The 230,686-nt window shown below is 37.7% G+C and carries 199 protein-coding genes (1 of these 199 cut by a window edge); 44 read left to right on the top strand and 155 right to left on the bottom strand.

Annotation, left to right across the window (positions count from 1 at the left end; translation table 11 throughout):
• The 6 genes in view from mraY to mraZ are tightly spaced (at most 34 nt apart) and all read right to left on the bottom strand, a layout consistent with a single transcriptional unit that may run on beyond the window.
• Positions 1-563, bottom strand: the start of a protein-coding gene (gene mraY, locus B5X53_RS09555; protein ID WP_079712996.1) for a phospho-N-acetylmuramoyl-pentapeptide-transferase. Its footprint begins 676 nt before the window's first position; the window shows 563 of its 1,239 coding nt (coding positions 1-563); its start codon is at positions 561-563; the stop codon falls past the left edge of the window.
• 34 nt (positions 564-597) lie between these two features.
• The gene (locus B5X53_RS09550) at positions 598-2,064 is read right to left on the bottom strand and encodes a UDP-N-acetylmuramoyl-L-alanyl-D-glutamate--2,6-diaminopimelate ligase (RefSeq protein WP_079712995.1); all 1,467 of its coding nucleotides are present in this window, start codon (positions 2,062-2,064) and stop codon (positions 598-600) included.
• A complete protein-coding gene (locus tag B5X53_RS09545; RefSeq protein ID WP_079712994.1) occupies positions 2,061-4,052 on the bottom strand; it encodes a penicillin-binding protein in 1,992 nt (663 codons plus the stop codon). Before B5X53_RS09545 ends, B5X53_RS09550 begins: the two co-directional genes overlap by 4 nt.
• Entirely contained in the window at positions 4,052-4,369 is a 318-nt protein-coding gene (locus B5X53_RS09540; protein ID WP_075324909.1) for an FtsL-like putative cell division protein, read from the bottom strand. Before B5X53_RS09540 ends, B5X53_RS09545 begins: the two co-directional genes overlap by 1 nt.
• Before the next feature lie 14 nt (positions 4,370-4,383).
• A complete protein-coding gene (gene rsmH, locus B5X53_RS09535; RefSeq protein ID WP_079712993.1) occupies positions 4,384-5,280 on the bottom strand; it encodes a 16S rRNA (cytosine(1402)-N(4))-methyltransferase RsmH in 897 nt (298 codons plus the stop codon).
• Entirely contained in the window at positions 5,267-5,734 is a 468-nt protein-coding gene (gene mraZ / locus B5X53_RS09530; RefSeq protein WP_079712992.1) for a division/cell wall cluster transcriptional repressor MraZ, read from the bottom strand. The genes rsmH and mraZ overlap by 14 nt, the downstream gene beginning before the upstream one ends.
• Positions 5,735-6,014: 280 nt before the next feature.
• Here mraZ and B5X53_RS09525 point away from each other — a divergent pair, with 280 nt between their 5' ends.
• Entirely contained in the window at positions 6,015-6,782 is a 768-nt protein-coding gene (locus B5X53_RS09525; RefSeq protein ID WP_079712991.1) for an alpha/beta fold hydrolase, read from the top strand.
• A 64-nt stretch (positions 6,783-6,846) separates the two neighbouring features.
• Positions 6,847-7,461, top strand: a complete 615-nt coding sequence (gene yihA, locus B5X53_RS09520; RefSeq protein ID WP_079712990.1) for a ribosome biogenesis GTP-binding protein YihA/YsxC — start codon at positions 6,847-6,849, stop codon at positions 7,459-7,461.
• On the opposite strand, the gene B5X53_RS09515 is transcribed toward yihA, so the two are convergent.
• The 3 genes from B5X53_RS09515 to gldB are packed head-to-tail and all read right to left on the bottom strand — an operon-like array spanning position 7,458 to position 9,173.
• Positions 7,458-7,826, bottom strand: coding sequence for a GTPase (locus tag B5X53_RS09515; RefSeq protein ID WP_079712989.1), 369 nt, complete (start codon positions 7,824-7,826; stop codon positions 7,458-7,460). The two genes, yihA and B5X53_RS09515, sit on opposite strands and share 4 nt — an antisense overlap.
• Before the next feature lie 49 nt (positions 7,827-7,875).
• Complete coding sequence (gene gldC, locus B5X53_RS09510) at positions 7,876-8,214, bottom strand: gliding motility protein GldC (protein ID WP_079712988.1); 339 nt, start codon at positions 8,212-8,214, stop codon at positions 7,876-7,878.
• The gene (gene gldB, locus B5X53_RS09505) at positions 8,214-9,173 is read right to left on the bottom strand and encodes a gliding motility lipoprotein GldB (protein ID WP_079713024.1); all 960 of its coding nucleotides are present in this window, start codon (positions 9,171-9,173) and stop codon (positions 8,214-8,216) included. Before gldB ends, gldC begins: the two co-directional genes overlap by 1 nt.
• 105 nt (positions 9,174-9,278) lie before the next feature.
• On the opposite strand from gldB, the gene nadE reads away from it, so the two are divergent.
• Together nadE and B5X53_RS09495 are read left to right on the top strand one after the other, a co-directional pair.
• Positions 9,279-10,070, top strand: a complete 792-nt coding sequence (gene nadE, locus B5X53_RS09500) for an NAD(+) synthase (RefSeq protein ID WP_079712987.1) — start codon at positions 9,279-9,281, stop codon at positions 10,068-10,070.
• 113 nt (positions 10,071-10,183) lie between these two features.
• The gene (locus tag B5X53_RS09495; RefSeq protein WP_079712986.1) at positions 10,184-10,822 is read left to right on the top strand and encodes a response regulator; all 639 of its coding nucleotides are present in this window, start codon (positions 10,184-10,186) and stop codon (positions 10,820-10,822) included.
• On the opposite strand, the gene dnaG is transcribed toward B5X53_RS09495, so the two are convergent.
• The 4 genes from dnaG to B5X53_RS09475 all read right to left on the bottom strand — a co-directional run bounded on the left by dnaG (position 10,815) and on the right by B5X53_RS09475 (position 15,384).
• Positions 10,815-12,776, bottom strand: a complete 1,962-nt coding sequence (gene dnaG / locus B5X53_RS09490; protein WP_079713023.1) for a DNA primase — start codon at positions 12,774-12,776, stop codon at positions 10,815-10,817. The two genes, B5X53_RS09495 and dnaG, sit on opposite strands and share 8 nt — an antisense overlap.
• 191 nt (positions 12,777-12,967) lie before the next feature.
• Positions 12,968-14,020, bottom strand: coding sequence for a hypothetical protein (locus tag B5X53_RS09485; protein WP_079713022.1), 1,053 nt, complete (start codon positions 14,018-14,020; stop codon positions 12,968-12,970).
• Between the two features lie 52 nt (positions 14,021-14,072).
• Entirely contained in the window at positions 14,073-14,837 is a 765-nt protein-coding gene (locus B5X53_RS09480) for a hypothetical protein (protein WP_079712985.1), read from the bottom strand.
• The gene (locus B5X53_RS09475) at positions 14,824-15,384 is read right to left on the bottom strand and encodes an RNA polymerase sigma factor (RefSeq protein ID WP_079712984.1); all 561 of its coding nucleotides are present in this window, start codon (positions 15,382-15,384) and stop codon (positions 14,824-14,826) included. Before B5X53_RS09475 ends, B5X53_RS09480 begins: the two co-directional genes overlap by 14 nt.
• Positions 15,385-15,517: 133 nt before the next feature.
• Here B5X53_RS09475 and rluF point away from each other — a divergent pair, with 133 nt between their 5' ends.
• The 4 genes from rluF (at position 15,518) to B5X53_RS09455 (ending at position 18,315) form a co-directional block, all read left to right on the top strand.
• Entirely contained in the window at positions 15,518-16,327 is an 810-nt protein-coding gene (gene rluF / locus B5X53_RS09470; protein WP_079712983.1) for a 23S rRNA pseudouridine(2604) synthase RluF, read from the top strand.
• A gap of 93 nt (positions 16,328-16,420) precedes the next feature.
• Positions 16,421-16,843, top strand: a complete 423-nt coding sequence (locus B5X53_RS09465; RefSeq protein ID WP_079713021.1) for a VOC family protein — start codon at positions 16,421-16,423, stop codon at positions 16,841-16,843.
• Between the two features lie 18 nt (positions 16,844-16,861).
• Complete coding sequence (locus tag B5X53_RS09460; RefSeq protein ID WP_079712982.1) at positions 16,862-17,881, top strand: AI-2E family transporter; 1,020 nt, start codon at positions 16,862-16,864, stop codon at positions 17,879-17,881.
• Positions 17,882-17,913: 32 nt separating this feature from the next.
• On the top strand, positions 17,914-18,315 hold the full coding sequence (locus B5X53_RS09455; protein WP_232764159.1) for a YkvA family protein: 402 nt from the start codon (positions 17,914-17,916) through the stop codon (positions 18,313-18,315).
• A 97-nt stretch (positions 18,316-18,412) separates the two neighbouring features.
• On the opposite strand, the gene B5X53_RS09450 is transcribed toward B5X53_RS09455, so the two are convergent.
• The 5 genes from B5X53_RS09450 to argS form a co-directional block, all read right to left on the bottom strand.
• The gene (locus tag B5X53_RS09450) at positions 18,413-19,324 is read right to left on the bottom strand and encodes a bifunctional 5,10-methylenetetrahydrofolate dehydrogenase/5,10-methenyltetrahydrofolate cyclohydrolase (RefSeq protein ID WP_079712981.1); all 912 of its coding nucleotides are present in this window, start codon (positions 19,322-19,324) and stop codon (positions 18,413-18,415) included.
• A gap of 37 nt (positions 19,325-19,361) precedes the next feature.
• The gene (locus B5X53_RS19520; RefSeq protein WP_394341620.1) at positions 19,362-19,547 is read right to left on the bottom strand and encodes a four helix bundle protein; all 186 of its coding nucleotides are present in this window, start codon (positions 19,545-19,547) and stop codon (positions 19,362-19,364) included.
• On the bottom strand, positions 19,544-19,621 hold the full coding sequence (locus B5X53_RS19515; RefSeq protein ID WP_317042318.1) for a hypothetical protein: 78 nt from the start codon (positions 19,619-19,621) through the stop codon (positions 19,544-19,546). The genes B5X53_RS19520 and B5X53_RS19515 overlap by 4 nt, the downstream gene beginning before the upstream one ends.
• Before the next feature lie 164 nt (positions 19,622-19,785).
• Entirely contained in the window at positions 19,786-21,114 is a 1,329-nt protein-coding gene (gene ffh / locus B5X53_RS09440; RefSeq protein ID WP_079712980.1) for a signal recognition particle protein, read from the bottom strand.
• A gap of 202 nt (positions 21,115-21,316) precedes the next feature.
• On the bottom strand, positions 21,317-23,095 hold the full coding sequence (gene argS, locus B5X53_RS09435; RefSeq protein ID WP_079712979.1) for an arginine--tRNA ligase: 1,779 nt from the start codon (positions 23,093-23,095) through the stop codon (positions 21,317-21,319).
• Positions 23,096-23,184: 89 nt separating this feature from the next.
• Here argS and B5X53_RS09430 point away from each other — a divergent pair, with 89 nt between their 5' ends.
• Together B5X53_RS09430 and B5X53_RS09425 are read left to right on the top strand one after the other, a co-directional pair.
• Positions 23,185-23,610 carry a hypothetical protein gene (locus B5X53_RS09430; RefSeq protein WP_079712978.1) on the top strand — a complete coding sequence of 142 codons (426 nt, stop codon included), beginning with the start codon at positions 23,185-23,187 and terminating at the stop codon, positions 23,608-23,610.
• 106 nt (positions 23,611-23,716) lie between these two features.
• Positions 23,717-24,349: a MarC family NAAT transporter gene (locus B5X53_RS09425; RefSeq protein WP_079712977.1), complete on the top strand. Its 633-nt coding sequence runs from the start codon at positions 23,717-23,719 to the stop codon at positions 24,347-24,349.
• Positions 24,350-24,351: 2 nt separating this feature from the next.
• Here B5X53_RS09425 and B5X53_RS09420 read toward each other — a convergent pair whose 3' ends face one another.
• Complete coding sequence (locus tag B5X53_RS09420) at positions 24,352-24,555, bottom strand: hypothetical protein (protein ID WP_079712976.1); 204 nt, start codon at positions 24,553-24,555, stop codon at positions 24,352-24,354.
• Between the two features lie 69 nt (positions 24,556-24,624).
• On the opposite strand from B5X53_RS09420, the gene B5X53_RS09415 reads away from it, so the two are divergent.
• Both B5X53_RS09415 and B5X53_RS09410 read left to right on the top strand, forming a co-directional pair.
• Complete coding sequence (locus B5X53_RS09415; RefSeq protein WP_079712975.1) at positions 24,625-26,070, top strand: SDR family oxidoreductase; 1,446 nt, start codon at positions 24,625-24,627, stop codon at positions 26,068-26,070.
• A 72-nt stretch (positions 26,071-26,142) separates the two neighbouring features.
• Positions 26,143-27,633 carry a BCCT family transporter gene (locus B5X53_RS09410; RefSeq protein ID WP_079712974.1) on the top strand — a complete coding sequence of 497 codons (1,491 nt, stop codon included), beginning with the start codon at positions 26,143-26,145 and terminating at the stop codon, positions 27,631-27,633.
• A gap of 172 nt (positions 27,634-27,805) precedes the next feature.
• On the opposite strand, the gene ctlX is transcribed toward B5X53_RS09410, so the two are convergent.
• The 39 genes from ctlX to rpsL form a co-directional block, all read right to left on the bottom strand.
• Positions 27,806-28,732 carry a citrulline utilization hydrolase CtlX gene (ctlX, locus tag B5X53_RS09405; RefSeq protein WP_079712973.1) on the bottom strand — a complete coding sequence of 309 codons (927 nt, stop codon included), beginning with the start codon at positions 28,730-28,732 and terminating at the stop codon, positions 27,806-27,808.
• Positions 28,733-28,735: 3 nt separating this feature from the next.
• Positions 28,736-29,683, bottom strand: a complete 948-nt coding sequence (locus B5X53_RS09400) for a dimethylarginine dimethylaminohydrolase family protein (RefSeq protein ID WP_079712972.1) — start codon at positions 29,681-29,683, stop codon at positions 28,736-28,738.
• A 47-nt stretch (positions 29,684-29,730) separates the two neighbouring features.
• Positions 29,731-31,014: a citrate synthase gene (locus B5X53_RS09395; RefSeq protein ID WP_079712971.1), complete on the bottom strand. Its 1,284-nt coding sequence runs from the start codon at positions 31,012-31,014 to the stop codon at positions 29,731-29,733.
• 199 nt (positions 31,015-31,213) lie between these two features.
• The gene (gene eno / locus B5X53_RS09390) at positions 31,214-32,500 is read right to left on the bottom strand and encodes a phosphopyruvate hydratase (RefSeq protein ID WP_079712970.1); all 1,287 of its coding nucleotides are present in this window, start codon (positions 32,498-32,500) and stop codon (positions 31,214-31,216) included.
• A gap of 251 nt (positions 32,501-32,751) precedes the next feature.
• Positions 32,752-33,432 (bottom strand): hypothetical protein, encoded by a 681-nt coding sequence (locus B5X53_RS09385; RefSeq protein ID WP_079712969.1) that lies wholly within the window; start codon positions 33,430-33,432, stop codon positions 32,752-32,754.
• Positions 33,414-33,953, bottom strand: a complete 540-nt coding sequence (locus B5X53_RS09380; RefSeq protein WP_079712968.1) for a hypothetical protein — start codon at positions 33,951-33,953, stop codon at positions 33,414-33,416. Before B5X53_RS09380 ends, B5X53_RS09385 begins: the two co-directional genes overlap by 19 nt.
• A gap of 111 nt (positions 33,954-34,064) precedes the next feature.
• Positions 34,065-35,177 (bottom strand): glutamine-hydrolyzing carbamoyl-phosphate synthase small subunit, encoded by a 1,113-nt coding sequence (carA, locus tag B5X53_RS09375; RefSeq protein ID WP_079712967.1) that lies wholly within the window; start codon positions 35,175-35,177, stop codon positions 34,065-34,067.
• A gap of 130 nt (positions 35,178-35,307) precedes the next feature.
• The gene (rplQ, locus tag B5X53_RS09370) at positions 35,308-35,817 is read right to left on the bottom strand and encodes a 50S ribosomal protein L17 (RefSeq protein ID WP_079712966.1); all 510 of its coding nucleotides are present in this window, start codon (positions 35,815-35,817) and stop codon (positions 35,308-35,310) included.
• Between the two features lie 69 nt (positions 35,818-35,886).
• Positions 35,887-36,879 carry a DNA-directed RNA polymerase subunit alpha gene (locus B5X53_RS09365; protein WP_075324936.1) on the bottom strand — a complete coding sequence of 331 codons (993 nt, stop codon included), beginning with the start codon at positions 36,877-36,879 and terminating at the stop codon, positions 35,887-35,889.
• A 20-nt stretch (positions 36,880-36,899) separates the two neighbouring features.
• Positions 36,900-37,505 (bottom strand): 30S ribosomal protein S4, encoded by a 606-nt coding sequence (rpsD, locus tag B5X53_RS09360; RefSeq protein ID WP_079712965.1) that lies wholly within the window; start codon positions 37,503-37,505, stop codon positions 36,900-36,902.
• An 87-nt stretch (positions 37,506-37,592) separates the two neighbouring features.
• Positions 37,593-37,979 (bottom strand): 30S ribosomal protein S11, encoded by a 387-nt coding sequence (gene rpsK / locus B5X53_RS09355; RefSeq protein WP_037319270.1) that lies wholly within the window; start codon positions 37,977-37,979, stop codon positions 37,593-37,595.
• Between the two features lie 8 nt (positions 37,980-37,987).
• Positions 37,988-38,362, bottom strand: a complete 375-nt coding sequence (gene rpsM / locus B5X53_RS09350) for a 30S ribosomal protein S13 (RefSeq protein WP_079712964.1) — start codon at positions 38,360-38,362, stop codon at positions 37,988-37,990.
• A 2-nt stretch (positions 38,363-38,364) separates the two neighbouring features.
• Positions 38,365-38,481, bottom strand: coding sequence for a type B 50S ribosomal protein L36 (gene ykgO / locus B5X53_RS09345; protein ID WP_013305171.1), 117 nt, complete (start codon positions 38,479-38,481; stop codon positions 38,365-38,367).
• Positions 38,482-38,599: 118 nt separating this feature from the next.
• The gene (gene infA, locus B5X53_RS09340; RefSeq protein ID WP_013073244.1) at positions 38,600-38,815 is read right to left on the bottom strand and encodes a translation initiation factor IF-1; all 216 of its coding nucleotides are present in this window, start codon (positions 38,813-38,815) and stop codon (positions 38,600-38,602) included.
• 2 nt (positions 38,816-38,817) lie between these two features.
• On the bottom strand, positions 38,818-40,155 hold the full coding sequence (secY, locus tag B5X53_RS09335; protein WP_075324939.1) for a preprotein translocase subunit SecY: 1,338 nt from the start codon (positions 40,153-40,155) through the stop codon (positions 38,818-38,820).
• An 11-nt stretch (positions 40,156-40,166) separates the two neighbouring features.
• Positions 40,167-40,619, bottom strand: a complete 453-nt coding sequence (rplO, locus tag B5X53_RS09330) for a 50S ribosomal protein L15 (protein WP_079712963.1) — start codon at positions 40,617-40,619, stop codon at positions 40,167-40,169.
• Positions 40,620-40,628: 9 nt separating this feature from the next.
• Positions 40,629-40,811, bottom strand: a complete 183-nt coding sequence (gene rpmD, locus B5X53_RS09325) for a 50S ribosomal protein L30 (protein ID WP_079712962.1) — start codon at positions 40,809-40,811, stop codon at positions 40,629-40,631.
• A 13-nt stretch (positions 40,812-40,824) separates the two neighbouring features.
• Complete coding sequence (rpsE, locus tag B5X53_RS09320) at positions 40,825-41,349, bottom strand: 30S ribosomal protein S5 (RefSeq protein WP_075324942.1); 525 nt, start codon at positions 41,347-41,349, stop codon at positions 40,825-40,827.
• A gap of 6 nt (positions 41,350-41,355) precedes the next feature.
• The gene (rplR, locus tag B5X53_RS09315) at positions 41,356-41,709 is read right to left on the bottom strand and encodes a 50S ribosomal protein L18 (RefSeq protein WP_075324943.1); all 354 of its coding nucleotides are present in this window, start codon (positions 41,707-41,709) and stop codon (positions 41,356-41,358) included.
• A gap of 12 nt (positions 41,710-41,721) precedes the next feature.
• Positions 41,722-42,264 carry a 50S ribosomal protein L6 gene (rplF, locus tag B5X53_RS09310; protein WP_079712961.1) on the bottom strand — a complete coding sequence of 181 codons (543 nt, stop codon included), beginning with the start codon at positions 42,262-42,264 and terminating at the stop codon, positions 41,722-41,724.
• Between the two features lie 19 nt (positions 42,265-42,283).
• Complete coding sequence (gene rpsH / locus B5X53_RS09305) at positions 42,284-42,685, bottom strand: 30S ribosomal protein S8 (RefSeq protein ID WP_079712960.1); 402 nt, start codon at positions 42,683-42,685, stop codon at positions 42,284-42,286.
• Between the two features lie 66 nt (positions 42,686-42,751).
• Positions 42,752-43,021: a 30S ribosomal protein S14 gene (rpsN, locus tag B5X53_RS09300; RefSeq protein ID WP_079712959.1), complete on the bottom strand. Its 270-nt coding sequence runs from the start codon at positions 43,019-43,021 to the stop codon at positions 42,752-42,754.
• Between the two features lie 2 nt (positions 43,022-43,023).
• Positions 43,024-43,575, bottom strand: coding sequence for a 50S ribosomal protein L5 (gene rplE / locus B5X53_RS09295; RefSeq protein WP_079712958.1), 552 nt, complete (start codon positions 43,573-43,575; stop codon positions 43,024-43,026).
• A gap of 2 nt (positions 43,576-43,577) precedes the next feature.
• Complete coding sequence (gene rplX / locus B5X53_RS09290) at positions 43,578-43,889, bottom strand: 50S ribosomal protein L24 (protein ID WP_079712957.1); 312 nt, start codon at positions 43,887-43,889, stop codon at positions 43,578-43,580.
• A gap of 12 nt (positions 43,890-43,901) precedes the next feature.
• Positions 43,902-44,270 carry a 50S ribosomal protein L14 gene (rplN, locus tag B5X53_RS09285; protein ID WP_037319239.1) on the bottom strand — a complete coding sequence of 123 codons (369 nt, stop codon included), beginning with the start codon at positions 44,268-44,270 and terminating at the stop codon, positions 43,902-43,904.
• On the bottom strand, positions 44,270-44,527 hold the full coding sequence (gene rpsQ, locus B5X53_RS09280; protein WP_037319236.1) for a 30S ribosomal protein S17: 258 nt from the start codon (positions 44,525-44,527) through the stop codon (positions 44,270-44,272). The genes rplN and rpsQ overlap by 1 nt, the downstream gene beginning before the upstream one ends.
• 18 nt (positions 44,528-44,545) lie before the next feature.
• Positions 44,546-44,737 carry a 50S ribosomal protein L29 gene (rpmC, locus tag B5X53_RS09275; RefSeq protein ID WP_037319233.1) on the bottom strand — a complete coding sequence of 64 codons (192 nt, stop codon included), beginning with the start codon at positions 44,735-44,737 and terminating at the stop codon, positions 44,546-44,548.
• 12 nt (positions 44,738-44,749) lie between these two features.
• Positions 44,750-45,169, bottom strand: a complete 420-nt coding sequence (gene rplP / locus B5X53_RS09270) for a 50S ribosomal protein L16 (protein WP_057482229.1) — start codon at positions 45,167-45,169, stop codon at positions 44,750-44,752.
• 19 nt (positions 45,170-45,188) lie between these two features.
• Positions 45,189-45,908 carry a 30S ribosomal protein S3 gene (gene rpsC, locus B5X53_RS09265; protein ID WP_075324949.1) on the bottom strand — a complete coding sequence of 240 codons (720 nt, stop codon included), beginning with the start codon at positions 45,906-45,908 and terminating at the stop codon, positions 45,189-45,191.
• A gap of 7 nt (positions 45,909-45,915) precedes the next feature.
• Positions 45,916-46,323 (bottom strand): 50S ribosomal protein L22, encoded by a 408-nt coding sequence (gene rplV / locus B5X53_RS09260; protein ID WP_075324950.1) that lies wholly within the window; start codon positions 46,321-46,323, stop codon positions 45,916-45,918.
• A gap of 8 nt (positions 46,324-46,331) precedes the next feature.
• Positions 46,332-46,610, bottom strand: a complete 279-nt coding sequence (gene rpsS / locus B5X53_RS09255) for a 30S ribosomal protein S19 (protein WP_057482232.1) — start codon at positions 46,608-46,610, stop codon at positions 46,332-46,334.
• A gap of 6 nt (positions 46,611-46,616) precedes the next feature.
• The gene (gene rplB / locus B5X53_RS09250; RefSeq protein WP_079712956.1) at positions 46,617-47,444 is read right to left on the bottom strand and encodes a 50S ribosomal protein L2; all 828 of its coding nucleotides are present in this window, start codon (positions 47,442-47,444) and stop codon (positions 46,617-46,619) included.
• Positions 47,445-47,453: 9 nt separating this feature from the next.
• The gene (gene rplW / locus B5X53_RS09245; protein ID WP_057482234.1) at positions 47,454-47,744 is read right to left on the bottom strand and encodes a 50S ribosomal protein L23; all 291 of its coding nucleotides are present in this window, start codon (positions 47,742-47,744) and stop codon (positions 47,454-47,456) included.
• Between the two features lie 5 nt (positions 47,745-47,749).
• Entirely contained in the window at positions 47,750-48,379 is a 630-nt protein-coding gene (gene rplD, locus B5X53_RS09240; protein ID WP_079712955.1) for a 50S ribosomal protein L4, read from the bottom strand.
• Positions 48,379-48,990 carry a 50S ribosomal protein L3 gene (gene rplC, locus B5X53_RS09235; protein ID WP_075324954.1) on the bottom strand — a complete coding sequence of 204 codons (612 nt, stop codon included), beginning with the start codon at positions 48,988-48,990 and terminating at the stop codon, positions 48,379-48,381. The genes rplD and rplC overlap by 1 nt, the downstream gene beginning before the upstream one ends.
• A gap of 201 nt (positions 48,991-49,191) precedes the next feature.
• On the bottom strand, positions 49,192-49,497 hold the full coding sequence (gene rpsJ / locus B5X53_RS09230) for a 30S ribosomal protein S10 (RefSeq protein ID WP_037319211.1): 306 nt from the start codon (positions 49,495-49,497) through the stop codon (positions 49,192-49,194).
• A 10-nt stretch (positions 49,498-49,507) separates the two neighbouring features.
• On the bottom strand, positions 49,508-51,616 hold the full coding sequence (gene fusA, locus B5X53_RS09225) for an elongation factor G (RefSeq protein ID WP_079712954.1): 2,109 nt from the start codon (positions 51,614-51,616) through the stop codon (positions 49,508-49,510).
• A gap of 5 nt (positions 51,617-51,621) precedes the next feature.
• Entirely contained in the window at positions 51,622-52,098 is a 477-nt protein-coding gene (rpsG, locus tag B5X53_RS09220; protein ID WP_079712953.1) for a 30S ribosomal protein S7, read from the bottom strand.
• Positions 52,099-52,121: 23 nt separating this feature from the next.
• Positions 52,122-52,496: a 30S ribosomal protein S12 gene (rpsL, locus tag B5X53_RS09215; RefSeq protein WP_037319203.1), complete on the bottom strand. Its 375-nt coding sequence runs from the start codon at positions 52,494-52,496 to the stop codon at positions 52,122-52,124.
• A 416-nt stretch (positions 52,497-52,912) separates the two neighbouring features.
• On the opposite strand from rpsL, the gene B5X53_RS09210 reads away from it, so the two are divergent.
• From B5X53_RS09210 to rlmB, 4 genes are all read left to right on the top strand, one after another.
• Entirely contained in the window at positions 52,913-56,131 is a 3,219-nt protein-coding gene (locus B5X53_RS09210) for a SusC/RagA family TonB-linked outer membrane protein (RefSeq protein WP_079712952.1), read from the top strand.
• Between the two features lie 11 nt (positions 56,132-56,142).
• Positions 56,143-57,582 (top strand): SusD/RagB family nutrient-binding outer membrane lipoprotein, encoded by a 1,440-nt coding sequence (locus B5X53_RS09205; protein WP_079712951.1) that lies wholly within the window; start codon positions 56,143-56,145, stop codon positions 57,580-57,582.
• 35 nt (positions 57,583-57,617) lie between these two features.
• Positions 57,618-58,346 carry a hypothetical protein gene (locus B5X53_RS09200; RefSeq protein WP_079712950.1) on the top strand — a complete coding sequence of 243 codons (729 nt, stop codon included), beginning with the start codon at positions 57,618-57,620 and terminating at the stop codon, positions 58,344-58,346.
• Positions 58,347-58,442: 96 nt separating this feature from the next.
• Positions 58,443-59,183, top strand: a complete 741-nt coding sequence (gene rlmB / locus B5X53_RS09195) for a 23S rRNA (guanosine(2251)-2'-O)-methyltransferase RlmB (RefSeq protein ID WP_079712949.1) — start codon at positions 58,443-58,445, stop codon at positions 59,181-59,183.
• Positions 59,184-59,206: 23 nt separating this feature from the next.
• On the opposite strand, the gene B5X53_RS09190 is transcribed toward rlmB, so the two are convergent.
• Positions 59,207-59,992, bottom strand: a complete 786-nt coding sequence (locus B5X53_RS09190) for a rhomboid family intramembrane serine protease (protein WP_079712948.1) — start codon at positions 59,990-59,992, stop codon at positions 59,207-59,209.
• 85 nt (positions 59,993-60,077) lie between these two features.
• Here B5X53_RS09190 and B5X53_RS09185 point away from each other — a divergent pair, with 85 nt between their 5' ends.
• Complete coding sequence (locus tag B5X53_RS09185; RefSeq protein WP_079712947.1) at positions 60,078-61,352, top strand: replication-associated recombination protein A; 1,275 nt, start codon at positions 60,078-60,080, stop codon at positions 61,350-61,352.
• Here B5X53_RS09185 and B5X53_RS09180 read toward each other — a convergent pair.
• The 8 genes from B5X53_RS09180 to B5X53_RS09145 form a co-directional block, all read right to left on the bottom strand.
• On the bottom strand, positions 61,346-62,230 hold the full coding sequence (locus tag B5X53_RS09180; RefSeq protein WP_079712946.1) for a hypothetical protein: 885 nt from the start codon (positions 62,228-62,230) through the stop codon (positions 61,346-61,348). The genes B5X53_RS09185 and B5X53_RS09180 overlap by 7 nt on opposite strands.
• A 10-nt stretch (positions 62,231-62,240) precedes the next feature.
• A complete protein-coding gene (locus B5X53_RS09175; protein ID WP_079712945.1) occupies positions 62,241-63,647 on the bottom strand; it encodes a DUF5723 family protein in 1,407 nt (468 codons plus the stop codon).
• Positions 63,647-64,201 carry a hypothetical protein gene (locus B5X53_RS09170; RefSeq protein ID WP_079712944.1) on the bottom strand — a complete coding sequence of 185 codons (555 nt, stop codon included), beginning with the start codon at positions 64,199-64,201 and terminating at the stop codon, positions 63,647-63,649. Before B5X53_RS09170 ends, B5X53_RS09175 begins: the two co-directional genes overlap by 1 nt.
• A gap of 47 nt (positions 64,202-64,248) precedes the next feature.
• Positions 64,249-64,938: a YjjG family noncanonical pyrimidine nucleotidase gene (locus tag B5X53_RS09165; protein WP_079712943.1), complete on the bottom strand. Its 690-nt coding sequence runs from the start codon at positions 64,936-64,938 to the stop codon at positions 64,249-64,251.
• On the bottom strand, positions 64,925-66,214 hold the full coding sequence (locus tag B5X53_RS09160; RefSeq protein WP_079712942.1) for a polysaccharide deacetylase family protein: 1,290 nt from the start codon (positions 66,212-66,214) through the stop codon (positions 64,925-64,927). The genes B5X53_RS09165 and B5X53_RS09160 overlap by 14 nt, the downstream gene beginning before the upstream one ends.
• Positions 66,215-66,223: 9 nt before the next feature.
• A complete protein-coding gene (radC, locus tag B5X53_RS09155; RefSeq protein WP_079712941.1) occupies positions 66,224-66,925 on the bottom strand; it encodes a RadC family protein in 702 nt (233 codons plus the stop codon).
• A 65-nt stretch (positions 66,926-66,990) separates the two neighbouring features.
• The gene (locus B5X53_RS09150; protein WP_079712940.1) at positions 66,991-68,343 is read right to left on the bottom strand and encodes a UDP-N-acetylmuramate--L-alanine ligase; all 1,353 of its coding nucleotides are present in this window, start codon (positions 68,341-68,343) and stop codon (positions 66,991-66,993) included.
• Positions 68,344-68,428: 85 nt separating this feature from the next.
• Positions 68,429-69,307, bottom strand: a complete 879-nt coding sequence (locus tag B5X53_RS09145) for a tetratricopeptide repeat protein (protein WP_079712939.1) — start codon at positions 69,305-69,307, stop codon at positions 68,429-68,431.
• 205 nt (positions 69,308-69,512) lie between these two features.
• On the opposite strand from B5X53_RS09145, the gene B5X53_RS09140 reads away from it, so the two are divergent.
• The 3 genes from B5X53_RS09140 to B5X53_RS09130 are packed head-to-tail and all read left to right on the top strand — an operon-like array spanning position 69,513 to position 77,722.
• Positions 69,513-75,089 carry a T9SS type B sorting domain-containing protein gene (locus B5X53_RS09140; RefSeq protein ID WP_079712938.1) on the top strand — a complete coding sequence of 1,859 codons (5,577 nt, stop codon included), beginning with the start codon at positions 69,513-69,515 and terminating at the stop codon, positions 75,087-75,089.
• 26 nt (positions 75,090-75,115) lie between these two features.
• Positions 75,116-76,054, top strand: a complete 939-nt coding sequence (locus B5X53_RS09135; protein WP_079712937.1) for a PorP/SprF family type IX secretion system membrane protein — start codon at positions 75,116-75,118, stop codon at positions 76,052-76,054.
• 12 nt (positions 76,055-76,066) lie between these two features.
• Positions 76,067-77,722, top strand: a complete 1,656-nt coding sequence (locus tag B5X53_RS09130) for an OmpA family protein (RefSeq protein WP_079712936.1) — start codon at positions 76,067-76,069, stop codon at positions 77,720-77,722.
• Positions 77,723-77,826: 104 nt separating this feature from the next.
• Here B5X53_RS09130 and B5X53_RS09125 read toward each other — a convergent pair whose 3' ends face one another.
• The 3 genes from B5X53_RS09125 to B5X53_RS09115 all read right to left on the bottom strand — a co-directional run bounded on the left by B5X53_RS09125 (position 77,827) and on the right by B5X53_RS09115 (position 80,747).
• Positions 77,827-78,348: a DUF4136 domain-containing protein gene (locus B5X53_RS09125; protein WP_079712935.1), complete on the bottom strand. Its 522-nt coding sequence runs from the start codon at positions 78,346-78,348 to the stop codon at positions 77,827-77,829.
• Positions 78,349-78,542: 194 nt separating this feature from the next.
• A complete protein-coding gene (obgE, locus tag B5X53_RS09120; RefSeq protein WP_079712934.1) occupies positions 78,543-79,550 on the bottom strand; it encodes a GTPase ObgE in 1,008 nt (335 codons plus the stop codon).
• 84 nt (positions 79,551-79,634) lie between these two features.
• A complete protein-coding gene (locus tag B5X53_RS09115) occupies positions 79,635-80,747 on the bottom strand; it encodes an adenylate kinase (protein WP_079712933.1) in 1,113 nt (370 codons plus the stop codon).
• 118 nt (positions 80,748-80,865) lie between these two features.
• Here B5X53_RS09115 and B5X53_RS09110 point away from each other — a divergent pair, with 118 nt between their 5' ends.
• The 5 genes from B5X53_RS09110 (at position 80,866) to B5X53_RS09090 (ending at position 85,957) form a co-directional block, all read left to right on the top strand.
• Positions 80,866-82,026 carry a 5-(carboxyamino)imidazole ribonucleotide synthase gene (locus B5X53_RS09110; protein WP_079712932.1) on the top strand — a complete coding sequence of 387 codons (1,161 nt, stop codon included), beginning with the start codon at positions 80,866-80,868 and terminating at the stop codon, positions 82,024-82,026.
• Between the two features lie 53 nt (positions 82,027-82,079).
• Positions 82,080-82,565 (top strand): 5-(carboxyamino)imidazole ribonucleotide mutase, encoded by a 486-nt coding sequence (purE, locus tag B5X53_RS09105; protein ID WP_079712931.1) that lies wholly within the window; start codon positions 82,080-82,082, stop codon positions 82,563-82,565.
• 296 nt (positions 82,566-82,861) lie between these two features.
• Positions 82,862-84,895 carry a M3 family metallopeptidase gene (locus B5X53_RS09100; protein WP_079713019.1) on the top strand — a complete coding sequence of 678 codons (2,034 nt, stop codon included), beginning with the start codon at positions 82,862-82,864 and terminating at the stop codon, positions 84,893-84,895.
• A gap of 243 nt (positions 84,896-85,138) precedes the next feature.
• Positions 85,139-85,690, top strand: a complete 552-nt coding sequence (locus tag B5X53_RS09095; RefSeq protein ID WP_079712930.1) for a sigma-70 family RNA polymerase sigma factor — start codon at positions 85,139-85,141, stop codon at positions 85,688-85,690.
• A 3-nt stretch (positions 85,691-85,693) separates the two neighbouring features.
• Complete coding sequence (locus B5X53_RS09090) at positions 85,694-85,957, top strand: hypothetical protein (protein ID WP_079712929.1); 264 nt, start codon at positions 85,694-85,696, stop codon at positions 85,955-85,957.
• On the opposite strand, the gene B5X53_RS09085 is transcribed toward B5X53_RS09090, so the two are convergent.
• The gene (locus B5X53_RS09085; protein ID WP_079712928.1) at positions 85,941-86,759 is read right to left on the bottom strand and encodes a UbiA prenyltransferase family protein; all 819 of its coding nucleotides are present in this window, start codon (positions 86,757-86,759) and stop codon (positions 85,941-85,943) included. The two genes, B5X53_RS09090 and B5X53_RS09085, sit on opposite strands and share 17 nt — an antisense overlap.
• A 131-nt stretch (positions 86,760-86,890) precedes the next feature.
• Here B5X53_RS09085 and gcvP point away from each other — a divergent pair, with 131 nt between their 5' ends.
• The 4 genes from gcvP to B5X53_RS09065 all read left to right on the top strand — a co-directional run bounded on the left by gcvP (position 86,891) and on the right by B5X53_RS09065 (position 92,381).
• Positions 86,891-89,737 (top strand): aminomethyl-transferring glycine dehydrogenase, encoded by a 2,847-nt coding sequence (gene gcvP / locus B5X53_RS09080; protein ID WP_079712927.1) that lies wholly within the window; start codon positions 86,891-86,893, stop codon positions 89,735-89,737.
• Positions 89,738-89,907: 170 nt separating this feature from the next.
• On the top strand, positions 89,908-90,966 hold the full coding sequence (locus tag B5X53_RS09075; protein WP_079712926.1) for a 3-oxoacyl-ACP synthase III family protein: 1,059 nt from the start codon (positions 89,908-89,910) through the stop codon (positions 90,964-90,966).
• A 1-nt stretch (position 90,967) separates the two neighbouring features.
• Positions 90,968-91,489, top strand: coding sequence for a class I SAM-dependent methyltransferase (locus tag B5X53_RS09070; protein ID WP_079712925.1), 522 nt, complete (start codon positions 90,968-90,970; stop codon positions 91,487-91,489).
• A 43-nt stretch (positions 91,490-91,532) separates the two neighbouring features.
• Positions 91,533-92,381, top strand: a complete 849-nt coding sequence (locus B5X53_RS09065) for a glycosyltransferase family 2 protein (RefSeq protein WP_079712924.1) — start codon at positions 91,533-91,535, stop codon at positions 92,379-92,381.
• Here B5X53_RS09065 and pafA read toward each other — a convergent pair.
• Positions 92,373-94,019 carry an alkaline phosphatase PafA gene (gene pafA / locus B5X53_RS09060; protein ID WP_079712923.1) on the bottom strand — a complete coding sequence of 549 codons (1,647 nt, stop codon included), beginning with the start codon at positions 94,017-94,019 and terminating at the stop codon, positions 92,373-92,375. The genes B5X53_RS09065 and pafA overlap by 9 nt on opposite strands.
• Positions 94,020-94,136: 117 nt before the next feature.
• Between pafA and B5X53_RS09055 the strand changes: the two genes are divergently transcribed.
• Both B5X53_RS09055 and B5X53_RS09050 read left to right on the top strand, forming a co-directional pair.
• Complete coding sequence (locus tag B5X53_RS09055; protein WP_079712922.1) at positions 94,137-94,874, top strand: MlaE family ABC transporter permease; 738 nt, start codon at positions 94,137-94,139, stop codon at positions 94,872-94,874.
• Positions 94,874-95,641: an ABC transporter ATP-binding protein gene (locus B5X53_RS09050; RefSeq protein ID WP_079712921.1), complete on the top strand. Its 768-nt coding sequence runs from the start codon at positions 94,874-94,876 to the stop codon at positions 95,639-95,641. The genes B5X53_RS09055 and B5X53_RS09050 overlap by 1 nt, the downstream gene beginning before the upstream one ends.
• Here the strand turns inward: B5X53_RS09050 and B5X53_RS09045 are convergent.
• The 9 genes from B5X53_RS09045 to porV all read right to left on the bottom strand — a co-directional run bounded on the left by B5X53_RS09045 (position 95,638) and on the right by porV (position 104,982).
• Positions 95,638-97,080, bottom strand: coding sequence for a DUF389 domain-containing protein (locus B5X53_RS09045; RefSeq protein ID WP_079712920.1), 1,443 nt, complete (start codon positions 97,078-97,080; stop codon positions 95,638-95,640). The genes B5X53_RS09050 and B5X53_RS09045 overlap by 4 nt on opposite strands.
• Before the next feature lie 4 nt (positions 97,081-97,084).
• Entirely contained in the window at positions 97,085-98,167 is a 1,083-nt protein-coding gene (locus tag B5X53_RS09040) for a mannose-1-phosphate guanylyltransferase (RefSeq protein ID WP_079712919.1), read from the bottom strand.
• 10 nt (positions 98,168-98,177) lie between these two features.
• Entirely contained in the window at positions 98,178-98,777 is a 600-nt protein-coding gene (locus B5X53_RS09035) for a SprT-like domain-containing protein (protein ID WP_079712918.1), read from the bottom strand.
• Between the two features lie 3 nt (positions 98,778-98,780).
• On the bottom strand, positions 98,781-99,461 hold the full coding sequence (locus B5X53_RS09030; protein WP_079712917.1) for an SDR family NAD(P)-dependent oxidoreductase: 681 nt from the start codon (positions 99,459-99,461) through the stop codon (positions 98,781-98,783).
• Positions 99,461-100,441, bottom strand: a complete 981-nt coding sequence (locus B5X53_RS09025; protein ID WP_079712916.1) for a M20/M25/M40 family metallo-hydrolase — start codon at positions 100,439-100,441, stop codon at positions 99,461-99,463. The genes B5X53_RS09030 and B5X53_RS09025 overlap by 1 nt, the downstream gene beginning before the upstream one ends.
• A 68-nt stretch (positions 100,442-100,509) precedes the next feature.
• On the bottom strand, positions 100,510-102,159 hold the full coding sequence (locus tag B5X53_RS09020) for a pyruvate dehydrogenase complex dihydrolipoamide acetyltransferase (RefSeq protein WP_079712915.1): 1,650 nt from the start codon (positions 102,157-102,159) through the stop codon (positions 100,510-100,512).
• 3 nt (positions 102,160-102,162) lie between these two features.
• Positions 102,163-103,164 carry a pyruvate dehydrogenase (acetyl-transferring) E1 component subunit alpha gene (gene pdhA / locus B5X53_RS09015; protein WP_079712914.1) on the bottom strand — a complete coding sequence of 334 codons (1,002 nt, stop codon included), beginning with the start codon at positions 103,162-103,164 and terminating at the stop codon, positions 102,163-102,165.
• 108 nt (positions 103,165-103,272) lie between these two features.
• Entirely contained in the window at positions 103,273-103,755 is a 483-nt protein-coding gene (gene cdd, locus B5X53_RS09010; RefSeq protein WP_079712913.1) for a cytidine deaminase, read from the bottom strand.
• Positions 103,756-103,827: 72 nt separating this feature from the next.
• Positions 103,828-104,982, bottom strand: a complete 1,155-nt coding sequence (gene porV, locus B5X53_RS09005; RefSeq protein WP_079712912.1) for a type IX secretion system outer membrane channel protein PorV — start codon at positions 104,980-104,982, stop codon at positions 103,828-103,830.
• Positions 104,983-105,414: 432 nt separating this feature from the next.
• Between porV and gldJ the strand changes: the two genes are divergently transcribed.
• Together gldJ and B5X53_RS08995 are read left to right on the top strand one after the other, a co-directional pair.
• Entirely contained in the window at positions 105,415-107,106 is a 1,692-nt protein-coding gene (gene gldJ / locus B5X53_RS09000) for a gliding motility lipoprotein GldJ (RefSeq protein WP_449415969.1), read from the top strand.
• Between the two features lie 112 nt (positions 107,107-107,218).
• Positions 107,219-108,517 (top strand): UDP-N-acetylmuramoyl-tripeptide--D-alanyl-D-alanine ligase, encoded by a 1,299-nt coding sequence (locus B5X53_RS08995; RefSeq protein WP_079712911.1) that lies wholly within the window; start codon positions 107,219-107,221, stop codon positions 108,515-108,517.
• Here B5X53_RS08995 and B5X53_RS08990 read toward each other — a convergent pair.
• From B5X53_RS08990 to B5X53_RS08955, 8 genes are all read right to left on the bottom strand, one after another.
• Positions 108,507-109,127, bottom strand: coding sequence for a DUF4403 family protein (locus tag B5X53_RS08990; protein WP_079712910.1), 621 nt, complete (start codon positions 109,125-109,127; stop codon positions 108,507-108,509). The genes B5X53_RS08995 and B5X53_RS08990 overlap by 11 nt on opposite strands.
• A 452-nt stretch (positions 109,128-109,579) precedes the next feature.
• Positions 109,580-110,467, bottom strand: a complete 888-nt coding sequence (locus B5X53_RS08985) for a bile acid:sodium symporter family protein (RefSeq protein ID WP_079712909.1) — start codon at positions 110,465-110,467, stop codon at positions 109,580-109,582.
• Between the two features lie 63 nt (positions 110,468-110,530).
• Positions 110,531-111,418: a carbohydrate kinase family protein gene (locus tag B5X53_RS08980; RefSeq protein WP_079712908.1), complete on the bottom strand. Its 888-nt coding sequence runs from the start codon at positions 111,416-111,418 to the stop codon at positions 110,531-110,533.
• A 136-nt stretch (positions 111,419-111,554) separates the two neighbouring features.
• Entirely contained in the window at positions 111,555-113,249 is a 1,695-nt protein-coding gene (locus tag B5X53_RS08975; RefSeq protein ID WP_079712907.1) for a RagB/SusD family nutrient uptake outer membrane protein, read from the bottom strand.
• 19 nt (positions 113,250-113,268) lie between these two features.
• Positions 113,269-116,367 carry a SusC/RagA family TonB-linked outer membrane protein gene (locus B5X53_RS08970; protein ID WP_079712906.1) on the bottom strand — a complete coding sequence of 1,033 codons (3,099 nt, stop codon included), beginning with the start codon at positions 116,365-116,367 and terminating at the stop codon, positions 113,269-113,271.
• A gap of 10 nt (positions 116,368-116,377) precedes the next feature.
• A complete protein-coding gene (locus B5X53_RS08965) occupies positions 116,378-117,970 on the bottom strand; it encodes a glycoside hydrolase family 32 protein (protein ID WP_079712905.1) in 1,593 nt (530 codons plus the stop codon).
• 11 nt (positions 117,971-117,981) lie between these two features.
• Positions 117,982-119,322, bottom strand: coding sequence for a sugar porter family MFS transporter (locus B5X53_RS08960; protein ID WP_079712904.1), 1,341 nt, complete (start codon positions 119,320-119,322; stop codon positions 117,982-117,984).
• Positions 119,323-119,564: 242 nt separating this feature from the next.
• The gene (locus B5X53_RS08955; protein WP_079712903.1) at positions 119,565-122,291 is read right to left on the bottom strand and encodes a substrate-binding domain-containing protein; all 2,727 of its coding nucleotides are present in this window, start codon (positions 122,289-122,291) and stop codon (positions 119,565-119,567) included.
• Positions 122,292-122,466: 175 nt separating this feature from the next.
• On the opposite strand from B5X53_RS08955, the gene galK reads away from it, so the two are divergent.
• A complete protein-coding gene (galK, locus tag B5X53_RS08950) occupies positions 122,467-123,627 on the top strand; it encodes a galactokinase (RefSeq protein ID WP_079713017.1) in 1,161 nt (386 codons plus the stop codon).
• Positions 123,628-123,637: 10 nt separating this feature from the next.
• On the top strand, positions 123,638-124,678 hold the full coding sequence (locus B5X53_RS08945; protein WP_079713016.1) for a UDP-glucose--hexose-1-phosphate uridylyltransferase: 1,041 nt from the start codon (positions 123,638-123,640) through the stop codon (positions 124,676-124,678).
• 247 nt (positions 124,679-124,925) lie between these two features.
• Here B5X53_RS08945 and B5X53_RS08940 read toward each other — a convergent pair whose 3' ends face one another.
• The 7 genes from B5X53_RS08940 to B5X53_RS08910 all read right to left on the bottom strand — a co-directional run bounded on the left by B5X53_RS08940 (position 124,926) and on the right by B5X53_RS08910 (position 132,213).
• A complete protein-coding gene (locus B5X53_RS08940; protein ID WP_079712902.1) occupies positions 124,926-126,170 on the bottom strand; it encodes a tagaturonate epimerase family protein in 1,245 nt (414 codons plus the stop codon).
• A 155-nt stretch (positions 126,171-126,325) separates the two neighbouring features.
• Positions 126,326-127,132: an SDR family oxidoreductase gene (locus tag B5X53_RS08935; RefSeq protein WP_079712901.1), complete on the bottom strand. Its 807-nt coding sequence runs from the start codon at positions 127,130-127,132 to the stop codon at positions 126,326-126,328.
• A gap of 18 nt (positions 127,133-127,150) precedes the next feature.
• Positions 127,151-128,350, bottom strand: coding sequence for a mannonate dehydratase (gene uxuA, locus B5X53_RS08930; RefSeq protein WP_079712900.1), 1,200 nt, complete (start codon positions 128,348-128,350; stop codon positions 127,151-127,153).
• Between the two features lie 64 nt (positions 128,351-128,414).
• On the bottom strand, positions 128,415-128,762 hold the full coding sequence (locus B5X53_RS08925) for a cupin domain-containing protein (protein WP_079712899.1): 348 nt from the start codon (positions 128,760-128,762) through the stop codon (positions 128,415-128,417).
• A gap of 3 nt (positions 128,763-128,765) precedes the next feature.
• Complete coding sequence (locus B5X53_RS08920) at positions 128,766-129,551, bottom strand: rhamnogalacturonan acetylesterase (protein WP_079712898.1); 786 nt, start codon at positions 129,549-129,551, stop codon at positions 128,766-128,768.
• 34 nt (positions 129,552-129,585) lie between these two features.
• Positions 129,586-130,578: a pectinesterase family protein gene (locus B5X53_RS08915; protein WP_079712897.1), complete on the bottom strand. Its 993-nt coding sequence runs from the start codon at positions 130,576-130,578 to the stop codon at positions 129,586-129,588.
• A 171-nt stretch (positions 130,579-130,749) separates the two neighbouring features.
• On the bottom strand, positions 130,750-132,213 hold the full coding sequence (locus B5X53_RS08910; RefSeq protein WP_079712896.1) for a glycoside hydrolase family 28 protein: 1,464 nt from the start codon (positions 132,211-132,213) through the stop codon (positions 130,750-130,752).
• Positions 132,214-132,556: 343 nt separating this feature from the next.
• Between B5X53_RS08910 and B5X53_RS08905 the strand changes: the two genes are divergently transcribed.
• The gene (locus tag B5X53_RS08905; RefSeq protein ID WP_079713015.1) at positions 132,557-133,594 is read left to right on the top strand and encodes a LacI family DNA-binding transcriptional regulator; all 1,038 of its coding nucleotides are present in this window, start codon (positions 132,557-132,559) and stop codon (positions 133,592-133,594) included.
• Between the two features lie 86 nt (positions 133,595-133,680).
• On the opposite strand, the gene B5X53_RS19165 is transcribed toward B5X53_RS08905, so the two are convergent.
• The 20 genes from B5X53_RS19165 to B5X53_RS08810 form a co-directional block, all read right to left on the bottom strand.
• Complete coding sequence (locus B5X53_RS19165; protein WP_198550777.1) at positions 133,681-134,436, bottom strand: Gfo/Idh/MocA family protein; 756 nt, start codon at positions 134,434-134,436, stop codon at positions 133,681-133,683.
• A 50-nt stretch (positions 134,437-134,486) separates the two neighbouring features.
• Positions 134,487-134,864 (bottom strand): Gfo/Idh/MocA family protein, encoded by a 378-nt coding sequence (locus B5X53_RS19160; protein ID WP_198550776.1) that lies wholly within the window; start codon positions 134,862-134,864, stop codon positions 134,487-134,489.
• Between the two features lie 14 nt (positions 134,865-134,878).
• Entirely contained in the window at positions 134,879-136,495 is a 1,617-nt protein-coding gene (locus B5X53_RS08895) for a UxaA family hydrolase (protein WP_079712895.1), read from the bottom strand.
• 14 nt (positions 136,496-136,509) lie between these two features.
• Positions 136,510-137,964 (bottom strand): tagaturonate reductase, encoded by a 1,455-nt coding sequence (locus B5X53_RS08890; RefSeq protein ID WP_079712894.1) that lies wholly within the window; start codon positions 137,962-137,964, stop codon positions 136,510-136,512.
• Positions 137,965-137,988: 24 nt separating this feature from the next.
• On the bottom strand, positions 137,989-139,278 hold the full coding sequence (locus tag B5X53_RS08885) for a TRAP transporter large permease (protein ID WP_079712893.1): 1,290 nt from the start codon (positions 139,276-139,278) through the stop codon (positions 137,989-137,991).
• On the bottom strand, positions 139,275-139,742 hold the full coding sequence (locus B5X53_RS08880) for a TRAP transporter small permease (RefSeq protein ID WP_079712892.1): 468 nt from the start codon (positions 139,740-139,742) through the stop codon (positions 139,275-139,277). Before B5X53_RS08880 ends, B5X53_RS08885 begins: the two co-directional genes overlap by 4 nt.
• 5 nt (positions 139,743-139,747) lie before the next feature.
• The gene (locus tag B5X53_RS08875; protein ID WP_079712891.1) at positions 139,748-140,743 is read right to left on the bottom strand and encodes a TRAP transporter substrate-binding protein; all 996 of its coding nucleotides are present in this window, start codon (positions 140,741-140,743) and stop codon (positions 139,748-139,750) included.
• On the bottom strand, positions 140,740-141,411 hold the full coding sequence (locus tag B5X53_RS08870; protein WP_079712890.1) for a bifunctional 4-hydroxy-2-oxoglutarate aldolase/2-dehydro-3-deoxy-phosphogluconate aldolase: 672 nt from the start codon (positions 141,409-141,411) through the stop codon (positions 140,740-140,742). Before B5X53_RS08870 ends, B5X53_RS08875 begins: the two co-directional genes overlap by 4 nt.
• Before the next feature lie 14 nt (positions 141,412-141,425).
• Positions 141,426-142,451, bottom strand: coding sequence for a sugar kinase (locus B5X53_RS08865; protein ID WP_079712889.1), 1,026 nt, complete (start codon positions 142,449-142,451; stop codon positions 141,426-141,428).
• Complete coding sequence (gene uxaC / locus B5X53_RS08860) at positions 142,451-143,854, bottom strand: glucuronate isomerase (protein ID WP_079712888.1); 1,404 nt, start codon at positions 143,852-143,854, stop codon at positions 142,451-142,453. The genes B5X53_RS08865 and uxaC overlap by 1 nt, the downstream gene beginning before the upstream one ends.
• A 36-nt stretch (positions 143,855-143,890) precedes the next feature.
• Positions 143,891-144,655, bottom strand: a complete 765-nt coding sequence (locus B5X53_RS08855; RefSeq protein ID WP_394341619.1) for an SDR family NAD(P)-dependent oxidoreductase — start codon at positions 144,653-144,655, stop codon at positions 143,891-143,893.
• Between the two features lie 10 nt (positions 144,656-144,665).
• Positions 144,666-145,502 carry a 5-dehydro-4-deoxy-D-glucuronate isomerase gene (kduI, locus tag B5X53_RS08850; protein ID WP_079712886.1) on the bottom strand — a complete coding sequence of 279 codons (837 nt, stop codon included), beginning with the start codon at positions 145,500-145,502 and terminating at the stop codon, positions 144,666-144,668.
• A gap of 168 nt (positions 145,503-145,670) precedes the next feature.
• On the bottom strand, positions 145,671-147,344 hold the full coding sequence (locus B5X53_RS08845) for a glycoside hydrolase family 28 protein (protein WP_198550775.1): 1,674 nt from the start codon (positions 147,342-147,344) through the stop codon (positions 145,671-145,673).
• A gap of 17 nt (positions 147,345-147,361) precedes the next feature.
• Complete coding sequence (locus B5X53_RS08840) at positions 147,362-149,005, bottom strand: glycoside hydrolase family 43 protein (RefSeq protein WP_079712884.1); 1,644 nt, start codon at positions 149,003-149,005, stop codon at positions 147,362-147,364.
• Complete coding sequence (locus B5X53_RS08835) at positions 149,002-150,027, bottom strand: DUF4861 family protein (protein ID WP_079712883.1); 1,026 nt, start codon at positions 150,025-150,027, stop codon at positions 149,002-149,004. The genes B5X53_RS08840 and B5X53_RS08835 overlap by 4 nt, the downstream gene beginning before the upstream one ends.
• The gene (locus tag B5X53_RS08830; RefSeq protein ID WP_079712882.1) at positions 150,020-150,991 is read right to left on the bottom strand and encodes a pectinesterase family protein; all 972 of its coding nucleotides are present in this window, start codon (positions 150,989-150,991) and stop codon (positions 150,020-150,022) included. The genes B5X53_RS08835 and B5X53_RS08830 overlap by 8 nt, the downstream gene beginning before the upstream one ends.
• Before the next feature lie 4 nt (positions 150,992-150,995).
• Positions 150,996-152,231 carry a glycoside hydrolase family 88/105 protein gene (locus tag B5X53_RS08825; RefSeq protein WP_079712881.1) on the bottom strand — a complete coding sequence of 412 codons (1,236 nt, stop codon included), beginning with the start codon at positions 152,229-152,231 and terminating at the stop codon, positions 150,996-150,998.
• 24 nt (positions 152,232-152,255) lie between these two features.
• Positions 152,256-153,320 carry a pectate lyase gene (gene pelA / locus B5X53_RS08820; protein WP_232764158.1) on the bottom strand — a complete coding sequence of 355 codons (1,065 nt, stop codon included), beginning with the start codon at positions 153,318-153,320 and terminating at the stop codon, positions 152,256-152,258.
• A 155-nt stretch (positions 153,321-153,475) separates the two neighbouring features.
• Positions 153,476-155,161 carry a RagB/SusD family nutrient uptake outer membrane protein gene (locus tag B5X53_RS08815; RefSeq protein WP_079712879.1) on the bottom strand — a complete coding sequence of 562 codons (1,686 nt, stop codon included), beginning with the start codon at positions 155,159-155,161 and terminating at the stop codon, positions 153,476-153,478.
• A gap of 26 nt (positions 155,162-155,187) precedes the next feature.
• Entirely contained in the window at positions 155,188-158,175 is a 2,988-nt protein-coding gene (locus B5X53_RS08810; protein WP_101023133.1) for a SusC/RagA family TonB-linked outer membrane protein, read from the bottom strand.
• A 539-nt stretch (positions 158,176-158,714) separates the two neighbouring features.
• Between B5X53_RS08810 and B5X53_RS08805 the strand changes: the two genes are divergently transcribed.
• Positions 158,715-159,812, top strand: coding sequence for a sensor histidine kinase (locus B5X53_RS08805; protein ID WP_079712877.1), 1,098 nt, complete (start codon positions 158,715-158,717; stop codon positions 159,810-159,812).
• A gap of 69 nt (positions 159,813-159,881) precedes the next feature.
• Here B5X53_RS08805 and B5X53_RS08800 read toward each other — a convergent pair whose 3' ends face one another.
• Complete coding sequence (locus tag B5X53_RS08800) at positions 159,882-161,192, bottom strand: paraquat-inducible protein A (protein ID WP_079712876.1); 1,311 nt, start codon at positions 161,190-161,192, stop codon at positions 159,882-159,884.
• Between the two features lie 162 nt (positions 161,193-161,354).
• Between B5X53_RS08800 and B5X53_RS08795 the strand changes: the two genes are divergently transcribed.
• Positions 161,355-161,762 (top strand): BLUF domain-containing protein, encoded by a 408-nt coding sequence (locus tag B5X53_RS08795; RefSeq protein WP_143533250.1) that lies wholly within the window; start codon positions 161,355-161,357, stop codon positions 161,760-161,762.
• Positions 161,763-161,851: 89 nt separating this feature from the next.
• On the opposite strand, the gene B5X53_RS08790 is transcribed toward B5X53_RS08795, so the two are convergent.
• The 14 genes from B5X53_RS08790 to B5X53_RS08730 all read right to left on the bottom strand — a co-directional run bounded on the left by B5X53_RS08790 (position 161,852) and on the right by B5X53_RS08730 (position 185,095).
• Positions 161,852-162,493: a copper homeostasis protein CutC gene (locus B5X53_RS08790; RefSeq protein ID WP_079712874.1), complete on the bottom strand. Its 642-nt coding sequence runs from the start codon at positions 162,491-162,493 to the stop codon at positions 161,852-161,854.
• Between the two features lie 287 nt (positions 162,494-162,780).
• Positions 162,781-164,241 (bottom strand): alpha-L-fucosidase, encoded by a 1,461-nt coding sequence (locus tag B5X53_RS08785; RefSeq protein WP_079712873.1) that lies wholly within the window; start codon positions 164,239-164,241, stop codon positions 162,781-162,783.
• A 5-nt stretch (positions 164,242-164,246) separates the two neighbouring features.
• Positions 164,247-165,689, bottom strand: a complete 1,443-nt coding sequence (locus tag B5X53_RS08780) for an alpha-L-fucosidase (protein WP_079712872.1) — start codon at positions 165,687-165,689, stop codon at positions 164,247-164,249.
• An 11-nt stretch (positions 165,690-165,700) separates the two neighbouring features.
• On the bottom strand, positions 165,701-168,085 hold the full coding sequence (locus B5X53_RS08775) for a glycoside hydrolase family 3 N-terminal domain-containing protein (protein WP_079712871.1): 2,385 nt from the start codon (positions 168,083-168,085) through the stop codon (positions 165,701-165,703).
• A gap of 139 nt (positions 168,086-168,224) precedes the next feature.
• Positions 168,225-169,775 carry a SusD/RagB family nutrient-binding outer membrane lipoprotein gene (locus B5X53_RS08770; RefSeq protein ID WP_079712870.1) on the bottom strand — a complete coding sequence of 517 codons (1,551 nt, stop codon included), beginning with the start codon at positions 169,773-169,775 and terminating at the stop codon, positions 168,225-168,227.
• 11 nt (positions 169,776-169,786) lie between these two features.
• Positions 169,787-172,084, bottom strand: coding sequence for a SusC/RagA family TonB-linked outer membrane protein (locus B5X53_RS08765; protein WP_232764157.1), 2,298 nt, complete (start codon positions 172,082-172,084; stop codon positions 169,787-169,789).
• A 7-nt stretch (positions 172,085-172,091) separates the two neighbouring features.
• A complete protein-coding gene (locus tag B5X53_RS19325; protein WP_232764156.1) occupies positions 172,092-172,877 on the bottom strand; it encodes a TonB-dependent receptor plug domain-containing protein in 786 nt (261 codons plus the stop codon).
• Between the two features lie 189 nt (positions 172,878-173,066).
• Positions 173,067-175,265, bottom strand: coding sequence for a GH92 family glycosyl hydrolase (locus B5X53_RS08760; protein ID WP_232764155.1), 2,199 nt, complete (start codon positions 175,263-175,265; stop codon positions 173,067-173,069).
• 62 nt (positions 175,266-175,327) lie between these two features.
• A complete protein-coding gene (locus B5X53_RS08755) occupies positions 175,328-177,655 on the bottom strand; it encodes a glycoside hydrolase family 20 protein (RefSeq protein WP_079712868.1) in 2,328 nt (775 codons plus the stop codon).
• 150 nt (positions 177,656-177,805) lie between these two features.
• Positions 177,806-178,924: a glycoside hydrolase family protein gene (locus B5X53_RS08750; protein WP_079712867.1), complete on the bottom strand. Its 1,119-nt coding sequence runs from the start codon at positions 178,922-178,924 to the stop codon at positions 177,806-177,808.
• Positions 178,925-178,943: 19 nt separating this feature from the next.
• On the bottom strand, positions 178,944-180,017 hold the full coding sequence (locus B5X53_RS08745) for a carbohydrate-binding family 9-like protein (RefSeq protein ID WP_079712866.1): 1,074 nt from the start codon (positions 180,015-180,017) through the stop codon (positions 178,944-178,946).
• The gene (locus tag B5X53_RS08740) at positions 180,014-180,988 is read right to left on the bottom strand and encodes a glycoside hydrolase family 130 protein (RefSeq protein ID WP_079712865.1); all 975 of its coding nucleotides are present in this window, start codon (positions 180,986-180,988) and stop codon (positions 180,014-180,016) included. Before B5X53_RS08740 ends, B5X53_RS08745 begins: the two co-directional genes overlap by 4 nt.
• Before the next feature lies 1 nt (position 180,989).
• Positions 180,990-182,867 (bottom strand): sodium:solute symporter family protein, encoded by a 1,878-nt coding sequence (locus tag B5X53_RS08735; protein ID WP_079712864.1) that lies wholly within the window; start codon positions 182,865-182,867, stop codon positions 180,990-180,992.
• Positions 182,867-185,095, bottom strand: coding sequence for a GH92 family glycosyl hydrolase (locus B5X53_RS08730; RefSeq protein WP_232764154.1), 2,229 nt, complete (start codon positions 185,093-185,095; stop codon positions 182,867-182,869). The genes B5X53_RS08735 and B5X53_RS08730 overlap by 1 nt, the downstream gene beginning before the upstream one ends.
• Positions 185,096-185,255: 160 nt before the next feature.
• On the opposite strand from B5X53_RS08730, the gene B5X53_RS08725 reads away from it, so the two are divergent.
• Both B5X53_RS08725 and B5X53_RS08720 read left to right on the top strand, forming a co-directional pair.
• The gene (locus tag B5X53_RS08725) at positions 185,256-186,344 is read left to right on the top strand and encodes a sensor histidine kinase (protein ID WP_079712862.1); all 1,089 of its coding nucleotides are present in this window, start codon (positions 185,256-185,258) and stop codon (positions 186,342-186,344) included.
• Positions 186,341-187,030 carry a LytR/AlgR family response regulator transcription factor gene (locus tag B5X53_RS08720; RefSeq protein ID WP_079712861.1) on the top strand — a complete coding sequence of 230 codons (690 nt, stop codon included), beginning with the start codon at positions 186,341-186,343 and terminating at the stop codon, positions 187,028-187,030. The genes B5X53_RS08725 and B5X53_RS08720 overlap by 4 nt, the downstream gene beginning before the upstream one ends.
• A gap of 261 nt (positions 187,031-187,291) precedes the next feature.
• On the opposite strand, the gene B5X53_RS08715 is transcribed toward B5X53_RS08720, so the two are convergent.
• The 13 genes from B5X53_RS08715 to B5X53_RS08655 all read right to left on the bottom strand — a co-directional run bounded on the left by B5X53_RS08715 (position 187,292) and on the right by B5X53_RS08655 (position 207,104).
• Positions 187,292-188,218 (bottom strand): hydroxypyruvate isomerase family protein, encoded by a 927-nt coding sequence (locus B5X53_RS08715; RefSeq protein ID WP_079712860.1) that lies wholly within the window; start codon positions 188,216-188,218, stop codon positions 187,292-187,294.
• A gap of 185 nt (positions 188,219-188,403) precedes the next feature.
• Positions 188,404-189,717, bottom strand: a complete 1,314-nt coding sequence (locus B5X53_RS08710) for a sugar MFS transporter (protein WP_079712859.1) — start codon at positions 189,715-189,717, stop codon at positions 188,404-188,406.
• A gap of 6 nt (positions 189,718-189,723) precedes the next feature.
• A complete protein-coding gene (locus B5X53_RS08705) occupies positions 189,724-192,090 on the bottom strand; it encodes a GH92 family glycosyl hydrolase (protein WP_079712858.1) in 2,367 nt (788 codons plus the stop codon).
• 41 nt (positions 192,091-192,131) lie between these two features.
• A complete protein-coding gene (locus B5X53_RS08700) occupies positions 192,132-194,426 on the bottom strand; it encodes a GH92 family glycosyl hydrolase (protein ID WP_079712857.1) in 2,295 nt (764 codons plus the stop codon).
• 11 nt (positions 194,427-194,437) lie between these two features.
• On the bottom strand, positions 194,438-195,463 hold the full coding sequence (locus B5X53_RS08695) for a glycoside hydrolase family 43 protein (protein ID WP_079712856.1): 1,026 nt from the start codon (positions 195,461-195,463) through the stop codon (positions 194,438-194,440).
• Positions 195,464-195,479: 16 nt separating this feature from the next.
• Positions 195,480-196,178 carry a gluconate 2-dehydrogenase subunit 3 family protein gene (locus tag B5X53_RS08690; protein ID WP_079712855.1) on the bottom strand — a complete coding sequence of 233 codons (699 nt, stop codon included), beginning with the start codon at positions 196,176-196,178 and terminating at the stop codon, positions 195,480-195,482.
• Positions 196,179-196,190: 12 nt separating this feature from the next.
• Entirely contained in the window at positions 196,191-197,918 is a 1,728-nt protein-coding gene (locus tag B5X53_RS08685) for a GMC family oxidoreductase (protein ID WP_079712854.1), read from the bottom strand.
• A 17-nt stretch (positions 197,919-197,935) separates the two neighbouring features.
• On the bottom strand, positions 197,936-199,060 hold the full coding sequence (locus tag B5X53_RS08680) for an ROK family protein (protein WP_079712853.1): 1,125 nt from the start codon (positions 199,058-199,060) through the stop codon (positions 197,936-197,938).
• A gap of 39 nt (positions 199,061-199,099) precedes the next feature.
• Positions 199,100-200,533: a glycoside hydrolase family 125 protein gene (locus B5X53_RS08675; RefSeq protein ID WP_079712852.1), complete on the bottom strand. Its 1,434-nt coding sequence runs from the start codon at positions 200,531-200,533 to the stop codon at positions 199,100-199,102.
• Positions 200,534-200,704: 171 nt separating this feature from the next.
• Positions 200,705-201,385 carry a basic secretory protein-like protein gene (locus tag B5X53_RS08670; RefSeq protein WP_079712851.1) on the bottom strand — a complete coding sequence of 227 codons (681 nt, stop codon included), beginning with the start codon at positions 201,383-201,385 and terminating at the stop codon, positions 200,705-200,707.
• A gap of 292 nt (positions 201,386-201,677) precedes the next feature.
• A complete protein-coding gene (locus B5X53_RS08665) occupies positions 201,678-202,478 on the bottom strand; it encodes a discoidin domain-containing protein (protein WP_079712850.1) in 801 nt (266 codons plus the stop codon).
• Positions 202,479-202,489: 11 nt separating this feature from the next.
• Complete coding sequence (locus tag B5X53_RS08660; protein WP_079713014.1) at positions 202,490-204,106, bottom strand: RagB/SusD family nutrient uptake outer membrane protein; 1,617 nt, start codon at positions 204,104-204,106, stop codon at positions 202,490-202,492.
• Between the two features lie 13 nt (positions 204,107-204,119).
• Positions 204,120-207,104 carry a SusC/RagA family TonB-linked outer membrane protein gene (locus B5X53_RS08655; RefSeq protein WP_234999245.1) on the bottom strand — a complete coding sequence of 995 codons (2,985 nt, stop codon included), beginning with the start codon at positions 207,102-207,104 and terminating at the stop codon, positions 204,120-204,122.
• Positions 207,105-207,919: 815 nt separating this feature from the next.
• Between B5X53_RS08655 and B5X53_RS08650 the strand changes: the two genes are divergently transcribed.
• From B5X53_RS08650 to B5X53_RS08640, 3 genes are all read left to right on the top strand, one after another.
• Positions 207,920-209,395: a Gfo/Idh/MocA family protein gene (locus B5X53_RS08650; protein WP_079712848.1), complete on the top strand. Its 1,476-nt coding sequence runs from the start codon at positions 207,920-207,922 to the stop codon at positions 209,393-209,395.
• Positions 209,396-209,433: 38 nt separating this feature from the next.
• Positions 209,434-210,261: a 3-keto-disaccharide hydrolase gene (locus B5X53_RS08645; protein ID WP_079712847.1), complete on the top strand. Its 828-nt coding sequence runs from the start codon at positions 209,434-209,436 to the stop codon at positions 210,259-210,261.
• Positions 210,262-210,396: 135 nt separating this feature from the next.
• Complete coding sequence (locus B5X53_RS08640) at positions 210,397-212,232, top strand: glycoside hydrolase family 76 protein (RefSeq protein WP_079712846.1); 1,836 nt, start codon at positions 210,397-210,399, stop codon at positions 212,230-212,232.
• An 89-nt stretch (positions 212,233-212,321) separates the two neighbouring features.
• Here B5X53_RS08640 and B5X53_RS08635 read toward each other — a convergent pair whose 3' ends face one another.
• From B5X53_RS08635 to B5X53_RS08595, 9 genes are all read right to left on the bottom strand, one after another.
• Positions 212,322-214,526 (bottom strand): GH92 family glycosyl hydrolase, encoded by a 2,205-nt coding sequence (locus tag B5X53_RS08635; RefSeq protein WP_079712845.1) that lies wholly within the window; start codon positions 214,524-214,526, stop codon positions 212,322-212,324.
• A 26-nt stretch (positions 214,527-214,552) separates the two neighbouring features.
• A complete protein-coding gene (locus B5X53_RS08630) occupies positions 214,553-215,731 on the bottom strand; it encodes a glycoside hydrolase family 76 protein (RefSeq protein ID WP_079712844.1) in 1,179 nt (392 codons plus the stop codon).
• Between the two features lie 127 nt (positions 215,732-215,858).
• Positions 215,859-216,890, bottom strand: coding sequence for a LacI family DNA-binding transcriptional regulator (locus B5X53_RS08625; protein ID WP_079712843.1), 1,032 nt, complete (start codon positions 216,888-216,890; stop codon positions 215,859-215,861).
• 368 nt (positions 216,891-217,258) lie between these two features.
• Positions 217,259-219,073: a glycoside hydrolase family 2 protein gene (locus B5X53_RS08620; RefSeq protein WP_079712842.1), complete on the bottom strand. Its 1,815-nt coding sequence runs from the start codon at positions 219,071-219,073 to the stop codon at positions 217,259-217,261.
• Between the two features lie 121 nt (positions 219,074-219,194).
• Complete coding sequence (locus tag B5X53_RS08615) at positions 219,195-220,148, bottom strand: glycerophosphodiester phosphodiesterase family protein (protein WP_079712841.1); 954 nt, start codon at positions 220,146-220,148, stop codon at positions 219,195-219,197.
• A gap of 498 nt (positions 220,149-220,646) precedes the next feature.
• Positions 220,647-220,919 (bottom strand): hypothetical protein, encoded by a 273-nt coding sequence (locus tag B5X53_RS08610; RefSeq protein ID WP_079712840.1) that lies wholly within the window; start codon positions 220,917-220,919, stop codon positions 220,647-220,649.
• Positions 220,912-222,042 (bottom strand): efflux RND transporter periplasmic adaptor subunit, encoded by a 1,131-nt coding sequence (locus tag B5X53_RS08605; RefSeq protein WP_079712839.1) that lies wholly within the window; start codon positions 222,040-222,042, stop codon positions 220,912-220,914. Before B5X53_RS08605 ends, B5X53_RS08610 begins: the two co-directional genes overlap by 8 nt.
• Positions 222,039-226,373 carry a CusA/CzcA family heavy metal efflux RND transporter gene (locus tag B5X53_RS08600; protein WP_079712838.1) on the bottom strand — a complete coding sequence of 1,445 codons (4,335 nt, stop codon included), beginning with the start codon at positions 226,371-226,373 and terminating at the stop codon, positions 222,039-222,041. Before B5X53_RS08600 ends, B5X53_RS08605 begins: the two co-directional genes overlap by 4 nt.
• Before the next feature lie 69 nt (positions 226,374-226,442).
• Positions 226,443-226,841, bottom strand: a complete 399-nt coding sequence (locus tag B5X53_RS08595; RefSeq protein WP_143533249.1) for a hypothetical protein — start codon at positions 226,839-226,841, stop codon at positions 226,443-226,445.
• Positions 226,842-227,082: 241 nt separating this feature from the next.
• Between B5X53_RS08595 and B5X53_RS08590 the strand changes: the two genes are divergently transcribed.
• Positions 227,083-227,844 (top strand): VIT1/CCC1 transporter family protein, encoded by a 762-nt coding sequence (locus tag B5X53_RS08590; RefSeq protein WP_079712836.1) that lies wholly within the window; start codon positions 227,083-227,085, stop codon positions 227,842-227,844.
• A 176-nt stretch (positions 227,845-228,020) separates the two neighbouring features.
• Here the strand turns inward: B5X53_RS08590 and B5X53_RS19320 are convergent, their stop codons facing one another.
• Together B5X53_RS19320 and B5X53_RS08580 are read right to left on the bottom strand one after the other, a co-directional pair.
• Positions 228,021-228,869, bottom strand: coding sequence for a hypothetical protein (locus B5X53_RS19320; protein WP_232764153.1), 849 nt, complete (start codon positions 228,867-228,869; stop codon positions 228,021-228,023).
• 87 nt (positions 228,870-228,956) lie between these two features.
• Positions 228,957-230,686, bottom strand: a 1,730-nt coding sequence (locus tag B5X53_RS08580; protein WP_143533248.1) for a T9SS type A sorting domain-containing protein, incomplete at its 5' end; no start/stop codon positions are given.

The raw sequence follows: 230,686 nt of genomic DNA, 5'->3' as shown, positions 1-230,686 counted from the left end.
GTTTTAATTTCCGGCCCCATTTCCCTTACTTTTTGAAAACTATCTACCAGTTCCTGTTGCTCTGGTGCCGGCTCATTAGTTTCTTCTTTTACCGTTACTCCCGGATGAAAAAACAACGTTCCACCTACAATGAGCCCCAAACCAACCTGGCCCAGAACTTTAAATTTCCCCTGCAGACCTTCTTTATCCTTTTTAAAAGTTTTAATGTAATCATCTATAAAACCTATAGCTCCCATCCAAAGAGTAGTTACTATAAGCAGGATCACATAAATATTTTCAAGTTTGGCAAATAGTAAAACCGGAATTAACGTGGCAAAAATTATAATAACGCCCCCCATTGTTGGAGTTCCTGCTTTTTCGCTTTGTCCTCTAAGACCTAAATCCCGTACACTTTCCCCAACTTGTTTTGCCTGTAGATAGTTGATTATTCTTTTTCCGTAGATCGTAGAAATTGCTAATGAAAGGATTATAGCCATCGCCGATCTAAAGGAGATGTACTCAAATAAGCGCGCCCCGGGCACCTGGTATTCTGCATCTAAATATTGAAATAAATAGTATAACATATTTTCTGGTTACTCTTCCTGTGGAAAAGTGGGCTTACTTATTTAAGTGTTTCAAAAATTCGGTTACTATCTTCAGATCATCAAAATCTTTACGTTCTCCATTTACTTCCTGGTAGGTCTCGTGACCTTTCCCGGCAATTAGAATGATATCGTTCTCCTTTGCGATCTGGCAGGCGGTTTTAATAGCCTGCTTTCTATTGGTAACTGACATTATTTTCTTGTAATTCTGTGGCTCCACCCCGGCTTCTACATCTTCAATAATTTTTTCGGGATCTTCGGTTCTTGGGTTATCGCTTGTAAAAATCACTTTAGTACTTAGAGCAGAGGCGATGTGACCCATTTTTGGTCTTTTAGTTTTATCGCGATCACCACCACAGCCTACAACAGTAATAAGCTCCTCATTTTTTGTACGGATGCTATTTATAGTTTCCAGTACATTTTTTAAAGCATCCGGCGTATGAGCGTAATCTACAATCGCGGTAATCTTCTCTTTTTCTGAAATGATATATTGAAACCTTCCGCTAACCGAATTAAGCTCGCTGATAATTTTTAAACTCTCTAAATTTTCCAGACCCAGAAGCTCTGCAGTGGCATAAATTGCCAAAACATTGTAAGCGTTGAAACTTCCAATAAGGCGCGTCCATAATTCCTGGTCGTTTACTTTCAGTAATAATCCGGTGAATGAATTTTCCAGAATTTGCGCTTTATAATCGGCGTAAGATTTTAAAGCGTAAGTATATTTTTGCGCTTTGGTGTTCTGAAGCATGACCTGCCCGTTTTTATCATCGGTGTTAGTCAGTGCAAATGCTGAAGCCGGTAATTCATCAAAAAATCGCTTTTTCACATCACGGTATTCAGCGAAACTGCTATGATAATCTAAATGATCGTGGCTAAGATTGGTGAAAATTCCGCCGGCAAATTCAAGGGCTGTGGTCCTATGCTGATCTATTCCGTGCGAGCTCACTTCCATAAAGCAAAACTCCACACCTTCATCATTCATCTGCTTTAAATACCTATTAATGGTAATAGAATCTGGAGTAGTTCTAACCGCATCATAAGAATTTTCAGCAACCATTACTTTTACCGTAGAGAGTAAACCGACTTTAAAACCCGCTTTTATAAATAAATTATATAAAAGTGTGGCGATGGTGGTTTTTCCGTTGGTTCCGGTAACGCCAACAAGTTTTAATTTTTCTGAAGGATTATCGTAATAATTAGCTGCCATATAAGCCAAAGCCTGCTGGGCATTCCCTACTTTTATATAGGTAATCCCATTTACTATTTCATTCGGAAATTCTTCGCAAATTACTGCGAGTGCTCCTTGATTTATGGCTTGCTCAATAAACTTGTGCCCATCTGAAATACTTCCGCGAATAGCTACAAAAGCATCGTTTAATTCAACCTTTCTTGAATCAAACTGAAGCTTGTTTATAGTTACCGAAGTATTTCCAACCACGGCATCAATTTGTACTTTATATAATATGTCTTTTAAGACTCTCAACCTATATTTAAATTTACTCGTTGATTAGTTTTTATTTTCTGTCCTGCCGAAATTGATTGCCCGCTAACTTTTCCCGTTCCCTGGAAAATCACTTTTAAGCCAAGATTTTCCAAGAGTGAAACCGCATCCATAGCCGGCATTCCGGTTACATCTGGCATCACAATTTTTTCATTATCTATTTTTGCGAAATACGCCTCAAAATCATCTGTAACTTTATCATTTTGAATATCAAGCGAAGGCAGCGTGTCCATCACCGGGGTATCGGTATAAATCTTTTGCGCGATTTGTTTGAAAACCGGTGCTGCAACGATATTTCCATAGTAGCCTTTGCTTTTATTAGGCTTATGAATAATCACAATACAGGAATATTTAGGATCCTCGGCAGGAAAATAGCCCGCGAAAGAGGAAATATATCTTCCCGGTTCTATCCAGTATTCTACCTGGCAGGTTCCTGTTTTTCCGGCCATAGAAAAGTTAGGCGTATAAATATTTGCAGCCGTACCTCTTTCAACGGTTTGCTGCATCATTTTCTGAAGTTTTTTAGCGGTTTCAGGGGAACAAATCCTTGGATTCATTACTTCCCGCTCAACCTTTAAAATACTTTTATCCCACTCTTTCACCTCTTTAATAAACCTTGGCTTTACCATTTCGCCATTATTGGCAATCGCGTTGTAAAAGTTTAAGGTTTGTAAAGGTGTTATTGAAACTCCGTATCCAAAGGCCATCCACGGTAGGCTTAAACCGTTCCAGTTTTTATCGTTGGGATGTGGAATTCTTGGCGATCCCTCTCCTTTTATATCCAGGCCTATTTTACTGTTTAAACCCATATCGTATAACCGATCTACGAATTTGGCCGGGTTATCTTTATAACCTTCGGTGATAATTTTTGTAAATGCGGTATTGGAAGAAACTTCAAAAGCTTTCGCAGCAGAAATCTTCCCATAGCCCCCGTGTCGGGAATCCCTCACGGGCCTTCCATAATATCTTACCACGCCGTTTTCGGTATCTATAACCGAGCTCGTGTCTATTACATTATCTTCCAGCGCAGCAGTCATCGCCATTAGTTTAAACGTTGAACCCGGTTCGTGGGATTCGTAAACCGCATAATTTCTTTTTTCAAAATAAGATCCGGTCTCGGTGCGACCAAGATTAGACATTGCTTTGATCTCACCAGTTTTGGTTTCCATTACTACCACAGTACCGTGATCGGCTTCAAAATATTCAAGTTGTTTCAGCAACGCGTGATGCGCAATATCCTGAATATTCACATCGATGGTAGAGATCACATCGTACCCATCTTTTGGCTCTACCTCGTTATTATCGCTTATAGGTTTCCACTGGCCTTTGGCAATTTTTTGTTTTAATCGGCGGCCATCGGTTCCTCTTAAATAAGAACTAAACGCCCCTTCAAGACCAACCCGGGTAAAATATCCGTTTTCGTCCTGGCGTTCGTAACCAACCGTTCGCTCTCCCATTTTACCAAGCGGGTGTTCACGAACCGTTCTTTGCTCTACAATCATTCCGCCTCTATAAGTTCCCAAATTGAACATTGGAAAGCTTTTCACTTTCATATATTCTGAATAGCCAAGATTTTTAGCAATAGGTAAATAACGCTGACCATTAGCTCTTGCCTGCCTTATATATTGAGACCAATAAGCAGCCGATTTCCCGAACATTTCAGTAAGATTATTGGAAAGTGGAACTATATTTTCCTGAAAATTTTTATCTGAAACGGTTACCGCATCAAACCGTATATCATACTTAGGAACTGAAGTCGCTAAAAGGTTACCCTTGGCATCGTAAAGATTTCCTCGACTGGCAGGAATTTTAAAACTTCGCACTGTGCGTTCTTCAGCCAGGTTACGGTAATGGTCGCCTTCCACAAACTGAATATCCAGCAGCTTCACGCCTACCCCAACGGCGAAAATGAACATACAGGCCGCAACCACGTATAATCTATTCAATATGCCTTTTTCAGATGTAGCCATTACTCCTTTATATTCACTTTTATTTTATAGGGAGGATTCTCGGAAGGGAGAATTCCCCTGTCTTTCATTTTTTGTGTAATTGTAGATTCCATTTTAATTCGCATAAGCGCTGAACGGCGATCTACAAACTCACTTTTTAATTCTCTTACTTCTGTATGAAGTTTTGCAATTTTATGCACCTTCCTTTCTGCACTGTGCGAACTCGCAATCATAATAATAGCGAGTAGCGTACAAAAAACTATAAAGCGCCAGTTGTTTACCGCATCCCTGCTAATAAGAAAATTAGCCCGTAGTATGTTGTAAAAACCTTTTTTCATAAAGTTTCAAAAAACTATAATTTCTTAGCTACTCTTAGCTTGGCACTTCTTGCCCTGTTATTCTCCTTAATTTCTTCCGCCGAAGGCACTATAAGTCCGCCCACTTTTTTAAAGGGAACTGAAATATTTCCGTAGAAATCTTTTTCGGGTTCACCTTCAAACAATCCGCTTCTTATATATCGCTTCACCAATCTATCTTCCAGTGAGTGGTAAGAAATAAGACTAATTCTCCCGTTTTTCACCACCAGCTCTTCGGTTTGCTTCAAAAACTCTTTTAAAGCTTCAATTTCCTGGTTTACTTCTATACGAATTGCCTGGTAGATCTGCGCCAGGATCTTATTTTCTTTTCCTTTAAAAAGGTGCGGTTTCAGCAAATCGTTTAGCTGCTCACTGCTTTCTATTGGCTTTTCTTTTCTTGCCTCAACAATCAAGCTTGCCAGTTTTGGTGCATTCTTTAAATCGGCATAATCGTAAAACAACATTTTAAGTTGCTCTTCACCATATTCATTAATCACTTCGTAAGCGCTCAATTTGCTTCCCTGGTTCATTCTCATATCAAGGCGCGCATCAAAACGGGTTGAAAAACCTCTTTCAGCTTCATTAAACTGATGCGAGGAAACTCCAAAATCACCTAAAATTCCATCTACTTCTTTAATTCCGTAAAACCTCAAAAATCTTTTCAAGAACCTGAAGTTCTCGTGAATTAGCGTAAACCGAGAATCTTCAATGGTGTTTTGTAAAGCATCTTTATCCTGATCAAAACCAAAAAGCTTTCCTTTTGGCCCGAGCCTGCTTAAAATCTCCCGGGAATGACCACCACCACCAAACGTGACATCGACATACACACCATCTTCCTTAATATTAAGGCCGTCTACTGACTCTTTTAATAAAACCGGATTATGATATTGCATCTAAATCATCGTTTCCCATCACTTCTTCAGCCAATTCAGCAAAATCATCTGAAGTTTCATCAATGGTGTTTTCGTATTTATCCTTATCCCAGATCTCTATAATATTCACTGCGGAAGAAAGCACGATCTCTTTATTGATCCCGGCAAATCCCACAAGATCTTTCGGGATTAAAAGTCTCCCGTTAGAATCTACTTCCACCATCTTCACACCTGCCTGAAATTTTCTAATAAAATCGTTGTTCTTCTTTTTGAAGCGGTTGAGCCCGTTAATTTTCTGCATTAAAACATTCCATTCCTGCATTGGATACAATTCCAAACAAGGTTGAAAAACCGAACGCTTTAGCACAAAACCATCTTGCAACATAGGCGCAAGCTGCTTTTTTAATGCTGAAGGAACCATTAACCGGCCCTTGGCATCTGCTTTACATTCGTATGTTCCAATGAGGTTTACCACTTGTATACTTTATAGAGTCAAATATATTGAAAATTTTACCACATTTTACCACATTCTACCACTTTGTTGATAAGTTTCTCCACTGTATTTAGCTGAAAGACTATCAAATAGCGCTATTTGTTTAGGTTTCAGAGGCTTGGTTTTTATTGCGTTTTTGGTGTTAAAAATTTTAAAAATGAAGGAAGAAATGCATTTCTTAAATGGCTTTGCTATTTCTCAAAAATGATTATACTTGTAATGAAATCGCTATATTTGCGATTGCTAACCGCAAAGCCAATCAATGAAGAATAATTTAAGGCAAGAGGGAAAGTTTACGTACCTGGAGCAAGGAGAAGGAACCCCGATAGTTATTTTACACGGACTTATGGGCGGTTTAAGTAACTTTGATGGGGTTACAGAATATTTTCCGAAGCATGGTTATAAAGTGGTGATTCCAGAACTGCCCCTCTATTCCATGTCGCTACTTAAAACCAGCGTACAGACTTTTGCTAAATATTTAAAAGAATTTGTAGATTATAAAGGGTACGATAAAGTAATTCTCCTGGGAAACTCCCTTGGCGGACATATTGCTTTACTGGCCACTAAATTATATCCCGAAATTGTACAGGGTTTAGTAATTACCGGAAGCTCCGGACTTTATGAAAATTCCATGGGTGAGAGCTATCCGCGCCGTGGTGATTATGAATTTATAAAGAAAAAAGCCCAGGATGTATTTTACGATCCTAAAGTTGCAACAAAAGAAGTGGTAGACGAAGTTTACGAAACGGTAAGCGATCGTAATAAACTGGTAAAAACCCTTGCTATTGCAAAAAGTGCCATTCGACATAATATGGCCAAGGATTTACCAAAAATGAAAACACCAACCTGTATAATTTGGGGAAAAGATGATAATGTTACTCCGCCAGAAGTAGCTGAAGATTTTCACCGCTTACTTCCCGATGCCGATCTTTACTGGGTAGATAAATGCGGTCACGCTGCGATGATGGAACATCCTAATATTTTTAACGAGTTGCTTCACGACTGGCTGAAAAAACGGAATTTTAAATAAGACAGTTTAAAGACTTAAAATCTCATTTAAGTCTCTTTCAAATATTACTTTTAAACATTTTAAGATGAAAATTAAGTCGGCTGAATTTGTGGTGAGCAATACGCGGGTAGACCAATGCCCCGATAGCAAACTGCCGGAATACGCTTTTATTGGCCGCAGTAATGTTGGGAAGTCTTCTTTAATAAATATGCTTACCGGCAGGAAAGCTCTTGCTAAAACCTCGGCCAAACCCGGAAAAACCCAACTTATTAATCATTTTTTGATCAATAAGAACTGGCATTTGGTAGACTTGCCCGGTTACGGTTATGCAAAAGTTTCTAAATCTACAAAAAGGACTTTTCAGAAATTTATTACGGCTTATTTTGAAAAACGAGCCCAAATGGTTTGTGCTTTTGTACTTATAGACAGCCGCCACGAGCCCCAACCTATAGATATGGAATTTATGCAGTGGCTTGGTGAGCACAATGTTCCTTTTTGTATCATTTTTACCAAAGCCGATAAAATGAAACCAAAAGCCCTGGAAAGAAATATTAATTTTTACCAGGAAAAAATGCTGGAAAGCTGGGAAGAAATGCCCGAATTCTTTATTAGCTCTGCCACTTCAAAATTAGGGCAGGAGGAGATTCTGGATTATATTGAAGCAATAAATACTGAGCTGAATTCTTCTTCGTCTGGTTAATCAATTAAAAGTCTTTCTTCTACAATCTTAATAAGATCTTTCTCGTTTTTAATTCGCTCTAATTCTTCTGTAGAAATAAAAATCCCCATTTCACCTTCATCTTCCCACAAGACTATAGGAAAAGTATATTTATACCCGAATTTGGAAGCATACCGCTTCTGAAATTTATCTATATGCAAAAATTCCATTTCAACTTCTGAAGCCTGCCTGTATTTTTTCCATCGGGAATTTTCAGAAAAGACTCCGTGGGTAACTTTGCAAATACTACAGGCATAAGCATTAGGCCTAATTAATTTATGCAGCGCATCCAGCACCACGTGTCGGGTACCGGAATACGCGTTGTATACAAAAATGAGTTTTTCCAAAGTTATTCGCTAAAAGATTATCCCTAAAAACAGGTCTCCTCAAGATAGTTTACTTTTGAGTGATTTCAAGCTTTTCAGCAAAGTAATCGCAAAAATCTTTCATTGTAGCAGTCATTTTTTCGTCCTGGGTGGCACGGTTAAAAGTATCACTCATAGAAACCAGGGTTTGGTGAAAGAATTTCTTCATTTCATCCACCGGCATATCTTTGGTCCAAAGATCTATACGCAGTGTTTCCTGCGATTTGCTGTCCCATACAGAAAGCATTAACGCCTTGGCATCTTCTTTATAAACGTTCCCGTCTTCGGCACTCCAGGTAATTCCTTCAGGCACACGATTTTCATCGGTTACTACCTCTATATTTATTTCTGATTTCTTAAATTCTGACATTACTTTCTTGGTTTAAAATTCGCTTTATTAAATATCGTTTCGGCATCTGTATTTATCATCTCTTCTAAAGATGCATCGGTTTTATCCATATAGCTGCGCACAATTTGCCAGCCTATATACTGGCCAAGTCTGGAGGGAGATTCGGCGTCCAGTTGTAGGTAGAATTTTGAAAATGGTGCAGGATATAAAAACCGGGAATAAAGTTCGGTATCGGTATCAAAAAACAATTCATTTTCTACAAAATACCGCCATATTTGCGCTTCGTTTTTTTGCGCCCAGCTAAATTCTTCTTCGGTATACCCTATTTTTTCAGAGTCTGGGGTTTCAGGAATAAACTTATCTTTTAAGTATAATAATTTCCCGTAATACACCATATGTGCAAGGAAAGTTCTGGACTTTGGCCTTTCTACATATTTTTCAGCATAAGCGTTTGCAACATCAGGGATTATTTGATCTTTTCTGAAATTCTTCTTTAAAAATTCCTGTATCCCAACATAGAAATGATGCTCTTCCCCCAAATAAGTATCAAGGGAAATGAATAGATAATCATTCTGAAGAATTACTTTATTTTTATAATCAACTTCAGAAGTTACCGTAAATACTTTTGGTGCTTCAAACTTCGGAAAATAATATTTTATATGCTGAAAAAGACTATGGAGTTGGGCCCTTTGATTTTCAAAAGAAGAAAATTCCTTGCCTACTTCAATATTTATTTCCTTCTGAATGGTATCATTAAGTTTTTCAATCCAAACACTATCTGAAAACTGCTGCGGAAACAAAAACGGATATTCCTGTTTTAAATCCATAAGTTTTTGGGGCGTAGCTTCGGCAAATTCACGGTCAAAACGTATCACTTCAAAATCTACCGGCACTGCTGCGATCTCTTTTTCAATTTTAGCATCTTCATTGCACGAAACCAAAACAATGGTGCAAAGCAGGAAAATTATTTTTTTATACATAGGCATTCTTTATGAAGGCTTTAACGCCCTGCCCTTTTAATAATTATGTTTAAATAGTAGATTTGTGTGCAAAGGTATTATTTACAAACTTAATCACCCAAAATTATGCAAACTGAAAAAGTGGTAGATCACATAGTTAACTGGTTAAAGGAATACGCTACAAATGCCGGAATGAACGGTTTTGTGCTTGGAATAAGCGGCGGAATTGACTCGGCAGTAACCTCAGCACTTTGTGCGAAAACCGGTTTGCGTACGCTTTGTGTTGAAATGCCAATTCACCAGCATACAGACCAGGTAACCAGGGCTCAACAGCACATTGATTGGTTAAAGCAACATTATGCTAATGTCACTAACCTGGAAGTTGACTTAACTCCTGTTTTTGACGAATTTAAAAAAGCGGCTCCGCAGGTTGAAGCTTCAGACACTTTAGATCTTACTTTGGCAAATACACGGGCAAGATTAAGAATGTCAACTTTATACTATTTTGCCGGCTTACATGGCTACCTCGTTGCAGGAACCGGTAATAAAGTAGAAGATTTTGGAGTAGGGTTTTTTACAAAATACGGAGACGGTGGTGTAGACTTAAGCCCAATCGCCGATCTTATGAAAACTGAAGTTACTGAAATTGCAAAATTTTTAGGAATTGGTTCTGCCATTGTAAGTGCCGCACCAACCGACGGACTTTTTGGAGACAGCCGTACCGATGAAGATCAAATTGGCGCCTCTTATCCTGAATTGGAATGGGCGATGAAAGAAGCCGAAAATGGAAAAACTGCTGATGATTTTGATGGAAGGAAACACGAAGTTTTCAAAATTTATAAAAGTCGGCATAGTGCTAATTTACACAAAATGAAACCCATACCCGTGTGCGATATCCCCGTTAATCTTAAAAAATAATCATTTTATCGATTAATGTACTCAAAAGATAAAAGTAGAGAGAAAATCGGTTATTTTTAATAGTATATACGCGCTTGTCCTACCCTGGCGTGTTTTTTAACCAACCTTTTATTATGAGTACAGTATTAATTGCAGATCATCACCCTGTGGTGCATGAGGGTATCAGGGGTATCCTTAGAAACAATCCGGCGCTTGAGGTAGTAGGCAGCGTCCATAGCGGGATGGAGCTGTACGGATTTTTAAGCGAAAGCCAACCGGATGTCTTGATTATAGAAATAGACCTTCCGGAAATAAACGGGATTAACGCACTTCGCACCATTAAAACCGATTATTCTAAAGTAAAAATTCTGGTTTTTACGGGTCATCCTGAAGAAGTTTATGCATTGAGCGCTATAAAAGCAGGAGCCGCAGGATATATTTCTAAACTTGCAAAACCAGATGAATTGGAAAAAGCGATTTACCAGGTAGCAAGGGGTGGAATTTACCTGAATAAAAAAATTACCGAAAAACTCAATGCAGGGATGTCTCCTGGAAGAAATTTAATCGCAAAATTTAAGAAACTCTCCACTCGTGAATCTGAAGTTTTAAACCTTATCGCTTCCGGAAAACGAAATAAAGATATCGCTGAAGCGCTCTCGATTAATGAGAAAACGGTAAGCACTTATAAAACCAGGCTGCTTAAAAAATTACAGGTAGATAATATTGCTGATCTCATTACGAGATCAAGATTATTGCAAATAAACACTACATAACCCGGTTAAGTTTCTCTGAGAGAACCTTCTTCAAACTAAGATAATCTTTTACATCTTCCAGCACATGTTGGGTGTTCTGTTCTTCATCTGGAGTTTTCACTTTTTCTGAAAGTTCGTTTATCTTCTGATTGATTAAAAACCTACGTAAAGAAAGAATGGTTTCGCTAACGTGCCGCGAAATAGTCTCGGTTTTTGCTTTTACAAAAATATTCTGGCGGTCCCACTCGTGCAATTTATACTGCTCCTCTTCCATTAAAATCGAAGTGATTTCTGAAGCCTGCTCAGGATCTATATCGTTGATGAAGTTCTTAACCTCAAATTTTTCTTCACTGTTTAAACGAGTCATTAATTCAGTATAAATATCCCTGAATTTAGGATTGGTAAAAGCAATTTCATCTTCCTGGAGATCTAAAAAAATCTTCTCAAAAACCCTTGTTCTCTGTATTTCCTTCTCTAAACCGAGCTCCCCATCTTCCTTTTCTTTTAAAACCAAATCTTCAAATTCTTCTTCTACAGTTCCATACTGAAGCAGCAGACTAATAATCTTTTTTTCAAGCTCGTATTGCTCATCTACTTTAGCTGTTTTGGGCTGCGGCTCTTCCTTAACTACATTAAAAGATTTATTTTGCTGGTTTTGTGGTGAAGTTCTTCCACTTTTCGCATTGAGTTGCGCCAGACTGGAAAAGAGGACATTTTCAGAAATATCCATAATCCGGGAACATTCCTGCAAATAAACTTCCTGCTGGATAGTATCCGGAATCTTTGATATACTGTTTACAATATCCCTTATCAATTCAGCTTTTTTTACCGGGTCTTTCTTCGCTTCTTCCATTAAAAGCGAAGCCTTGAAACTGATAAAATCCTGGGCGTTTTTCTGTAAATATTCAGCTAGAGCTTCATCTGAATTATTTTTCGCAAAACTATCGGGATCCTCTCCCGCAGGGAAAGTGCATACCCGAACGTTCATCCCCTGTTCCAGGATAAGATCTATTCCGCGAAGTGAAGCTCTAATTCCCGCCGCATCACCATCAAAAAGTACGGTAATATTCTTCGTTAATCGGTTAATTAAACGAATTTGATCTGGTGTTAATGCTGTTCCAGAGGAAGAAACTACATTTTCTATCCCGCTTTGATGGAACTGAATCACATCGGTATAACCTTCCACCAAAAAGCAATTATCTTCTTTCGCGATGGCCTGTTTAGCGAAATTAATTCCGTACAAAACCTTGCTCTTGTGGTAGATATCACTTTCGGGTGAATTCAGGTATTTGGCCGCTTTTTTCTCGTTGCTAAGAATTCTTCCGCCAAATCCTAAAACCCTGCCGGACATCGAGTGAATTGGGAACATCACCCTTCCTTTAAACCTATCAAACTGCTTTTCGCCTTTTACAATGGTTAGCCCCGTTTTTTCCAGATATTCTAACTTATACGCTTCAGCAAGGGCTTCTTTAGTAAAATCGTCCCACTCGTCTAATGAATAACCGAGTTCAAATTGTTTGATTGTTTCTAAGGTGAAGCCACGCTCTTTAAAATAGCTTAAACCAATGGCTTTTCCCGGATCGGTTTTATGAAGGTTTTTTTGAAAATGTTTATTGGCAAATTCTGAAACCAAATACATGCTTTCCCGCTCATCGGCCTGCTGCTTTTGCTCGTCGCTTTGCTGGGTTTCTTCAATCTCAATTCCGTACTTTTTGGCTAGGTATTTTATAGCCTCAGGATAAGTGAAATGTTCGTGTTCCATCAAAAACGCCACCACATTTCCTCCTTTTCCGCTAGAGAAATCCTTCCAGATTTGCTTTACTGGAGAAACCATAAAGCTCGGTGTGCGTTCATCACTAAACGGACTTAAACCTTTAAAATTAGATCCCGATTTTTTTAGTTGAACAAAATCGCCAATCACCTCTTCTACACGAGCGGTTTCAAATACATTATCTATAGTGGATTTTGAGATCAAATCGGTCTTATTTAAGCCTCTAAACCTCATAGGTTTGGTAATCTATGAGGTTTATTAACGGAGAGCAAAATTACTAAATAAAAAGCGGCTAATTCAAATATTTTAGTAACTAAGATTTGATCCCGATCTTCAGCGAGATAATCTAACCAGGCACATTATATGCGCCCATGGCTTTAAAATATGCGGCTTCATTAATCCACATCAAACCGAAGTCCTAGAGAAAAGTTATGTAATTCCTTATTTGGGTCTTGAAAAATTGGATTTAGATCGTATTTCCCATAAAGTGTAGCACCACCCCAACCCAGGTAGGCACTCACCCCGTAAACCAAATCGTTGGTATTATAATTATTTTTTAATTTCTCTTTTACCTTATCGCCATCCTCTTTATACTTGAGTTTTTGACGTTCTCCAATATTGAAACCGGCATAACCTCCAAAGCCAATTTTCAGCATTTTATAGGTAGAAAAATGCAAACGATCTTCGGTTTCGGTTTTTGTAGAAGGACCAATTTCAAAATGAACCGGAACTACCAGGTTATCCATTCTAAATTTAGATTTATCAAGATCTAATGCGAATTCCTGCAGGTAGGTTTCGTCTCCATCTTCAACAAATATTCGGTTCTCAGTAGGCTTTAGCCCATTGAACTGAAATGAAACCCCATAGCGCAAACGTAACCAGTTTGTTTCTTTAAAAACGCGTGTTTTCCACGCCCAGCCAAGTTCAAAAAACCGGCTGCCGCCCAATTTAAAATCTGAATCGTTTAGAGACTGACCTTCTTCCAGGGCGTTATTAAAACCAACGGCAACAACTAAATCGCTCGTGGTGCGGTTATCGTACTTATTTTTCTTATTAATATTGATATCCAAGGCTTTTCCCTTACCGCCAATAGCTATATAATTCTCTGAAGTATCATCATTTCTGTCCCTGAGTTCCATTTCATTTTCCAGGATCGCTATTTTATTTTCAATATTTTTAGCGTGCTTTTCAGCGTATTCCTTCTTCTGTTTTTCGGCTTCTTCTTTGGTGAGCTCACCTCTTTCCAGCTCCCCGTTTATACGCTCAATCTGGTATTTTAGTTTTGTTTTCTCCTTTTCAATAATTTCAGCCTTTTGCTTTTCAAAAAATTCCCTGGCTTTTTCTTCTGAAGATATTTCTGTTTCTGCAGAAGCAACTTCCTGCGCCGCAACCTGCTGATGCGCAAAACTGAATACTAAAAGTGTGACGTAAAAAGTAAGTGTTTTCATAATAATTGTTTTTGATGTTTGATGAATGACCCGTTTGTGGGATTTTAAATGATTAATAGTTTCTATTGGCAACCGCAGTTTTTGCTTTTAAATAACCTTCCTTTAAAACTTCAAAAACTTTTGCTTTAAAAGACTGGTAAATTTCGTCTTCTACTTCAGCTAAAAGCGCATTTGCATTTATTTCAGTATTCGAATTATAAAATTGTGAGTTGTTTCGTTCCCTGCTTATTTCTGAAGCCGCTTGAGCTAACAAGCCGTCTATTTCATCTTCAGAAATTTCCTCGTTTTTGGCAGTTGCAGCAATTACTTCTTCAAGTTTAGATTGTATTAATTTTTCTTCTGAAATTGGTGGTTCCAGGCTTATTGTTTCTAAAGCAATGGCTTCTTCATACTTATTTTCTTCGGAAATTGGTGTTTTAGCAATTTCTTCTTTTACAAACGTTTCAGCCTTTGCTGCAATTTCATTTTTCCCATTCTTTTCAACTGAAACTTCCTCCCCTTCTTTACTTTCTTCCGAAGCTATTTGCGTATTATTTTCCTGTGTGAATTCTTGTTTTACTTCCGGCTTTTCTATAATCTCGTTTACCGGTTCTTCAACAACCTGCGGACTTTCTGAGAAATTATTATTCCTCATAAATGTTCCTGCAATTAGTAAAACTGCGACCGCTGCCGCGATATATTTCCAGGGGGTTTGAGAAGTGATGTTTTCTTCGGCATTTAACTTAGCTTCTAACTTTTCCCAGCTCTGGACAGAAGGCTGAATTTGCCTTTTTCCCATTTTTTCCCTTGCGTTTTCTTCGAATTTATTTAATTCCATAATCCGATGTATTTTGTGTTTTTAACTGCTCCTGCAACATTTTTCTCGCTTTAGACAACTGCGATTTTGAAGTCCCTTCGGTTATCTTCAGCATTTTCGCAATCTCGGCGTGCTTATATCCTTCTACCGCATACATAACAAAAACCATCCTGTAGCCTTCCGGCAAATTGTCTATGATGTTTTGAATATGAGCCACGTTTAGCGCTGTATCCATTTCGGCAGAAAAACCAGGATCAGTAATTTCTTCGTCACTAAAAACAATTTTCTTTCGTGATCTCAAAAAAGAAATTGATTCCCGCACCATAATTTTTCTTATCCAACCTTCAAAACTTCCTTTAGATTCAAAATCGTTAAGGTGAGTGAAAACTTTTAGAAATCCGTTTAGCATAACTTCTTCGGCGTGATGTATATCTTTTATATACTGCCGGCAAACACTAAGCATTTTTCCCGAATGCAACTCATATAATTCGCGCTGCGCCTTACGGTCTTTTTTAGCCGCACGCTTTATTAATTGAGTTTCGTTTTTAAAGAGTTGAATTACTTTCACCCGATTTTCTAATTAAAAGGCCTTCTATTTACATAGACGCAGGAAAGTTACAAAAGGTTGCCTGCACCTTGATTATTTTTTAAAAAATTAGTTTCGCGGCGAATTCTTGTATCTTTGCAACACAATCTTTTTTATGTCTGAACCGAAGCTTACCCGAATAAATAAATACCTAAGTGAAATTGGTTATTGTTCACGCCGTGCCGCCGATAAACTCATAGATCAGGGCCGGGTGACCATCAACGGAGCTGTTCCTGAAATGGGAACTAAAATTGGCCACGATGATGTGGTAAAAGTAGACGGAAAAGCAGTTTCTGAAGCAGAAAAAAAAGAACCTAATGTTTATATCGCGTTCAATAAACCGGTAGGCATTGTTTGTACTACCGATACCCGTGTGGAAAAAGATAATATTATTGATTATATAAATTATCCAAAACGAATTTTCCCAATTGGCCGATTGGATAAACCCAGCGAAGGACTTATTTTTCTTACCAACGATGGCGATATTGTAAATAAGATTTTACGCGCCAGGAACAACCACGAGAAAGAATATATAGTTTCAGTCAACAAACCCATTACTTCAGATTTTATTCGAAGAATGGGCAATGGAGTGCCTATCCTGGGAACTACCACCAAGAAATGCGAAGTAGAGAAATTAGGAAAAAATGACTTCAGAATTATACTTACACAAGGCCTAAACCGACAAATTCGTAGAATGTGTGAATTTTTAGGCTATGAAGTTACTGCGCTTAAACGCATTAGAATTATGAATGTTAGCCTGGACGTTCCGGTGGGAAAATGGCGTGATCTTACACAGGAGGAACTTGACACCATCAACAAAATGGTAGACGAATCCAGCAAGACTGAAGAAGCATCCCGGCTTAAAGCTTCATCTCTAATATCCAATGCAAAACCCCGATCTGGTAAAAGACCTCGTAAAGATTAAATCTTAACACATTATTAGCGCTGTGGCTTGCCCGCATGTTAAGATTACATGTTAATTTTAATAGCGTATAATAATGTAATTCTTTTAAGTTTTATGAAGGTACAACCGTTTCATTTAGCTATCCCGGTATCAGATTTAGAAAAATCCAGAAAATTTTATAAAGAAACCCTGGGTTGTGGCGAAGGCCGCAGCAGTGATCATTGGGTTGATTTTAATTTTTTCGGACATCAATTAGTAATTCATTACAAACCAGCAGAAGAGACCGAAAAAGCACACAGCAACCCGGTAGATGGGAAAGATGTGCCTGTACCGCATTTTGGGGTGGTCCTGGAATGGGACGTATTTCAGGAATTTGCTAATTTACTACGTTCAAAAAACATAGAATTTGAGATAGAACCGTACATTCGTTTTGAGGGGCAGGTTGGCGAACAAGCTACTATGTTTTTTAAAGACCCCAGCGGAAATGCACTGGAATTCAAAGCGTTTAAAAATAAAGACCAACTATTTGCAAAATAACCAACCAAGTACAAAAATATGGATAGATTAAAACCGGCACTGGTACGGCAGATTTTCGTACTAATGCTCATTCTCTTTTTAACGGTTTTAATTTTTAAAGAAATTATCCCATACCTCTCCGGGGTTTTAGGGGCGATTACTTTATATGTTCTTTTGCGCAACTGGATGAAGAAATTACTGGCCAGGGGATGGAAACCTCCGGTAGCAGCAGCGCTTTTAATGGCAGGATCTTTTGTAGGAATCCTTGTGCCTATTATATTAATTGTAATTATGCTTACTTCAAAAATTAGTAAAGCTGTTGCAAATTCTGAACGTGTAATTAGGGCCGTAAAAGAACAACTTACTGAAGCTGAAACTTATGTAGGCTATAGTTTGAGTGAATCTATAGATACCTCATCGGTTACAAACTGGATGTCTGGAAACCTGCAAAGCCTGGCAGGCGGTACATTTAATGCCTTTATTGCTATTGGTATAATGTATTTTATGCTTTACTATATGCTGGTTAAAAGGGATTCTATGAAATCTTCGCTTATTTCGTATATCCCACTGGGGAATGATAATTTGGAGATAATAGCAAAAGAGAGTGACCAACTGGTAAAATCTAACGCATTGGGTATTCCGCTGGTGGCTATATTCCAGGGAATTATTGCACTTATTGGATACTTGATTTTTGGCGTGCCAGATCCTTTCTTTTGGTTTGTTATAACTGCCATAGGATCTATGATTCCATTTATAGGGACCGCTATAGGTATTCTCCCGGTTGTAATACTTTTAATAGCCCAGGGAGATAACTGGCAGGCCATTGCAATGTTAATCTACGGGTTTGTTGTTGTTGGCTCTACAGATAATATTATTAGACTTTATATCCTAGATAGACTTGCAGCCGTACACCCACTTATCACCCTCTTTGGGGTAATTGTTGGGGTTCAGCTATTTGGTTTTATAGGATTAATTTTTGGGCCTTTACTTATTTCGCTGTTTTTATTAATACTGAAAATTTATAAGAAGGAATACGGAAATGCCCACGATCGACTTTAAAAAATAACTACTAATCGCAAAAATGAAGAATTATGAATATGTTTAGTAAAAAGAAAGAAGAAATTGATGAGAAGTACCTTAAAAAAGGAGCTACACAGATTAAAGATGGTGATATTGATATTGCCGTAGATAACCAAAAAGAAATCGATGATAAAATTAACAATTCAGGTGCCTTAAGAAAATATACCGAACTGGGAAAAGTGATGTTTGGGATGCTTACAGACTACCGCAAAGGGGTTTATAACCATGTCCCCTGGTTTTCTATAGCGGCAATTGCCTTTGCATTATTGTACGTATTAAATCCACTAGATATTGTCCCCGATTTTCTACCCGGAATTGGTTATATAGATGATTTCGCACTATTAACAATAACCATAAGGTTTATTGAAACCGACCTTCATAAATATTTGGATTGGAAACTCGAAGAAGAATAAGTTCCTTAAATTTTTGAATTAAGAAAAATAAAAAAGTCCTGTCAAATCTTAAATTCTGAAGAATTTGACAGGACTTTTATTATTACTGAAAACTAAATTAAACCGTTCTGGCTTTACTGTTCTCTTTTGCTCTTTTCTTATGACGTTCTGTAGCAAGTAAGGTGTTCTTAAGTAGCATAGAAACCGTCATTGGGCCTACTCCACCGGGCACCGGCGTAATATAGGAAGCTCGTTTGCTTACATTCTCAAAATCTACATCTCCTTTAATCACATAGCCTTTTTCGACTTCATCATTAGGCACTCTGGTAATTCCGACATCAATGATAACGGCATCATCTTTTATCATTTCGGCTTTAAGGAAATCAGGAATTCCAACGGCAATTATAATAATATCTGCCTGAGAAGTAATCTGGGTAATGTTTTTAGTGAATTCATGAGTTAGAGTAACCGTTGAGTTTCCCGGGAAACCACTTCTTCCCATTAAAATACTCATAGGTCTTCCCACTATATAACTTCTACCAATAACCACGGTATGTTTTCCTTTGGTAGGAATATCGTAGCGTTCTAATAATTCTAAAATTCCAAACGGTGTTGCAGGAATAAAAGAGGTCATATCCAGAGCCATTTTTCCGAAGTTGGTCGGGTGAAAACCATCTACATCTTTATCGGGGTCAACGGCGTTTAATACTTTTTGAGTGTCTATTTGCGGAGGCAAAGGAAGCTGAACAATAAAACCATCTATATCGTCATTCTGGTTTAATTCTTCAATTTTATCCAGTAATTCCAGTTCGCTTACCGTATTTGGCAACCTGTATAAAGAAGATTCAAATCCTACGCGCTTGCAGGACTTTACTTTGGCGTTTACATAAGTTAAGCTGGCACCGTCGTTCCCGACAATTATCGCAGCTAAATGAGGGATTTTTTCACCTCTTTTCTTAATCTTTTCAACCTCAGCAGCAATTTCATCCTTAATATCGTTGCTGGTTTTTTTTCCGTCTAATATAGTCATGTTCAGTTTTCAGTTGGCAGTAGCAGTTGGCAGTTTTTCACTCAGTGCCAGCTCCAAATCTCCCGGGATTATTAATCATAAAGTTTAAAAGTTTTCCAACTTCCTGGCTCTTCTTAATCAATTTATCTTTTGTATCTAAATCTATGTACTTACAAGCATAAGCAAACTCTAACCAGCCTTGAGTCTCGGCATTTTCAGCATCACTATCAGTTACTTTGCTTATAAATGTTTCTCGTACCTTCTTTTCCTATAAGCTTCAGCAATATTTACACAAACAGAGCATGAGCTTCTTCTTATTTGATCAGTAAGTGAAAAGTTTCCTCTTTAGGAAATTTCCCGGAAATTCAAATATCTCCATAGCAAGTTCAAATTCAATCTCATAAACACGTAGCGACTTAAAATCCATATTTAAAAGTACAATTAAACTGCCTACTGAGACTGCAACAACTGCCCCCAGGAATCTACTTCATTCCCTTCATCATTTGCATCATTTTCTGACCACCGCCACCTTGCATCATTTTCATCATTTTACCCATTTGGTTGAACTGCTTCAACAACTGGTTCACTTCCTGTACCGTAGTTCCCGAACCTTTACTGATTCGTTTCTTTCGGCTGGAATTTATAATTTTAGGATTGCTTCTTTCATCCGGAGTCATTGAATGAATTATTGCTTCAATTCCTTTAAAGGCATCATCATCAATATCTACATCCTTTAGCATTTTTCCTGCTCCCGGAATCATTCCCATAAGGTCCTTCATAGACCCCATCTTCTTTATTTGCTGTAGTTGCTTCAGGAAATCATCAAAACCAAACTGGTTTTTGGCAATTTTCTTCTGAAGTTTTCTCGCTTCCTCTTCGTCATATTGTTCCTGCGCACGTTCCACAAGAGAAACAACATCTCCCATTCCAAGAATCCTATCGGCCATACGGTCTGGATAGAACACATCCAGTGCATCCATCTTCTCCCCAGTACCAATAAATTTAATAGGTTTATTTACTACAGATTTAATGGAAATTGCCGCACCACCACGGGTATCACCATCTAATTTTGTAAGGATAACCCCATCAAAATTCAATCTTTCATTAAAAGTCTTTGCAGTATTCACCGCATCCTGACCCGTCATAGAATCAACCACGAATAAAGTTTCGTGGGGTTGGATAGCTTCGTGAATATTTGATATTTCGGTCATCATCGCTTCATCAACGGCTAATCGACCGGCGGTATCAATAATCACTACATTATGGCCATTTTGCTTGGCGTGCGCAATTGCAGCTTTAGAAATAGCAACAGGGTCCTGGTTTCCTTCATCTGAAAAAACCTCAACACCAACCTGGTCACCAACCACGTGCAACTGATTTATCGCAGCGGGACGATAAACATCACAGGCCACCAAAAGTGGTTTTTTGGTCTTTTTTGTCTTAAGATAATTCGCCAGTTTTCCCGAAAAAGTAGTTTTACCACTACCCTGCAATCCGGACATTAGGATTATAGAAGGATCGCCAGAAAGATTAATACCTTCAGCTTCCCCACCCATTAACTGGGTAAGTTCATCCTTCACCAGTTTAACCATCATCTGGCCCGGTTTCAATGCTGTCAAAACATCCTGGCCAAGCGCCTTTTCCTTTACAGTATTGGTAAAATCTTTGGCAATTTTATAGTTCACATCGGCATCAACCAAAGCACGTCTCACTTCTTTTAAAGTTTCGGCAACGTTTACCTCGGTAATCTGGCCGTGCCCTTTTAAAACGTGTAAGGCATTATCTAACTTATCACTTAAACTATCAAACATAATTTTCCTGTGGTTTAATTTCCCAAAAAGGGTATAATTCTGCCGAGGCTAGCCCCGATATTTTTAAAACTTTTTCAATTCAACCTCCGGTTATAACTCCGGGGTTTTGGATTTGTATTTTCAACGAATTGCAAATTTAATGATTTGAGCCTGAAGTGAAAACTTTTTATTTCACTCCAATTTCACTATTTAATGGTTAATTCTACATTCTTTCCGGAACCTGAATTCCTAATAAGCCAAAGGAAGATTTTATAACATTCCCCACGCTATTTGCTAACTGCACTCTTAATGTTTTTTCTGAAAGATCTTCTGTTCCTAAAATCGTTACATTTTGATAAAACGAATTGAATTCTTTTACCAATTCGTACGTGTAATTTGCGATTAGAGCCGGACTATGGTTCTCTGCCGCTAACTGAATCGTTTCAGGATATAACTGAAGCTGTTTAATTAACGAGCGTTCTTTTTCGTGGAACTGATAATCTTCTATGGACTTCTTAAAATCAAAATCGGCTTTTCTTATTATAGACTGAATCCTGGCGTAAGTGTATTGAATAAACGGCCCGGTATTTCCCTGAAAATCCACAGATTCTTCAGGATTGAATAAAATCCGTTTTTTGGGGTCTACTTTTAAAATGTAATATTTCAAAGCACCCAAACCAATCATTCGGTAGAGCTCCTCTTTTTCAGCTTCGTTATAACTATCTAATTTCCCTAATTCTTCAGAAATATTCCTGGCGGTTTCGGTCATTTCAGCAATAAGATCATCGGCATCAACTACGGTGCCTTCCCGACTTTTCATTTTTCCGCTAGGTAGATCTACCATTCCGTAGCTTAAATGGTACAGGTAATCTGCCCAGTCAAATCCGAGTTTCTTCAGGATCAAAAACAAAACTTTAAAGTGGTAATCCTGCTCATTACCTACGGTGTAAACCATTCCATTAATATCGAAATCCTTCACTCGTTGAATGGCGGTGCCAATATCCTGCGTCATATAAACCGCGGTACCATCGCTTCTTAAAACGATCTTTTCGTCAAGGCCTTCATCGGTAAGATCTATCCAAACACTACCGTCTTCTTTTTTGTAAAAAACGCCTTTTTCAAGCCCCTGATTTACGACATCTTTCCCAAGTAGGTAAGTATCGCTTTCGTAATAATTTTTATCGAAATCTACGCCTAAAGCATCGTAGGTTTTTTCAAAGCCATCATAAACCCATTGGTTCATTTTTTCCCAAAGGGCAACCACTTCAGGATCACCGGCTTCCCACTTTAGCAACATTTGTTTAGCTTCAACGAAAATTGGGGCTTCAGCTTTAGCAGCTTCTTCAGAAATTCCTTTGGTTTCCATTAATTCGGAAATCTCTTTTTTATATTCCTGGTCAAACTTTACGTAATAATTCCCGACTAATTTATCACCTTTTAAACCTGTAGAATCAGGAGTTTCGCCATTGCCAAAACGTTCCCAGGCGAGCATAGATTTACAAATATGAATTCCGCGATCGTTTATGATCTGTGTTTTGTAAGATTTATTACCAGCAGCACTTAAAATTTCAGCAACAGAAAAACCTAAAAGAATATTTCTAATATGTCCTAAATGCAGCGGTTTATTGGTATTTGGCGAAGAATATTCAACCATAATTCCCTGTGCATCTTCAGCAGCGGGTAGTATACCAAAATCTTCCCTGTTTTTCATTTCATTGAAAAAATCAAGGAAATAGGCGTCGCTTAAAACAATGTTTAGAAAGCCCTTAACTACATTAAAACCGGAAACCTCGGTAACATTTTCGGCTAAATAATTTCCAATTTCCTCACCCAGTTTTACGGGATTGGTTTTTAAGATTTTCAACATTGGGAATGTCACCAAGGTGATATCGCCTTCAAAATCCTTACGTGTAGGCTGAAATTCAAGGTTTTCAATTTCAACATCATAGATTTTTTTGACAGCATCTTTAACGTGTGCAGCGAGGGTACTTTGGATGTTCATTTCTTACTTCTGTTTATAGTTTTAAGCCCTGCAAAGATAACAGAAAATAGGCTTTTGCCTATAAATTACCTATCTTTAAACAAAAAGCTATGTTATTAAATATCTCCTATAACCGGTCAAAAACCAAAGAGAAAATAGACAAGGAAGTTGGCAAGCCATTTACGCTGCTGGCTCGAATGAAATTAAACGGCACAGGTTCGCCAAAACTGCATATTACCGATACCAGTATTGATATTCATAATCTCCTGGTTTTAGACAACAATGCCAACACCTGTAATGTGGAAATGCGGCCTAAGGGAATTATCGTTATGTTTCGCTCTTTACTGGAAACTTATGCACTGGTTATTCCTTACTATAAACTTCATCTATACAAAGGCAAAGCCGAAGAATATTCTATTTACCGGGATCATTCTAAAATTAAGGTAAAAGCCGACACGCCTGCAATACACAAGTATTTTAAGAAAATCCTGGATTATAAAGCTGATAATGCACTTACGCAGGTAGGAGACCTTTAACCTAAACTTTACAAGATCTTCTCTATTTACCTATTTTGATAATCTAAGATTAATCCCGGCTTAATTTTTAATCGGTACTTCTGATGCAATTTTGCCGAAAAAATTAATGGAACTATTTATCTATGTTTTCGCGGCATTATTTTCGGTTATAAATCCACTTGGAACAGTGCCGATTTTTGTAGGATTAACTCAGGAATACTCTGCACCAGAACGATCTAAAACCTCCCTGCTTACCGCTATTAATATTTTTGTAATCCTGACGATCTCGTTTTTTACCGGGAGATTTATTTTGCATTTCTTCGGAATTAGCATTGAGTCGCTTAGAATTGCCGGCGGACTTATAATCGTAACTTCAGGATTTGCTTTGCTTACAGGTTCATTCTCTAAACACAAAGGAATGGAAAAGGAAAGGGTAAAAGACGATGCTTTTCAAAGGGATAGTGTTTCTCTTACTCCCTTAGCGATCCCAATGCTAGCCGGACCCGGCTCCATTTCGCTACTTATTGGAATGTATGAGGATTACACGATAATTTCTGAAAAAATTCTTACCATTTGTGCCATTCTTGGCGTTTGTTTAGCAACTTTTCTCGTTTTAAAAAGTTCACATTACATTGTAAAAATGTTGGGAGCTTCCGGAATTAACGCTATTTCACGAATTATTGGGTTTATTGTAATCGCTATTGGGATTGAGTATATAAGCTCTTCTGTAATAACTGTATTGAATTCAGCCTTAAACTAAGACTATCTTTTCCCAAAAGCGAGCCCGCCTATAAGGGCTAGAACGCCAAAACCTATCATTGCGTAAGATTGTGTATTATCTCCGTGAGCTTCAATTTGCAGAGGCCCGGCATCAAGAGCGAATTCAGGTGTAATTAACCGGTATAATCCGTAAGCAATCATTCCAATTCCAATTACTAAAAGCACTATCTTCAGGACGTTATTCATTTTATAAAGTTTTACTAATCAAAATGAAAAGTACTAATTTAATTGGTACTTTAAGCTTAAAATCTTTCTATGAGAATTCTTTTAACGGGTGCTAACGGTTATATTGGGATGCGTATGCTCCCCGAACTTCTACAAAAGGGGCATGAGGTAATTTGCGCTGTTAGAAATAAAAACCGTTTTACCTCTAACGAGGAATTACTGGAAAAAGTGGAAATCGTAGAACTCGATTTTTTAAAAGATGAAGAAGCACCGGATATAATAAAGAATATAGATGTAGCTTATTATCTTATTCATTCTATGAGTGGTTCCACGGATAATTTTGACACCCAGGAATCACAAGCCGCAGAGAACTTTAATAAAATTATGGCCGGCACCTCGGTAAAACAGGTGATTTATTTAAGCGGAATTATCAACGAAGAAGAACTTTCTAAACATTTAAAATCAAGAAAAAAAGTTGAAGAAATCCTTTATAAAGGAGATTTTAACCTTACTGTTTTAAGGGCGGCGATTATTGTAGGTTCGGGCAGTTCTTCGTTTGAAATTATTAGGGACCTATGCGAAAAATTACCGGTAATGATCACTCCCAGCTGGGTAGAAACCAAGTGCCAGCCAATTTCTATTCGTGATATTATTAAATTTCTAACCGGTGTAATTGGAAAAGAAGAATGCTATAATGAATCTTTTGATGTTGGCGGGCCAGATGTACTCACTTATAAAGAAATGATGCTGAAATATGCCGAAGTTCGTAAACTAAAATTATGGATTTTAAGCGTCCCGGTAATGTCGCCAAAACTTTCTTCATACTGGCTATATTTTGTGACCTCAACATCATACAAACTTGCGCAAAACCTGGTAGATAGTATGCGGGTTGAAGTCATAACCAACGATACCCGGTTACAGGAAATACTCAAAATTGACCCCATCTCTTATACCGAAGCTATTGAACTGGCGTTTTATAAAATTGAACAAAACCAGGTGATTTCCAGCTGGAAAGACTCTTTAAGCAGCGGTCGGTTTCGTAAGGAATTAAACAAATACATACAGGTGCCCAAATATGGTTGTCTCCTGGATAAACAATCGGCCGAGGTAGATAATCCCGATGAAGTTCTGGAACGCATTTGGGCTATTGGCGGCTTAAACGGCTGGTATTATGGAAACTGGTTATGGAAATTTCGTGGTTATATAGACAAGCTTTTTGGTGGAGTTGGTTTACGCCGCGGTAGAACACATCCCAATAAAATTGCGTCCGGAGATTCCTTAGATTTCTGGCGTGTACTTTTAGCCGATAAAGAGGAAAGAAGACTTTTACTATTTGCCGAAATGAAAGTTCCAGGCGAGGCCTGGTTAGAGTTTTGCATAGATAAAGAAAATGTATTACATCAAACTGCCACATTTAGACCTAAAGGAATTTGGGGCCGGTTTTACTGGTATGCGATGTATCCTTTTCACTACTTTATCTTTGAAGGAATGCTGAATAAAATTGCTAAAGGCGAACCCAAAAAACAAATAGCCTAATTCTTTCAGAATTGTTTAAATTTGAAAAAACTGCTTGCGGAAGATCAATTATAACCTGAAAAGCAATAAATTTTGAAGCAACTTTTTCGAGCTTTTCTAAGAAATCCCCTGCTTTATTTTGCTTCGGGAGTTTTATTTTTTCTTGCGCTTTTTATCTTTTTCTTTACTGAACTTTTTTATGAATTAATTGAAATCGGCTCCCTTTGGGTGCGAGAGTATTTTGGCGGCTTCTATCTATGGCTGGGCATATTATGCGTTTTCTTCCTCATATTTATCGCATTTTCAAGATTCGGAAAACTAAAACTGGGAAATTCTCCACCGGAATTTGACCGACTATCCTGGATCGCAATGTTATATAGCGCGGGAATGGGTGCCGGGATTCTATTAAGAGCGGTACAGGAACCGGTTTTTATGTTTTTGAATTCACCAATTGAAACGGGCTCTACTCCCGAAGTAATCGCCCTTGAATATACTTTTTATCAATGGGGCTTTACCGCCTGGGCCTTCTACGGGATTTTTGCCTTGCTTATTGCCTACGCTCTTTTTGTAAGAAAATCTGATATTCTTTTAGGTACGAGTTTACCCCAACTTAAAAAGATAAAATACCTATCGCAAAGCGTAAACCTACTCACTATCCTTACCACGGTTTTTGGACTGGTAGCCGCAATTGGTTTAGGCACTACACAAATTGAAGGTGGTATTAGCCATCTCACTTCAAAACCGGCGGGTACATTGTGGATTACAATTCTTCTGGTTTTTATAGTTTGTCTGTTAGCCTTTATTTCGGCATTCGCCGGAATAAAAAAAGGTATAAAACGAATTTCAAACTGGAATATTTACCTAACCGTCGTCTTGATGTTTTTTGTATTTTTTCAGGTAGATATATTTAATGTTTTCAGTCAGTTTTTTGAATCGCTTTATAATTATATAATAGATTTTGTTCCCCTGAGTTTGGCGCTTGGAAAGTACAATCCTGGAAAGCAATTTTTAACCGACTGGACGTATTATTACTGGGCATTCTGGTTGGCGTGGGCACCTTTTACCGGAATTTTTATCGCCAGAATTTCTAAAGGTAGAAGTATAAGGGAAATGATCCTGGGGGTTTTGCTTATCCCATCGCTAGGTAGTTTCTTCTGGTTCAGTGTTTTTGGTTCTGCTTCTTTTGATTTAATTGAAAATATGAACTCATACAATGGCGAATTTGAGAATGTCTTTACTTCCTTATTTCGTTTTTTCGAAGCTTTTCCGCTATCAAATTTCACAAATATCGTGACGATAATTTTACTGATTAGTTTTCTCGTCACTTCAGTAGATTCAGCCATTTATGTACTGAGTATGTTTAGTGATAAAGGAAAGGAACATCCAAGGAAAAAATTCCGGTTGATCTGGGCGGTTTTGATCCTAATATTTTCCGAAGCAATAATTCTGCTGGGAAACATAAAACCCGAAAGCGATGTCCTCACCGCAATGCAGAAGTTTTTAATAATAAGTTCGCTTCCCTTTGCACTTTTTACCGCAGGGATAATGGTTTTGTTTTTAAGGGAGTTGTATAAGAAATATTAAACCCCTCCGGCCTGTGGCCACCTCCCCTTGAAAAAAAGGGTAGGAACTTCAAAATCGTCATTCTGAACTTGTTTCAGGATCTAAGTTGTTTATACTCTACATCATGTTAGAAGCTGAAATAAATTCAGCTTGACGAAAATCTTTAATTATTTTTTCTGAAAAATATGTAAAACTAAGCTTTTGGCAAGAAAACCTCGGCCATCATACAACGGGCGCTGCCTCCACCACAGGTTTCAATCACATCAAGGTCACTGCTTAAAATTTCGCAATGTTTCTCAATTTTATTAATTTGATCCTGGTTTAGACTTGTATGAGCTTTGACGCTCATTACAAGATATTTTTTATCAAATGCACCCTGCACCTGCAGCATATTCCCGGCAAATTCATGCATTTGCGCTTCAGTAATTGCAATTACTTCTTTACCGTCATCTTTTAAATGTTTCAGTACATTTTTTCGCTCTTTGCTATCGTCTATTGTATCAAGACAGATAACTGCAAAATTTTCAGCTAAACACATCATCACATTCGTGTGATAAATTGCTTTTCTTTTTCCGTCTACACTTTGGTTGGCATTAAAAATAACCGGCGTGAATTCAAAATCTTCGCAAAATTCTATCAAAAGGTCTTCATCGGCACGAGGTGATAAAGCACAATAAGCTTTTTGGTTTTCCCTGTCCAGCAATAGGCTTCCGGTGCCTTCCAAAAATAGATCGTGTTCCTCAGCCGAAGTATAATCCACTACTTGCGTGATCTTAAAACCGTTCTCTTCCAATTTGGCAAAATACTCCATTCGGCGCTCTTTTCTCCTGTTTTCAGCAAACATAGGATATAGAGCAATGTGGCCGTTTTCATGAAAAGAAACCCAGTTATTCGGGAAAATAGAATCTGGCGTATCGTCTTCCTGCTTATCGTCTACCACAATTACATTCACTCCAACTTTTTTAAGTTTTGAAGCAAACTCATCGAATTCTGCCTGGGCGCGTTCATTTACATTATCGGCAGTAAGGTCTTTTTGAAAATAATTATTTACCGCGGTTTGCTCGTTCATCCTAAACGCTACCGGGCGAACCATTAAAATTGTATCTGTAATCTGTCTCATAATCTATTCTCTAATTAACGGTAAGGTGGAACAACGCAAAAGTCCTTCCTGCTTTGAGATTTCAGCATAAGGCACTTCTTCTACGGTAATGCCCTGCTCCCTTAACCAAGAGTTTAATCTTGTAAAATTCTTTTCTGAAATTACCACATCTTCATCAATAGAAAAAATGTTGGAATTCATATAATACATTTCATCGCGGGAAATTTCAAAAACATTTTCCTTTCCAAAAAGATTTACCAGCCAATTATATTCATCTTCCTCGAGAAAACCATTCCTGTGAATTATAGCCTTGCCCTTTCCTACAGGCTGAAAACAGCAATCTAAGTGTAAAGCATTATCACGAGGTTCAGTATTTGACTTCCTTAAATTGAAAGAAACCACTTTTTTATGCGGAAATAATTCCTGCAAAGCTTCTACCGCCTGCACGTTGGTTCGCGCCGTGATATAATCTTTATAATCTTCACCACGATATGTTCCAACCAGAATGTAATCACCTAAAGGCATAACATCGCCACCTTCTATATGAGCTTCTTCGGGCAACTGAAGTATTTTTGAAGGATCTATCTGTTCAATTACATGACTAATAGCCTCAATCTCCTGCTCTCTATCTGGTAAAATATTAGATTTTACGAATTTATCTTCTATTACAAAAGCGATATCACGGGTAAAGATCTGGTTGTAATCTTTTATAACTTTTGGCCTGAAAACCTGTACTTTATATTTCTCCAGTATTCCGGCAACAGCTTCCATTTCCTCTCTCATATCCTCCTCTTTGGGATAAGACCCCATCCTGATGAATTCGGCTGATTTGGGATCGTATGCCTCTTCAAGAGATGGAACGGGGCCGTTACTTTCTGCTGTACCTAAAACCACCGCTTTAAGACGGGAAGTCTCATTATTGATATTCAAATTCACAAGTAAAATTTTTACCAAATATAGAAAAAGCTTCATACGATGATGAAGCTTTTTCCGAATTTATTAATATGTAGAAGATATTCTTATCTTTTCTCAACTTCTTTAAATTCACGGAGGTTTGCACCGGTGTAAATTTGACGTGGACGACCAATAGGTTCTTTCATCAATCTCATTTCTCTCCATTGAGCAATCCAGCCCGGAAGTCTACCAAGTGCGAACATTACGGTAAACATTTCTACCGGAATACCCAATGCACGGTAAATAATCCCTGAATAGAAATCTACGTTTGGATATAGTTTTCTATCTACAAAATATTGATCTTCTAAAGCTTCTTTCTCAAGTCCTTTAGCAATGTCCAATACCGGATCGTCTACACCAAGTTGACCAAGAACTTCGTCTGCAGATTTCTTGATGATCTTAGCTCGAGGATCAAAGTTTTTATAAACACGGTGGCCAAAGCCCATTAAACGGAAAGGATCTTCCTTGTCTTTAGCTTTTGCCATAAATTTCTTGGTATCACCACCATCTTCTTTAATTCTTTCCAGCATTTCTATCACTGCCTGGTTAGCACCACCGTGAAGTGGTCCCCAAAGTGCGGAAATTCCTGCTGAAATTGAAGCAAAAAGCCCTGCGTGAGAAGAACCTACCATTCTTACCGTAGAAGTAGAACAGTTTTGTTCGTGATCTGCGTGAAGAATTAATAATTTATCTAATGCATCAATAACCTCTTTATCTACTTTGTAGCTCTTTCCTGGTTTTTCGAACATCATTTTATGAAGGTTCTCTACATACCCAAGAGAATCGTCACCATAGTTTAGGGGAAGGCTGTTTTTCTTTCTAAGTGTCCAGGCCGCAAGAACCGGGAACTTACCAAGAATTTTCACTATAGCCTTATACATTTCTTCTTCAGAATCTACATTTACTGAAGATGGATTAAAAGCAATAAGTGCACTGGTTAAAGAAGAAAGAACGCCCATTGGGTGAGCCGATTTTGGAAAACCGTCAAGGATTTTCTTCATCTCTTCATCTACTGCAGACTCTTCCTTAATATCAGCATAGAATTTATCTAGCTGAGTCTTAGTAGGTAATTCCCCAAAAATAAGGAGATAAGCGACTTCAAGAAAATCGGCTTTTTCTGCCAGGGACTCTATGGAGTAGCCTCGGTATCTTAAAATTCCTTCTTCCCCGTTAAGAAAAGTAATGGCACTCTCACAGCTACCTGTATTTTTATAACCACGATCCAGAGTAATTACGCCTGCTTCAGCTCGCAGTTTCTTTATATCTATTCCCTGTTCGTTTTCAGTTCCTTCTACAACAGGAAATTCGTATTTCTTCCCATCTATTTCAATCGTCGCAACTTTTGACATATCTAAATTTTATATACTTGATTCAACTTATTTTCGAGAGTTGCTAATTTAAGAAATCTACTGTTAATTTTGCGTTAAGCAGCGATAAGATTTTCACTGAAAGAAGGGATTTTGAAAGGTTTTTTGCTGAATTATCTCAAAAAAAAATCCCTTTTGAAATTTCTTCAAAAGGGATTTGATTTTTATTAGAATCCTCTAATTAGATTTTAAAAGCTTTACGCTTTGGAAAATAGGCTACTTCACCAAGTTCCTCTTCAATTCTAATTAACTGGTTGTATTTTGCCATACGGTCACTTCTTGAAGCTGAACCGGTTTTAATTTGGCCGGTATTTAAAGCTACAGCAAGATCGGCAATAGTATTATCCTCGGTCTCTCCAGAACGGTGAGACATTACTGAAGTAAAGCCGGCGTTGTGTGCCATATTTACTGCTGCAATAGTTTCAGTAAGCGTACCAATCTGGTTCACTTTTATAAGTATTGAGTTTGCAATCCCTTCTTCAATTCCTCTGGAAAGTCTTTCAACGTTAGTTACAAAAAGATCATCCCCAACCAACTGAACTTTGTCTCCGATCTTATCGGTTAAGGCTTTCCAACCATCCCAGTCGTTTTCATCCATTCCATCTTCGATTGAAATGATAGGATATTTCTCAGAAAGTTCGGCAAGATATTCAGCCTGCTCTTCGCTAGATCTTATTTTTCCGCCTTCACCTTCAAATTTCTTGTAATCGTATTTCCCGTTTTCATAGAATTCAGCTGCAGCACAATCCAAAGCGATCATTACATCGTCGCCACCTTTATAACCGGCATTCTTGATAGCTTTTAGAATTGTTTCTAAAGCATCTTCTGTTCCGTCCAACTTCGGAGCGAAACCACCTTCATCACCAACAGCCGTACTTAAACCACGGTCGTGCAATACTTTCTTAAGATGATGGAAGATTTCAGTTCCCATTTTTAATGCGTGAGAAAAGCTTTCTGCTTTTACCGGCATTACCATAAATTCCTGAAAAGCGATAGGCGCATCACTATGCGAACCACCGTTAATAATATTCATCATTGGTACCGGAAGCGTATTAGCGCTTACGCCACCTATGTAACGGTACAATGGCAAACCAAGTTCGTTTGCTGCAGCTTTAGCTACGGCAAGAGAAACTCCTAAAATTGCGTTTGCTCCCAGTTTTGCCTTATTCGGCGTACCATCTATTTCAATCATAGCCTTATCAATCAGGTTTTGTTCAAAAACAGAATAACCCAATAATTCTTCAGCAATTATATCATTTACATTTTCTACGGCTTTGGTCACACCCTTGCCCATATAATCATCGCCACCATCACGAAGTTCTACAGCTTCGTGCTCACCAGTAGAAGCTCCTGAAGGCACTGCTGCTCTTCCTAAAATTCCATTTTCAGTTAAAACATCTACTTCTACTGTTGGATTTCCTCTTGAGTCAAAAATCTGACGGGCGTGAATATTTATTATTACACTCATAATCTTTTTTAATTAGTTAATTGATTTGAATGCAAGATACAAATTGAAGCCTAAAAAATCGAGGGAAACAGGTAGTTTTAAAGCATTTATAACATTATGGAAACACGAAATGGTTTTCTAAAAGAAAGTGTTTAAAAGAATCTCAGGAAATAGTAAGATTTTTTACCGATTTACCGAAAATCGAAACAGAATGGAATTTCTAAAATTTAGCAAATTCATAAGTGCTGAAATTAATTAAAAAGTTTTACCGTTTAATCGTTCTCTGAACCGAAGGGATTATAATAAAACCGGAAACCCAAACCTATAGTAGACGTTGAAGCCGATTGCATAAAGGCATCTTCTGCAGAAAACCCCATGGTATCCCAAACATCATTGGCATTCACTAAAGTATAATGAAGTGAAAGAGCAAACCAGTATTTTGAAGTAATTTGCAAACCTTCAAAACCAATGGCAAAACTCCAAAAGGAAAGATCTATCTTAGAATTCTCACTTTCTTTTAAACCTATATATCTATTATCGTCACTATACTCGAGGTAAGCAGCTTCTCCTCTTAATGTACCAATATGATATTTTGGAGAAAAAGTAATATAGGCATCTTCTTCGCCAAACTTCAGTTTCGGATTTAGGATTAATACTGAAAATTTAAAGCGCTGCCTCAAAAGTCCTTTTCTTGGATCTTGAATATTAAAATTTTTACCAAAAACAGTTCTTTCTGGGAGCGTGCCTCCACCATAATCGAAACCAATTTCAGGAGCAAGAAACTTAATTTGATAGATTTGAGATCCTACTGAAAACTTCCCAAAGCTATTATCTTCAAAACCGGTATGCCGATAAGCTTCAAAGCCGGCGTAAAGCACCGGGTGCTTTTGCGCCTGCAATTTAGAAACAAAAAGAAATAGAAAACAGAAGGCGATTAATTTGAAAGAAGCCATCCAAGTCTAAACCCGATTAATAAAGAAAGATAAGACTCTCCTGATTCATTAAAACCATAACCCGCTCCTAAGTTTAGATCTAATTTAAAGCCACTACCGTAATAACGCTGTAAACCCCAAACAGGACCAATTGTTCCAAAATAAGCTTCACTATATTCTAAACCTCCTATAATGGGTTTTCCAGATTCGATAGCCGCGCTTAAAGCAATATAATTTGCACTGTTATTACTTATATTTTTTTCTTTATCCAGTCGTTTCTCCAGATTATAATAATGACGATATTGAACATTAAATATGGGATAAATACCAAAATCTTCTCCAAAATAGGTGTTTTCCCAATATGCGAAACCTGTTCCAGCCCTTAAATCAAGAGTTGTAGAATTTGTAAGTCCGTATTCATATTCTAAGCCGGGAGTTAATATGTTTATTGATAAAAGTCCTTCTTCAACCGAAGCCTGATCTTGTGCATTAATGGATAGAAATGAGAGAATGCAAAAGCTGAGTAGTAGTAATCTTTTCATTGATGAGTTTTTGATGAATGAGGCCGCAATTTAGGATAAATTAACTTTTAAGAAAAGAAAAGCCCAAAATCTTTAAATTTTGGGCTTTGCTAATAAATTTTATAAACTAAATCAGGCTTTTGCTCCTTTTATTCTATCCATAAATTCGTCAAATAAATAGCTGGCGTCGTGAGGACCTGGACTTGCTTCCGGGTGGTATTGTACCGAGAAGCAATTCTTGTTTTTCATGGCTATTCCACCTACCGTATCGTCGTTTAAGCAAATGTGGGTGATTTCTACTTCAGTATTGGCTTCAGTTTCTGCTTTGTCTACCGAAAAACCGTGATTTTGAGAAGTAATCTCTCCTTTTCCTGTTTTAAGGTTTTTTACCGGGTGATTTATTCCACGGTGCCCGTGGTGCATTTTATAGGTTTTAATACCATTAGCAATGGCGATTATTTGGTGTCCCAAACATATACCAAACAATGGATGATCTTTTTCTATAATCGATTTTGTAAGATTAATAGCACTATTTAAAGGTGCAGGATCTCCGGGCCCGTTAGAAAGAAAATAACCGTCTGGATTCCATTCACTCATTTCTTCGTAAGTCGCGTTGTATGGAAAAACTTTTACATACACATCACGCTGATCAAAATTGCGAAGAATATTCTTTTTAATACCAACATCAAGCGCGGCGATTTTATAAGTCGCATTTTCATTCCCGAAATAATAAGGTTCTTTAGTTGAAACTTTAGAAGCAAGTTCCAAACCATTCATATCAGGAACTTCAGCAAGTTCTTTTTTAAGGCCTTTAATATTATCAACATCAGTAGAAATAATTGCATTCATTGCACCATTTTCCCGAATATAAGTTACAAGGGCTCGTGTATCTACATCTGAAATTGCGAAAAGATTACTATCGTCTAAAAATTCCTGAAGTGATTTGTCCGCCGCTGGACGGGAATGGGTATAACTAAAATTCTTACAGATTAGTCCGGCGATTTTAGCTTTATCAGATTCACTTTCTTCGGCTAAAGTTCCGTAATTACCAATGTGGGCATTGGTGGTAACCATAAGCTGGCCATAATAAGAAGGATCTGTAAAGATCTCCTGGTAACCGGTCATACCGGTATTAAAACAAACTTCACCAACGGCTTTACCGTCTTTGTCTCCAACAGCCTTACCGTGAAAGATGGTACCGTCTTCCAGTAAGATAATCGCTTTTTTTCGGGTTTGATATTTCATTTTGCTTTATTTGTTGTGTTGTTGGGATTTCCGTCTACGCGGAAATTAGTATTTGGTTTTAATATATAAAAAAAGGATAAACCCTGAGAGTTTATCCTTTTTAAAAATTAGAACTTTAAAAGATTCATTTCTATTCCTCTTTTTTGTCTTCTTTATTTTCTGAAGATTTCTCTTCTGTTTTTCCTTCTGCTTTTGGAGCATTTGGAGTAGCATCAGATGATTTCTTTCTACCCGCTCTACGCGTAGATTTCTTCTTCTCTGTTTTACTTAAGTTGTAAGTTTCGTTGTAATCAACTAACTCGATAAGGGCCATATCGGCATTATCTCCAAGACGGTTACCTAACTTAATTACCCTTGTGTATCCACCCGGGCGATCACCAACTTTAGGAGCTACTTCACGAAACAATTCGGCTACAGCTTCCTTTTGGCGAAGTTTACTAAATACTAACCTACGATTGTGGGTTGTATCCTCTTTAGACTTAGTTACCAAAGGCTCTACAAAAACTTTTAAAGCTTTTGCCTTAGCTACGGTGGTATTGATTCTCTTGTGCTCTATAAGAGAGCAGGCCATATTGGCTAGCATAGACTTCCTGTGAGCGGTCTTTCTACCTAAATGGTTTGTTTTCTTTCCGTGTCTCATTGTTTTGTTCTTAATTCATTTTCCCAAAGCGCGATCTTTTGCCGGCTTTTATGGAAAACTACTTATATATTAGTCCTTATCTAATTTATATTTTGAAAGGTCCATACCAAAGTTAAGTCCTTTGTTACTTACCAGTTCTTCAAGCTCTGTCAAAGATTTCTTTCCGAAGTTTCTAAACTTCATCAAGTCATTTTTATTGTAAGAAACAAGGTCTCCCAGGGTATCAACTTCAGCCGCTTTTAAGCAATTTAAAGCTCTTACTGAAAGATCCATATCTACTAACTTGGTTTTTAGCAACTGTCTCATGTGAAGGGATTCTTCGTCATAAGTTTCAGTTTGTGCTATTTCATCAGCTTCAAGCGTGATACGCTCGTCTGAGAATAACATAAAGTGGTGGATAAGTGTTTTTGCAGCTTCAGTAAGTGCATCTTTTGGATGTATAGAACCATCGCTTACGATTTCAAAAACCAATTTTTCGTAATCGGTTTTTTGCTCTACACGGTAGTTTTCAATGCTATATTTCACGTTCTTTATTGGTGTATAAATAGAATCGGTAAATATAGTTCCAAGAGGTGCGTTGGCTTTTTTGTTTTCTTCGGCCGGAACATAACCTCTACCTTTTTCTATGGTCATTTCCATATTCAGGTTTACTTTCTTATCTGCAGTACAAATAACCTGATCTGGGTTTAGTACCTGAAAGCCTGAAATGAATTTTTGAAAGTGACCGGCAGTAATTTGTTCTTCTCCAGATACAGAAATGGTAACGGCTTCGTTATCTATTTCATCAATTTGCCTTTTGAACCTAACTTGTTTAAGATTCAGGATAATTTCTGTTACGTCTTCCACAACTCCAGGAATAGCGGAGAATTCGTGATCTACGCCTTCTATACGAATTGAAGTGATTGCATAACCTTCTAACGAAGATAAAAGCACTCTCCTTAAAGCGTTACCAACGGTTAATCCATAGCCGGGTTCCAAAGGGCGAAATTCAAATTTCCCTTCGAAATCGGTTGAATCAATCATTATAACTTTATCGGGCTTCTGAAAATTTAGTATTGCCATATTACGACTTCTGTGAATTATTATTTCGAATATAATTCGACGATGAATTGTTCATTTATGTTTTCCGGAATCTGAATACGTCCGGGTACTGAAACAAAAGTTCCTTGTTTTGTTTCGTTATTCCAGGTAATCCATTCGTAAACACTGCTATTGTTAGCTAGTGAATCTTGAATAGCCTGTAAAGATTTTGATTTTTCACGAACACTTACAACATCACCAGCTTTCAATTGGTAAGATGGTATGTTTACCAACTCGCCATTTACTGTAATGTGCCTGTGAGATACAAATTGTCTTGCAGCGCTTCTAGTTGGGGCAATACCCATTCTATAAACTACGTTATCAAGACGTGATTCACAAAGTTGAAGTAGAACTTCACCGGTAATTCCCTGCGCTCTGGTAGCTTTTTTAAACATATTGCTAAACTGACGCTCAAGGATACCATAAGTATACTTTGCTTTTTGCTTTTCCATTAACTGGATAGCATATTCAGATTTCTTACCGCGACGACGGTTGTTACCGTGTTGTCCCGGAGGATAATTTCTTTTTTCAAAAGATTTATCGTCTCCAAAAATAGCTTCACCGAATTTACGGGCTATTTTAGTCTTTGGACCAGTATATCTTGCCATTAATTTTAAATTTAGAAGAAAGGGATTATGAATTAAGGTCTCTGTCCTTCGATAATCTTAACTCCTCTCTTATTATTATACTATTTATTAAACTCTACGTCTCTTAGGAGGACGACATCCATTGTGTGGTAATGGAGTAACATCAATAATTTCTGTTACTTCAATCCCGTTGTTATGAAGCGAACGAATAGCAGATTCTCTACCATTCCCCGGCCCTTTAACGTAAACTTTAACTTTGCGCAAACCAGCTTCGTGAGCTACTTTAGACGCGTCTTCTGCAGCTAACTGGGCAGCATAAGGAGTATTCTTTTTAGAACCTCTAAAACCCATTTTTCCTGCAGATGACCAAGCAATAACGTCACCCTTTTTATTAGTAAGGGAAACAATAATGTTATTGAAAGAAGCCGTAACGTGTGCTTGCCCTACGGACTCCACGGTTACTTTACGCTTTTTTTGAACTGTCTTCTTTGCCATATTACTTACTATTTAGTCGCTTTCTTCTTGTTAGCAACTGTTTTTCTTCTACCTTTTCTGGTTCTTGAGTTATTTTTGGTTCTCTGACCTCTAAGTGGCAAACCACTTCTGTGGCGAATACCTCTATAGCATCCAATATCCATTAGACGCTTAATACTCATTTGAACTTCTGTACGTAATTCTCCTTCGATTGTAAATTCTCCAACAGCTTCACGGATACGACCAATTTCATCATCGTCCCAATCTGAAACTTTTTTGCTTTCATCTACTTTGGCCTGGCTAAGGATCTTTTGAGCCCTGCTTCTACCAATTCCGAAGATATAGGTCAATGCTATAACTCCTCGCTTTTGTTTAGGTATATCTACCCCTGCAATTCTTGCCATAATTAGCCTTGTCTTTGTTTAAATCTAGGATTCTTTTTGTTAATTACGTAAAGGCGCCCTTTTCTGCGTACAATTTTGCAGTCGGCACTTCTTTTTTTTACTGATGCTCTAACTTTCATCTCTTTAGTTTTTTTCAATTCGCTGATTTTGAAATAGGCTCAAAATCAGGATTTCAGCATTCATAATTTTTTCAGGTTGCAAAAGTACTGAAAATTTTATAAATAGCTCAAATTACTTTTAGTATCTGTATGTTATACGAGCCTTACTTAAATCGTAAGGGCTCATTTCCAGTTTTACTTTATCTCCAGGCAACAATTTAATGTAGTGCATACGCATCTTACCAGAGATATGAGCTGTCACAACGTGACCATTTTCCAATTCTACACGAAACATTGCATTAGATAATGCTTCTATAATTGTTCCGTCTTGTTCTATTGCCGGTTGTTTTGCCATAATTAAGCTACTGCTTTTCTGTTTTTACCTGTTTTCATTAATCCGTCGTAATGTCTATTCAACAAGTAAGAATTCACTTGCTGCATAGTATCTATTGCAACTCCAACCATAATTAAAAGCGAGGTTCCCCCAAAAAACAATGCCCATCCTTGTTGCACACCTAAGAGTTGCACTACAATCGCCGGGAACACAGCAATAAGTGCAAGGAAAATAGATCCTGGCAAGGTAATTTGAGACATAATTCTATCTAAAAACTCGGCGGTTTCAGTTCCTGGACGAATGCCGGGAATAAATCCCCCACTTCGTTTTAGATCATCAGCCATTTTATTGGTAGGTACAGTAATCGCGGTATAGAAGTAAGTAAATACAATAATTAATAATGCGAATACTACATTATACCAAAATCCAAATATATCGCTAAAGGCAGCGGTAACCCCTTGGGCAGCATCAGAATCTGATAATCCTGCTACAGCAGCCGGGATAAACATAATAGCCTGCGCAAATATAATTGGCATAACCCCTGAAGCATTCAGCTTAAGTGGAATATACTGTCTCGATCCAAATACGTTTTTCTCGTAACCACCAGAGGCGGTTCTTCTGGCATATTGTACTGGGATTTGGCGTACTGCCATCACCAACATTACCGAAGCTAGAATAATAGCAAACCAAATTACCAATTCAATAAGAATCATAATAAGTCCACCGTTAGATTCAAATACTCTGGAAGCAAATTCCTGAATAAATGCTTGTGGTAAAGTAGCAATAATACCTACCATAATTAATAGCGAAATACCATTACCAATACCTTTGTCGGTTATCTTTTCACCCAGCCACATTGCGAAAATGGTTCCTGTAGTAAGAATTACTACTGCAGAAGCTACAAATGTAACAGTATCGCCTAATAAAAAGGCTTGCTGTGGAAGTGTAGCAAAAAGGTTATAAATATAACCGGGCCCCTGCACTAATGTAATTGCAATAGTTAACCAACGGGTGATCTGATTGATCTTACGTCTACCGCTCTCTCCTTCTTTTTGTAGTTTTTGCAAATAAGGTATAGCAATACCCATTAACTGCACTACAATAGAAGCCGAGATATATGGCATAATTCCCAATGCAAAAACAGAGGCGTTAGAAAAAGCACCACCTGTAAATGCGTTTAAGAGGCCTAAAAGACCTCCATCTGTTTGGGATGCCAGGTTAGATAACTGTGAAGCATCTATCCCGGGAAGCACAACCTGTGCCCCAAAACGATAAACTAATAATAGACCGAGGGTTACTAAAATTCTATTTTTTAGTTCCTCGATCTTCCAAATATTTTTAATAGTATTGATGAATTTCATTTGGCTATCTATTATAAAGTAACAACTTCACCTCCAGCAGCTTCTATAGCTTCCTTTGCTGTGGCTGTAAATTTATGAACAGATATTTTCAACTTTGCCTTTAATTCACCTCTACCTAATATCTTTACTGGTTTGTTTTTGCTCACAAGACCGTTTTCGATCAAGGCATCAACATCTACAGTATCTTTAATTTTACCTTCATCAACCAAACGCTGTAAAGTATCAAGGTTCACACCCTGGTATGCTACACGATTTCTGTTAGTGAAACCAAATTTTGGAACACGACGTTGAAGTGGCATTTGCCCACCTTCAAAACCAATCTTCTTGGAGTAACCAGAACGAGATTTAGCCCCTTTGTGACCACGGGTGGCAGTACCACCTTTACCTGATCCTTCTCCACGGCCAACACGCTTGTTGTTACTCTTAACTGAACCTTTTGCAGGTTTTAAGTTATTTAATTCCATGTGAATCTATTATTTTGTTTCCTCAGTGGAAACTAAATGTTTAACTTTATTTACCATACCAAGGATGTTTGGCGTATCGTTATGCTCTACCGTCTGGCCAATTTTCTTAAGACCAAGAGACTCTAAAACCAGTTTCTGGTTTTTAGATCGGTTAATTGCACTCTTTACTTTTGTAACTTTTATCTTTCCCATCTTTCTCCTTGATTTATCCTTTAAAAACCTTTTCTAATGAAATACCGCGTTGTTTAGCAACTGTATCTGCACTTCTTAATTGAAGCAGCGCATCAAAAGTAGCCTTTACTACGTTGTGTGGGTTTGAAGACCCCTGGTTTTTAGAAAGTACGTCATGCACACCAACAGCTTCCAGTACGGCACGAATTGCACCACCGGCTATAATCCCGGTACCAGTTGCAGCAGGTAGTAAAAGAACTCTCGCTCCACCATACTTACCTTTTTGCTCGTGAGGAAGGCTTCCTTTATGTAAAGGAATACGCACTAAATTCTTCTTTGCATCTTCCACAGCTTTAGAGATAGCATCGGCAACTTCTTTAGATTTTCCTAAACCTTGCCCTACAACACCATTCTCATCTCCTACTACAACAATAGCAGAAAATCCAAAAGCTCTACCACCTTTGGTTACTTTGGTCACACGTTGTACTCCTACCAAACGGTCTTTTAATTCAAGTCCGCCCGGTTTTACATGTTCTACGTTTTTATAATCTTGATACATAATTTTCTAGAATTTTAGTCCTCCTTCTCGAGCACCTTCTGCTAATGATTTAACTCTTCCGTGATACAGGTAACCACCTCTGTCAAAAGAAATGGTTTCTACACCGGCTTTCAAAGCTTTTTCAGCAAGGGCTTTACCAACCAATTCTGCTTGTTTGGATTTATCACCTTCTACTGATACGCCTTTATCTCTTGAAGAGGCTGCAGCTAGTGTTTTTCCTTCTACGTCATCTATAATTTGAGCATAAATTTCTTTATTACTTCTAAATACAGATAATCTTGGACGGCTAGCGGTACCCGTAATTGACTTACGAACACGCTTTCTAATCTTATTTCGTCTATCTTGTTTTGAAACTGCCATATCTAAACTTTATTAAGCTGATTTACCTGCTTTTCTACGTAATTGTTCTCCAACGTACTTGATACCTTTACCTTTGTAAGGTTCTGGTGCTCTAAAGGAGCGTATCTTAGCAGCTACCTGGCCCACAAGTTGTTTATCGTAAGAAGTTAATTTCACGACTGGGTTTTTCCCTTTCTCTGAAATTGCTTCTACTTTCACTTCCGGTGCCAAATCTATTACAATATTATGGGAAAACCCAACGGCTAAATCTAATTTTTGTCCCTGGTTAGAAGCTCTATAACCAACTCCTACCAATTCTAAAGATTTTGTATATCCGTTAGATACTCCTTCAATCATATTGTTTACCAAAGCACGATAAAGACCGTGTTTTGCTTTTTGATCACTTTTCTCTGAAGAACGTTCAAAAGTAATTACGCCATCTTCAATTTTCACATCAATGTCGTTAATTTCCTGCTTAAGTTCTCCTAATTTTCCTTTTACCGTTACAACGCCGTCTTTAAGGTCTACATTTACACCTTCTGGAATTGTAATTGGGTTTTTACCTATTCTTGACATTTCTTTAGTCTTTTAAGTATTAGTAAACGTAACACAATACTTCACCACCAACTTTCTCGGCTTTAGCCTGCTTCCCGGTCATTACACCGTGAGAAGTAGAAACTATAGCGATACCAAGACCATTTAAGATACGTGGCAATTCGTCAGCGCCGGAATACTTACGTAAACCAGGTTTACTTATTCTCTGGATATCTTTAATTACAGGCTCTTTTGTGATTTTGTCATACTTAAGGGCAATTTTAATTGTTCCCTGGGCACTAGCATCATCATCAAACTTGTAACTAAGAATATATCCCTGATCGAATAATATTTTTGTAATTTCCTTTTTAAGGTTAGAAGCTGGTATCTCTACCACCCTGTGGTTTGCAGCCACAGCGTTCCTAACTCTTGTCAAATAATCTGCAATAGGATCTGTATTCATCTATCTTAATTTGCGGATGTGGTTTTCGTCCCGTCACTCGGGAGAACCTTCAACCAATTTATAATTTTACCAACTAGCTTTTCTAACTCCAGGAATTAATCCCTTATTAGCCATTTCTCTAAACATTACACGAGAAAGACCAAACTGTCTCATATAACCTTTTGGCCTACCAGTTAGCTTACAACGGTTATGCAAACGTACAGGAGAAGAATTTTTTGGTAATTTCTGTAAACCTTCAAAGTCACCTGCCTCTTTAAGAGCAGCGCGCTTTTCAGCATACTTTTTTACCATTTTTTGTCTCTTCACCTCACGGGCTTTCATTGATTCTTTAGCCATAATTAATTCTTTTTAAAAGGTAATCCTAGTTCGGTTAACAATGATTTCGCTTCTTTATCGGTCTTTGCAGTAGTTACGAAGGTGATATCCATACCATTAATTCGGTTTACCTTATCAATATCGATCTCCGGAAAGATGATTTGTTCAGTAACACCTAAATTATAGTTTCCTCTACCATCAAAACCATTTGCCTTAATCCCGTTAAAATCACGAACACGTGGAAGTGCTGATGTTATTAAACGATCTAAGAATTCGTACATTCTGTATCCTCGTAAAGTAACTTTTGCCCCAATTGGCATTCCTTTACGAAGTTTGAATGAAGCAACATCCTTTTTAGAAATGGTTTGCACCGCTTTTTGACCGGTAATTGTAGAAAGTTCATCTACAGCATGGTCAATTAGCTTTTTATCTGCTACAGCTGCACCAACGCCACGGCTCAAAACTATTTTTTCAAGTTTTGGGATCTCCATTACGTTAGCATAGCTAAATTCTTCTTTTAATGCAGGCTTTACTCGCTCTGCATATTCTGATCTAAGTCTTGGTACGTATGCCATAACTAAATTACTTCATTAGATTTTTTGGAAAATCTTACTTTCTTTCCATCCTCTTCTTTATATCCAACTCTGGTAGTATTACCATCTTTGTCTAACAAAGAAAGGTTAGAAATATGAATAGGAGCTTCTTTCTTTACAATACCACCTTGTGGGTTAGATGCACTTGGCTTCTCATGTTTAGAGATAGTGTTTACACCTTCCACGATGGCTTTATTCTTATCTATGAGAACTTTTTGAACTTTACCTTCCTGACCTTTATGGTCTCCGGCAATAACTCTTACAGTATCTCCAGTCTTTATTTTAAGCTTTCTCATCTTGTTAATGTATTAAAGCACCTCTGGTGCCAATGATACAATTTTCATGAATTGCTTATCACGAAGTTCTCTCGCAACCGGGCCAAATACACGAGTTCCGCGCATTTCTCCGGTAGGGTTTAGTAATACACAGGCATTATCATCAAAACGGATATAAGACCCGTCTTGCCTGCGCACTTCTTTCTTGGTACGAACAACAACTGCTGTTGAAACTGCACCTTTTTTGATATTTCCGTTAGGTGTAGCTTCTTTAACGCTGACAACTATTTTGTCCCCAACAGAAGCGTATCTTTTCTTTGTACCGCCCAATACACGTATGGTCAAAACTTCTTTTGCCCCGGTATTGTCTGCTACTCTTAGTCTAGACTCTTGTTGTACCATTACTTCGCTCTTTCAATTATTTCTACTAATCTCCAACATTTAGATTTACTTAAAGGTCTTGTTTCCATGATCCTTACTGTATCTCCTTCGTTGCAGTCGTTTGTTTCGTCGTGCGCTACGTATTTTTTCGTTTTTAAAACGAATTTTCCATACATAGGGTGTTTTACTTTCTTAACTTCAGAAACCACTATAGATTTCTGCATTTTATTACTTGTAACAACGCCTATACGCTCTTTTCTTAAATTTCTTTTTTCCATCTTTCAGCAGAATAACACTTATTGTTGTTCTCTTTTAGTTAACTCTGTAGCAAGTCTCGCTATAGTTCTTCGTACAGCTCTAAGCTGTATTGGGTTCTCTAATGGCGAAACTGCGTGAGCCATTTTCAAATCTGAATATGCTTTTCTAGATTTCCCAAGCTCTTCTTGTAATTCTGCCACAGACAGTTCTTTTACTTCTGATTGTTTCATAACTTTATAATATTAAGCTTGATAATCTCTAGCTACAATAAATTTGGTTCTTACCGGAAGTTTCTGCGCTGCAAGCCTTAAAGCTTCTTTTGCAACATCCATTGGCACTCCACCAATTTCAAACATAATTCTTCCTGGTTTTACAACAGCAGCCCAATATTCTACGGCACCTTTACCTTTACCCATACGAACCTCTAGAGGCTTCTTAGTGATAGGCTTGTCTGGAAATATTTTAATCCAGATAGAACCTTCCCTTTTCATATATCGGGTAGCAGCAATACGTGCAGCTTCAATTTGGCGGGCAGTAATGAAACTAGAATCCATAGATTTAATTCCAAAGGTACCATTAGAGAGTCTATGCCCTCTTCCGGCGTTGCCTTTCATACGGCCCTTCTGCTGTTTACGGTATTTTGTTCTTTTAGGTTGTAACATTTTTCTTTACTTTAAAAAATTACTTTCTACGACGTGATTTGTTACCACCTCGCCCGGCTCCAGGTTTCCCTCCTTGCTTCTTGGACATTCCAACAAGTGGAGAAAGATCTCTTTTACCATAAACTTCGCCTTTCATGATCCACACTTTAACACCCAACCTACCATAAGTAGTGTGAGCTTCAACTAAAGCATAGTCAATATCGGCCCTAAAAGTAGACAGAGGAATTCTACCATCTTTGTATGCTTCTGAACGTGCCATTTCAGCACCATTTAAACGTCCGGAAATCTGAATCTTGATTCCTTCAGCATTCATTCTCATAGCAGCCGCGATAGCCATTTTAATTGCACGACGGTAAGAAATACGATTTTCAATTTGTCTTGCAACACTAGATGCTACTAAATGCGCATCAAGTTCTGGCCTCTTAATCTCAAAGATGTTAATTTGAACTTCCTTGTCGGTAATTTTCTTAAGTTCTTCTTTAAGCTTGTCTACCTCCTGGCCGCCTTTACCAATAATAATACCTGGTCTGGCAGTGGTGATAGTAACGGTTACAAGCTTAAGCGTACGCTCAATAATTACCCTGGATACACTCGCTTTTGAAAGACGAGCATGGATGTACTTTCTAATCTTATCGTCTTCGGCTAATTTGTCGCCGTAGTCATTTCCTCCGTACCAGTTGGATTCCCATCCTCTTACGATACCAAGGCGATTCCCGATTGGATTTGTTTTTTGTCCCATACTCTACTTAGCTTTGTGTATTATTGTTTTCTCCAAGCACCAAAGTAACGTGATTGGATCTCTTTCTAATTCTATGTGCGCGACCCTGTGGTGCAGGACGTAGCCTCTTAAGCATCGCTCCTCCATCTACACGGATTTCTTTTACAAATAATTCAGCATCTTCAATACTTGCATCTTCATTTTTAGATTGCCAGTTGGCTATTGCTGAAAGCAATAATTTCTCTAAACGTCCAGAAGCTTCTTTTGAACTGAATTTTAATATTTGAAGCGCTTTTTCTACTTTCTCTCCTCTTACTAAATCCGCAACTAAGCGCATTTTTCTAGGCGAAGTAGGGCAGTTATTCAACTTTGCAAAAGCTACCTGTTTTTTGGCTTCTTTTATTTGCTCTGCTCTTTCTCTTTTACGAACTCCCATAGCTTCAATTATCTTTTACCTTTATTTTTTGCACCAGAATGCCCTCTAAAGGAACGGGTTGGTGAAAATTCTCCTAATTTATGCCCTACCATGTTCTCTGTTACATATACAGGTACAAATTGTTTCCCGTTATGAACAGCGATAGTTTGCCCAACGAAATCTGGAGTAATCATTGAAGCCCTAGACCAGGTTTTGATCACAGCTTTTTTACCAGACTCAACATTTTGAGCAACCTTCTTATCTAACTTATAGTGAACGTAAGGTCCTTTTTTTAATGAACGTGCCATATCTTATTATTTCTTTCTACGTTCTACAATATATTTATTACTCGCTTTTGTTCTTGAACGGGTTTTGAAACCTTTAGCAGGTAAACCTTTTCTAGAACGTGGGTGACCACCGGAAGCTCTTCCTTCTCCACCACCCATTGGGTGATCTACAGGGTTCATTGCAACTGGTCTTGTTCTTGGCCTAATACCCAACCAACGTTTTCTACCAGCTTTACCAGAAACCTGAAGCTGATGATCACTATTTGATACAGCTCCAATTGTTGCCATACAAGTAGCTAACACCCTTCTAATTTCCCCTGAAGGTAGTTTTACGGTTGCATATTTTCCTTCTCTTGCTAATAATTGAGCAAAAGCTCCAGCACTTCTTGCCATTACAGCACCTTGACCGGCTCTTAACTCTATACAAGAAACTACAGTACCAAGCGGAATACTAGATAACGGCATTGCATTTCCAATTTCTGGAGCAGCCGAATCTGTGCTTGATACAATATTTTGACCTACCTGTAACCCATTTTGAGCAATAACGTATCGTTTCTCACCATCCTGGTAATTCAACAATGCGATAAAGGCAGTTCTGTTTGGATCGTATTCTATACTCGCAACGGTAGCAGGAATTCCATGCTTATCGCGTTTAAAGTCTACAATTCTGTAACGTCTTTTATGACCTCCACCTTTGTAGCGGATAGTCATTTTTCCCTGACTGTTTCTCCCACCTGATTTTTTTAACGGAGCTATTAAACTCTTCTCCGGCTTATCAGTAGTAATGGCGTCAAAACCATTAACTACTCTAAAACGCTGACCAGGGGTGATTGGTTTTAATTTTCTAACTGACATTTTTTAATCTTAAAGATTACTGTATAAATCAATAGTTTCACCTTCCGTCACCTGTACCAATGCTTTTTTGAAAGCTTTGGTTTTACCAGTAATCATACCAGATTTTGTATATCTGGTTTTGCGATCTGGACGAACATTTATGGTACGAACTTTTTCAACTGAAACTCCGTAGGCAGCTTCTACTGCATTCTTAATTTCAATCTTATTCGCCTTACTGTCTACCACAAAAGAAAAACGGTTATTCAACTCGCTATCCCCGGTGGCTTTTTCTGTAATAATTGGTTTTATCAAGATACTCATAAGGCTTATTTACTTAAATTCGACTCAATTCCTTCTAAAGAACCTTCAAGCAACACGATATTCTTAGCATTAAGAATTCCGTATGTACTTAATTCTGAGGAATTTACAACCTCAAGTCCTTTTAAATTACGTGACGACAAATATACATTTTTATTTGAGTCACCCAACACTATAAGTGATTTTTTGTCCTGAATACCAAGGGCTTTCAAAACATCTATCATACTTTTTGTTTTCGGCGCATCAAAAGAAAAGTCTTCAACTACAAAAATTGATTCTCCTTTTGCTTTTATTGATAAAGCCGATTTTCTTGCCAAACGTTTTAAATTTTTGTTTAATTTAAAACCATAGTTTCTTGGTCTTGGTCCAAAAACACGTCCACCACCTTTAAAAATTGGTGACTTAATGCTACCTGCACGTGCTGTACCGGTACCTTTTTGTTTTTTGATCTTACGGGTACTCCCAGTAATCTCAGCTCTTTCTTTAGCTTTGTGGGTTCCCTGGCGCTGATTAGCTAAATATTGTTTAACATCTAGATAAACTGCGTGATCGTTTGGCTCTATAGCGAAAACAGAATCAGAAAGCTTTGCTTTTCTGCCTGTTTCTTTTCCTTTAATATCTAAAACTGCTACTTCCATTACTTGCTAATGATTACGTATGAGTTTTTGTGACCTGGCACACATCCTTTTACTACTAAAAGGTTTTTATCTGCCACCACTTTTAAAACTCTCAGGTTTTCTACTTTTACTCTCTCTCCACCCATTCTACCGGCCATTTTCATTCCTTTGAAAACCCGTGCAGGGTAAGACGCTGCACCAATAGAACCCGGAGCTCTTAAACGGTTATGCTGACCGTGAGTCGCTTGACCCACACCACCAAAGTTGTGTCTCTTTACAACCCCTTGAAAGCCTTTACCTTTAGAAGTACCTGCAATATCTACAAATTCCCCCTCGTTAAAGTGCTCTACCGTGATAGCATCACCTAATTTATAATCTGCTTCATAGCCCTGGAATTCAACGACTTTACGTTTTGCAACGCTTCCTGCTTTTTTAGCGTGCCCTTCAGCAGCTTTGTTTGCAGTCTTTTTGTCATCGAAACCAACTTGAAGTGCCTCATACCCGTCAACCTCTTTGGTTCTGACTTGGGTAACTACGCATGGACCTGCTTCTATTACGGTACAGGGAATATTTTTCCCGTTCTCGTCAAAAATACTGGTCATGCCTATTTTTTTTCCTATTAACCCAGACATAATTAATTATTGATTATTACTTATTTATTTAAAAAAATTCAGGGCAGAAAAATACTTTCGCCCTGAATGTACCTTTCTTCCGTTTTTCCCTCGCCAACTGCTTAGGACATGTAAACTTGAGTTTTACTCAAGAGATCCCGAATCGAGTCCGGGATGTATTCAACTAAGGCCTTCCGGAAAAACCGGAAAAACCAAGTTTCATCACACCTTAATCTCTACTTCAACCCCACTAGGTAGTTCAAGCTTCATCAACGCATCAATTGTTTTAGAAGAAGAACTGTAGATATCAAGAAGCCTTTTGTAAGAGCTTAATTGAAACTGCTCTCTGGCTTTCTTGTTTACGTGAGGAGAACGTAAAACAGTAAAAAGTTTCTTGTGAGTTGGCAAAGGAATTGGTCCTGTTACCACCGCACCTGTAGTTTTTACAGTCTTCACGATCTTCTCTGCAGATTTATCTACCAGGTTATGATCGTAGGATTTTAGTTTTATTCTTATTTTCTGACTCATTTTCCTAATATTATTCGTTTGTACCCTTTGCTGCTTTTATAACTTCTTCTGAAATATTAGAAGGAGTTTCAGCATAGTGAGAAAATTCCATAGTTGAAGTTGCTCTACCAGAAGATAATGTTCTTAATGTTGTTACATAACCAAACATTTCAGCTAAAGGCACTTCTGCTTTAATAATCTTAGCACCAGACCTGTCTGACATGTTGCTTACCTGACCTCTTCTACGGTTCAAGTCACCAACGATATCACCCATATTTTCTTCTGGAGTTACTACTTCAATTTTCATAATTGGCTCAAGAACTACAGCACCGGCTTTTTTAGCAGCGGCTTTATAACCCATTTTAGCAGCCAATTCGAAAGAAAGTTGATCGGAATCTACAGGGTGGAAGGATCCATCCTTAAGGATTACTTTTAAAGTATCCATTTGGAAACCGGCCATTGGTCCGTTTTTCATGGCTTCTTTAAATCCCTTTTCTACCGAAGGAACAAATTCTTTAGGAATACGTCCACCTTTAATACTATCTACAAACTGAAGTCCTTTACCTTCAAAGTCTTCATCTACAGGCCCCATTTCAAAAACAATATCCGCAAACTTACCACGACCACCAGATTGTTTCTTATAAACCTCTCTGTGTTCTGCAGTTTTTGTTACTGTTTCTTTGTACTCAACCTGAGGCTGACCTTCGTTTACTTCAACTTTAAATTCTCTTTTTAAACGATCTACAAGAATTTCAATATGAAGCTCTCCCATTCCAGAAATAATAGTTTGTCCTGAAATTTCATCAGTCTTAACCTGGAACGTTGGATCTTCTTCAGCTAATTTAGCTAAAGCCATACCCATTTTATCAACATCGGCTTTCGTCTTAGGCTCTACCGCGATACCAATTACAGGCTCAGGGAAAGTCATAGATTCAAGAACGATTGGGTTTTTTTCATCAGTTAGTGTATCTCCAGTTTTAATATCTTTAAAACCAACAGCTGCACCAATATCACCAGCTTCAATTCTATTTATAGGCTCTTGTTTATTAGAGTGCATTTGGTAAATACGAGAAATACGTTCCTTTTTACCAGATCTATTATTTAACACATAAGAACCTGCATCTAAAGCTCCTGAATAAACACGGAAGAATGCCAAACGACCCACGAAAGGATCGGTAGCAATTTTAAATGCTAATGCAGAGAAAGGAGAGTCAACATGTGGCTTTCTGCTCTCATCTTCATTAGTATCAGGATTTGTTCCTACAATAGCTTCAACATCTACCGGAGACGGCATATATCTCATTACCGCATCAAGCATTGCCTGAACACCTTTATTTTTAAAGGCAGAACCACACATCATAGGTATGATAGACATATCTATGGTTGCAGCTCTTAATGCAGCAATAATTTCATCTTCAGTAATTGAATCTTCATCTTCAAAGAACTTTTCCATCAATGCTTCATCATACTCTGCTACAGCTTCTACAAGCTGAGTTCTGTATTTATTCACATCTTCCATTAGTTCTTCCGGAATATCTATAGTATCATAGGTCATCCCGTGATCTTCATCATTCCAAATAATTGCTTTTTTGGAAATAAGATCAACAACTCCTTTAAAATCTATTTCGTCACCGATAGGAACTTGCAATGGCACAGGGTTTCCACCAAGCATTTCTCTAACCTGCTTACACACATTAAAGAAGTCAGCTCCCTGACGGTCCATTTTATTTACAAATCCTAAACGCGGGACTTTATATTTATCTGCCTGCCTCCAAACGGTTTCAGATTGCGGCTCAACACCATCTACAGCACTAAACAACGCAACCACACCATCAAGAACACGTAAAGAACGTTCTACCTCTACGGTAAAATCAACGTGACCGGGAGTATCGATAATATTTACCGTAAATTCCTGATCTCTATACATCCATTTACAGTGCGTAGCGGCAGAAGTAATTGTAATACCTCTTTCCTGCTCCTGCTCCATCCAGTCCATAGTAGCTGCACCATCGTGCACCTCTCCTATTTTGTGGCTTATCCCTGTATAATAAAGGATTCGCTCCGTTGTTGTGGTTTTACCCGCATCAATGTGAGCTGCAATTCCTATATTTCTGGTAAATTTTAAATCTCTTTGTGCCATTTTTCTTAGAATCTAAAGTGAGAGAATGCTTTGTTAGCTTCAGCCATTTTATGAGTATCTACTCTTCTTTTAACTGCAGCACCTTCTTCTTTGGCAGCAGCAAGAACTTCAGAAGCTAATTTCTGCGCCATAGATTTTTCGTTTCTCTTACGCGCAAAAGAAATTAACCACTTCATAGCAGTTGATACTTTTCTATCTGGTCTTATTTGCATTGGGATTTGAAAGGTTGCACCTCCAACTCGTCTACTTCTAACTTCAACGTGAGGCATAACATTAGAAAGAGCGTCTTTCCAAATTTCCAAACCGGTTTTTTCGTCGTCTTGTTTCTTTTCTTCTATAATTGCGATTGAATCATAGAAAATTTTAAAGGCTACCGATTTTTTACCATCCCACATCATCATGTTCACAAAACGTGTTACAAGCTGATCGTTAAATTTTGGATCTGGTAAAAGCGGTCTTTTTTTGGCCTGTCTTTTTCTCATTTCTTTACATTAAAAGTTTTTAATTACTTCTTAGGGCGTTTTGCTCCGTATTTAGACCTACGCTGGCTTCTACCCTCAACACCCGCAGTATCTAATGCACCGCGAACAATGTGATATCTAACACCTGGCAAATCTTTTACCCTTCCACCTCTAACCAATACTATCGAGTGCTCTTGTAGATTGTGACCCTCACCTGGAATATAAGCGTTAACTTCTTTTCCGTTAGTCAACCTTACCCTTGCTACTTTACGCATAGCCGAGTTTGGCTTCTTAGGTGTAGTAGTATACACACGTGTGCACACTCCTCTTCTTTGAGGGCACGAATCTAAAGCAGCCGATTTACTCTTCTTGGTTATCTGGGCTCTTCCTTTTCGTACTAATTGTGAAATTGTTGGCATAATTTCTTTTACCTAATTATTAATAAATTTAATCCCCTGTTTTTTAGGGTTTGCAAATGTAGAAATAAAAACAAATTTATCAAACTATAATGAATTAATTTTCAGAAGGATAATCTGAATGGCTTAAACATCTATATATTAATAGGTATAGATGAACAAAAATAACCGGGACTATAACAAGCTCATCTTCTTCTAAAAGGATTTTTTTGGATTTTAAACAAACTTTGACAACAAATCCCAAGAACTTTCTAATCTTTTAACATTTCAATCGTGTCGCTTTAACCCTTGACTCTAACCGATCTATGCACAAACATTAACATTTACTTAAAATACAGCTCCATTTTTAAAATCAAAAGTTTGTTTTATTAACCATTTATTAGCACTTTTGGCCTTGGCTAATTCAAACAAATTTAAAAATGAGAACAAAGTTTAGTAGTATTCTAACACTATTATTAGTGTTAGCTGTGCAAATTACTTTTGCACAAGAACGAACGATTACCGGTACGGTAGTCGATGAAGATGGGCTACCCCTTCCAGGTGTAACCGTTTTGATTCAGGGAACCAACACTGGTACCCAAACCGATTTTGACGGAAATTATTCCATTGGAGCCTCTGAAGGTGACGTATTGGTCTATTCTTTCGTTGGAATGGAAACCGCAGAATACACTGTAGCAAATAATGACACTATAGATGTCACATTAACCACAGACTCTGCCCAATTAGATGAAGTTGTTGTTACCGCTTTAGGTATTCAACGGGAAAAGAAATCTTTAGGATATGCAACCCAGGAAGTTCAGGGGTCCGAAGTTTCTGATGTACCAACACAAAACTTCATGAACTCACTATCTGGTAAGGTAGCCGGACTTTCTATTAAAAGTTCTGGTACAATGGGTGGATCTACAAACATTGTGATTCGTGGTAACGCTTCCTTAACAGGAAACAACCAGGCACTTTTTGTAATTGATGGTACTCCTATTAGTAATAACACACCAAACACAACCGATCAACAAGAGGGACGTGGTGGTTATGATTATGGTAATGCTGCCTCAGACATTAACCCAAATGACATTGAGTCTATTAACGTTTTAAAGGGTGCCGCTGCAACTGCACTTTATGGAGCAAGAGCTGCAAACGGAGCTATTATTATTGAAACTAAAAAAGGCTCTAAGAAAGAAGGAATTGGTATCTCTATCAATTCTACTTTTATGACTACTTCAGTAGATGACAACACTCTTCCTGTTTACCAGGATCAATATGGTGCGGGATATGGACCATTTTATGACACTCCATTTTTCAACACTTATGGAAATTTAGATCTTCCTGATGGTTTTGATCCTAACATTCCATTTACTCCTTTTACTGAAGATGCCTCATTTGGTGCTCCATTTGATGGACAATTAATTCACCAATGGAATTCTATTTACCCACAATTAGGCACTTATCAGCAAGCTACCCCATGGCAAGCCGCTGAAAATACTCCAAATGATATTTGGGAAAGAGGTTATACCGCTATAAACTCTGTAGCTTTAGATGGTGGAAGTGAAACCAGTTCGTTTAGATTAGGTGTTACTAACCTAAACAATCAGGGAAATCTACCAAACAGTAGAATTAAAAGAAACACTATCAAATTTAGTGGAACACACGAATTTACTGATAAATTTAGCGCAGGTGCCAATATAACTTATACTAAAACCGACGGTAAAGGTAGGTATGGTACAGGTTACGATTCGGAAAACCCAATGCAGTCTTTTAGACAGTGGAATCAGGCTAACGTAGATGTTTACGCTCAGAGAGATGCTTATTTTGAAACAGGACAGAATATCACGTGGAACCCTAACAGCCCACTTAACCGTACCCCAATATATTCGGATAACCCATATTGGACACGTTACGAAAACTTCCAGACAGATACCCGTAACAGGTATTTTGGTAACTTCAATCTTAATTATGAAATCAATGATGTATTTAGCGTTTTAGGACGTTTTTCTTTTGACACCTACGATGAAATACAGGAAGAAAGAAGAAATGTAGGAAGTGTTGGAGTTTCAAGTTACTCTCGTTACAACGGTAGAGCTGCAGAGTATAACTACGATCTTATTTTAAATGCCAATACTGATATTACTGATGGATTAAACTTTGACGGTAACCTTGGTTGGAACCTGAGAAGGAATAAAATGAACACAATTACAGCCGAAACTAACGGTGGCCTTAATGCTCCTAGTTTTTATGCATTAAGTAATAGTGTAGATCCAATTTTACCACCAGACGAATATGATGAAACGAGAATGATTGATGGTATATACGCAAGAGCCAGTTTAGGTTACTTAGACACTTATTTTGTTGAAGGTACAATTAGAAGAGACCGTTCTTCTACCCTACCGGCGGAAAACAATACATTCTACTACCCATCTATTTCTACAAGCGTCTTACTTTCAAACGTAGTGGAAGCAGATTGGCTAAGCTTTGCAAAATTAAGAGCTAACTATGCTGAAGTAGGTAACGATGCTGTTCCTTTTAGTGTCCTTAACACCTATGAGCTTAGTACGCCATTCGGAGGAGCCGGCGTTGCAGGAAACAATGAAACCTTAAACAATGAAAGCCTGAAACCGGAAAGAACAAAGTCTTACGAAGTAGGTATTGAAGCTAATTTCTTAGATAGAAGAATTGGATTTGATGTATCTTACTACAATTCTCAAACTGAAGATCAAATTACCCCGGTACCAGTATCGATGGCTTCCGGCTTTACAGAAATTTTCTTCAATGCAGGGACAGTTGAGAACAAAGGTTTTGAAGCTTCTTTACGTCTAAATCCAATTAGAACGGAAGATTTTAACTGGAATATGAATATTAACTGGGCGAGAAACCGTAGTGAGGTATTAAATCTTGCACAGGGAATTAAAAACCTTCAGTTAGCTGGATTACAAGGGGGAGTTTCTATTAACGCAACTCCTGGTGAGCCTTATGGTACTATAAGAGGTACAGACTATATCTATGACGACAGTGGTAATAAAGTTGTTGGATCTAATGGATATTACTTAACAACACCAAACTCTAACGAGATTATTGGTAATATTCTTCCAGACTGGACCGGGGGTGTACAAAATACATTCCAATACAAAAACCTTAGCTTAGGTTTTCTTATTGATGTTCAAAAAGGTGGAGATATTTTCTCTCTTGATACCTGGTATGGTCAAGCAACAGGTGTTTACGACCAATCTGTTGGGACCAATGATTTAGGTAATCCAATGAGAAATACATTAGCTAATGGTGGAGGTATTGTGCTACCAGGAGTTAACGAAAATGGAGAACCAAACAGTACAAGAGCAGACTTCTCTACTTATGCAAACCCTTATGGATATGCAAGAGATGCAAATGCAGGTCATGTTTATGATGCTTCTTTCGTAAAACTTAGAGAGGCTAATCTAACTTATGCTTTTGGTGAAGAAATGATAGAAAGACTACCATTTACAAGAGCTTCTGTTTCCTTAATTGGTAGAAACCTATGGATTATTCACAAAAATATTCCATATTCCGATCCAGAATCAGGACTTAGTGCCGGTAACGTTCAGGGATACCAATCCGGGGCATACCCTACATTTAGGGAAATAGGTGCAAGTCTTAAACTTAACTTTTAATAAATATTAAAATGAAAAAATATATATTAACTTTTATTGCTCTCGCAACACTTTGGTCTTGCCAAACTGATGAGCAATATGAAGATCTCAATAAAGATCCAAAAAATCCGACAGATGTAGCAGCAGATTTCTTGTTCACTAATGCTACTGTAGAGTTAACCAGCCAAATGGCTAATCCGAATGTTAACCTAAACATTTTTAGATTCGTAGCCCAATATTGGACCTCTACAACTTACTTAGATGAACCCAACTATGATTTAACCAACCGGGGTATTCCACAAAACCACTGGAATAGGTTATATAGATGGGTTATATTCAACCTGGAAGATGCAAAAACAAAAGTTCAGGAAGATGAAACACTTAGTGAAGGTGAAAAAACAGCCAGAATTGCTCAAATGGAAGTTTTAGAGGTTTATGCCTGGCAAATTCTTGTCGACACCTTCGGCGATATTCCTTATTCTGAAGCTTTTGGCACCTCAGAGAATATTGACCCAGCTTATGATGATGCCGCAACTATTTATGAAGATTTAATCTCAAGAATAGATGCTGCCAGCGGTAATTTAAGTGCAGGACAGGGCTTTGCTGGCGCTACAGATGCCATTTATGGAGGAGATATGGCTAAATGGGAAAAATTTGCAAATTCACTTCAATTGCGACTTGCTATGCAAATTTCAGACGCTGATGGTTACGAAATGCTTGCTCAAGAAACTGCCGAAGATGCATATTCTGATGGAGTTTTTGAAAGCAATGCAGATAATGCTACTTTAGAATTCCAAGCAGCACCACCCAACACCAATCCTCTTTGGGAAGATTTAGTTCAGAGTGGCCGTTCAGATTATGTTGCAGCTAACACCGCTGTGGATGCATTGAATGAATTAGATGACCCTAGAAGATCAGCTTATCTTGATGATAATTTATCAAGTGGTGAATACATAGGGGGTACGTATGGAGGAAGTAATTCTTTCCAAAATTATACTCACGTAGGAGAGGCATTTAGAGAACCTACTCACCCAGGAATTCTAATGGACTATGCAGAGGTTAGATTCCTTCTTGCAGATGCTGCCAGTGATGATAATAACTTTGCAGTAGGTGGTACTGCTGAAGAGCACTACGAAGCTGCAATAACTGCTTCTATGGAATATTGGGGTGTTTCTGAAGGGGAAATCGAAGATTACCTTTCAGACGGTGATGTAGCTTATGATGGTTCTGACGAGCAATTTGCCACTCAGTTCTGGTTAGCAATGTATGACAATCCTTTCCAGGGATGGAATGTATGGAGAAGATTTGATGCTCCTTCATTCAACCTTCCTGAAGATACAGGAAAAGAAGTGCCATTGCGCTACACTTATCCAGTTAACGAGCAAAACCTAAACAACGCAAACTGGAGTGCTGCTTCAGATGCTATTGGTGGAGATGATCAACAAACTCCTTTATTCTGGGATGAAGAGTAATTGGTAATTTGAACAATAACTTTAAAAAATATAAAATGAAAAACATTTTGAAATATATAAGCTTCTGCCTAATTGCAGTAGTTGGTTTATCGTCTTGCGAACCAGATGATAACGGATATAGAGAAGACCCAAGGGATGTAGGTGGCTATGCCTACCTACAAACCCAAAGCCTTACAGTATTTGATTACGATCAGGATTTAAGTATTGAATTATTTACCGACGAAGGTGTCACAGTAGAATCTGTGGAAATTATTGAAGACGGAAGTACTTTGACTACCGCCAATATTTCTGGAGATATGGCTACGTTTAATGCTGCTGATCTTGGATCATTTGCCGTAGACTCTACTTATTCAGTAAGAGTTCGTGCCAACCTTTCTAATGGTAATGTATCTGATGACCCAGCAACAATAAGTGTAGTGGAAGCTGTAGCTCTTGGAGATGATAATCCAGAAGAAGCTCCAATCAACAAATTAGATGACGTTGAGTTAGAATATAGTGTTAGCACTACTTCTGCCCCCATAGATGAAGTAAATCTTTGGGTGAAAAATGGAGAAGATGCTGAATATATGATGATTGAAGGTTTAGATCTTGCTACTGAGGAAGGATCTGTAAGCATGAGTGATTTTGATTACAGTGGTCTTAATCTTGAAGTTGGAGATGTTATTTTCTACCAATTTGAAGCTACACGCGGTGAATTAACCGAAGGTGCTGAAGGTGAAATAACAGTTCTTGAAGAAGAGGACGATTCTGAAGACGAAGATTAATTTCCATTTTTAAATAATTAAAAAGCCACCCAACCGGGTGGCTTTTTTTATGCTATAACTTTATTTAAATTTCATAACAAAGCATACCTTTGCCCTATGGAAGAAACTACGCGTATTTTTGGAATTAGAGCTGTTATAGAAGCAATCCAGGGAGGAAAGAGTATAGATAAGGTTTATGTACAAAAAGGTCTCTCAGGACCGTTATTCCAGGACCTAAATCATCTTCTTCAAAAAGGCAGTTATAATATTTCCTTTGTTCCCGAAGAGAAACTTTATAAACTTTCCAAAGGAAATCACCAGGGTGTGGTAGCAACCATCTCCCCAATTAAATTTGGAAATCTTGAGGAAACTATCGAAAAAATTCTTGAAGAAAAACCCACTCCCCTTTTCCTGTTGTTAGACCAAATTACTGATGTCCGCAATTTTGGAGCAATTATAAGGACCGCCGAATGCACCGGAGTTGATGCCATAATTATTCCTGAAAAAGGAGGTGCCCCATTAAATGCCGATACCGTAAAAACATCGGCCGGCGGAGTTTTCAACCTTCCTATTGTAAAGGTGAATCATATAAAAGATGCTGTTTTCTATTTACAATCTTCAGGGGTGCAACTTGTTGCCGCTACAGAAAAAACAGATGATACCGTTTATGATGTAGATTTTAATCAGCCTTCCGCGATAGTTATGGGTAATGAGGCTAAAGGAGTTTCAAATTCAATTTTAAAAAGTGTAGATAAGAAAGCAAAACTGCCTATGTTCGGGAAAATTGAATCTTTAAATGTTTCTGTGGCTTGCGGAGTCTTTTTATATGAAGCGATAAGACAAAGGCAAAGCTCTTAAAAGTGAGAGCGTGAAGTTATGATTTATTCTTTCTTTTCTTCTGATTTTTTATAAAAATAGCGATAGGTTATTTTATCAGAATTCTTATTAAACTGGGTATCGTCCTCCCCGTCTCGGGGATCCGTAGCTTCCTCTTCAATTTCAAAACGCCTTTCTATAAAATTCCCGTTTTCATCAAAATGTTGCATAAATAAATCTTCTTCCTCTTTATATTCAGGTTTTTCCCATTCATATTTAGGTGATTTAATGCTATTTTTCCTGTAAACAATAGATAAAATAAATCCGGAAATCAATCCGGAAAGATGCCCTTCCCAGGAAATTTCAGGATCAATCGGTGTGACATACCAGAGCATCCCGCCATATAGAAAAACCACTATTAGGGAAAGTGCGACTAAGCGATAATATTTAGAGAAAATTCCCTTAAAAAACAAGAATGTGGCAAGCATATAAATTATGCCGCTGGCTCCAATGTGGTTGGCAGGTCGCCCAATACTCCAGGTAAGAATTCCTGTAAGAAGCAAACCAATAATTAAAACCGGCCAGCTAATTTTTCTGTAGAAATAAAAAAGGGACATGGAAAGCACAAAAAGAGGAATGGTATTATTAAAAAGGTGCTTGATATCTCCATGAATAAACGGTGAAAATAAAATTCCGCGTAAACCTTTAACTTCTCCCGGGCGTACGCCAAAATTGTTAAAACTAATCCCAAAGCGAATTTCAAACCAGAAAACTATCCAGATAAGCAGCACAAAAAGGATGGGATACCCCAAAACGCCGGTAGTAAAAACAAATGGATTAGACTGTTTCAAAAGAATTAGTTTGATTTAATAGTACAAAAAAGAATCCATTTGTTAATAGATGACAAAGTGTTATTCAAATTACTAATTTTGTCAGATGAGCAAACCATTAGCAGAACGATTAAGACCACAAACCTTAGACGATTATTTAAGTCAGCAGCATCTTATTGGACCCAAAGGAGCCTTGAGACATCAGCTTAAACAGGGTATAATTCCTTCAATGATCTTTTGGGGACCTCCGGGTGTGGGAAAAACCACTTTAGCCAATATCATCGCTTCAACTTCTGACAGACCTTTCTTTACACTTAGTGCAGTTAGCAGTGGTGTAAAAGACGTTCGGGAAGTAATAGAAAAAGCTAAGAAAAGCGATGGTTTGTTTACCACTAAAAATCCTATTCTTTTTATTGATGAAATTCATCGTTTCAGCAAATCACAGCAAGATTCCCTTTTAGGCGCAGTAGAAAAAGGTTGGGTAACATTAATTGGTGCTACTACTGAAAATCCCAGTTTTGAAGTTATTTCGGCATTACTTTCCCGTTGCCAGGTTTATATTCTGAAACCCTTTAGCAAAGAAGACTTAGTGGCGCTTTTGGAAAGAGCAATGCGGGAAGATAAAATTATTGCTTCAAAGAATATAAAATTAAAGGAAACCGAGGCCTTGCTCAGGTTAAGCGGCGGCGATGCCCGAAAATTGCTTAATATTTTTGAACTTTTAGTTACTTCTTCTCAGGGCAACATTGAAATTACTAATGATTTGGTCTTTAACAGTGTTCAGCAAAACACAGTGCTTTACGATAAAGCCGGGGAACAGCATTACGATATAATTTCGGCATTTATTAAATCTATTCGTGGCAGTGATCCCAATGCCGCTGTGTACTGGCTCGCAAGAATGATTGAAGGCGGCGAGGATGTAAAATTCATAGCCCGTAGATTACTAATTTTAGCCAGTGAAGATATTGGAAATGCCAATCCAACAGCTTTGGTTATTGCGAATAACACCTTTCAGGCGGTAACCACCATTGGTTTTCCCGAGGCGAGAATAGTACTGAGCCAATGTGTAACTTACCTGGCCACTTCACCTAAAAGCAACGCGGCTTATATGGCTATTAACCAGGCGCAAAGTGCAGTAAAGAAAACTGGGAATCTTTCGGTGCCCTTATCTATTAGAAATGCACCAACCAAATTAATGAAAGATATTGGGTACGGTAAAGATTACAAATACGCCCACAACCATGAAAACAACTTTGTAGAAGCTGAATTCCTACCCGATGAAATAAAAAATACGAAGTTCTATGATCCCGGGAACAATCCGCGGGAAAATGCGCAGCGGGAATTTCTTAAAAAACGATGGAAAAGCAAGTATGATTATTGACTGGCCGAAGCTTTATAAACAAGTTTCACCGACTTATTTTCCTCGTTTAGATATTCTACTACCAGATTACCATCCTCGCCAAAATAAGCTACACCCTGGCGGGTTAGGGATTTATATAAAAAGCTATTTTCTCCACCTGATTTGGCTAAAACCGCAAAAGGTTCTTCGGAATTCTCCTGGAAAAAGGAATATCCTGAATCAGATTTTTCTAGAAAATAAGAAGTGCCATCTTTTTCAAATTCCAATTCTTTTGCCGACTCATTATCTATCATAGGATTTTCAACAACTACTTCGGCGGGTTCAGCTTGTTCGGTGGGAGCTGTTGCTGGAGTTTCAACGTCTTCAGTAGCTTCAGGAGCCCTGGTTTCGGGTTCGCTTTGTGCTACTTCAGCTTTTTCTGCTGCTTGTGGCTGTTTATCACTGGAAGGTGCAGCAGCTGAAACTTCACCCGGATTAAAACTGTAATTTAATTCTTCAATATCACTAAAAGCATTTCGCAAAGCTTCGTGATGTGCCGTTTTATAATCTTTTTCCCTACTTCGTCCTTCTTGGGTTTCATAAACAATGTTACCTCTACAATCTTCTAACTGAACTACCAGTTTGGTAACAAATAATCCGGAATTATCTTTCACTTTAGCGTTGAGTCCCAGGCAATAATTCTCCTGAAGATCGGCAGGTTTTTCTTCATTCTTCATCAATGTCTCAAACCCATATTTTTCAAAAAGAAATTTAGTGAGTGCGTTTAACTGAAATTGATTCTTTTCTTTAGAAAACTCAAACTCTTCAGGAACTATTACATATTTATATTGATCGAGATCTTGCGCGAGCATTGGAAATGAACAGACAAAAAAAGTGAGTATAAAAATTATTCTTTTCATTTAACTAATATTAATCATTAAAAATAAGTTGCATTCCCAGTTGCAGAGATGCACTGTGCGCTTTTGCCAAATTAGGGAAGGCCAGTAAATTATTGGCTGCCAGATAAACATTAAATTTATTAAAAGTTCTTGTATACATCAAGCCAATATTAGTTAAAGAATAATCGTCTAAAGAATAAGACACTTTAAAACGCTGATTGTTATTAATTTTTCTGTCCCAATAGGTCGTAAATGAGTACACAAAGCCTTTGGGCCGTTTTACTCCCCTAAGTTGTATTCCCAGCAAATTCATATACCTTCCTTTTTTCACGCTTAGGTAATGACAAGGTAAAAACGCAGGGCCAAAACCGTATTCCATAGCAAAGTTTGCCTTTATAGGTCGCCAGGTGGTGTAAGATTCATTGGTGGTTTCATCTCTAAGATTTCTATCTACTTCATCTTCAAAATCATCCCAGTAAGGTAATGCTTCATCATTTGCATCTAACTCAGGGAATAGTGGTTCTATCCCGCTGGTTTCATAAGCTCCAAAATACCTGTAATTCTCTACTTCATCGCGGTGAAAAACTGCCCCCAGATCCTGCACTGAACCTGAAAGAATAAATTGCTCGTGAAGAATATAAGAAAGGCCCAAATCCAGTCCAAAACCCACGTTTCCCCCAAAAAAAGACCGACTTAATAATTCGGCTGTGGCCTGGTCTACGGTCATCCCTTCCTCTTCTTTTAAAGGAGCAAAACCTGCGGTATTTATTAAAATATTCATATCTACAACTTCGTGATTGTAGACATTTCTCCCCTCTGGAGTGGTATACGTAGTGAACTTACCCGTATTGCCGGTGCTTTCGGCGTTAAAAATACTGGAATAAAATTTTGCTCTTGCTCCTACCGTAAGTCGGTTATCAAATTTATGGTTAATTCCCAGGTGATAGACCGTCATAATTTCACCGGTAAAAGAGACATCACTAAAATCGAAAGGTTCATTTAAATAATCGTTATTCCCTTCATTGGCCAGTATCGCGGGATCTTTGGGGAAATAAGAAAACACATCCAATTCCTGATAAATACCCGTAGAGAGGTAGTTTTTTCCATCTAATTTCCAACCCATAGAAAATATTTCCAATTGCTGATTTACAGAAAAATAATCCCTGGAATCCATATTGCGCATGGCTTCCTGAATTCGGGTATTAATATTTGTGCCATCATTGGCAAAAACATCGTAGAGATCCGCTCCCGTGGAACCGGCGGAAAGATGAATTTGAGAAAAAAACGGAATCCCAAGATGGCCGGTAAAATTTATTTGAGCGCCGGGATTACTCATTAAAGTCTGGGGCAAATCGTCTACATTAAACAGCAGCGGTTTGTTCTGGCCTACAACCGTTCCTGAAATAACTAAAAACAATCCTATAAGTCTCCACATCATTAAAATTCAAACGAAAAGAGGCCTTTGGAAGCGAAATCTAATTCCCCCTCAAATTTCGCTGATCCCGGTTGCACCTCTAATTCAACAACCATTTTTATAGTTCTACGTACTAAATGTATACGATCTTCTTCAATAAATTCAAATTGTTCTGTAGTTACGGGATTACCATCAACTCCCGGTTTTATAGTATAGTTTACCGCAAATTGTTCCCGGTTACCATCGGATAAAAATCTGATCTTACTTTCAATCTCGCGGGGAAAAGTATTTATATGCCTGAAATAAAATTCTACTGTGGTAAGATCTTCCTGAATATAATCGTCGTCCAGGAATTCTAAGCGAACTGTATCACTAATATGGGTTTTAAGATTTCCCGTAGAAGGATCTTTGAATTGAGATTGATCTATATCGTAGATAAGAAGATCTATTTGTACATCGGGACTTAAACTAATTTCTTCTCTTTGGTCAAGATCCACATCTTTTACGCAACCGCATAACCCGCCCGTTATAAGCATTACGCCTATACTTCTTAAAAGAAATTTTAAAAGTAATTTCATTAGGCACGGCATTAGGTTGCACTAACGAAATTAACAAAAGATTACTATTACAAATAGGTCTTTAGTTCATTTAACGTTTTTATATGCATTACATCGATATTTTCTTTGTTTCCGTAGTAATCAAAGAAGATGGGTTTTATACCACAATTTTGTGCACCGGTGCAGTCGGCTTCAAAATTATCGCCAATCATAATACTGCTTTCGGGTGTAGCTGAAGATTTTTTGAGAGCGGCTTCAAAGATTAATTTATTCGGTTTTTTAACCCCGGCTTCTTCGGAAGTAGTAATTGTAGTAAAATACTTACTTATCCCGGAGTTGTTTAGTTTCTTATGCTGTACTTCTTCAAAACCGTTTGTAATAATATGTAATTCGTAACTTTTATGAAGATAATCCAGCACCTCTTTACTACCATCTAAAAGATGATTATGGTCGGGTAGATATTCTATATAATCTATCGCAATATCATTTATTAAATCCTTATCGGCTTCAAATTTTAAAAGATCAAAACTATCCTTTAAACGCCCGTAACGTAAGGCTTCTTTTGTGACCTGATCATTTCTATAACGCTCCCAGTACTTAAAATTTACCGGCATATAGATTTCAAGAAAATCATTTATCTCCAGCGGAATATTTCTGAATTTAAAAACCCGTTCAAAAGCGAGAGCAGAATTCCGGTCAAAATCCCATAAAGTATGGTCTAAATCGAAAAAAATATGATTGATATTACCTAATTTCATAAATCTGTTTTAACAATGCGTAATAAGCCTGGTAGTTAGAATATTCAGAAAAATCCTGATTTTTAAATATAGCTTTAAAACTTCCTCCCACTTTTTTTACCTCGCTAAGCATTTTCCCTATATCGCTGGTTAATTGGCCAAAATCTGTATGTTCTACGATATTTGAATTGAACACATATGGATGAATTTTTAAAGCAAGGGTAGATTCAGTATTAATATCGTAAAACAAAAACGGACTGCAGGTACCAGCTCTAAAACCGGCAGTTTCAGGATAGCCCATAGAGTAATCCTGCGGAATTTCAAGCTCTGACAGGAAATTATAAAATTCAGGAATATTCAAATTATATTTCACGTTAATCACACTGTCCAGAGGCGTATGTACCGTATTTTCCATACGTAATTTTTCCTTCCGTAAAGTTTTAAAATCTTCGAGCGCAAAATAGCCGGGCATCAAACCTACTTCTGCATAATCTCCCACATATTTTATAATAGAACGATATGGGTTTCGGTTGTAATTAATATTACGATCGTAAATAGAAAAATCACTCAGCTGAAACATAAACAGCAAAGGAACCTTGTATTCTTTTATAAAGGCAATAAGGTCTTCAAAGATATTTATAGGGTCCTTTTTTACCCGCATAAGCACCTGAATGCGATCTAAAACCTTGTTAAACTGAAGTTTTATGATATCTAAATGCATTCCCGCCAAACTGCGCAAAAACCCTTTATTCTGAAAATTAAAAACGTGTTCTACCGCTATCACGGCCCTGGTATGAAATTCACGGTTGGTAAGTGAAATTTCAGGAAATCTTTCCATCAGAATTTCTTTAAATTTATAAGCCCAAATATCTACTACGGGAGTTTTTAAAAATCCTTCTTGAAACCCAACACTTTCTGAAGCAGGAAAACGCCCTAAATCATCTTTTACGTGCGGCAGATATTCTTCATACCGACTTAACAAAAAGAACGAAGCCGCAAAAATATCAAAAGGCAAAGCACTGTTTTCTGAAACCGGAAAAAAGCAATAATTATCTCCCCAGGGTTGTACTTTTATCTCTACCTCGCTTAAACCCTGCTCTAGCAAAAGATCTACTTTTTGCACAAACAATTCGTTCCCCAGGGCTTGTTTCCCATAAGAAAGCTTCATCCCCTCATGGGCGATAAATTCTTCAATTTTAGTAGTAAATTTTATGGATATCCCCAGAACATTGGTGCAAACATGTTTAAAAATGTAAACTATTCGCGGGGTGATTTTCTGGGTATAAATTAGTAGCATCTAATCAATTTAAAGTACGCCTTCATCTGCAAAGCTAAAGTATGATTTTTCGGTTACAATAAGATGGTCCAGCACCTTAATATCTAAACTTTGCGCCGCTGTTTTAAGCTTCTGGGTAAGTTGTTTATCGGCTTCACTTGGCCTTAAGGTTCCCGACGGATGGTTATGCGTCAGGATTATAGATGTTGCTCCAACTTCAAGTGCTTTTCTTAGGGTGATGCGAACATCTACAAGCGTACCGGTAATACCGCCTTTACTGAGTTGTAATTGCTCAATAACTTTGTTGGAATTATTGAGATAAATAATCCAGAATTCTTCATGATAAAGTTCCCCAATTATAGGCTGCATCAGTTCAAAAACCGAAGCGCTGGAGGTGATTTTCTTCTTCTCCAATGCTTCTTCTGTCCTCCGGCGGCGGCCAAGTTCCAATGCAGCGACAATACTAACTGCTTTTGCAGGGCCAATTCCTTTAAATTCACAAAGTTTTTTTACTGAAAGTTTCCCGAGATCGCTAAGTTGATTCCCGGTGGAAGCTAAAATCCGTTTGCTTAATTGCACCGCAGATTCGTTGCGACTTCCCGAACCGATTAATATGGCGATAAGCTCGGCGTTGCTAAGACTGAGTTTCCCTTTTTGAAGAAGTTTTTCCCTGGGCCGATCATCTTCTGCCCAGGATTTAATTCCAAAACCAATTTGATTTTCCTGCCCCATAGTTTTATAAAGATAAAAAATGATTTCTTATCTCCACCAGGACAATTAAAAATGAGGTGTTTATACTAAAATAAAGCTTTCAATTCTTCAAGCTCTAAATTTCCAAAAGTCCCACTACTCATTAAAAGTAATACCGAATCTTTTAAATCTTTAGATTCTAATAAATTTTTTAAGGCTGAAGTGTCAGAAACCACTTCCAGGTTTGGGTTATTAAAGGCATTTTTTATTTCTTCAGTAGAAATTGATTGCATTTGCTTTTGCGAAATTGCTTCCACAGAATAAAAAACAATAGCTTCATCAGCTTCATTTAAAGTATCTTTATACTGCTGAATAAATTCTGAATTGAGACTGCTGAAAGTATGTAATTCCAAACAGGCAATAAGCTTTTTTCCAGGATATTGATCCTTTACCGCCTGTGTGCTGGCTTTTACTTTAGATGGGCTGTGCGCAAAATCTTTAAAAATAATTCCGTTCTCATTTTCATAAATCTTTTCCAATCTGCGGCTGGCCCCTTTAAATTCCACCATCGCTTCATAGAAATCGTCTTCATCAATTCCCATATGCTGGCAAATCCATTTTGCACCGGCGAGGTTATTCATATTATGCTTTCCGAAGATTTCCAGGGGCATATCCCCTTCTGAAGTTTCCAGAATTGTTTCGCCATCTTCTATGTGATATTCCGGAGTAAAATATGGATGCTTTCTTATTTGATTTTCGGTATTTTCAGCAAGATTTTTTAAAGTTTCATCTTCTTCATTATAAACCAGAATCCCACCTTTTACAATCGAACTTATAAAAATCTGAAATTGCTCCACGTAATTTTCAAATGTAGGGAAGACATTAATATGATCCCAGGCGATCCCACTAAGTAAAGCTATATTAGGCTGATACAAATGAAATTTAGGCCTAAGATCTATAGCTGAAGCCGGGTATTCATCGCCTTCAATGAGCATAAAATCATTCTCATCACTTAAATTAATAGTGTTTTCAATTCCGCGAACCGGTGCCCCAAGCAAATAATCAATTTCCTTCCCGTGATAGTGCATCACGTGCAATATCATAGCCGTAATCGTAGTCTTCCCATGCGACCCACCGATTACCACGCGGGTTTTCTCTTTGGAAATCTCAAAAAGCAATTCTGGATACGAATAAATCTTCAGGCCTAATTCTTCGGCTTGCTTCAACTCAGGATTATTCTTCTTGGCATGCATTCCCAACACTACTGCATCCAAATCACGTGTTATTTTTTCAGGAAACCAACCTAATTCTGCGGGAAGTAAACCTTCTTCTTCCAATGCCGATTTTGAGGGTTCGTAGATAGCATCGTCGCTTCCGGTAGTATTATTTCCTTTTTTATGAAGGGCAATGGCAAGACTATGCATAGCGCTTCCGCCAATTGCTATAAAATGAAGTTTCATGAGATTCTTTTTCGCGCCAGTAATGGCAATTTTAAACTCTATTAACTAGCTGCAAATATAGTTAAGACTTTAGGAAACCTTTAGCCTACATCTCTAATATTTCTTGTTTAAGTTTTTCGGCTTCAGGAAAATTAAACTTTGATGCCAGGGCCTTATTTATATGCGACAAAGCTTTATCCTGATTGTTCCTAGAAGCCTGAATTTTTGCGATATGAAAATGTGCCCAAGCCGGAGATTTTAGATCTTGATAATTGTAATTTCTCACATACTTTTCGAGGAAATCTACAGCCAAATCTGGTTTCAAATTTAACAAAGCTGCTCTTTCACCTAATTCGTAATTCTGGTAATTACGTTCTACCAGGCTTTTATCATTACTAGCAGCTTCCAAGGCTTTATTTACCGCTACTTTCATTGCTTCCCGGTCTTCTTCTATTTTATGAATATAAGCCTGGGCCAGGTATGCATCTACTTTATTAATTGATTGAAGTTCTTTTACATACTGTTGTGCTCGTTCTTTGCTACCACCAATAATCGCGGGCAATTGCATATAAAGTTCCACCAACGCCCTACGGACTTCGGCATGATTTTCATCTAATTCGGCAGCTTTATTCAGGTAGGTTTTAATATCGCCCAACATTAAGGCTGCTTTAAATTTAGAAGCTTCCATGGCTTTCATCCCCATGGCACCACCGAGCTTGAAGTTATAGCCCGAAGAGTTAGGCTGGTTTTCCACCAGTTTTTCATAATAATCTATAGCTTCATCCCACTTTTTTTCAAAACTGGCGATATCTCCAAGGTATTCTACGGCCTTTGCGTTATCCTTATTCTCTTCAAAAACCTTTTTAGCCTTATTGATTTGGTTTTCTTTAAGATATTTTTCCCCGGTTTCAATGGAAGACTGCGCCCAAACAGGTGTCAAAAAAGAGAAGAGAATAATACCGAATATTAAGAATTTGTTAGTCATCCTATTAATTTTTTCATAAATTTATCGCGAATATCGATCTAAAGCTTCAAGTAACGTTTAACAAAAAAATATAGAACCAAAATAAATGGTAAAATTTGTTAAAGTACTGCTTAGTTTAACTCACAATGTTAAAAATTATTTTAATATTTGTGCTGCTAAAATTATTTAAACCTAATACTAATAATTGAATTTTAACACCTAGCCTATGCAAAATTTTACTTTTGGGAGGAAGGGAACAAATTGGTTCCTTTTCGCCTTTGTACTGTTAATTGGAACCTTGCCTTCATTTGGGCAAGCCGATTGTCCCGACCCGGACAATTTTAGTTTCTCTCAAACACAAACCGTTTGTTTTACACAAACAGTTAGCGAACTTAATACGGATGGTTATCCGGTATACCAAACAGACGAGAATGAAAATGATACTCAAATTATTCCGGAAGACGAACTTCTAGTAGACGGAGAAATTTATTACGTAGGTGGAGAATCTGGACAATGTGAGCGTATAGCTATTACGGTAACTGTAGAGTCTGTTGAAAGACCCTTAAATGATGTCACCAATAATCAAGCAAATGGTTTTGAAATAACATCTTGTACTCCTGCCGATTTTAATGCAGAAGACCTGGCTGAGTTATTTGATGAAACTATAGGAGGCTACAACATTGAGGTTTATGATTCGGAATTCGGAACATCGCCTATGGCTGATGGGGATAATCTTTTACCTGGCGGAAGCTATTATGTAGCTCAAGTTCCAGGAACTAACGTACCTGGTTGTCCATCGTTAAGAACCGCGGTTGGATTCAACCCGAACCAAATAGAAGCTCCCACTGCCGCCACCGAACAGTCTTTTTGTGAAGATGCAACGGTTGCTGACCTGGAAGCTGCAGGAACGTATGATGATACTCAAGCCATAAGATGGTATCGTTCGCAAAACGCTAATTCACCTTTAGCCGATAATACAGAACTTATTAATGGAGCTACCTACTATGTAGGACAGGTAGTAAACGAAAGAGGAAGCCCACTTCCTCCTTGTGAAACTCCTTCTGAAGACAGAGCAGCCGTAATGGTTACTCTAGGGGAACCAATAGAGAATACTCCTATATCAGCAGAGGTTTGTACATCACAAATACTTCCAAATCCTACAGCAGCCGATTTTGAAGACTTTTATAGAGGTTTATTAGGCAATGTTGAAGGAGGAAGCTTTACCCGCGATTTTGAAGATTTAGTAGATCAATACGAAAATAATCCTATTGGGACTTTTACAAACACCTATACTTCCAGCGAAGAATGCGAGTCTACAGAAGTGACCGTTGAAATTACAGATACTGAAGATGCAAACGCAGGAGGGTTCGATAATTTCACACTTACTTGTGCAACTGAAGAAAGTTTTGATCTTCAAACCCTTGAAAATACTGATGATAATGCAACTGGAGGAGGAACATTTTCTGGTACAGGAGTAGAAAACAATCAGTTTGATGTGTCCGTTGGACCTGGTGTTTACCCTATTACTTATACGGTAAATGATGAATCAGCAGACTGTATCACACCAGACACCGAGAGTACAACTACTTTTGAAATTACTATAAATGACAATCCTCAGGAAGTTGATGATATTTCAACTGTAATCTGTAGTGATGATCTTTTAGGTAATCCCACCGCAAATGATGTGAGAACCTATCTAAGAAATTTAATTTCAAGCAGAACAGATTTACCTTTAGACGGAACTTTCACTAACAATACACCTGAAGATATTTTTGATCAATTTCAAGAAGACCGCTTCCAAAGATTTGTCTCTTCCTACACAGTAGATACAAACTGTGGTGAGGTAACAGTTGGAATTACTATCGATATCTTTGAATCAGAAGATGCAGAAGCAGGGGAAATAGATGATTTTACTATCGCTTGTGATGCTCAGAATATTATTGTTCTTGACGAATCTCTTCTTGATGAAACTGCAACTCGTAATGGTAGCTTTTCAGCAGCCGAAGGAGTATTAAATGATGAGGGCAACTTTGACCCTTCAATTGGACCAGGAACCTACACTATCACCTATTCGGTAGATGATAATGCAAATCCATGTATAACTCCTAATACTTCCGATGCCACAGAATTTACTATTGAGGTAGAGGAGTCCAACCAGGTAAGTACCGTTAGTGAAACTTTTTGCGTGTCTGAAATCCAAGAACTTTTAGAAAGTGAAGATGACTTAGAAACGATTTTAGAGGGTATTTTAGGACAACCTGTTGATACCGATGGGACTTTCGAACCAGGTTTAGACGAACTTGAAGCTGACCTTTTATCATTCTTTTTTAATCCAAGTTTAAGTTTTGATACATTTGAAGCAACTTATACAACAGATTGTAGCGCCACCGATATTGAGTTAACGATTATTAAAGATGGGGATGCAGAAGCAGGCGAAATAGATGATATTGACATTGCATGTTTTGCAACTGATGTTGTAGCACTTGACAATAGCTTACTTGATAATACAGCCACTCCTAACGGAGTATTTACTGCAGAAGAGGATGTCCTAAATGAAGACGGGAATTTTGATCCATCTTTAGCAACTCCAGGAACACCTTATACTATCACCTATTCAGTTGATGAAAATTCTTCCGATTGCGTTAACCCGGGAACATCTGATTTCACAACCTTCACTATAACTATTAGTGAGGAGTTGGCAGAACAACCTGATGATATCTTTAACACAATCTGTAGCGAAGATTTACTTGCAAACCCAACTGTTAACGATGTGAGATCATATCTAAGGAATTTAATTTCACGTAGAACAGAGTTACCAACAAACGGTATATTCACCAACAACAGTCCAGAAGAAATTTTGGGACAATTTCAACAAAATAGATTCCAAACTTTTAATTCTGTATATACTGTAGAAACTAGTTGTGGAGATGTGACCGTAGATATCACGCTTGATATCATTGAATCAGGTGATGCTAACGCAGGTGAAATAGACGACATTACTTTAGTTTGTTTTGATACAGGTGAGATTGTCTTAGATGATTCTCTTTTAGATGAAAATGCCAACCCGGGCGGAACATTTACCGCAGAGGAAGGAGTTCTTAATGAAGATGGTAACTTTGATCCATCTATCGGTGCAGGAACCTATACTATTACTTATAGTGTAGATGATTCCGCTGATTGTGTGATTGAGGGAACATCTGATTTCACAACATTTGATATTATTGTGGGTGAGGATCTGGAAGAATTAAATCCTGTTTCCGTAGTTATATGTGAAGATCAAGTTTTAGAAAATCCATCTGAGGCACAGATCAGATCCTATTTTACCAATCTTGTAAATAACAACACTAGTCTTGAGACAGGAGGAAATTTTGATCCAAGCCCAGCAGAAATTTTGACACAATTTGAAAACCAAAACGGCCTTGGGATCTTCGAAACCGAATATACCGTAGATACTGGAGATTGTGGAATTGTTTCAGTTATGCTTACTGCAGAGGTTACTCCTCTACAACAAGCTGATGCGGGAGAATTTGGTGACATAGAACTATGTACTACAGATGATGAAATACAATTATCAGCAGGACAAACAGGCGGCATTGAAGGAGGTTTCTTTACAATAAACGGAGAAGTTATTGAAGGAGGGATATTTAATCCTGCAGTGATGGAAGAAGGTGATTATGATGTTAGCTATACAATTAATGAAGATACTGCATGTGTAGAGGGTGAAGCTTCTACCTCATTTACGATTAGTATTTTTGAAGGTCCTAATGCAGGAAGCGACTTAACACTATCGTATTGTGAAACCGAAATCGAAGAGCTTATCGCGAATCCTGGGGAAGCTCAAAACTTTTTAATCACCTTACTTGAAAATCAAGAGGAAGATGTAGATTTGAGCGGAGATTTTGATGCTAATGTAGAAGAGCTTTTCGCCTACTACAATGCCGGAGATTTCTCAGAACCATTTGTTACTACATACAGGGTTTCTAATGAAAATTGCGAAGACACCTCTGAGATTTCAATAACTATTAATGAAATTGAAGAAGCAAATGCAGGAGATTTTGAAAATTATACTTTCTGTAGCACAGACAACGATGTAAATCTTAATAATGAGATTACAGGAACCGCAGGAGGTACTTTTACAGTTGATGGCGAACCAATTGAAAATGGTATTTTCTCACCTTCAACATTTGAAGCCAGTATATATACCATTACTTACACAGTTAACGAAAATATTGACTGTGTAGAAGGGGAAGACTTTACAACTTTTCAAATTGAAGTTATCCAAGGCATTGAGCTTGGTGAAAATAGAAGCGTTGAGCTTTGTATAAATGAAGTAATACAGAACCCAACCGTTTCGGACGTAAGAAATTACTTCCGAAATTTACTTGGGGAAAATTCTGAGGCAGAAGGAATTTTTAATCCTTCTATTGAAGAATTAAGAGCATCTTTTCAAGAAAATCCAATTAATACACTTACGACCACTTTTACAGTTGAGAATGGAGAGTGTTCCGATTCCGTAGACCTTTCGGTAAATATAGTTGCTACAGAAGAAGCCGAGGCAGGGGAAATTGACCCCCTAACTATATGCGATACTACAGAAGACATAGACCTTTTCAGCCTAATATCCGACGAAGCGAACGAAAATGGTTATTTCGAAGGGTACGAAGATGGAATCTTTAGTCCATCAATGATGGATGCCGGTTCATATGAGATTACTTATACTGTGGATTCAACAACAGCATGTGTAGAAGGTGAAGACAGTACTACCTTTACTATAGAAATCCTTCAAGGTGCTGATGCAGGTGAAGATATGGATGTAACAGTTTGTAGTAACGACGGTCAACAAGATCTTTTCTCATTGATTTCTGCAGATGCAGATATGGATGGTGAATTCACCTTAGATGGTGACGTTATAGCAGACGGAATTATGGATCCTTCCCAGTTTGAAACTGGAACCTACGAAGTTATCTACAGTGTAACAGCTGAAGGTGATGAGTGTGGTGGAGACGATTCTGCAACTATTACTATCACTTTAGGAAACGCTCCTGACGCTCCAACAACCGGTGAAGCGATTGCATTCTGTGCAATAGACGGTGAAACTGCAACAAGACTTGAGGCAGATGGAACTAACTTAACCTGGTATTCTGATGCTGAACTATCTATGATGGTTAGCGAAGAAGACCTGTTGGTAGATGGAGATTACTATGTAACTCAATCATCAGACGAAGGATGCGAATCTGAAGCAGCAGTACTTACTGTTAATATTGTAGATTCTCCTGCTCCAACTATTAGTTCAGATTATGAACTATGTGAGTTTGATAATCCAACAATTGCAGACCTTTCTGCCGAGATCAATGAAAGCGGTGAAATAACCTGGTATGAATCAGCCGATAGTATGACTGCTCTTAGCAACAATGCTACCCTAACTGATGGTACCACTTACTACGCGACGCTTATTTCAGATAATGGATGCGAAAGTTCAGAAAGATTAGCTGTTACGGTTACTCTGGAAGATTGTGCTTTACTATTCCCTGAAGCGATAACGCCAAATGGAGATGGTAGAAACGACAGGTTCGTGATTGAAAATATTGAAAGAGAATATCCAAACTTCAATATTACAATCTTTAACAGATGGGGTAATGCAATTTACAAAGGCAATGCCTCTACTCCTACCTGGGATGGAACTTCTAACCAATCTGGTAGTCTTGGAGACGATGTATTACCAGTAGGTGTATATTTCTATGTGGTAGACTTTAACGACGGAAGCACAGAGCCTCGTCAGGGTAAAGTATACTTGAACAGATAATATAAAAGGATAAACATTAGAAAGAAATGAAAAAAACAATCAAATATTTAATATTCGCAGGCATTATCCTTTTTTCAATCAAGGGGATGTCTCAGCAAGACCCGCTGTTCACTCAGTATATGTACAATATGAGTGTAATAAACCCGGCCTATGCTACCGATGATCCCGGTATGCTTAACCTGGGGGGTATTTACAGATCTCAATGGCAAAATGTTGACGGTGCTCCAAGCACCGCCAACTTCTTTGCCCACACTCCTGTAAGTGAAAGGGTAGAACTTGGTTTAACCGTAGTTCACGATGAAATTGGTGGTATTGTAAAAGAAAACAATATAACTGCCGATTTTGCTTATGTAATCCCAACGGGTGGAGAAAGCAAAATCTCATTCGGTCTTAAAGGTGGTCTTACTACTTTTGATGCAAACCTTTCAGGTTTAGCAGTAAACGATCCTACAGATCCTGCCTTGGAAAATGTTAACGAAGTTTTCCCGGTATTTGGAGTTGGTGCTTTCTGGTTTGGAGATAACTACTATTTAGGTGCATCTGCTCCTAACCTGTTTACCTCTAAATACATTGAAAACGAACAAGGCCTAGCGGCTTTAGGAGAAGAAGCAATTCACTATTATTTAACCGGTGGATATGTTTTTCAACTAAACCCAGATCTTAAATTGAAGCCTGCTTTTATGGCAAGAGGTGTTCAAGGTGCTCCGTTGGCAGTAGATGTAACTGCAAACGTTTTGTTATATGACAGGTTGGAAGCCGGTGTTGGTTACAGATTTAATGAAACCCTCACAGGTTTGGTGAACTTTAAAATTACCCCATCACTTCGTGTAGGGTATGCTTACGATCACTTTACCTCAGACTTCGCCAACTATAATTTAGGTGGAACTCACGAGATCATGCTATTATTTGATCTTGACCTGTTTGGCCTTACCAAAGGATATGACAAATCACCTAGATTCTTCTAAAAACCGAATAATATGAAAAATTTATATAGTACACTTTTTATTCTTTTTATAGGCCTTGCCGCTTTTGGGCAAAGTGCCGAAATAAAGAAAGCAGAAAAATTGTTTGCTCAAAGAGCATACATTGACGCTGCAGAAGCTTATGAAAAAGTTGTAGATAAAGATCAGGAGGTATTACAAAACCTTGGAGATGCTTACTTCTACACAAATCAAATGGAAAGTGCTGCGGAAGTTTACCGCACACTTTTCCTTAGACACGATGATATCACCGAGCCTGAATATAAATTTCGATTTGCACATTCTTTACGTGCTATTGGAGAACAGGAAGAAGCTGATGAGAACATGAGCGATTATACCGGAGACGATATAAACTACGAGGATTTTGCACGTGAATTAGACACAGTTGCTCCTCACGTTTATACAACTGAGCAAATTATGAACAATAGTGCTTCAGCTGACTTTGGTATCGCGTTTTATGGAGACCGAATTACTTTCGCTTCAACAAGAAACCAGGAGCGTCCGGTTTACCCATGGAACAAGCAACCAACCTTAGATCTTTATTCTGCTGAAATGTCTGAAGACGGAGAATTAAGTGATATTGTTTTATTTTCTGATGAAATTAATACCGATGAGCACGAAAGTTCTGCAACTTTCAGTGAAGATGGTCAGGTAATGTACTTTGACCGTAACAGTGAGAAAAGAGTGAAAAATGAAGAAGGAATTAGAGTAGGTCACATTAAAATCTTCCGTGCAGAAATGCTAGATGGTGAATGGAGCAATATTGAAGCGCTTCCTTTTACAAGTGACGAATATTCTACTGAGCACCCGAGCCTAAGTGCAGATGGCAGCAAACTTTATTTTGCCAGCGATATGCCGGGTTCTGAAGGTTCTTTTGATATTTACGTTGTAGATGTAAATGAAGATGGTACTTACGGCGAGCCTCAAAATCTTGGCACTGTAGTTAACACTCCACACCGTGAGCAATTCCCTTACATTAGTGAAGAAGGAGTACTTTACTTCGCTTCAGATGGTCACCAGGGATTTGGTAACTTAGATGTATTTAGAGCTGAAGGAGATTTTTCTGAAGTTCAAAACCTGGGTAACACCGTTAACAGTGGTCACGATGATTTCGCATTTATTATAGATGAAGAAAATCAAAAAGGATATCTTGCTTCTAATAGAAGAGGATCAGATAACCTTTATGTGTTTACAAGAGAAGATTATGTTCCTCCGGTTGTTGATTACGATGATAGAGAAACAAACCTTGAAACCGGTAGACAACAATTAAGAGATGTTGGAAACATTTACTTCGACTTTGATAAAGCAACAATTAAAGACGAATCGAAACCAACGCTTGATAAAGTTGTAACTATTATGAACAAGTATCCTGAACTTCAGATAGAAATTGGCTCTCACGCTGATGCTAGAGGTTCAGATCAATACAATATGGGATTGTCTGAGAGACGTGCAGCTTCTACTTTAGAGTATCTTGTTGAAAACGGCATAGACCGCAGCAGGTTAACTTCTAAAGGTTATGGAGAAAGCATGCCGCTTAACGACTGTACCGAACCTACTGGCTGTACTGCAGAACAATATGCTAAGAACAGACGTAGTGAATTCACCATAATGAATGATGAAAACAATACAGATTCTGAAGAAATGGAAGATTAATTAATCTTCCATAGGTTGACCACTAACTAACCAACCAAAATGTGAAAAGCCCCGGAAATTTCCGGGGCTTTTTTATTACATTAATTTTAATAGAAAACTGCAATTTAATCTTTCGGAGGATAACCTTCTAAAGCCTTCTCTACGATTTTATCAAACATTGCCCGGCGTTGTTCTGGAGAAGCATTTGGATTGAACTTGGTTTCTACAACAGCCTGCCAAATCAAAGAATCTTCGGCCACATCTATAAAGTCTATCGTGAGTTCAAGAATTACAGAATTATTTTCTATAGGAATTCCTCCGGAAACTCCTACTCCTCCACTTCTACCACCTCCCCCAATTCCCACACCAATACTACTTCGGTTTTGGTCCTTAAACTCACGGGAATAAATGTTCACATATAGACCGGGCTCTTCAGAAGTGGAGAAGCCTTTCTCTTCCATTCCATTTTTTAAACTGGTAATTAACCTGGTTTCGTCCAACTGCGACAGGCCCGACTGGAAATCCGGGAAAAGCTGGTAGGTTTTATAATTATTAAAACTAACCGTATCATCATAATCGTAAACCGCTTTTGGGGTATTGCAGGATGAAATTAGGGCACAAATAAGTAACAACTTTATTAACTTCATAAGAATCAATTTTTAACTTTTTCACAAAAAAATGCAGCGTAGAAATTAATCCACGCTGCTTAAATTTAATCAAAAACCGTTCAGGAAATCTAAAGATTAACAGAAATCCAAAGTTGTTGTGTTTAAACTTTCTGCTTAAGAAAAAGAATGTAGGCTTTTATTCCGTTAGATAATGCCAAACCCTATGTGAGGGTTTAAGAAGTCTCCTTATTTAGCATTTCCCATAACCTGTCTTTAAGTTCGGTTAAACCCTGTTGCGCTACCGAAGATATAAACAGGTAAGGTGCACCTAAATTTTTATCTAACTCATGCTTCATTTCAAGTTTCAATTCAGTATCAAGCATATCACTTTTTGATATAGCGATAAGCCTGTCTTTATCCAACATCTCCGGATTATATCTTCGCAATTCATCTAACAAAATCTCATATTGTTCAGAGATATTTGGAGCGTCAGCAGGCACTAAAAACAATAAGGTTGAATTACGTTCTATATGGCGTAAAAACCGGTGGCCAATTCCTTTACCTTCCGCAGCACCTTCAATAATTCCCGGGATATCTGCAACAACAAAAGTTTTAAAATCACGATATTCTACAATTCCTAAATTGGGTTTAAGGGTAGTAAATTCATAATCCGCGATTTTCGGTTTTGCAGCGGTAATCACAGAAAGCAAAGTAGATTTTCCAGCGTTAGGAAAACCAACCAGGCCAACATCGGCTAGAATTTTTAACTCCAGGGTAATGTCTACCTCGGTACCATCTATTCCCGGTTGGGAATATCTTGGAGTTTGATTGGTAGAACTCTTAAAATGCCAGTTTCCACGTCCACCCATTCCACCTTCTGCAATAAGATATTCTTTGCCATCTTCGGTGATTTCGTGAATAATTTCCTGGGTTTCAGTATCCCTAATTACCGTTCCTAAAGGTACTTCAATATATTCATCAGAACCTTCTGCACCCGTGCTGCGTTGCTTACTCCCGTTGCTACCGTGTTCAGCGCGAATATGTCTTTTAAACTTTAAATGATAGAGTGTCCAAAGGTTTTTGTTCCCCTTCACAATTACATGGCCACCACGGCCACCATCACCACCATCGGGCCCGCCTTTCGCAACGTATTTTTCGCGGTGCAGGTGTGAAGATCCACTTCCTCCTTTTCCGGAAGCCACGTGAATCTTTACATAATCAACAAAATTCCCTTCAGTCATATTTTTATTATTTAATCAAATCTACTGGCCAGCCCTGGAGTTTAAACCCCTAACTATTCCGTAATTTCAAACTTTCATTGAAGATTACGCCTGTAGCTTATCAATCACGGCACTTAATCGTTGAGTGATTTCATCTATAGAACCAACTCCGTCTACGCCGTAATATTTATCTTGTTTTTTATAGTATTCTTTTAATATCGCGGTTTCATCATAGTAAACCTTTATCCTGTTTCTTATCACCGATTCGTCGGCATCGTCTTTTCTTCCAGAGGTTTTTCCTCTTTCTAACAGACGTTCAACCAAAACCTCATCATCTACCTCTAAAGCGATCATTGCAGTTACTTCGGTGTTCTTTAATTTTAACAATTCAGCTAAAGCATCTGCCTGTGCTGCAGTTCTCGGGAAACCGTCAAAGATAAATCCGTTCGCGCCTTCATTTTTATCAACTTCAGCATTCAACATTTTAATCGTCACCTCATCAGGAACCAACTGCCCTTTATCCATAAAAGATTTAGCGTGCAATCCTACTTCGGTTTCGCTTTTAATATTGTCCCTAAAAACATCTCCGGTAGAAATGTGAATTAGCTTATATTTTTCCTTTAGAATGTCTGCCTGAGTTCCTTTGCCGGCGCCGGGAGGGCCAAACAAAACTAAATTTGTCATGTTGTTCTCTTTAAGTTTATAGATTTGCGTAAGATTCCTGCCTAAACCATCATAATCCAGGCCATAACCTACAATAAATTTATTCGGGATTTCAACCCCTATATACTTTATATTAAAGTCTTTTTTATAAGCTTCAGGTTTATAAAACAAGGTTGCTACTTCATAATTATCAACTTCCTCTTTCAGTAAAATTTTATTTATTTCCTCCAAAGTATTACCGGTATCAACAATATCTTCCAGTAAAATAACTTTTCTACCTTTTAATGACTGATTTAGACCTAGTAGTGTTTTTACATTTCCCGTAGTCCTGGTACCCTCGTAAGAACCAAGTTTTACAAAACTAACTTCACAATCTTCATTAAACCGCTTTATAACTTCACTCGCAAACATAAAAGAACCATTAAGCACTCCTAAAAATATGGGATTCGCATCCTTGTAATCTTTATTCAGCTTATCGGCCACTTTATCTATGGCTACGTTAATTTCTTCTTCTGAAATATACGGCTCAAACTCTAAATCGTGCAGTTTTATCAAATCTGAAAAATTTTAAAGGGCAAAGATAAGGATTCTTAACAACCCAAACTGCCAGATTTCCATAAGAATAATAGCACAGCTTGCCCTAAAAATTTATTTTTGCTGAAACATTTACGGTATGATCAATTATTTTTCTTCAGATTTTAAATTGGGAATTCTTGGTGGCGGCCAGTTAGGCAAAATGATGCTTTACGAAACCCGCAAATACGATATACAAACCAACGTTGTAGACCCAAACCCTGAAGCACCCTGTAAAATTGCCTGTGATTATTTTGAAACCGGCGATCTTATGGATTTTGATACCGTGATTAACTTCGGAAGAAAAGTTGACGTGCTCACTTTTGAAATTGAAGGCGTAAATGTTGAGGCTTTAAAACAATTGCAAAAAGAAGGTATAAAAACTTATCCCTCCGCTGAAACTTTAGAGAAAATCCAGAATAAAGGAATTCAAAAGGATTTCTATAAAAAACATCAAATCCCAACCGCTGATTTTGAAGTTTTTTCAAATAAAAAAGAATTAATTCCTGCGCTTGAAAGCAGTAAAATTAATATGCCATTTGTTTGGAAAAGTACTACCGGTGGGTATGACGGAAAAGGAGTTTCGGTTATAAAATCAAAAGAAGCTCTATACGATCTTCCCGATGCCGAATGTATTATCGAAACGCTGGTTCCATTTAAAAATGAATTGGCAGTAATCGTGGCAAGATCGGCTTCAGGTGAAGTAAAAACTTATCCAGTAGTAGAGATGGAATTTCACCCTACCGCCAACCAGGTAGAATATGTAATCTGTCCGGCAAGAATTGAAGATTCCGTGGCGCTAAAAGCAAGGGAACTCGCGGTTAAGGTTTCCGAAGCTTTTGAACACGTAGGTTTACTCGCCGTGGAAATGTTCCAGACCGAAAAGGACGAGATTATAGTAAACGAAGTAGCCCCAAGACCACATAATAGCGGACATTACAGTATTGAAGCCAGTTATACCAACCAGTTTGAACAGCATATTCGCGCTATTTTAGATTTACCTTTGGGTAACACCGAAAGTAAAGTCGGCGGAATTATGGTAAATTTAGTGGGCGATGCACATCACGAGGGTGAAGTGGTTTATGAGAATATCGAAAAAATAATGGAAATGCCAGGGGTAACGCCGCATATTTACGGTAAAAAAATCACCCGCCCGTTTAGAAAAATGGGCCACGTAACCATAGTAAATAAAGACCTTGCCGAAGCAAGAAAAATTGCTGAGGAGGTTAAAAATTCAATTAAAGTTATTTCTAAAAAATAATATATACCTCACAGGTTTTGGAAACCTGTGAGGTATTCTTAAGCATAAAAATTATGAACAAAGTAGCAGTAATAATGGGAAGCACCAGTGATTTACCGGTAATGCAGGATGCTATAGATATCCTGAAAGGTTTTGATCTGGAAGTAGAAGTAGATATCGTTTCTGCCCATCGCACGCCCGAAAAATTATTCGAATACGGTAAAACTGCCCACGAACGCGGAATTAAAGTAATTATAGCCGGTGCCGGTGGCGCTGCCCACCTACCCGGAATGATCGCCTCCCTATCCCCGCTTCCCGTAATTGGCGTGCCGGTAAAATCCAGCAACTCAATAGATGGTTGGGATTCGGTTTTGTCAATTTTACAAATGCCTGGCGGAGTTCCGGTAGCGACTGTTGCCCTAAACGGAGCTAAAAATGCCGGTATTCTTGCAGCGCAAATTATAGGCGCTTCAGATAAATGTACTTTAGATAAAATTCTGGTTTATAAAGAAGGACTTAAAGAAAAAGTAATTGAAGGTGCTAAAAAAGTAAAGCGATAAAAAGCAAAAGCCACGTCTTGCGACGTGGCTTTCTTTGTAGTAAACTCACCTAAATCTGTACAAATTATTTATTAACCATTCTAAATATTTAAACCAGAAAAAACTTTACAAGCTACTACAATTGTAAAACGTTCAATATTTTAAAGTTGAAATATACAGTTTTTTAGATAAAAATAACGTTTTGTGTTAAAAAAAATTACTAAAACGTCAAATTTAGGTTAAGTAGATTATCTGGACTACTCAAACGAGGTTTAATGGATAAATTTGAACATAAAATTAAAAAAAGAAAAAAGATAATGACCACTCATAATAATCCGCTTTTACAGGAATTTAATCACGCACCGTTTTCAAAAATAAAAAACGAGCATTTTAAACCCGCAATAAGAAAAGCCATTGAAATGGCACGCGAAGAAATCAACGGGATTTCAACAAATACTAAGGAACCTAGCTTTTATAATACCATCGAAACTTTAGAATTTTCAGGAGAGAAGTTAGATAGGGTAACCAGTATATTTTTCAATCTGAATTCCGCTGAAACCAACGAGGAAATTCAGCAAATTGCCCAGGAAGTATCCCCGCTTTTATCAGAATTCAGGAATGATATCATCCTTAACAAAGCCCTTTTTGAAAGGGTAAAGTCTGTTTACAATAAAAAAGATGAGCTTAATTTAAATACAGAGCAAAAAACACTTTTAGATAGAAAGTACAAAGCATTTTCAAGGAACGGCGCTAACTTACCCATTGAGAAACAAAACGAACTTAGGGATATCGACAAAAAGCTTTCAAAATTAAGCCTGGATTTTGGCCAGAATGTACTTGCCGAAACCAATAAATTCGAATTACATCTTACCGATGAAAACGATCTTAAAGGCCTTCCTGAAAGTTTTAAAGAAGAAGCTGCGCAGGTAGCGAATTCCAAAGAAAAAAAAGGATGGATTTTCACTTTAGAGTATCCCAGCTACCTCCCTTTTATGAAATATGCCGAGAACCGGGAGTTGCGAAAAAAAATGGCTCTTGCTTTTGGTTCTAAAGCATTTCACGGCGATGAGTTAGACAACCGGGAAAATGTGTTACAAATTTCTAAATTAAGATATCAGCGCGCCCAACTTTTAGGTTATAAAACCCATGCCCATTTTGTACTGGAAGAGCGTATGGCAGAAACTCCCGAGAAAGTAAACAGCTTTTTAGAGGAAATTCTTGAAAAGGCAAAACCGGCTGCAGAACGCGAGTTTGCCGAATTAGAAAACTTCGCCAAAGACCTGGACGGGATTGATCAGCTCCAAAAATGGGATGCCGCTTTTTACAGTGAGAAATTAAAACAAAAATTATTCAATCTCGATGATGAAAAACTGAAACCTTATTTCAAGCTAGAAAATGTAATAGACGGCGTTTTTACAGTAGCCAATAAACTTTACGATTTAAAATTCCAGGAAGTTTTTGACGTAGATAAATATCACGAAGATGTAAAAACCTACCAGGTTATTGATGAAAATAATAAAGATATAGCCCTGTTTTACGCCGATTTTCACCCAAGACCGGGAAAACGCGATGGCGCCTGGATGACGGGTTATAAATCGCAGTACAAAAAAGACAGTGAGGAAGAACGCCCCCATATTTCTATAGTTTGTAATTTCACCAAACCTTCAAAAAAACAACCTTCGCTACTTACTTTTAATGAAGTCACTACCCTTTTCCACGAGTTTGGCCACGCTTTACACGGAATGATGGCAGATACGCAATATCCAAGCCTCTCAGGAGCAAATGTGTATTGGGATTTCGTTGAACTTCCAAGTCAGTTGTTAGAAAACTGGTGCTACGAAAAAGAAGCGCTTCAGTTATTTGCTAAACATTACGAAACCGGCGAAGTGATTCCTATGGAATTGATTCAAAAAATAAAAGAATCGGCTAATTTCCAGGAAGGAATGGCTACGGTAAGACAATTAAGTTTCGGAATGTTGGACTTAAGCTGGCACGGGGTAGATCCTTCAGCAATTACTGATGTAAAGGCTAACGAAGATAAAGCTTTTGAACGCACCAAATTATTCCCTAATGTTACAGAAAATTGCATGAGTACCGCGTTCTCCCATATTTTCCAGGGCGGGTATTCTGCCGGGTATTATTCCTATAAATGGGCAGAAGTTTTGGACGCTGACACCTTTGAATATTTTCAGCAAAACGGAATCTTTAGCCGGGAAGTCGCTAATAAGTTTAAGACCAATATCCTTTCTCAGGGTGGTACAGATCACCCGATGACGCTTTACAAGAAATTCCGTGGAAAAGAACCAAAACCCGATGCTTTATTAAAACGCGCCGGATTAATTAAGAAATAATAGTAGAAAAAGGTTGTCTGAACTAATCGTCATACTGTCCCGAAACGTCGGGATGGTTTCAGAATCTAATCATTGATAAGTAAATGCTTTCTCATATACTGGAAAGTCGAGCTTAACGACATTAGAGCTTTTCAGACAACTTTCTCTTTTTTAATCCATTTCCGGCTTTTAAAACCTTATAAGATCTATAACTTATAAATTCAATTACTTTCATTAATTTTGAAGTGACCTTGAAGCCAGCCTATGCCAACTCATAAACTCGATCCTACAAAATGGGTGGATAAATATTCCGATTACCTGTTTAATTACGCTATTGTTAGGGTTAACGATCGCGAGGTGGCTAACGATTTAATTTCTGAAACTTTTCTTGCCGGTCTCAATTCTAAAGATAATTTCGAAGGAAGAGCAACAGAGCGTACCTGGCTTATTTCTATTTTAAAACGTAAAATAATAGATCACTACAGAAAAATTAATTCCCAAAAAGGTCAGGCAGAAGTTCGAATAAATTATTCAGATTCTGAAAATAATGGCGATTGGCTGGAAGAACAGGTAGCCGATACTTTTGATCGTACGGCCGAAGATGAAATGGAAAATACTGAGTTGGGTCTAGCCATTTTGGAATGCCTTGAACAAATAAACGAAAAACACGCCGCTATATTTAAAATGAAAACCATTGATGGGGCTGATACTGAAGCGGTATGTAAAGAATTTAATATTAGTCCGTCTAACCTTTGGGTAATCATTCACAGGGCACGTACCGCATTGGCCGCCTGTCTTGAAAAAAACTGGTACTAAGTTATGCCGAAACGAAAATTTTTCATTTTTGACTGTTCAAAAGCTGAAAACTGCTGCGATAAAAGCCAGTATAACGAGGCGGGAACACGCGAAAAGATCTCCATGCTTTTCCATTTACTTTTTTGCGGACCCTGCCGTAAGTACACTTCAAGAAACACAAAACTTACCCGGTTAATTAAAAAATCCAAGCTTAAAACCTGCTCTGAAGAAGAGAAAAAAGCCTGGAAAAACCGAATTGAAAAAGAAATTGCTAAAAAAGAATCTTAGTAAATACCCAGCAAATTAACCAAAACACAGGAATTCCCTCCACCCAAAATGCCGAATAATAGGCACCTTGATTCACCTCCGCTGCTTTAATAAAATATGCCGAAACCAATAAAGTCAAACCCAGGGCTGTAAAGTTTACCACTGAAGAAAACGGCATTAAAAACTCCAGCAGAAGCATAATTCCCAATAAAATATAACCGATTTTCTTAGTATTTACTATTCCAATTTGTTGCGGAATGGTATTTAATTGTCCAGAATCAAACTTTAAATCCCTTATTTCAAAAGGAAGTGTAATTGCAATCACAAAGAAAAAACGCTGTAAAAAAGTGAAGCTAATTTCTTTTAAAGATACTACATTTAGCAATGGTAAAATCACCACTACCCCAGCCCACACAAGGGCGATTATAAAAATCTTTATCCCACCAATATTCCGAAGATTTCGCCTGTTTCTTCCAAAAGGGATCGCATAAAGCAAAGTAAATAGACCTAAAATTCCTGAAACTATTAGTGTTTCAAAATCCTGCTGAAAAGTAAAATATACTAAACCCAGGAAACAAAAAAACGAGAAAATCTGGATCACTTTTAGATTCCGGGCAAGGCTGGCATGATGAAGTTTTGCAATGCCTGCATATTTTACAAAATTATAAGCGGAAATACTTCCAAAGAAAATAAAGTAAAGCAGGTTTTTATCAATTTTAATATTGAATTCCAGGAAACTCATTAAACTAAGCGAAACCACGGCCAAAGCCAAGTGAACACTGCTGTTTATATAAAAGTCAAGAATATTTTTTAAACCCTTCATCCTGCTAAAATAATTATTCTATCCCGCAACAAAATTACTCGCGTAAATCTTAACAAGTGTATACGGCTAAACACTAAAAATTTACGCTAAAAATATGTACTTTCGCAGCACAAAACCACAACTTTATTTTAATGAGAACAGATTCTTTTGCCCTACGCCATATTGGCCCTAGAGAAAGCAATCTACAGGCTATGTTAGACACCGTTGGTGTTGATTCTTTAGAGCAATTAATATACGAAACCATCCCAGACGATATTCGGTTAAAATCTCCTTTAAATTTACCTTCTGCACTTAGTGAAAACCAGTATGCCGAACATATGGGAAAACTAGCTGCTAAAAATAAGGTATTCAAGAGCTATATTGGTCTTGGTTATCACCAGGGGATTTTACCGGCAGTAATTCAAAGAAATATTTTAGAAAACCCGGGTTGGTATACGGCTTACACACCTTACCAGGCAGAAATTGCCCAGGGCAGACTGGAAGCTTTATTGAATTTCCAAACTATGGTTAGCGATCTTACCGGAATGGAAATAGCCAACGCCTCTCTTCTAGATGAATCTACCGCTGCGGCTGAAGCAATGGGTCTTTTATTTGCTGTTCGCGATCGTAAGCAAAAGAAGAATGAAGTAAATAAATTCTTTGTTTCTGAACAGGCTTTACCGCAAACCATAGACCTTATTAAAACCCGTGCCGATTTTATGGGCATTGAGTTAGTTGTGGGTAATCACGAAGAATTTGATTTTAGCGATAAATTCTTTGGCGCCCTGGTGCAATATCCGGGGAAATTCGGCCAGGTATTTAATTATACTGATTTTGTTTCAAAATGTAAAGATGCTGATATAAAAGTAGCTGTTGCTGCCGATATTTTGAGTTTGGTAAAATTACAGGCGCCGGGAGAACTTGGTGTAGATGTGGTGGTTGGAACAACGCAGCGATTTGGAATTCCATTAGGATATGGCGGACCTCACGCGGCATATTTTGCAACTAAAGAAGAATATAAAAGAAACCTTCCCGGAAGAATTATTGGTGTAACCAAAGATGTTGATGGAAATCACGCTTTAAGGATGGCGCTTCAAACCAGGGAACAACATATTAAACGCGATAAAGCGACTTCAAATATCTGTACCGCTCAGGTTTTACTGGCTGTAATGGCAGGAATGTATGCCGTTTATCACGGGCCTGACGGATTAAAATATATTGCCGATACCGTCCATTTTTCTACTGTTACTTTAGCTGAAGAACTTGAAAAAATGGGAATAAAGCAGCTAAATTCAGCTTATTTCGATACGCTTCAGGTTAAAGCTGATGCACAAAAAATTAAAGCTGAAGCCGAAAAGAACGAAATCAATTTTTATTATCCTGATGCCGAAACAGTTTGTATTTCTTTAAACGAAACGACAACACAGGACGATATCAATAATATTCTAAAGGTTTTTGCTTCAGTTTTAGATAAAAATTCTGCTGATATTGAAAGTTTAAAAGAGGAAGAAACGATTCCTTCAGCATTACAAAGAAAAACAGATTTTCTAACGCATAAAGTTTTCAATCTTTATCATTCGGAAACTGAACTGATGCGTTATATCAAAAAACTGGAACGAAAAGATCTTTCGCTAAACCAGTCTATGATCTCCCTTGGAAGTTGTACCATGAAACTAAATGCGGCTTCAGAAATGCTTCCGCTTAGCAATCCGCAATGGGGAAATATTCACCCGTTTGTACCGGTGGAACAAGCTGAAGGTTACCAGATCGTTTTAAAAAGACTGGAAGACCAGCTAACAGAGATCACCGGGTTTTCTGCAACTTCACTTCAGCCAAATTCTGGTGCACAGGGAGAATACGCTGGTTTGATGACGATTAGAGCTTACCACGAATCCAATGGCGAAGGTCATAGAAATATTTGTTTAATTCCCTCTTCAGCTCACGGTACCAATCCAGCTTCCGCAGTAATGGCGGGAATGAAGGTTGTGGTAACCAAAGCTTCAGAAAACGGAAATATCGACGTAGACGATCTACGTGAAAAAGCGATTAAACATAAAGATAACCTTGCCGCTTTAATGGTAACCTATCCATCAACTCACGGAGTTTTTGAGTCGGCAATTAAAGAAATTACGCAAATTATTCATAATAACGGCGGACAGGTTTATATGGATGGTGCAAATATGAACGCCCAGGTTGGCCTGACCAATCCCGGAGTAATTGGCGCCGATGTTTGTCATTTAAACCTACATAAAACTTTTGCAATTCCTCACGGTGGCGGTGGCCCAGGTGTAGGACCAATTTGTGTAGCAGAACAATTAAAACCATTTTTACCAGGAAATCCGGTGATTAAAACCGGTGGAAAAAAAGCTATTGGAGCTATTTCTTCAGCTCCCTGGGGATCTTCTTTGGTTTGCCTTATTTCTTACGGCTACATTACTATGTTGGGAAGTAAAGGGCTTCAGAAAGCTACTGAATATGCCATTCTAAACGCTAATTATGTAAAAGAGCGTTTAAACGAGCATTACAAAACATTATATTCCGGGGAGCGCGGTCGCGCCGCTCACGAGATGATCTTAGATTGTCGCCCCTTTAAGGAAAAAGGAATAGAAGTAGTAGATATCGCTAAGCGATTGATAGACTACGGTTTCCACGCGCCAACGGTTTCTTTCCCTGTGGCAGGAACTATGATGATAGAACCAACAGAAAGTGAAAGCAAAGCTGAACTGGACAGGTTCTGTGACGCACTTATTTCTATTAGACAGGAAATTGAAGAACTGGATAGCGAGGAAGATAACGTGCTTAAAAACGCACCGCATACCATCACGATGTTAACTTCCGATGAGTGGAAGTTTTCTTACACTCGTGAAAAGGCGGCTTACCCGTTAAATTTTGTATCAGAAAATAAATTCTGGCCAAGTGTTAGACGTGTGGACGAAGCCTTCGGAGACAGGAACTTAATGTGCACCTGCCCTCCTATAGAGGAGTATATGGAAGCTTAAGATTTAATTAATATGCCTGAAAATTTTCTACGGAAATTATTTCCCGAATTATTTTCAGGCATTTTTTATTATGTGATTTTGGTCATAACTCGGTTTATTTTCCGTTTTGTTTAAAGCTCACTATATTTGTAATTAGTACATTAGAAGTTTAATCTTAATTTAAAAGTCAGATGAATATTAAAATTACCGGCACAGGTAGTTATATCCCTAAAGTTATAACCGCAAATGCTGACTTTGACAATCATGAATTTTTCAACCTTGATGGAACAGGATTTCCACAAGACAATAAAACAACAATTGCCAAATTTAAAGCCATAACGGGAATTGAAGAACGGCGCTATCTTGAAGAGAACCTAAACACTTCTGATATGGCGGTTATCGCGGCTCAACAAGCTTTAGAAACTTCTAATACAGATCCCGAAACATTAGATTATATAATCGTTGCTCATAACTATGGCGATGTACAACATCAAAGCGTACAAAGCGATACCGTACCGAGTATGGCGACTCGTGTGAAATATCATTTGCGAATTAAAAATCCTAAATGTGTTGGCTATGATGTACTATTTGGCTGCCCGGGTTGGATTGAAGGGATGATACAGGCACAGGCATTTATTAAAGCCGGAATGGCAAAAAAATGTCTTGTAATTGGTGCCGAAGCCTTATCTCGTGTAGTAGATAAACACGATCGCGATTCAATGATTTTTTCTGATGGCGCCGGTGCGGTAGTGGTAGAAGAAACCGAACAAGAAGGCGGTATACTCGCTCACGAATCGGGCACTTATGCTTTTAACGAAGCTAACTATATTTACTTCGGAAAATCTAATCGAACTGAAGCTCCAGAAGATCTACGCTATATTAAAATGAACGGCCGAAAAATCTACGAATTTGCACTAATGCACGTTCCCGGTGCGATGAAAACCTGCCTTGAAAACAGCGGAAAAGATATTAAAGACCTTAAAAAGATCTTTATTCACCAGGCCAACGAAAAGATGGACGAAGCGATTATAAAACGTTTTTTCAAACTTCATAAACAGGAAGTGCCAGATAAAATAATGCCTATGACCATTCAGGAATTAGGAAATAGCAGTGTGGCCACCGTGCCTACCCTTTACGATCTCGTGGTAAAAAATAAAATTGCCGATCAGCATCTTGAAAAAGGAGATGTAGTGATGTTCGCCAGCGTTGGTGCCGGAATGAACGTGAACGCGATTGTTTACCAATATTAAGATGTACGAAAAAACATTTCCGAACAAACGCTATAAAGAAACTTTAGAATTTTTAGAAGCCAATGTGCCGGCGCCTGCCAAAATTCTTGACCTGGGAGTAAAAAATCCCTTTTCAGAAATTATGGAAGCACATAATTACCAGGTAAAAAATACCAAAGGAGAAGACTTAGATTTAAATACCGAAGCGGTTCAAAATTCAGATTGTAATGTAGTTACTGCTTTTGAGATTTTTGAGCATTTGGTGGCGCCCTATAATGTTTTAGCAAATATTAAAGCTGAAAAATTAGTCGCCACGGTCCCTTTAAAATTATGGTTTTCCAGCGCTTACCGTAGTAAAACCGATATGCGTGACCGACATTACCACGAATTTGAAGACTGGCAGTTCGACTGGCTTCTGGAAAAAGCAGGGTGGAAAATTACCAATAGAAAAAAATGGACTAATCCGGTAAATAAACTGGGAATCAGGCCTGTTTTAAGATATTTTACGCCCAGATATTACGCAGTTTATGCCGAAAGGATTTAAGTTGAATATTTTTTAAATCACAGCAACTTCTAAATTTCGCCGTTTGAAGATCAACATTATAATTCCCGCCTATAACGAAGCTGAATTTATTGGCGAAACGCTTCAGTCTTTGATAAATCAAAGTTTCCAGGCAGAAAAAATTGTAGTAGTCGACGATGGCTCTAGCGATGCAACTCCGGATATTGTTACTAGATTTGCTGCAAAACATCCTGAAATTTCACTTGTTAAAAACACTTCAGAAGGGATTCATTTGCCCGGAAGCAAAGTGATTAATGCTTTTAATACCGGTTTAGATAGCCTGGATGATTCTTTTGATATCATTTGTAAATTTGATGCCGATTTAATTTTTCCGAAGGATTATTTAGAGAAAATCATGCTTCATTTTGAGGAAAATTCGAAAATTGGAATGCTTGGCGGATTTTGTGAAATACAGAAAAAAGGAGAATGGATTCTTGAAAACCTTACCGGGAAAGATCACATTCGCGGAGCTTTAAAAGCCTACCGAAAATCCTGTTTTAAAGATATTGGCGGGCTTAAACCGGCAATGGGTTGGGATACGGTAGATGAACTGCTCGCGCAATACCACGGCTGGGAAATAAAGACCGATGATAGCCTTAGAGTAAAACACTTAAAACCTACCGGAAAGAATTATAGTAAAACTTCAAAATACAAACAGGGAACAGCTTTTTACCGATTGAGGTATGGTATTGTGATTTCGGTAATCGCATCAGCTAAACTCGCATTTAACAAAAGGGATTTAGGTTACTTCTGGGATTGTATTATAGGTTTTCTAAGGGCTAAAAATGAAAAACGACCTTATCTTGTGAATAAAGATGAAGGCCGTTTTATTAGAAATCTTCGTTGGAAAAAAATGCAGAAAAAACTATTCTGATTCTTCAGTATCCAACATCATAAATAATGGTTTTCCGGTAGTTCCATTAGGAAAAGATATTCCTAAAATAGCTGACACCGTTGGCGCAATATCTACTATCTCTGTTCTTTGTGTTGTGCTGCCTTTTTTCACTCCGTTTCCGTAGAAAATTAAAGGCGCGTGGGTATCATACATTAATCCGCTGCCGTGGGTAGAACCGGTTCTGGAATACACAATGGTTGCAGGATCTAAAACATATACTACATCTCCACTTCTTTTTTGATTGTATCCATTTTGAATGGCTGCACCTGCACCGGTAGTGAAACTCCCGCTGCTAAGCTGATCTCTGGTATACACTTTATCAATTTGATCTAACTGAAGTATATAATGCGCCAATTTAGATTGAAGCTCTGAAGAATTAATTTCGGATTCTTCCATTACTTCATAATTAAAGAAAATCTGGCTGTTATAAACGCTTTCAATAAGTTCTTCCACCCCGAATTCTTCAGCGGTAAACTTTTCAAGTTCTTCGATGAATTCGTTCGTTTCAAAATACCCGGCAGGAATATTCACAGATTCCAGATATGCAGGTACATCTACCCCACCGTGATCTGCCGTTAGGAAAATTGTATAATTACCTTCGCCAACTTTTTCATCTAAATGCTTTAATAGATCAGCTATGTTTTGATCTAGTCTTAAATATGCATCCTGAATTTCTTTAGAATTCACTCCAAAATTATGTCCAATATAATCGGTACTGGAATAGCTTAAAGTAAGTACATCGGTATCTTCGTCACGGCCTAATTCTTCAGCATCAATCGCTGCCAAGGCAAAATCTGTAGTAATATCGTTTCCGTAAGCCGTAGCTTTAAGTATTTCAAACTTATTAATACTATCTGCCAGCCTGGTTAAGTTGTATGGGAAAGAGGCCGTTTCCTTGCCTTTATATCCACCTTCGTATTCGTTAACATCACTACCACTTTCTTTATAAGTATCAATATCATATAAAGTATTCCAGGTTTTAAAATAGGCTTCAACTTTATCTGAATCATTAAAATCTTTTACCCAATCTGGCAATTCATCCATATAAAATGAACTGGAAATCCATTTTCCTTCATCGGCTCCATGAAACCAATAAGCCGCATTTGCGGTGTGACCGGCAGGAAGAATAGAACCGCGGTCTTTTAGTGCCACCCCAATTGTTTTTCCGCGCATCTGGGTATGCAAACGGTTTTCATCGGCAAAACTCGTAGTTTTCATTCGGTGTGGAGACATTTTTCCAGCTTCATCTTCAGTACCAACCGGCTCTACTGAAGCGTCACCGGCACAGTAAACAGATTCGTGTATAAATTTATCATACCAGCCGTTACCAATAATTCCGTGGTTCATCGGGCTGGTTCCTGTATAAACTGAAGCGTGCCCGGGCCCGGTATAGGTAGGCACATAATTAAAATGATTGTTCTTAAAATTATAACCTTCATTCACCAATTTTTTGAATCCGTTTTCACCAAACCTTTCCCAAAATCTCGTAAGATAATCGTAGCGCATTTGGTCTACCACAATTCCCACTACCAGTTTTGGTTTTTCCTCTACTTTAGCCTGAGAAAAACCCTGAAATGCCAAAAATGTGGCCAATAATAAAAATGCAAATCGCTTCATTATATTTTGTTTTATAGAAGTAGCTCAAAAATACTAAACTTATTAGGCTAAAGATTAATTCTACGTTAAATACTTTGGAGTAATTTTTTAGTATTTTAGCTTTACAAAAATTGCTTAATGAACTATCTACACTCCATTGGGGAATATTTTTTAATGCTGAAAGGAACTTTTAACCGAATGACAAAAGGTTCGGTTTTAAGGGGTTTAATTCTTAAAGAATTAGACGACCTGATTATTGGCTCCATGGGAATTGTAGCTTTTTTATCCTTTTTTATTGGAGCTGTTGTTGCTTTACAAACAGCTTTAAATTTAAACAACCCTTTAATTCCCAAAACGCTTATCGCCTACGCGGCCAGGCAATCTATAATCCTGGAATTCGCACCTACCTTTATTTCTATAATTATGGCAGGTAAAGTGGGTTCTTATATCACCTCCAGTATAGGTTCTATGAACGTAACCGAGCAAATTGATGCTCTGGAGGTAATGGGTATCAATTCTTTGAATTACCTTATTTTTCCGAAGATTATCGCGATGTTATTTTATCCGTTTGTAATCGCCATTGCTATGTTTTTGGGTGTGTTTGGAGCTTATGCGGCAGCAGTTTTTGGAGGTTTCGTACCACCAGATCTTTTTGTGCAAGGACTCCAGGAAGATTTTATTCCTTTTCATCTTGTCTATGCCTTTATAAAAACATTTTTATTTGCCTTTATTCTGGCAACAGTTCCCGCATATCACGGGTATTATATGAAAGGTGGCGCGTTGGAAGTTGGTGAAGCCAGTACCACATCTTTTGTATGGACCAGTGTGGTTATTATTATCACAAATTACGCAGTAACCCAATTATTACTAAGTTAATGATAGAAATAGAGAATTTACATAAAGGATTTGATGGAGAGGAAATCTTAAAAGGTATTAATTATACGTTTGAAAAAAGTAAAACGAACCTTATTATTGGGGGATCTGGTTCCGGTAAAAGTGTACTTCTAAAATGTATGCTTGGATTATTAACACCGGAAAAAGGTATTATAAAATATGACGGAAAACCTTATTCTGAATTTACCGAAGACGAAAAGAAAGACCTTAGTAAGCAAATAGGAATGATTTTTCAAGGTGGCGCCCTTTTTGATTCTATGACGGTTGAAGAGAATGTTATGTTCCCTCTAAGAATGTTTACTCACAGAAAGAAAAAAAAGCAAAATCTGGAACGCGTAAGAGAAGTTTTAAAACGAGTAAACCTTGAAGGTTCTGAGAAAAAACTACCTTCAGAAATCAGTGGTGGGATGCAAAAAAGGGTTTCTATTGCCCGTGCAATTGTGAACAGGCCTAAGTATTTATTTTGCGATGAACCAAACTCCGGCCTGGATCCTAAAACTGCCACGGTAATAGATCAACTTATCCAGGAGATTACCCATGAATATGATATCACCACCATTATTATTACCCACGATATGAATTCGGTTTTAGAAATAGGAGAAAAAATTGCTTTTTTAAAAGATGGGGTTTTAGCCTGGAAAGGTGATAAATCGCAAATATTTAAAACCGATGACGAAGCCGTAACCGATTTTGTTTATTCTTCAAACCTATTCCAAAAAGTAAGGGAAGCACAAAAGCAAGGACTTTAGTTAACCGACTTTACCTGGAGCGTATCCAGTTTTAAACGAACTTTCAACCACTTTTCAAAACGTTGTTTTTCTTGGTTGATCTGGCGGTTATTTAAATTCTCCTTCCAGCCTACCGTAAAAGTGGGAATGGTATCGGTTTTGGAAAAATTAGTGGTAATTAAATTAGAGTAGCCTAATTCATCTATCCCTTCATAATTTATTTTTGCTTCCTGACTTAAATCACTGAATGAAAATCCATCACCGCGATACTTAGAAATTTCATTCTCTAAAAGTGCAATTTTTTCATCCTTATCTTCAATAAGCTCCTGATTTTTCATATAAAGATCTTCCAAGATACCGCTTCTAACCTGGGTGGAAAGCTGGTCTATATCTCCTGTGGGGTCTGCGCCCTGGTGTATTATTAATTCAGTTTCCTTTAAAGCTTCTACATCGTCTATTTGTTGCTGCCAGGTAGAAATTGTAGCCTGCGGCACACGATTTCCAATGAGATATACTTCAATACTCTTTTCATTATAATCGTAAGAAGATTTTATAGTTTCAGTACCTTCATATCTCATAACCGTAGCTATAAATTCTTTGGCCTTGGTTTCAAATAATTGCTCCTGAAGTAAAAAAACGAACAAAATCACACTGGGGATCATTACAATTACAGCAATGGTAGAAGCTATTTGCGCAGTTCTTCGGCGTTTTTTACTATTCACATACTTTACAAGTGGAAATCCAAGGACTTTAGTCACTACAAAAGTAGAAAGCGCGATAAATACCGCGTTAATTGAGAAAAGGTATAAAGCACCGCCTGCATACGACCAGTTACCAATGGCCAGGCCAAAACCTACGGTACAAAGCGGCGGCATAAGCGCTGTGGCAATAGCAACACCAAGAATTACACTCGCAATAGTTCCTTTTTTGGTTTTAGCAACAATAAGGGCCAAACCGCCAAAAATAGCCACCAGAACATCTAAAATTGTGGGATAAGTTCTCGCAATAAGTTCAGGCGTTTCGGTTTTCACGGGAGAAACAAGAAAATAAATATAGGCAGTAAGCACACTTAGACCAACCATTAAACCAAGGTTAATGAACGACTTCTTAAGGGTAAGCACATCGTTAATGGCTACAGACATTCCCACTCCCACGATGGGACCCATTAGCGGAGAGATAAGCATCGCCCCGATAACAACCGCCGTACTACTTACATTAAGGCCTACAGAAGCCACAAATATGGAAAATATAAGGATCCAGGCATTGTGCCCTTTAAATGAAATATCTTTTTTAACCGCTTCAACAGTTGATTCCCTATCGGTATCGTGCCGAATTTCCAGGAGTTCTTTTATAAGCGATTTTATATTTTGCCAAATCCCTTTGGCACTTTTACCTAAATCTTCAGAGTTTTCCTGTGAAGCAAGGGGCTGATTATTTTCAGGTTTCTGATTATTCTCCATATACTTAACCTAAATCTTCTCCAAATTTCTCAATAGCCTTTTCCCGAATTCCTTTAATTTCCTGTATTTTTTCTTTGGGAAAGATTAATAAAACCGCATCATTCTCTACAACCACAAAATCTTTGAGACCTTCCAAAACTACTGCCTTATTATTTTGAGTTTTAATAATATTTCCGGAAGCCTCAAAAGGTAGAAGTCGCCCGTTTACAATGGTATTATTATGTTCATCTTGCGGTAATTCGTCTTCCAAGGATTTCCAGGTTCCTAAATCGTTCCATTTAAATTTAGCAGGAATAACAAAAACGCTATCAGAATTCTCCATAATAGCGTAGTCTATAGAAACATTTTGCGCTTTATGATAGTTTTTATCCAAAAACTCCTGTTCATTTTCGGTATTGTAAGAATCATTTCCTGCTTCAAAAAGCCTAAAAGTTTCGGGTTGGTACTTCTTAAAATTTTCAAGGATAAAACTGGCGCTCCAGATAAAGATACCGGCATTCCAAACATAATTTCCCTCTTTAAGGAATGTTTCTGCCTTTTTAAAAGTAGGTTTTTCAGTAAATTTTAAAACCGGTTTAGCACCTTTACCTTCATCATCTTTATACTTTATATATCCATAACCGGTATTGGGAAAAGTAGGCGCAATTCCCAGGGTTATTAATTTATCTTCTTCAGCAACAATATTAAAAGCTTCTTCTATATTTTCCTGAAATTCTAAATCACCCTGAATCCAGTGATCGCTGGGCGCAACCAAAATCAGTGCATCTTTATTCTTCTTTTTAATCTTTAAAGCGCCCAGTAAAATACTTGGAGCAGTATTTCTCATCTCGGGCTCCAGTACAATTTGTTCATCTTTAACCTGTGGCAATTGGTCTTTTACAACATCTTTATATTCTTTATGCGTGAGAATAATAATATTCTCTACAGGCATAAGCTTTGCTAAGCGATGAAAAGTAGTTTGAATAAGTGTTGACCCTGCACCCAAAATATCCTGAAATTGTTTAGGATACCTAGAAGTGCTTACCGGCCAGAAACGGGAACCAATCCCGCCGGCCATTAATATTGCGTAGTGATTTGTGTTTTTCATAAAAAAGGAATTAATTTTTTAGCAACTCCACTTCTGCATTGGGCTGAAACAAATAAACTTTACCCGTATCTACTTCCAGACATTCGTAGCGTTTTATTCTCCTCTCCCCTTTTTTAAAAGTTTTCCCATTATAAATTCGGAAAATTCCTCCAAACGGAATTTCAAAAATATAGTTTTTATCATTCTCAGGATCAAAACTTTTTAGCGCTACCGATAATTTTGCATCGGTATCGCTACTGGCTTTAGGATTTCTAAAATGCTGCGCAATTACCGGAAGCAATCCTGACGGAAAAATTTCCGGCCTTATAAATGGCAACATTAACTCCCTGAAAGTAAACTTCCATTCCTGCCCGTGCGGCTTTATTTGCCTGCCAAATTTCTCGAAAGCCAGTAAATGAGCGATTTCGTGAACTAAAGTGATTAAAAACCGGTATTTATTCAAATTGGCATTTACCGTAATTTGCTGAGCGCCGTTGGGCATTCTTCGATAATCGCCGTGCCTGGTTTTACGTTCATTTACAATCTTTAAATGAACATTATTGGCTTTAATCATTTCAAAAACCGGAGGAACTGCTCGTTCAGGAATATATCTTTCAAGAATTTCTCTCATTGGCTACGGCGTACTATTAGATACCTGAAGCAATTTACCATTATAATATTTATGCCCGGTTAGGCTAAAATCAGCAATATAGTTTGCCATTTCTTTTGCTGAAAGCGGAACTTCCAGGCCGGGAAATGCCTCTTCCAGCATTTCAGTCTGTACGGCACCTAAAGCTAAAACATTAAATGAAGGTCCGTTTTCTTTATATTCTTCTGCCAAAAGTTCGGTTAAAGTGATTATCGCAGCTTTACTTGAACTATACGCTGAAAGCCCCGGAAATTTCACACTTCCCTGCACTCCGCCCATCGTACTGATATTTACAACGTGCGAATTTTTATTCATAAATGGCAATAACTTTTGAGTTAAACCAATTACCCCAAAAACATTAGTGCTGTATATTTTCTGAAATTCTTCTGCCGTAATTTCTTCAAATGGCTTGTTGATAAGCGCGCCGGCGTTATTAATCAGAATATCTACTTTTATCCATTTTGCATCGATAAATGCTGAAACTTTTTCAAGATCTTCAGCCTTTGAAACATCGCATGAAAAAGTGGTAACATTGTCTAAGCTCAATTCTGAAACCGGCTTATCATTACGGGAAAGCGCCAGTACTTTATGCCCTTTTTCAGCAAAAAGTTTTACCATTTCGTAGCCCATTCCGCGGCTGGTTCCTGTTATAACAATTTGTTTCATTACTTACTTAGTTTTATTTCTTTTTCAGACGTATTGGTCATCTTCAAAATTCCCGGGATTACGCTTTCAATCACATTAGTCATATGCGTTATATCCAGTTTTTCAGCTTCATCGGCTACGTGATGATAGTAATCGTAATTGGTAAAATCGAAAGTTGAAATTGTTTGTGCCGGAACATTAAATTCCTCAAAAAACGGGTAATTATCGCTTCGCTTAAATAAATTATATTCTTTTGCCTGGGGTAAAAATCCAAGAACTTTTTTTCCAGAATATTCATTGAATTTTTCAGCGAAATTAGAATTCTCATAACCGGTGAGATAACCTATATAATCTTTATCATTCATAGGAATTCCAATCATTTCAAAATTGAACAAAGCGTAAAGATCAAGCTCATCTTGCTTAAGCCTTTGTGCAATTTTCTTTGCTCCTACCAGTCCCATTTCTTCTGCTGAAAATAATACGAACATTATGCTTCGTTTATTATTATCAATTTCAGCGAATTTCTTGGCTAACTCTACAACTGCTACAGTTCCCGCAGCATTATCGTTAGCGCCATTAGCAATAGAATCGCCTTCTACCGGATCCTGGATTCCTATATGATCGTAATGCGCTCCCAGAATAATAAATTCATCATTAAGTTCAGGATCGTTGCCTTCCAGCATCCCAACTACATTAAATCCTTTTACCCCATCTATTTCAAAATTATGACGGTAAGTGTCAAAATATTTCTCAATGCCACTTTCTTTAAAAATGCTTTCAATTTTTTGTGCGGCTAGCTCGATTCCTTCCTTGCCGGTTTGCCTTCCTTTTAATTCATTTGAAGACAAATAATACAGTAATTCTTCAACTTCAGCTTGTTGAACATTTGTATTTAAACTGGTTTTTACTTCTTCTGAATTTGTAACCGCTTGCGAATTTCCGCAGGAAGAAAATAGCAGGATTGCGGCTAACATTGCAAAATTTAGTGTGATTTTTCTCATACCGTTAAAGATAAAAAAATCCCGCAAAGCTGCGGGATTTTAATAATTAGTTATTTGTATAACCTGGATTATGCTAACATAGTTACCGGGTTTTCCATATAAGTTTTAAGCGTTTTTAAGAAAGCAGCGCCGGTTGCACCGTCTACTGTTCTATGATCGCAGGCAAGAGTTAATTTCATTGTATTTCCCACCACGATTTGTCCGTTTTTCACTACAGGTTTTTCAACAATAGTTCCTACAGAAAGAATTGCAGAATTTGGTTGGTTAATGATACTAGTAAATTCTACAATACCAAACATACCCAAGTTAGAAACCGTAAAGGTACTTCCCTCCATCTCATTCGGCTGCAATTTCTTGTTTCTGGCTTTACCGGCCACGTCTTTTACATTATTCCCAATTTGGGTCATAGACATTTGATCGGCAAATTTTAAAACTGGAACCACAAGACCTTCTTCTACAGCTACGGCAACACCCATATGAATGTGTTTAGCGATTTTCATAGATTCACCTGTCCACTGGCTGTTTACCTGTGGGTGCTTACGAAGTGCCATTGCACTGGCCTTAATTACCATATCGTTAAAGGAAACCTTAACATCTGGCATTTCGTTTATTTGCTTACGTGAAGCCATAGCGTTTGCCATATCCACCTCTATAGTCAAGTAGTAATGCGGGGCGTTAAACTTAGATTCACCAAGTCTTTTTGCGATGGTTTTACGCATTTGAGAGTTTTTAATTTCCTCAAAGCTTTCTTCTCCTGCAGGCACATAAGGTTGTGGTGCAGCAGCTGCGTCTCCTTTACTTTCTTTAGCTTCAGCAGGTTTTTCTGAAGGTTTATAATCTTCGATGTCTTTTTTCACGATACGACCATTGCCGCCGCTACCTTGTACATCTGAAAGATCAATACCTTTATCTTCTGCCATTTTTTTGGCAAGCGGGGAAGCAAAAATTCTTCCACCATCTTTTGTAGAATCTGAGGTTTTCTTTTCTGAAGATTTGTTTTCTTCTTTTTCTTCAGATTTATCTTCTTTTTTCTTGTCTGATTTTTCTGAAGATTTCTTTTTAGACTTTCCGTCTACTGATACATTAGAAACATCGGTTCCTTCCGGTCCAATAATGGCAAGTAGACTATCAACTTTTGCAGTTTCACCTTCTTCGAGCCCAATTTTAAGTAAAGTACCTTCATAGAAAGATTCGAATTCCATCGTTGCCTTATCGGTTTCGATTTCAGCCAGAATATCTCCTTCTTCAACTTTATCACCTTCCTTTTTCAACCAAGATGCAACGGTACCTTCTTCCATGGTGTCGCTCAAACGCGGCATAGTGATAATTTCTACGCCTTCAGGGATTCCTCCATCGTCGCTATCTCCATCACTTTCAGCTTCGTCTTCGCCCTCGTCTTCATCATTAGAATCTGACTTATCTTTCTTTTCGTCTTTTTTAGAATCTCCGTCACCTTTCAGTAAATCAGAAATATCTTCACCTTCCTCTCCAATAATAGCAAGTAAAGTATCTACAGGTGCAGTTTCGCCCTCTTCGATGCCAATATGAAGTAAAGTCCCTTCGTAAAAAGACTCAAACTCCATGGTAGCTTTATCGGTTTCTATCTCTGCAAGGATATCTCCTTCTTCAACTTTATCACCTTTTTGCTTTAGCCACTTCGCAACAACACCTTCTTCCATGGTATCGCTCAAACGCGGCATATTAATTACTTCTGCCATAATTTACTGAGGTTTATGTGCTAAAAACGGATAATTTTCCTGTTCGTATACAACATCATACATCACGTTCTTTTCAGGGAAATCTGACTCTTCAGCAAATTTCTCACATTCAGACACTTTATCTTTAACGCGTTTGTTGATCTTTTTTATTTCATCTTCAGAAGCATACTTTTTATCTTTAATTATATTCAACACCGTAGTGATTGGATCTAATTCCTGATATTCTGCAACTTCTTCTTTTGTTCTATATTTTTGAGCATCACTCATGGAGTGACCACGGTAACGGTAGGTTTTCATTTCTAAAAATGTTGGTCCGTCACCTTTTCTGGCTCTCTTAATTGCCTCGTCTAAAGCTTCTGCAACTTTAACAGGATCCATAGCATCTACAGGTCCGCACGGCATTTCGTAGCCATTACCAAGTTTCCAGATATCTGTTCCCTTAGAAGTTCTGGCTACAGATGTTCCCATTGCATACCCGTTATTCTCTACGCAAAACACAACCGGTAAATTCCATTTCACGGCCATATTTAAAGTTTCGTGAAGAGAACCCTGTCTTGCAGCACCATCTCCTAAAAAAGTAAGTGTAACCGCATCACGCTTAAAGTATTTATCTGCAAAAGCAAGACCGGCACCAAGTGGAATTTGACCTCCAACAATACCGTGACCTCCGTAAAAACCGTGTTCTTTAGAGAAAATATGCATAGAACCACCAAGCCCCTGGGAAGTACCAGTAGCTTTCCCGTAAAGTTCTGCCATAACCCGTTTAGGATCTACTCCCAAACCTATTGGCTGCACGTGATTACGATAAGCGGTAATCATTTTATCCTTTTCCAGGTCCATCACATGAAGGGCACCAGCCAGGATAGCTTCCTGCCCATTATACAAATGCAAAAAACCTCTTACTTTCTGCTGAATGTAAACTTGCGCAAGTTTATCTTCAAATTTACGCCAAAACAGCATATCCTCGTACCACTTTAAATACGTGGCTTTTGTTACTTTCTTCATTTAACTTATTAATTTTTAGGCCAGACAGATGGGTTTGCCAAGCGGATAACAAAAATACTATTTTCAATAAGAATGGAAAACAGTTTTTAAGCAAAAATAACGAAAACGTTATAAGACCGAATTTTCAAAGATTAAAGGTAGTAAATCTTTTATAGAGTTTGCTTTCATCACTTTTCCGGTCTCGCCCATAAAATAAACAGCAATATCAGCTTTCTGTTTAACTTCATATTCTACCAGCGCCTGCCTGCATGCACCACAAGGTGGCACAGGAGCTTCTACCATATGCTTCATAGATTTGGCTGAAATTGCAATATCTTTAATTTGAGCTTCCGGAAAAGTGGCACCGGCATAGTAGATTGCGGTACGTTCTGCACATAATCCCGAGGGATAAGAAGCATTTTCCTGATTGCTTCCCGTTACAACTTCATTATTATTTAGTGCTAAAGCAGCCCCAACCTTAAATTGAGAATAAGGCGCATAGGCTTTATCCCGGGCCTCCACAGCTGTTTTCATTAAATCCTGAATAGCCTGCGGAAGTTCTTCAACAGAATCATAGACCTCAAAGTTTGAGGTGACTTTTAATGGCTTCATATAAAAATTATTGGAAGGGAAAGATAATAGAAACCTGCAAAGCAGCAAATATTAAATCAACTGAAATCTAATTTAATAGACTGGAAATTGGTCGCCAAAATTAAAAGTTAGACCAAAACGTAGGGTTCCTTCTAAAGGACTTGGCACCGGCGAAGTTGAAAATAAATAGGAAATATCTATGTTTACCTGCTCATATTTAAATCCTGCACCAAAAGAAGCAAATCTCCTGGAACCTTTGGTAAGGCTTTCGCTAAAATAACCGGCTCTAAATGCAAAAGCTTCGCGATACATATACTCAGCTCCCAGGGCCCAGGTAACTTCACGAAGTTCTTCACCAAAACCACCGGGGGCATCACCCCAGGAAGTAAAAATACCTTCTATAGCACCTATATCATTATATTCTGCATCATCTTCTGCATCAATTTCACCATCATCGTTAAAATCTCTTGGGGTTGGTACTAAAAGTTTATTGAATTCAATATAGGCACCTAAACGGTTTTCTATATCAAAAATAAAGTCGAAACCGGTTCCTACTTTAAAATTTGTAGGGATGAAATTTTCCTGCCCGGCATCTTCATATTTCATCTTAGGGCCAATATTTGAAATATTCGCTCCCGCTTTCCACACGCCGTTAAAGTTTGAGAAAACCATTTGATTACTCTGGTAGTATGCCGCAACATCTACTCCAAAACTATTAGCTGCTCCTAAATCTTCTTCGTCCTGCAAGCCTAGATCTGAATGCAAATAGCGCCCTGCTACTGCCATAGAAATATTATCGCTTAAGCGCAAGGAATAAGAAACATCAAAAGTAAGTTCGTTTGGGTTAACTACTAAAGGAGCCTGTTCAAAACTTGCTCTTCGTTCTATACTTCCCAAGCTAAAATATCTTAAACTGGAGGCAACGGCGCTCCTGTCATTAATTCTGTGGTAATAACTGATGTTTCCAAGAAAGATATCACTAACAATATCACTAAGGTATGGAGTGTAAGACACGCCTATTGCGTGTTCACTGGAAGCAAAAGCATATTTCGCCGGATTCCATTGCTGGGAAAAAACATCGGCCGATGTTGCTACTCCCTGGTCTCCCATTCCGCCCGCCCGGGCATCGGCAGCTACAAGCAAAAAGGGAACTGCGGTTGTTATAACTCTATCCCTTTCTTCCTGGGCGGTCATTTTAAATTGAGAACTTAAAATTAACCCGAGCAATAAGAATGTAATTTTTTTCATCATATTAATTAATGATTAACAAATATATACTAATAATCTTGTTAAGAAAAGACCTTAAGTTTAAATAATTCTAAAGGCAGATTAAAACAAGGCCAGAAGTTTATCTGGTATAATAAAAGTTATAAAAGTAAATAGAGTAGGTCTATAACAACTTTAAAATAAGTGAAATATTGTATGTTTTCAATTTTAGCTACTTTTTTAAGTACAGTAACCTTCAGTTAAATAAAAAACAATTAATTTTGCTGCTTCCTGCTTTACCGGGAATAAACATTAACGGTACGCGGGAAATCACAAAGAGCTTTTCGCAACCTAAGTGTATAGGACATCAGGGTTTTAAAGAAAATCAAAGCCTTTGAGACAACATAAAATAAACTTGTACTTTTAGCGTTAATTACTATATTGCAAAGCCTAATATTTCTACCAAAAGAGATGATGAATATGAGAATCAATATTGCTTTTAGAGCCTTTTTAACCCTCGTTCTTGGCGTTGGTTTACTAAGCTGTAATAATTCCCGGGACTATGAAGACAACTCCAGGGCAACCGGATGGGACATTAATTCAGATGAAGGCGGATTTCAATATAACACAGATTATAAGGAACAGGAAGCCGGCCCGGGGCTGGTTTTTGTTGAAGGTGGAACCTTTACTATGGGACAGGTGCAGGACGATGTTATGCACGACTGGAACAATACTCCTACTCAGCAACATGTACAATCCTTTTATATGGATGAGACAGAGGTTACCAATATGATGTATATGGAATACCTGGACTGGTTGAAAAAAGTTTTTCCTCCTACCCAGGAAAATTTCCGCAATATATATAATGGTGCAGTACCAGATACCCTTGTTTGGAGAAACAGATTAGGGTTCAACGAAACAATGGTAAACAACTATTTACGCCATCCTGCTTATGGAAACTATCCTGTAGTTGGTGTAAGTTGGGTACAAGCCGTGGAATTCAGTAAATGGAGAACCGACAGAGTAAACGAATTATTATTAGAAGAAGGTGGCTACACTAAAGAAGGAGCCCGTTATACCGATGTTGAAGCCGGTAGTACTTTTAATACCCAAACTTATTTAAATGCCCCAAGCCAGGCTTACGGTGGTAATACAGAAATAAGCCAGGGCGGAGATGAGTCTCAGGATATGATAGATAATCAAAATACTGATGCCGAAGGAAATGCTCTTGGCGGACAAACTTATGTGCAGCGTAAAGATGGAGTTTTACTTCCGGAATATCGTTTACCAACTGAAGTTGAGTGGGAATATGCCGCATCTGCTCTAGTAGGAATTAGAGATTACAACGTTTACAGAGGAAGAAAAAAATATCCTTGGGATGGGCAATACACCCGTTCTGGAGATGTAAAAAGACAAGGCGATCAATTAGCCAACTTTAAGCAAGGTGCCGGAGATTACGGTGGAATTGCAGGTTGGAGTGATGATGGCGCCGATATTACTGCTGAAGTAAAATCTTATGAGCCTAACGATTTTGGTCTTTATGATATGGCCGGAAACGTAGCCGAATGGGTTGCCGATGTATACCGCCCAATTGTTGATGATGAATTTAACGATTTCAACTATTACAGGGGTAACGTTTATACTAAAAACGCTATCAACGAAGACGGTTCTGTAAAAATAGTTGGCTTAGATGAAATTGAATTTGATACGCTTGCTACCGGAAGACTGGTTGCCAGATCTTACCCGGGAGACATCGCGCAAATACCGGTAACTGAAGAAGATACATATATGCGTACTAACTATACCGATAGTGATCAGCGTAACTTTAGAGATGGTGATAAAAGCTCTAGCCGTTATTATCAATCATTTCAACAAGCAGACGAAGAATCTGAACGTATGTATAACTCCCCAACTTATAATGTCGCAAATACGACAGATACTACGGGAACAGGACGTGGATATGACACTGGAGATAGAACTACCCTTATTAGTGACGAAGTTAGAGTTTACAAAGGAGGTTCATGGAGAGATCGCGCCTACTGGTTAGACCCGGCACAACGTAGATATTTCCCGCAAGATATGGCAACTGACTATATTGGATTTAGAAACGCAATGTCCCGAGTTGGTTCGAAATCTTTAGATGACAATAAAAAAGCAAGAAATTAGAAATTCTAATCTTCTAAAAATTATGATAAAAGCCCTATTTGTTTAGGGCTTTTTTTATAGCTTTAATTTTAGCCCTGAAATAGTTTAATTTCAGACTTAGAAAATACCAGATATGAAAACAGCATTAATCCATCAAAGATTCCTGGTAAGTACAGGAATTTCTACCGATACCCGAAATATTGAACCCGGAAGCATTTTCTTCGCTTTAAAAGGAGCAAATTTTAACGGCAACGAATTTGCCGCGCAGGCACTTGCCAAAGGAGCTATTTGCGCTATTGTAGATGATAAAGAAGCAGCGCTAAATGATAAAGAGTATATAGTTGTAAAAAACACCTTGGAAGCGCTTCAAAGCCTTGGTAAATTTCATAGAAAATTTTTAAGTATTCCAATCATTGGTATTACTGGAAGTAATGGAAAAACTACCACCAAAGAGCTTATCTTTAATGTTCTTTCCAAAAAATATGCTGTCACCGCAACCCATGGCAATTTAAATAACCATATTGGGGTTCCGCTTAGTTTGCTGGCCATGGATGAAGAAACCGAAATTGGATTAATTGAAATGGGCGCTAACCATCCCGGTGAAATAGAATTCCTTTCTAATATTGCGATGCCAGATTATGGACTTATCACCAACTTTGGAAAAGCCCACCTTGAAGGTTTTGGAAGTTTAGATGGTGTGATACAGGCAAAAACCGAATTATACCGACACCTAAAAGATCACAAAAAACTGATATTTTTAAACCTTGACGATGAAGTTCAAAGGTTAGAAATAAATTATAAACATACTTTTAGTTTCGGAAATAATAGAAAAGCCCAGGTAAAAGTCGATTATCCCGACTCCTCTGATTCTGCTGAATTAATCTTTAATGATACCCGGTTTAAAAGTCAGTTAAGCGGTAGTTACAACGCCAAAAATATGGCCGCAGCGCTTTGTGTAGGTTTATATTTTAAAGTACCATTTGACGAGATAAAAGAAGCTATAGAAAGTTATATTCCGTCGAATAATCGTTCGCAATTAATTGAACGAGATTCAAATAAGATTTATTTAGATGCTTATAATGCCAATCCTACCAGTATGATGGCAGCTTTACAGCATTTTAATAATTCAAAAACCAATACTACTAAAATTGTTATTTTAGGTGATATGGGAGAACTTGGCGCGGCTTCAGAAACCGAGCATCAGGTTGTTGTAAACTACCTTGAAAACGCTGATATTTCTGAAATATATCTGGTAGGCAAACAGTTTAAAAAAACCACTACCAGCAGGCCAAACATAATAAAATTTGAAAATACCGAGAACATTAAAAAACACCTACAACTAGCCGAATTAAAGAATTGCAGTATACTTATAAAAGGTTCAAGATCTATGGCTTTAGAAGAAATTCTTGAAGTTTTTGAACCTACAACTTAATTTCTTTTACATCTATAAAACCGTATGCGCTAATTTCCAGAAGGATTAATAACAAGCTATCGCCGGGGATTATTTCGGCTACTTTTAAGGTATTTACATTTCCTGAAAGAAATACTCCCGGGGCGGCTTCCATTTCGTCTCCCAGTTTTTGGTTTGCCTTCCCCAGCTGTTCATTTATATGCGGCTTAAGATCCAGCTTCATTTTGTTTTTAATCTTTTTATAGATTAAAGTATTGGCAAGGGTCTCAAGAGAATTATCCATAAGCCAGCTTTTACTTTGGCCTTCCAGTTCGTATTCTTCTACATCTATAACCTGTTCTACCTCATCAAACCCCAGTCTTATATGGACTAATAAAGTAACCTCCTTATTTTTAAAAAGTGTGGTGAGTGTCTTTAGCTTTAAATTAAGCGTCAGGTCAAAATTGGGCTCCTGACTTTTACCTAAATTGGCGCCGAGTACTTCGGCATAATTCTTCACCGTGCCTTTAGAATCTTCCATTCCTATCTGCTCCCCCACTAATTTTTCCTGAAGCACATCTTCCAAAACCCGGTAACTTATTTTTACCGGTAAATTGAGTATAATATTATCGTCGTCAAAAAGCTTATCCATGAGTAAATTTTCAGTTTGGTTCGTTATGGTATTACCATAGATACAACTTAAGTTTTTTCTGCTGAAATATTCTGAAAACGCAGTTAAATTTAAAATACAGAAATATTTTTAAGAAAAAGTATACTACCGCAGATAAAATGAGAAGGCATTCATAAAAACTAGTTTAAGAGCTCAGTTGCTTCAGGTTTCATTTCTAATTTTATCTGAACTATAAGAATTCGAAATATTTCTTTCAATAAAAAGAAATATTTATTAAGCTTATCTTCAGACAATTATCTCTAATTTATGGAAATCCGTAAAATACTAAGTAACAAAAGCTTTAAATTCGGGACACATAAGTGCAAATAGATCTGTATTTGAACTTATTTTAATTTGGCAATTAAACAATGTCGGTTGCAGAAGCAAAAAACTGAGTAGGGTCTGTTTGAGCTTTATGTGGCCGGCATTTTTATTTAAGCCTTCTCATTCTGCTCTTTTCCGAAGTAATGTTTAAGAATCCACCCTCCCACGAAAGTTGTAATCAACGAAAAACTACCATAAAGAATTGCCACCAGGCTTATATCTTTATTCTTTAGTAACTGATTGGCAATAAAAAGAGCCAGCACACTATTTTGCAAGCCCATTTCTACGGCAATTGTGTAGGCAGAACTATGTTGCAGCTTCATACGCCTGGCCGCAAAATAACCGGCAACTATTGTAGCGAAATTCAAAATAATCAGGGGAATTAAAAGATTCAAGTGTTTTAAATATTCAACCCCTTTTTGATTTTCGTCAAAGAAAATAACAACAATAAAAGCTATCAGCATAATCCCCGGTAAGATATAGCGTAAAGCTATATGAAAACTTTCTCCAAACTTATGCCCAAATAGTTCATTGATTAAAATTCCGCTCATTACTGGTAGGACAACAGTTAAAAGCACATCACCCATGGTTTGTCCAAAACTCAGTTCTACTGTGGCCCCATTATTTCCAAAAACCGCAAAACTAAACTCAATTACCAGTGGAATACTAAATAAAATAATCAAACTATTAAAAGCCGTAAGCGAAACCGAAAGTGCTACCCTTCCTTTTAGCATTTTGGTGACAAGATTTGAAGCGGTACCACCGGGACAGCCGGCGAGTAACATAATTCCAATTTTGTAAATAGGATCTATTGGCCAGAAAAAAATTAATAGAAAGGCAATAAGGGGTAATAAAAATATTTGAGAAGCAAGGCCGGTAATTATAGCTTTAGGATGAGCAAAAACCCTCCCGAAATCTTTTAAACATAATTCCAGGCCTATCCCAAACATAATTAGGGCGATAGAGAGGGGCATAAAAATATTGGCAAATTGCTGCATATTCTTTTAAAAAGAAATCCAAGTTCAGATTTTATAAAATATGGGCAAAATTTCGCCTTTTAATTACGGATATATAAATTTTTGAATTCTTTCTTTAGAAATTTCTGGATTTGCGCCTTCTTCCCCGGCAACTAAAGCTCCTACAGCACATGCGAAATCAAGACTGCTTTGGGGGTCTTCATTTTTAAGCATCCCGGCAATTAAACTAGCGAGGAAGGAATCACCTGCACCTACAGTATCTTTTACTTTAGTTTTAAATCCGCTGTTATAATAGCAATTACCGTCTTTTAATAATACAGCACCATGTCGTCCTTTAGTTACACAAATAGTTCTGGTATTGGTTCTTTTAGATACAAAATGCAGGTTCTGTTCCAACGAATTGTATTTAGACCCCATCATATCCGCAATTTCAAAAAGTTCGTCATCATTGAATTTTATAAAATCTGCCTGCTCCATCAGTTTTACCAAAACTTCCTTTTCATAATACGGCGGACGCAGATTAATGTCGAAGATTCTGTATTTTGCTTCGGGTAGAAGCTCAAAAAGCACTTTGCGACTTACCTGGTCGCGGCAAATTAAACTTCCGAAGATAAAAGTATCAGCATTTTGCACTGAATATTTTATCCCTTCTGAAATTTCAATTTTATCCCAGGCCACAGGGTGTGCAATATCATAAGTAGCAGACCCGCTTTCTGAAAGTTTTACGTTTACCACACCGGTAGGAAACTCCGTGTCTTTGGAGATATTATCGGTTTTAATATTCTTTGATTCCAGATATGAAATTAGCTTTTCGCCTTTTTCATCGTCTCCCACTTTACTAATCATTTCGGTGGAAATCCCTAATCCCGACAGCCTTGAAGCCACATTAAGCGGTGCACCGCCAATTCTCTCCCGGTCTGGAAAAACATCGTATAATATTTCGCCGAAGCAAACGGCTTTTCTATTTACCATCTTATTAACTTATTTTTTTGAAAAGGACAAAATGTCCAGACTTAATTTTTAGTCACCGGTAGAATACTTAATGAACGAACAAACTCAGTTTCAGAACTAGAACGAATCTGAAAAATGCATCATAATTATAATATTTTTAGTAGCCTGTGTTTTGCACATATACGTCTTGACTGAAGTTTATTTGAGCCTGTGGAATGGGTAAATATTCTTCCCTACCTTCATCAAAAGAGGCGCCCTCGTAATACACAGCCTCTTCTGCTTCTTCACTATAATATTTATTCAAAGTTTCATCTGCAATTCCCCATCTTACAAGATCAAAGAAACGGTTTCCTTCCATGGCAAGTTCTAACCTGCGTTCCCAACGTAATGCTTCACGGGCTACACCCTGAGTCCAGTTGATGTTTTCTCCATCTAAATAAGGACTTATCCCAGTATTAGTAGCGTATGAAGATATTAAGGTCGTACTTTGATTAGCTCTTTCCCGAACTTCATTAATCAGAGGAAGAGCTTCATTTTGTCTTCCAAGTTCGATTAAAGCTTCCGCCCTCATCAACAATACATCAGCATATCGAATCTCAATTCTGTTTTTAGAATTTCCATAAAAAGGATCAATATTCACAAGGTGTTCCGAATCTTCAGTTACATTCTCTTTTAAGGAGGCTGTATAACCATACGTACTTGGAGACCTAACCCAGTTTTCCTGGTAAATATTTTCTTGATCGTATTTCCAGGGTAGACCCGGTATTGCTACAGTATGATATAATCGAGGGTCAACTCTGTAATTCTCCAAACTGTTAAAATCAATATTAGATTCGTTATAATTTGAAAAAAGAGGCAAACCCTGTTCATCAACCTTATAGGCATTTACAAGGTTCTGGCTTGGTTTATGGAAATCGCAACATCCAATTCCCTGTGGAGTAGCAAGCACATCAGAATAATTTAGTCTTCCATGCAGGGTTCCATCGTTGTCGGAGAATTGAATGGAGAAAACTGCTTCTTGCCCATTTTCAAAACTACCAGGAAGAAAATTATAGGCAAAATCTTCTTCAAGTTGGTGCGTTCCCATTACCTGCTCTGTTGCATCTAAAACCTGCTGCAATCTTTGTTGGTTAATATTTACTACATTATGGTTTTCATCCTGTTCATACGCCTGATAAAGTCGTGTTTTTGCCAAATATGCATAGGCTGCTGTTTTATCTGCACGCCCAACTTGCGGCTGAGAAGAAGGAAGAACCTGTGCTGCGGCCTCGAAATCACCTGCGATGGCACTCCATAAGTCGTCATTATTAAGAGCCCGGTTTGAGATTGTCCCATATTCTTCCACTGGAATATCTTCTGTAACGTATGGAACATATTTGTACATGATTTTCAGCATAAAATAGAAATGTCCTCTTAAAAACTTCATTTCTGCGATTCTTGTGGACTTCTCAGGAAAATCCACCTCGTCGATTTGATTTAATGCAGCCAAAGCTTTGTTTACTCTGGAAATAGCAACAAAACTATTATACCAGAAAGCATCCAGTTCACCAAAATCTGTTCTTATGTTCTCCGATACTTCAAAAAAATGAAAAACCTGTATATCATTTGTACCACTTCCCCCCTTGTAAGCATCATCAGAGCGGACATTTCCATAAGGCCAAAGACTGAAGGGAATGTCATAATGATCATTACCCAATGCAGCATAAGCTGAGGTAACAAAGCCATCGACATTTTCAGGAGTTGTTAATTGTTCTTCAGATAATACTCCATAAGGTTCTTCCTCTAGAAAATCTGAACAGGCAGTAGAAATAGTTAGAAGAACTATGCCTAGTAAATATGTTATTTTCTTCATAATAAAGAGTTTGATGTTATTAAAGTGATAGGTTTAATCCAAGAGTTAGTGTAAGTGGTTGAGGATAACCCCATCCTGCATTTTCAGGATCAACTCCGGTAAAATCTGAAGAAGTTATCATGAGTAAATTCTGGCCACTCACATATAATCTTGCATTGGTGAAATTCATACTTTCCAGAAGTTCTTCCGAAAGGCTATATCCAACTTGTAAATTTCTCAATTTCAGATATCTTCCATTCTCTACATAATAAGTTGAAAATCGCGATTCGGCGTTATCATCGATAGTCGTTAGAGCCGGAACAGAAGAGTTAACATTTTCTGGAGACCAGGCGTCAAGAAGCCGGGTTCCTTTATTCGATCCTACGTCATCCACACTCCAAAAATCTGTTTGAAATTTGCGCTCATTGATCACATCTACATTGCCAACCCCTTGCCAAAAAGATGTAAAATCGAAATTCCTGTATCCAAGTGTAATATTAAACCCATAATTAAAGTCTGGATGTGGTATTCCTATCCAGGTACGGTCATCATCGGTAATGACACCATCGCCATCCAAATCTTTGTAACGGATACGGCCAAGGCCTTTCCCTCCCTGTTCCGCAGAGTTCATTACTTCTTCCTCTGAAGTGAATAAACCGTCAGTAACATAACCATACATAGAATTAATAGGTCTTCCAAGAATATTGTCTTCACTACCATCTCCGCCATAATTGTTCTGTACTTCCTCTGGCAGGTAAGTTATTTCATTTCTGTTTGTAGAAATATTAGCTGAAATCTCATAGCTGAAATCTCCTTCTGTTTTATCACGATAAGTTAGTGCAAACTCCCAGCCTTCATTCTCCATGGAAGCCCCGTTCACCCATCTATTTCCCCCTTCACCTATTGTCCCAAGATATGGAGGTAATACCAGGATATCTTCAGTTTCTTTGAAGTAGTAATCAATGTTTCCAAATAACTTGTATCCGAAAAATCCGAAATCAAGCCCAACATTGGTTTGGGTAGTAGTTTCCCATTTTAAATTGTCATTCCCTAACTGAATTCCTCTGAAACCAGAAGGCAATAAACCAGAACCGGCTCCAGAGAGATCGTAAGCAGTTCCATAAGAAGTTTCCCAGGTGGGATCACCTCCAGCATAATCTGAAACGTATAATGAGTAAATAGCGTTGTTATCAATTTCCTGGTTCCCTGTTTGTCCCCATCCAAGACGAAGTTTTAAATCTGATAGGAAGGAGTAGTTATCCTGAATAAAATCTTCCTCGCTAATACGCCAACCGGCAGAAAAGGCGGGGAAAGTTCCGAAACGGTTATTTTCTCCAAATCTTGAAGAGCCATCGCGACGTATGGTACCCGAAAGCAGATATTTTTTATCGAAAGTGTAATCTATTTTTCCGAAGAAAGATAGTAAACTGTATGAAGTAGCAGAACCACCATTATAGGCTTCTCCACTTCCTGCATCTGGATACATATATTCAGGTGTTTCAAGAATAAAACCTTCCCTTCTTAAATTAATATTTTTATAGTCGTCTCTAAACATCTCTGTACCGGCGAGCAAATTGAAGTCGTGTTTCTTAATTTTTAATTCATAGGTAGCAGTGTTAGTCCAAGTTGTTTTTAGACTTTTCCAATCTTCGATATCCACTGCGGTTTCATCGTTTTGCAGATATCCCGATTTATAACTTCTCTGAAGTGAACGACGATAAAAGTTGCTGTAATCAATTCCTAGATTTGTTCTTAAATGCAAGTTTTCAATAATTTCAAGATCGGCGTAGGCATTCCCGAAAATTCGGTGATATTCATAACCGTTATCCTTATTGTATTCCAATAAACGTACAGGATTCTGCCTATCGTTCATCCCGCCAACTGGTCCTCCCCATCCTTCTCCATCTGCGGTTCGAACAGGAATAATAGGGGATGCTTTCAATGCTAGATCAAGAACCCCCGGATTTTCGATTTCTTGAGTTTTATTAAAGGTGAAGTTTTCCCCTATTTCCAGTCGATCATTAAATAATTTATAGCTACTATTCATTCTCGCGGAAATCCTGTTAAATTCCGTAGTTTTTACAATTCCCTGGTTATCATAGTAGCCGAGGGAAAAAAGATAGTTCCCTTTTTCTGTTCCATTCGAAACAGATAAATCATAAGATTGAGCAAAGCCCGTTTGAGAAATCTCGTCAAACCAATCCGTATCTGCTGATAGTAAGGTTTGTTCCTCATCCAGATATTCAGGTACAATAATGCTATTTAGGACAGCCACTCCATTTTCATTATTATCCCAATCAAATTGGTATCTTAAATTATTAGAATTGGGATCAATATCGTCATTAACCTGTGCCTGCCATAGAACACGACCATATTGCTCTGCATTAAGTACTTCCTGGCTGTTAGCATAAGTCGAGGTTGAGACATAGGTATTAAGATTAACCTGCATTCTTCCCTCTTTACCTTTTTTGGTAGTCACAATTATTACCCCGTTAGAAGCCCTAGATCCGTAAATACTTGCAGAGGAAGCATCTTTTAATACTTGTATGGATTCGATGTCATTCGGATTCAATTCATGCATGCCGGCCTTTGTAGGAACTCCATCAATCACATATAAAGGATCTGTATTGTTAAGAGTACCAACTCCACGTATTACTACCTGAGTATTTGCACCACTCGGAGAACCATCCGAGGTTATCTGGACTCCAGGAAGCCTCCCCTGTAATCCTCTTATAGGGTTTGGTTCGGGCTGCTTGTTTAATTCATCCATGTCTACTACAGATACTGCTCCTGTAATGTCTGTTCTCCTTTGAGAGGTGTATCCGGTTACCACCACATCATCTAGTTGTTGATCATCCATAATTAGCGAAACATCAATATTTGTTTGATTATTTACAGCTACTCTTTTAGTTTGAAAACCTAAATAACTATAGACTAAAGTAGCCTGGGGGTCAATATTTTCAATTATATAGTTTCCATCAAAATCTGTAATCACACCTTCATTTGTCCCTTCCACTTGAATAGAAACTCCGGGTAATGGCATTTGATCATCTTCAGAAATCACATTTCCTGATACATCTATTGCCTGTGACCACATAGAAAGGGGTAAAAGAAATAATATTAATAATTTGGAATTCATAGGTTATGGATTAGTTGAGATTTACTTGATTAATTTTCAAATTCTTTATAATGAATTCATTTCCTTCAGCATTCAAGCTTTTAATAGGCTGCTCCGGAAAGAAGATTTCAGTCATTACCGTTTCTCCGTTATCAAAAAAAAGTTCTATAGACATATTATCTATAACAGCCTTTACTTTTAGATTCGAAGCTTTTGATAGTCGTGGTGCTGTTGAAACTTTATCACCAAAATTCTCATTGAAATCGGTCAGCCCAGAATTGCTTCGATCTAAATAAAATTCTTCTGTATTATGATCGTACCCAAATTTCAAAACATCATCTCCCTTACTGGAAAGGCTAAAATGATATTCCTGATCTTTTAAATCCTGTATTTCAAAGGAGATCACTGAATTTGAAATATCTATTTCTTCTGAAGTTGCTATTTGCGTTTCCCCTTCAACTGAAACAGTACTTTTAGTGAATTTTTCACCCGTATAATTTTGAAGTTCCGCTACAGGAGTGGAAACTATACGATAAGCATCTCCTTTTTTGGTAAGCTTTAATTCTCTGGCTATCGTCATGGCACTTCTCCACGTTTCGGTGGGTACTTCATTAGCATATTGCCAGTTAGACATCCAGCCTATAAATAAATGCCTGTCATCTTCTTGGGGAATATTAGCCCAAGTTACCCCGGCATAATTATCTTTTCCAAAGTCCAGCCAGTAATGATGATCCTCACCCAAATCACTCATAGACTTGTCTAATGTGAAGGTTTTTCCATCAAAATCACCAACAAAATATTGAGTCCCGGAGCCGCCATTGAAACCACCCGGATTTAAGCTCTGGATCAAAACCCACTTTTTCTCGTCAGATCCTTCCACCTTCATCTGGATAAAGTCGGGGCATTCCCAAACTCCTCCGTGGGCTCCTATCCCTTTGCCGAATTCAGACGCTAATTCCCAATCCTTCAAATTTTGAGAAGTATAAAACATCGTTATATCATCGGCAGAGAGCACCATAACCCATTGGTCGTGGACCTCATCGCGGGTTATTTTTGGATCCCGAAAATCACGAAGCCCTGGATTTTCAATTACTGGATTTCCTTCATATTTAGTAAAGGTGTTTCCTTCATCCAAACTATAAGCAATGGCTTGGGTTTGGTAATCAGCACGGCCTTCTTCTTCACCTTTGGGATCGTGGTAGGTGAACATCGCAATTACCGGCGCCGTTTCTCCATCCCCAAAACCAGATGTGTTTTCAGTATCGACTACCGCGCTTCCGGAGAAAATATAACCTTGCTCATCGGGCTCCAGTGCTATAGGCTGTCCTTCCCACTTAATCATATCTTTACTGGTGGCATGACCCCAATGCATAGGGCCCCAGGTATTTCCTTCAGGATAGTACTGAAAGAATAAATGATAAGTTCCGTTAAGAAAGAACATCCCATTAGGATCGTTCATCCAGTTTTCATTGGGAGTAAAATGAAAAGCCGGTCTAAAATCGGTATCACTTTGAGCTGTAACTTCAGGCGTTTTCTCAACGGACTCTTTATTGTTATCCTTACAGGAAAACAGCAGCATTGCGCTTAAAAGACAGGAAGAAAGAAATATAAATTTATTTTTCATTATAGATTATTTTATTGTTGAAAAGCTTGTTTGTTATGACCGGGGGATAACTCTTCGCCCAGTTCTTCGAGGGTTTTTCCTTTAGTTTCGGGCATCATAAAAATCACGAAGAATAGTTGTAAAACCATCATAAAGGCGAAAAAGCCAAATACATAACCGGGACCAATGGTGGTAAAAAGTACCGGTACTAACGATGGTACTATCGCGGCCAATACCCAGTGTGTAGAAGAACCAAATGCCTGTCCCGAGGCCCTTAAGTGGTTGGGGAATATTTCAGAAATAAATACCCAAATTACCGCTCCCTGGCCTATGGCGTGAGCAGCAATAAACAGGAATAGAAAAATCGGGACCCAAAGTCCGCCCCAATTGAGAAAAAATGCTGCAGCTACCAGAGATAAAGAGATAATATAACCTATGGAGCCCACAAACATCAGCTTTTTCCTTCCTACTTTGTCGATTAGAAAAACTCCAAGAAGGGTGAAAAGTAGATTTACCACACCTATTCCAATACTACTTAATAAGGCTGTGTTGGCTTCTAAGCCAGCCGATTCAAAAATCCGAGGAGCGTAATAGAGAAAAGCATTTATACCCGAAAGCTGATTAAAAAAAGCAACCAAGAACGCAAGGATTAATGGAAAGCGATACTTTTTCATAAAAATGTTTTCGCCGGTAATCTGACTTTCAGATTGTTTTTTAATTTCTATCATTCTTTTTTCCAGATCGGCCTTCGGATTAATATCCTGAAGTATTCTAGCTGCCTCTTCGTTTCTGGATTTAGAGATAAGCCAACGCGGACTTCTGGGAATAAATACCACAAAAAGGATATAGATAAATGCAGGAATTGCTTCTACACCTACCATCCATCGCCAGGGTTGAGCTCCGGTGTCACGAAGTAAATAATTAGAGAGGTAAGCAATTAAAATCCCTAAAACGATATTGAACTGATAAAGGGATACCAACCTACCTCGATCTTTAGGTGGTGCGATCTCGGAAACATAAGTAGGTGCGGCAATTGTTGAAGCACCAACGCCTAATCCTCCCAGGAACCGGAAAATAGCAAAGGTAATAGGATCGTTGGCAAAGGCTGAACCCAGGGCCGAAAGGAGATAAAGTACTCCTATTATTATAAGGGTATTTTTTCTTCCGAACTTATTTGTGGGGATTCCTCCAAAAATAGCACCTACCACGGTTCCCCATAGGGCCATTGCCATAACTACAGATCCGTGAAAGGCATCTGAAGTTCCCCATAATTCCTGTAGCTGTTTATCGGCTCCGGAAATAACTACAGTGTCAAATCCGAAAAGAAAACCTGCTAATGCAGCACTAATTGACCAGGCAAAAATCTTACTCATATCGTAATTTCTAAGTGTGAAACTAAGCTATGTTTAAAATTCCTGCCGGTATTTTAGGAATCCTTAAAATGATTATAAAAATGTTAATTAAATCGAAATAAATTGTAAAGCACTTACTATACAGGAGCTTACAGGAATTCATGAAAATTAACGAAACCGTTATAGTTTAAAATATGATACAAAAAGTTTAATTTTGATACCTAAACAAAAATGCTATTCAAAATCGATGTAACTTGTTTAGGTTAGTTTCTAAACTTTTTCGGAGTAGTTCCATATTTATTCTTAAAGGAGGTGGAAAAATAGCCGGGAGAAGCATAACCGACTTCATAGGCAATTTCAGAGATATTTAAATTAGTTTCCTGTAGAAGACTCTTAGCTTTACTCAATCTTTGTGAATTTATATAATCGCTTATGCTAATTCCTATTATTGCTTTTACCTTTCGATAGAGTTGCACCCGGGAAATTCCCATTTGTTGTGCCAAATCTTCTACATTAAAATTAGCGTGCTTTAAATTCTTTTCAATAATTTGATTCAGATCTTTAAGAAAGGTCTGTTCAGAATCTTCAAATTTATTGTCTTTTACCTGATCTATCTTGTTGGTATAATAATACCGCAATTTCTCCCTGTTAAACAACGCTGCACGTAATGATTCCTTTAAAATTTCAAAATTAAAGGGTTTGGTGATATAAGAGTCGGCTCCCACTTTTAAGGCTTTTATACGAGATTCTTCATCGCCTAATGCTGTAAGAATCAAAGTTGGAATGTGGGAAGTACGCAAATCCCTCTTAAGTTCCTGACAGATCTCAAAACCGCTTTTTTCTGGAAGGTTGATATCACAAATAATCACATCCGGAATAATTTCATATGCTTTTTCAATAGCGTCTGTTCCATCAGAAAGTTCTACGCGGTAATCTCCCAACAATCTTTTCTTCAAGAGATAAGATAGATCTTCATTATCTTCAATAATTAAGATAGTTTCAGCATTTCCATTCAAAGACTGCGAAAGCTCTTCCGGAATAAAAGTACTTTTTAATGCCTTTTCTGACTCTTCTTTTCGAATTTCTGAAGTATCTTCTGAAAATTCATATTCAGAGAGATGGCTTTTACCCTTTAATAATTCAATTTTAAATTCCGCACCCTGATGCGATGAAACCGAAATATTGCCTTTATGCAGTTCAACAAACTGTCGGGTAATATAAAGTCCGAGACCGGAACTGGGTTTGGTATTATTACCGGCCTGTCTAAATGGATCAAATATTTTTTGAAAATCTTCCTTTGGAATTCCTATCCCAGAATCTTTAAACAGCACCCCAACTTTATCTGCGCCTGTCTCTTCTATCTTAATATTAATCTGTCCATTTTTAGGAGTGAATTTAAAAGCGTTGGAAAGCATATTAAAAAACACCTTGTCCATCATATCTCTATCCATATAAATCATGATCTCCTTATTGTCGGTCTCCAGATGCAGGTCAATAGACTTTCTTACCGCTTCGGTTTCAAAATCTTCATATATATTACTTATAAACTCGTATAAATTAGTTTTTAATGGTTTAAGCCTAAAGCTCCCGCTTTCCAGTTTTCTAAAATCAAGAAGTTCATTGATAAGCCTCAACAACCTACCCGAATTTTTGCTGATAAGGTTAGTTTCATAAGCAAAATCCTTAAGCTGTTTATAAGGATTTTGTGATATACTTTCTATCGCGCTGGTAATTAATGTTAGCGGAGTTTTAAATTCGTGAGAAAGGGCTGTAAAGAAATTGATTTTTACTTCATTGGAAATCTTTAACTGCTCCGCAAATTTTTCTATTTGATTTCGTTGTGTAATTATTTTCTCATTGTTTAGTTCCAGCCTGCGTTTTCGCTTCCTTAATTTAAATACCAGATAAACTGCCCAAAATCCAAGCAATAAGAGTAAAACACTTAGGCCAACCATAATTTTTAAAAGGTTGGACTGTGAGTTATAAGTAGCTACTTGTTCATTGATTATGCTCTGTTGCTGTTCGATATCATTTTGCTGCTGGTTCATTTTATTGAACTGATTCTGCATGATTTCCACATTCACCTTATCTATAACTACAGTACTCAGAATATTATTTTTGTCAATCTGGTCCCCCTCAAGTAGTTTAACAGCAAGTTTAATAGCTTCAGCACCACCAGTGGGGTAAAGCACGGTAGCTGCGAGAACATCTTCTTTTACAAGTTGTATTCCTCCGCTTGGGCCAAAAAGCCCGTCTACTCCTATTATTTGGATACTATCTTCAAGATTTTTGCTACGGGCGACCTCCCATGCACTCATTGCCATACGGTCATTATGCGCAAAAATATAATCTATAATTCCCACTGAATCCAAAATAGATTTCAAATTATCCCCAACTGAAGTTTTTTCCCAATCCCCTGCAATGGACGCCACAATATCCATGTTCCCCTGATTCGAAATGACTTCGTTAAAACCCTGGCTACGTTCAAAAGCTGGAGAAGAAGTTTGAAGTCCTGTTATTTCAATCAGCTCTAACTTTTGATTAGGCTTGGAATTAGAAACAATATAATTTGCTGCATTTTTACCGATTTCAACATTATTTGCCCCCACATATGCGGTATAGTTGCTTCCTTCAATTTTACGGTCTATAACTATGGTAGGGATTCCCGCATTCATGGCTTTTTCTATAACCGGGGTGATAGGAACCGATTGAATAGGGGAGACGATTAAAACATCTATTTCATTAGAAATAAGCTCTTCTATTTGCTTAATCTGCCTTGAGACATCATTTTGAGCGTCTTTAATTTCGAGATAAAAACCAGGATGCATAGAAGTCTCTACCTGCATTGCCCTGTTCATCTCCTTACGCCAGTTGTCAGTAGTCATTGCCTGAGAAAAACCAATCTGGAATTCATCCTGCTCTGGTTCGTTAGCACAGGAACCAAAAAACAAGAATCCGGCAATAACCAATACCAAACCTAAAAACTTCATAAACAGAATATTGAATGTAAAAATTCCCCTTAAAAACCCGGGAAATTAATTAATGAAAGATAGAAAATGAATTTGGATAAATAAAAACCGCTTTTAAGACTTGTAAATTTCATTCAATTTTAAATGAACGTAAATTTTACATTTATTATATTTGAATTCTAAAAAGCAATTGCAATTGAAACCAGCAGAAAATAATCACCCTATTCCCGAAGATTTTAAGGATTTTAAAACTGAGGTAAAAGTTGCCTCCCCAGGAAGAATCAATTTAATCGGAGAACATACCGATTATAACCAGGGTTTTGTTATGCCCTCGGCCATAGACAAGAAAATTTATTTTAAACTCAGGAAAAATGAGAGCAATTCATGCCGGATTTATAGTGAAACCTTTGATACCTATATAGAATTTGAACTGGGCAAAATTACAAAGAGTAAAAATTCTTGGGAGAATTATTTACTCGGTGTAATAGATGAAATTCAGAATTTCGGTAAAAAACTTCAGGGTTTTGATTGTATTATAAATAGTGAATTACCTATTGGTGCCGGGATTAGCTCATCCGCAGCGCTGGAATGCGGTTTTGCAGGTGGATTAAATTCATTATTCAGCCTAAATCTGTCACAAATGGAAATCGTAAAACTTTCCCAGCGGGCAGAAAATAATTTTGTGGGCAATAACTGCGGAATTATGGACCAGTTTGCTTCAGTAATGAGCAGAAAAAATCATTTTATAAAACTGGATTGCGAATCTTTGGAAGCAGAATTTATTCCGGCGGAAATTCAGAATTGTAAATTATTACTTTTAAACACGAATGTTTCGCATAACCTGGCTGATAGCGAATACAATACCCGCCGCCAGGAATGTGAAAGAGCGGTAGCTATTATTCAGCAAAAATATCCGCAAGTAGGATCGCTAAGACACGTAAGTTTTGAAATGCTGGAGGAATTTAAAGAAAAAATTGATCCTATAAGTTTAAAACGCTGTCGGTATGTTTTGGAAGAAAATAAACGGGTTCAGCAAACCGAAAAAGCTTTGCGTAGCGGTGATCTTAAGGAGCTGGGGAATTTAATGTATGCTTCGCATCGCGGTTTGCAGCATCAGTATGAAGTTAGCTGCACTGAGCTGGATTTCCTGGTAGATTTTTCTGAAGGCAAAAGCTTTATTTACGGTTCCCGAATGATGGGCGGTGGTTTTGGCGGTTGCACTATTAATTTAATTGAAAGCGATAAAATTGATGAATATATCGCCGAAGTGGAAAAAGTTTACCAGCAGAAATTCAATATTACCCTAACGCCAATAATTGTGGTTCCTGATGAAGGAACTCAAATTACGAAAGTTTAAAAAAGAAAAAATGAACACAGAACTGAATAAGCAACCACATAGAAGATATAATATTTTAACCGGTGAATGGATTTTGGTATCCCCGCACCGAACCAAGCGCCCGTGGCAGGGAAAAACCGAAAAAAACAACCAGGAAAAACGAGAAACTTACGATCCTTCCTGCTATTTATGTCCCGGAAATTCAAGAATGGGTGGAGAAACAAATCCGGACTACAATGGTGTTCATGCCTTTGAGAATGACTTCCCTGCCCTTCTTCCCAACGGGCCCACTGAAGATTTTGATAACGGATTATTAAAGGCCGAAAGCGAAAGCGGAATCTGCAAAGTGGTTTGTTTTTCTCCAGATCACTCCCTCACTCTTCCTTTAATGGATGTAGAAGATATTACAAAAGTGGTGGGCCTTTGGAAAAAGGAATTTGAAGAACTGGGCAGTAAAGAAAATATAAACTACGTTCAAATCTTTGAAAATAAAGGTTCGATGATGGGTTGTAGTAATCCTCATCCTCACGGACAAATTTGGTCGCAGAGATCTGTTCCTACAGAAATTTTAAAGAAATCAAAGCATTTTAAAGAGTACTGGAACAAAAATAAGAGCAGTTTACTAAGCGATTATTTAAAACAGGAACTGGAACTGGATGAGCGTATTTTAGCAAAAAACGAACATTTTGTAGCCCTGATCCCGTATTGGGCAGTTTGGCCTTACGAAGCGATGATCGTTCCTAAAAAGCACTATCAACATATTGGGCAATTAAATGCTGAAGAAGAAAAAGCATTTGCTGAAATTATTAAAAAGCTTACCATAAAATACGATAACCTTTTTGAAACTTCATTTCCGTATTCTTCCGGGATTCATCAAGCTCCGACTAATGGGGAGGAGTATTCGGAGTGGCATTTTCATATGAGTTTTTATCCGCCACTTTTAAGGTCGGCTACGGTTAAGAAATTTATGGTAGGCTACGAAATGTTTGCCGGCCCCCAACGGGACATTACCGCAGAGCAGGCAGCCGATAATTTAAAAGAACTGTCTGAGGTTCATTATTTGGAGCGGTAAAAAATTTCCTAATGGTGGTTTAGTGTCGACTATATTGTGAAAAAAGTTTTTCAAAAAGTTTATTACGACAATTTTCGATATATTATGCTTAGTTAATTTGGGACAATAGTGCATAGAAAGTTAGTAAACTACTGCAGAGTAAGCTTACAAGGCATTATTGTGAACCCTTGTTAGTTTTGAAAACAAGCCGCGGAGTATTGGAATCTCTATGATCGAGTAATTTAATTGCTCGAAATTTTAAAGAATTTTATTCAAAGTTTTTCTTCAAATGTTTCTCATACAAATTTTGGGTAACCGCTTCTTCAGTTTGTTGGCGATATTTTTTCAGAAGTTTAAAGAAGATTTCTTCTTTTTCTGCAGCTAATTTATAGGCACAATGCATTAGTTGCCTAAAATGGGGATTAAAAGCTTTTTCCTTCTGATTATGCCGCAGCATTTTTGCCATTTTTTCCCGACCGGCAGTTTGAAGATCACTGACTTCCGGAATTTTGCTTTTATCGATATCCAACACATCAGGATAAGGAGAGGTTAGTTCGTCAAAACGGTCCAGTGCTTCTTTATAAATAGAAAGTGCAAATTCAAACCCGTCTTCCCCGCTTTCGGCGATAACATTGATTTCTTCCAGCCAGGTAGTTCCCGCCGTTTTTACGTGTAAACCGGCACCGTGCTTTTTAATCAGTCGATTCATTATCGGGTAAATCGAAAATTTATCGCTGCCGCTGTGAATGCTTAGTTTTAAATCTTCAGGCAAACCAAATTCCTTCTTGGCAAAATCCAGCACCAGTAAATCTTCCTCAAATTCTTTAGCAAATTTCTCCAAATCACCTTCATAATCAATTCCTTTATTGAACCTTCCGGTAAATTTAGGAGCAATGGTATTCACCGGAATTTCATAAAAAGCAAAAGTGGCAAGCACGAAAAATAATTCTTCGGGAGTCTGCGGATTCTCCACTTCATCCATCGAAACTTCAACCACAAATTCCTCTGGCTTATTTTCTTTTATATATCGATAAACTTCCGAAGCCTTTTTAGCTGCGAATAAAAACGTATCGAGGATTTGGTTTAATTCTGCGCCAGAAATCTTGAATTCTGCAAAAATGCCAGGGATACTTACCTTCTGCTTAAATTTAGCGATGAATTTTAAAAACTCATCTTTCTCCTTTTCTGCAGCGCCTTTCCCGATATAATCGGCAACATCTATAGTAAAGAAATTACTCACCGCAAGATATTCGTCTACAATATCAAGATTAATATGATCGGCATCTACGAAATATTTTCCGGAATAATCAAGAGATTTCACCGCAGCATCGGCCTCTTCTCTAACCAAATGCGGTTTCGAATTCACTGTTTCGTGCTCCCGATGCGACTTATTCCACACGGGAGTTACTTCCACGCCATTTTCCCGGGCTTGCAGCAAAGCCTTTAGCTGAGCAACACCCTCTTTACCAAATCGATCTCCTGTTCCAAATGAATATTTTCCCAAACCTGTCATAATTCAATCTTTTTAATTAAACACTCTATTTTTATTCAGGGAGAAAGAATTTAAAAGTTGAGGACTTCTGAAATTATCTTGTTTATTAACATTTTAGTTTCTGAAATAAATTCAGAATGACGATTTTGATAACTTCCACATCTTCTTTTAGAGACCTACACGCCGCTAAAAGCACTAAATCCGCCATCTACAGGCACCACAATGCCGGTAACGAAAGACGCGGCATCACTCGCCAGCCAATTAGTTACGCCCTGTAATTCTTCAGCTTCTCCAAAACGTTTCATCGGCGTATTTGAAACGATAGTTTCTCCCCTTGCGGTTAAACTTTTGTCCTTATTTAAAAGTAGATCGCGGTTTTGCTCACCTATAAAAAATCCGGGGGCAACAGCATTTACGCGTATTCCACCTCCGTATTTTTGCGCCATTTCTACGGCAAGCCATTTCGTAAAATTATCTACCGCCGCCTTAGCCGCAGAATAACCTAAAACACGAGTTATAGCTTGTTGCGCAGCCATAGAAGAAATATTGATGATACTGCCTTTTTTTGCGTCGGCCATAGGCTTTGCAAAAACGTAAGTGGGAAGAACGGTTCCTTTAAAATTCAGGTCATTAACTTTACTGAAATCATCAAGGGAGAGATCAAAAAAGTTTTGATCGGGACCAATAGTGGCGCCTTTCATATTTCCACCTGCGCCGTTAATCAAAATATCAATAGTCCCCCATGCCTTCAAAACCTTGTCTTTGGCTTCTTCCAGGCTTTTTCTATCTAAAACATCAGCAACAAGGCTCATCGCCGTTCCACCGGCATCTTCAATCTCTTTTACACGTTTTTCAACCGTATCGGTAGATCTACCCAAAATTCCAACTTTCACACCCTGGGCAGCCAGACCGTGTGCCATTGCGCCTCCAAGCACTCCATTTCCTCCTGTAATTATTGCTGTTTTTCCGTCTAAATTGAACATAAATTATAATATTTTGATTTAACTATTTGTCTTATTGAGCGTAGTCGAGATACCGGCTTCCAGTCCACGTAATTCTGCTAAACCGCGCATTCTTCCTATTGCGGAATACCCGGGATAGAATTGTTTTTTCTGGTCGCACATCATTTCGTGACCGTGATCCGGCCGCATTGGTAAAGGTTTTCGATCGTTTTTCTGCTGAAGTTCAAAAAAGGTTCTCACCAGATCATACATTCCCGCACTGCCTTCTAAATGATTCGCTTCATAGAAATAATCTGATTTCTCGCGCTGCACCGAACGCAAATGCACAAAATGAATGCGCTCGTAATATTTTGAAATTATTTCGGTCAAATGATTCGTTGCCGAAGCTCCTAAACTCCCGCTGCAAAAGGTAAGTCCGTTAGCGGTTGAAGGAACGGTTTCAAACAAATAATCCAAATCTTCAGCATTACTTACAATTCGCGGTAAGCCAAATACCGGCCAAGGCGGGTCGTCTGGATGAATGGCCATATTCACACCACTTTGTTCGGCTACCGGAATCACTTCTTTCAAGAAATACACCAGATGCTCACGCAATCGCTCTGCGGAGATTCCATCGTAAGCGGCCAGTTCATTTTTTAATTTTTCAATAGTAAAACCCTTTTCATCACCGGGCAATGCCATTAACATACTTTGCTTTAAAACTTCCAGTTCTTCGCTGGTTTTAGCCTTAAAGCGCTGTTTCGCTTCCTTCTGAATTTCTTCTGAATAATCGCTTTCGGCATTTTCTCTTTTCAGAATGAATAAATCAAAAACTGCGAGTTCAACTTTATCATGAAGCAAGGCTGTACTGCCATCTTCCAGCTTAAACTTAACATTGGTTCGCAACCAATCCAGTACCGGCATAAAATTATAGCAAACGGTTTTTACTCCGCATTTTCCCAGATTTCTTAGGCTTATTTTATAGTTTTCGATAAACTTATCGCGTTCGGGTTTACCGCGTTTTATAGCATCGTGCAACGGCAGGCTTTCTACCACATTCCAGTGCAGCTTAAACGGATTCTTTTTATTGCTTTCTTTAAGTTCGGCAATCCTTTCTTCAATTTCTGCTACGGTCCAGACTTCACCTACCGGAATATGGTGCAAAGCAGTCACTACACCGTTGGCGCCTGCTTGCTTTATCATATCCAAACTTACCGGATCCTTTGGGCCGTACCATCGCCAACTTTGTTCAAATATCATTCTGATCTATTAATTTTTTGGTCAATTCTTAAGTTACGAAGCTTCTAGGGTCTTTATGTGAAATTTATTCTAAAAAGTCTTCGCGAAGCGGACTAAAAACGTCGATTAACATTCCAACTTCCAGGCACTTTACGCCATGTTTTAAGTTAGGCTGTACTAAAAAGCCATCCCCGGCTTTCAGTATTTCCTTTTTCCCGTCAATAACGACCTCAAATTTACCTGCCGCCACATAAGTGCTTTGTGAATGAAAATGGCTATGCTCATAACCAATGGCACCTTCTTCAAATTTCACTTTTACCTGCATAATTTGAGAGTTATGATTCACTAATTGCCGTTGAATACCTTTGTCCACGGCTTTCCATCTGTTTTCCGCTTCTTTGAAATAGATATTTTTTGAACTCATTTTCGTCATTTTCTACTCTTTTTTTGAAAAAACTTCCTTTTGCTTAACTTCCTTTTTGATGTAATTGGCAAGGGCCAAATCCTGTGCTGCAATCTCCTGAAGTGCCAAAGTAGCTACTAAAAGTGCCCCTTTTCTGGATAAATGGGTGTCATCTTCTTTGCCATTTTCGTAATAATCTTGCGCTCCGGGCTCGAAATGAAGGTGCAAACTTTTAGAATCTTTCACACCATAAAACATTTCCAGTTTTTCAGTAGCTCTTTGTAAATCTACAAACGGAACTTCCAGGTCATCGGCCACCATTCGAACAACCAATGGGTATTCTCCGTGGGTATCAACCAAAGTACCGTGTTCATTAAAATTACGCCTCACTATAGAGCTGAAAAGCACAGGATTAGCTCCTTTTTCTCTCGCCTCGTTTACAAACCGCTCCAGATTGCTTCGGTAACCCGTAAACGGATTGGTAAACCGGCTTGGGGCTTTATATTTCTGGTCATTATGTCCAAACTGAATAAATACATAATCCCCGGCCCGTAACTTTTCCAATACCGTTTGCCATCTGCCTTCTTCTATAAAGCTTTTTGTACTTCTGCCATTTTTAGCGTGATTTTCAACTTTAATTTTATCGGTTAAAAGCTCGGGCAACACCTGCCCCCAACCATGTTCCGGATTATGTTCCGGGTCTTTTTTATCAGACATTGTGGAATCACCAATAAGGTAAAGATTAAGTTCCTGTGCTTGCAAACTTATGCAGCCGAAAGCAAGACATATAAACAAAAATATATTTCTGAAGGTTTTCATTTTTAATATTGATTTTTATTGCAAAAATGAGAAATCACTCCGCTGGATTCCAGGAGTCCTCACTTTTAAAAATTTTTTCAGTGGTGTATTTTTTAACCTCTGCTTTAGTAAGTTGTTTTGACCATTTAATCCTATGAGAAATGTCAGCACCGGGACCTGAATTATTATATTCAGCATAAAATGTAGTCTTCTGCTTGTCGGGGAACATCTCGTCACCGTGCCAGGGATCCCAGCCTTCAGGCAGGATATGTTCTCCAAATTCAGAATTAATAAAAACGGTTTTAGCAAAGGGACGCCAGGGTCTTCCCAGGTAAACTTCATTCACATCATCATCTGCAATAAGTTTACAGTCTAAAAATACAAATCCGAAATCCTGATTTTGGGTTGTTGCTGCGGCTGTAATATAAGAATTACGCAAACTTTTAATAGTACATTCTTCAAACAAGGCCGTAGCCTGCCCGAATATAAAGTCGGTTGTCCCTTCAATATAGCAGTTTTTATAATACTGCCGGCTGCTTCCGGTTGCGGCATAAATAGTATCCTGGCAACCTAAAATATTTACATTTTCGCTTATAAATTTATCGCCTTGTACGTGTAAAGCAACCGCCTGACCTTCTCCACAAGAGTTGTTTTTTACAGTAAGGTTTTCAATTTCAATTTCATCTCCTGAAACCAGAAGCGTGTACGAAGTAAATGTAGAAAGGGTTTTCCCGTTTATACTGTCTTTTTTTCCGGAAAAATCATTATTAGCAATAATGGTTTTATCACGATCTTCTCCAATTAAACGAAGTTTATGCTTCCAGGATGGAATTTTTAGTTTCTCGTTATACATTCCATTTTTAATATGAATTTCAACAAAACCAGGTCCTAAATCACGAGTAGAATTAATAGCTTGCTGAATTTTGGTAAAATCACCTGTTCCGCTTTTATCTACCGTTATTGACCAGTAAACTTCCTCAGTACTCTGAGCTGATAAATTAGAAATAAGAAAAAAGAGTGGAATGAATATTAGTTTTTTTACGTTCATTTTATTTAATGGGTTTAAAACTGAAGTAAGCCAGTTTAAAAAAATGGCATTAGGGTATGCTCAACTTAATATGCAGATACCTGCACACCCCAATACCATAGTCACACACTGTAAACCACTTAATATCTGCATGAAAAAACTAACTAACTAACTAACTAAACTTAAAATCTTTTACTCATTTGTTATCTGCTTCCCGTTAATGCTTGTATTCTTAAATACAATAGGGTCAGCATTTTCTATGGATAATGGAGTTTCTGTTTTTTTAATGGTTACATTGGTTAAATGAATTCCCGTTACAGGAGATTCTTCCCGTCCCCTAATCAAAATACCATATTCACCGCCGTTCTCAACATCTACATTTTCCAGGAATATATTTCTTATTACCGGCATATGTTCTCCTTCCTGATTATCGTAAATAGCATAATGGGTATTGATTTTTAAGACTGCTTCTTTTACCTGCCCCACTTTTAAATTTTTTACATAAATATTTTCAATAGTTCCACCCCGACGAGTATTGGTCTTTATTCTGATTGCCCTGTCCAGGTTGGGGCTATTCATTTCACAGTTTCTAACATATACATTGCGAACACCTCCAGATATTTCACTTCCCATAACCACACCCCCGTGGCCATCTTTCATCACACAATCTTCCACTACAATATTTTCACTGCTTATGCCAACACGTCTACCGTCATTATCCCTTCCAGATTTAATAGCAATACAATCATCTCCGGTATCAAAAAGGCAATTTTTAATGTGAACGTTCTGACTGTATTCTGGGTTACACCCATCATTATTGGGTCCGTGACTTTCCACAGTTACGCCATCTACCGTAACATTATTAGATTTTGTGGGATGCATTACCCAGAATGGCGCATTAACGAACTTTACATCTTTTATCAATACATTTTCACACTCAAAAGGTTCAAAAAATGGAACCCTAAATTGGTGTCCTTCTCCAAAAATTCGTTCTTCTACTGCAACGCCGTCTTCTACCATTTTACTCAAGCGAGGTAAATTATGTTCATCACGCTGATGTGGTTCACCTTCTGTATGCCCGTAACGCTCTGCGCCACTCCAGGGCCACCAATTTTCATTATCGGCCTGGCCGTCAAAAACTCCCTTTCCGGTTACCGCAATATTTTTCTGTTTATAAGCATAGATCATAGGAGAATAGCTCATAAATTCCATTCCTTCATATGAAGTATGTACTACGGGCAAGTAAGCCTTTTTATCTTTTGTAAATAGAATTTCTGTGTTTTCTTCAATATGAAAATTTACATTGCTTTTTAAATGAATAGGACCCGTAAGATACTCCCCCTCAGGAACTAAAACCTTTCCTCCGCCCGATTCTGAACATGCGGTAATCGCATCGGCAAAAGCTTCTGTATTATTTGTCTCTCCGTCGGCTACCGCTCCAAAATCTCTTACATTAAAAACAGTATCCTTGAATTGAGGCACCTTAATATTTTCAATAATTTCGTCAGCATTTTTCCAGGCATTTTCAGACTCACTTATTTCCGAATCTTTAGAAGTTTCAGCTTTATCCTCGGTTTTGTTCTTACAGGAAAACACCATTATCCCTATTAGGATTAAAAGAAAAACCTTTAAACTACTTTTATTGTTCACAGTCATAATTAGATTGATAAATATATTTGTAATCGATTACACTAAAGTATAAAATAAATAACAAACCCCCTAAAAAGATCGATAAATTATTAATTTTTAATCCTCATTGGATAAAAATCTTGGAATTTATCGAGAACAAATTATGAACTTAAGATTAAAAACCTGCAATTGGAATCGATTACTTTAATTACGTCCGTATAATTTCAATTCTTAGAAATTAATTTATCAAAAATAATAGACTATTAAAGTTTTTAATTACATTCTTCGTAATTGAAAGCCATTTTTAAGCTTTTTTTATATTTTTGCAATGCAACAAATTGCACAGTTTAATTTTCTCCTATTTATTACTATGAAAGATAAAGTAACCATTTACGATATTTCGAAAAAGCTAAATATTAGTGCTGCAACGGTTTCCCGCGCCTTAAATAATAACACAAAAATAAGTTTAAGTACACGGGAATTGGTTTTGAAAACCGCTAAAGAAATGAATTACAAACAAAATCGTTTAGCACAGGCTTTAAAAAGCGGTAAGAGTAATAATGTGGGTGTTATTGTACCTTATATAAATCGTAGTTTTTTCTCATCAGTAATTAGGGGGATTGAAGAGGAACTTACTCCCCACGGATATCACGTAATTATTTGCCAAACTCACGAAAATTATAAAAATGAAATTGAACAAATTAATACCCTAATCAATACTCAAATAGATGGTATTTTTATGTCGGTTTCAAAAACTACTATAAACACTGAGCATATTGAAAAAGCTTTAGCAGAAGGGACTCCTTTAGTATTTTTTGACCGTAAAAAAGAGGTTCCAGGAGTGAGTTCTGTAATAATTGATGATTTTAAAGCCGGTTACCTGGCAACACAGCAACTTATTGGGCAGGGCTGCAAGAGAATTGCACATTTATCTGGGGATCTAAACCTTGAAATATATAAAAACAGGCACGATGGTTACACTAAAGCCTTAGAAGACAATAATCTGGAAGTTGATTCTAATTATATAATAAAAACCAATAGTAAAATAGAATCGGGAGCATCTGCAATTGAAGAATTATGGAAATTAAAGAAAAAACCAGATGCCATTTTTTCGGCAAGTGATTATACCGCTTTAGGTGCCATTCAGGAGCTAAAAAAAATGGGACTTAAAATTCCGAAAGATATATGCGTTACCGGTTTTAGTAATGAACCTTTTACTAAATATATGGAACTTCCAATAAGTACCGTAGATCAAACACCCCAGACAATGGGAAAAATTGCTGCTCAGGTTTTTTTGGAACAAATGGGCGAAAACAAGAAAGTTAGTATTGAAAAGAAAGTTGTACTCACCCCGGAACTTATTATAAGAGAGTCTTCTAACCGAAGCATCAAACCAGTTTCTGCTTAATTTTAAGGAAGGCCATTTTTGCAATTATCAAATCGAACTGATTGGGGTTTAAAAAACCGGAGTAAATTAACCTGAAAAAAGATTTCTTAGAAGTTTTGTATTGCTACCTCAATTCCCTTTTTTTCTGCAGAAACGTAAGCAGAATAAATAGTTGAAATTACATTTGCTGCGAGACTGCTATCACTTTCAATTGCTTCTCCAAATACTAAAGACCTGTAAAACGCTTCCATTTCGTGTTGATAACCATTAAACCAGGCTTCATCGGGTGAAATATTGCTCCAGCCCTGTTTCGTTCCGGTTTTTTCTACCACATAAATATCCTTAAAGTTATCCTCATCGGGATTGTAGGTTTGCATCGCATTATTTGGTGTGAGATTGCAAATTGTGCGGTGATCGTTGGCGTGAACTTCAAGATAATTTTTCACTCCGCCGTGCAACAATTCACTCGCAACAATATCGGCTACGCTGCCGTCTTCAAAAACGATATGCGTAAAAGCATAATCTTCCACATCGGTATAGGAATCGCGCAAATGACCTTTATTTTTGAAATTTTCCAGGCGGGTTATGGCGTGGGTCCTGCAGGTCACCGATTTTGGTCGAATTGGTTTCTCGTTATGTACTTTTCCCTCAACCGCTTTTAAATATAGAGCACCGGCTAAGGGGTGACAACCTTTTCCCATGAGGGAACCACCACCCGACAAGTGCCATTTTCCGTAATCCTGGGAATGGGAACCAGCATGGGATTGTTGAGCCTGGATCCAGTGAATCTGTCCTCCGGTTTTTTCAAGAATTTCTCTTTCCTTCTGAATAGCTGGCGCATAAATCCAGTTTTCAGCGTACATTACACGTCCTTTACTTTTTTTCTCAGCTTCAAGAATACGGCTAATACTTTCTAAAGCTTTTTTAAGTCCGGTTTCTTTTGAAAATCATCTCCGGAAAAATCTGTTTCCCCTTCCCCAAAATAGCCTGTAAGTGGTTTCTCAATGATAATATCCTTATCCAGTTTCAGCACTTCAACAGCAATATTCTCGTGAGTAACAGGAGGTGTACAGAGATGAATAATATCTGAAGCCCGAATAAGCTCTGGAAGAGAAGAGAAGGATTTCAAACCTCTTTCTTTAGAAAAAGATTTAGATCTCGAGGGGGTTTTGGAGTACACACCTACTACTTCCACATCACAACTAAAGACTCGTTGAATGGCATCGAAATGGAATTTTGCGGCAAAACCCGAGCCTATAATTCCAGCTTTTATAGCTTTTTTTCGTACCATACAATATATTTAATCTATAAAGAAACCCCGCGCTTCCACGGAATAAAATCGTCCTGATTTAATTGATCGGCTTTAGATTCTACTTCACCGCTGGCAACCTGAATAATAAATTCCAGTATCTCTTCACCCATTTCCTCTATAGTCTTTTCTCCTCGAATTACACCTCCGGAATCAATATCGATAATGTCGGGCATAGTTCTCGCCAAGGTAGAATTGGATGAAACTTTTATTACCGGCGCAACAGGATTGCCTGTTGGAGTTCCTAAACCGGTGGTAAAAACCACAACGCTTGCCCCGGCACCCACCATAGCAGTAGTACTTTCCACATCATTACCTGGAGTGTTTAATAGATTTAGGCCCGGTTTTGTAACATAATCTCCATAATCCAGTACATCTTCAATTGGAGAAGTACCGCCCTTCTTTGCGGCACCGGCCGATTTCATGGCATCTGTAATTAATCCATCTTTTATATTGCCGGGAGACGGGTTCATATCAAAACCAGAACCTGAAGCTATTGCGGCTTTTTCATAAGCTCTGGTAAGTTCAATAAAACGTTCGGCAGTTTCATCGGAAACGCAACGATTAACCAGTTCCTGTTCAATTCCGCATAATTCAGGAAATTCAGAGAGAATAGGTGAGCCTTTTAAGGCTGCTAAAAGATCTGAAGCATAACCTAATGCCGGATTTGCCGAAATCCCTGAAAAACCATCTGAACCCCCACATTCCAATCCTAATTTTATTTTAGAAAGTGGTGCGGGTTTTCTTTTAATTTCATTCGCTTTTTTAATTCCATCAAAGGATTCTTTTATAATAGTATCCATCATCTCCTCTACCGTACCCATTTGTTGTTGCTCATAAATAAGTACCGGTTTCTGAATATCTGGATTAATCCTTTTTAATGCATTTTTAAAAATATCAATTTGCAAATTCTGGCAACCCAAACTAAGAACGGTCGCTCCTGCAACATTTGGATTATTCACATAACCTGATAATAATCTCGCCAAAGAGGCACTATCCTGCCTAATGCCACCGCAACCACCTTGATGGGTAATAAACTTTACTTCTATATTATCAAAAATTGCACTTTCTTCCGGTTCGGTATCTATCATAACATCAGAATCTTCACCGTGAATTAACTTGCGAAGCAACAATCTTTGCCGGGAGGATTTATGAAAAGACAATTCATTTTCAAAAACATCCTTTAGCTTTTCAATATTCTTATTTTCGCAAAAAACCAGGGGAAAAAACAGCCAAACATTTTTGGTTCCCACCTGCCCGTCTGGACGGTGATACCCGTTAAAGGTTCTGTTTTTCCATTTAGAAATATCTGGAGCATCCCAGGAAGTAACTTCTGTTTTTTTATAAGCCTGATTGCTTTCGTGTTTTACATTATTTACTGTAAGAACCTCACCTCTTTTAATAGGTTTCATCGCTTTACCTACCAAGACTCCATACATAAATATTTTATCTCCCTCAACAAGATCTACCATACTAAATTTATGCTTGGCCTTAGTATCTGTCACCAATTTCACCTCATCGGCTTCAACCTGAACTACATTATCTTTCCAGACATCTATTAAGGCAACGGCCACATTATCTTGAGGATGAACTTTTATTGCTTTCTTTTCCATATTACCTTCTTTTACTACTGTACTCTTAATTCTTCAGAAAAAATTAAAAAACCTTCTTCAATTCCTTTATTTTCAATTAATTCAAGAGCATAAGCTATATTCTTTTTAAAACCCGGGATTTCAGTTAAATCTTCCCCCCAATATTCTTTTTTCTGAAGAACATCTCTGGCAATATCTTTATAACTATTTTGTTCCCATACTCTTTGAAAGAAATCGGTAATTTGGGCATCGTCTTTTACCGGAAGTAATTTACCTTCCCATTGGCCACGATAAAATATTATTAAACAAGCCATCGCATAAGTGAGTCGCAAGGGCAATTCGTTATTTTTCCTTTGATAAGCGAGTAGGCTTGGTAAAACCCGTACTTTAAATTTTGAAATTGAATTAAGTGCTATACTCGTAAGTTGATGTTTAATGAACGGGTTTCGAAAACGATCAAAAACTTCACTGGCAAAAGTTTCCAGTTCTTCTTTTCTTAAAGAAAGCGTGGAATTTATTTCCTCAAAAACAGCTTCTTTAATAAACTCGCCGGTAAAACTATTATCTATAGTTTCTTTAACCGTTTCGTTGCCATAGAGCAATGAAAAAGGTACCATAGTAGTATGTGCACCGTTTAAGATTCTAACCTTTCGTGTTCTATAAGGTTGCATATCTTCTACAACCAGAATATTTTCATCTATTTTATCAAAAGGGATTTTTTGTTTTAATTCTTTCCCTCCTTCAATTACCCAAAGTAGAAATACTTCAGCTGTCACCACAAGTTTATCTTCAAACTCAAGTTCTTTTTGATAATTTTCAATATCATCTTTTGGGTACCCAGGAACTATGCGATCTACAAGCGTGTTATGAAAACTATTTGCCTGATCTAGCCAATCTTTGAATTCCTTTTCTAAATTCCATAATTCGGCATATTTAAGGATAATTTCTTTTAATGTATCTGCATTATGGTTGATAAGCTCACATGGGATTATGTTAAGTCCTTTCTGGTTATCCCCGTTAAAATGCTGAAAACGTTTGTATAGTATGGCTGTTAGTTTGGCCGGAAAACTGTTATGAGGCACTCCCTCTAAAGTATCTTTCTCATCAAAAGAAATTCCTGCCTCAGTAGTATTGGAGATTACAAACTGCAATTGCTCTTCTTCTGCGAGTGCCATATATTGCGCATAATTTTCATAAGGATTAATACCTTTCTGAATACAGGAAATAGTGCGCTGTTCCTGAATTTGCTTTCCGTTTTTAATTCCACGCATAAAAAGATTATACAAGCCATCCTGCTCGTTTAGCATAGAAACCATTCCTGAAGCAATAGGTTGTACCACCGCCACACCGGCATTAAAATTGGCCTGCTCATTAAGCTTATCGATCACATAATCTACAAAAGCGCGTAGAAAATTTCCTTCGCCAAACTGAACCACTTTTATCGGTAGCTCTTTATTAATACCTGTATTCTCTCTATTTAGTCTTTTCATATAATTAAATTTTCGGAATTAATTTTATTCAAATAAGGCCGGTAACCAAAGACTGATCGCCGGGATAAAAGTGATAAGAAGTAAAACAATGGCCATTACAATGTAAAGTGGTAGCAAGGGCTTGATAATCTTTTGTATTGATGTCTTGGCCACACTAACCCCTATAAAAAGCACCGAACCAACCGGTGGGGTACAAAGGCCTACACATAAATTCATTACCATTATAATTCCAAAATGCACCGGATCTATACCAAGGCTTTCCATTACCGGTAAGAAGATTGGAGTAAAGATTAGAATTGCAGGGGTCATATCCATAAAGGTTCCTACAAATAATAGTAACAGGTTAATGATTAAAAGAATAACAAATTTATTATCGCTTAAACCAAGCAATACTTCACTAACCGATTGTGGAATATTTTCAAAAGACATTACCCATGACATACTCATAGACGTTGCAATAAGTAACATCACAATAGCTGTTGTTCCTACAGAACTAAGAAAAATATTATAGAGCTTTTTCATGTTCAACTGTCGGTAAATTCCGGAAAGAATTAGGGTGTACAGCACAGCTATAGCTGAAGCTTCTGTTGCTGTAAATATTCCTGATACAATTCCACCAATAACTACAATTAGTAAGAATAAACTTGGGAAAGCATCTAGAAAGGTGAACATAATCCTTTTAAAACTACTTGATTCCCCTGGTGGGTATTTTTTCTTTTTTATCCAGAATGCTGCTGTTAGCATAAGTGCCAGCCCCATTAGAATTCCGGGAATATATCCCGCAAGGAAAAGAGACGCAATTGAAACCCCACCACTGGCCAAAGAATAAACGATGAGTACGTTTGAAGGCGGAATTACGAGTCCGGTAGTAGATGCTGTAACGTTTATAGCTGCCCCAAATTCTTTTGAATAATTTTCTTTTTCCATTCTTGGCCCCAGAATCCCTCCAATAGCAGAAGTAGCCGCTACCGCAGATCCCGAAATAGCCCCAAAAAGCATCGCCGCAATTACGTTTACATAAATTAATCCGCCAGGGAGAGCCCCAATTAAGGCTTTAGCAAAATCTATAAGTTTGGTGGCAATCCCACCCTGGTTCATAATTTGCCCTGCCAGGATAAAAAACGGAATGGCCAGTAAGGAGAAACTATCTAAACCCGTGGCCATTCGTTGCGCTACCGTGGTATATGCAGCCATTGAATCTATAGAAACCAACATGGTTAGCACACAAGAGATACCTATAGACCAGGCAACGGGAACTCCAATACTTAATAGGATTATAAAAGAAATTACTAGTATTAATACTTCTAACATCATACTAAATACTGTTTAGGGTTCAATAATTCATTTATCTTATAAATAATTACAAGTACCCCACTAATAGGAATAACGGTATAAACTGCCCCAAGGGGAATATTAAGAGCCGCAGAGGTTTGCCCCAGTAAATAATTCAAATAAACCAGGTTACTGCCACCAATGACCAGTACCAAAAGGCAGAAAAGTATTATAAGTAAATTGATTCCCATTCGCAGTTTAATGCGGTTTTTAGGTTTCAATTTAGGAGCTAAAATATCTATGGAAAGGTGTTGTTGCTGGCCCGCGATATATGCTGCACCCAGTATGCCTATCCAAATAAGTAAATAACGTGCAATCTCTTCAGTAAACGAACTTGAAGACTGAAGGATATATCTGGAAAATACCTGCCAGGAAACTGCTGTTACCATCACTGCCATTAAAAACACCAGCAATGAACCTAAAATTTTATCAAGAATAAGTTTCATAGTCTTTACTTTACGGCCTGTATGGCTTCGATTATTTTTTTCATTTCCGGATCTTTAGAAAATTCCTCGTACATAGGCTGAACCATCTCCCTGAAATCTTCCTTATCAGGATAAGTCACCTTTACCCCGGCTTTTTGAATTTCTTCCAGAGCTTCTAATTCGGCTTCCCGCCATAATTTCTTTTCATATTCCGAAGATTCCATAGCCGCTTCTTTTAGCCATACTTTTTCTTCTTCAGAAAGTTTATCCCATACCATGGTACTTATAAGCAATTCATCTGGAAGTGCGGTATGTTCATCAACCATATAATATTTACATACTTCATAATGCCTGGATAAATAAAAGCTAGGCAGGTTATTTTCGGCTCCATCTACTATTCCCTGTTGCAAGGCCGTATAGAGTTCACCCCAGGCAATTGGTGTTGGAGATCCGCCAAGCATTTTCACCATATTCATCGCGGTGTTACTTTCCATAACCCGCAGTTTAAGGCCTTCGAGGTCTTCGGGGCTTTCCATTGGTTCTTTACCATAGAAACTTCTACTGCCTGCATCGTAAAAGGTTAAACCTTTCAATCGTTTTCCCAATCCGTCATTTAAAAGTTTTTCACCTAATTCGCTTTCTAAAACCTTAAAGCGATGTTCGCGATCCCGGAATAAAAAGGGCAATCCAAAAACCTTTAAACTGGGTATAAAATTTTCTAAGACTCCTGTAGAAACCTTCGTCATTCCCAAACTTCCTATTTGTAATAACTCTAGAGATTCCCGCTCTGAACCTAATTGCTGATTAGGATAAATATCTATTTCTATACTGCCGTTAGATTTTTCTTTAGCACGCTCTCCCATATAAAGCATCGCTTCGTGCACTGGGTGTGAAGTATCTAAACCGTGCCCAAGCTTGATAACGGTAACATCCCTTTTTATGGCATCACAAGCACTAAGACTGAAGATCACTAGAAGGCAGAGACTAATTTTTAAAGCACGAAAAATTTTTGAATTTCTCATGCTTTCATTTTTTGAACGATTTCAAGAGCCGACTTTACCTTGTTGGATATCTCCTTATAATCGAAAGTTCCATCGGAATTCTTCTGAAATAATTTTGATCCTATTCCTACGCAATGCACTCCGGAGTCGAACCACTCTTTTAAATTTTCTTCAGAAGGACTAACGCCGCCCGTGGGCATAATACTACTCCAGGGCATTGGACCTTTTACTGCTTTTACAAACGAAGGGCCACCAACTTGCGCACCTGGAAAGATTTTTACTACTTCTGCTCCCAGTTCCTGGGCATATGAAATTTCAGTAACGCTGCCGCAACCAGGCATCCAGGCTACTTTTCTACGGTTACATGTTTTGGCCATTTCTGCTTGTACAATGGGAGACACAATAAAATTGGCACCAAGCTGAAGGTATAAAGAAGTAGCCCCTTCATCTATTACAGAGCCTACGCCAAGAATCATCCCGTCTAATTCTTCAGAAACATATTTATTTAATTCTCCGAAAACCTCGTGCGCAAAATCGCCCCGGTTGGTGAATTCAAAAACACGGGCGCCACCCTCATAACAAGCTTTTATCACTTTTTTACAAACCTCCAGGTCCTTATGATAGAAAACCGGGACTATGCCCGTTTCCTTCATAACCTGTACTGTATCTATTCTTGTATATTTCGCCATATTTTTTCTGAATGTTATCTTTTTATTCTTCCGCCGGTATTTCCACGGGTAACTTCCATTACTTCTTCTACACTAACCAGGTTCGCATCTCCTAAAATAGTATGCTTTAGGGCACAGGCCGCATTGGCAAACTCCAGTGTTTTCTGATCGTCAAAATGTTGCAAACCATATAATATTCCTGCAGCATAAGCATCTCCGGTACCAATTCTATCTACAACATCGGTAATTTCCAGTTCCCCAGTAGTAAGGTATTCGGTTCCAGTCCAGGCCTGTCCGTAAATTTTCTGCCAAGATGCACTAAGACCCGTGCGCACCTTATCGAAAACCTTTTCGATTGAAGGATAAGTTCGCATTAGCTTTTTACTTGCGCTAATAAATCCTTCTTCGCTAAATTCAAAATCGGATTTTAGAATTTCATTGATCTCATTCACGCCACCAACAAAAATATTGGAAAGTCCGGTAAGTTCTGCCAGGACTTCGCGCCCTTCTCTTCCATACTTCCAAAGGTTGCTTCGATATGCCGGATCGGCTGATACGGTAACTCCTTGTTTTTTTGCTTCCTCAAGTCCTGCTTTTAAGGTTTCATAGGCACTTTGCGAAATGCCAGGAGTAATGCCGGTCCAATGAAAATAAGCAGCGTCTTTAAAAATGCTCGGCCAGTCTACATCTTCGGGAGAAATATTGGCAAATGCGGCATTTAAACGGTTATAGGCAATCTGGCTTGGCCGCATTGCTGCCCCAACTTCCAGGAAATATAGTCCTAATGGATGAGCTACTTTTTTAATTGCCGAAACATCTACCCCAAACTGGCGAATAAAAGCCAGGGCCGCATCTCCAACCAGATCGTTGGAAACAGTAGAAACATGGCTTACTTCCAATCCAAAATAGGAAAGGGATTCCGCAACATTAAGTTCGGTACCGCCGAAGAAAAATTCTAAACTTTCAGCTTGCTGAAGCTTTTTATTCCCAGCAGGAGATAAACGCATCAGCACTTCACCAAAAGTCACTACTTTCCCTTTATTTTCGCTTGATTCTCCCATTAAAATTCGAAATATTCTTTAGCATTGTGATAACTAATATCGGCAACTGTTTTACCAACAAGCTCAATATCATCGGGTAACTCTCCGCTGGCCATTTCCTGGCCAAACAAATTACAAACCACCCTTCTAAAATATTCGTGTCTCGGGTAAGAAAGAAAGCTTCTGGAATCTGTGAGCATTCCTATAAAACAACTTACGAGGCCCATATTCGACAGGGCATTAAGTTGCTTTATAATTCCGTCTTTTTGGTCTAAAAACCACCAGCCGGAACCAAGTTGTACCTTTCCTTTTATACTACCATCGTTGAAGTTTCCAATCATCGTAGCAAAAACTTCATTATCTGAGGGATTCAGGTTATACAAAATTGTTTTGGTTAATTTATCTTTTCCATCCAGGGCATCAAGGAATGCTGAAAGATTTTCAGCTTGCTTGTAATCACCAATAGAATCCCAACCAGTATCCGGGCCAAGCTGGCGCAGCATTCTTTTGTTGTTATTACGTAAAGCGCCTAAATGGAATTGTTGCACCCAACCAAATTCGTGGTAAGTTTCACCCAGAAACAATAAGATTGCACTTTTAAATTTTTCAGCTTCTAAATCTGAAACATCTTCTCCTTCTCGTTTTTTACTAAAAATCTGGTTTACTTCATTTTCAGTAAAATTCTCTGAGGAAATGAAATTCAATCCGTGGTCGCATAACTTGCAGCCATTTTCATCAAAATGCTCAATTCGCTTCCTAAGTGCATTTCTAAGATCTTCATAAGAATCAATTGAAATCCCAGCTACTTCACTTAGCTTATCCAGGTAATCATTATAGTTTTCAGCATCAATCATTATGGATTTATCGGGACGAAATGCCGTACTCACCTTTATTTCGAAATCACTTTCTGCTAATTGCTGGTGATATTTTAAAGTATCTACAGGATCTTCAGTAGTACAAACAGTTTCAACATTCATTTGCTTTAAAAGTCCGCGACAGGAATTTTCAGGCTGTTGCAATTGCTTGTTTACTTCCTCATAAATGCGCTCTGCTGAATCTTCATTCAGCAATTCATCAATTCCGAAGTATCGTTTCAATTCTAAATGCGTCCAGTGGTACAAAGGATTTCTTAAGGTATGTGGCACTGTTTTAGCCCAGGCCATAAATTTCTCCTTATCTGAAGCATCTCCGGTGATAAATTTTTCTTCTATCCCCAAAGTTCGCATTGCCCGCCATTTATAATGGTCTCCGGCTATCCATACCTGGGTTATATTTTCATAAACCCTATCTTCAGCAATTTCTTTTGGAGATAAATGGCAGTGATAATCTATAATTGGTTGCTTTGAAGCATATTTAGTATAAAGTTCTTCCGCATATTTATTCTCCAGGAGAAAATTGTCTTTTATAAATTTTTCTTTACTCATATTTTTTTATTTTGAGGATCTTCGGCAAAAGGGATCTTATCGACCCATCCAGCCACCATCAACTAACATAACCGATCCATTCATATAATTTCCAGCAGCAGAAGCCAGTAATAAGGTTGGCCCTTTAAAATCTTTTGGCTCACCCCAACGCCCGGCAGGGATACGTGAAAGTATAGATTCGCTACGATCTTCGTCTTCTCTTAAAGCCTGCGTATTATCTGTAGCGATATAACCGGGAGCAATAGCATTCACCTGAATTCCTTTCGAAGCCCATTCGTTAGCAAAAGCTTTAGTAAGCTGACCAATCGCTCCTTTTGAAGCCGCATAGCCAGGAACAGTAATCCCGCCCTGAAAAGTAAGCAGTGAAGCGGTAAAAATAATTTTTCCACTTTCGCGTTTTACCATTTCTTTTCCTATTTCGCGGGTAAGGATAAATTGCGCATTTTGATTAACTTCTATCACCTTATCCCAATATTCATCGGGATGTTCAGCGGCGGGTTTTCGCATAATCGTGCCCGCGTTATTTACTAAAATATCAATTTGACTATTCTCTGATTTCACCTTTTCAATAAATTCGTAAAGAGATTTTCTATCGGAAAAATCACATTGGTAACCTTTAAAACTCCTACCAATTTCTTTAATTCGTTTTTCAATTTTAGAACCTTCCGGCTCTAAAGAGGCAGAAACTCCTAAAATATCTGCACCGGCTTCGGCCAAAGCTTCGGCCATTGCAAAACCAATTCCGCGTTTACAACCAGTAACTAAAGCTGTTTTTCCTTTTAAACTAAACAATTCTTCTATCATTTTTGACTTATTTTAATTCTTCCGGGCTTACTTTATCCATATCGCCATAATCAAGATTCTCTCCTGCCATACCCCAAATAAAGGTGTAGTTAGAAGTTCCAGCTCCGGCGTGAATAGACCATTCAGGTGATATTACCGCCTGGTGATTTTTCATAAAAATATGACGAGTCTCATGCGGTTGTCCCATAAAATGACTGATCGTTTGTCCTTCTTCCAGGTTGAAGTAAAAGTACACTTCCATCCTACGGGTGTGGGTATGAGGAGGCATGGTGTTCCATACACTGCCTTCTTTAAGTTCGGTCATTCCCATTTGGAGCTGACAGGTATCCACTATACTGTTCACTAATAATTTATTTATTTTCCGCTTATTGGAAGTTTTACTATCGCCCAGTTCTACTACCTCGGCTTCGGCCAGGGTAACTTTCTTAGAGGGATATTCTTTGTGTGCCGGGGCAGAGTTTAAATAGAAATAAGGTTGCTCCCCATCGGCAGCCTCAAAGAAAACTTCTTTATTTCCTCGGCCTACGTAAAGGGCTTCCTTATGCCCCAGTTCATAAACTTCACCGTCTACGGTCACTTTTCCTTTTCCGCCCACATTGATTACCCCAAGTTCACGACGCTCTAAAAAATAATCGGCTTTAAGGTCATCTATAGTATCTAATTTTATTTTCTTGCTTACCGGAAAAGCTCCTCCAGCAATATAGCGGTCATACATCGTGTAGGTAAGATTGATCTCATCTTTTTTAAACAATTCCGGAATTAGAAAATGTTCCCGAAGTTCTTCTGTTGTATACTTTTTTACATCATCTGGGTGATGTGCAAATCTGAATTCTGAATTAGTCATAATTAAAAGTTTTTGATTACTTAAAAAATTTAACGCTGATTACAATATCAGGTTTTCCCAAATGTAAGGCATCCTGTACATACCTGAAAAAATGTAATCGATTACACAAATGTAATATTTACATAAATGAATATCAAATTCTGCACTGTTTTCTTTCCAGGTATTCCATTAGTCAAGATTAATTACAGATTCAGAAACTTCATCTCTTAGCTCTAATTGTTTATCTAAATCTGAAAAATCACTTCTACTCAAATTAATGTTTTCAGAACTTCTACCCATTATACGAACAGCAGGTTGGTGGTTATCACCAAATTTCAAATCTTTTACATCTACATTTTTACTGTTGTAAATGGTAAGGGCAGCATCTTTTGAAAGTACTTTCACATCAATTAATTTCAACCCGTCGGCATCAATTGCAGTAATACCTTCTTCAGCTTCAAAAACAGCGTTTTCCAGACTTACATTTTTCAAGCTCATTTCGGGTAAGCCCATAAAAAAGGCCGCTTTTTTAGAACCAGTTGCCCGAATATTTTTCATTGAAATATTCTTAAAAGATGGGGTTTCTTCGGTTACCGGCACCAGTTTTTCATCACGAGCTTCATCTTCAGCATTTTGATCTTCTTCTAAAACAGGGGAATTTCCTTCGTAAAACATATTAAACCGAATAGTTTCAGTAGGAATATTGATCATATCGATATCACTGATAAAAATATCCTCTACCACTCCTCCACGGCCACGGGTACTTTTAAATCGAAGCCCAACATCTGTGCCTATAAACGTACATTTAGAGACATGAACATTTCTCACACCACCAGACATTTCACTTCCAACTACAAAACCACCGTGCCCATGATAAACAATATTGTTTTTTACAATCACATTCTCAGTAGGCATTCCACGATTACGACCATCTTCATTTTTACCAGATTTAAAACAAATTGCATCATCTCCAACATCAAAAGTGTTATTGTAAATAAGGACATTTTTACAAGACTCTAAATCAAGCCCATCCCCATTTTGAGAATACCAGGGATTACGCACATTCAGGTTCCTGATAATAACATTTTCGCTCATTAGGGGATGAATATTCCAGGCCGGCGAATTTTGAAAGGTAGGGCCATCCAGTAAAATGGTTTTACTTGCACTAATACTCACCATCACAGGGCGTAAAAAATCTTTTACAGAAGCCAATTCATCCTCATCGATTAAATCGGGAACGTTGAAGTTACTACTGCTTTCATAGCCCCGTTTGGATTTCTCTGAAGGAAACCACATTTTTTCATCTTCAGAAAGCACACCTCCTGAATTCACCAGTTTACTCCACTGGCCGGAAGTCATCTTTCCCTTTTTTACAGGACGCCATGCATCGCCGTTTCCGTCTATAGTCCCTTTTCCGGTTATTGCAATATTTTCAACTTCTCTTGCTGAAATTGGGGATTGATTTCTTACAGTCTCTAAACCTTCAAAACTGGTTTCCACTAATTCGTAATCGTCAAAATCACGACTAAAAAGCAACAATGCCCCAGCTTCCAAATGAAGGTTAATATTGCTTTTGAATTCTATTGGACCGGTAAGCCATATTCCGCGAGGAATTACAACTTTCCCACCTCCATTATCGTGAACATCTGCAATGGCATCTGCAATTGCTTTGGTGTTTTTTGTAAGTCCACCGGCTTCAGCTCCAAAATCAGTGATTTCCACCGAATAATCCGGAAATTCAGGTTCTGGTACTCGAGGCATGTCAAATTCTACACCTTCATATACCTCGTCCATTGTCATTTGCTGGGCGGAAATTGTGCTTATAAAAAGCATTGCTAAAATGCTTAAACCTAATTTTTTCATTGAGTACATTTTAATACTTATTTTGAAAACCGGAACCAATCAAAATCGGCATACCCGGAATCGTTAATTTTATCTTCTTTAAGCGCGAAAATTCCAACTTTGGCACCTATCCATTTCCCTTCTACAGATTTGAAAGCTTCATCATTAATTTCTTTAAAGCTTCTGCCGTTTTCACTATAGCTGAAAGTGCATTGGGCGTCCTTATCAACTTTTACTCGTAAATGCACTGTATTATCAGTAAGCTTTGTGATTATTTCTTCCTTTTCTTCAGCACCATTCTCAGCATCCTCATTAAAGGAATACACCAGGTATAGTCCATCCTCTTTGCTTTTTACAGCGATGTAGGCATACTTCATTCCCATAACAACTAATCCCGCTTTCTCATTTTCTAAATCTTCATTCGGATTAAAAGTGAGTTTTGTGGTAGTGGTAAATTCTTCCGCCGGAAATTTCTGAAGCAACAAATTAGGAGCCTCCCAAAGGTTTTCGCTATCATCTGGAATTTGCTGGGTATATAACCTAAGCTGCTCTTTTGAGGGATTCAAAAAAGACCAGGTAGCTTTCGGATTCGCGTGCCACTGCCACTGTAAACCAAGTTCATCACCACCAAATTCATCAGAATCGGCCGGTGTTTTTATTGGATGCTCGCCTGTATCGGGCTTTTTATGAGACATAACAGGTTGGCCGGTACCATCCCCATCGGGATCTTCCCCCATAGTTGGCCAGCCATCATTCCATTCCATAGGTTGTAAATGCACGATTCGGCCGTAGGCTCCTTTATCCTGAAAATGGATAAACCAATCTTCACCACTTTCAGTATCTACCCAGGCTCCTTGATGTGGACCATTGATATCGGTTTCGCCCTGAGCTAAAGAAATGTGTTCTTCATATGGTCCATAAACATTTTCACTGCGTAAAATCAATTGCCACCCGGTTGAAACTCCCCCGGCTGGAGCAAAAATGTAATAAAGGCCATCTTTTTTATAAAATTTGGAACCTTCCACCGTAGGATGATTTTCGTGCCCATCAAAAACTATTCTTCCTTGGCCGGTAGTTTTTGTGCCCTCCTCATTCATTGGTTTTACCACCAAAATACTTTTAATACCGGCGCGGCTACCCGCATAGGCGTGAACCAGGTAGGCCTTCCCATCATCATCCCAAAGCGGCGCAGGATCTATTAGGCCTTTGCCTTCTTCAACCAAAACCGGTTCTTCCCACGGGCCCTCAGGATTTTTACTTTTCACCATATAAATTCCAAAATCGGGATCACCCCAATAGATATAAAATTCATCGTTGTGATATCGAAATGCGGGCGCCCAAACCCCGTTCCCGTGCTGCGGAGTTTTAAAATGTTCTGTCGGAACCTGGCGTTCTAAAGCGTGACCGATTAATTCCCAATTCACCAAATCTTTGGAATGCAAAACCGGTAAACCAGGAGCCACGTTGAAAGAGGAAGCCGTCATATAATAATCGTCTCCCACTCGCACCACGTCAGGATCTGAGTAATCGGCGTGAAGCACAGGGTTTTTAAAGGTACCATCACCCTGATCACTAACCCAAACCTCTGAAACCTCATCGTTTTGAGCACAAAGACTTGAAATGCCTGTAATTATAAATCCGCAGATTAATAAGCTTAATTTATATGGTTTTAATTTGATCATTGTTCTAGTTTTCCCTCACTATTTAAAGTTTCCAGCTTTTGATTTAAATCGGCTTCAAACCCTTCTTTGGAGGTAATTCCTCCGGGTTCCTGTTCCCAGGCTGCTAGAAAATAATAGGTTACCGGCGCTTCCTGTTCTTCAAAAACCACTAAGTGGTCATGCGGGCCTTCAATAATTTCTTTAACTTCCTTAGTTTTATAAAATATCGCCATACCTAATTGATCTTCTTCATTTACTAAGGTTTGTGCACCGTAAGTAGCGATATAACCCCATTCACCGTTTTCGCTCTCCTTTTGCATTAAAGCAATATTCTCAAACTTTACGATTCCGGTGGTTAAACCTGAAATAGCTTCAGAAGGAGCAAGTTCTGCTTTAGTAAATCTATCCTCTGGATAAATCGTTAATGTTGAAGTTAGATCTATAGTTTTATCGCCTGTATTCCAACCTGAATATTCAATTTTTACTTCAGAAGAATTTTCTGAATTTGAAACCTTAGCCACGGTATTTTCAACTACTCTGAAATGGGCTACTGTATCGTTCATATAACGGCCGTAGCTTCCTATGCCAAGGGATTTTCCTGCTTTAAGAATATCCATTCCCCAATCGGCTTCGTCGTGATAAGAATCAAAACCATCCTGACCAACTTTATGTAAAACCATAGTATCGGTCTTTTTTCCAAAAATATCTATCGCATTTCTCCAGTCGAGATAAAGCCTGTATCCAACCTGGGAGTTTTCCCAGCCGGGTCCTTCATACCTTATATACCACGAATGATCGGTATGTTCTTCGGGCACTTCTACATGGGAGACATTTTCAAATTCTCCGTCAATATATTCACGACCTTCCCAGTTGCCTCCCTTTTTGATTGAAATTTCGGCATAGGTTTTTTGATCGTTTTGATTGTCAGTTTCTTCTTGTTGGCTGGTTTCTTCGGCTTTGTTTTCCTTATTCTCTTTACAGGAAAATGTTAATACTACTACTGCCAGCGTAAATAGTTTAAGTCTTAGATTCATTTTACTCATTTTTTATTGTTTTTGGTTGCCAGTTATCTTCTCCTTTTAAAATATTTTCTACAGAATATCTCTCTACCTCCTCTTCGCTTAATTGCTTTGACCAGGAAACCCTTTCGTTAGAATTACCTCCCGTGCCTTTAGAATTATATTCGGCATAAAAGGCAGTTTTCTCGGCTTCGGGTTTACTCCAGTTATGCCAGCCTTCTTTTTTAATATGATCGCCCATTTCGGTATTTATGAAAACGGTTTGGGCATAATCGCGCCAGGGCCTTCCTAGATATACACCTTCTTTTGATGCATCGCCGGTAAGTTTACAATTAATGAAAACAAACCCGTATTCAGTATTTTCTTCCGTTGAAGCGGCTGTTATATAATGCCCGCCATCTTTGGAATAGATCTCGCAATCTTCAAAAACCGCAGTAGACCAGCCAAAAATGAAATCGGTGGTGCCTTCAATATAGCAGTTTTTATAGTATTGCCTGCTATCTCGTCCGTGCGGATAAAGAGTATCCTGATAGCCGAGAAAACGACAATTTTCAAAAACAACCTTATCTCCATCTACCCGAACTGCTACAGCCTGACCAACCGGACCTGCTGAATTTTCGAAAGTGATATTCTTTGCCTGAAAACCATCGCTAAAAACAAAAAAACTGGTAGATCCTGTGGTGCCCATTTCTTCACCAAACTTGTTCTTTTTTGAAGCATAGTCATCATAGGTTACAATGGTTTCTTCTGCATTTTCGGCGATAAGATGCACATTGGTTTTTGATTCAGGCAAGATCAGTTTTTCCTTATAGGTTCCCGGTTTCAAAAAAATTCTGGTTGCGTTACTTCTAAAATCGGGTACAGACATAAAAGCTTCCTGTAATTTCGTATAATCGCCGCTACCATCGGCCGCCACCACTATATCATAATCCTGCGCCGGAAGACAGGTAATTGTAAAAAACAATATTATAGATAAGCGATATAGCATCTGGCTACTGGTTTAGATTTTCATAATAAATGGAAGCCAAAATAAATGGGCCTACTCCTTTTGGATCGTCATCCCTGATAATTTCGTTGATATAATATTCGTAAGAACCATCGCGATAAGGATCGCCGCCTAACCCGGCCACGCCATTTACCTTTGTAAGGCTGATGGTCCCGTCTTCGTTCTCACGAATAAACTCTTCTAAAATACCTTCGTAAGCCTTAATTCCGGCTTGTTTATGTGCTTCGGTTAAATAGCCATTTTCTGCACCTTTGAGCAGAAAATAAGAGAACATACTTGTGGCAGAAGCTTCAAGGTAATTACCTTCACGCTCTCCCTGGTCTACCACCTGGTACCAGGCTCCGGTTTCATCCTGATATTTTAAAATTCCATCGGCTAACTTTTGAGCTACTTCCATGATATTTTCGCGCTCAGGATGATCTTCAGGCAGAAAATCTAATACATCTACAAGAGCCATACTAAACCAACCTATACTTCTTCCCCAATAATTTGAAGAAAGTCCGGTTTCAGGATCAGCCCAGCGTTGTTCCTTGCTCTCGTCCCAGGCGTGGTGGAAAAGACCGCTGTCTTCGCTGTAATGGTATTTATTTACCAGGGAAATCTGGTTGGCAACATCATCAAATAATTCCGGCTCGTCGAAATTTTTGGCATAACGGGCTAAAAACGGAGAGCCCATATACAATCCATCCAACCACATTTGAGAAGGATATATTTTTTTATGCCAAAAGCCACCCTCTTCGGTTCTTGGATGCTCACGCATCTGGTCGCGCAACATCTCGACGGCTTCTTTATATTTTTCCTCATTGGTTTCTTTGTAAAGTCCGATTAGGAAACGGCCACCCTGAACTCGATCAATATTATAATCTGACTGCTTATAAGTTTTAATCGATCCGTCTTCTTTCACCATAAAATCGGCAAAATTCTTAATATAATCCAGGTATTTCTCATCGCCGGTTTCTTTATACAAAATCTCCATGGAAGTCATAATAAGTCCGTGAGTATACTCCCATTTTGGCTTTTCATTAAAATCAAGCGTCCAGCCTTCCGGGTTTCTTTTAATTTCAGAATCTGCCATCCAGGTGGAATATTCCTTTGTTTCTGTAGAATCTTCTGTTTCTACCTGAGCGGAATCTTTATTTTCTTCTCCGCTTTTACAGGAAAATAGTATTCCGGTTAACAATAGAAGAAAAAGAGATTTTTGAAATAATTTTATTGTTTTCATTGAAAGATTTATTTAAAGGTCGTTCTATTCTGTTGAGATGCGCTTTTCCCATTTTGGGTAATCTTCTTTTAATAATTTTTCTGCATAGTTTCCAAGATAACTATAACCCATTCGGCGTTCATGTTCTATTTCATTTAGCTTATTTTTAGGTATCCCGTCACGGCCAACAAAAATTGGTCGTCCAGTGCCAATTTCATTAAAACGTGCCCATAGCGGGCCAGCTTTAGAATTTTCAACAACTACCCTATCTTTACCCCCTGGTAAATCTGGAGCATCTTTTATAATTACTTTTTTACCTGTAATTTTATGTTTTTCAAACCAGGAAATAGCACTTCTTATAGATTCTTTCACTTCTTCTGAAGGATTTTCAATTTGCATAAGGTATCTAATAATTCCTACGCTTTCTGCTCCGCTTAAGGACGGTAACTCATAAGCCCTGGCTTTTGCAGGACTCAGATCTTTATGATGGTGTTGAGCACACCAAAGGGTTGGTTGTCCGTCTATGCGCACCTGCGTTTTAAGAATTACATCCAGACCTTTTTGAATGGCTTTTTCTGATTCTTTTTTTATATCCTCCCCTACGAACCTATAATTTTCATCTTCTGAAGCAACATTTCTCAGTAAATTCATTACTCCAATCATAGCATTATCATTAAAGGTAATATGCTCATAATAACCTTCTCGAATTGGATAATACTGAGGCCAACCACCATTTTCATATTGTGCTTTCAAAAGATAATTTATGCCTTTTAAAAATCCATTTTTATATTTTTCAATTTGAGTCTCAAAATAGACTTTAGCAAGATATCTTAGCTGAGTGTGCGTAGTTCCATTATCTATGGTAGGACCTATTGTTTTCGTTTTTTTTTCTTTTAATTCATGTTTTTCGTTTGGAGTAATCTCTTTGGTTAAATCAGTATTTTTTAACCATCCACCATTAACATTTTGATGAAGTATTACATTATCTGCAATACGAATCGCTTGTTCACTTCCATACCAATTCCTATTTTGATGTTGAATTTCTTTCCAAGTAAGGTTTTGAAAATCCTGACTATAAAGTAGCCCTGAAAAAAGAAAGATTAAAAACACTGTCACCCAATTTTGCAACATCATAAATAGTTTAGAAGAGGTGAAAAAGCCCCAAATAGCTTTGGGGCCATAAATTTGGCTAATTAACTAAGATCAAAATAAAATGGCAGGGTTTAAAACTTTAACAAACCACGCTAAACCCTGCCAGTAAAATTCTATTGATACCCTTCGTTCTGGGTAAATTCATCCTTGTTTACCACCGCATCAATTTGAGATTGCGGTATAGGTCTTAGCATATGAAAATCCTGGATATTATCTGCAGCTTCAGGGTTATACTCTCTTACTCTTTCTACCAAAGTACCAGTTCTTTTTAAATCAAACCAGCGCAATTGTTCTCCAGCTAATTCCCTTGCTCTTTCATCTAAAATGAAGTCTAATGAAAGATCTTCTTCAGAAATCATCATTTCCTCTTCATTACCGGGATAAGCTGCTCGCTCACGAATAACATTTATATATTCTTCTGCTGTAGAAAGATCGTTTTGCATAAACGCAGACTCGGCTGCAATTAGATACATTTCAGCTAATCTTATTACAAAAGCATCTCTTGAACTTTGCATCTCTGCAATGGATGGACGGGTTGGATCAAGAAATTTGTTTAACGCAATATATTGACGGTTGTTATTATACGTACCATCCTCATTATACATGCTTTCCATATCGTAAACTAGATATGGCCTGGATAATTCTTCCTGTGGAGAAAGCACTTCCTTTGTTGCCCATATTGCAGTATCGCCTAATTCTAAGGTATATTCTCGTTCCTGACCATCTACGGTTTTTGTATAGGTTCCAGGATTATTAGAGAACCAGGTTGTTTCAAATGAACCTTCAAATCTAGAATCTACATCCTCATTGAATAACTCAAGTAAAAAACGGGTAGGCATATATCTTGCGAAAGGTCGACCATTTTCAAGATCTCTAACCATTCCTACCACTCCATTTCTATCGTAGGTACTCAAAAACATTAAGTGCCCGTTATGGGCTCCCCGGGGGTGACCATTAGGATAAAGAATACTATTTTGCTGATCATTCAGGTTAAGATCACGATGATAATCTACTGAATATATAACTTCTGAATTTTGAATGTTTTCCATATCCCAAAGATCATCGTAGCTCTCTACCAGCTCGTAATTATAATCCTGGATAACATTCTCTGCTAACTCCTGAGCTTCTTCATATTCCTCAATTCCTAAATGAACCCTTGCTTTAAATGCTTCTGCACCACCTTTTCCAATACGTCCATCCTGACTTGGATATTGAGGTAAATTAGCAATTGCAAATTCAAGATCACTTTTTATAAGGTTATAAAATTCACTTTCAGGAGTTCTATTAGCTTCTGTTTGAGCGGTTGCTGTGCGCTCTGTGGATAGATGTACGCCACCCCAGGTTTCAACTATATGCCAATAAAAGAAAGCTCTTAAGAACCGAAGTTCTGCTTCTCTTTCAACTTTTAATTCTTCAGAAAGACCCGAGTCACCAACAAATTCAATTCCAGCATTAGTTAAATTTACTCCTTCATACATCCTGGCCCATAAAACATCTACGGAAGCTTGATCGGGCTGAAGGTTTTCATAATGTAGTAAGGCTACATTCGCGCCGCCATCTACGCCCTGGATCCATAAATCGGTACCCATTTCGCCCAGATTAAAACCATCTTCTTTACCATACCACCAACGTGTATATGCATAAGCGGCATTTACCAATGATTCAAAACCATCGGGCTGGGTATAAACCCCTTCAGCAGTAACCCCACTGGGATTAAACTCTTCAAGTTCCTTTTCGCAAGATGTACCACCTAATAGCACTAAAGCAATAAAGAATAATTTGAAATTTATATTTTTCATAATTGATATTTTAAAATTTGTTAAGCTTACAGTTCTAAATTAATACCTCCCACTAATAATCTTGGAATTGGATTACTCATCGCTCCACCACGCTCAGGGTCGTAATTATCTACTTCACTTTTAACCCAAAGGTTTCTTCCAGTAGCATACACTCTTAGCTTAGAAATACCTACTCTATCTAAAAATGATTTAGGAATAGTATAACCCAGAGTAACATTTCTTAGTTTTAGAAAAGATGCATCTTCATACAAAATAGAACTGTAGTACTGGGTGCTTCCCTGAGTTCTTCCTGCATTTGGTCTTGGGTAAGCATTGGTAGGATTTTCCGGAGTCCAGTAATCATGGCGATGACTGTTTTCATTCCCGGAAGGATCATAAATATCATAGAATTCATATTCCATCATTTGACCAACCCTTGCAAAAACCTGGATATTTAAATCGAAGTTTCCTACTGTTAAATCACTTGTAAGGTTACCACTCCAATCTGGTCTTGGTGAACCTAGTACAATACGATCATTATTAGAATCTATTTCTCCATCATTGTTTTGATCTACTACTCGAATTTCTCCTGGCTCCTGCCCATACGATTCTGCTTCGGCCTCCTGGCCTAATTGCCAGATTCCATCCTTTTCATAATCATAAAATGCTTGTGTAGGCTCTCCTATAAACCACCCATTGGCAATATCATTAGAACCGGTAGCCAATTCTACAATTTCCTCTTTATTTCTAAACCAGTTAAGGCCAACATTCCATTCTACAATACCTTGTTGAACAGGAGTTGTATTCAGGCTAATTTCAATCCCACGGTTACGGGTAGCTCCAATATTCTCAGTTATACTTCTAACTCCTGAGGTAGGCGGAAGAAATCTATCCATCAACAAATCATCAGTTCTGGTATCATACACATCAATAGTACCGGTAATTCGGTTTCGTAACAATCCAAAATCTACCCCAATATTATAAGTTTTTGATATCTCCCATCCTAAATTTGTGTTACCAATTCGACTTCCGAAAGTATATCCAATTGCCGGCTCCTCATTAAACCCAAAAGGGATACGATTTAATAAACTTTGCGTAGAATATGCCTGAACCGCAGCATTTCCTGCCACCCCGTAACTTGCTCTAATTTTCAAATCGGTAAAAGTTTCAGTATCGGCCATAAAATCTTCCTCTATTAATCTCCATGCACCTGAAATAGATGGGAAAAATGCCCATTTATTTCCATCACTCAGCTGAGAGGCTCCATCACCACGACCTGTAGCCATAAAAATGTATTTATCTTTATAACTATAATGAACCCGTCCTGTAAAGGAAAGAAGACTGGTTTCTTCGTAATTACTTTGAATAGCAAGCTGTTCGCTGGCATTTCCTAAAGAATGAAACAATTGATAATCTAACAACTGATTTCTCCCTCTGGCTGACTGCGCTTCATTTTGACCACTTAAGTAAGATTGAATACCTGTAAGAGTTAAGGAGTGATCGCCGCCTCCAAATTCAGTATCATAATTTATGATATTCTCCCAGTTAATTCCTACATCATTACCTGTTTGATATACCGCTTCTGAAGCCTGACCTGCTCGATCTACTGTTTCTGAAGCCCGATAGATACCGGTTCTACTATTTTGAAGCGTTACCCCAAGATTAGTCCTAAAGTTTAAGTCTTCCAAAATATCATAATCAAAATAAGCTGAAGTAAATACTCGTGTAGTACGGTTATTATTTTCATAATGCCCCGGCTCTTCATCAATTAACGGGTTTACATCCTTCCAATTATTTGGCTGAAATTCTACATTTCCCTCATCATCGTAAGGGGTTAATAATGGATTAATTTTATTAGCAATATTCATAGGATCCCTATGAAAATTCTGATCGTAATAGGTAACCTGATTCTGGGTTCCTATGGTAATTTTATCATTAATATCATGATCAATATTAGCCCTTAAACTGTAGCGGTTTAATTCATCCATTCTCTGATTTCCCTGCTCGTTGAAATAATTTAAAGAAACATAGAATCTTGAATTCTCGGTAGCCGTGGAAACACCGGCCTGGTAATCCTGCTGTGCTCCCTTGCTAAGAAATAAATCTGGCCAAACTGTACCGCCATTATTATTTACAGCGTCCAATTCCCAATCATTAAAAATGCTGGGATCATCTTCTGGACTATTCCAATCTCCGGTAGCTCTTCTCGCTTCCCGTCTTAAATTAGCGTACTCCATTGGAGTTTGAACTTCTGGATAATTAGTAACTTCAGATACCCCGGCATAAGCATTGAATGTTACACGCGTTTCACCTTGTCTTCCTTGCTTAGTAGTAATAATTATAACTCCGTTAGCACCCCTGGAACCGTAAATTGCAGTAGATGCAGCATCTTTTAAAACTTCCATAGATTCAATATCATTAGGATTTAAATCCTGAATGTTGCTATATTGAATTCCATCTACAATAAATAGAGGTGAGTTACTTGCAGTTAAAGACCGGTTACCCCTTACCGCAATATTAATCCCGGCACCAGCTTGACCACTTGACCGAGTAATGTCTACCCCTGGGAGTTTACCCTGCAACGACTCCATAACGTTGGTAGAGGGTACCTGGGTTAATTCCTGTTGATCAACCGAAACAATAGACCCAGTTACATTACTTTTTTTCATTGTACCATACCCAATTACTACTACTTCATCCAGGCCACCCATATCTGGAGAAAGTGTAATATCAATTTCGGTTTGGCCTCCAACTTCAATTTCCTGGGTTTCGTAGCCCATAAAACTTACTTGCAAAACTGCATTCGCATTAGATAACTCTAAACTATAGTTACCATCAAAATCTGTAGCTGTACCATTATTAGTGCCCTTTTCAACCACACTCACACCAGGCAAGGGGGTTTGTGATTCACCATCTGTTACAACACCCGTTATTGTTATACCTTCTTGAGCAATTAATGACCCCAAGGGAAACAATAGTAACAACATCAAAACCGCTTGTTTACACAATGAGTTTCTTTTTAACCAGTACTTCATACTTTAAAAATTTAGTTAAGTTAGTTTCAATCGTTTTCGTAAAATTCTCATCCTGAGGATTAAAAAGGCTCAGAAAATGACAAATAAATTGTAATCGATTACACAAACGTAAACATTTAATTAACATTTCCAAAATTTTTAGCCTAAAAAATTATATTTATAGGCTTACAAAGTATTAATTCACAGATTTTAGCAAAATTATTCATACTTTATTGCAATAATCGCAGGATTAAGGAAGGAATACACTGCTAATGCAATCGATTTCTCAATAATTAAATATTTCTAAATATTTAATTACAAGCTATTTAACCTAAGTTGACATTTTCTTACGACTATATAAACAAGCATTACATAATTTTCAATTCCCGGATTGCATTCCTGTCATAAGTTTTTTCTGAAACTCTTTTATAATGAAAGATTCAGTAATACACTATTCTTCACCCGGTTATCACTATTACCTATATTTACACACCCCACATCATCAATGTTTATTATATTTGAACACACCTTAACTTCAAAGTTTTTCCAAAGAAGCTTCTATGTCTAAACAATTAAAAAAAGATATTGGTCAATTGCGTAAGCTGGATTTTGACCTGGCAAATTATTTTTCAAATACTATTATTCCCCAATTATTCGTAGATGCCGATATGGTATTGAGGATTTTTACCCCGCCTGCAATGGCACAGTTTTCTCTGTCTTATGATGATATTGGTAAAAAAATTGAGCACGTAGAAGATAATATTCGGTATCCAACTTTCGTGAATAATATTCAGGAGGTGATGAATACCAGTGAGATCTTTGAAAAAGAAATTCAGACTACCGATGGAAACTGGTTTCAGATGAATATTATTCCATACGTAGATCACGAGCAAAACAAGGTGAACGGGGTGATTATAACTTTTGTAAATATTACGGTACGTTTAAATTCCATTAAGGAACTGGAGAAAATTAATGCCAAACACAATGTGCTAATGTTTGCATTATCTCACGATATGAAGCAACCAATATCTACCATAAAGCTACTTTCTAGCGGACTTTTGGAAACTTATAAAAGACAGGATTCAGAAAAGTTTCATTCTATGATTGAAAGATTGCAAACTGTGTCTAATGGACTCAATACTATGTTAAATGAATTTACTTCTGAAGGAGAGGCTAATCTTCAGAATAAAGTAGAATTGAAACCACAGAATATTGTAAAATCCTGCGGAAATATTCTGAATGCACTCCGGGAGGAAATTGTAAGTGAAAATATTCAGGTATTAAAAGATTTTAAAATCTCTGAAGTAATATTCCCCAGAAACACTTTAAGAAGTATAATCTACAATCTTATTCATAATGCTATTAAATATCGCAATAATGATCAACAACTTGTAATTAAGCTTAAAACTTATACCATTAGAGATTTTGTAATCTTCAGTGTAGAAGATAACGGGGTGGGTATTGCTGAAGAACACCAGGAGGTGGTTTTTGAAAAATATGCTAGAATTAATAGCAAAATTGAAGGAACCGGTATGGGGTTATATGTTATTAAAAAAATGATTGAATCCCACGGTGGGAAAATAGAGTTGGAAAGCACTTTAGGGCAAGGCTCTAAATTCAAAGTTTTCTTTAAAAAAGAAATTGAAGAAACAGATTAAGAGGAAAGGAAAGTACAGCGAAGTATTAATCCATATTTCATCTTATCATCAATTAAATCCCTTTAAAATTTAAGCGCTTTTTCCTTCCAAACCTGACTTATCTAAAACCGTGATCTTTTTAAGAATTGTAGAAAGTACAAGGCTGAACAAGACGAAGGCTATAAAAATAATGAATCCCGGCTGCAACGATGTTTGGTTGGTAGAAATACTCACGAGGGATTCAGTTTCAACATTCGCATTAGTAAGTTGATGGTCCAAGATACCCTGAAACCCTATATAAGCCATAAATATTGCAATCACATAAACATCTGCCATACTCCATTTTCCTGATTTAAAAGCGAAGAATTTCAGAATTTTGCTTCTTCTTATTTTTTCGCTCCCAGCCAGGTAAATCTGAGTGGAAACAAGTTTAGCCACGGGAAAAATAATACTAAATGCGAGAATTAGAATTCCCACGAAAAAAGAATCTACCTTTCCTGTTTGAAACAAAATATCTATTACCTGCAGAATACTTTTACTTTGAAAGAAAATTACCTGATCGTTAAAAGTGATTTGTTCCCCAATCAATAAAAAATTTACTTGCTGAAAACGCGCATCTATTTCTATCATTGGTGCAGTTAACCCTGCGAAAAGAACTACAAGGGATAAAATCACCGAAATAATAAACATTGGTGTATGTAAGAAAAATTGATTTCTTAACAACCACCAAATAAAAAGAAAAGCCACAATGATACCGAGCAAAATATAAGTATGATTGTAGGTTTGATCCTCCAGGGTCTTTAATCTTTCTGAAGTTTTTCGGTTAAAATCTTTAAGGCCGGTAACTTCATATTTATCAAAAAGTGAATTTAGTCTTACAACAGCAGTTTCAGAATCTGCGTGGGTCATATCACTGTATTCCTGCAGTTTACTTTTAATGACGTATTTAAGCGCTTCTTTATTTTCCGGTTGCTGAATTTCATCTACAATAGTTTGAGCGAACATAGGTACCAGCGCCCTTATCTTTTCTTCGGGCACCAACGTTCTTACGGCAAACTTTCTTAGTTTTCCCTTTAAACTCTTTTGTTTAAGGTCCATTAAACTATCGCCCTTATCAATCCCGGCCATGAGAATATTTTCTACCTGCAACACAAGCGTATCTTCCTGCGCAGGAGTAAATTCAAATTCATCAATACGGTTTAAAACCATATTCGTTAAATGGTCTCTCCAGATATTTACTGAAAGTAGTCCGTGGGTGATGCTATTAAGCTCACTGTAATCTTTCTTGATTTCTGCAGCTTCAGAAGAATATTTATAAACCAGAAAGCTACTCCACCCAGCTAAGCACACCAAAAAACCCGTAAATAAAACAAGAAGAATACGCTTTATATTTATAGCCATAATGTTGCGAAGTATTCTTTAAAGGTACTCCATTAATCCGGATAAATTCTGTGAGATCTTTCTGCTGAAATATTATTTAACTCATCATAATTAAAATACAAATAGATGAGCATCGGCTTGAGGTTGTTGTATCTTAATTGATACTTTTTAAAGAATTCACAGGTGAGACATGCTATATGTTACGTGAGTAACAAAACCGAAGAAACAAGTGACATGCAGGTGGAACAGCTATTAGAGGGAAGTTTCACAAATAATACCTCATCTGGTGTTAAAGGACTTTTGTTATATTCTGAAGGTAATTTTTTTCAAATTATTGAAGGAGAAAAGGTATTTATACTCGATTTATTTGAAACTATAAAAAAAGATCCCCGTCATTACGGAATTATCCAGGTTATTGGTCGCGATATAGAACAGGGTGCTTTTGACGGTTATAAAACTGATATCATCACCGGTGATATAAAATATTTAACTGTGATCCCGAAAGAATATACCGATACTCTGGAAGGCTTACCCTGGGATCTCAGAAAAATTATGGAGAGAATGCTGAAAACTTTTATTGATACTCATTAAACTAATAAAATTAGATAAGGCTTCTATTTTTCCTAAAGTTTACATATATAATTCGAATAGTCAGGAAATTAGGCTGAGCTGCTTTTAAATTAGCTAAGTTTTCCAACGATTTGTTTTCCGTGATATGCAGAGGCTCCTAACAGGCAATGTATTTCTGAAAGATTCTCAAAAGTAATTTTACCAGCCGGCATTATTTCAATAGCATTTTGTGAGGTTGCTATCATTTCTTTTAAAACACCACAACCTTCAATTGCCGTTTTAGCCCCACCAGATGTTAGTATAGTTGATATCCCTTTAATTGCTTTTAATTTTTCGAATTCTTTTAATAAATCAGGCGTATTATCTATAGCTTTATGTATAACTACATTTAAAGGAAACGCCAGATTAGTTAACATCGAGATTATATCAATATCCAAAGTTTTATCTGCCTTTAAAACTCCAAAAACGACTCCTTCTACTCCCAGGTTTTTACAAGTAATAACTGTTCTTTTCATCTCAGTTATTTCTTTTTCTGAATACAAAAAATTACCGGTACGGGGACGTATCATCACCCTAACTGGAATATTAATCTTATCAAGGACCTGTACAATTAAATCATTTGAAGGTGTTAATCCCTCAAGTTGTAAATTTGAGCAAAGTTCAATCCGATCTGCTCCTTTATTTTCAGCAGCAATCGCCTGTTCTAAAGTTTCTATACAGGCTTCTTTGACATAAGGTCTACTCTCTGACATTCTCTGAATAACTATAAACCAACATATTCAATATCCTAAAAGCTTTTCTATTAAACTACGGTTTTATTAGCTCTTATCTTTAATAAAAAACCCGGAGAAAATATTCTACTTCCTTTTTTTAAAGGAAGCAAATTACCTCATAGAATACGTACACTGCATTCATAATGAACAATTATTTTGATTTTAAGGTAAGCTTGGGGTATTTAAATCTCGATTATCTAGTAAAAGGGAAGATGAAATTTCTTCCATTCGTTGTAAGCACTTTCTCAAAAACATAATAAGGTTATTTAATAAATTTCAAGATTAGAAACTACAGGGTTTCCCCTGGCATCTTTAAAATTAATTTTGATCGCCTTAGTTTTTACCGAGGGAATTTCCAGGATCCGTTTATAGCCTATAGTTGTACCTTCGACAACCTGTTCCCATTTCTCGTTTACTTTTGCTTCCACATTAAAGCTCTTAATTCGCTGTCCTAATTTTATATATTCCTGAAGCAAAACATAATTCACTTCGTGTTCTTTTTCAAAATTTACTTCAACAGAAGATTGAATAATATTATCATTGGTGGTCCAGTAAGTTTGAGGATCTCCATCGATTAAATTGTCAGCAGAATAATTCTCCTTTTCTCCCCGATAAGAACTTGCTGAAATTTGTGCATTTTCAGCTAAATTATTTGCAAATACACTGTCAATAAGCCTGCGCATTCCAAGTAATGCCTCGACATCATTCTCATGGAAAAGTCCGCGCTTATCCGGCGGAACATTAAGCAACAAGGTTGATCCTCGGCCTACAGATTGAAGATAAACCTGAAATAATTCCTGGGGAGTTTTAACCAACGAATCTTCATGTTCATGGTAAAACCAACCAGGACGAATAGACGTATTAACCTCTGCAGGAATCCATTCGGTTCCATCTTTAGAACCGGTTTGTAAAATATCACCAATTCCTGCTTTCCCCGCATAAAGAGTATCTGGAGAAATCATATTCCAATTAGTTTTTCCGCCAATTCCTTCTTCATTTCCTACCCACCGAAGATCGGGTCCCGCATCACTAAAAAACATTACTGAGGGTTGAATTTCTTCAACCATGCTTAAAGTTGTTGGCCAGTCGTAATAATTTTGTTTGTCTATACGCCGCTCTTCATCTGCTCCTCCATAATAACCATCACCGCCATTGGCACCGTCAAACCACATTTCAAAAATATCCCCATAGTTTGTAAATACCTCTTGAAGCTGATTCCTGTAATATTCAACATAAGATGTCTCGCCATAATCGGCACGATTTCTATCCCACGGGGAAAGGTAAATTCCAAATTTCAAACCGTGTTCCCGGGCAGATTCTGCAACTTCTTTTACCAGGTCGCCTTCTCCATCTTTGTATGGGGAATTGGTGATATCATGTTCTGTATAATCTGATGGATATAAAGCAAAACCGTCATGATGTTTTGCCGTAAGGATAACCCCTTTAAAACCTGCCTTTTTAAGGGTTTGCATCCACTGGTCTACATCTAAAGCTGTAGGATTAAAAACCTCAGGAGATTCATCTCCATATCCCCATTCTTTATCTGTAAAAGTATTGGTGGTAAAATGAATAAACGCATTCATTTCCATATTATGCCAGGCCAATTGCTCCTGGGTGGGCGTTGGCTCAATGGCTTCCGGCGATTCCACCTGATTATTTTGCTGGCAGGAAAATGCCAGTGCCAGTATAAAAATGCCTTCTATGGCTTTCCTTAGCTTTTGAATCATTTTCTCTAATTTTCTATGGAAAAAGCGATTGCTACACTATTCTTAGCCGAACGTATTTCTTTAGGAAGCGTGATTTCAACCCTATCTCCTTTTATTTTAAAATCAACCTTTTTACCGGTTTGCAGTAATTTGATCTTTGCCTTATCCGAAGGTAGATTCTTAGACCAATTAACTGATCGTGGAATCTCTTTTCCTTCTTCAAAAACTACAATAGCGTAAGTTTTATTTCCTTTTGCTGTAAAGTATGTATTCTGATCCTGATAATTATCTATAGCATGAGTATCGTAAATAGCTTCTCCATTCTTATCAAGCCAGTTTCCTATTTTTCCCAGTTTGTCAACCACTTCCAAAGGTAAAGTTCCATCGGGCTTTGGGCCAACGCCTAAAAGAAGGTTTCCTCCTTTAGCAACTACTTCAATAAGACTGTGAATAACCGCGGTAGGCGATTTAAAAGGATCGTATGGCACATATCCCCAGTTATTACCAAGTGGCAAACAGCTTTCCCAGGGATTTTCCAGTTTGGTTTCAGGAATTGTACGTTCGGGGGTTAGAAAGTTTTCGTATGGCCCGTGCACGGTACGATCTGCAAAGATTATCCCCGGCTGTGCTTCCCTTGCCATTTCTGCAATTTTAGGCATATCAATTTCCTGGCTAGCTTCAGGAATTGGAGCTCCCCAGGCCCTGACTTCATCATTTACGGTTTCCTTTGGTCGCACCCAGCCACCATCTAACCACAAAATATCAATACTTCCGTAATCATGCATCAACTCGCTAATCTGGTTAAATGAAAACTCTTTGAATTTGTTCCAGCGCCAGCTATATTTCTCTATGTCATAATTAGCATTTCTATTGGGAGTAGCATATTTATCCCACCAGAAATACTGCGAATGCCAATCGGGTTTTGAAAAATAGGCTCCTACCATAAAATCTTTTTTCCTAAAAGCTTCAAAAATATGTTTTGCCACGTTCGCTTTAGGGTGATTTTGAAATGGGCCATTGGTGATTTTATAATCGCTCTGCTGTGTATCAAACATATTGAAACCATCATGGTGCTTAGTAGTAAAGACCATATATTTCATTCCTGCAGCGTCTGCAGCGTCTGCCCAACTTTCAGGATCAAAATTTACCGGATTGAAGATTTTATCCAGATTCCAGTACCATTTTTTATAATCGTTATAAGCCATGGTGCTATCGCGATCTATCCAGTCTTCGGAACATAAATTCCAGGATTCCATAATCCCCGGAACCGAATACACTCCCCAGTGAATCAACATTCCGAACTTCTGATTTTCCCATTTTGAAAGTTTCTCCTTCACTAAAGGATCTGTGGGTGCCATATAGGCTTCAGATCTCTGGTGCACGCCCTGCTCCTCCTGCGCCTGGATAAACTGAAATGAAAATGCCACGGCAAAAACTAAAACGGCCTTAATATTATTAATCTTCAGCATCCTGTAATTTTTTATTTATTAATAGTAATATTTTCTGATAATTGAAAAATAGTTTTGAGTCTAATATCTTCTGAAGAAGCTCCTATCATCACTTTAAATTCACCCGCTTCTGCTACCTGCTCCATATCCACATTAAACAGGGATAATTCCTTTGGAAGGATTTCAAAATGAACGTTCTTAGTTTCTCCAGATTTGATTGAAACCCGTTCAAAGCCCCTTAACTGCTTTACGGGACTAAGTACACCGCTCACCATATCTCTTAAATACAGCTGTACTACCTCATCGCCATCTTTATCGCTTATATTCTTAACTTTTACACTCAGGTTCACTCTAGTATTAATACCCTCTCCTTCTACAGATACGATTAAGTCTGAATATTCAAATTCTGAATAACTTAACCCATGACCAAAAGGATACAATGCTTTAGCATCCATTTCTACATAATCCCTACGTTCCGGGAACCAGTGGTTATAATAAACAGGCAACTGCCCTACAGATTTTGGCACTGAAACCGGTAATCTTCCTGCCGGATTAAAATCTCCAAACAACACATCGGCAATAGCATTTCCACCCTGTTGCCCGGGATACCACGCATCCAGAATAGCGGGTACATTTTCTGACGGCCAGTTGAGTAATAAGGGCCTGCCTTTAATAAGAACTAAAACCGTTGGGGTTCCTGAGGCCACAACAGCCTGTAATAGCTCCAATTGTTTCCCCATTAATTGTAAGGTGGAGCGATCGTAACCTTCACCGCTTTCCATATCACTTAAAATTTCATCTTCTGAAGCAGAAACTGTTGCTGCTCCTGTTTCCTGATATTCTGTTTTAAAATCCCTAGCACTGGAACCTCCTAAAACAACTATAGCCACTTCAGCGTTTTTGGCTGCCTCTACAGCTGCAGGTATGTTAGTCTGAGTGGTATCACGTACGGCGGTACCCTTTATATACTGAATGTTTGCCTGTGGCATTTTATTCTTGATTCCTTCCAGAACAGTTACAATATTATCTTCTGCTTGAGGTGCCGTATAGTCGCCTAGCTGGTTATATTGCAAATCTGCATTAGACCCGATTACCGCTATATTTTTGAGATTTTTACTTAACGGCAAAAGCTTATTTTCGTTTTTTAGCATAGTCACCGACTGCAGGGCAACTTCTTTTGCCAGTTCTATATGTTCTGGATTCCGAACAACCTTTTCGGCATTTTCAACATCCACATAGGGATTATCAAAAAGTCCTAATTTGAATTTCACCTTAAGCACCCTTCTTACTGCTTCATCTATTCTATCTTCAGAGACTTTATCTGCTTTCACGGCATTCATTAGCGCATCATCAAAACCATTTCCTCCAAGATCTGCATCTACACCGGCATTCATAGCAACTGCCGCGGCATCTACTTCAGTGGTAACAATATGATGGCTCCCCTGAAGTCCTTCAATACTACCAAGATCGGAAATTACGAATCCATCAAAACCCCATTCTTGTCTCAAAGTATTTGTAAGTAATTCTTTGTGTGCAGTACTTGGTATTCCGTCAATAGAATTATATGCGGTCATTATGGATAAGATTCCACTATTAACAGCTTCCTTTACCGGATACATATAATTCTGGAATAAATCCCGCTCACCCACCAGCACCGCACCACCATTATGCCCTCCCTCAGAGACCCCATAAGCAGCGAAATGTTTTAGAGTAGCTGCAATATGTTTTCCGCTCTTCAAATCTTCGGCTGTGTTTCCCTGAAATCCGGAAACCATAGATTTTCCCATTTCTGAAATTAGGTAAGGATCTTCGCCAAATGTTTCTTCTACCCGGGACCACCTTGGGTCCCTTGCTAAGTCTACAATTGGCCCGTACCCTACATTGGCTCCCTGTGCTCTTACTTCTTCAGCTATAGTTTCAGCCATTCTCTTAATGAGTTCAGGATTCCAGGTGCTTGCCTGACCAATCGCAGTTGGAAAAACGGTAGTACCTATAGCCATATGCCCATGCATGGCTTCTTCTTCCAGCAAGAGTGGTATTCCTAAACGGCTATTTTCAATTACATACTTTTGAATTTCGTTAGTAATTTTAGCAGCTTCCCTGGGATGGAGTCCTGTTTCCAAGGTTTTTTGTGTCCAGGGGTCTGCTCTAAGTAATCCCCATAACCCCCCAATGTGCCTGGCTCTAATTTCTTCTTTGTAAAGCTCACTTATATCCACTTCATCGCCGTTCTTTGAATACATCTTCCAACCAAGCGGTGTGGTAAGCTGGCCTATTTTTTCTTCTAATGTCATTAAAGACAAAAGATTATCTACTCGTTCTTCCACACTTAATGATGCATTTTTATAAGCAGAATCCTGATCCTGACTAAACAGAACATTGGAAATAAGTAAAAAACAAAGGCAAATTTTTTTCATGAAAATTTTAATTAAAAAAAGAAAACCGGCTGGCTCTCACCAACCAGTCTTCACTAACTAACACACTTAATTTCTTGTTTAGTTTTTATGCTTTATAATGCCGATCAATTCAGATAAAATTTTCCTTTTTTAATAAGCATTATTGTTCAACATCCCACCATATTCTAGTGGTTAGTAAATCTGGTCCCTGAGACTGGATAGCCGCATTATAGTTCTCGGCATTAGTTGATTGCTCTGAAGTCATGTAAGTTAATCTTCGGGGAATTGTTCCATTGGTAACATTACCAGGATAGTTCACCGGTGTTAAATCGGGATATCCACTTCTTCTCCAATTAGCATAGGACTCTAACTCATTTAAAAAAGTAGCCGCCCAGTACTGCGTATTAATTTGTTCTAAGGCATTGGTCTCATCAAAAGGATTTTCCGAAAGGTAATCATCAATCGCCTCGTTAGAAATTATTGCTCTGGGAGAATACAATTCCAGGTAATTCATGGCAGCTCGAACTCCGGCCTTATAATGTCCTTCAACATCGCCATCACCTAACCCCCATCTGTAAGCGGCCTCGGCCAACATAAATTCTACTTCAGCATAAGTTTGGAAAAACATAGGAGCTGCCTCACTGGTAAGATATAATCTATTTGGCTCAGAATAATCTAAAGTATTAGTTTCCCCGGTTTGTTCCCTTAATAAGGCATTGTCTAAACCATTTGGTAAACCTCTCTGGGCATCGGAATCTAAACGCTCTTCCTCAGATCTAAGAATAGTATTTCCATCGGCATCAGTTTCTCCTGAATCTTCGGGAAGACTGGCATAAATTGTTAATCTTGGGTCTCCCTGTAGAAATTCAATAAAAGTATCGCTTATCCTGGGTGTTCCATCTGCTGTAAAGGTTTCTCCATTTCCGTTTTGAACAATCCCATTTCCTTCTTCGTGCATAACATAGGCTATATCGTCGTTAGATTCCATAACTCCTGCTTCTATAGCTTTTCGGGACCATTCTTCTGCAGCTGCTTCGTCTACTTTTGTCATTCTAATTGCTAAACGCAACATAAAGCTATTCGCCCATTTTCTCCATTTATTTACATCACCTTCAAAAATAATATCTGCTGTACCTAAAGAGCTCGTTCCACCACTTTCCATAATCATCACTGCTTCTTCAAGCTCATTTAACATATCTGCATATATCTCTTCCTGAGGATCATAAGCAGGCCTCATATCACCTTCAATAAATCCTTTACCTGCTTCAGAATACGGAATATCACCATATAAATCTGTCATACGGTGATATGCAAACACCCTAAGAGTTTTAACTATAGCATAATCTACTGAAGTTGAATCACCTTGTGATTCTAATCCATACTTCATATCCTCTACCGCTTTAATTGTTTGGGGATATTGCGCGGTCCAGAAGGCTTCTGCATATGCAGTATTTAGTAAATATTTATCTCCGCTCCAATAGGTTTGCGTATTAGCAAGATGCTGAATCATAGTAGAGGAGTAGATCAAATTTGCTCGCCACGACTCATAGCGTTGCCCCGAAGCATATAAAACAGCCGTCGGGAATTTATAACTAAGATCTACCTGGGAAGCTGTAGTGGGGTCTATATTTATATCTTCAAAATCTTTATCACAAGCTTGAAGTACCATAGTAATTACTAAAAACAGGCTTATATATAATTTATTTTTCATTTCACTTATCTTTAAAATTTAACGTTTAGATTTAGACCATAACTTCTACTCTGCGGCAGGCCAAATCTTTCTAAACCTCTAGCACCACGACTATTAAATGAGGATTCCGGGTCTATATTTTCTGTTTCTCTTTTTAAGAAAAATAAGTTTCTTCCTATTACAGAGATATTAGCACTGGTTATAAATGTGTTTTGCAAAATCTCACCTGGCAAGTTATACCCTAAGCTAAACTCTCTAAATTTGATAAAATCTGCATCCTGAATGTGCTCTTCAGCAATCTCGTATAATCTCTTATAGTATGTTTCTACGTTTTCAGGCTCAATGGTTGTTGAGTAATTATCTCCATTTGAATCAAAGCCATTAATTTCCAATCCATTTTCCCTTCCTGCCAGGGTGTTTTGGCTAGCCCCATAATAATTTGCAAAAGCACTTGTTCCAGAATAAATATCTGCTCCAAACTTGGCATCAATAAGAAATGAAAGATTCCAATTCTTATATCTAAAGGTGTTTGTTAATCCCATTGTCCAGGGTGCTACACCATTTCCTAAAACTTCACGAGGTCCAACTGATGGGGTGCCATTACTATCATATTGGATTCTACCCTGCTCATCCCTTATGTAAGTTGTGCCATAAATTGCTCCAAATGGTTCTCCTACTATAGCTCCCGAGGAAACGTTAGTAGCTTGAGAACCATCTGGGAATAGAGGGTTACCATCAGCATCAGTTCTTACTACCTCATTCTCGTTATATCCTAAATTATAAGCTATATCCCAGGAAAGGTTTTCGTTCTTGATAGCTTTTCCAGTTAATAACATTTCAACACCATTGTTGGTTAATTCACCAATATTCACAACTGCAGTGCTGTAACCCGTAGAATTTGAGATTGTTATTGGTACAATATCATCCGTAGTTTTATTTGTATAATAAGCCAAATCCAATCCCAGTCTATTGTCAAATAGTTGCAAATTTAACCCCACCTCATATTCCTGTTTTGAAAATGGTTTTAATTCCTGATTTGGTAATGTGCTACTACTAATACTTCCTAATGGCACAGAAGATCCTCGACCATTATATGTATCAAATATACCATAAGCCAGGGCTAACTGATAAGGATCTTCCCCTCCACCTGCAACATCTGAATATCCTAACCTAATCTTCCCAAAAGTCATCCATTCCGGCGTATCAAAAGCATCTGTAAAAACAAAGCTAGTATTGGCTGAAGGGTAGAAATAATTATTTGGACTTGTTTTTCCCGCTAAAGAAAGCGTAGAAAACCAATCATTTCTACCAGTAATATTTAAGAATAGAAAGTTATCATAAGACAGTTCTGTAGAGAAATACAAAGAATTCCTTTTTACCTGAGAAAAATCATAACTATAATTTTTATTAGTTAGATTATTAATATCCACGAGATTAGGAATCACGAATTCTGTTCCTCTTAACTCTGTTCTTTCTATTTTTCTGTCGTTGTTATTGGCACCCAGAATTAATTGTCCAGAGAATTTATCCACAGACTTTTCAAAACCCAGCATGGCATCAGCATCTACTAATTTAGTATTGTAAGCAATCTCGGTCATTGATCCTAAAGGAATATATGTTGTACCAAATGGTTCAACACTGGTAATTCTTGAAGTATATTGATCTAAACCGGCTCTTGCCATCACGTACATCCAATCAGTTATATCATACCTCAAAGTTGAAGATCCAATAAATCTGTTTTTAAGGCTATTGTTCATAAATTCATAAGCAGACCAATATGGATTTTGATGATAATTACTGCTTGAAATCCTTAACTCTGTATTTTCTTCATTAGAACCTGGCCTATAGTCTTCAACATTTATATTAGGAGGAGAAAGAACAACCGCAAAATTTGCATTACCGGGCGAATCAGATAATCTTGGCCTGTTGCGTACATCTTCTAATATATACTTGGTATTTACATCCAGACTTAATTTATCGGCAAGTTGTGCACCCCCATTCAAAGAAAAAGACTTTCTGTTCAATCCGGCATTTGGCATAATATCCTCATTACTCAAATCGGTGGCGGAAAATCTTAAATTATAATCTTCACCACCTTTTGTAATGGCTACGGTATTAATAATGGTATGGGCTGTTCTATAAAACCTATCTAAATTATCTCCCTGATCTGCATATGGTCTTTCCTCTCCGTCAAACTGAATCACACTTGAACCATCTAGTCTTCCTCCCCAGGATTGCATGCCGGCAGCTAAGGCTTCTTCTCTGCTTGTAGGAGCCTCACCGTTTATACCCTGACCATATTCATTTTGGAAGTCATAAATATCTGACATTATATTTTCAAATAGAACCAGACCCTGAATATTCAACCCCAAGACCAGCCTGTTCCTTTCCTGTTTTTGTAGTAATTAAAATCACACCATTAGATGCTCTTGAACCATACAAAGCTGCTGCAGCACCTCCTTTTAAAACACTCATAGATTCTATGTCATCTGGATTAATACTCGATATACCATCTCCAAAATCAGATCCTCCCCATTGGCTTGCAGAGCCTAAATTAGTATTATCTATAGGAATTCCATCTACTACATATAGTGGTTGATTATTACCTCCAACACTAGAAATACCACGAATTAAAACGTTACTTGTACCCGCAGGGCCGGTGGCTGCACCGGTAATATTCAATCCTGCTACTTTACCTTGTAAAGAGTTAATAGCGTTTACCTGCTTCACATCAGATAATTCTTCGCCCCCTACTTCGGTTAATGAATAACCTAAAGCTCGTTCTGAACGTTTAATACCTAGAGCAGTTACTACCACTTCATCCAGGGCCTCGGTATCAGGCGCTAGTTCAATTTGAATATCAGATCCGTCTGGTTCTAATTCCTGAGTTATATACCCCAACATAGAAAACTGAAGGGTGCTCCCTTCTTCAATTTCAATGGAAAAGTTCCCATCAAAATCAGAAGAAACCCCATTATTGGTTCCTTTTTCAATTACGTTAACACCAGGAAGCGGCATGCCGTTTTCCGCATCGACAATACTACCGCTTACTCTTTGTTGCGCCAGTACGAGCTGAATGCAGCATAAAAATAAAGAAGTAAACAAGATTATTTTTTTGTTCATTGCACTATAGTTTTTAGTTAGCATCAATTCAAGCCTAAAGCTTGTTTTCTTAAATCCTACCCAAAATTGTGAATTTTTTTAACAGGAAATAATTATTTCGACTAATAACATAGCCCAATAGCTAAATAACCTTAACTTAAATTGTTATAAAATAGCTTAATAAATAATCTCGACTAGTTGTGCGGGTGTTTATTCCAAATCTTGAAAGAATAATAATTCGTTGGAATTAATTAAGGTTTCGTGCTTAATAAAAAAGGTGTTTAGGGGAGAATTATCAATAAATATTTCTCCAGCTTTATTTTTCCCGGAGACTTCCTCTTTTATTATAACAAGATTCTCCTTAGGATAGAAATCTGTATTTAAATTTATTTTGATTTTATCAAAAATTGGTGCAGTTAAGGAGTAAGTAGTTTCAGCTGGCACTTGTGGATAAAAACCCATCATACTATATACTGCCCAGGCACTCATCGTGCCAGTATCGTCATTGCCCGGCAAACCATCGGGACTATTTTTATAATATTCTTTTAGTAACTCTTGCACTTTTTTTTGAGCTTTATGCTCACTTCCGGGAATAAAATTATACAGGTATGGATAAGCAAAATCGGGTTCGTTTGCCATATCAAATTGTCCTTCATTAAAAACAGCATCCAATTTCTTCTCGTAAGCCACTTTTCCACCCATTAGTTGTATTAATCCCTCTGCATCGTGCGAAAGCATAAAAAGATATTGCCAGGCATTGCCCTCAATAAATCCAGGATTTTTGGTGAAATTCGCACCAGCCAAAGGATCAAAACCTTCCAGCCAATCCCCGTCTATATGTTTAGGTTGAAGAAATTTAGAATCTGAATTATATAGCTTTCTATAAGAAACCGATCGTTCTTTAAATACTTCATGATCTTCTTCTTTCCCTAGCTCTTTCGCCAATAATGCAATTGCATAATCAGCAGCATTATATTCTTGCGTAACAGAAACAGGACCGGGCACTCCCGCATCTACACTAACATAACCTTTTTTTAAATATTCTTCAAGGCCGGGCCGTAGAGGATTTTCTTCAATCTGAGTAGCACTTTTTAGCATGGCCTCATAAGCTTTATCCACATCAAAATCAGTAAGTCCACGTAAATAGGTATCAGCTAAAACAATTGCCGCAGGATCACCAACCATAGTAAAAGTTTCAGTTGAATTTAACTCCCATTTTGGCAACCAGCCATTCTCATCATACATTTCCAGCATAGATTTTACCATATCCAATTGCTCCTGTGGATATAGCAAGCTCATTAACTGGTGATAATTTCTATAAGTATCCCACAGAGAAAAAGTGGTATACCTTGTCCCTTCGGTTTTACCAATTTTTCCTGTTGCAATTTCAGGATATTCACCATTCACATCATTGAATATATTCGGATGAATCTGAGTATGATATAAAGCTGTATAGAAAATGGTTTTTTCATCTTCAGTGCCACCTTCAACCTCTACAACCCGTAATTTCTTTTTCCATTCTGTCTTTGTTTGTGCATACACTTCTTCAAAAGATGAATCTCCTACTTCATTTTCTAAATTATCCCGCGCATTTTCTATACTTACATAAGAAACTCCGATCTTAACTTCTACTTGCTCCGGCGAGCTAAAATCGTAAGTCATATAGGCTCCAATACTGTCCCCAACCACTTCACGTGAAAACCGCTCCTTAATACGGGTTTTGCCGTTGTAGGCCATCCATTGTGCTTCTTCTCCTTCATTTTTGTAAGGTGTTTTCCAAACCCCGAAATTATCGGCAGGTTTGGAAAATTTGGCAACAAAATAAACCGGATAAGCTGCCTCCGGATTATTATAACAAAAGCTTCCTACCATTCGCATTCCCTCAATCTCGGTAGGAGAAACAATATGCGCCATAGCTCCCTGCTCGTTGGTTAACCCTAATCCTAAATTCAATAAAATATTAGATTTTCCCGCCGGAAATGAATATCGTGTCACCCCGGTTCTAGTGCTGGCGGTCGCCTGAACTTCTACATCATATTTCTTCAATTTGGTCGAATAGTATCCGGCTTTTGCTGTTTCTTCAGTGTAAGTGCTACCATATTTTTGGTGGTTGGTTTCTAATGCTCCTGTTGTGGGCATGGTTATAATAACTCCCAGGTCGGGACATCCAACCCCACTAATATTCACATGGCTGAATCCGGTTAAAAAAGTATTTTCATACACATAAGGATTAGACAACCACTGGCTGTCTTTTTCTAAAGGATTGAGATCAATTCTTCCTGCAACATTAAATGGCGATACACTTGCCATCCCCCTCGGGGCAATGGCACCCGGATTTGTCGCCCCGTAATTTGAAGTGCCTATAAATGGATTAACATAATTTACAGGATCAAAGTCTTGCGCCGTCATTCTCAATGAAACTAAAATCAATAATCCTAAAAAAACAACTCTTAACACGGACACCATATTTTCTATTTTACCTGAATTTCATCTAAAAATAACCAGGAACCACCGCCTTTTGGATTATGCTCCAGAGGCTCAACAGTTACCCGGACCAATTCTATATTATTTTGTGTATCAAATCCAATTCTGAAATTCTCAATTTTTGCACTTGTATTGTTTTGAAATTCACGGGTTATTTCTCCAGCTTTTTCAAAAGTTTTTCCGTCTTTAGAAACTTCTACTTTAATTTTTTGCGGAAAATAAATGCCGGTTCCCTGCTCTTCCAGACTTCCAACTACCACCTCATTAATTTCAGTTGGCTCTTCAAGATTTATTGTGATAATAGCAGGATTATTAATCCATCCCTGCCAGCGACCGTCCTTAAAATATTTGCTTCCTCTTAATACATCCACAAGTCCCTTTTCCTCGCCTCCTTTATAATTATCATTATATGAATACTTATAAGTAACCGGTTTTGCTACCGCCTTATGAAATTGAAAATCTTTATCCAGGATGGGGCCCATAATTTCACCGTTTTTAAAAACAGCGGCCTTAAGATGGGAGTTTGAATTTATCTTTATAGGTTCTTTATAAATGTTAGAATTTGCGCTTAACTCTGAATCATTCATGCCATATCTAATTTCTACATCAGGAAATTCGGCTTTAAGTTCGATGGTAACTTCTCCGGTTTCAAGATTAATTTCTGAATCCGGTTGAATAGCATAAGCACTACGTGCATAATTAATTCCCATAATATCAAAACGCTCCATCATTTTCTGAATTCTAACAGAAAAATCTTGCCAGTGCAATTTGTTTTCCGGGGTCCAGACCACCTCGGCGAGGGCAGCAAGTCTTGGAAAAAGCATATACTCAGAATGTTCCTCATTTGGCACATATTCTGACCATAAATTTGCCTGTCCCCCAAGAACATGGTTTTTCTGTTCCGCCGTCATGGAATCTAAGACAGGTCTAAATTCATAAACCCGGTTTAGCGGGGTAAAAGCATTAAATGCAACAGGCTCGTGATCGGGACTTCCCTGGAAATAGTCGAAATACAAATGACTTGTAGGTGTCATAATCACATCATGACCTTGCTTTGAGGCTTCCCAGCCACCTTCAAATCCGCGCCAGCTCATCACGGTAGCTTCTTCTGGCAGGCCACCTTCTAAAATTTCGTCCCATCCAATTAAGGTCCTTCCATTTTTATTTAGAAACTTTTCGATACGCTTCATAAAATAGCTTTGCAGTTCGTGCTCGTCAGCGAGGCCCTCTTCCCTTATTCTCCGTTGGCAATCGGGACAGCTCTCCCAATTTGTTTTGGTAGCCTCATCACCACCGACATGAATATATTCGCCCGGAAATAATTCCATTACTTCGGTAAGCACGTCTTCTAAAAATTCAAAAGTAGATTCCTTTCCGGCGCAGTAAATACTGGTAATTGGCCACACCCCGCCCGAAGGTACTGCAATTGGCTCACCAGTACAGGAAAGCCAGGGATATGCTGCAATAGCGCTCATTACGTGGGCCGGCATTTCTATTTCAGGAATTATACGGATTCCTTTTTCCCGGGCATAAGCCACAATTTCTTTAATATCTTCCTGGGTATAAAAGCCGCCATAAGTAGCTTCATCTTCGGGTTCATTTTCTGTCCTGGCATTCCAGTGTGTATCTTCCTGGTCTACCCTAAAACCCCCAACTTCGGTTAACTTCGGATATTTTTTTATCTCTATTCTCCAGCCCTGATCGTCCACTAAATGAAAATGCAAGGTATTTAGCTTTAAAAAAGCCATACGGTCAATATGTTTTTTGATGTAATCCTTTCCAAAGAAATGACGGGAAACATCCAGCATATTGCCCCGGTAAGAATATTGCGGCGCATCAGAAATTTCAACATTAGGGATTAGCCAGTCTATTTCTGAAATTTTTGAAGCGCTTTCTATTTCTTTTGGAAGTAATTGCCTTATGGTTTCCAATCCATACACAAAACCCAGCCTAGAACTCGCCTCTAAAAGTACCTGATTTGTAGCCACCGAAAGTTCATAAGCCTCTTCTGCTAATTCTGTATTTTTCTTTAGCTGAATAAAATTATCTTCAGCAGATTCATTGGAGACAGCCATTTGAAAACCGGCTGATTTTTCAAATAAGTCATTTAAAATATTGGTAAGTGGTTTTATACTATCTCCGGGAATTATCAATTTGGTCTCAGTATTTACCCGAAAACTTCCGTTATTTATTTCTATCGATTGTGGTTCTGGGATCAACACTAAATCTTCCTTAGTGAAAGATGGATTTTCTTTTTCACCGCACCCTATCATTAGCAATACAAAAGAACAAAGAAGAATTTTGACCAATTTCATATTAATATATCCTATTAGGTTCAGGAGATTTTAAATCGGTATTAACCGATTCATCCGTCATTTTAAAAATCAGTTACCCCATGGAAGCAATGGGTGAAAAAAGGCCAACTTTAAGAGTCATCTATTGCCGGTTATTAGCTTGCAAAGTCATTAATCACCCTCTTTTACTGCTTGTATGGCTTCAAGTTTTTCTGGAGTAAATGCACCACCGTCAAAAAATGCTGCTCCCTTTGCACCGTTTTCCCGGGCATAATTAATTGCTTCTTTTAATTCCTCTGCATTCAATTCGGGAATGTAAATACCCGTATGTAATTCGGTATTTGTACCTTCAAGATCTTTTACACCCTGTCCTGTAGCAAAGCCAATCCAATCTATTTCTTCGTTATAAAAATTTTGATAAATCATTGGCAAAACCATATCCACATTCCATTTATCCCAGCGTTGGCGCACCATATGATCGGCCATTTCTGGATAAGGAAAAACAGCAGCCGTTAAATATTTTCCATTTTCATGGGCTATTTCATACGCTTCATCAACAATTGCCTTTACTTTATTCAGACGGAATTGCTTCCATTCCATATCAATAGCCGGGTTATCAAAATCATTCGGATTTTTATGATGCTCTTTTTCAAATTCAGCTGTACAAACCTCGCAATAGCAAAAGTCGAATTCGGGAAGTTCTTCGTTTTGTTCTAAACCATATTTTGGCAGTAAACCGATAGGAAGAAAAATATCTGAATACCTAATGTAATCCAGGTGCACACTTTCTACTCCTTCTACTTTAGCTAAACCTTCTACCAGACTTAAAATATGGTTTTTAGATTCTTCACGAGTTGGGCAAAGCCATTTGTAGTAATCTACATATGGAGGCGCGTCATAAGTTGATTTACCATCCCTACTTACTGCATACCATTGCGGGTGTTTTTCAGCTTCCTTATCACCCGGGCGATTGACGGTAAACATCCACGCGTGCACTTCTAAACCTTCCTCTGTAGCTAGTGGAGCTAACTCTGAAAGCAATTGAGCATCCGCTTCAGTATTGATTAAAACCGCATCTATCCCATGTTCTTTATATTTCTTGAATTCAGCTGAATATTCTTCCTCCGATTTTTCAGAGCTGGCTGTTATCCAGGTCCAATACTTAAAGTCTTTGGTTGAAGGATTGGGTTTTTCCTCAGTTTTTTCAGTTGTAGCTAAATCATTTTCAGCAGAAGAATTTCCACAAGCTGTAACTGTAAATGCCAATAATAAATAATAGATATACTTCATTTCTTTAAATTTACACCGGTTATTTTTTTTGTTTTATAAAATCGCCATCTTCTTTAATCAAAAGTCTATCGCCTGTAAAAGGGCTTTTCACCCAAATATTCCAGCCTGTTTTGTGAACTTCTAATTTAGGCTGAAGTTTTTTTCCTTCAACATTAACAGATTCCCCATTAATAGCTGATAGTTTCTTTGCCCAATTTCCATTTTTCTCTTTATAAACTTTTTGAGCACGATAAAGCCTGTATAATTCCCATTTTATATTCTCATCTATTTGAATATTGAAGTCATCTTCTTCCCCAGGAGCTTTCTCTGAAAAATAAACATAACCCCAGTGTTCGGGCTCATGCATATTAATAACACCTTGTGGTGACCACACCCAGTTATATTCGTGCTTAAATTCGCCCTTTTCATCTTTTGCCCTGGAATAAGTGCCATTATCTAAATCAAAATCCCAGTTTACACGTGAAAAATTGATCCGCCAGAATTCCCCCTTTGGAATCTCCTTATGCGTATTAGCTTCCTTTAGAACCTCCCAGGGAATTGCCACCTCAACACTCCAATATTCATCTTTATCAGAAGCATCATTTAAAGTTCCTTCTACAAAAACTTCAGATTTCAAGCCTTGAATATCCCAACTATCAACAATTGGCGCAGGTTCCCGGTAAGGCTTTACAATAAATAAATCCCAAACGGTATTCAGGGCATTCATTTCAAACTCATAATAATTATGGGTATCACCATCAGGGTCAATAAAGATTTCAAAATCATTATTATAAAAAATTACGGTGTCACGCTGTTTCAAAGTTGCCCAAATATGCGGTTCTTCCATTTTGGCATAAAAGTATAGGTAGTCTTCATCCCACAGCATTTTCATATTGGTTTGATAGGTAGGGATTTTATCTCCTTCAATATCTATGAAATCCTGACTTTTAGGTGCGCTTTTCCAAGCTGCTTCTTCAGCTTTGCCATCAATAATTATTTTTTCTGAAGTTTTATGGGCTACATAAGTACGCGGAGCCTTTTCACTTTGAGCATATATCTTAAGCTGAAAAAAGAAGCTGATTGTTACAAAAAAGAATAAATAACGTCTCATCATAAGCTGTTGTTTTTTACAAAATCAATAATCTCGCTAAGCTTTCCAAAAGCCATTGCGGTTACCGTATCGGCAGCGCCATAATAAAGGGCTAATTTATCTTCTTTTTCTGAATGTACCGCTGCACAGGGAAAAATTACATTAGGCACATCACCGGTAAGTTCATATAATTCGGCAGGAGCCATTAAATAAGGTTGCGAACGGTATTTTACTTTATCCGGCTCATTTTCATCTAAAATAGAAGCTCCAATAGAATACCTGAAACCGTTACAGGTAGCGATAACTCCATGATAGAATACCAACCAGCCTTCATTGGTTAAAATGGGTATTGGGCCGGCGCCAATTTTGGTACATTGCCAGGCACTTTGTTCAAACGGAGCAACTTTCATAACACATCGGTGCTCACCCCAGTATTTCATATCGGGACTGTAGCTAATGTAAATATCACCAAAAGCCGTATGGCCGTTATCGCTAGGCCTGCTTAGCATAGCGTATTTTCCGTTTATTTTTTTTGGAAACAATACCCCGTTTCGGTTAAAAGGTAAAAATGCATTTTCACATTGAAAAAATTCTTTAAAATCAAAAGTATAGCCTATACCTATGGTAGGCCCGTGATAACCATTACACCAAGTGATCCAGTAGCGATCTTCTATAAAAACCACCCTCGGATCATACTTGTAATCAGAATCTATCATTTCGGTATTTCCAGCCTTAAAACTTATAGGTTCGTGATTTATATCCCAATCAATCCCGTTTTTACTAAAGCCGGCAAAAATATTCATTTGTACAGCTTTATTATCACACCTAAATACACCGGCATAACCATCTTCAAAAGGTACCACTGCACTGTTAAAAATACTGTTTGAGGAAGGAATTGCATAACGGTCTATAATGGGGTTTTCTGAATAACGCCACATAACCGTATTACAGTTTTCCGGTTTTTCCTGCCAGGGAATATTTTTTAAATTCTCCATATTAATCTTTATAATGTTTTACTTTATCCAACCAGGTGAATTTTAGAACCACCGTAGTTATAATAAATACAATTAACCAAACCAGCACCAGATAATAGTCACGCACCACTAGGTAAATTGGCATCAATATCATACTGGATTGCCAAAGTATACCTATTGCACAATTAAACATGTCTATCCCGAAGTCCTTATTCTTCTCTACCGGATCCCCATCCTCCTCCATCATTTTGCGAACCGGCTTCCACAAACCCCAGGGCCGAACATTTTTGTAAAACGCTTTTAGGGTTGTCCTGTTAGTCGCGGGCGTTAACCAGGTACCAAGAATACAACCCAATAAGGAAAAGCCAAAAATTACCGGGAACAGATAAATGGCCGGTGTCCCGGCGATCTCAAACAGCCAGCTACCTTCAATATAATGTTCTTTATTCTTATCTACCACAAATTGGAAGGTAGCGATTATTAAGCCGGAGAGCATTCCCCAAAAATAACCCCAGCCGTTAAATCGCCACCATACCCATTTTAAAAAGTTTGCAGCAATATATCCTCCATAAAGGGCACTTGTGATCCACAGTGTTATTGAATTGATTGAATCGGCAAAAAAGCCCATTATTACGCCAAGGACAACCACCAAAAATGAAGAAATATGGCTGGCCCGTATATAATGTTTATCGGTTGCCTGAGGTTTAAAATATTTCTTATAAATATCGTTTACAATATAAGCAGGCCCAGAATTTACAAAGGCTGAGAAAGTAGACATAAAAGCAGCCAGAAGCCCTGCCAGTAATAAGCCTTTAATCCCTACAGGAACTTCATAATTAATAACCTGAGGTAAGACCAATTCCATATCCCCTCCATTTAAATTTTCCAGTGAAGCAATCTCGGGAGCCAGAAAAACAAGCCCCAGGACCACGATGCCGCCCACTAGTAAATACCTCGGAATAAAAAGTACCAAATTTGTAAAACCGCTCATATAAGCGGCATCTCTAACGGTTCGGGTAGAAAGGATACGTTGCATATCGTAACTGGGCGTTGGTCCTGCAACACTTGCGAAAAAGCCTTTGAACAAGGTCATTCCAACAAAAGCTCCAAACATCTTATATCCTTCATTATCAATAAGTTCATTAAAAACATCTTTTTTTCCGCTCCAAAAACCTTCCAGTTCATTTCCAAAGGCAACATTTTTCCACTCTTCGGGAATAGCGGCACTAATTTCCACATCGGTTATTACAAAAAAAGTATAGCCGGCAATCAAAATTCCTGCTAAAACCATAATAACATATTGCAAAACTTCTGTAGCTACTACCGAAAACATTCCACCTTTAATAGTATAAATAGTAGTAAGAAAAATAATGATTAAAGCGTAAGATTGTTCAGAAGTCAATAGCAAGAAATCGCCCAGAAACAAATCAAGACTCCATGGTAATATCACTGTCATAAACTTCCCGACACCTTCAAAAAAATAAGCTATAAATCCTATGGCGGCTACTACGGCAAAGATTGCTACAATAAGGTGGGAAGCCCTTCCCGCTCTATCGTCCCCAAAGCGTGTTAAAATCCATTCAGACCCCGTCATGACACCTGAGCGACGAATCCAAACGGCAAGGAACATCATGACAAAAATCTGATTCCAGATGGGCCACATCCACATAAACATAAAACTTTTGGCCCCGTATAGAAATAAAATCCCTACCATCCAGGCCGTCCCGGAAACATCAAACATTCCTGACCCATTACTTAGACCTAAATAGTACCATTTTATACTTTTCCCCCCTAAGAAATAGGAGTCAAGACCCTTAGAGGCCCTGCGGGAAACATAAATTCCCAGGCCAAGAGTAACGGCTACGTATATAATAATTATAAATACATCCCAAAATGCCATTAGTTCGCGGTGCTATTGTTAGTACCCCACCCCTTATTAGGCTCTTTACCCATTTTAAAAATGAGCTCTCCCCCTTCTAAAATACTTTCATGGGAAATATTGGTTTGATTGAACTCTTCTCCATTTAGTCTGGCCGATTGTATATAGATATTTTTATCGGAAACATTTTGCGCCTTTATGTGAAAAGTTTTTCCGTTTTCCAGACGAATTTCGGACTCTTCGAAGATTGGGCTTCCAATTTCGTAAGTTGCTGAAGCCGGATTAAAAGGATACAAACCCATACTACTAAAAACATACCAGGCCGACATTTGTCCCGCGTCTTCATTTCCACTTAGCCCGTCTGGTTGAGCACTATACTGGGATTTTAAAATCTCCCGAACCCAATATTGCGTTCTCCAGGGTTTCCCCGATTTGTTGAACAAATAAGCAATATGATGACTGGGTTCATTTCCGTGTGCATATTGACCAATTAGTCCAGTTATATCTGCAGAAATATGATCTCCAGTAATTTCAGAACTTTCAGTAAAAAGTTGCTCCAGTTTTTCATTAAACGCTTCTTCCCCGCCTTGCAGCTCTATAAGTTTTTCCGGCTCGTGAAGTACAAACCAACTATGTTGCCATGCATTGCCTTCGGTGTAATCGGTATTTACGCGATGGTTAGAATGCTTTGGATCAAAAGGTTCGTTCCAGGAATTTTCTGCGCTTTTTCTTCCGCGCATAAAACCGGTTTCCTTATCAAAAACCTTTTTATAAGCTTTAGCACGATTTGAAAAATATTCGTAATCTTCATCTCTTCCAAGAGCTTTAGCCATTTGCGCCACGCACCAGTCATTATATGCATATTCCAGAGTCATGGTTACAGATTCATCACTGGCATCATATGGAATAAATCCGTGCTCTTTATAAGCTTCCAGTCCACGAGCATCCTGCATCATTGTGGACTTCATCGCTTCAAAGACTTCTTCTGGATCAAAACCTTTTATTCCTTTAAAATAGGCTTCCACAATTACCGGGATAGAATGGTAGCCCGTCATGGTATTGGTTTCATTTCCATAGAGAGTCCAAACCGGAAGTGATTTTTCAACCTTGTAATATTCAAGCATCGATTTAATGATATCGGTTACTTTATCGGGATTGGTTATGGTAAGCAGTGGTTGCTGTGCTCTAAAAGTATCCCATAGTGAAAGCGTGGAGTATGCCGTATAATCAACTTTTACGATACTATCATTTTCTTTTCTGAATTCTCCGTTGCTATCACTAAAAATAACCGGAGAGAGCTTGGTGTGGTAAAGAGCTGTATAAAAAATTGTTTTTAGGGAATCCCGGGGAGTTTTTACTTTTATCCCCGATAGTTCCTCTTCCCAATTCTGAATTGCATCTTCTTTAATCTTTTCAAAATCGAAATCTCCTTTTGCTAAATTTTGCCTGGCATTTTCTACACTAACTGAGGAAACTGCAATTTTCATTTTAATTTCCTGACCGGAATCTTTGTCGAAATAGAATTGTGCTGAAGTTTTTTCTCCAGAAATTTTCTCGCCTTCAACTAATTGATAATCCTGAAAAAATCGGTGTTCAGTTATCGGTTTTGAAAATTCTGCAATAAAAAATACTTTCTGGTTATTTGCCCAGCCGGTACTGTGCCTAAAACCGCTAATTGTGGTTTTATTTTCAATATCTATTGCCGTTTCAGTAGGTTTATCCCAGTTAATGGCAAACCCCAAATCCAGAACCACGGCTTGCTCACTGTTTTCCCAAAACTCATACTTATGGTATGCAGTCCTGTCTAACGTCGTGAGCTCAACTTTCACTTGAGGTTTATCGAGAAAAACACTGTAAAACCCGGGAATTGCGATTTCAGAATCGTGTTGAAATTCTGAAGCGTAGGGAATATCTTTTTGGGAATTCACTTTCTGACTAAGATCAATTTCCTGGGTAATCGGCATAAAAAGTAAATCGGCTAAATCACCGATTCCGGTACCGCTTAGGTGCAATTGACTAAACCCGGCGATGGTATCGCTGGAAATATGATAACCCGAGCACCAATCCCAACCACTTCTACCATTATCTGGGCTGGGTTGCAACATTCCGAATGGTTGAGCTGCTCCGGGGTAAGTGTGGCCATGCCCTCCCGTTCCTATAAAAGGATCAACATAGGAAGTTAAATTTTCCTTTTGGTCAGCTTCTTTCTTCTTCTCGGTTTGTTCACAGGAAACAAAAACTAAAAGCAAAAAAACTACTATTAAATTTTCAGGGGCTTGAAATCGATTATTTAAGATCACGTAAACATTTTTTTAACTTATATGCTAAATATTTATATATTCAGCTTGATAAAAAAGAAATTTAGACCAACGACTATTCGCAACGGCTGAACAGCTAAAAAATTCAAAAATGCTTACCAGAAAACAATTCTTAAAGGGTTTTTCCATTCAAAACCAAGGCGAATATAAAATTACTGCCTGGCACCATTTAATTTTTTGGTTGGCATATTTTCTTTTTAATACACTCCGCTGGGGAAGTTATTACGATGATTTTCTTTTATCACTTAAAGGTAACTTGATTGGATTTCCTATTCATATGTTTTTGTGCTATTTCACAATTTATTTTTTAATTCCAAAATTTATTTTTAAACGCCGTTTTATAAGCTTTTCCTTTATTTTAATAGGGAGTATTTTCTTAATGGTAGTGGCTAAATTCTACCTCACTCTATTTCTTATAAGTAATAATGTATGGCCGGAAGGTCCTGAGGCTACTTCTCAATTCACTTTCAATTATGCCCTTACTATGATGTTGGGAGAATTTTATGTGATTTCTTTTGTAACTGCGATAAAGATAACTTTAGACTGGCTTAGTGCGAGCAAACGTGCGGCGCGACTGGAGAAAGAGCAACTTCAAACTGAATTACGCTTTCTACGCTCGCAAATTTCGCCTCATTTCTTTTTCAATACTTTAAATAATATTTACTCTCTAAGCCTTGAGCAATCCAAAAAAGCTTCGGAAACCGTTTTAAAACTTTCTGAACTTATGCGTTACTTACTGTATGAAACTAAAAACAACCAACAACCCCTTGATAAGGAAATACTCTGTATTCAAAATTACCTGGACCTGGAACGAATTAGGTATGGGGAGCAGGTAAAAATAAATATGGAGGTTACCGGAAATATCGAAGGAAAAAAAATTCCGCCTATGTTATTTATTCCATTCATTGAAAATGCCTTTAAACATGGAGCAAGCAAGAACATTGGGAATGTATGCATGTCTATTAAATTGCAGGTAAAAGACGATGATATTTACTTTACAGTAAGTAACACCATGCCAGATAAAAGAATAGGTGATAAAATGAAAAAAGAAAGCGGAGGAATAGGTATAGAAAATGTAAAAAAACGTCTGGCACTGGGCTATTCCGAGAATGATTATAATCTGGATATATATACCAAAGACGAGAATTTTATAGTGGCATTAAAATTAAAATCAAAATGAGTTTACGCTGTGTTATAATTGATGATGAGCCTTTGGCTGTAAATGTTATTAAGAATCATCTTTCCCAAATTAAAGATGTGAAAATTGAGGTGAGCTTTAATAATGCTGTTGAAGCACTTGAATTTCTAAGAGACAATCCAACAGATGTTATTTTTCTGGATATTGATATGCCTGTTTTGGATGGATTTAGTTTCCTCAATTCCTTAGAAAAAAAACCTGCTGTAATAATAACCACTGCCCACCAGGAATATGCGGTAAGAGGTTACGAACTTGATGTACTCGATTATTTGGTGAAGCCGATTTCTTTTCCCCGATTTCTAAAAGCGATAGATAAAATTAAACGTCTACAATTTAATCAGTCTTCAGAAAAAGAGCATCTGTTCGTAAAAGTGGACAAAAAGAAAATGAAGAAAATATACCTTGATGATATCCTGGTAGTAGAGAGTTTAAAAGATTATATTAAAATCATTACGCGCTCGGGTAAACATATTGTACACCAGACTTTAAGTAGTTTTACAGATAGTTTACCGAAAAACAAATTTTTGAGAATTCACCGTTCCTACACCATTGCAATAGAGAAAGTGGATGCCGTAGAAGGTAATAGTGTTGAAATAAATGGGTCTCTTTATGTAATTGGACGTAGTTATCTAACTGAAGTAAAAGCTAAAATACTGGATTTGGACTAATTTTTATGCTGGTTAGATGTGAGAAAAACATGTATGTATATATCTTTAAGTCAAATACTATCAGCTGATACTAGAAAATACTAATTGTTTAAAATAAGGATAATTCTTGTTTCAAGGCAGAAATAAAAATATATGAAGCTTATTTTAGAAGAGTGAAAATGTAGGGTTCTTTTTATACAGATTAGCTACAATTTTGCTTAAAGACAACAATTAGACTTGGTTCTTATTTAACTCTTGCCCAATATTACATTAGCTTATTATCTAAAAATCATCACTTTGTTTATAAGCTTCAATTATCGATTTCTCACCTTTTTTGCCTGGCTTGGAATTCCCGTGTTCCATGCCCACAATACCATCATAATTTTTATTATGAATAAATTTAAAGACATTTTTATAATTTATTTCACCGGTTGTAGGTTCATTTCTTCCTGGGTTGTCACCTACCTGGAAATATGCAATTTCATCCCAGGTTGCTTCAATATTAGGAATCAAATTGCCTTCCTGAATTTGTTGGTGATAAATATCAAAAAGAATTTTACAAGACGGACTATCTACGGCCTTACATATTTGATAGGCCTGTGGTGAACCCGATAAAAATAATCCCGGATGATCTCTGAAATTTAATGGTTCCAACACCATGATTATTCCGTGGGGCTCTAGAATTTCTGATGCTCTTTTTAAGGTTTCAATGACGTGAGCGGTTTGGTATTGTAAATTTTGCCTCTGATCAACATAACCGGGAACAACAGTAATCCATTTCGCATTTACTCTTTTTGCTACTTCAACGGATTCTTTAATTTGGTTTAAAAATTCTTCTCGCAGATTCTCATCCCCACTTGCAAGATTAGGTTCAGTCCAATAGATATTATGAGCCACAAAAACACCCATTCTAATATTTCTATTAGCCATTGTTTTAGCCATTTTCTCCTGCAGCTCAACAGGCTTGGCCTTCATTCCGTTATCCTCAAAGGCTGTAAAACCTCTATCGGCCATAAAATTTAGCTGATCTATAGGGTCTTCCCCGGCAAGTTCCTTAAACATCCCCAAATGTGGCGCATAAGAAAGTTTAAACTGGTTCTTTACGAAAGTAGAAACTTCTTCGAAATTCCCTGCGTAACCCAAATATGGTCCAAGCCCGGCCAGGCTTGTTGCGGCAATATTTTGTTTAATAAATTTTCTCCTGTCCATTCAAGTAAAATCTTTAATTAAATATTCAATTTAATAAAAAGAAATAAATGTTTCCTACAAACTTATGGCTGCCTACCCCTGACAGCTGAAGTACTGCATCGATCGGATTATAGGCAGCACATTAGGGTTTTAAATTATAAATAACACAGACCTGCTCTTATTTTTAAAGCTGTCAATTAGAAATTCTACTCTATTACCACTGTTCTTCTTTTATTAGTCCAGGCATAATAAAATATGTAAGCATAGCAAATCATCACTAAAATCAAGGCAATTTTAAAACTATAGGAATCGGTTAAGAATCCATAAGCCGGCGGTATAATCGCGCCACCAACTATCATGGTGCACAATACTCCTGAACCCTGGGCTTTATCATCTCCTAAGCCGTCTAAAGCAAGACTGAAAATTGTGGGGAACATAATCGAATTAAATAGGCCTACTGCAATAATTGTCCACATAGCTGCAAGTCCAACCGAAAATGTAGATATAAGTATCATACTTATTGCTCCTATTGCAAAAACACTTAAAACCTTAGCAGGGTTAAAAATAGTGGTTAAATAAGAACCAATAAACCTTCCTATCATTGCTCCCGTCCAATAAAAGGTGACAAAAACACCAACCACAGCCATATCACTTGAAGCTGACACCCCAGTACTCAAAATCCAGCTTGCGATAGTGCGCATAAAAGATGTTTCCCGCACCGTTTCAGCAAGATCAAGGCTTAAAAAATAGTTCACCATATAACTTCCCAGGGCCACTTCTGCTCCTACATAACAAAACAGACCAATGGCTCCCAGGATTAAATTTCTATTCTTTAATACTCCGCGATAGTCATTCGAAGCTTCCTTATCTCCTACTTTGGGAAGGTTTACGAAAAAGAAAACAATGGCAATTATTATTATAAAAGCTGCAATTCCCAGGAAAGGTGTTTGTACCGCTGAGGCTTCAGAAATATAATAGCTCGTTTGAGCAGTAGGATCCAGGGCTTCAATCTCGGCGGTAGTTTTTACTTTATCCTGGAGGATAAATAATGCTCCTAAAGCCGGTGCTATTGCCGTTCCAAGAGAGTTAAAAGCCTGCGATAAGTTAAGGCGGCTCGAAGCTGTTTTTTCCGAACCTAAAATAGTAACATAAGGATTTGCTGCCACCTGTAATATGGTAATTCCAGCTGCAAGTGTAAAATACCCAAACATAAAAATTCCGAAGATGCGATAGGAAGCTGCAGGATAAAAAAGCAAGCAACCTACGGCCATTGTAACCAAGCCTAAAATAATTCCTTTTTTATATCCTATTTTCGACAAAATATATCCTGCCGGTATAGATAGTAAGAAATAAGCACCAAAGAATGCAAACTGTACCATCCCGGCCTGAAAATAAGAAAGTGTAAAAACTTCTCTTAATCTAGGTATGAGTGAATCTACCAGCACGGTAATAAAGCCCCAAAGAAAAAAGAGGATAGTTACAAATATAAAAGCTGTACGATAAGATTTCTTTTGATTCATTTTCTACTAATTTTCTCTGTAAATTTCTTTATTCGGCTCGCTACTCATATAAAATTTCAACTCTCCTCCAGCCATAATATCATTATGGTCTATAAACGGGTCATCCAAAACTTTTCCATTAAGTTCTACTTTTGAAACAAAAACATTTTCTGCAGATTGGTTATCGGCAATAACCGTAAAAGTATTGCCATTGTCGAGATTTATTGTAGCCTTACTGATCGCCGGACTCCCTAAAGCATATTGTGTAGAACCGGGTGCTACGGGATAAAAGCCAAAACTACTGAAAATATACCAGGCGCTCATCTGTCCAAAATCATCATTCCCGCCTAAACCATCAGCACCGGTTTGATACTGGTCTTTTAAAATCATCCTTATTTTATCCTGGGACTTCCAGGGAGTATTGGTCCAATTGTACAAATAAGCAACATGGTGCGATGGTTCGTTTCCATGCACGTAATTGCCAATTATTCCTTCCCTGGAAATATCTTCCGTATGTTCAAAATATTTATCAGGTAATTCCATTGAAAACAAAGAATCTAAATGCTGAGAGAATTGCTGCTTTCCACCCATCATCTCAATCATTTCCGCCGGCTGATGTGGAACATACAGGCTGTAATTCCAGGCATTCCCTTCAATAAAACCCTGCCCGTGGGTATTTAAAGCATCAAACTCTTTTTTAAAACTTCCATCATCCAGTTTAGGCCTCATAAAGCCCGTTTTACTATCAAAAACGTTTTTATAGTTTTCAGACCTTTTAAAAAATTCGTCATAAACCTCGCTATTCCCTATTTTTTCTGCCGCCTGCGCTATGGCCCAATCATCGTAAGCATACTCCAGTGTTTTGGATACCGAGGCGCTGTTTTTATCTTCAGGCACATATCCTTTTTCCATATAGTATTCCAGACCATCATAATAACCCGTTTTGGCAGTTTGTACCATTGCATCTAAAGCGCGTTCTTCATTAAAACCAGCATTTCCTTTTACGATGGCATCGGAGATTACTGAAGCGCTGTGATAACCAATCATACACCAATTCTCATTAGCGTAATGCGACCAAACCGGTAGCATTTTATGGACACTCTGGTCATAATGAGCCAGCATCGCCTCCACCATGTCACTATTACGCTCGGGTTGTAAAATATTAAACAGCGGATGTAAGGCCCGATAAGTATCCCACAGTGAGAAACTAGTATAATTCACAAAATCCTCAGCCTGGTGAATATTCATATCTATTCCACGGTATTTACCGTCCACATCCATATATTCGGTAGGTCCCAAGAAAGCGTGGTACATAGCGGTATAAAAATTTGTCATTTCGGCATCATTTTCAGCTTCTACTACTACTTTATTTAATTCCTCATTCCACTTTTCACGAGCATCATCTTTTACTTTGTCAAAATCCCAATGCGGAATTTCGGTTTTCATATTATTAAGCGCTCCTTCGGAGCTTACCGGGGAAATTGCAAGTTTAACTTGAAGTTTTTCCTCGGCTTCCATATCAAAATCAAAATACATTCTGATTTTTTCACCCGCTACTTCAGGGAAATTCTCATCCTGGTCGAATTTACCCCAGAAACCATTATAAGGTTGTTTATCGTAACGTGCTCGCCCGTAATTTTTAATGGGTCTATCAAAGCTCATGGCAAAGAAAACCTTGCGAGTTCTTGCCCAACCGTTGGTTTGTCTAAAACCTGTTATTAAAGTATCATTTTCTACCCTAACAAATGTCCATACATTTTTATCATCGTAATTATAAATTCCAGACATTAAATCCAGGATAACGTGGGCTTCTTCTTTGTCCGCAAAAGTATACCGATGCATGCCTACCCGGCTTGACGCCGTCATTTCAGCTTCAATATCATAATCTTCCAGAAAAACTTTATAATAACCGGCTTCGGCAGTCTCGGTTTTATGCGAAAAACGAGAACGATAACCACTATTCGGGTTAGCTTCTGTTCCAGGATTCAATTTTAATTCGCCCGTGGTGGGCATTATTAAAAAATCACCTAAATCGGAATGACCGGTACCGCTAAAATGGGTATGGCTGAAACCAATTATCGTGGAATCATCATACTGGTAACCTGCACAATATTTATAAACATCGGGGTTATATTTACCATCTACCGCGTAAGGAATGGTATCTGTATCAGGACTTAACTGCACGCTTCCAAAGGGCACCGTAGCACCGGGATAGGTATGACCCATTTTGGCCGTACCAATCATTGGATCTACAAACTGAGCGAGATCTTTTAGATCTTGGGTTGAAGATAAATTATTCGATTCAGTAGTTTTTTCTTCTTTTCCGCAGGAAAAAAACAACAGGAACACTAAAAATGTTCCTGTTGAAGTAATAAAATTATTGTTGAATTTCATTCATTTTTAATTTATGTAGATTGAAAGATCCGCCTCATATATTATAGTTCATTAGTCAAAGAATAAGGAAAATCAGATTCTTCAGTTCCTCGTTTCTTATTAGGGGTATCGCCCATTTCTATATCGATCACTGCTCCTTTCATCAGTTCTTTGTGACTTAAGAAATTCTTCGTGTATTCCTTTCCGTTTAATTCCATTTTCTGAATATACTTATTGGAATCACTATTTTGAGGAGCATTAATAATAAGCTCGTTTCCATTTTCAAGTTCTACAGTTACTTTTTTGAAAAGCGGAGCACCCATTACGTACTCATCTGTCGCTGGAGCTACGGGATAGAAGCCCATTGCAGAAAATACATACCAGGCTGAAGTTTGCCCGTTATCCTCATCGCCGCAATAGCCATCGGGAGTTGGTTGGTACATTCTATCCATAGTTTCTCGTACCCAATATTGAGCTTTCCAGGGTTCACCTGCATAATTATACAGGTAAATCATATGCTGAATTGGTTGATTTCCGTGTGCATATTGGCCCATATCGGCAACTTGCATTTCGCGTATTTCGTGGATTACCCCACCGTAATAACTTTCATCAAAAACCGGAGGCATTTCAAATACTTTATCTAATTGAGCTACAAATTCTTTTTTACCTCCCATTAAATCAATCAATCCTTGGGGATCGTGAAAAACCGACCAGGAGTAATGCCAGCTGTTACCTTCAGTAAATGCATCTCCCCATTTAAACGGATTAAAATCTTCTACAAATTCTCCGTTCTCTTTCTTTCCACGCATTAGCTTGGTTTCCGGATCATAGAGTTTTTTATAGTTAAGGCTACGCTCTTTATAAAGTTCAATCTCTTCTTTAGGACGATTTAGTTTTTTTGCCAGTTGATATATTGCGAAATCATCGTAAGCATATTCTAAAGTTCTGGCGGCATTCTCATTGATACCCACATCATAAGGAACATAACCAAGCTCTTTATAATATTCAGCCCCAGCACGTCCTACTGCGGTCATAGGCCCTTCATTGTTCGCGCCATTTAGAAGTGCTTCATATAATAAATCAATATCATAATCAAACTTCCCATCAGTTTTTAAATAAGCATCAGCAACAACTGAAGCCGAGTTGTTACCCACCATAATGTTCCTAAGTCCCGGACTCGCCCATTCTGGCAACCAACCGCTTTCTTTATAAGCATTGGCCAGGCCCTTCTGGATGTTAGCATTTAGTTCTGGGTACATTAAATTTAAGAACGGAAATAAAGAGCGGAAAGTATCCCAAAAACCGGTATCTGTAAACATATAACCGGGCAAAACTTCCCCGTTATACGGACTGTAATGTACTACTTCGCCTTCGGCATTATATTCATAGAATTTTCTTGGAAAAAGCAAGGAACGGTACAATGCGGAATAGAATGTTGCTACTTCATCTGGAGTCCCACCTTCCACTTTAATTCTGGAAAGTTCTTGATTCCATTCTTCGCGGCCTTTTTCTTTTACGGTTTCAAAATCGTCATTTCCAATTTCTTCCATGTTTAATTCGGCCTGGTCATAACTGATAAAGGACGAAGCTACCTTTGCATTAATAATTTCTCCTTTTTCAGTTTTAAAACTGATCACACTTCCTACGTGCTCAGCTTCAACTTCCAGTTCTTCTGAAATTTCTTCCCCGCTAAATGTATGGGAAGCGGTAAATTCTTTATCAAATTTTATAATGAAATAGTTCTTGAAATTATCTGGCACTCCTCCACTGTTTTTGGTCGTATACCCAATTATTTTATTTTCTTCAGGGATAATCTTTACATAAGAACCCATATCCAATGCATCAATAACTATATGAGAACTATCAGATTCCGGGAAAGTGAAGCGGAAACGAGCTGCTCTTGACGTAGGTGTTATCTCGGTGGTTACATCATGATCGGCAAGATATACGCTGTAATAGTGCGGATTCACTTTTTCCGATTTATGGGAAAACCAACTGGCCCGGGCATCTTCATTAAATCGAATTTCTCCGGTTATGGGCATGATTGCAAATTGGCCATAATCGTTCATCCAGGGAGAAGGTTGATGCGTTTGTTTAAACCCACGCAGTTTATCTGCAGTATACTGGTAAGCCCAACCGTGGCCCATTTTACCGGTTTGTGGGGTCCAAAAATTCATTCCCCAGGGACGGGCAATGGCCGGATACACATTTCCATTGGACATGCTCGGCTTAGAATCCGTTCCCATAAGCGGCTTTACCCAATCTACCGGATTTTCAACTACTTCTACAAGGTAATCCTGCGCATTGACAAACGTTGCAAAAAAGCAAAACGCAAGGACAAAAAAATTAGTTTTCATATAATAATATTTTATTTATTTATTGGATTTGGCTTAACTCCTTCATGAGTGATTACTACAGGTTTTATATGCCCATTTTCATCAAAATACATTCTATCAATACAGGTTTCCCTTGAATTTCGATCGGTTTCACCCTTTGGACGGCGATGGTAAACCATGTAGTAATCATCTTTCCCAGGGGTTTTTATTACCGAATGATGTCCCGCCCCAGTGGCTATATCAGGATCTTGTTGTAATATGGTTCCTATTCTTTCGAAGGGGCCAGTAGGAGAATCGGCAATTGCATAGGCTACACTGTAATCTGGACCGGTCCAGCCGCCCTCAGACCACATAAAATAATATTTCCCATCTCGTTTAAACATAAAGGGTCCCTCGACGTAACCTTCCGGGGTCACTTCTTTAAAAGTTTCACCATCTTCAAAAGGTTTGAAACCTGTGAAATCATCATTTAATTTTGCTACGTTACAATGTTGCCACCCGCCATAGAACATATAATATTCCCCATCATCTTCATACACAAACTGGTCTATAGGCTGGGCGCCATTATGGAATTTACCAATTAAGGGTTCCCCTAAATAATCTTCGTACGGTCCTTCCGGGCTTGAAGCTTTCGCCACTCCAATTCCTCCTAACTCATCATCGCTTTGAATGTCATTAGCACCGAAGAACAGGAAATAAACTTCATTTTTTCTAATAATGGCAGGCGCCCACATGGCCCGTTTAGCCCATTCTACCTCCGCAGTATCAATTATTCTCTCGTGCTTTTCCCAGTTTACCAGGTCTTTTGATGAAAAAGCATCAAGAAATACCTGTTCCTCGTATGGGGCGGAATAAGTAGGGAAAATCCAGTATTCATCATCAAAAACAATTCCTTCAGGATCAGCATACCATCCGGGAAAGACCGGGTTGTTGTTTTGAACTGTTTCTTCTTCTGTTTTCTCTTCTTTTCCCTTATTATCTTCTGCATTCATTTTGCAACTTGTAACCCCAAGAGCCACAAACACTAATAATAAAAGGGTTTTATAAGAATTTTTCATCTGTAATAATTTTTGTTTAAACTTCATAGTTATTCCAGTCCATTACTTCATTTCTAGTTGCGGGATCCATAGCTACTTTCAAAAAACCTTCATCGTATTTCATTCCATGTTTCTCAAGCACATAAGCTGGCACACCGTCCCAAACATTGGGAGTATTCCCACGATAATCCAGGTACTTAAATCCTGGTTCACTGGTAAAGTACCCCGTAACTACCAGGTTTCTGATATTCCTAAAAAACACCGGACCTGGAGAATTCTCTTCAAAAGCTCTGGGATAAGCCATGTTATCAATAATTTCCATTTGATTTTCTTTTGAAATCTCATTGAAAGCTGCTTCAAAATGTTTATTGCTTTCCCGATTAATCCACATTAAACCTCCGCGCATGGGAATTTGATGTTCGGGAATGTCTTTTACAATAAACTCGATGAATTCTGGCACACCAGCTTCTGTAGCCGAAACCGATTCTTCATCTTCAGGAATAATAATATCTGCCAATATAGAAATGGTAGCCATCTCTTCTTTAGAGAAAAATGTCTTGGAATATAGATCTTCATCCCTTTTCTCTTCAGCAGGGGTTCTTCCATAACCTTCTTTTTCTTCAATAATATCACCTTCTACGATAGGTGATTTTTTATCAGTTACGCAGCTGCTAAGGAACAGGCTGGATCCTACGCCGCCCAGTACCAGTGCTTTTAATGACTCCCTTCTATCCATAATTTATAAGCTTTATACATTTCCTTTTTTAAGCTGTTCAGTCAAATAATCAGTAGCTCGCCAGGCTAGCGCCAGGATAGTCCAGGTTGGATTCTTATCGGCCTGGGATACAAATGGACCGCCATCCATAACAAATAAGTTTGGCACATCGTGAGCCTGGTTAAATTCATTTACCACAGAATTTTTAGAATCTTTACCCATCCTGGTTGTTCCCACCTCGTGGATAATTTTCCCCGGATTTTCAAGTCCGTAATTTGTTTCTTTTCCGGGTTTATCACCTAACGGAACTGCGCCCATATTATGCATCACTTCTTCAAAAGTATCCTGCATATGCCGGGCTTGTTTTACTTCTTCATCAGACCAGGTATAATTGAATTTTAGCACTGGAATCCCATACTTATCAACAGTATTCGAATCGATCTCGCAATAATTTTCTTTTCGTGGAATACTCTCTCCACGCCCGGCCATTCCAAAGGTAGCTCCATAGAATTTTTTCACATCTTTTTTAAGACCCGTGCCATAAGCATTTCGTGAAGTATCACCGGTAATTTCTTTTAAAGCCTGGGTATTAAACCCAAATCCATAAGCGGGCATACTCATTCCTCCCCAATATTCAATATGGTATCCGCGGGTAAAACCAAGGTCTTTACTATCATTTAGCCACCATGGTGTATAAAGGTGCATTCCGCCTACACCATCTTCATTGTAACGTTCTCTATCTACCAATTGGGGAATAAATCCCATTCTAGAAGATCCCGTTGAATCGTGAAGATACTTCCCTACCACTCCGCTGGAGTTTGCAAGTCCATTAGGGTGCTGTGCAGATTTGGAATTAAGTAAAATTCGTGCCGAACTACAGGCACTCGCAGCTAATATCACCACTTTTGCTTTAATTTCGTAATCTCTTAGATCGTCTTTGTCTATATAGGAAACTCCAGTGGCTTCACCTTCCCCATTAGTTAAGACTTCTCTAACCATGGCGTTTACATAAAGATCTACATTACCGGTTTTAACGGCTGGTTTCACCAAAACAGATGAAGAAGAAAAATCGGCATAAGCCATACAGGAACGTGAACATTGGTTACAGAAAAAGCAAGCACCACGCTCTTTATTAACCGGTCTTGTAAGTATTGATAAGCGTGAAGGAATCATAGGCACTCCTGCCTGGTTCGCACCTTTTTTAATATACAACTCGTGTAACCTAGGTTTTGGAGGTGGTAAAAAGAAACCATCAGGTTCATTTGGAAGGTTTTCTTTAGTTCCAAACACCCCAATTAATTTATCTACTTTATCGTAATATGGTTTAACGTCTTCATATCCTATTGGCCAGTTATCACCTTTTCCATCAAAATCCTTTCGTTTAAAATCCAGGGGACCAAAACGAAGTGATATACGTCCCCAGTGGTTGGTTCTACCACCTAACATCCTTGAACGGAACCAAGCAAACTCTGTATTTCCATTTTGAGTATAAGGTTCTCCTTCCAGTTCCCAGCCCCCATAAGCCATATCGAAATCTCCAAAAGGTCTTGTAGTAGCTGCACCTCTACGGGGTGACTCCCAAGGCCATCTAAGCTGGGTTCGCTGTTCTTTATTTGCCGGATCAAAATCTGGTCCTGCTTCAAGCAATGCGATTTTAAAACCTGCATCTGCCAGTAGCTTTGCCGCCATACCTCCACCAGCACCTGAGCCTACTATGCAGACATCATATTTAGTTGATTGTTTTTTTATTTGAAATGACATTAATCCAAGTTATGTTGTTAAACCTTCTCCATCTTTTGTACGACTCTTCCTGATTTTGATAATGCCACCGCATAAGCCCCCAACATAGTAGCATTATTGGTACCTAGTCGGGAAATACCTACTGGAACTCTCTTATCTTGTACAAACTCAATTTCCCTGGAAGAAAATGGAACTTTAATTTTTCTAATTGCTTTTTTATAAAATGCCTGCTTTGTGTCTTGTTCTTCAAAAGAAAAGGCCTGAGATACTATTCTATTAAATTTGTCCTTATTCCTATTTTCAATTTTGCCATTTAAATGCTTTAATATTTGAGGTAGCAGTAATTTAGAAGAACCTGCTATGCCCCCGCCAATAACCACACCTCCATCAATTATATTTATAACATTGGCCAGTGCTTCTGCGACTACTTTTGCAACACTATCATAAGCCATAATTGCGGCTTCCCTGTTACCCTTCTTTTCACCTAAGGCTATTTCAAAAATATCCTTTGGGCTTAACTCATAGCTTTCTTGGGAGTATTTTTTATAATAGGATTGGATGCCCCTTACACTCACACTCTCCTCGGCAATAATTTCAGGCTCTAAGAGATTTCTCATCAACCAAATTTCCCCACCCGCAGAATTATCACCTTTACAGATTTCCTGGTTTATAACTACCCCGGCGCCAAAACCGGTACCTAAAGTAATACCTATTAAATTTTTAAACTCTTTTTTTATTTCGAACTGCTTAAAACCTTTATTAACTTCAGGAAGAAAACCACCAATAGCCTCTCCATAGGTAAAAAGATCTCCGTCATTATTAATATAAGTAGGTAAGTTAAAATGCTCCTCCAACATTGGCCCTAAAGCCACTCCTCCTTTAAAAGAGGGAAAATTAGGTGGGCTTATAATAATTCCCTTTTCGTATTCCGCAGGTCCTGGGAAAGCAAAACTAATAGCAACTGCCTTCGCTGGCAATATGAGCTTTTTTACTTTTCTAAACCCTTCAATAATATTTTTCAGGCATTTTTCTAAATCTGTTGAGTTGGATGGCAAGGTGATAAAAGGAGTAATTGGTTTACCTCCTTTTAAAGCGGAAAAAACAAAATTAGTTCCACCTGCATCTAATGTTAAAACTATTCTTTCGTCTTGAAATATTTTCATTTGCAAACTTGGCAGTAAGATTTTGGGTTTTATATTTTGTTATTTCAACAAATGCGGTTTTTCCTGGTAAGTTTTCCATAGAAATTCACCAAATAGCGTATTGGCCCAGGCGAACCATTCACGGGAGAAATTTGTGGGATCATCTTTATGGAAAGTTTCGTGCATAAAGCCAGTATCTCCGTGGGTATTTTTAAGCGTATCTATACACCATTTAATTTCTTTATCATCATTACTGGTTAAGCCTTTCATGGTGATAGACATAGGCCAAATCATATCCAATGCTACGTGGGGACCTCCTATTCCTTCAGCTGCAGTTCCTTCAAAAAAGAAAGGATTGTCTTTAGACCAGATATAATTACGTGTATTTTGATAAATAGGATCATCTGGAGCGACTGCGCCTAAGTAAGGTAAAGAAAGTAAACTAGGTACATTAGCATCATCCATTAACAACTGGTTCCCGAAGCCATCAACTTCAAAAGCATAAATTTTACCATATTTTTTATGATCTACTACAGCATACTCATCCAGTGCGGTTTTTACTTCTTCTCTCAAATTCTTGAGTTCCGTTGCTCTTTCGGCATCTCCATGGATTTCTGTTAACATTTCCGCTGCCTGCTCCAGGCTCACCACCGCGAAGAAATTTGATGGAATTAAAAAAGAAAATACAGTTGCATCATCACTAGGTCTAAATGCAGAACAAATTAGGCCTACCGGATTTACCGGATACCCATAGCCCTGTAACGCCCGTGTATCGGTAGCCTTGGGGGTTTCTCGCTGGAAAGAATAAGCGCCTCTATCATCCTTTTTTTGTTGATCTTTAAATACTTTCAAGATAGAATCAATGGCTTTAATCCAATCCTCATCAAACGGGCTAGTATCACCGGTAGATTTCCAATAATGATAACCCAACCTAATTGGGTAACATAAAGAGTCAATCTCCCATTTACGCTCGTGTACACCAGGCTTCATATCCGTTAAATCGCTGAACCATTCACCTTTCTTTTCAGGATCATCATAAAAAGCATTAGCATACGGATCTTTTAATATATATTGAGTCTGCTGATTTATGACACCCGCTATAAGTTTTTTAAGTTTTTGATCTTTCTCGACAAAAGTCATATAAGGCCAAACCTGCGCTACACTATCCCTTAACCACATGGCGTCAATATCCCCGGTTATTACATAGGTGTTTGGTTTCCCATTTATCTCTGAATAGGTTACTGTGGTATCCAAAGTATTGGGAAAGCAGTTATTAAATAGCCACCCCAGTTCTTCATCCTGTACATTTTTCTGAAATTCTGCTATAACTTTTTCTATTACTTTACTTTCAAAATTTCGATCTCCCTTAGGAGTTCTAACCACTGGGAATTTTTTAAAAAAACCGGTTATTTCTGAAGCATTAAGATGAAATGGATCCAACATTGTTAGACCACCTGCTAATGCGGTATTTTGTATAAATTTTCTGCGTTTCATATATTAAAATTTCTGTAGGGATTAATAAGTAATATTTCCAAATTCTTACTTTGCTTTATTTAATTGATTATCTTCCTAAAACAGTTTTAAACCTATGTTTTTTTTCAGATTCCCTAAGTACACTATTTTTTTATTCAACAGATATTTTATCGGGGCCTGACTTTAAAATTATCATTTCTTACTAATATCAGGATTTTCTGCGTAAGCTTCCCATAATTCCTCAAGTGTGTTTCCGGTTATTTCTTTCCATAATATTTCGGAATAAGTATTTTCTCGCATATTTCTATCGAGAGTTACAACAAGATTCCGGTTATAATTATTTGAAATCCAAGCCAAAAACCTGGCAGTTATTCTATAGCTATTTTTATAGGATTGACCGGCTGAATAATCTGGCAGAAACCATTCTGCATCTTCATTATTAACCCCATATTTATAACGTACATAATCTGCAATTCCCTCGGTGAGCCATCCCGGTCCGGCTTTATGCGGATAAGATTGTACTATATGCATGGCTTCGTGAGTAATTACATCTAAATCGTTTGGCTTCTTTTTAAGCCATTGGGAGCTTATTGTAATTTTACCATTATGTGCGTAGGCTACCCCACTATAAGAAGTATCAATTTTTACATAAATAGTGTCACTTACCTCTGAGTTAAAATCCCGAACCAATTCTGGATACACTTTAAAAAAAGTTTTTATTAAACCGCTTTTTACTTCCTTGTCCAAAAGAGGATCATCATTAGTGAAAATTAAGGTTTTATCTTTTTCCTGAAAAACTTCTGGTCGCTGCGCATGAAGCTCGCTTACCATGAAGATGGTAAACAATCCGATAAGTATGTAGTTATTCTTCATATTTCAATATCGCTTCTACTTTTTCCTGAGCTTTCAGAGTTATTTTTTTCTCTTCAAGAATTTATTAATACTTCAAGATTCTTTCATTAATTAAAAAAGTGGAGGTGGAATTAATTAGGCTAACAAATAAATATGAAAAAACTATTAAAACATGATGCCTCACCCCCACTATTTCTCATTACAAAACTTCTATTTAAGAATAAATTCTAGTCAATCACTTTTGGGTTTAAAATTCCCGACAAATAATAAAGAGGCCAAAATTCACAATTCTGACCTCTTTGGCTAATTTAACTTATTCCGGTATTGATAATAGGCGCCACTCACTCATTTGGAATAGACCCCCTCCATTATTATTTATTACATTAAACCTATAATGAGTATAACCAGTTTCATTTTCAAAGTAGAACTCCCTGGTTAAATTCCTTCCGCTGAAGGTTTGATCAACTCTTTCATCTAAGACTTCCCAGTTTTCACCATCGTTTGACCCTTCAATTTGCCAATCACGCGGATCCCTATCTGGCGCATCATTTCCGGAAGTTAATTGATAAAAACTCACTACTTTCTCTTCTTCAAATTCAAGGTTTACCCAAAAAGGTTGCTCGTATCCAGATAAGTACTTAGAGTTTAAATCTCCATCAATTAATTTTAGTGAGCCTTCATTTCCGGTAGGTCCACCGCTATTCTCTCTATTCACAGATATTTCAGCTTCATCAGTAATATCTATTGGTGCAGAAGCAATAACTTTCAATTGTGCTTCAGCACTTATACTCTCCTGGTCCTGAGAAACTATCCTTAAAACAGTTTCTCCAGCGCCTACAGCAGTAATAGTCACTGATTTATCTTCATTCATTACAAGATCAGCAACACTAGGGTCATCAATCTCCCAAACATAGTCCCTGGCAGGAAAAATGTTGGGTACAAATCTTGCTTTGATATCCTCTGTTTCCCCTGAAATAAGTAAGATGTCAGTATTATCTAAAGTAACACCGGTTTCTACCAAATCGGGGAAATCCCTACGTCCCTCACAGGAAAATAATCCTACCAGAAAAGTAGAGAGGATAATATTCTTCAAATTGAAAATTTTTGTGTTCATATTATAATTTTTTAATAACCTGGATTTTGTTCTAAATTAGGATTGGTTTGCACCTGTCTTAGCGGTATAGGGTATATTGTCCTATAATCTTCACTTGGTTCGTGATCCCACCATGTTCCTGTGGTGAACTCTCCAAATCTTATAAGATCTGTACGACGTTTACCTTCAAAGATAAATTCACGGCCTCTTTCTTCCAGTAATTCATCTAATGTTAGAGTAGCAGTTGTATATGAAGCTTCAGCCCAGTCTTCATCATTGAAATAACGACTCTTACTTTCGTTAATAAGATCTACCGCTTCAGCAGTTGCACTTCCACCATTTAAACGCATTAAAGCTTCAGCTTTGTTAAAATACATTTCGGTTAACCTGTAAATCACAAAATCGTTCTCTAAATAGTTTTCATCAGTTTGCGTTCCCGATCGGTATTTATGGAAGCGCGCTCCACTGTTCTCCTCTCCATCTGTCATACTTCCTTCTCCGGTTTGACCCTCGCTGTTTCTTCTAATATTATTTACATAAACCAAAGGCTCTCCATTATACTCTTCTGATCCAAGAATAGGCTGATCTGTACCGAATCTATATTGAGGTCCAAATAAAAACCATTCTTGTTTTCTAATATCGCTTTCTCTATATTCATCAAAAGCTGAAGGAATTACAACAAAAGCATTCCAGCCTGAATAATTTACATCCAGCGCAGGGGCCATGTTGGAAAAACCGGAATAAAATGCACGCCAATCATAACCAAATCCATTCTCTCTACTAAATGGAAACTGAAAAATATTTTCTGGCGAAAGTTCATTCTGATTATTAAAAGGACCTAATGGATCCTGGTCTAATGCCATACTTCCCATAAGCGCACCACCTTCTCCATCAATTACCTTATTAGCATACTCAATGCTTTCCTGCCATCTTGGTTCTCCGCTCCAAACTTCAGCATTTAGATATAATTCAGATAACATGGCGTATCCAACAGCTTTAGATACTCTACCAAGTAAAGATTGGGACAAGGGCTGAAGGCTTTCAACATTTTCCAACAATTCACTTTCAACAAATGCAAAAACCTCTTCTCTAGATGCAGTAGCCGGATTCTGAGGCTCACCCACTTGAGTAACAATAGGAATATTACCAAAAAGATCCATTAATTTCATATAATGGTAGGCCCTTAGAACTTTTGATTCTGCCACTAAAGATTCTAACCTTTCCTGGGAAATATTTGCAGATTCAGGATCGATATTTTGAATATCAGTAATCGCCGAGTTTACATAACCGACTCCAGTCCACATCAAACTCCAGGTATTGGCCAATCTCCCTTCTTGGGTAGTCCAGGTGTGATAATGTTGCCGTATGTGATCTCCTCCATCGAATCCATGGGGGCCTTTTTGAGGCCATGCAACCTGGTCAGCCGATAATTCATTGTGATAATAATACCCATTTTGTCCAGACCAGGATAACCAGGCCTGCATATGTGTAAAAGGTCTTAGAGTAGCCTGAATAATTTCGAGTTCATTATTATAGAAATTTGATTCCTCAAGTTCGGAATATGGACTTTCATCCAAATCCATACAACCGAAGAAACTAAATACTAACGTGAAGCAGGCTAAATTTTTTATATTTAATAAATTCTTCATTTCTTGTGTGTGTTTAAAATTTAACATTGATACCGGCAGTAATCGTGGTAGTTCTTGGGTAAAAATTCCTGTCATCTACACCAGGATACAACCCAGTATCCTGAACTTCAGGATCTCTACCGGTGTATCCAGTAATTACAGCCAGGTTCCGTGCATTAGCATATACTCTAAGGGCATTGAAAGGACTATTTTCTCCAAATTTGAAATTATAACCAAGAGTTACGTTATCTAGCTTTACAAAATCACCACTTTCCAGATAATAATCTGAATACTGAGGCTGTTCACTAATATGGCTATACTGGTCTAAAGCAGAGGTCAAAACATTTCCTCCAATATTAGGGTTTCCATAAAACAGGTCTACTGTATTCAGGATATCATAATCGAATTTTCCTCGTAAGAAAATGGTAAGATCAAAGTTCTTATAGCGAAATGTATTAGTCAGTGATGCATTGTACTTTGGCATCCCGTTTCCTATTATCGCATTATCTTCTTCCGGACTAATCTCACTTGCTGTTGCAACTGATCCATCGGCTTTATAAAATAGCCATTCTCCCTCCTGTGTAAACCCGGCAAACCTTTTCCCGTAGAAATTCCCAATTGGTCCTCCTTCTGTATTTCTAATTGCATCACCTAAATTTCCTGGGTTTCCAATATTTCCCCCAAAAATTTCACTGGCAATAAACTGATCATTTGAAAGAGTTGTTAGTTCGTTTTCCTGATAACTACCAGCCATGTCGATAGTCCAGCTAAAGTCTTCAGAATTAATGGCTCTAAAAGACATTCCTAATTCTACCCCTTTATTGGTTATAGTACCAACATTGGTATAAATAGTACGCTGAACAAACGGTGGTTGAGGCACTTCATAACTTAAAAGCAAATCTTCAGTACGTCGGTTATAAACATCCAAAGCCCCCGTTAATCTGTTATTAAATAGACCAAAATCCAATCCAACGTTCCATTCCTTCTTTCTTTCCCATCTTAAGTCAGGGTTAGGGTTCTTATTAGCTCCGTAGGTTTGATAGAAAGTAGGGATATATTGTCCATCGGCATTTGGGGAGTCTGGATATATTGGATAACGTCCACCAGTACCAAGGGTCACTAAAGATTGATAATTCGGAATGCCCTGATTTCCGGTAATACCATAATCAGCTCTTAGTTTAAGATTAGAAACAAAGTCTGTATCTTCCATAAAAAGTTCATCTGATATTAACCAGGCAGCAGAAACGGCAGGGAAATTACCCCATTTATTATTAGCTCCAAATTTAGAAGACCCTTCCCTACGCATAGATGCCTGCAAGAAGTAGCGATCTTTAAAAGAATAATTTACCCTCGAAAAAAATGCGATAAGTGTATTATCATTCTTAAAACTGTTTAAACTTGGGCGGGGCAAATCGGTATCGATAATAGCATTACCAGCCCCAAAATTCCAGTCTAAAAATGCATCAGTAGTGAAACCACTGTTATTCATATCAAAGGTCTCTTGCGTGGTATACTGGTAACTATATCCTCCTAAAAGATCAAAAGTATGATCTCCTATTTCTCTCTCGAAGGTTAAGGTAGGTTCAAAAGTAGTGGTGTGATCCAATAGGTTGGATTTATAAGCATAACCAGTTCCCAGGTACTCACTTCCGTCATTATACTGATTCCAATCCTGGATTGATCGATGCTGCCTGTCATTCCATGTATTGCGTTGGTAAGATCCAAATGCAGCAACTATTAAGCCTTCTGTAATTTCAAAGGAAGCTTTAGCATCACCTGAAAAAGTTTGCTGTTGTCGCTTATTAAACCTGTTTTCATATTCAGAAAAGGGATTATAGCCTCTTTGAGGTTGATAAAAACCGAATTTCCCTTCATTATACAAATCGGTTCCTTCGTCCACAGAGTAAGGAGCATATATTGGCGCAGTGGGATTCCAATCTGTTACAATACCAAATTGACCTCCCCCTAATAAATTAGCATTGTTAAAGTTGGTCACAATACTGGACTGAAAATTCAATCTATCGTCGAAAGCAGATTGATTAAAACTAGCTCTAACCCCAAATTCTTCTCGTTCATTTTCCAATGCAATTCCTTCAAGATTTCTGTAATATAATGAAACCCTGTAATTACTGTTTTCTCCCCCACCGGAAGCTACAAAATTATGATACTGGCTAAGGTTCGTATCATTAACAAGTTCGTCAAAAATATCTGTACTATAGCCGAAATCATTGGAAGAGAATACACCATCTTCCATAGCTTGCCTATATTGTGCTGCAGATAAAAAATCTGGTTTAGCATTCACAAAATCCCGGGATAAAAATGTCGAATATTCAAAACTAGTTATTCCAGCTTTACCTTTTTTGGTAGTTATTAATATAACACCATTATTCCCTCGGGTTCCATAAATTGCCGAAGCGGCACCACTTTTAAGTACATCAAAAGACTCAATATCATTTTGCTGCACAAGGTCTAAACTACCACCTGGAATACCATCTATAACAATTAGAGGTTCGGTATTACCGGTTATTGAGGTCACCCCTCTAAGTTGAATAGATGTTCCTGCATTCGGATTATTGCCTGCAGGTCTGGTAATTGACAAACCAGGCACTTTCCCTTGAATAAGGGACAAGGCATTAGTAACAACACCCTGATTAAAATCATCTTCAGTTACTTTAGTAATAGAAGTAGTTACAGACCTTCTATTTTGCGTACCATACCCTACCAGAACTACCTCATCCAAAGATTCCTGGCTGGCTTCCATTTCGATATCAATCGAAGATTGACCATTTACATCTTGTTCAACAGTCTGCATTCCAACGAAAGAGAAAACCAGTACAGCATCCTGATTTTCTAATGTTATAGAGTAATTTCCGTCAAAATCAGTTTGAGCTCCATTGTTAGTTCCTTTTTCCTGGATTGTCACCCCCGGTAGAGGTAATCCATCAGAATCAGTAACAGTACCTGTAACCGTATTTTGGTTCAGCGCATTTGGATATGCCTGGACAATCTGAAATACCATGAATAAGAAAAACAAAAAATATTTGCGATTCAATCGAAGGTAAATAGACCTTAAAAACAGGCTAGTCTTTTTTTCCATATTAGTTTAAAGTTGAGTTAGTATTTAACAATAAATTAGTAAAGCTAATATACTAAAACGGTTTAGTTAAAAAAATAATATTTAAAAATTATATGATTTTAACATAATATATGTTGGTGAAATAGGTCTTTAAATGTTTAGAAAATCAGGAAAAGTACTTTGTCTCAAGGGGAATATGGAAACCACCTGATAGCATATTTAGAAGGATACTCATTATTTTATAATTTATTGAATCTATCAAAAGCTTATCAAATATTTTTTCTTCCAAATACAGGAAAAAAATATCAGGTACATTTTTTCTAAAAAAAAGCTGCCTAGGATTTTAACCAATTCCAATATATATATATGAGGACAATTAAATAATTGCAGACCAAAAGTGCCTCAAATCTCATCATTTATAACTTTCGAAAAAATGTGGGAAGTGCATAGAAAAAGCAACTTTTAACCAGGCAGGACACTGAAGCACGCATTAAATGGCTGCTTTACTAAAACACAATGATTTTTTTAAAGCCATATCTTGTTTTGCTAAATCGTTTTAGTATATTAGCCTGATATACTTAGTTAAGCACCTGTTTAATCATTAGAGAATGAACAATTTTCTTAAATCTTCTCATTATTTATCAAAGAGATACTACGCAATGAAATTTTTCATTTCGATCGAAGCTCTTATTCCACTTATGATTTTCACAAACTTAAATACATATAGTTGAAACGATTAACCTCTTAAACCAATTGAAATGGACAAAAAAAATAAGGATTTAAATAAATTTTCAAGAAGAAAGTTTATAAGCCGTACCGCAACAGTTGCCGCGGGTATTTCTATCGTTCCAAGGCATGTACTTGGAGGAGTTGGATATACATCCCCTAGTGACAAATTAAATATTGCTGGGATTGGCGTAGGTGGAATGGGACGAGCTAATCTTAGGGAAATGGCAGGGGAAAATATTGTAGCCCTTTGTGATGTGGATTGGAAATATGCCCAAAGAGCATTTAATGATTATCCTCAGGCTAAAAAGTTTAAGGATTACCGTAAGATGTTAGATGAAATGGGTGATGATATAGATGCAGTTGTAATAGCAACTCCTGATCATACTCACGCTGTAACGGCTGCTGAGAGTATGAAAATGGGGAAACATGTATATTTACAGAAACCTCTTACCCATTCTATTTATGAATCCCGGTACCTAACCGAACTCGCTAAGGAAACAGGTGTTGCCACCCAGATGGGTAACCAGGGGCATTCTGGGGAAGGTACCAGACTTTTTGCTGAATGGATTCGAAATGGAGAAATTGGTGATCCTATTGAAGCGCATTGTTGGACTAACCGCCCCATTTGGCCACAAGGATTGGAAAGACCAGAAAACGAACCGGCTATTCCTTCTACTCTTGATTGGGACCTCTTTATAGGACCTGCTGAATATAGATCATATCATCCAGCATATACACCCTGGAATTGGAGAGCATGGTGGGATTTTGGAACTGGTGCATTAGGTGATATGGGCTGCCATATTATGGATCCCGTATATTTTGCTCTTGATTTAGATCATCCCAAAGCCTTTGAAGGTAGCTCATCCCAGGTAAATACCGAAAGTGCTCCCATTGCAGAAAAAGTAATTTATTATTTCCCTGAACAATCTAAGCTGAATAAAATAAATAGACCTGAACTAAAATTAACCTGGTATGACGGGGGATTAATGCCGGAAAGACCTGAAGGTATTAAACCAGGAAAAGTCCTTGGGGATAATGATGGAGGAGCTATGGTGGTAGGTACAAAAGGAACTATTATTTGTGGAACTTATGGCCGTAATCCTTATATCATAGGAAGAGAAGACAATCCACCACAAACCAACAAGGTAATCCCACGGGTGGAAACCAGCCATGAGATGGACTGGGTTAGAGCTTGTAAAGAGTCTAAAAATAACCGTGTTGAGGCAAGTTCGCACTTCGGTTATTCCGGGCCATTTAATGAGGTGGTAGTCATGGGTAATTTAGCGGTTCGATTACAGGATCTGAATAAAAAATTAAACTGGGATGGGAAGAATATGAAAATCACCAATATTGGAGAGAGCGAGGAAATTAAGGTGGTAACTACCGATAAATTCACTGTGGTAGATGGCGATCCAAAATTTAATACCCAGTATGCAACCATTAATGCTCAAGAAGCGGCCGAACAATATATTAAACACAATTACCGAGAAGGTTGGAAATTATAAACTAAACATTATTTTACACAATTTAAACTACAAATATTATGACATATTTACCTAAAATTAAAAAGAAAACCATTGCACTACCTCTCTTGCTTCTTGGTGTTATTTTTACCGGCTGTAAAGATCAAAAAGAAACCAATGAGGACCAGGACAATCCTGAAATAGAAGCTAACTCGGAAGAACTGAAAGATGAGGCAGGTTTAAATGAACTTTCAGAAAAAGAAAAAGAAGAAGGCTGGGAATTACTCTTTGATGGAGAGAGTACAGATGGCTGGCGAGGTTATGGAAAAGATTCCTTTCCCCAGGGCTGGGTTATTGAAGACGGTGCCTTAAAAGTGCAGGGAAGTGGAGCCGGGGAAGCCGGTGGCGGTGGAGATATTATTTATAAAGAGGAGTTTAAAGATTTTGAACTTTCTCTGGAATGGAAAGTTTCTGAAGGTGGCAATAGTGGGATCTTCTACCTGGCTCAGGAAATTGATGACGAGCCTATATATACCTCTGCCCCGGAATTTCAGATATTAGATAATGAAAAACATCCTGATGCTAGACTGGGGAAAGATGGAAATCGACAGTCAGCCTCTTTATATGATTTAATCCCTGCTGAACCTCAAAACGCTAAACCAGCGGGTGAATGGAATAAAGCTTCTATTATTGTTTATAGAGGTACGGTAGTTCACTCTCAGAACGGAGAAAATGTAGTAGAATACCATCTGTGGACTGAAAACTGGAAAGAAATGGTAGCGAATAGCAAGTTTAAAGACTGGGAAAACTTTTTAAACGCAGGAGGAGATGATAAAAAAGGGTATATAGGCCTTCAGGACCATGGTGATGATGTTTGGTTTAGAAACATTAAAATTAAACAATTATAAATAATTTATAACCCTTACCTACAATGGTTATGAATTTAAAAGAACCTCTTTACTTCTGGTAAAAACCAGTGAGTTTAGAGGTTCTTCATTATAAAAGCTAAAAACCTCTTTTTAAATTTTATTTATTCTGTTATTATGAAATCTATATCTTCAAATTTAAGTTTAGCTGGGCTCTTAAAGCCCTATCTACCGATTTTCATTTTATTTACACTTGGTTTTCATAGTCTGGTTTTTGGTAAAGAAAAACGATCTTCTGCACCTTCATTGGTTACTGTAGAAAATAATAATAAATGGTCTCAACTTGCAAATTCTCTTCAGGAGTCCACCTATAAAAATTACTTAGGAGAAAAGGGAGTGTTTATTCAGGATAATAAGGGACAGGATAAATTTCATTACTGGTGGAATGCCCATATGGTAGACATTCTTATAGATGGTTATTTAAGAACCAAGGATAAATCTTATTTACCAAAAATAAAAGATCTGGTTAGGGGAATAAAAATTTCCAATCAGGATAACTTTCAAATTTTTTTTAATGATGATATGGAATGGCTGGGAATTGCCTGTGTAAGGGCTTATCAGGCCACAGGAGATGAAGAATACAAACAGGTAGCAGAATATCTTTGGGAAGAGATAAAAAAGGGCTGGACAGAAGTACACGGAGGAGGAATTATATGGAGAACAGACACGCCCGAAGAAAAAAATGCCTGTTCCAACGGTCCGGGCGCTTTGCTAGCTCTTAATTTATATAATATTAATAATACCCAGGCTGAACTTGAATGGGCCAAAAAGATTTTTGAATGGCAAAAAAACACTCTTGTAGATCCTGTAACAGGGCTGGTGTGGGATAATATATCATATCAAAATGCAGAGCCAGTAATAAATAAAGAACTTGTTTTATCTTATAACCAGGGAACTTATATAGGAGCAGCCACACAATTATTTAACCACACCGGGAATAAAGAATATTTGGAAGAAGCCTGGAAAACGACCAAATCATTAATAACAAGCCCTAAACTTACTTACGAAGGGATTTTAAGAAGCGAGGGTCAGGGTGATGGCGGACTGTTTAAAGGGATTTTGGTAAGAAACTTAACCCTCTTAGCAGAAAATCCCTCGCTGGAAAACCAGAGAAAAGAGTCCCTATTAAATTTCTTAACTTATAATGCTAATACTCTAATAACTTTTGGATTAGATAAGGAAGAAATGGTAGTAGGCCCCAATTGGGCACAAAAACCTAAGGAACATACAGATCTTTCTACACAATTGAGTGGGGTTATGATGATGGAAATGGCTGCCAGGTTAGATTTGAAACAAAAAAAAATAAAAAGGTATTGTCAAAAAAACGATAAAATTCATGAAAAGCCCCATTTTATAAATTTATCTAAGGAAGAAGTTGTAATTGCAGTGCTTGGATCGTCTACGGCTGAAGGAATAGGACCATCAAAAAAAGAAAATGCCTGGGTACCGCGATTTATGGACTACCTCCAGAAAAGCGATACTAATTTCAAGATTATTAACCTAGCAAAGGGTGGTTTTACAACAGCAGACCTACTTCCGGGTGGCCACCCCGATAAAAATATTTCTAAGGCACTTTCTTATAATCCCGATGCAATTATAATTAATTTACCATCTAATGATGCCGCCCAGGGCCGCAGTGCTACAGATCAAATAGAAAATTACCGGAAAATATTTAGTTCTATAAAAAATGAAATTCCGGTTTGGGTAACTACTCCACAACCCAGAAATTTTGAAAAAGCAAAGGTTAATATTCAGAAAGATATGGTAGATGCTACTTACGCGTTTTTTGATGAAGAATTCATCATTGATTTATGGACTTATTTTTCTACAGAAGAAAGTCTTATAAAAAAGGAATATGATAGTGGAGATGGCATACATTTAAATGACGAGGCACATCAATTAATCTTTAAACGTGTTGTTTTCAGCTTATCAAATTTTTTGAAACAAGCTTAATTAATCATCCATTATTTACAATGTAATTATAATAGGTCCTGAAAAGGTATTTTATATACTTGGCAGGGACCTATTTAAAAGCTGCTTATTTATTCTGATATTACCTCTACTTCTCCTCCATCTTTAAACAATTCGTGGGATATAAAATAGCCTTCCAGTTCCTCGTCGTTCACCATTATTTGCTTTAAGTTTCTACCAGAATTTGGCGCATCTATTGTGAATGTTTTACCATTAGGTAGGTTCCATTTAACTTCTTTAAAAATCGGAACTGTCACTAAATATTCGGGATCTGCAGGAGATAAAGGATATAGCCCCATTGCCGAAAAAACATACCAGGCAGACATTTCACCCGCGTCATCCATTCCTGAAAGCGCCAGGTCGTCTTCCCCAACTCCATAAAAATCTTCGAGAATTTCATCTATAATCGCTTGAGATTTTTCAGGTTTGTCTACGAAATAATAGGAAAATGGGGCCTCATGAGCAGGTTGATTACCGTGAGAATATTGACCTATAAAACTGGCTACATTTCTTGCAATATGGTTGGGATTCCAGGGTAGTGTAAATAAAGAATCTAGTTTTTCTTCAAAATTTTCCTTACCTCCGTATAGTTTTACTAACTCAGGCATATCGTGCGGTGCAAAAAATGAAACCTGCCAAGCATTGGCCTCGCGGTACATATATTCATAATAGGGATGTTCGGAATTAAATGGACTAATCCAATCACCGTTTTCTAGTCTTCCACGCATGAAATTACTTGAGGTATCAAAAACATTTTTATAATTTTCCGAACGTTTTATTAAATCTTCATACTTTTTTTCATCACCCAATGCTTTTGCTAATTGAGCTACGGAATAATCATCATAGGCATATTCTAAAGTTTTGGAAACCCCGGCTTTGGCTTTGGTTTCTACTTTAGGATTCTTTACATCAGGATCTGAAATATAGCCTTTTTCAATGTATTCTTTAATATGCGGTCTGGGACCACCTTCTTTGTAGGCGTTATTCAATAAGAATTGATAAGCCTTATCTACATCAAATTCAGCATTTCCTCTTAAATAAGTTCCGGCAATAAATGGAGCGGCGTGATCGCCGTGAAAAAACGTAGGTATAAAACCTGTTTTTTCACCTTTATCAATTAAGGTTTTAATAATATCGGTAGTCACGTCAGGCGAAACAATACTTAAAAGTACCAGTTTATTTCGGTAAGTATCCCAAAACGAAGGATTGGTATAGTAATTAAAATCTTTTTTCTGAATTTCTCCTTTTACATCTTTAAATTCACCATTTACATCGCTTCTTAGCGCCGGCCATAAAAAGGAGCGATAAAATGAAGAGTAAAACATTTCGTTTTGTTTTTTATTTCCACCTGCAACTTCAATAGTTGAAAGTAAATCTTCCCAGCTATCGTTTGCCCGTTTTTTTATCTCCTCAAAATCAGCTTTACCAATTTCTTCTTTCAAATTTTCGGCAGCATTTTCAACACTTACATAAGACAAACCGATTTTAAGGTTCACTGCATCCTTCCCGTCTTCTAAACTTAGAATAGCATAGCCATCTTTTTCTCCCATTTCTTGCACATCAAGCTTTTTAATATTGACATTACTTTCTGCATAAAAATGAATTTTATCGCCTCCTACATGTTGGAGACCGGATATTGAATAATCATCTACTTGCGTTATTTCCCAGTTAGAGACCCCGTGGTTAGCTTTAGCTAAATCGAAAAGGATCTTCCTATCCGATTCATTTTCATAAGTGTACTCGTGGAATCCGCTTCTCAAAGTAGAGGTAAGTCTTACCTTTATTCTATAATCATCCAGTTTCACTTCATAATATCCAGGAGATGCAGATTCTGTGTTATGAGAAAATGAAGATTTAAATGGAGCTTCAGCATTCCCGGAAACCGGAAGAATTGGAATATTACATAAATTCCAGTGTCCTTTATTAGTGTGTGTAAAACCAATAATTTCGGTATCTTCATATTCATAGCCAGCACCAGTACCATACTCAGTTATAGGACTAAGTTGCACCATTGCATTAGGCAAAGAAGAACCTGGAAAAACTAATCCAGCCCAAACCCGCCATCCTTCTGGGGGTGGATACCCTATAAATTCAGGGTCGATTAACGGAGCTGTTCCAATAAAAGGATTAACCAGGGAAGTATAGGATTTTTGAGGTTCATCATCTTCTTTGTCTTTACTACCTTGACTAGTAGAATTACAGGATATAAAGAAAAAAGACACAAAAACTAAAATAAACTTTCCTGCCTGGAAATAAGGGTGCTTTGCTAAGTTCATTTTCTGAGTTATATAATTTTAAATTTCTATTGTCTTTCTAAAAGGGCTTGCGCTTCCATGAGCATAACGCCACTTAGTTGGGTGGATAAATCCACACGACCACTAGGTTCGTCATTCCAATTTGGTCCCGCAAGGCCTGCATTGGTTAACCCATTATGATACAAGGTTTCTGCATTAAATTGAATAAATTCTTCGAATTCTTCCTGTTTATCATCTGGAACATCAGTATTAAGGGTAAGTTGAGTGAAGTATCTAACTAATATGCCTTTAAAAAGTCCGCCGTCTCCTTGCCCTTCATTCTTTAGGACTCCACCCGTGGTTAGTTGGCCGGGCCCTACAACTGAACTCGCTGATTTTAAAGCATCATCTAAATACATATCATCCCCTGTCGCCTGGTGCAATAAGTTTGCAGCGCCAATATAAGTTCCTACGTTATACGTAAATATCCAGTCACTATTTATAACTGCTTCCCCATCATGATAATTGATATTATCCCAAACTAAACCGGATTCCGGGTCTACAAGGGTATCTTTTAGCCAGTGGTAGATTTTCTTCGCCCATTCCAAATCTTCCTGGTCCTGGTCTATTTCATAAAGATAAAGAGCAAATATTGCAGCGGGGCCGTTAGAACATGCGTTTTTGCTATTCGGAGTATCTGTTTTCCAGGCAATACCCCCACCGTGAACTTCGCTCCATCCCTTCTTCACTTCTTCCCACAGCAAATCAGCCACTTCCTTGTATTCTTCATCATCAGTAAGCTTGTATGCACGTAGACAGGCAATCCCAAGCCACTCCATATCGTCTATAAATACGTTTTCATATTTATTTCCATTTTTAATTTTAATTCCTTCCAACAAGGACTTCATTTTTGAAAGGTAAGACTCATCCCCTGTTCTCTCGTAACCATCAATTAGAACGTCAAGCATATGCGCGTTCCACCAATAGTTAAAATTCTCATTACCTTCATTATCCTGCCTAAAAGTTTCATTAGAAGTCAAATAAATACTATAGGTTTGCTCCTGAAGGTTTTCTGCAACCTCTCCCCAATCACCTACCTCTTCTTTCTCCTCCTCACCAGGGTCTACAGGCTGCTGTTCCTCTTCTTCCTCTTCCTGAATCTCTTCCAGGCTATCATCATCTGAAGAGCAGGAAATCAAAAATAACAGGCTGCTAAAAAAAAAGACTCCAAAATTTAAAATTCTCATATTACGTGTATTTATGCTGCATTAAAATGCAGCTATCAATAAATTTTTTAAAACAGTGAAGCTAATATACTAAATCGTTTTAGTTTAAAAAAATGTTAATATGATTTTTAAGTTGTTAGAGAAGCAACTAATGATTTTTTACCAGCGTGGAATTACGTGGGAATAACGTGGTTTTTAATATTATTTCTTTTGGAGATAAATCTTTAGAAGACTTATTAAGCAAGACTAACATTAACTTCATTAATTCAGAAGCCATTTCATCCTTCGGCTGCGCAATTGCAGAAATAGTAGGGGTGTGAATTTTAAAAAACTCGTGGTCATCAAAAGTAAGAATACCAAATTTATCAATAAGCTCCGGTGAATTCTCCTTAAAAACTTCTAATCCACTTTGTGTTAAATAATTCGTAGAAAAATAAATAGCATCCAGGTCTTCTTTGAATATAAACTCTTTAATCAGTTCTTTTTTAATCTTGGGGTTGCCCGAATCAAATTCAATTTCCAGAACCTTAGAAGCAAGTGCATGTTCCTTTGTTGCTTTCAAATATCCTTTTTTCCTATTTGCCATTTGGGTTTGTGTAGTGGCAAGAGTAATAAAACCAATTTTTTTAAAACCATTTTCAATTAAATGAAGTGTCGCTTTGTAAGATGCTTCTTCATTATCTATACCAACATAATGTGTTTTTAACCCGGGAAAATAACGGTCAAATAATATTACAGGAATATCATCCTGGATTAAGGCTTCTACATCATTTCTAATACCGGGACTTGGATTAATTATATAACCATCCACCTGTCTATCTTTAAAAAGTTGGATAAGGTCCCGGGATTTTTTGTCCTTATTTTCGTTACTGCAGAAAAGCACCTTATAATCTTGTTCATAGGCCAGATCTTCTATTTTTCTGGCAATACTGGCGAAGAAATGGTTTGAAATATCCTCCACCATAAAAACAATAATTTTGGATTTGCCCGTACGAAGACTTTGTGCAAGTTGATTGGGTTTATAATTTATTTCTTTAACGTAAGCTAAAACTTTTTCTATCATCTCATCGGATATCTTCTTCTCCTTAGCTTTTCCATTAAGAACAAAAGAGACGGTAGTCGGTGAGATGTTTAATTTTTCTGCAATCCCCTTTACAGAATGTTTTTTAGCTTTTTTCATAAATATGCCCCTATCAAAAATATAAACTCTGGCTTAAAATCTTTTTAAGCCGGGTTTCATTAATATTAAATTTTATTTCCCGACAAATAAAATAAGAATAATTAATTAATACTATTAATAAGGGAATAAAACACCTTTAATAAGCTTTTTGAGTATTATTTTTGATTCTGAAGAAGAGACAATCGAAAAATTTATTATTAATTATTTTTTCGTTGAAGTTCTGAACCGGTAAATACTTAGGTTAAAACAAAGACCTAATTTATATTATTTTCTATGTACAATTCATATATGTTTTTACACCAGGGTGAGTTTTTTAAAATCGATTATATAAGATGGATCAAAATTTAACTTTTATTAATTCTGAAAAACTATTCTTTCAAAATATTTATAACTTCACGATTTATTTTACTAATCCTTTTAATATTCATTTTATCCTTTTTACGATCATAAGTCATCAAACCATTCACCTCTCCTTCAACATCAGTAGTTTGAGTATATACAGCACCTGAAAACCCGGCTCTAATGAGATCTTTAAGCGTTTCTGCATATTCAATATATTTATCCGTAACTTCTTTGGTACTTTCAAACTGTACGTAGCCCCAATTCTTATCTGTTGCCCAAAGATGCCCATCCATAGGCAGCCCGATTCCTCCATACTCACCTAAGACGGTTACGCGGTTAGCATCATATAGGTACAATTGCGGATCTGGATACTGATGTAAATCCAGGATATCTCCGGTTTGAAAATGATTCCCTCCACTAGCGGAATTTATTAGTCTACTTGGATCATAATTACTGGTCCACTCTGTAATTTCCTCAGTCTTAAATTGTCCCCATGCTTCATTAAAAGGAACCCAAACAACAATACCGGGGTACGGCATAAGATAATCCATGATTTCCTTCCATTCTTTACGAAAAATTTCTTCTGATTCAGCAGACCTTACCAGTTCATTACCCTCGAAATATTTACGCATCTGCCAGTCTTTCTGTTGGTCTCCGCTAGGCATATCCTGCCACACCAAAATGCCTAGCTCATCACAATGGGTATACCAGCGGGCTGGTTCAACCTTAACGTGTTTTCGGATCATATTATACCCCATTTCCTTTGTTTTTACAATATCATACTTCAAAGCTTCATCGGTTGGAGCAGTGTAAAGACCGTCCGGCCACCAGCCTTGATCTAAAGGACCGAAATGAAAATAATCTTCATTATTTAATTGCATTCGCACTATTCCATTTTCATCTCTCTTTTTGGATATTTTACGCATTGCGAAATAGCTTTTTACCTCATCGACTATTTCTTTGTCACTTATAAGCTTAACAATTGTTCGGTATAAAAAGGGGGAGTCAGGCGACCATAGCTTTGGATCACTGAGAATTATATCTAAACTTTCCCCGGCGGTAAATTTCGATCTGTTAATCTCTTTATCATCTTCTAAAATTATAACTTCTACTATATCTCCAGATTCAAAGTCTGTAGTTTCTGTATCCAATTTTACGGTATTGTTATCAATATCAGACGTGAAATTGACTTTTTTAAAACTTTTGCGATTAACTGGTTCTAACCATACCGTTTGCCATATGCCCGTTACTGGAGTATAGTATATTCCTTCTGGTTCCCTAACTTGCTTTCCCCGGGGCTGAGGGCCTTCATTTGTAGGGTCCCAAACTCTTATGCTTATCTCCTGCTCTCCATCTTTTAGAAATGGAGTAATGTCAAATGAAAATGGCGTATATCCCCCAGTGTGACTTCCAATTTTCACATTATTGATCCAAATCTCAGCCTCCCAATCTACAGCCCCGAAATTTAATTTTATATTTTTGCCATCCCATTCCTGGGGAATTGTAAAATTTCGATCATACCATAAAACCTGGGACGGCTCCACCCTTCTCATCACCCCGGACAAACTGGATTCTATGGGAAACGGCACCAATATTTCCCCATCATGAGCTGATGGTTTGTTAGTACTTCTACCAGCTATACTATACTCCCATATGCCATTTAAATTTTTCCACTCCTCCCGTTCCATAACGGGGCGCGGGTATTCCGGTAATACATTATCCGGATGAACCTTGTTGGCCCATTCGGTTTTTAGTTTTTCGCCGGCAGGTTGCCATTGGGAAAACGCAGAATATGAAAATAGCACAAAAACGAAAAGAAAACATATCCGAATCAGCTTCATAATTTTTATTGTTTAGGAGTTATAAAATAAGACTAAAACGTTTTATTTAATTAAAAAATATAGATGTTATGGGATCACTTCCGAATAACAATACTATTATTTAACTAGAAAATATTCGAACTTACTTATTCAAATTTATTAATTGATTTAATCGATCAGGATAATCAGTAATAATTCCATCTACACCCATCTCAATTAATCTTTCCATATCAGCTTTCGAATTTACTGTCCAAGGCACAAATTTCATCCCTAATCTATGACTCTTTTCTATTAGCTCAATCTTAGCCAAGCTAAAATTTGGACTATAAATCTGTGGGGTAAAACCCAGAAGATTTATATTTTTTTCTAAGGAAAATTCTTTACTGCCTGTTAGAAATCCTGTTATAACATTGGGGTACTGCCTTTTAATTTGCTGTAGAAGTTTAATATCAAACGATTGTAAATAATACCTGTTATTACCTAAATCTTTTTTTCGCACCACTTCCATAACAAGATCTACAAATTCTGAAGGCGCTGGTTGATAAATTCCGTCTTTTCCCGGAGTAGCTTTAATCTCAATATTATAAATCACTTGAGGGTAATTATAATCTGCTGTAAATTGTTCTACCGAATCGATAAGTTCACTCAACAATGGTATGTAAGCTTTTTTTGACTCCTGGTCGGGAAATTTGGAGTAAAACCTAGTACCTACATCGAATTTACGGATCTCGGAATACTTCATTTGATATACAAATTGTTTTTTTGTATCTCCCTCTTCCAATTCTTCCCCATTTGGAAGTAAACTAATTGACCTATTTATTTGAGGATCATGAGTTACCACTACCTGATTATCTTTACTTATATGCACATCTACTTCAATTACATTTGCTCCCTCTTCTATTGCTTTTATCATTGCAGGAATAGTATTCTCAGGCATAAGACCACTTGCACCTCTATGGCCTTCGTTAAGAAATTTAGGAAATGATTTGATAGCGGTTTCAGGAGGAGAAATTGATGAATCCTGCTTTACTTTACATCCCGTTATACAAAATATAGCGATACAAAATGTCCATAAGTAAAATATGCTTTTTTTCATTAATCAATAATTTTAAATGATTTAATTTTATTAAAGAAAAAATTCCGGAATTACCTTCTGAAAGATGACTTTTATTCGTTAGCCCTCGTTTCTTACAAGTACCGTTATTTTCTATTTTTACAGGATCTTATCTTCGTTTAAGCCTTATCAGCCGTTCGATCAAAAAAATATTTATCTCTTTTTCCAAATCACGCTATTTTTGCATGAGAAGAAAGAAAGATCAAGGTTAGTTGCCGTTTTTGAAATCTTTCCTTCTTTATCAATGCAAACCTTCTAAAAACCAATCTAGCTCCAACTTAGGTGCACTATTCCTTTTTCAACTTTTCATAAGGTCCAGGTTAATTCTCTCTGGATACAACTTTAATAAGAAAAAAATAAAATTAAGGAATAAAACTAAAACGTTTTAGTTTTATTCCTTAATTTTTATAATTTTAATCTCCCATTAATGGAAATAATAACCAGCGTATTCCCCGGTTATTTTTTATTACTTTTCAAAATTTAATTTTTTACAAAAGCTTTAACCATCATTACAGGTTCTTTTGTTAAATTCCTTATAATATACTCTTCTGCAGCTGCCGGTATCACAAAAGATTCGGCATAGTGAAAAAATGAAATACTATCTTTAGTAATTATCTCAATTTTCTCCCCCTCTAACCGACTCAAAACGTGGGCCTGACCTTCTGCTTTAATCGTAGCGGATGTATTAATTTTAAACCTATGGATGTCATTCAAATGTTCTTTATGTGTAGGGAGATGTTGTAATTTAATCAATTAGTCTAAAACCTCCTTTTACTAAAAAGCGGTCCTTTTTTGTGAACTCTGATTCATTAGCGATTCCAATAAATCCTTCAAACGTGTTTATAACATTTACAGATTGTTTTCTAAAAATATATCCCTCTTTATTTTCTTCTTCTAAGTGAAGTACATACGAAATTTCGTTCTGGGTTATGACAGCCTCCTCAGGTAATGCAAAATGAGTAGATTTATTGGTTAATACATCTGCTTCTACAAACATTCCCACAGAAAATTGATCAACTAAACTATCTGGCAAATGGCCGTGTATTTTTAAAGTTCTACTATCCCTGTCAATTGATGTTCCTACCAAATAGATTTTAGCATTAAAAGATTCAGAAGACGACTCAGGAATCCTAAAAGTTATATCCTGATCTTCTTTAATTTTCAAAATATCTTTTTCAAAAGCAATTAGCTCAAGGTGCATATGCTCTTTATCAATAATCTCCATTATACGATCTGTCGGAGAAACAAACATACCCCGACTTATACCTAAATTGGTGACCCTACCGTTAATTGGAGAAAAGATTGTAACTTCTGAAGTTATACTGCCCTCCTCCACCTTGGTAGGATTAATATTAAGCATTCTTAATTTCTGCTTTAAACCATTATACCTGGCAAGATTTTTCCTAAATTCGCTTTCTGCCTGCAGAAATTTCTTTTCTGAAGTTATTTTCTCCTTTAGTAAGGTTTCTTGCCTATCAAAATCTGCTTTAAGATAAGTTAGTTGCTCTGCTACTTCCAGGTACTCTTGCTGGATTTCTATATACTCAGGATTTTCTAATGTAACGACTGCCTGACCAATTTTAACTTCATCTCCAATCAGTAGTGGGATACGTTTTACATATCCTCCTATAAAAGCATTTATTGCCACCCGGCTTTCTGGTGGCACATCTATTTCTCCAGTAGTTTTTACCACTTCAGGGAAGCTTTTTTCCACGAGATTACCCAGTTGCATTTGGTTACTGCTGAATTGATTTGACGTCACAAAAACTTCGTTGGAACCAAGCTTTCCAGCATGATCTTTATTCTCTTCAACATTCCTACAGCTAAGGAGTAAAATGGGAAAAAGGATAAATAATGTAAATTTGATATTTTTCATTCCTGTGGTATTAAATAATTAATGGCAATTACAGTTTGATTATAGGCATTGAGATTCTCTAAATAGGATAAGAGAATTTGATTGGCACTTTCAAGACTTTGAATGTATTCAAGGAAATCGATTTCCCCGTTTTGGTAACTCGAATTAGCAGTTTTAAGAATCTCTGCTGAAAGATCACTCCCTTCATTTTCATAATAAGAAAGCGCCTGACTGTATTTCCTAAGGTCAGCACTTAAGGTGAGGTATTTTGATTCAAGGAAAGCCTTGGCATCTTCCGCTTCTTGTAAAGCTCGCTCCTCTGCAATATCGGTAGCTTTTATACGCGCCGCTTTACCTGTAAATAAAATCGGAATTTTAAGCCCAACCTGGTATCCGTATAAATAATTATTTAACCTGGAATTGGTACCCGTGAAATAATTAATACTTATATCGGGAAATAATTGCTGTTTTCGATAACGAGCATCAGCTTCAAATAGCGAAATCCTTGCCTTATGGTAATCTAAAACCAGGTGTGCCTCTACTCCCATATTTTCAATTTCCAATTTTGGCAGCTCAATTTTGGCTACATCTAATGATTCATTTGCCTGTACCAATCTTTGAAGGTGCTGCCTGGCAATATTAACCGCTTCTCCCGCTTGTTCATACCTTGTTTGTAATTCCCTTTGTTTTGCCTGGGCCGTAATCTTTTCCAGGTAATTTGTTTCTCCCAGTTCAAACCGCCTGGTAGCTGAATGGGAAAAACGTTTATAAATACTATCTAAGTAAGCATATACTTGCTCCCGCTCCATCTCATACTGTAAACGGTAATATGCTGAAGCCAGTGCGCCTTCAAACTCCATTTCGGTAAGTTCGTAGATCAGGCTTTGGAGATTAAACTCTGCTTTATTACGGCTCCGGGCTGAAGTATACACTGTAGGAAAAGAGAAATCTTGTTGTACTCCCCATACTTCTAAAGGTTCGTTGTTTACTGCCAGATTATTTTGATCGTAATGATAATAAACTTCAGTATTACTAAAATCGAAGGCTGTATTTATCATGGCTTCAGCTTCTTTTGTACTAAGCTTAGATGCTTTTAAACCTGCGTTATTCTCCCTGGCAAGTTGTTTTATTTGCTCAAAATTCAGGTCTTTTTTCTGGGCGAAACCTGGTACACTAAATAATAGTAATATCAGCATCGTTCCGCCTCTAAGTTTATTTTTAGCTGGTTTTATACGGGTCGTATTTCCAAAAATGGAATATAAAACCGGCAATACAATGAGAGTAAGTAAAGTAGCTGACACCAAACCTCCTATCACTACGGTTGCTAATGGTCTTTGCACTTCAGCTCCAACATTTGAAGAAACCGCCATAGGAAGAAACCCCAGGGCGGCGGCCGAGGCTGTTAAAAGTACTGCACGCAACCTGTCTTTTGCTCCTGAGATAATAAGATCATTATTATGTGGCACACCTTCTTTTTTTAATTCTTTAAAATGTTCAATAAGAACAATTCCATTCAGCACTGCAATTCCAAACAAGGCTATAAAACCTACTCCTGCGGAAATACTAAAAGGCATATCCCGAATCCATAAAAGTAGAATCCCGCCAACCGAAGCCAATGGTATTGCTGAATAAATTATAAGTGCTTCCTTAACCGATTTAAAGGCGAAATAAAGCAGAATAAAAATTAAAATAAGTGCAATAGGTACGGCTATAAGCAGCCTTTTCCTGGCACTTTCAAGATTTTCAAATTGCCCCCCATACGCTATGTTATAACCTACGGGTAACTCAATATTATTATTGATAAGTAGTTGTATATCATCTACCACCGATTGCAAGTCACGGTTACGAACGTTTACCCCTACAACAATCCTGCGACGGGTATCATCTCTGGAAATTTTAGCAGCACCGGTTTGGTATGAAATATCGGCCAATTCCCGTAATGGTATTTTATCTCCTGAAGGGGTATCTGCATAAAGGTTTTGCAGGCTTTCAAGATCCTTCCTTTTGGCTTGATCCAGTCTTACTACCAGGTCAAATCTTTTTTCACCTTCAAAAACATTACCCACAGTCTTACCAGAAAACCCCATACTTACCAGATCATTAAGATCTGCTATATTCAAGCCGTATCTAGCAATTTTAGACCGATTATATTTTACATTCATTTGGGGAAGTCCTTCAACCTTTTCTACGGTTATATCTGCTGCTCCTTCTACATTGCTTATTAGGTTTTCTATCTCGTTAGCTTTAGTACCTAAAACACTAAGATCTTCTCCAAAGATTTTAATTGCAATATCAGCACGTACCCCAGTGATTAGCTCATTAAACCGCATTTCAATTGGTTGGGTAAATTCTACACCCATACCCGGGATTACAGCAAGAGCCTCTTTAAATTTACCTGCCAGTTCATCTTTACTTTCTGCACTTACCCATTCTCCTTTTGGCTTTAAAGTAATAATCACATCACTTTCTTCCATAGACATAGGATCCGTTGGCACTTCTGCGGCACCTATTCGGGTAACCACCTGATCTACTTCTGGGAAATTATCCAGAAGTATATTCTCAATTTGAGTAGTTAACTTAATAGTTTCACTAAGCGATGTTCCCGTCTTTAGAACAGGTTGAATTACAAAATCCCCTTCATCCAATGTAGGTACAAACTCTCCTCCCATACTATTAAAAATGTATATGGAAATTGCGAGAATTAGTAAAGCAAGAACCAGCACCAGTTTTTTGGCATTAAGAGCAAAACGGATAGCAGGATCATACACTCGGGCTAAAAAACGCATTAAGCTTACAGAAATATTCTTATCTGATAAATTAGATGGTTTTAGAAACAAAGAAGACATAACCGGCACATATGTAAAACAAAGGATCATAGCCCCTATAAGGGCGAAACTAAATGTAAGAGCCATAGGTTTAAACATCTTACCTTCTACTCCGCTAAGGGAAAGAATAGGTATAAAAACAATAAGTATTATCAGTTGACCAAAAACCGCTGAATTCATCATTTTTGAAGCTCCCGAGAAAGTAATTCTATCTTTTACAAGCCTTCTTTCTTGAGACTGGAGATTTTGAAGTTCACCTTTTTTGGCGGTGATTTTAAATGCTATAAACTCCACAATAATTACGGCCCCATCTATGATTATTCCGAAATCTATGGCTCCCAAACTCATTAAATTGGCATCTACACCGAAAATGTACATAAGCGACAGAGCAAATAAAAGACAAAGCGGAATAACTGATGCCACAACCAGTCCCGATCTGAAATTACCTAAAAGAAGAACCACAACAAATATTACAATAAGACAACCGAGTATTAGGTTTTCGGCAATGGTGAAAGTGGTTTTACCAATAAGCACACTCCTGTCAAGGAAACCGTTAATATAAACACCTTCCGGTAAATTTGCCGAAATGGTTTCTACCCGCTCCTTCACTGCTTCAATTACTTTATTTGAGTTTGCGTCCTTAAGCATCATTACCTGCCCCAGTACCTTTTCACCCTCTCCATTGGCGGTAATAGCACCATAGCGGGTGGCATTTCCGAAACCTACGCTAGCAATATCTTTTATATAAACAGGATTACTTCCTATTCTTGTTACTACAATGTTCTCAATGTCCTCTAGTGAAGTAACAAGTCCTTCTCCACGAATAAAGTAAGCCTGGTTTACCTTTTCAATATATCCACCTCCTGCAACACTATTATTCTTTTCAAGGGCCGTGAAGACATCTGTTGTACTTATGTTCATAGCCATAAGTTTTTCTGTATTTATGGCTACCTCGTATTGTTTAAGTTTTCCTCCCCAGCTATTTACCTCTACCACGCCGGGAATACCGGAAAGTTGACGTCTTACAATCCAGTCCTGCATTGTACGAAGCTCCGTAGCAGAATACCGATTTTCGTAACCAGGTTTTGTATCAAGAATATATTGATATATCTCTCCCAGCCCTGTGGTAATAGGACCCATTTCAGGCGTTCCAAAACCTTCTGGGATATTCTGTGAAGCTGATTCAATTTTTTCGGAAATTAGTTGCCGGGGTAAATAAGTTCCCAAATTATCTTCAAAAACAATAGTAACTACCGAAAGGCCAAATTTTGAAACAGAACGTATTTCTTTAACCCCAGGTAAATTTGCCATTTCAAGTTCTACAGGATAGGTGATGAATTGCTCCATATCCTGGGTAGAAAGATTCTGGGAAGTAGTTATTACCTGTACCTGGTTATTGGTGATATCAGGAACAGCTCCAATAGGAATTTGAGTGAGCGAATAAACACCATAGCCGGCAATAAACAGGGTAAACAGAAGAACAATAAGTTTGTTCTCCAAACTAAATTTTATAATTTTTGAAAGCATAAAATTGTGTATAAAACAAATGAACCACAAGAAAACATCTTGTAGGTAAGAATTTTAAAAGCTAAAATTTTATGCTAATCGAGGAGGCTGAAAAATCTCGGATTCTCTAATAGAAGAATAAGATTCTGAATAAAAAAAGATAGGTGAAGTGTTTGAACCTAAAATGACCTTAGAAGAAAAATAATCATTAGGTATATGAACAAATACAATAAAATTATGAATATTACATTGGTGGCTAAATGGGAGTTTTTCATGCTCATCTTTTTCCTCCTGATTATCTCTCGTATGTTTCTCTTTTAATTCGCCATAATGTTTAGATAGAAAAATTTCAAAGCTATCCCCGTAGGTACTAGCATGAAAATTCACGTGTTCAACCAAATCCCCAATTTGCGCTAAATCCCTTAGGCTTAGGGTAAATCCCTGGAATAGAAAGAGCATAGATAGACCAATGGAAAGGATAGAATTCATTTTATAAAAATAAAACCGTGACTGAATGAAGCGCCAGAATTAATTCCAAATATATGAAAGTTATTAATTTTAACTTCGTAGTATGAAGAATTTAAACCAATTATAAACACTTAAATTTCCTAATCTGTTTTAATTTGATTTTGTTTATTAAACATCCCTGATAATCCTGATCTTTTAATCTTCAATTTGCGTGATTATTTTAATCTTTTTCTATTAACTTTATTATATATATAAAGTCGTTATGTTAGATAACAAACCACCAGAACGGTCTCGAAAAAATGAAACGGTTCTTCATTCGGGTGGAAAAAGATTATTTTTCAATAAAGAATATATAGGAGAATTTGTCTATGGAGGTATAGATGGAGCAATAACAACCTTCGCTGTCGTAGCCGGTGCCGAAGGCGCAAGCCTGGGGATTTCGGTAGTGATCATACTGGGTTTAGCTAATTTAATTGCAGATGGTTTTTCTATGTCTGTAGGTAATTTTTTCTCTACCAAAGCCGAGAAAGATAATTTCGATAAACACAGGCAGGTAGAATACTGGGAAATTGAAAATTTAAGAGAAAAGGAAGTTCAGGAAATAAGGGAGATCTATAGCGCGAAGGGCTTTAGTGGAGAATTGCTGGAACAGGTAATAGAAGTAATAACAGCCAACAAGGATGTTTGGGTAGATACTATGATGAAAGAGGAACTCGAGATGGTAAGAGGTGAAAAAACTCCGTATAAAACGGCCGGAGTCACTTTTATAAGTTTTATAGTGGTGGGAGCCGTTCCTCTTCTTTCTTATGTATTTATGAGTGATGATACCTCCAACATAAATTCTCAACTTTTTCTTTATTCCTGTATTCTTACCGCAGTTGCACTTTCAATTGTGGGAGCACTAAAAAGTTTAGTAACTGAAAAAAATGTAATTATAGGAATTCTCGAAACCCTTTTATTGGGTGGAATTGCGGCATTTCTTGCCTATTACGTAGGAGACGTACTGGAAAAAATGTTTTTATAGTTTAATTCGGGATAATTCATTCTTGTCTAAAAAATAAATATCTAGTTAAGAATGCTATTCCTCAAATAATAATTGGAATCTATCCATTTAGAATCCTAAGCTCATAGTAAATTTACCGTAAAATAAAAATGCCCTTCCAAAAAATGAAAGGGCATACACTATTAATCAAAAACATTTTAAAATTGAAATGCGTATTGAATCTCTAGGCCGAAAGCCAGTGTCCTAACTTCTTCAACATATAGGACTGAATTCATATCACTTCGGGAAGACAAAAGACTACCAGTTGTAAAAGCTGTTGGATTCTGATTATTATAATCAATAAGCCTTTCCCCTGAAACACCAGGTTTAATATCATTAAGTCCGTAATCCATGAATAACCCCATATAAAGGGACTGACTGTTTTCCAACATAAGTTTCACTCCACTTTCCAGGTGGGCTACAAAGTTGGTTTGCAGATCCAGACCAGATTTAACACTATTCACTACACCAAATTCACCAAATCCCGCAAATTGTGGATCGGCAAGTTCAACATCGTATTGGGGATAATAACCAATGGTTTCAAGAGAAGTTGCTGAACTTCTGTATTTTGAATCTAAAACCAAACCTGCCTTAACCCCGGCAGCTGCATAAAATCGCGTCATCCCAGTGGATTCATACTGAATTTTTAGTGGGATATGCAGAAAATATACTTCCTGGTTCTCCGAAAAATTATTAGCATTATACCTAAATTCAAACTCCTCCCCTTCTGGATCCTGGGTCATAAATGCACCCTGGATATTGGGTAAAAACACCGACCCTTCCATGTACTGGAATTCAGCACCTGTACCAATACTCCAGTTATCTGAAAGGTAATAGGCATACTTAGCTCCAACACCAAAACCATTCTCCAGTTCGCTATTATTTCCTAACGCTTCATAACTTAACTCAGAAAACGAACCCTGCAGGTAAAATGAGACTTCATTATTAGATTGAGCCAAAACCTGCCCGCTCACACAAATTAGCGTAAACATTATTACTAACCTCAAAACGCCTAGCTTATTGGTTGATTTTATATTATTAATTTTCATAATTATGATTAATCTTTATTGTTTTTTTAAACCTACAAGCACTCCTTATCTGATAATAAACTTAACAGACCTATTGATATTCTCCGTTCTAATTTTGAGTACATAAACACCCATTTGAAGCGTGTACGGTAAGGTTATGCTTGTTATTTTCCTGTTCGATTTCATTTCCTTGATAAGCATCCCGTTAAGATTGTGTATGGACAGCTGCATGGTTTCAAGTTCTTCTTTAGGGAAATCCGCCAATAGTTCCATTGTTCCCCCTGAACTAACAGGGTTAGGTGCTAATGAAACGTTCAAGGAACTCCTCAATTGGATCTCAGAAGTACAGGTTTTCAAAATCTCTCCGTCCTCGGTTTCCAGTACTACGTAATAAGAACTCCCTGCATCCAAAAGGTCATCCGCATTTTTTCCTGCAGAAAAGTATTGTTCATTCCCGATTACCGAACCATCTTTATACCAGCGGTAACTCACAAAGTTGTAACCGCCATTGGTCTCAGGATTATTATTCACCAGCATTACATTATTAAACTTCTGAATCACGATATCCTCGAAATTGAAATTCTTCTCTACTGTAATATTATAGGTCCTGGTGGAATTTCCATCTTCCGATGTCACGGTTAGCGTTTCCCGGTAGATCCCAGGTGTTGGCGTATTCATAGTAAAGCTATTATTCTGATCGATTGAAGAACCCTGGTTTTGTTCAAGTTCAATTTGAACCTCATTCTCAGAATTTCCACAACCAATGAGATAATAAATATCCTCATCAGGATTGGAATAAGTAACTCCATTGATTATCGCCGTATTCAGGAGAGCTTCACTACCATTTATAGTTAATGTTCTCACAACCGGATCAGCCGCTTCATAGTTTTGGTTTCCTTCCTGAGTAGCGGTAATAACAACTTGTCCTCCACCTAGAATTCTAACAAATCCTCGAGGACCAACTGTGGCCGCAGGATTCGCTGTCTCATAAGTATAAGAATAAATTACCGGTAACCCAGAAGTGGAAGTCGCATTTAATTGAAGATGTTCATCGGTTAGTTGATTTAGATCTTCAAGTTCATCAAAAGTGATACTCTGCGATGCTTTATCAATTGACATATTCGCTGTTAACATCAGATCTTCATATCCCTCTAGGCTTACTGTTGCGGTCACAATATAAGTCCCCGCCTTAGTTTGTTCGTTATTGTCATATTCTACTGTAGCACCTTCAGGAAGACCATCGACGAAAATACTATGTTCAGTGCCATCATAAGTAAAGGTGTTACCTTCAAAAGTCACTCCTGTGATTTCCGGGACATCAACGATTGGAGCTTCAAAATCTTCCACCGTTACAATAGCGGATTCTGAAGTCTCATTACCGCTAAAGTCGGTCACTGTCAAGGTCACTGTAACAGGATTATCCACATTCGATCGGCTAAAGCTTTCAATATCAAGGCTCATCGATGTAATCTTACAGTTATCTGAGGAGCCGTTATCAATATCTTCAGGAGTGATAGTGGCGTACCCATCTACGTCCAATCGAACAGTGATGTTTTGCGTTAAGGCTAGCGGGACAACAGAATCCTCTACCCTTACTATGGCTGTTCCTTCAGAAACATTACCGTTATTATCGGTAAGAGTTAAAGTCACCTGATTCTCACCAACATTTTCACAGCTCAACTCTGTTATATCCAAACTAAAATCTGAAATTCCACAAGCATCAGATGAGCCATTGTCGATCATTGCCGGAGTGATAGTTGCATTTCCTTCAGCATCCAGTTGAACAGTGATGTTCT

This window comes from Salegentibacter salinarum, assembly GCF_900168115.1.
Lineage (GTDB): Bacteria > Bacteroidota > Bacteroidia > Flavobacteriales > Flavobacteriaceae > Salegentibacter > Salegentibacter salinarum.
The sequence above is the reverse complement of the archived record's forward strand: the minus strand, read 5'-3'. Positions and strand labels throughout refer to the sequence as shown.

Bases quoted from the DNA above. Each gene is read 5' to 3' on its own strand.
- ykgO (WP_013305171.1), bottom strand. From the start codon at position 38,481: ATGAAAGTTAGAGCATCAGTAAAAAAAAGAAGTGCCGACTGCAAAATT.
- ffh (WP_079712980.1), bottom strand. From the start codon at position 21,114: ATGTTTGATAGTTTAAGTGATAAGTTAGATAATGCCTTACACGTTTTA.
- B5X53_RS09110 (WP_079712932.1), top strand. From the start codon at position 80,866: ATGATCAATTATTTTTCTTCAGATTTTAAATTGGGAATTCTTGGTGGC.
- gldJ (WP_449415969.1), top strand. From the start codon at position 105,415: ATGAATATGAGAATCAATATTGCTTTTAGAGCCTTTTTAACCCTCGTT.
- ctlX (WP_079712973.1), bottom strand. From the start codon at position 28,732: ATGAGACAGATTACAGATACAATTTTAATGGTTCGCCCGGTAGCGTTT.
- B5X53_RS09495 (WP_079712986.1), top strand. From the start codon at position 10,184: ATGAGTACAGTATTAATTGCAGATCATCACCCTGTGGTGCATGAGGGT.
- uxuA (WP_079712900.1), bottom strand. From the start codon at position 128,350: ATGATATTTGAACAAAGTTGGCGATGGTACGGCCCAAAGGATCCGGTA.
- B5X53_RS09380 (WP_079712968.1), bottom strand. From the start codon at position 33,953: ATGAAAAGATTACTACTACTCAGCTTTTGCATTCTCTCATTTCTATCC.
- B5X53_RS09400 (WP_079712972.1), bottom strand. From the start codon at position 29,683: ATGAAGCTTTTTCTATATTTGGTAAAAATTTTACTTGTGAATTTGAAT.
- B5X53_RS08995 (WP_079712911.1), top strand. From the start codon at position 107,219: ATGAAAACAGCATTAATCCATCAAAGATTCCTGGTAAGTACAGGAATT.
- B5X53_RS08865 (WP_079712889.1), bottom strand. From the start codon at position 142,451: ATGGGAGAATCAAGCGAAAATAAAGGGAAAGTAGTGACTTTTGGTGAA.
- B5X53_RS09415 (WP_079712975.1), top strand. From the start codon at position 24,625: ATGAGAATTCTTTTAACGGGTGCTAACGGTTATATTGGGATGCGTATG.
- B5X53_RS08875 (WP_079712891.1), bottom strand. From the start codon at position 140,743: ATGAGAAATTCAAAAATTTTTCGTGCTTTAAAAATTAGTCTCTGCCTT.
- rpsH (WP_079712960.1), bottom strand. From the start codon at position 42,685: ATGAATACAGATCCTATTGCAGATTATTTGACAAGAGTTAGGAACGCT.
- kduI (WP_079712886.1), bottom strand. From the start codon at position 145,502: ATGACTAATTCAGAATTCAGATTTGCACATCACCCAGATGATGTAAAA.
- rplF (WP_079712961.1), bottom strand. From the start codon at position 42,264: ATGTCAAGAATAGGTAAAAACCCAATTACAATTCCAGAAGGTGTAAAT.
- rpsL (WP_037319203.1), bottom strand. From the start codon at position 52,496: ATGCCAACAATTTCACAATTAGTACGAAAAGGAAGAGCCCAGATAACC.
- rpsK (WP_037319270.1), bottom strand. From the start codon at position 37,979: ATGGCAAAGAAGACAGTTCAAAAAAAGCGTAAAGTAACCGTGGAGTCC.
- gcvP (WP_079712927.1), top strand. From the start codon at position 86,891: ATGAGAACAGATTCTTTTGCCCTACGCCATATTGGCCCTAGAGAAAGC.
- B5X53_RS08785 (WP_079712873.1), bottom strand. From the start codon at position 164,241: ATGATTCAAAAGCTAAGGAAAGCCATAGAAGGCATTTTTATACTGGCA.
- B5X53_RS08700 (WP_079712857.1), bottom strand. From the start codon at position 194,426: ATGAAAACTAATTTTTTTGTCCTTGCGTTTTGCTTTTTTGCAACGTTT.
- B5X53_RS08770 (WP_079712870.1), bottom strand. From the start codon at position 169,775: ATGAAAAATAAATTATATATAAGCCTGTTTTTAGTAATTACTATGGTA.
- B5X53_RS09045 (WP_079712920.1), bottom strand. From the start codon at position 97,080: ATGGAGAATAATCAGAAACCTGAAAATAATCAGCCCCTTGCTTCACAG.
- B5X53_RS08800 (WP_079712876.1), bottom strand. From the start codon at position 161,192: ATGGCTATAAATATAAAGCGTATTCTTCTTGTTTTATTTACGGGTTTT.
- B5X53_RS08880 (WP_079712892.1), bottom strand. From the start codon at position 139,742: ATGAAACTTATTCTTGATAAAATTTTAGGTTCATTGCTGGTGTTTTTA.
- rpsM (WP_079712964.1), bottom strand. From the start codon at position 38,362: ATGGCAAGAATTGCAGGGGTAGATATACCTAAACAAAAGCGAGGAGTT.
- B5X53_RS08595 (WP_143533249.1), bottom strand. From the start codon at position 226,841: ATGAATTCTATCCTTTCCATTGGTCTATCTATGCTCTTTCTATTCCAG.
- B5X53_RS09070 (WP_079712925.1), top strand. From the start codon at position 90,968: ATGTACGAAAAAACATTTCCGAACAAACGCTATAAAGAAACTTTAGAA.
- B5X53_RS08895 (WP_079712895.1), bottom strand. From the start codon at position 136,495: ATGGAAAAGAAAGCAATAAAAGTTCATCCTCAAGATAATGTGGCCGTT.
- B5X53_RS08975 (WP_079712907.1), bottom strand. From the start codon at position 113,249: ATGAAGAAAATAACATATTTACTAGGCATAGTTCTTCTAACTATTTCT.
- B5X53_RS08775 (WP_079712871.1), bottom strand. From the start codon at position 168,085: ATGAAAAAAATTTGCCTTTGTTTTTTACTTATTTCCAATGTTCTGTTT.
- B5X53_RS09030 (WP_079712917.1), bottom strand. From the start codon at position 99,461: ATGAAACAAATTGTTATAACAGGAACCAGCCGCGGAATGGGCTACGAA.
- B5X53_RS08710 (WP_079712859.1), bottom strand. From the start codon at position 189,717: ATGAATCAAAAGAAATCTTATCGTACAGCTTTTATATTTGTAACTATC.
- B5X53_RS08960 (WP_079712904.1), bottom strand. From the start codon at position 119,322: ATGAGTAAGATTTTTGCCTGGTCAATTAGTGCTGCATTAGCAGGTTTT.
- B5X53_RS09165 (WP_079712943.1), bottom strand. From the start codon at position 64,938: ATGAAATTAGGTAATATCAATCATATTTTTTTCGATTTAGACCATACT.
- B5X53_RS08845 (WP_198550775.1), bottom strand. From the start codon at position 147,344: ATGAAAAAATTAGGTTTAAGCATTTTAGCAATGCTTTTTATAAGCACA.
- B5X53_RS08920 (WP_079712898.1), bottom strand. From the start codon at position 129,551: ATGAAAACCTTCAGAAATATATTTTTGTTTATATGTCTTGCTTTCGGC.
- yihA (WP_079712990.1), top strand. From the start codon at position 6,847: ATGAAAATTAAGTCGGCTGAATTTGTGGTGAGCAATACGCGGGTAGAC.
- B5X53_RS08750 (WP_079712867.1), bottom strand. From the start codon at position 178,924: ATGAAGTATATCTATTATTTATTATTGGCATTTACAGTTACAGCTTGT.
- B5X53_RS08690 (WP_079712855.1), bottom strand. From the start codon at position 196,178: ATGGATAGAAGGGAGTCATTAAAAGCACTGGTACTGGGCGGCGTAGGA.
- B5X53_RS08830 (WP_079712882.1), bottom strand. From the start codon at position 150,991: ATGCTATATCGCTTATCTATAATATTGTTTTTTACAATTACCTGTCTT.
- argS (WP_079712979.1), bottom strand. From the start codon at position 23,095: ATGAACATCCAAAGTACCCTCGCTGCACACGTTAAAGATGCTGTCAAA.
- B5X53_RS09200 (WP_079712950.1), top strand. From the start codon at position 57,618: ATGAAAAACATTTTGAAATATATAAGCTTCTGCCTAATTGCAGTAGTT.
- B5X53_RS08675 (WP_079712852.1), bottom strand. From the start codon at position 200,533: ATGAAACGCAGAAAATTTATACAAAATACCGCATTAGCAGGTGGTCTA.
- rpmD (WP_079712962.1), bottom strand. From the start codon at position 40,811: ATGGGAAAGATAAAAGTTACAAAAGTAAAGAGTGCAATTAACCGATCT.
- B5X53_RS08625 (WP_079712843.1), bottom strand. From the start codon at position 216,890: ATGAAAAAAGCTAAAAAACATTCTGTAAAGGGGATTGCAGAAAAATTA.
- rpsJ (WP_037319211.1), bottom strand. From the start codon at position 49,497: ATGAGTCAGAAAATAAGAATAAAACTAAAATCCTACGATCATAACCTG.
- B5X53_RS08590 (WP_079712836.1), top strand. From the start codon at position 227,083: ATGTTAGATAACAAACCACCAGAACGGTCTCGAAAAAATGAAACGGTT.
- pdhA (WP_079712914.1), bottom strand. From the start codon at position 103,164: ATGAAGAAAGTAACAAAAGCCACGTATTTAAAGTGGTACGAGGATATG.
- B5X53_RS08935 (WP_079712901.1), bottom strand. From the start codon at position 127,132: ATGTTCAATTTAGACGGAAAAACAGCAATAATTACAGGAGGAAATGGA.
- B5X53_RS09170 (WP_079712944.1), bottom strand. From the start codon at position 64,201: ATGAAATTACTTTTAAAATTTCTTTTAAGAAGTATAGGCGTAATGCTT.
- B5X53_RS09020 (WP_079712915.1), bottom strand. From the start codon at position 102,159: ATGGCAGAAGTAATTAATATGCCGCGTTTGAGCGATACCATGGAAGAA.
- B5X53_RS09430 (WP_079712978.1), top strand. From the start codon at position 23,185: ATGTTATTAAATATCTCCTATAACCGGTCAAAAACCAAAGAGAAAATA.
- rplO (WP_079712963.1), bottom strand. From the start codon at position 40,619: ATGGAATTAAATAACTTAAAACCTGCAAAAGGTTCAGTTAAGAGTAAC.
- B5X53_RS09150 (WP_079712940.1), bottom strand. From the start codon at position 68,343: ATGAAACTTCATTTTATAGCAATTGGCGGAAGCGCTATGCATAGTCTT.
- B5X53_RS09055 (WP_079712922.1), top strand. From the start codon at position 94,137: ATGAACTATCTACACTCCATTGGGGAATATTTTTTAATGCTGAAAGGA.
- B5X53_RS08720 (WP_079712861.1), top strand. From the start codon at position 186,341: ATGAGTTTACGCTGTGTTATAATTGATGATGAGCCTTTGGCTGTAAAT.
- B5X53_RS08840 (WP_079712884.1), bottom strand. From the start codon at position 149,005: ATGATCAAATTAAAACCATATAAATTAAGCTTATTAATCTGCGGATTT.
- obgE (WP_079712934.1), bottom strand. From the start codon at position 79,550: ATGACTGAAGGGAATTTTGTTGATTATGTAAAGATTCACGTGGCTTCC.
- B5X53_RS08940 (WP_079712902.1), bottom strand. From the start codon at position 126,170: ATGACAGGTTTGGGAAAATATTCATTTGGAACAGGAGATCGATTTGGT.
- B5X53_RS08925 (WP_079712899.1), bottom strand. From the start codon at position 128,762: ATGACGAAAATGAGTTCAAAAAATATCTATTTCAAAGAAGCGGAAAAC.
- B5X53_RS09135 (WP_079712937.1), top strand. From the start codon at position 75,116: ATGAAAAAAACAATCAAATATTTAATATTCGCAGGCATTATCCTTTTT.
- B5X53_RS08660 (WP_079713014.1), bottom strand. From the start codon at position 204,106: ATGAAGAATTTATTAAATATAAAAAATTTAGCCTGCTTCACGTTAGTA.
- B5X53_RS09525 (WP_079712991.1), top strand. From the start codon at position 6,015: ATGAAGAATAATTTAAGGCAAGAGGGAAAGTTTACGTACCTGGAGCAA.
- rplR (WP_075324943.1), bottom strand. From the start codon at position 41,709: ATGGCAGTTTCAAAACAAGATAGACGAAATAAGATTAGAAAGCGTGTT.
- B5X53_RS09085 (WP_079712928.1), bottom strand. From the start codon at position 86,759: ATGAAGGGTTTAAAAAATATTCTTGACTTTTATATAAACAGCAGTGTT.
- rplW (WP_057482234.1), bottom strand. From the start codon at position 47,744: ATGAGTATCTTGATAAAACCAATTATTACAGAAAAAGCCACCGGGGAT.
- rpsC (WP_075324949.1), bottom strand. From the start codon at position 45,908: ATGGGACAAAAAACAAATCCAATCGGGAATCGCCTTGGTATCGTAAGA.
- B5X53_RS08680 (WP_079712853.1), bottom strand. From the start codon at position 199,060: ATGAAAATATTTCAAGACGAAAGAATAGTTTTAACATTAGATGCAGGT.
- B5X53_RS19160 (WP_198550776.1), bottom strand. From the start codon at position 134,864: ATGGTACGAAAAAAAGCTATAAAAGCTGGAATTATAGGCTCGGGTTTT.
- B5X53_RS09095 (WP_079712930.1), top strand. From the start codon at position 85,139: ATGCCAACTCATAAACTCGATCCTACAAAATGGGTGGATAAATATTCC.
- B5X53_RS09540 (WP_075324909.1), bottom strand. From the start codon at position 4,369: ATGAAAAAAGGTTTTTACAACATACTACGGGCTAATTTTCTTATTAGC.
- gldB (WP_079713024.1), bottom strand. From the start codon at position 9,173: ATGTATAAAAAAATAATTTTCCTGCTTTGCACCATTGTTTTGGTTTCG.
- rplP (WP_057482229.1), bottom strand. From the start codon at position 45,169: ATGTTACAACCTAAAAGAACAAAATACCGTAAACAGCAGAAGGGCCGT.
- rplQ (WP_079712966.1), bottom strand. From the start codon at position 35,817: ATGAGACACGGAAAGAAAACAAACCATTTAGGTAGAAAGACCGCTCAC.
- B5X53_RS08990 (WP_079712910.1), bottom strand. From the start codon at position 109,127: ATGGATAAGCTTTTTGACGACGATAATATTATACTCAATTTACCGGTA.
- B5X53_RS08740 (WP_079712865.1), bottom strand. From the start codon at position 180,988: ATGGAGAATTTAAAAAATATTCCCTGGCAGGAAAAACCGGAAAACTGT.
- B5X53_RS09450 (WP_079712981.1), bottom strand. From the start codon at position 19,324: ATGACTATATTAGACGGAAAAAAAACCAGCAACGATATTAAGGATGAA.
- B5X53_RS09040 (WP_079712919.1), bottom strand. From the start codon at position 98,167: ATGAAAAACACAAATCACTACGCAATATTAATGGCCGGCGGGATTGGT.
- B5X53_RS08645 (WP_079712847.1), top strand. From the start codon at position 209,434: ATGACATATTTACCTAAAATTAAAAAGAAAACCATTGCACTACCTCTC.
- B5X53_RS09545 (WP_079712994.1), bottom strand. From the start codon at position 4,052: ATGGCTACATCTGAAAAAGGCATATTGAATAGATTATACGTGGTTGCG.
- B5X53_RS08780 (WP_079712872.1), bottom strand. From the start codon at position 165,689: ATGCTGAAGATTAATAATATTAAGGCCGTTTTAGTTTTTGCCGTGGCA.
- B5X53_RS09035 (WP_079712918.1), bottom strand. From the start codon at position 98,777: ATGAGAGAAATTCTTGAAAGATATATTCCTGAACGAGCAGTTCCTCCG.
- B5X53_RS09075 (WP_079712926.1), top strand. From the start codon at position 89,908: ATGAATATTAAAATTACCGGCACAGGTAGTTATATCCCTAAAGTTATA.
- carA (WP_079712967.1), bottom strand. From the start codon at position 35,177: ATGAAATATCAAACCCGAAAAAAAGCGATTATCTTACTGGAAGACGGT.
- B5X53_RS08695 (WP_079712856.1), bottom strand. From the start codon at position 195,463: ATGAAAAATTCTTATAAAACCCTTTTATTATTAGTGTTTGTGGCTCTT.
- B5X53_RS08630 (WP_079712844.1), bottom strand. From the start codon at position 215,731: ATGAGAATTTTAAATTTTGGAGTCTTTTTTTTTAGCAGCCTGTTATTT.
- nadE (WP_079712987.1), top strand. From the start codon at position 9,279: ATGCAAACTGAAAAAGTGGTAGATCACATAGTTAACTGGTTAAAGGAA.
- infA (WP_013073244.1), bottom strand. From the start codon at position 38,815: ATGGCAAAACAACCGGCAATAGAACAAGACGGAACAATTATAGAAGCA.
- B5X53_RS09180 (WP_079712946.1), bottom strand. From the start codon at position 62,230: ATGAAAAGAATAATTTTTATACTCACTTTTTTTGTCTGTTCATTTCCA.
- B5X53_RS08615 (WP_079712841.1), bottom strand. From the start codon at position 220,148: ATGAAAAAAAGCATATTTTACTTATGGACATTTTGTATCGCTATATTT.
- B5X53_RS08825 (WP_079712881.1), bottom strand. From the start codon at position 152,231: ATGAAAACAATAAAATTATTTCAAAAATCTCTTTTTCTTCTATTGTTA.
- B5X53_RS08650 (WP_079712848.1), top strand. From the start codon at position 207,920: ATGGACAAAAAAAATAAGGATTTAAATAAATTTTCAAGAAGAAAGTTT.
- B5X53_RS09210 (WP_079712952.1), top strand. From the start codon at position 52,913: ATGAGAACAAAGTTTAGTAGTATTCTAACACTATTATTAGTGTTAGCT.
- B5X53_RS08725 (WP_079712862.1), top strand. From the start codon at position 185,256: ATGCTTACCAGAAAACAATTCTTAAAGGGTTTTTCCATTCAAAACCAA.
- B5X53_RS09050 (WP_079712921.1), top strand. From the start codon at position 94,874: ATGATAGAAATAGAGAATTTACATAAAGGATTTGATGGAGAGGAAATC.
- B5X53_RS08790 (WP_079712874.1), bottom strand. From the start codon at position 162,493: ATGTCAGAGAGTAGACCTTATGTCAAAGAAGCCTGTATAGAAACTTTA.
- rluF (WP_079712983.1), top strand. From the start codon at position 15,518: ATGTCTGAACCGAAGCTTACCCGAATAAATAAATACCTAAGTGAAATT.
- B5X53_RS09455 (WP_232764159.1), top strand. From the start codon at position 17,914: ATGAATATGTTTAGTAAAAAGAAAGAAGAAATTGATGAGAAGTACCTT.
- rpsG (WP_079712953.1), bottom strand. From the start codon at position 52,098: ATGAGAAAAAGACAGGCCAAAAAAAGACCGCTTTTACCAGATCCAAAA.
- rplC (WP_075324954.1), bottom strand. From the start codon at position 48,990: ATGTCTGGGTTAATAGGAAAAAAAATAGGCATGACCAGTATTTTTGAC.
- pafA (WP_079712923.1), bottom strand. From the start codon at position 94,019: ATGAAGCGATTTGCATTTTTATTATTGGCCACATTTTTGGCATTTCAG.
- B5X53_RS08735 (WP_079712864.1), bottom strand. From the start codon at position 182,867: ATGGCATTTTGGGATGTATTTATAATTATTATATACGTAGCCGTTACT.
- B5X53_RS08705 (WP_079712858.1), bottom strand. From the start codon at position 192,090: ATGAAATTCAACAATAATTTTATTACTTCAACAGGAACATTTTTAGTG.
- B5X53_RS08605 (WP_079712839.1), bottom strand. From the start codon at position 222,042: ATGAAAAATATCAAATTTACATTATTTATCCTTTTTCCCATTTTACTC.
- B5X53_RS08760 (WP_232764155.1), bottom strand. From the start codon at position 175,265: ATGACGGCGCAAGACTTTGATCCTGTAAATTATGTTAATCCATTTATA.
- rsmH (WP_079712993.1), bottom strand. From the start codon at position 5,280: ATGCAATATCATAATCCGGTTTTATTAAAAGAGTCAGTAGACGGCCTT.
- B5X53_RS08945 (WP_079713016.1), top strand. From the start codon at position 123,638: ATGAACACAGAACTGAATAAGCAACCACATAGAAGATATAATATTTTA.
- B5X53_RS08635 (WP_079712845.1), bottom strand. From the start codon at position 214,526: ATGAACTTAGCAAAGCACCCTTATTTCCAGGCAGGAAAGTTTATTTTA.
- B5X53_RS09140 (WP_079712938.1), top strand. From the start codon at position 69,513: ATGCAAAATTTTACTTTTGGGAGGAAGGGAACAAATTGGTTCCTTTTC.
- rplB (WP_079712956.1), bottom strand. From the start codon at position 47,444: ATGTCAGTTAGAAAATTAAAACCAATCACCCCTGGTCAGCGTTTTAGA.
- B5X53_RS09090 (WP_079712929.1), top strand. From the start codon at position 85,694: ATGCCGAAACGAAAATTTTTCATTTTTGACTGTTCAAAAGCTGAAAAC.
- B5X53_RS08715 (WP_079712860.1), bottom strand. From the start codon at position 188,218: ATGGACAGGAGAAAATTTATTAAACAAAATATTGCCGCAACAAGCCTG.
- rpmC (WP_037319233.1), bottom strand. From the start codon at position 44,737: ATGAAACAATCAGAAGTAAAAGAACTGTCTGTGGCAGAATTACAAGAA.
- B5X53_RS09025 (WP_079712916.1), bottom strand. From the start codon at position 100,441: ATGAGAAAAATCACACTAAATTTTGCAATGTTAGCCGCAATCCTGCTA.
- B5X53_RS08815 (WP_079712879.1), bottom strand. From the start codon at position 155,161: ATGAAAAATATAAATTTCAAATTATTCTTTATTGCTTTAGTGCTATTA.
- uxaC (WP_079712888.1), bottom strand. From the start codon at position 143,854: ATGAGTAAAGAAAAATTTATAAAAGACAATTTTCTCCTGGAGAATAAA.
- rplE (WP_079712958.1), bottom strand. From the start codon at position 43,575: ATGGCATACGTACCAAGACTTAGATCAGAATATGCAGAGCGAGTAAAG.
- B5X53_RS08665 (WP_079712850.1), bottom strand. From the start codon at position 202,478: ATGAACACAAAAATTTTCAATTTGAAGAATATTATCCTCTCTACTTTT.
- rpsD (WP_079712965.1), bottom strand. From the start codon at position 37,505: ATGGCAAGATATACTGGTCCAAAGACTAAAATAGCCCGTAAATTCGGT.
- B5X53_RS08910 (WP_079712896.1), bottom strand. From the start codon at position 132,213: ATGACTGTGAACAATAAAAGTAGTTTAAAGGTTTTTCTTTTAATCCTA.
- B5X53_RS09395 (WP_079712971.1), bottom strand. From the start codon at position 31,014: ATGTCAAAAGTTGCGACGATTGAAATAGATGGGAAGAAATACGAATTT.
- rpsS (WP_057482232.1), bottom strand. From the start codon at position 46,610: ATGGCACGTTCATTAAAAAAAGGACCTTACGTTCACTATAAGTTAGAT.
- B5X53_RS08890 (WP_079712894.1), bottom strand. From the start codon at position 137,964: ATGAAAAGACTAAATAGAGAGAATACAGGTATTAATAAAGAGCTACCG.
- B5X53_RS09100 (WP_079713019.1), top strand. From the start codon at position 82,862: ATGACCACTCATAATAATCCGCTTTTACAGGAATTTAATCACGCACCG.
- cdd (WP_079712913.1), bottom strand. From the start codon at position 103,755: ATGAAGCCATTAAAAGTCACCTCAAACTTTGAGGTCTATGATTCTGTT.
- rplN (WP_037319239.1), bottom strand. From the start codon at position 44,270: ATGGTACAACAAGAGTCTAGACTAAGAGTAGCAGACAATACCGGGGCA.
- eno (WP_079712970.1), bottom strand. From the start codon at position 32,500: ATGAGTGTAATAATAAATATTCACGCCCGTCAGATTTTTGACTCAAGA.
- rplD (WP_079712955.1), bottom strand. From the start codon at position 48,379: ATGGAAGTAGCAGTTTTAGATATTAAAGGAAAAGAAACAGGCAGAAAA.
- rplV (WP_075324950.1), bottom strand. From the start codon at position 46,323: ATGGGAGTTCGTAAAAGAGAAAGAGCAGAGCAAATAAAAGAAGCCAAA.
- B5X53_RS08870 (WP_079712890.1), bottom strand. From the start codon at position 141,411: ATGGCGAAATATACAAGAATAGATACAGTACAGGTTATGAAGGAAACG.
- B5X53_RS09425 (WP_079712977.1), top strand. From the start codon at position 23,717: ATGGAACTATTTATCTATGTTTTCGCGGCATTATTTTCGGTTATAAAT.
- B5X53_RS09160 (WP_079712942.1), bottom strand. From the start codon at position 66,214: ATGCTACTAATTTATACCCAGAAAATCACCCCGCGAATAGTTTACATT.
- fusA (WP_079712954.1), bottom strand. From the start codon at position 51,616: ATGGCACAAAGAGATTTAAAATTTACCAGAAATATAGGAATTGCAGCT.
- B5X53_RS09460 (WP_079712982.1), top strand. From the start codon at position 16,862: ATGGATAGATTAAAACCGGCACTGGTACGGCAGATTTTCGTACTAATG.
- B5X53_RS08640 (WP_079712846.1), top strand. From the start codon at position 210,397: ATGAAATCTATATCTTCAAATTTAAGTTTAGCTGGGCTCTTAAAGCCC.
- B5X53_RS09385 (WP_079712969.1), bottom strand. From the start codon at position 33,432: ATGGCTTCTTTCAAATTAATCGCCTTCTGTTTTCTATTTCTTTTTGTT.
- B5X53_RS09480 (WP_079712985.1), bottom strand. From the start codon at position 14,837: ATGGAATTAAATAAATTCGAAGAAAACGCAAGGGAAAAAATGGGAAAA.
- secY (WP_075324939.1), bottom strand. From the start codon at position 40,155: ATGAAATTCATCAATACTATTAAAAATATTTGGAAGATCGAGGAACTA.
- B5X53_RS09185 (WP_079712947.1), top strand. From the start codon at position 60,078: ATGAGCAAACCATTAGCAGAACGATTAAGACCACAAACCTTAGACGAT.
- B5X53_RS09420 (WP_079712976.1), bottom strand. From the start codon at position 24,555: ATGAATAACGTCCTGAAGATAGTGCTTTTAGTAATTGGAATTGGAATG.
- B5X53_RS09205 (WP_079712951.1), top strand. From the start codon at position 56,143: ATGAAAAAATATATATTAACTTTTATTGCTCTCGCAACACTTTGGTCT.
- B5X53_RS09365 (WP_075324936.1), bottom strand. From the start codon at position 36,879: ATGGCAATACTAAATTTTCAGAAGCCCGATAAAGTTATAATGATTGAT.
- B5X53_RS09145 (WP_079712939.1), bottom strand. From the start codon at position 69,307: ATGACTAACAAATTCTTAATATTCGGTATTATTCTCTTCTCTTTTTTG.
- radC (WP_079712941.1), bottom strand. From the start codon at position 66,925: ATGGGGCAGGAAAATCAAATTGGTTTTGGAATTAAATCCTGGGCAGAA.
- B5X53_RS08970 (WP_079712906.1), bottom strand. From the start codon at position 116,367: ATGAATTCCAAATTATTAATATTATTTCTTTTACCCCTTTCTATGTGG.
- porV (WP_079712912.1), bottom strand. From the start codon at position 104,982: ATGAAAAAAATTACATTCTTATTGCTCGGGTTAATTTTAAGTTCTCAA.
- B5X53_RS19165 (WP_198550777.1), bottom strand. From the start codon at position 134,436: ATGTACGCTGAAAACTGGATTTATGCGCCAGCTATTCAGAAGGAAAGA.
- rpsN (WP_079712959.1), bottom strand. From the start codon at position 43,021: ATGGCTAAAGAATCAATGAAAGCCCGTGAGGTGAAGAGACAAAAAATG.
- B5X53_RS08885 (WP_079712893.1), bottom strand. From the start codon at position 139,278: ATGATGTTAGAAGTATTAATACTAGTAATTTCTTTTATAATCCTATTA.
- B5X53_RS08685 (WP_079712854.1), bottom strand. From the start codon at position 197,918: ATGTCATTTCAAATAAAAAAACAATCAACTAAATATGATGTCTGCATA.
- B5X53_RS09465 (WP_079713021.1), top strand. From the start codon at position 16,421: ATGAAGGTACAACCGTTTCATTTAGCTATCCCGGTATCAGATTTAGAA.
- B5X53_RS08985 (WP_079712909.1), bottom strand. From the start codon at position 110,467: ATGCAGCAATTTGCCAATATTTTTATGCCCCTCTCTATCGCCCTAATT.
- B5X53_RS08670 (WP_079712851.1), bottom strand. From the start codon at position 201,385: ATGAAGAATAACTACATACTTATCGGATTGTTTACCATCTTCATGGTA.
- B5X53_RS08655 (WP_234999245.1), bottom strand. From the start codon at position 207,104: ATGGTATTTCAGATTGTCCAGGCATATCCAAATGCGCTGAACCAAAAT.
- gldC (WP_079712988.1), bottom strand. From the start codon at position 8,214: ATGTCAGAATTTAAGAAATCAGAAATAAATATAGAGGTAGTAACCGAT.
- B5X53_RS09485 (WP_079713022.1), bottom strand. From the start codon at position 14,020: ATGAAAACACTTACTTTTTACGTCACACTTTTAGTATTCAGTTTTGCG.
- B5X53_RS08965 (WP_079712905.1), bottom strand. From the start codon at position 117,970: ATGAAAAATAAATTTATATTTCTTTCTTCCTGTCTTTTAAGCGCAATG.
- B5X53_RS08600 (WP_079712838.1), bottom strand. From the start codon at position 226,373: ATGCTTTCAAAAATTATAAAATTTAGTTTGGAGAACAAACTTATTGTT.
- rlmB (WP_079712949.1), top strand. From the start codon at position 58,443: ATGGAAGAAACTACGCGTATTTTTGGAATTAGAGCTGTTATAGAAGCA.
- B5X53_RS08620 (WP_079712842.1), bottom strand. From the start codon at position 219,073: ATGAAGCTGATTCGGATATGTTTTCTTTTCGTTTTTGTGCTATTTTCA.
- B5X53_RS08755 (WP_079712868.1), bottom strand. From the start codon at position 177,655: ATGAAATTGGTCAAAATTCTTCTTTGTTCTTTTGTATTGCTAATGATA.
- B5X53_RS08905 (WP_079713015.1), top strand. From the start codon at position 132,557: ATGAAAGATAAAGTAACCATTTACGATATTTCGAAAAAGCTAAATATT.
- rplX (WP_079712957.1), bottom strand. From the start codon at position 43,889: ATGAGAAAGCTTAAAATAAAGACTGGAGATACTGTAAGAGTTATTGCC.
- B5X53_RS09125 (WP_079712935.1), bottom strand. From the start codon at position 78,348: ATGAAGTTAATAAAGTTGTTACTTATTTGTGCCCTAATTTCATCCTGC.
- B5X53_RS08805 (WP_079712877.1), top strand. From the start codon at position 158,715: ATGTCTAAACAATTAAAAAAAGATATTGGTCAATTGCGTAAGCTGGAT.
- B5X53_RS08955 (WP_079712903.1), bottom strand. From the start codon at position 122,291: ATGAAGTTTTTAGGTTTGGTATTGGTTATTGCCGGATTCTTGTTTTTT.
- purE (WP_079712931.1), top strand. From the start codon at position 82,080: ATGAACAAAGTAGCAGTAATAATGGGAAGCACCAGTGATTTACCGGTA.
- B5X53_RS08980 (WP_079712908.1), bottom strand. From the start codon at position 111,418: ATGGTAAATAGAAAAGCCGTTTGCTTCGGCGAAATATTATACGATGTT.
- rpsE (WP_075324942.1), bottom strand. From the start codon at position 41,349: ATGTATCAAGATTATAAAAACGTAGAACATGTAAAACCGGGCGGACTT.
- B5X53_RS08835 (WP_079712883.1), bottom strand. From the start codon at position 150,027: ATGAGTAAAATGAATCTAAGACTTAAACTATTTACGCTGGCAGTAGTA.
- B5X53_RS08915 (WP_079712897.1), bottom strand. From the start codon at position 130,578: ATGAACGTAAAAAAACTAATATTCATTCCACTCTTTTTTCTTATTTCT.
- rpsQ (WP_037319236.1), bottom strand. From the start codon at position 44,527: ATGGAAAAAAGAAATTTAAGAAAAGAGCGTATAGGCGTTGTTACAAGT.
- B5X53_RS09130 (WP_079712936.1), top strand. From the start codon at position 76,067: ATGAAAAATTTATATAGTACACTTTTTATTCTTTTTATAGGCCTTGCC.
- B5X53_RS19325 (WP_232764156.1), bottom strand. From the start codon at position 172,877: ATGAACAAAAAAATAATCTTGTTTACTTCTTTATTTTTATGCTGCATT.
- B5X53_RS09175 (WP_079712945.1), bottom strand. From the start codon at position 63,647: ATGATGTGGAGACTTATAGGATTGTTTTTAGTTATTTCAGGAACGGTT.
- B5X53_RS08745 (WP_079712866.1), bottom strand. From the start codon at position 180,017: ATGATGAGACGTTATTTATTCTTTTTTGTAACAATCAGCTTCTTTTTT.
- B5X53_RS08765 (WP_232764157.1), bottom strand. From the start codon at position 172,084: ATGTCAGATATTTATGACTTCCAAAATGAATATGGTCAGGGTATAAAC.
- B5X53_RS08810 (WP_101023133.1), bottom strand. From the start codon at position 158,175: ATGAAGTACTGGTTAAAAAGAAACTCATTGTGTAAACAAGCGGTTTTG.